Origin of the sequence: Rhodococcus sp. B10, assembly GCF_011770055.1 — a bacterium.
GTDB lineage: Bacteria > Actinomycetota > Actinomycetes > Mycobacteriales > Mycobacteriaceae > Rhodococcoides > Rhodococcoides kyotonensis_B.
On record NZ_JAAFYV010000004.1, the window covers coordinates 55,274 to 227,528 of the forward strand.

Annotated in this window: 160 protein-coding genes (1 of these 160 only partly in view); 83 read left to right on the plus strand and 77 right to left on the minus strand. The window is 65.3% G+C overall.

The window, feature by feature from the left end:
* On the minus strand, window positions 1–224 hold the start of the coding sequence (locus RhoFasB10_RS03865; RefSeq protein WP_167675137.1) for an acyl-CoA synthetase. The gene continues 1,411 nt to the left of window position 1, outside the view; 224 of the gene's 1,635 nt are visible here — the first part of the coding sequence; its start codon is at window positions 222–224; the stop codon falls past the left edge of the window.
* A 57-nt stretch (window positions 225–281) separates the two neighbouring features.
* Here RhoFasB10_RS03865 and RhoFasB10_RS03870 point away from each other — a divergent pair, with 57 nt between their 5' ends.
* Window positions 282–1,091, plus strand: a complete 810-nt coding sequence (locus RhoFasB10_RS03870) for a crotonase/enoyl-CoA hydratase family protein (protein WP_068425401.1) — start codon at window positions 282–284, stop codon at window positions 1,089–1,091.
* 21 nt (window positions 1,092–1,112) lie between these two features.
* Here the strand turns inward: RhoFasB10_RS03870 and RhoFasB10_RS03875 are convergent, their stop codons facing one another.
* A complete protein-coding gene (locus RhoFasB10_RS03875; protein WP_167675139.1) occupies window positions 1,113–1,859 on the minus strand; it encodes an FAD-binding oxidoreductase in 747 nt (248 codons plus the stop codon).
* A gap of 30 nt (window positions 1,860–1,889) precedes the next feature.
* Window positions 1,890–3,041: a globin domain-containing protein gene (locus tag RhoFasB10_RS03880; RefSeq protein ID WP_167675299.1), complete on the minus strand. Its 1,152-nt coding sequence runs from the start codon at window positions 3,039–3,041 to the stop codon at window positions 1,890–1,892.
* Window positions 3,042–3,384: 343 nt separating this feature from the next.
* Between RhoFasB10_RS03880 and RhoFasB10_RS03885 the strand changes: the two genes are divergently transcribed.
* Window positions 3,385–4,518, plus strand: coding sequence for a nitric oxide synthase oxygenase (locus RhoFasB10_RS03885; protein WP_206030520.1), 1,134 nt, complete (start codon window positions 3,385–3,387; stop codon window positions 4,516–4,518).
* Window positions 4,519–4,991: 473 nt separating this feature from the next.
* Here RhoFasB10_RS03885 and RhoFasB10_RS03890 read toward each other — a convergent pair whose 3' ends face one another.
* From RhoFasB10_RS03890 to RhoFasB10_RS03910, 5 genes are all read right to left on the minus strand, one after another.
* Entirely contained in the window at window positions 4,992–5,405 is a 414-nt protein-coding gene (locus RhoFasB10_RS03890; protein ID WP_068425406.1) for a helix-turn-helix domain-containing protein, read from the minus strand.
* Window positions 5,405–6,583, minus strand: coding sequence for a molecular chaperone DnaJ (dnaJ, locus tag RhoFasB10_RS03895; protein ID WP_068425409.1), 1,179 nt, complete (start codon window positions 6,581–6,583; stop codon window positions 5,405–5,407). Before dnaJ ends, RhoFasB10_RS03890 begins: the two co-directional genes overlap by 1 nt.
* 31 nt (window positions 6,584–6,614) lie before the next feature.
* On the minus strand, window positions 6,615–7,250 hold the full coding sequence (gene grpE, locus RhoFasB10_RS03900) for a nucleotide exchange factor GrpE (protein WP_068425412.1): 636 nt from the start codon (window positions 7,248–7,250) through the stop codon (window positions 6,615–6,617).
* Window positions 7,247–9,091, minus strand: a complete 1,845-nt coding sequence (gene dnaK, locus RhoFasB10_RS03905) for a molecular chaperone DnaK (protein WP_068425414.1) — start codon at window positions 9,089–9,091, stop codon at window positions 7,247–7,249. The genes grpE and dnaK overlap by 4 nt, the downstream gene beginning before the upstream one ends.
* A gap of 248 nt (window positions 9,092–9,339) precedes the next feature.
* Entirely contained in the window at window positions 9,340–9,837 is a 498-nt protein-coding gene (locus tag RhoFasB10_RS03910) for a hypothetical protein (RefSeq protein WP_068425416.1), read from the minus strand.
* Window positions 9,838–10,090: 253 nt separating this feature from the next.
* On the opposite strand from RhoFasB10_RS03910, the gene treS reads away from it, so the two are divergent.
* The 3 genes from treS to RhoFasB10_RS03925 are packed head-to-tail and all read left to right on the plus strand — an operon-like array spanning window position 10,091 to window position 13,839.
* Window positions 10,091–12,271, plus strand: a complete 2,181-nt coding sequence (gene treS / locus RhoFasB10_RS03915) for a maltose alpha-D-glucosyltransferase (RefSeq protein WP_068425418.1) — start codon at window positions 10,091–10,093, stop codon at window positions 12,269–12,271.
* A 17-nt stretch (window positions 12,272–12,288) separates the two neighbouring features.
* Window positions 12,289–12,825, plus strand: coding sequence for a hypothetical protein (locus RhoFasB10_RS03920; RefSeq protein WP_240930865.1), 537 nt, complete (start codon window positions 12,289–12,291; stop codon window positions 12,823–12,825).
* A gap of 51 nt (window positions 12,826–12,876) precedes the next feature.
* Entirely contained in the window at window positions 12,877–13,839 is a 963-nt protein-coding gene (locus tag RhoFasB10_RS03925; protein WP_068425420.1) for an ABC transporter substrate-binding protein, read from the plus strand.
* 14 nt (window positions 13,840–13,853) lie between these two features.
* Here the strand turns inward: RhoFasB10_RS03925 and RhoFasB10_RS03930 are convergent, their stop codons facing one another.
* The 3 genes from RhoFasB10_RS03930 to RhoFasB10_RS03940 all read right to left on the minus strand — a co-directional run bounded on the left by RhoFasB10_RS03930 (window position 13,854) and on the right by RhoFasB10_RS03940 (window position 20,131).
* The gene (locus tag RhoFasB10_RS03930; RefSeq protein ID WP_167675141.1) at window positions 13,854–15,302 is read right to left on the minus strand and encodes a dynamin family protein; all 1,449 of its coding nucleotides are present in this window, start codon (window positions 15,300–15,302) and stop codon (window positions 13,854–13,856) included.
* Window positions 15,299–17,113 (minus strand): dynamin family protein, encoded by a 1,815-nt coding sequence (locus RhoFasB10_RS03935; protein WP_167675143.1) that lies wholly within the window; start codon window positions 17,111–17,113, stop codon window positions 15,299–15,301. Before RhoFasB10_RS03935 ends, RhoFasB10_RS03930 begins: the two co-directional genes overlap by 4 nt.
* A gap of 99 nt (window positions 17,114–17,212) precedes the next feature.
* Window positions 17,213–20,131, minus strand: a complete 2,919-nt coding sequence (locus RhoFasB10_RS03940; protein WP_167675145.1) for an IniB N-terminal domain-containing protein — start codon at window positions 20,129–20,131, stop codon at window positions 17,213–17,215.
* Window positions 20,132–20,388: 257 nt separating this feature from the next.
* On the opposite strand from RhoFasB10_RS03940, the gene RhoFasB10_RS03945 reads away from it, so the two are divergent.
* The 4 genes from RhoFasB10_RS03945 to RhoFasB10_RS03960 all read left to right on the plus strand — a co-directional run bounded on the left by RhoFasB10_RS03945 (window position 20,389) and on the right by RhoFasB10_RS03960 (window position 26,830).
* Entirely contained in the window at window positions 20,389–22,152 is a 1,764-nt protein-coding gene (locus tag RhoFasB10_RS03945; protein WP_167675147.1) for an Hsp70 family protein, read from the plus strand.
* On the plus strand, window positions 22,152–24,239 hold the full coding sequence (locus RhoFasB10_RS03950; protein ID WP_167675149.1) for a LuxR C-terminal-related transcriptional regulator: 2,088 nt from the start codon (window positions 22,152–22,154) through the stop codon (window positions 24,237–24,239). Before RhoFasB10_RS03945 ends, RhoFasB10_RS03950 begins: the two co-directional genes overlap by 1 nt.
* A 56-nt stretch (window positions 24,240–24,295) precedes the next feature.
* The gene (locus RhoFasB10_RS03955) at window positions 24,296–25,423 is read left to right on the plus strand and encodes a hypothetical protein (RefSeq protein WP_167675151.1); all 1,128 of its coding nucleotides are present in this window, start codon (window positions 24,296–24,298) and stop codon (window positions 25,421–25,423) included.
* Window positions 25,424–25,513: 90 nt separating this feature from the next.
* The gene (locus RhoFasB10_RS03960) at window positions 25,514–26,830 is read left to right on the plus strand and encodes a S1 family peptidase (RefSeq protein WP_206030503.1); all 1,317 of its coding nucleotides are present in this window, start codon (window positions 25,514–25,516) and stop codon (window positions 26,828–26,830) included.
* Between the two features lie 475 nt (window positions 26,831–27,305).
* Here RhoFasB10_RS03960 and RhoFasB10_RS03965 read toward each other — a convergent pair whose 3' ends face one another.
* Window positions 27,306–27,968 (minus strand): ammonium transporter, encoded by a 663-nt coding sequence (locus tag RhoFasB10_RS03965; RefSeq protein ID WP_167675153.1) that lies wholly within the window; start codon window positions 27,966–27,968, stop codon window positions 27,306–27,308.
* Window positions 27,969–28,504: 536 nt separating this feature from the next.
* Between RhoFasB10_RS03965 and RhoFasB10_RS03970 the strand changes: the two genes are divergently transcribed.
* Window positions 28,505–31,975: a (Fe-S)-binding protein gene (locus RhoFasB10_RS03970; RefSeq protein WP_167675155.1), complete on the plus strand. Its 3,471-nt coding sequence runs from the start codon at window positions 28,505–28,507 to the stop codon at window positions 31,973–31,975.
* 171 nt (window positions 31,976–32,146) lie between these two features.
* Entirely contained in the window at window positions 32,147–33,088 is a 942-nt protein-coding gene (locus tag RhoFasB10_RS03975) for a hypothetical protein (RefSeq protein ID WP_167675157.1), read from the plus strand.
* A 124-nt stretch (window positions 33,089–33,212) separates the two neighbouring features.
* Here the strand turns inward: RhoFasB10_RS03975 and RhoFasB10_RS03980 are convergent, their stop codons facing one another.
* Together RhoFasB10_RS03980 and RhoFasB10_RS03985 are read right to left on the minus strand one after the other, a co-directional pair.
* Complete coding sequence (locus RhoFasB10_RS03980; RefSeq protein WP_167675159.1) at window positions 33,213–35,123, minus strand: prolyl oligopeptidase family serine peptidase; 1,911 nt, start codon at window positions 35,121–35,123, stop codon at window positions 33,213–33,215.
* A gap of 11 nt (window positions 35,124–35,134) precedes the next feature.
* Window positions 35,135–35,842, minus strand: coding sequence for an SOS response-associated peptidase (locus tag RhoFasB10_RS03985; RefSeq protein ID WP_167675161.1), 708 nt, complete (start codon window positions 35,840–35,842; stop codon window positions 35,135–35,137).
* 58 nt (window positions 35,843–35,900) lie between these two features.
* On the opposite strand from RhoFasB10_RS03985, the gene RhoFasB10_RS03990 reads away from it, so the two are divergent.
* Together RhoFasB10_RS03990 and RhoFasB10_RS03995 are read left to right on the plus strand one after the other, a co-directional pair.
* Complete coding sequence (locus RhoFasB10_RS03990; RefSeq protein ID WP_240930875.1) at window positions 35,901–37,178, plus strand: pyridoxal phosphate-dependent aminotransferase; 1,278 nt, start codon at window positions 35,901–35,903, stop codon at window positions 37,176–37,178.
* Between the two features lie 255 nt (window positions 37,179–37,433).
* Entirely contained in the window at window positions 37,434–38,693 is a 1,260-nt protein-coding gene (locus RhoFasB10_RS03995) for a YibE/F family protein (protein WP_167675163.1), read from the plus strand.
* A gap of 43 nt (window positions 38,694–38,736) precedes the next feature.
* On the opposite strand, the gene ald is transcribed toward RhoFasB10_RS03995, so the two are convergent.
* Complete coding sequence (ald, locus tag RhoFasB10_RS04000) at window positions 38,737–39,795, minus strand: alanine dehydrogenase (RefSeq protein WP_167675165.1); 1,059 nt, start codon at window positions 39,793–39,795, stop codon at window positions 38,737–38,739.
* 98 nt (window positions 39,796–39,893) lie between these two features.
* Here ald and RhoFasB10_RS04005 point away from each other — a divergent pair, with 98 nt between their 5' ends.
* Entirely contained in the window at window positions 39,894–40,424 is a 531-nt protein-coding gene (locus RhoFasB10_RS04005; protein WP_167675167.1) for an Lrp/AsnC family transcriptional regulator, read from the plus strand.
* Between the two features lie 2 nt (window positions 40,425–40,426).
* Here the strand turns inward: RhoFasB10_RS04005 and RhoFasB10_RS04010 are convergent, their stop codons facing one another.
* Together RhoFasB10_RS04010 and RhoFasB10_RS04015 are read right to left on the minus strand one after the other, a co-directional pair.
* Window positions 40,427–42,076, minus strand: coding sequence for an Hsp70 family protein (locus RhoFasB10_RS04010; RefSeq protein ID WP_167675169.1), 1,650 nt, complete (start codon window positions 42,074–42,076; stop codon window positions 40,427–40,429).
* Window positions 42,077–42,185: 109 nt separating this feature from the next.
* Entirely contained in the window at window positions 42,186–43,655 is a 1,470-nt protein-coding gene (locus tag RhoFasB10_RS04015) for a sugar transferase (protein WP_167675170.1), read from the minus strand.
* A 454-nt stretch (window positions 43,656–44,109) separates the two neighbouring features.
* Here RhoFasB10_RS04015 and RhoFasB10_RS04020 point away from each other — a divergent pair, with 454 nt between their 5' ends.
* Genes RhoFasB10_RS04020 through RhoFasB10_RS04035 form a run of 4 tightly spaced genes read left to right on the plus strand, consistent with a single transcriptional unit; the run spans window position 44,110 to window position 47,913 of the window.
* Window positions 44,110–45,411: a class I SAM-dependent methyltransferase gene (locus RhoFasB10_RS04020; protein WP_167675172.1), complete on the plus strand. Its 1,302-nt coding sequence runs from the start codon at window positions 44,110–44,112 to the stop codon at window positions 45,409–45,411.
* A gap of 1 nt (window position 45,412) precedes the next feature.
* Window positions 45,413–46,231 (plus strand): glucose-1-phosphate cytidylyltransferase, encoded by an 819-nt coding sequence (locus RhoFasB10_RS04025; RefSeq protein ID WP_167675174.1) that lies wholly within the window; start codon window positions 45,413–45,415, stop codon window positions 46,229–46,231.
* A complete protein-coding gene (locus RhoFasB10_RS04030) occupies window positions 46,228–46,878 on the plus strand; it encodes a PIG-L family deacetylase (protein WP_068425472.1) in 651 nt (216 codons plus the stop codon). Before RhoFasB10_RS04025 ends, RhoFasB10_RS04030 begins: the two co-directional genes overlap by 4 nt.
* Window positions 46,879–46,881: 3 nt before the next feature.
* The gene (locus RhoFasB10_RS04035) at window positions 46,882–47,913 is read left to right on the plus strand and encodes an SDR family oxidoreductase (RefSeq protein WP_068425478.1); all 1,032 of its coding nucleotides are present in this window, start codon (window positions 46,882–46,884) and stop codon (window positions 47,911–47,913) included.
* A 24-nt stretch (window positions 47,914–47,937) separates the two neighbouring features.
* On the opposite strand, the gene rfbC is transcribed toward RhoFasB10_RS04035, so the two are convergent.
* A complete protein-coding gene (gene rfbC, locus RhoFasB10_RS04040; protein ID WP_167675178.1) occupies window positions 47,938–48,492 on the minus strand; it encodes a dTDP-4-dehydrorhamnose 3,5-epimerase in 555 nt (184 codons plus the stop codon).
* Between the two features lie 53 nt (window positions 48,493–48,545).
* On the opposite strand from rfbC, the gene RhoFasB10_RS04045 reads away from it, so the two are divergent.
* On the plus strand, window positions 48,546–49,649 hold the full coding sequence (locus RhoFasB10_RS04045; protein ID WP_167675180.1) for a class I SAM-dependent methyltransferase: 1,104 nt from the start codon (window positions 48,546–48,548) through the stop codon (window positions 49,647–49,649).
* Window positions 49,646–51,010, plus strand: a complete 1,365-nt coding sequence (locus RhoFasB10_RS04050; RefSeq protein ID WP_167675183.1) for a glutamate-1-semialdehyde 2,1-aminomutase — start codon at window positions 49,646–49,648, stop codon at window positions 51,008–51,010. Before RhoFasB10_RS04045 ends, RhoFasB10_RS04050 begins: the two co-directional genes overlap by 4 nt.
* Here the strand turns inward: RhoFasB10_RS04050 and RhoFasB10_RS26770 are convergent.
* Window positions 50,949–52,364 (minus strand): O-antigen ligase family protein, encoded by a 1,416-nt coding sequence (locus RhoFasB10_RS26770; RefSeq protein WP_167675185.1) that lies wholly within the window; start codon window positions 52,362–52,364, stop codon window positions 50,949–50,951. The two genes, RhoFasB10_RS04050 and RhoFasB10_RS26770, sit on opposite strands and share 62 nt — an antisense overlap.
* Window positions 52,361–53,668 (minus strand): hypothetical protein, encoded by a 1,308-nt coding sequence (locus RhoFasB10_RS04060; RefSeq protein WP_167675187.1) that lies wholly within the window; start codon window positions 53,666–53,668, stop codon window positions 52,361–52,363. The genes RhoFasB10_RS26770 and RhoFasB10_RS04060 overlap by 4 nt, the downstream gene beginning before the upstream one ends.
* 437 nt (window positions 53,669–54,105) lie before the next feature.
* Here RhoFasB10_RS04060 and RhoFasB10_RS04065 point away from each other — a divergent pair, with 437 nt between their 5' ends.
* Together RhoFasB10_RS04065 and RhoFasB10_RS04070 are read left to right on the plus strand one after the other, a co-directional pair.
* Window positions 54,106–54,492 (plus strand): hypothetical protein, encoded by a 387-nt coding sequence (locus tag RhoFasB10_RS04065; RefSeq protein WP_167675189.1) that lies wholly within the window; start codon window positions 54,106–54,108, stop codon window positions 54,490–54,492.
* Entirely contained in the window at window positions 54,489–55,370 is an 882-nt protein-coding gene (locus RhoFasB10_RS04070) for a WecB/TagA/CpsF family glycosyltransferase (protein ID WP_068425499.1), read from the plus strand. Before RhoFasB10_RS04065 ends, RhoFasB10_RS04070 begins: the two co-directional genes overlap by 4 nt.
* Here RhoFasB10_RS04070 and RhoFasB10_RS04075 read toward each other — a convergent pair.
* Window positions 55,330–56,397 carry a glycosyltransferase family 4 protein gene (locus RhoFasB10_RS04075; RefSeq protein ID WP_068426205.1) on the minus strand — a complete coding sequence of 356 codons (1,068 nt, stop codon included), beginning with the start codon at window positions 56,395–56,397 and terminating at the stop codon, window positions 55,330–55,332. The two genes, RhoFasB10_RS04070 and RhoFasB10_RS04075, sit on opposite strands and share 41 nt — an antisense overlap.
* Before the next feature lie 107 nt (window positions 56,398–56,504).
* Here RhoFasB10_RS04075 and RhoFasB10_RS04080 point away from each other — a divergent pair, with 107 nt between their 5' ends.
* From RhoFasB10_RS04080 to RhoFasB10_RS04090, 3 genes are read left to right on the plus strand one after another with little or no spacing between them, the layout of a single operon-like run.
* Complete coding sequence (locus tag RhoFasB10_RS04080) at window positions 56,505–58,169, plus strand: flippase (RefSeq protein WP_240930866.1); 1,665 nt, start codon at window positions 56,505–56,507, stop codon at window positions 58,167–58,169.
* Window positions 58,166–60,121, plus strand: coding sequence for a glycosyltransferase (locus tag RhoFasB10_RS04085; protein ID WP_346764347.1), 1,956 nt, complete (start codon window positions 58,166–58,168; stop codon window positions 60,119–60,121). Before RhoFasB10_RS04080 ends, RhoFasB10_RS04085 begins: the two co-directional genes overlap by 4 nt.
* A complete protein-coding gene (locus RhoFasB10_RS04090; protein WP_167675191.1) occupies window positions 60,118–61,209 on the plus strand; it encodes a glycosyltransferase family 4 protein in 1,092 nt (363 codons plus the stop codon). Before RhoFasB10_RS04085 ends, RhoFasB10_RS04090 begins: the two co-directional genes overlap by 4 nt.
* Here the strand turns inward: RhoFasB10_RS04090 and RhoFasB10_RS04095 are convergent.
* Complete coding sequence (locus RhoFasB10_RS04095; RefSeq protein WP_346764348.1) at window positions 61,126–62,220, minus strand: glycosyltransferase family 4 protein; 1,095 nt, start codon at window positions 62,218–62,220, stop codon at window positions 61,126–61,128. The genes RhoFasB10_RS04090 and RhoFasB10_RS04095 overlap by 84 nt on opposite strands.
* A gap of 50 nt (window positions 62,221–62,270) precedes the next feature.
* Between RhoFasB10_RS04095 and RhoFasB10_RS04100 the strand changes: the two genes are divergently transcribed.
* On the plus strand, window positions 62,271–62,810 hold the full coding sequence (locus tag RhoFasB10_RS04100) for a hypothetical protein (protein WP_068425508.1): 540 nt from the start codon (window positions 62,271–62,273) through the stop codon (window positions 62,808–62,810).
* 7 nt (window positions 62,811–62,817) lie between these two features.
* Here RhoFasB10_RS04100 and RhoFasB10_RS04105 read toward each other — a convergent pair whose 3' ends face one another.
* Window positions 62,818–64,455, minus strand: a complete 1,638-nt coding sequence (locus RhoFasB10_RS04105) for a DUF4832 domain-containing protein (RefSeq protein ID WP_240930867.1) — start codon at window positions 64,453–64,455, stop codon at window positions 62,818–62,820.
* 187 nt (window positions 64,456–64,642) lie between these two features.
* Here RhoFasB10_RS04105 and RhoFasB10_RS04110 point away from each other — a divergent pair, with 187 nt between their 5' ends.
* Window positions 64,643–65,179: a YdcF family protein gene (locus RhoFasB10_RS04110; protein WP_167675193.1), complete on the plus strand. Its 537-nt coding sequence runs from the start codon at window positions 64,643–64,645 to the stop codon at window positions 65,177–65,179.
* Window positions 65,180–65,182: 3 nt separating this feature from the next.
* Here the strand turns inward: RhoFasB10_RS04110 and RhoFasB10_RS26775 are convergent, their stop codons facing one another.
* A complete protein-coding gene (locus RhoFasB10_RS26775) occupies window positions 65,183–66,154 on the minus strand; it encodes a glycosyltransferase (RefSeq protein WP_167675195.1) in 972 nt (323 codons plus the stop codon).
* Window positions 66,155–66,224: 70 nt separating this feature from the next.
* Window positions 66,225–67,568, minus strand: coding sequence for an Hsp70 family protein (locus tag RhoFasB10_RS04120; RefSeq protein WP_068425529.1), 1,344 nt, complete (start codon window positions 67,566–67,568; stop codon window positions 66,225–66,227).
* 155 nt (window positions 67,569–67,723) lie between these two features.
* On the opposite strand from RhoFasB10_RS04120, the gene RhoFasB10_RS04125 reads away from it, so the two are divergent.
* Window positions 67,724–68,227: a low molecular weight phosphatase family protein gene (locus RhoFasB10_RS04125; RefSeq protein ID WP_167675197.1), complete on the plus strand. Its 504-nt coding sequence runs from the start codon at window positions 67,724–67,726 to the stop codon at window positions 68,225–68,227.
* Window positions 68,228–68,327: 100 nt separating this feature from the next.
* On the plus strand, window positions 68,328–68,714 hold the full coding sequence (locus RhoFasB10_RS04130) for a hypothetical protein (RefSeq protein WP_346764349.1): 387 nt from the start codon (window positions 68,328–68,330) through the stop codon (window positions 68,712–68,714).
* 16 nt (window positions 68,715–68,730) lie between these two features.
* Here RhoFasB10_RS04130 and RhoFasB10_RS04135 read toward each other — a convergent pair whose 3' ends face one another.
* The 3 genes from RhoFasB10_RS04135 to RhoFasB10_RS04145 all read right to left on the minus strand — a co-directional run bounded on the left by RhoFasB10_RS04135 (window position 68,731) and on the right by RhoFasB10_RS04145 (window position 70,711).
* A complete protein-coding gene (locus tag RhoFasB10_RS04135; protein ID WP_167675199.1) occupies window positions 68,731–69,723 on the minus strand; it encodes a hypothetical protein in 993 nt (330 codons plus the stop codon).
* A 106-nt stretch (window positions 69,724–69,829) separates the two neighbouring features.
* Window positions 69,830–70,309 (minus strand): ATP-binding protein, encoded by a 480-nt coding sequence (locus tag RhoFasB10_RS04140; RefSeq protein ID WP_240930868.1) that lies wholly within the window; start codon window positions 70,307–70,309, stop codon window positions 69,830–69,832.
* Window positions 70,310–70,330: 21 nt separating this feature from the next.
* Entirely contained in the window at window positions 70,331–70,711 is a 381-nt protein-coding gene (locus tag RhoFasB10_RS04145) for an STAS domain-containing protein (protein WP_068425537.1), read from the minus strand.
* Between the two features lie 94 nt (window positions 70,712–70,805).
* On the opposite strand from RhoFasB10_RS04145, the gene RhoFasB10_RS04150 reads away from it, so the two are divergent.
* The gene (locus RhoFasB10_RS04150; RefSeq protein ID WP_254303498.1) at window positions 70,806–71,183 is read left to right on the plus strand and encodes a CrcB family protein; all 378 of its coding nucleotides are present in this window, start codon (window positions 70,806–70,808) and stop codon (window positions 71,181–71,183) included.
* Window positions 71,180–71,542 carry a CrcB family protein gene (locus tag RhoFasB10_RS04155; RefSeq protein ID WP_167675201.1) on the plus strand — a complete coding sequence of 121 codons (363 nt, stop codon included), beginning with the start codon at window positions 71,180–71,182 and terminating at the stop codon, window positions 71,540–71,542. The genes RhoFasB10_RS04150 and RhoFasB10_RS04155 overlap by 4 nt, the downstream gene beginning before the upstream one ends.
* Here the strand turns inward: RhoFasB10_RS04155 and RhoFasB10_RS04160 are convergent.
* The 4 genes from RhoFasB10_RS04160 to RhoFasB10_RS04175 all read right to left on the minus strand — a co-directional run bounded on the left by RhoFasB10_RS04160 (window position 71,527) and on the right by RhoFasB10_RS04175 (window position 75,162).
* Window positions 71,527–72,093, minus strand: a complete 567-nt coding sequence (locus RhoFasB10_RS04160; RefSeq protein ID WP_167675313.1) for a YdcF family protein — start codon at window positions 72,091–72,093, stop codon at window positions 71,527–71,529. The two genes, RhoFasB10_RS04155 and RhoFasB10_RS04160, sit on opposite strands and share 16 nt — an antisense overlap.
* Before the next feature lie 135 nt (window positions 72,094–72,228).
* Window positions 72,229–72,429, minus strand: a complete 201-nt coding sequence (locus tag RhoFasB10_RS04165) for a hypothetical protein (RefSeq protein WP_068425551.1) — start codon at window positions 72,427–72,429, stop codon at window positions 72,229–72,231.
* Between the two features lie 121 nt (window positions 72,430–72,550).
* Complete coding sequence (locus RhoFasB10_RS04170) at window positions 72,551–73,903, minus strand: LLM class flavin-dependent oxidoreductase (RefSeq protein ID WP_167675203.1); 1,353 nt, start codon at window positions 73,901–73,903, stop codon at window positions 72,551–72,553.
* Between the two features lie 26 nt (window positions 73,904–73,929).
* Entirely contained in the window at window positions 73,930–75,162 is a 1,233-nt protein-coding gene (locus RhoFasB10_RS04175) for an acyl-CoA dehydrogenase (protein ID WP_167675205.1), read from the minus strand.
* A gap of 265 nt (window positions 75,163–75,427) precedes the next feature.
* Between RhoFasB10_RS04175 and RhoFasB10_RS04180 the strand changes: the two genes are divergently transcribed.
* A complete protein-coding gene (locus RhoFasB10_RS04180) occupies window positions 75,428–77,290 on the plus strand; it encodes a DUF4012 domain-containing protein (protein WP_167675207.1) in 1,863 nt (620 codons plus the stop codon).
* On the opposite strand, the gene RhoFasB10_RS04185 is transcribed toward RhoFasB10_RS04180, so the two are convergent.
* The gene (locus RhoFasB10_RS04185) at window positions 77,280–78,641 is read right to left on the minus strand and encodes an MFS transporter (RefSeq protein ID WP_167675208.1); all 1,362 of its coding nucleotides are present in this window, start codon (window positions 78,639–78,641) and stop codon (window positions 77,280–77,282) included. The genes RhoFasB10_RS04180 and RhoFasB10_RS04185 overlap by 11 nt on opposite strands.
* A 42-nt stretch (window positions 78,642–78,683) precedes the next feature.
* Between RhoFasB10_RS04185 and RhoFasB10_RS04190 the strand changes: the two genes are divergently transcribed.
* Window positions 78,684–79,274 (plus strand): hypothetical protein, encoded by a 591-nt coding sequence (locus RhoFasB10_RS04190; RefSeq protein ID WP_167675210.1) that lies wholly within the window; start codon window positions 78,684–78,686, stop codon window positions 79,272–79,274.
* Here the strand turns inward: RhoFasB10_RS04190 and RhoFasB10_RS04195 are convergent.
* The 3 genes from RhoFasB10_RS04195 to RhoFasB10_RS04205 form a co-directional block, all read right to left on the minus strand.
* Complete coding sequence (locus RhoFasB10_RS04195) at window positions 79,258–79,554, minus strand: hypothetical protein (protein WP_068425568.1); 297 nt, start codon at window positions 79,552–79,554, stop codon at window positions 79,258–79,260. The genes RhoFasB10_RS04190 and RhoFasB10_RS04195 overlap by 17 nt on opposite strands.
* 54 nt (window positions 79,555–79,608) lie before the next feature.
* Window positions 79,609–81,090, minus strand: coding sequence for a polysaccharide biosynthesis tyrosine autokinase (locus RhoFasB10_RS04200; protein WP_084423711.1), 1,482 nt, complete (start codon window positions 81,088–81,090; stop codon window positions 79,609–79,611).
* Between the two features lie 65 nt (window positions 81,091–81,155).
* Window positions 81,156–90,707, minus strand: coding sequence for a non-ribosomal peptide synthetase (locus RhoFasB10_RS04205; RefSeq protein WP_167675212.1), 9,552 nt, complete (start codon window positions 90,705–90,707; stop codon window positions 81,156–81,158).
* 361 nt (window positions 90,708–91,068) lie between these two features.
* Here RhoFasB10_RS04205 and RhoFasB10_RS04210 point away from each other — a divergent pair, with 361 nt between their 5' ends.
* The gene (locus RhoFasB10_RS04210; protein WP_167675214.1) at window positions 91,069–92,844 is read left to right on the plus strand and encodes a DUF4012 domain-containing protein; all 1,776 of its coding nucleotides are present in this window, start codon (window positions 91,069–91,071) and stop codon (window positions 92,842–92,844) included.
* A gap of 121 nt (window positions 92,845–92,965) precedes the next feature.
* On the plus strand, window positions 92,966–93,499 hold the full coding sequence (locus tag RhoFasB10_RS04215; RefSeq protein WP_167675216.1) for a hypothetical protein: 534 nt from the start codon (window positions 92,966–92,968) through the stop codon (window positions 93,497–93,499).
* 12 nt (window positions 93,500–93,511) lie between these two features.
* Here the strand turns inward: RhoFasB10_RS04215 and RhoFasB10_RS04220 are convergent, their stop codons facing one another.
* The 9 genes from RhoFasB10_RS04220 to RhoFasB10_RS04260 all read right to left on the minus strand — a co-directional run bounded on the left by RhoFasB10_RS04220 (window position 93,512) and on the right by RhoFasB10_RS04260 (window position 102,977).
* Complete coding sequence (locus RhoFasB10_RS04220; protein WP_167675218.1) at window positions 93,512–94,414, minus strand: glycosyltransferase; 903 nt, start codon at window positions 94,412–94,414, stop codon at window positions 93,512–93,514.
* Window positions 94,411–95,718, minus strand: a complete 1,308-nt coding sequence (locus tag RhoFasB10_RS04225; protein ID WP_167675220.1) for a hypothetical protein — start codon at window positions 95,716–95,718, stop codon at window positions 94,411–94,413. The genes RhoFasB10_RS04220 and RhoFasB10_RS04225 overlap by 4 nt, the downstream gene beginning before the upstream one ends.
* Window positions 95,715–96,320: a CatB-related O-acetyltransferase gene (locus RhoFasB10_RS04230; RefSeq protein ID WP_068425587.1), complete on the minus strand. Its 606-nt coding sequence runs from the start codon at window positions 96,318–96,320 to the stop codon at window positions 95,715–95,717. Before RhoFasB10_RS04230 ends, RhoFasB10_RS04225 begins: the two co-directional genes overlap by 4 nt.
* Window positions 96,317–97,582, minus strand: a complete 1,266-nt coding sequence (locus tag RhoFasB10_RS04235; protein ID WP_167675222.1) for a hypothetical protein — start codon at window positions 97,580–97,582, stop codon at window positions 96,317–96,319. The genes RhoFasB10_RS04230 and RhoFasB10_RS04235 overlap by 4 nt, the downstream gene beginning before the upstream one ends.
* Window positions 97,579–98,571 carry a hypothetical protein gene (locus tag RhoFasB10_RS04240; protein ID WP_167675224.1) on the minus strand — a complete coding sequence of 331 codons (993 nt, stop codon included), beginning with the start codon at window positions 98,569–98,571 and terminating at the stop codon, window positions 97,579–97,581. Before RhoFasB10_RS04240 ends, RhoFasB10_RS04235 begins: the two co-directional genes overlap by 4 nt.
* A complete protein-coding gene (locus tag RhoFasB10_RS04245; protein ID WP_167675226.1) occupies window positions 98,568–99,629 on the minus strand; it encodes a polysaccharide pyruvyl transferase family protein in 1,062 nt (353 codons plus the stop codon). The genes RhoFasB10_RS04240 and RhoFasB10_RS04245 overlap by 4 nt, the downstream gene beginning before the upstream one ends.
* Window positions 99,626–100,639, minus strand: a complete 1,014-nt coding sequence (locus tag RhoFasB10_RS04250) for a glycosyltransferase family 1 protein (protein ID WP_167675228.1) — start codon at window positions 100,637–100,639, stop codon at window positions 99,626–99,628. Before RhoFasB10_RS04250 ends, RhoFasB10_RS04245 begins: the two co-directional genes overlap by 4 nt.
* An 8-nt stretch (window positions 100,640–100,647) precedes the next feature.
* Window positions 100,648–101,742: a glycosyltransferase gene (locus RhoFasB10_RS04255; protein ID WP_206030506.1), complete on the minus strand. Its 1,095-nt coding sequence runs from the start codon at window positions 101,740–101,742 to the stop codon at window positions 100,648–100,650.
* A 347-nt stretch (window positions 101,743–102,089) separates the two neighbouring features.
* Window positions 102,090–102,977, minus strand: coding sequence for a hypothetical protein (locus RhoFasB10_RS04260; RefSeq protein ID WP_167675230.1), 888 nt, complete (start codon window positions 102,975–102,977; stop codon window positions 102,090–102,092).
* 138 nt (window positions 102,978–103,115) lie between these two features.
* Between RhoFasB10_RS04260 and RhoFasB10_RS04265 the strand changes: the two genes are divergently transcribed.
* On the plus strand, window positions 103,116–103,754 hold the full coding sequence (locus tag RhoFasB10_RS04265) for a hypothetical protein (protein WP_167675232.1): 639 nt from the start codon (window positions 103,116–103,118) through the stop codon (window positions 103,752–103,754).
* Between the two features lie 90 nt (window positions 103,755–103,844).
* Here the strand turns inward: RhoFasB10_RS04265 and RhoFasB10_RS04270 are convergent, their stop codons facing one another.
* The 4 genes from RhoFasB10_RS04270 to RhoFasB10_RS04285 are packed head-to-tail and all read right to left on the minus strand — an operon-like array spanning window position 103,845 to window position 107,384.
* Window positions 103,845–104,813 carry a glycine betaine ABC transporter substrate-binding protein gene (locus tag RhoFasB10_RS04270; RefSeq protein WP_167675234.1) on the minus strand — a complete coding sequence of 323 codons (969 nt, stop codon included), beginning with the start codon at window positions 104,811–104,813 and terminating at the stop codon, window positions 103,845–103,847.
* Window positions 104,810–105,547, minus strand: a complete 738-nt coding sequence (locus RhoFasB10_RS04275) for an ABC transporter permease (RefSeq protein ID WP_206030507.1) — start codon at window positions 105,545–105,547, stop codon at window positions 104,810–104,812. The genes RhoFasB10_RS04270 and RhoFasB10_RS04275 overlap by 4 nt, the downstream gene beginning before the upstream one ends.
* Entirely contained in the window at window positions 105,544–106,743 is a 1,200-nt protein-coding gene (locus RhoFasB10_RS04280; RefSeq protein ID WP_167675236.1) for an ABC transporter ATP-binding protein, read from the minus strand. Before RhoFasB10_RS04280 ends, RhoFasB10_RS04275 begins: the two co-directional genes overlap by 4 nt.
* Window positions 106,740–107,384, minus strand: coding sequence for an ABC transporter permease (locus RhoFasB10_RS04285; RefSeq protein ID WP_068425612.1), 645 nt, complete (start codon window positions 107,382–107,384; stop codon window positions 106,740–106,742). The genes RhoFasB10_RS04280 and RhoFasB10_RS04285 overlap by 4 nt, the downstream gene beginning before the upstream one ends.
* A gap of 367 nt (window positions 107,385–107,751) precedes the next feature.
* Between RhoFasB10_RS04285 and RhoFasB10_RS04290 the strand changes: the two genes are divergently transcribed.
* The 7 genes from RhoFasB10_RS04290 to RhoFasB10_RS04320 all read left to right on the plus strand — a co-directional run bounded on the left by RhoFasB10_RS04290 (window position 107,752) and on the right by RhoFasB10_RS04320 (window position 114,091).
* A complete protein-coding gene (locus RhoFasB10_RS04290) occupies window positions 107,752–108,183 on the plus strand; it encodes a Fur family transcriptional regulator (protein ID WP_068425618.1) in 432 nt (143 codons plus the stop codon).
* A 39-nt stretch (window positions 108,184–108,222) separates the two neighbouring features.
* A complete protein-coding gene (gene katG, locus RhoFasB10_RS04295; protein ID WP_068425622.1) occupies window positions 108,223–110,448 on the plus strand; it encodes a catalase/peroxidase HPI in 2,226 nt (741 codons plus the stop codon).
* Window positions 110,449–110,531: 83 nt separating this feature from the next.
* Window positions 110,532–110,816: a hypothetical protein gene (locus tag RhoFasB10_RS04300; protein WP_068425625.1), complete on the plus strand. Its 285-nt coding sequence runs from the start codon at window positions 110,532–110,534 to the stop codon at window positions 110,814–110,816.
* A gap of 107 nt (window positions 110,817–110,923) precedes the next feature.
* Window positions 110,924–111,292: an STAS domain-containing protein gene (locus tag RhoFasB10_RS04305; RefSeq protein ID WP_068425628.1), complete on the plus strand. Its 369-nt coding sequence runs from the start codon at window positions 110,924–110,926 to the stop codon at window positions 111,290–111,292.
* Between the two features lie 157 nt (window positions 111,293–111,449).
* Complete coding sequence (locus tag RhoFasB10_RS04310) at window positions 111,450–112,694, plus strand: EAL domain-containing protein (RefSeq protein WP_346764350.1); 1,245 nt, start codon at window positions 111,450–111,452, stop codon at window positions 112,692–112,694.
* Between the two features lie 285 nt (window positions 112,695–112,979).
* The gene (locus RhoFasB10_RS04315) at window positions 112,980–113,396 is read left to right on the plus strand and encodes a hypothetical protein (RefSeq protein WP_167675238.1); all 417 of its coding nucleotides are present in this window, start codon (window positions 112,980–112,982) and stop codon (window positions 113,394–113,396) included.
* Window positions 113,397–113,524: 128 nt separating this feature from the next.
* Window positions 113,525–114,091 carry a DUF6328 family protein gene (locus tag RhoFasB10_RS04320; RefSeq protein WP_068426241.1) on the plus strand — a complete coding sequence of 189 codons (567 nt, stop codon included), beginning with the start codon at window positions 113,525–113,527 and terminating at the stop codon, window positions 114,089–114,091.
* Here the strand turns inward: RhoFasB10_RS04320 and RhoFasB10_RS04325 are convergent, their stop codons facing one another.
* Window positions 114,092–114,301: a hypothetical protein gene (locus RhoFasB10_RS04325; RefSeq protein WP_167675240.1), complete on the minus strand. Its 210-nt coding sequence runs from the start codon at window positions 114,299–114,301 to the stop codon at window positions 114,092–114,094.
* Window positions 114,302–114,901: 600 nt separating this feature from the next.
* On the opposite strand from RhoFasB10_RS04325, the gene RhoFasB10_RS04330 reads away from it, so the two are divergent.
* Together RhoFasB10_RS04330 and RhoFasB10_RS04335 are read left to right on the plus strand one after the other, a co-directional pair.
* On the plus strand, window positions 114,902–115,579 hold the full coding sequence (locus RhoFasB10_RS04330) for a HemK2/MTQ2 family protein methyltransferase (RefSeq protein ID WP_167675242.1): 678 nt from the start codon (window positions 114,902–114,904) through the stop codon (window positions 115,577–115,579).
* Window positions 115,580–115,645: 66 nt separating this feature from the next.
* The gene (locus RhoFasB10_RS04335; RefSeq protein WP_240930869.1) at window positions 115,646–116,416 is read left to right on the plus strand and encodes a GAF and ANTAR domain-containing protein; all 771 of its coding nucleotides are present in this window, start codon (window positions 115,646–115,648) and stop codon (window positions 116,414–116,416) included.
* Here RhoFasB10_RS04335 and RhoFasB10_RS04340 read toward each other — a convergent pair.
* Entirely contained in the window at window positions 116,373–117,077 is a 705-nt protein-coding gene (locus RhoFasB10_RS04340) for a phosphodiesterase (RefSeq protein ID WP_167675244.1), read from the minus strand. The genes RhoFasB10_RS04335 and RhoFasB10_RS04340 overlap by 44 nt on opposite strands.
* A 226-nt stretch (window positions 117,078–117,303) precedes the next feature.
* Between RhoFasB10_RS04340 and RhoFasB10_RS04345 the strand changes: the two genes are divergently transcribed.
* Together RhoFasB10_RS04345 and RhoFasB10_RS04350 are read left to right on the plus strand one after the other, a co-directional pair.
* Window positions 117,304–118,440: a glycosyltransferase gene (locus RhoFasB10_RS04345; RefSeq protein ID WP_068425646.1), complete on the plus strand. Its 1,137-nt coding sequence runs from the start codon at window positions 117,304–117,306 to the stop codon at window positions 118,438–118,440.
* A gap of 21 nt (window positions 118,441–118,461) precedes the next feature.
* The gene (locus tag RhoFasB10_RS04350) at window positions 118,462–119,340 is read left to right on the plus strand and encodes an ATP-grasp fold amidoligase family protein (protein WP_254303500.1); all 879 of its coding nucleotides are present in this window, start codon (window positions 118,462–118,464) and stop codon (window positions 119,338–119,340) included.
* Here the strand turns inward: RhoFasB10_RS04350 and RhoFasB10_RS04355 are convergent, their stop codons facing one another.
* Genes RhoFasB10_RS04355 through RhoFasB10_RS04375 form a run of 5 tightly spaced genes read right to left on the minus strand, consistent with a single transcriptional unit; the run spans window position 119,341 to window position 122,032 of the window.
* Window positions 119,341–119,775: an ATP-binding protein gene (locus RhoFasB10_RS04355; RefSeq protein WP_068425649.1), complete on the minus strand. Its 435-nt coding sequence runs from the start codon at window positions 119,773–119,775 to the stop codon at window positions 119,341–119,343.
* 54 nt (window positions 119,776–119,829) lie between these two features.
* A complete protein-coding gene (locus tag RhoFasB10_RS04360) occupies window positions 119,830–120,207 on the minus strand; it encodes an anti-sigma factor antagonist (RefSeq protein WP_068425652.1) in 378 nt (125 codons plus the stop codon).
* Between the two features lie 16 nt (window positions 120,208–120,223).
* Window positions 120,224–120,460: a hypothetical protein gene (locus RhoFasB10_RS04365; protein WP_125833370.1), complete on the minus strand. Its 237-nt coding sequence runs from the start codon at window positions 120,458–120,460 to the stop codon at window positions 120,224–120,226.
* Between the two features lie 35 nt (window positions 120,461–120,495).
* Window positions 120,496–121,215 carry an ANTAR domain-containing protein gene (locus RhoFasB10_RS04370; protein ID WP_167675247.1) on the minus strand — a complete coding sequence of 240 codons (720 nt, stop codon included), beginning with the start codon at window positions 121,213–121,215 and terminating at the stop codon, window positions 120,496–120,498.
* A 46-nt stretch (window positions 121,216–121,261) separates the two neighbouring features.
* Entirely contained in the window at window positions 121,262–122,032 is a 771-nt protein-coding gene (locus RhoFasB10_RS04375) for a GAF domain-containing protein (RefSeq protein WP_167675249.1), read from the minus strand.
* 363 nt (window positions 122,033–122,395) lie between these two features.
* Between RhoFasB10_RS04375 and RhoFasB10_RS04380 the strand changes: the two genes are divergently transcribed.
* Both RhoFasB10_RS04380 and RhoFasB10_RS04385 read left to right on the plus strand, forming a co-directional pair.
* Entirely contained in the window at window positions 122,396–123,142 is a 747-nt protein-coding gene (locus RhoFasB10_RS04380) for an ANTAR domain-containing protein (protein ID WP_167675251.1), read from the plus strand.
* A 164-nt stretch (window positions 123,143–123,306) separates the two neighbouring features.
* Window positions 123,307–123,513, plus strand: a complete 207-nt coding sequence (locus RhoFasB10_RS04385; RefSeq protein WP_068425664.1) for a hypothetical protein — start codon at window positions 123,307–123,309, stop codon at window positions 123,511–123,513.
* Window positions 123,514–123,562: 49 nt separating this feature from the next.
* Here the strand turns inward: RhoFasB10_RS04385 and RhoFasB10_RS04390 are convergent, their stop codons facing one another.
* The gene (locus RhoFasB10_RS04390; RefSeq protein WP_240930870.1) at window positions 123,563–123,895 is read right to left on the minus strand and encodes a metalloregulator ArsR/SmtB family transcription factor; all 333 of its coding nucleotides are present in this window, start codon (window positions 123,893–123,895) and stop codon (window positions 123,563–123,565) included.
* 16 nt (window positions 123,896–123,911) lie between these two features.
* On the opposite strand from RhoFasB10_RS04390, the gene RhoFasB10_RS04395 reads away from it, so the two are divergent.
* Entirely contained in the window at window positions 123,912–124,382 is a 471-nt protein-coding gene (locus RhoFasB10_RS04395; protein ID WP_068425670.1) for an SRPBCC domain-containing protein, read from the plus strand.
* A 223-nt stretch (window positions 124,383–124,605) separates the two neighbouring features.
* Here the strand turns inward: RhoFasB10_RS04395 and RhoFasB10_RS04400 are convergent, their stop codons facing one another.
* Genes RhoFasB10_RS04400 through RhoFasB10_RS04410 form a run of 3 tightly spaced genes read right to left on the minus strand, consistent with a single transcriptional unit; the run spans window position 124,606 to window position 128,111 of the window.
* A complete protein-coding gene (locus RhoFasB10_RS04400; protein WP_167675253.1) occupies window positions 124,606–125,994 on the minus strand; it encodes an amidohydrolase family protein in 1,389 nt (462 codons plus the stop codon).
* A gap of 59 nt (window positions 125,995–126,053) precedes the next feature.
* Window positions 126,054–126,665: a class I SAM-dependent methyltransferase gene (locus tag RhoFasB10_RS04405; RefSeq protein WP_167675255.1), complete on the minus strand. Its 612-nt coding sequence runs from the start codon at window positions 126,663–126,665 to the stop codon at window positions 126,054–126,056.
* Between the two features lie 45 nt (window positions 126,666–126,710).
* Complete coding sequence (locus RhoFasB10_RS04410; RefSeq protein ID WP_167675266.1) at window positions 126,711–128,111, minus strand: HNH endonuclease signature motif containing protein; 1,401 nt, start codon at window positions 128,109–128,111, stop codon at window positions 126,711–126,713.
* A 135-nt stretch (window positions 128,112–128,246) separates the two neighbouring features.
* On the opposite strand from RhoFasB10_RS04410, the gene RhoFasB10_RS04415 reads away from it, so the two are divergent.
* Window positions 128,247–128,765: an OsmC family protein gene (locus tag RhoFasB10_RS04415; protein ID WP_157105302.1), complete on the plus strand. Its 519-nt coding sequence runs from the start codon at window positions 128,247–128,249 to the stop codon at window positions 128,763–128,765.
* 8 nt (window positions 128,766–128,773) lie between these two features.
* Here the strand turns inward: RhoFasB10_RS04415 and RhoFasB10_RS04420 are convergent, their stop codons facing one another.
* Together RhoFasB10_RS04420 and RhoFasB10_RS04425 are read right to left on the minus strand one after the other, a co-directional pair.
* Window positions 128,774–129,043, minus strand: a complete 270-nt coding sequence (locus tag RhoFasB10_RS04420) for an antibiotic biosynthesis monooxygenase family protein (protein WP_068425685.1) — start codon at window positions 129,041–129,043, stop codon at window positions 128,774–128,776.
* Between the two features lie 25 nt (window positions 129,044–129,068).
* Window positions 129,069–130,280 (minus strand): hypothetical protein, encoded by a 1,212-nt coding sequence (locus RhoFasB10_RS04425; RefSeq protein ID WP_068425688.1) that lies wholly within the window; start codon window positions 130,278–130,280, stop codon window positions 129,069–129,071.
* Between the two features lie 415 nt (window positions 130,281–130,695).
* Here RhoFasB10_RS04425 and RhoFasB10_RS04430 point away from each other — a divergent pair, with 415 nt between their 5' ends.
* Both RhoFasB10_RS04430 and RhoFasB10_RS04435 read left to right on the plus strand, forming a co-directional pair.
* Window positions 130,696–133,974: a protein kinase gene (locus RhoFasB10_RS04430; RefSeq protein WP_068425691.1), complete on the plus strand. Its 3,279-nt coding sequence runs from the start codon at window positions 130,696–130,698 to the stop codon at window positions 133,972–133,974.
* 855 nt (window positions 133,975–134,829) lie between these two features.
* Complete coding sequence (locus RhoFasB10_RS04435; RefSeq protein WP_068425697.1) at window positions 134,830–135,039, plus strand: hypothetical protein; 210 nt, start codon at window positions 134,830–134,832, stop codon at window positions 135,037–135,039.
* A 130-nt stretch (window positions 135,040–135,169) separates the two neighbouring features.
* Here RhoFasB10_RS04435 and RhoFasB10_RS04440 read toward each other — a convergent pair whose 3' ends face one another.
* On the minus strand, window positions 135,170–135,634 hold the full coding sequence (locus RhoFasB10_RS04440; RefSeq protein WP_157105294.1) for a hypothetical protein: 465 nt from the start codon (window positions 135,632–135,634) through the stop codon (window positions 135,170–135,172).
* A 7-nt stretch (window positions 135,635–135,641) separates the two neighbouring features.
* Entirely contained in the window at window positions 135,642–136,247 is a 606-nt protein-coding gene (locus tag RhoFasB10_RS04445; protein ID WP_068426256.1) for a TetR/AcrR family transcriptional regulator, read from the minus strand.
* 148 nt (window positions 136,248–136,395) lie between these two features.
* Here RhoFasB10_RS04445 and RhoFasB10_RS04450 point away from each other — a divergent pair, with 148 nt between their 5' ends.
* Together RhoFasB10_RS04450 and RhoFasB10_RS04455 are read left to right on the plus strand one after the other, a co-directional pair.
* Window positions 136,396–137,031, plus strand: coding sequence for a hypothetical protein (locus tag RhoFasB10_RS04450; RefSeq protein ID WP_068425703.1), 636 nt, complete (start codon window positions 136,396–136,398; stop codon window positions 137,029–137,031).
* A gap of 24 nt (window positions 137,032–137,055) precedes the next feature.
* Window positions 137,056–138,537 carry an alpha/beta hydrolase gene (locus tag RhoFasB10_RS04455; RefSeq protein ID WP_068425708.1) on the plus strand — a complete coding sequence of 494 codons (1,482 nt, stop codon included), beginning with the start codon at window positions 137,056–137,058 and terminating at the stop codon, window positions 138,535–138,537.
* On the opposite strand, the gene RhoFasB10_RS04460 is transcribed toward RhoFasB10_RS04455, so the two are convergent.
* Window positions 138,538–139,509 (minus strand): endonuclease/exonuclease/phosphatase family protein, encoded by a 972-nt coding sequence (locus RhoFasB10_RS04460; RefSeq protein WP_068426262.1) that lies wholly within the window; start codon window positions 139,507–139,509, stop codon window positions 138,538–138,540.
* Between the two features lie 123 nt (window positions 139,510–139,632).
* Here RhoFasB10_RS04460 and RhoFasB10_RS04465 point away from each other — a divergent pair, with 123 nt between their 5' ends.
* Window positions 139,633–140,013 carry a DUF6153 family protein gene (locus RhoFasB10_RS04465; protein WP_068425711.1) on the plus strand — a complete coding sequence of 127 codons (381 nt, stop codon included), beginning with the start codon at window positions 139,633–139,635 and terminating at the stop codon, window positions 140,011–140,013.
* 50 nt (window positions 140,014–140,063) lie between these two features.
* Window positions 140,064–140,669: a DUF305 domain-containing protein gene (locus RhoFasB10_RS04470; protein WP_167675268.1), complete on the plus strand. Its 606-nt coding sequence runs from the start codon at window positions 140,064–140,066 to the stop codon at window positions 140,667–140,669.
* Window positions 140,670–140,751: 82 nt separating this feature from the next.
* Here RhoFasB10_RS04470 and RhoFasB10_RS04475 read toward each other — a convergent pair whose 3' ends face one another.
* Both RhoFasB10_RS04475 and RhoFasB10_RS04480 read right to left on the minus strand, forming a co-directional pair.
* Window positions 140,752–140,892 carry a hypothetical protein gene (locus RhoFasB10_RS04475; protein WP_165839503.1) on the minus strand — a complete coding sequence of 47 codons (141 nt, stop codon included), beginning with the start codon at window positions 140,890–140,892 and terminating at the stop codon, window positions 140,752–140,754.
* Window positions 140,893–140,954: 62 nt separating this feature from the next.
* On the minus strand, window positions 140,955–141,392 hold the full coding sequence (locus RhoFasB10_RS04480; protein WP_068426267.1) for a hypothetical protein: 438 nt from the start codon (window positions 141,390–141,392) through the stop codon (window positions 140,955–140,957).
* A 117-nt stretch (window positions 141,393–141,509) separates the two neighbouring features.
* On the opposite strand from RhoFasB10_RS04480, the gene RhoFasB10_RS04485 reads away from it, so the two are divergent.
* From RhoFasB10_RS04485 to RhoFasB10_RS04495, 3 genes are all read left to right on the plus strand, one after another.
* The gene (locus RhoFasB10_RS04485; RefSeq protein WP_084423759.1) at window positions 141,510–141,887 is read left to right on the plus strand and encodes an STAS domain-containing protein; all 378 of its coding nucleotides are present in this window, start codon (window positions 141,510–141,512) and stop codon (window positions 141,885–141,887) included.
* A 50-nt stretch (window positions 141,888–141,937) separates the two neighbouring features.
* Window positions 141,938–142,396, plus strand: coding sequence for an ATP-binding protein (locus RhoFasB10_RS04490; protein WP_167675270.1), 459 nt, complete (start codon window positions 141,938–141,940; stop codon window positions 142,394–142,396).
* Between the two features lie 116 nt (window positions 142,397–142,512).
* Window positions 142,513–143,226 carry a GAF and ANTAR domain-containing protein gene (locus RhoFasB10_RS04495; protein ID WP_167675272.1) on the plus strand — a complete coding sequence of 238 codons (714 nt, stop codon included), beginning with the start codon at window positions 142,513–142,515 and terminating at the stop codon, window positions 143,224–143,226.
* A 55-nt stretch (window positions 143,227–143,281) separates the two neighbouring features.
* Here the strand turns inward: RhoFasB10_RS04495 and RhoFasB10_RS04500 are convergent, their stop codons facing one another.
* Window positions 143,282–143,974 (minus strand): ZIP family metal transporter, encoded by a 693-nt coding sequence (locus RhoFasB10_RS04500; protein WP_167675274.1) that lies wholly within the window; start codon window positions 143,972–143,974, stop codon window positions 143,282–143,284.
* Between the two features lie 364 nt (window positions 143,975–144,338).
* Here RhoFasB10_RS04500 and RhoFasB10_RS04505 point away from each other — a divergent pair, with 364 nt between their 5' ends.
* From RhoFasB10_RS04505 to RhoFasB10_RS04515, 3 genes are all read left to right on the plus strand, one after another.
* A complete protein-coding gene (locus RhoFasB10_RS04505; RefSeq protein WP_167675276.1) occupies window positions 144,339–146,528 on the plus strand; it encodes an EAL domain-containing protein in 2,190 nt (729 codons plus the stop codon).
* A 66-nt stretch (window positions 146,529–146,594) separates the two neighbouring features.
* On the plus strand, window positions 146,595–147,287 hold the full coding sequence (locus RhoFasB10_RS04510) for a GAF and ANTAR domain-containing protein (protein WP_167675278.1): 693 nt from the start codon (window positions 146,595–146,597) through the stop codon (window positions 147,285–147,287).
* Entirely contained in the window at window positions 147,287–147,490 is a 204-nt protein-coding gene (locus tag RhoFasB10_RS04515; RefSeq protein ID WP_167675280.1) for a zinc-ribbon domain-containing protein, read from the plus strand. Before RhoFasB10_RS04510 ends, RhoFasB10_RS04515 begins: the two co-directional genes overlap by 1 nt.
* 79 nt (window positions 147,491–147,569) lie before the next feature.
* Here the strand turns inward: RhoFasB10_RS04515 and RhoFasB10_RS04520 are convergent, their stop codons facing one another.
* The 3 genes from RhoFasB10_RS04520 to RhoFasB10_RS04530 form a co-directional block, all read right to left on the minus strand.
* Window positions 147,570–148,364 carry a DUF559 domain-containing protein gene (locus tag RhoFasB10_RS04520; protein ID WP_167675282.1) on the minus strand — a complete coding sequence of 265 codons (795 nt, stop codon included), beginning with the start codon at window positions 148,362–148,364 and terminating at the stop codon, window positions 147,570–147,572.
* Between the two features lie 214 nt (window positions 148,365–148,578).
* The gene (nhaA, locus tag RhoFasB10_RS04525; RefSeq protein WP_240930871.1) at window positions 148,579–149,880 is read right to left on the minus strand and encodes a Na+/H+ antiporter NhaA; all 1,302 of its coding nucleotides are present in this window, start codon (window positions 149,878–149,880) and stop codon (window positions 148,579–148,581) included.
* Between the two features lie 330 nt (window positions 149,881–150,210).
* Window positions 150,211–150,591 carry a DUF559 domain-containing protein gene (locus tag RhoFasB10_RS04530; RefSeq protein WP_068425730.1) on the minus strand — a complete coding sequence of 127 codons (381 nt, stop codon included), beginning with the start codon at window positions 150,589–150,591 and terminating at the stop codon, window positions 150,211–150,213.
* 495 nt (window positions 150,592–151,086) lie between these two features.
* Between RhoFasB10_RS04530 and RhoFasB10_RS26780 the strand changes: the two genes are divergently transcribed.
* From RhoFasB10_RS26780 to RhoFasB10_RS04565, 7 genes are all read left to right on the plus strand, one after another.
* Window positions 151,087–152,046: a helix-turn-helix transcriptional regulator gene (locus tag RhoFasB10_RS26780; RefSeq protein ID WP_084423724.1), complete on the plus strand. Its 960-nt coding sequence runs from the start codon at window positions 151,087–151,089 to the stop codon at window positions 152,044–152,046.
* Between the two features lie 443 nt (window positions 152,047–152,489).
* On the plus strand, window positions 152,490–152,645 hold the full coding sequence (locus RhoFasB10_RS04540; RefSeq protein ID WP_174551411.1) for a hypothetical protein: 156 nt from the start codon (window positions 152,490–152,492) through the stop codon (window positions 152,643–152,645).
* A gap of 134 nt (window positions 152,646–152,779) precedes the next feature.
* Window positions 152,780–153,811 (plus strand): ABC transporter substrate-binding protein, encoded by a 1,032-nt coding sequence (locus tag RhoFasB10_RS04545; protein WP_068425736.1) that lies wholly within the window; start codon window positions 152,780–152,782, stop codon window positions 153,809–153,811.
* A 93-nt stretch (window positions 153,812–153,904) separates the two neighbouring features.
* Window positions 153,905–154,699, plus strand: a complete 795-nt coding sequence (locus RhoFasB10_RS04550; protein ID WP_068426277.1) for a type II CAAX endopeptidase family protein — start codon at window positions 153,905–153,907, stop codon at window positions 154,697–154,699.
* A gap of 93 nt (window positions 154,700–154,792) precedes the next feature.
* Complete coding sequence (locus RhoFasB10_RS04555) at window positions 154,793–155,143, plus strand: metalloregulator ArsR/SmtB family transcription factor (RefSeq protein ID WP_068425740.1); 351 nt, start codon at window positions 154,793–154,795, stop codon at window positions 155,141–155,143.
* On the plus strand, window positions 155,140–156,210 hold the full coding sequence (gene arsB / locus RhoFasB10_RS04560) for an ACR3 family arsenite efflux transporter (protein WP_068425743.1): 1,071 nt from the start codon (window positions 155,140–155,142) through the stop codon (window positions 156,208–156,210). The genes RhoFasB10_RS04555 and arsB overlap by 4 nt, the downstream gene beginning before the upstream one ends.
* The gene (locus RhoFasB10_RS04565) at window positions 156,203–156,613 is read left to right on the plus strand and encodes a low molecular weight phosphatase family protein (protein ID WP_068425746.1); all 411 of its coding nucleotides are present in this window, start codon (window positions 156,203–156,205) and stop codon (window positions 156,611–156,613) included. Before arsB ends, RhoFasB10_RS04565 begins: the two co-directional genes overlap by 8 nt.
* Window positions 156,614–156,636: 23 nt before the next feature.
* Here the strand turns inward: RhoFasB10_RS04565 and RhoFasB10_RS04570 are convergent, their stop codons facing one another.
* Window positions 156,637–157,095 (minus strand): ArsI/CadI family heavy metal resistance metalloenzyme, encoded by a 459-nt coding sequence (locus RhoFasB10_RS04570; protein WP_068425749.1) that lies wholly within the window; start codon window positions 157,093–157,095, stop codon window positions 156,637–156,639.
* 98 nt (window positions 157,096–157,193) lie between these two features.
* Here RhoFasB10_RS04570 and RhoFasB10_RS04575 point away from each other — a divergent pair, with 98 nt between their 5' ends.
* Window positions 157,194–157,553, plus strand: a complete 360-nt coding sequence (locus RhoFasB10_RS04575; protein ID WP_068425752.1) for an Rv2640c family ArsR-like transcriptional regulator — start codon at window positions 157,194–157,196, stop codon at window positions 157,551–157,553.
* Between the two features lie 110 nt (window positions 157,554–157,663).
* The gene (locus tag RhoFasB10_RS26110) at window positions 157,664–159,820 is read left to right on the plus strand and encodes a hypothetical protein (RefSeq protein WP_174551412.1); all 2,157 of its coding nucleotides are present in this window, start codon (window positions 157,664–157,666) and stop codon (window positions 159,818–159,820) included.
* A 3-nt stretch (window positions 159,821–159,823) separates the two neighbouring features.
* Here RhoFasB10_RS26110 and RhoFasB10_RS04585 read toward each other — a convergent pair whose 3' ends face one another.
* The 3 genes from RhoFasB10_RS04585 to RhoFasB10_RS04595 form a co-directional block, all read right to left on the minus strand.
* A complete protein-coding gene (locus tag RhoFasB10_RS04585; protein ID WP_068425757.1) occupies window positions 159,824–160,264 on the minus strand; it encodes a hypothetical protein in 441 nt (146 codons plus the stop codon).
* Between the two features lie 1,259 nt (window positions 160,265–161,523).
* Window positions 161,524–161,988 carry a hypothetical protein gene (locus tag RhoFasB10_RS04590; protein WP_240930872.1) on the minus strand — a complete coding sequence of 155 codons (465 nt, stop codon included), beginning with the start codon at window positions 161,986–161,988 and terminating at the stop codon, window positions 161,524–161,526.
* Complete coding sequence (locus RhoFasB10_RS04595; RefSeq protein WP_068425771.1) at window positions 161,979–162,578, minus strand: RNA polymerase sigma factor; 600 nt, start codon at window positions 162,576–162,578, stop codon at window positions 161,979–161,981. Before RhoFasB10_RS04595 ends, RhoFasB10_RS04590 begins: the two co-directional genes overlap by 10 nt.
* 223 nt (window positions 162,579–162,801) lie before the next feature.
* Here RhoFasB10_RS04595 and RhoFasB10_RS04600 point away from each other — a divergent pair, with 223 nt between their 5' ends.
* The 8 genes from RhoFasB10_RS04600 to RhoFasB10_RS04635 are packed head-to-tail and all read left to right on the plus strand — an operon-like array spanning window position 162,802 to window position 166,454.
* Window positions 162,802–163,284, plus strand: coding sequence for an Asp23/Gls24 family envelope stress response protein (locus RhoFasB10_RS04600; protein ID WP_068426286.1), 483 nt, complete (start codon window positions 162,802–162,804; stop codon window positions 163,282–163,284).
* Window positions 163,281–163,619: an Asp23/Gls24 family envelope stress response protein gene (locus RhoFasB10_RS04605; RefSeq protein ID WP_240930873.1), complete on the plus strand. Its 339-nt coding sequence runs from the start codon at window positions 163,281–163,283 to the stop codon at window positions 163,617–163,619. Before RhoFasB10_RS04600 ends, RhoFasB10_RS04605 begins: the two co-directional genes overlap by 4 nt.
* Window positions 163,616–163,909 (plus strand): hypothetical protein, encoded by a 294-nt coding sequence (locus tag RhoFasB10_RS04610; RefSeq protein WP_068425774.1) that lies wholly within the window; start codon window positions 163,616–163,618, stop codon window positions 163,907–163,909. The genes RhoFasB10_RS04605 and RhoFasB10_RS04610 overlap by 4 nt, the downstream gene beginning before the upstream one ends.
* Window positions 163,910–163,955: 46 nt before the next feature.
* Window positions 163,956–164,135: a DUF2273 domain-containing protein gene (locus tag RhoFasB10_RS04615; RefSeq protein ID WP_068425778.1), complete on the plus strand. Its 180-nt coding sequence runs from the start codon at window positions 163,956–163,958 to the stop codon at window positions 164,133–164,135.
* Window positions 164,128–164,583, plus strand: a complete 456-nt coding sequence (locus RhoFasB10_RS04620) for an Asp23/Gls24 family envelope stress response protein (RefSeq protein WP_167675284.1) — start codon at window positions 164,128–164,130, stop codon at window positions 164,581–164,583. Before RhoFasB10_RS04615 ends, RhoFasB10_RS04620 begins: the two co-directional genes overlap by 8 nt.
* Window positions 164,580–165,173 (plus strand): DUF6286 domain-containing protein, encoded by a 594-nt coding sequence (locus RhoFasB10_RS04625; protein ID WP_167675286.1) that lies wholly within the window; start codon window positions 164,580–164,582, stop codon window positions 165,171–165,173. The genes RhoFasB10_RS04620 and RhoFasB10_RS04625 overlap by 4 nt, the downstream gene beginning before the upstream one ends.
* Window positions 165,170–165,742, plus strand: coding sequence for a hypothetical protein (locus tag RhoFasB10_RS04630; RefSeq protein ID WP_068425784.1), 573 nt, complete (start codon window positions 165,170–165,172; stop codon window positions 165,740–165,742). The genes RhoFasB10_RS04625 and RhoFasB10_RS04630 overlap by 4 nt, the downstream gene beginning before the upstream one ends.
* Window positions 165,732–166,454 (plus strand): GAF domain-containing protein, encoded by a 723-nt coding sequence (locus RhoFasB10_RS04635; RefSeq protein WP_346764351.1) that lies wholly within the window; start codon window positions 165,732–165,734, stop codon window positions 166,452–166,454. Before RhoFasB10_RS04630 ends, RhoFasB10_RS04635 begins: the two co-directional genes overlap by 11 nt.
* A 40-nt stretch (window positions 166,455–166,494) precedes the next feature.
* Here RhoFasB10_RS04635 and RhoFasB10_RS04640 read toward each other — a convergent pair whose 3' ends face one another.
* On the minus strand, window positions 166,495–167,775 hold the full coding sequence (locus RhoFasB10_RS04640) for a hypothetical protein (RefSeq protein WP_167675288.1): 1,281 nt from the start codon (window positions 167,773–167,775) through the stop codon (window positions 166,495–166,497).
* A gap of 14 nt (window positions 167,776–167,789) precedes the next feature.
* Here RhoFasB10_RS04640 and RhoFasB10_RS04645 point away from each other — a divergent pair, with 14 nt between their 5' ends.
* From RhoFasB10_RS04645 to RhoFasB10_RS04655, 3 genes are all read left to right on the plus strand, one after another.
* Window positions 167,790–168,233 carry a MerR family transcriptional regulator gene (locus RhoFasB10_RS04645; protein ID WP_068425793.1) on the plus strand — a complete coding sequence of 148 codons (444 nt, stop codon included), beginning with the start codon at window positions 167,790–167,792 and terminating at the stop codon, window positions 168,231–168,233.
* A gap of 343 nt (window positions 168,234–168,576) precedes the next feature.
* A complete protein-coding gene (locus RhoFasB10_RS04650) occupies window positions 168,577–168,966 on the plus strand; it encodes a hypothetical protein (protein WP_167675290.1) in 390 nt (129 codons plus the stop codon).
* 28 nt (window positions 168,967–168,994) lie between these two features.
* Complete coding sequence (locus tag RhoFasB10_RS04655; protein ID WP_167675292.1) at window positions 168,995–170,266, plus strand: hypothetical protein; 1,272 nt, start codon at window positions 168,995–168,997, stop codon at window positions 170,264–170,266.
* A 60-nt stretch (window positions 170,267–170,326) separates the two neighbouring features.
* Here the strand turns inward: RhoFasB10_RS04655 and RhoFasB10_RS04660 are convergent, their stop codons facing one another.
* On the minus strand, window positions 170,327–172,141 hold the full coding sequence (locus tag RhoFasB10_RS04660; RefSeq protein ID WP_167675294.1) for a BNR repeat-containing protein: 1,815 nt from the start codon (window positions 172,139–172,141) through the stop codon (window positions 170,327–170,329).
* Window positions 172,142–172,255: the final 114 nt, after the last annotated feature.

Consider the following 172,255-nt stretch of genomic DNA (forward strand, 5'->3'; position numbering starts at 1 on the left):
TTGAACACCGCGATCATCGCCTCGATCGCTTGGATTCCGTTGCGGCTGTAGACCCCTACCTTGTCGCCGGGCCCTACGCCCTGTTTCTGCAGGTAGTGAGCCAGCCGGTTGGTGCGGTCTTCCATCTGCGCGTAGGTGATCTCCCGATCTCCACACACCAGTGCGACCCGGTCGGGAACCAGGTCGATTGCATGCTCCACGAGGTCTGCGATGTTGAGGGCCACGCATCGAAAATAGAACGTGTTACTGTTTCTGGCAATAGCCGAGGATGGGGGATTTCGATGACTTCCACAGCGTCACCTACCGAGGCCGCGCACGCCCTCGTCGAGAAGCGCGGACACGTCCTGATCGTCACGATGAATCGACCCGAGGCGCGCAATGCGCTGTCCGGCGAGATGATGACGATCATGCGTGACGCGTGGGATCGCGTCGACTCCGATCCGGACATCCGCGTCGCCATCCTGACGGGTGCCGGTGGCGCGTTCTGTGCCGGTGCCGATCTGAAGGCGATGACGTCTACGCATCCCGGCGACAGCTTCCGCGGTGGTGGATGGGACCTGTCCAAGATCGAGGCACTGCTCAAGGGGCGACGACTGTCCAAGCCGTTGATCGCTGCCGTCGAAGGACCTGCTATCGCGGGCGGCACCGAGATCCTGCAGGGCACCGACATTCGCGTCGCGGGCGAGAGCGCGAAATTCGGTGTCTCCGAGGCACGGTGGGGCCTGTTCCCGCTCGGCGGCTCGGCGGTGCGCCTCGTTCGCCAGATCCCGTACACCGTCGCGGCCGATATCCTGTTGACCGGCAGGCACATTCGGGCCGACGAGGCTCTGCAGATCGGACTCGTCGGCCACGTCGTACCCGACGGCCAGGCGTTGACGAAAGCTCTGGAGCTCGCGGATCTGATCGCAGCGAACGGGCCTCTGGCCGTTCAGGCCATCCTGCGCACCATCCGCGACACCGAAGGGATGCACGAGAACGACGCATTCGAGGTGGACGCGAAACTCGGCGTCGCCGTCTTCCAGAGTCAGGACGCCAAGGAGGGGCCGAGGGCGTTCAGCGAGAAGAGGGCCCCGAGATTCGAGGGTCGGTAGGGCGCTCCGCGCACGGGTGCGTCAGCGCAGAATCGCCTCTTCCGGTGTTCCGTTCTCGAGAAGCGCGCTCACCGTCGCCGCTTCCATGCCCGGCGAACCGCAGACCAGGACCTGGTGGTTCGTGAAGGGTTCCTGCACGCCGATCACGTCGGCGAGACTGCCTTCCCAACAGTGTTCCGGCCCGAAAAATGCTGCAGCCGAACCTACCTCGGCTCGAATCGCGTCGTTGAAACGATCCGGCCCCCACGGGTCGTCGAGCTGATCGACGACGGGGACCACCGTCAACCACGGCAATTGCGATACCAGGATCCACAGCAGATCCGACGCGTACAGATCGCGCGGAGACCGCCCTCCGACGTACAGCGTGACGTTCGGCGGTGACGGCCTTTGCGACAGATCGAGGATCAACGAGCGCATCGGCGCCAAGCCGGTGCCACCGGCGATCATGACGACGTCACGCCCCGAGTCGTCGACATGCAACGCACCACCCGGGTCGCTCAGCTGCCAAACGTCCCCTGGCCGAGTGTCGTTGACGATCGAACCGCTGACCCATCCCGCGGGAACGGCCCGGACATGGAACTCGAGTTTTCCGTCGAGCGACGGGGGCAGAGCGGGTGAATAACGCCGCGAGACTCGTGGATTCTGGGGGACGACGACCTCGACGGACTGACCCGGACTGAACGGAACTGCGTATCCGACGAGACGGACCACGGCCAGATCGTTGCGTAGGCGGTGGTACTGAACCACCTCGGCGTTCCACGTCTGCATGAGCACCCAGCCTACAAGTGCGGCTGCGCACTACCAGGGATCGTGATGCACGCTCGACAGATCGACGCCGCCTGCCTGGAGCCGGAACTTCGTGGTGTTGATCATCGACGGCGAACCGACGATCTGAATGTCGCGCCCTTCCCATCGACCGAACTCGGCGACCGTCTGGCCGATCTGCCCGACGATCGGCGCGGTGTCGAAATGGTGGCCGTCGTGCATGTACCACCACGGGTCTTCCTCGGACTCGACGACGCCGACGACCGAAAGCCACGGGTTGGTCGACGCGATGTGCAGAAGCGTCGGCAAGTCGTACAGATCGCACGGATACTTGCCGGCGACGAACAGGTGCACGCGGGCGTTGTCCGTGCGCGACGCCATTTCCATCAGCTGCGCGCGGATCGGTGCGATTCCCGTTCCCGACGCGATCAGCAACCGGTCTCGGCCCTTCGCCGTGTGACGCGTCATGCTCCCCAACGGTGAGCCGAGCGTCCAGCGGTCGCCGATCGCGGTGTTCGCGACGATGGCCGGACTGACCCAGCCACCGGACACGCGTCGTACATGAAATTCGATCTGTCCTTCGGCGTTGGCCGGAATCGCGGGCGACAGGTATCGCCACATACGCGGCCGGCTCGGAATGGACACACTGACGTACTGCCCGGCGCTGTAATCCATGGGTTGGTCGAGTTGGAGGCGGACGATCGACACGTCGTCGAGCACGCGGATGTGATCGACGACGGTGCCGTGCCACATCGGCGGTCCCTCGTCGGCGTTCGCGCCGTCCATCATCGCTCCCGCGATGACGGCGATGGCTTCACGCCAGGCGGAGTCGACGTCGTCGGTCCAGAGTTCGGTACCCGCGAACTGCTCGAGTGCGGAGATGAGGGCGTTGCCGACCGCGGTGTAGTGGGCGTCGGTGACGCCGTACTTGCGATGGTCACGACCCAGTTGAGCGAGAAACGGAAGGACGCGATCGAGTTCTTCGAGCTGGTCGACGACATGCGCGATCGCGGAGACCAACCTGTCGCGCTGGACGTCCATCGCTGCGGGAAAGAAGTCGCGCGCCTCCGGGTTGCGGGCGAACAGGATCGCGTAGAACGAACTGGTCAGCTTCTCGGGCCCACCCTCGACCGCCGCGACAGCCTTGAACGAGGCTCTGACAAGCGAGATCGCGCGAGCATCCATTGTTCGAAGTCCCCAATCCGCGCCCAGACGCGGGAAGTCGGCATTCTCGATCACCGTCTGTCGAACGCGGAGATCGAAGGTCGATCCGGAGAGTGTAGCTCAGCACGGTGATGCCGACCGGACGAAAACAGACCGTTCACCCCTGTAACACAAGATTCTCCGAACGACCTCGCCGGATTCCGCGGACGAGCCGACCGTGCATTCGAATTCTCGTGCGGCGCATCGTTTTCGGGCTTCCACGTCCTGGCCGAAGGCCCTAGGATCTGCGGGGTCCTTCAAGATCGACTTCTGTACCGAGCGAAACGGGGGTTTGCGCATCGTGACTGTCGCTGTCGGGGCGAGCCTGCAAGACCGGAACGAAAGTAGACAGCACGAAGAGCTCGACCCGGATCGAGTGCGTCGACTTCGTGAATGCGCAGAATTCTTCGACGGCCCGGAGTTGGCGCACCTGCATCCGGGCCGCAAGGCCGAAGCGCTCACCGAGCTCGCGAACACCGGGACCTACCTGCAGACACCGGAGGAAATCCTCGTCGGCGCCAAACTGGCGTGGCGGAACCATGCGCGATGCGTCGGACGCAAGCACTGGCGCACCCTCGAGCTGATCGACGCGCGACACGCGACGACAGCGCACGAGATCGCCGACGCATGCTTCGAACATCTGCGTCGCGCAACCAACGGCGGAGCCCTCAAGTCGATCGTCACCGTGGGCCCACCGCCGCTGTCCGACGGCCGTGAATATCGCATCGTGTCGCCCCAGCTGATCCGGTATGCGGGATACGACGACGGCAGAGGAAAGATCACCGGTGATCCGGCTCACATCGAGCTCACCGAGCTCGCCATGCGGCTCGGGTGGCGTGGTGAAGGTTCACGGTTCGACGTTCTGCCCCTGATCGTGTCCACGCCGGACGAACCGCTGCGATGGTTCGAGATCCCACGCGATCTGATCCTCGAAGTCGACTTCGTCCACCCCAATTACCAGTGGTTCGCGAAACTCGGACTGAAATGGCACGCGGTGCCCGCGGTATCCAACATGGACCTCGAGATCGGTGGCGTCCGCTACCCGTGTGCGCCGTTCAACGGGTGGTACGTCAACACCGAGGTCGGCGCCCGGAACTTCAGCGACCAGGATCGGTACGACATGCTGCCGACCATCGCGAAGAAGCTGCGCCTCGACATGCGCTCCGACCGCACCCTGTGGAAGGACCGTGCGCTCGTCGAACTCAACCGCGCCGTGATCCACAGTTTCCGTGAGGCGGGCGCCTACATGGTGGACCACCACACCGTCGCGAAGCAGTTCGTGGACCACGTCGACCGCGAAGCCCAGGCGGGCCGCGCATGCCCGACGGATTGGACGTGGGTCAATCCGCCGATGTCGTCGGGCATCACCCCGACGTTCCACCGTCTGTACGACCCGCCGGACATGGACATCCGGCCGAACTTCGTGTCCCGTGGCGCATCGGGCTGCCCGTTCTCCTGAGCTGCGGGGGCCGGGGCTCGCTGCGGGGGGCATACCGCGGGCTTACCGCGCAGGTTGCTGCGAACGCGCAGGTTGCAACCTGCGCAGCAGCTGCAACGTGCGCAGACGGGCCGAGACAGCGAAACCCCGCGCCCACCGCGCAGGTTGCAGCGAACGCGCACCTTGCAACCTGCGCAGCGGCTGCAACGTGCGCAGCAAAGCAAAGAGAGCGAAACACCGCGCCTCACCGCGCACCTTGCAGCGAACGCGCACGTTGCAACCTGCGCAGCTGCTGCAACGTGCGCAGCACGGGCCGAGGGAGGGAAACCCCGCGCCCACCGCGCACCTTTCAGCAAACGCGCACGTTGCAACCTGCGCAGCAGCTGCAACGTGCGCAGCACGGGCAGAGAGAGCGAACCTCCGCGCCCACCGCGCACCTTTCAGCAAACGCGCACGTTGCAACCTGCGCAGCAGCTGCAACGTGCGCAGCAAAGTCAGCGCTGGTTGCGCGGCTTCCAGACGACGAGGGCGTTGCGCTGCACCGGGACGAGATCGCGTCGGTAGCCGGCGTGAACATCTGCCAACTCCTGCGCGAGCTCGGCTACCCGCGCCTGCAGTGCCTCGACCTGGTTGGTCAGCTCGATGATGCGCTTGATGCCCGCGAGGTTGACGCCTTCGTCCTGCGACAGCCGCTGAACTTCGCGAAGCAGCGCCACGTCTCGCGGCGAGTACCGTCGCCCACCGCCGTTGGTGCGGTGGGGTGTGACGAGCCCGAGCCGGTCGTAGGTACGCAACGTCTGCGCGTGCATGCCGGCGAGCTGTGCCGCGACGGAGATGACGAACACCTGCGCGTCGGGATCAGCGTGGCCGGGCCCCTGCGCGCCGGAGCCGGGAGGGGGAACCGTCATCATGCACCTGCCCACCCGGCCCGCGGGTCGAATCCGCTGGCCTTCTCTGCTTCCAGATAGGCATGCAAGGCTTCGGTGGCCGGATCGTCGAGCTTCTGCGGCACCGCGACCTTGACCGTGACCATCAGGTCACCGGGTGTTCCGGCCTTCTTCGGAACGCCGCGTCCACGCACACGCAGCACGCGGCCGTCGACCGTTCCCGGCGGAACCTTCACTCCGACGCGGCCGTCGAGCGTGGGGACGGACAGCGTCGTCCCGAGCACGAGCTCGCCGTAGCTGACCGGGACCGTGACCGTCAGGTCGTCGCCGGTGCGTCCGAAGACCTTGTCGGGCCGGACACGGACGGTGACGTACAAATCGCCCGACGGTGCTCCACGCAGCCCGGCTTCGCCCTGGCCTGCGAGGCGGATCTTCTGGCCGTCCGAAACTCCTGGTGGGACGCGCACGGTGATGGTGCGCGTGCGGTTCTGCACACCGGTTCCGCGGCAGTCGTCGCACGGGTCGTCGATGATCGAGCCGGTTCCGCGGCAGTCGTCGCACGGCTCGCTGAATCCGAACGCACCCTGGTTGCGGTTGACGACGCCGGCGCCGTTGCACCTCGGGCACACCCGCGGACTGGTTCCGGGCTTGGCCCCGCTGCCGTGACACGTGGTGCACGACGACGGGCTCGTGAGCCGCAGCGGAACGGTGACGCCCTGGGTGGCCTCGCGGAAACCGAGAGTCGTCTCGGTTTCGACGTCGCTGCCACGCCGCGGCCGATTGCTCGCGGTGCGTTGCTGGCCACCGCCGCGATTGAACAAACCACCGAACAGGTCGCCGATGCCGCCGTCACCGCCGCCTTGACCGAAGATGTCGCCGACGTCGAACGTCTGTCCGCCACCACCGAACCCGCCTGCGCCTGGATTGAACCCACCGCCACCGCCGCGACCGAAGCCGCCCGACGCGAACAGCCGTCGAGCTTCGTCGTATTCCTTGCGCTTGGCCGGGTCGGTCAGCACGGACTTGGCCTCGCTGACGGCCTTGAACCGCTGCTCGGCCTCGGCGTTGCCCGGGTTGGCGTCGGGATGGTTGTCCCTGGCCAACTTTCGGTACGCCTTGGTGATTTCTTCCGTGGTGGCGCTGGAGGAAACGCCCAGCTCCTTGTAGAAGTCCTTCTCGATCCACTCCCGCTGGCTCACCGGGCGTTTCCTCCTCTCGCTCTATTTCTTTTTACTTCTCCTCGGATGCATCGGCATCCGATTCCGCAGCTGTTGCCGGGACTTCGTCGACCACGCCCACCATCGCGGTACGCAGGACCTTGTCGCCGAGCTTGTAGCCCGGACGCATCAACGTCCCGATGACCGGATTGCTGCCGTCGCCCTCGTGGGAGACGGCCTCGTGGATCGCCGGGTCGAACGTGTCGCCGACGACACCGAACGTCGCGAGACCGATGTTGGTGAAGACACCGGCCAGCTTGTCGGCCACCGACTTCAGCGGACCCGTCTCCAGGTCGCCGTGCTGACGCGCGCGCTCGAGGTCGTCGAGAACGGGAAGCAGCTGCGATACGACGGACGCCTTGGCGTTGTCGATCACCGACTGCTTGTCCCGATCCGTACGACGGCGGTAGTTGGTGTACTCCGCCTGCAGACGCTGCAGATCCGCGGTGAGCTCTTCGACCTGCGTGTCACGCGGGTCCTGCTCGTCCTCCGCGATCGCTTCTTCCACCGAGCCGGGCTGCGGCGCAGCCGCGGTACCCGCCAAGGGTTCCGCTACTGCGTCGCCGTCCCGTGCTTCACCGGTCTCGCGATCCACCTTGCGCTTGTCGACATAGGTGACCGGTTCCTGCTCGGTGTTCTCCGAGCTCACTTCTTCTCCGAATCGTCGGCAGGCTCGTCCACGACCTCGGCGTCGACGACGCCGTCGTCGGCTGCCTGAGCGCCACCGTCGGCGCCGCCCTGCTCCTTGGCCTGAGCCTCGTAGATAGCGGTTCCGAGTGCCTGCGACTCGGTCGACAGCTTCTCGACGGCCGTCTTCACAGCCGCGATGTCACTACCGGCGAGAGCCGACTTGGCCTCTTCGATGGCCGTCTCGACGCGTCCCTTGAGCTCTGCGTCGACCTTGTCCTCGTTGTCCTTGACGAACTTCTCCGTCTGGTGGACGAGGGACTCGGCCTGGTTGCGGACCTCGGCCTCTTCGCGACGCGCCTTGTCCTCTTCTGCGTGCGCCTCGGCGTCCTTGACCATCCGGTCGATCTCTTCCTTGGACAAGCCGGAGCCGTCCTGGATCTTGATCGTGTTCTCCTTGCCGGTGCCCTTGTCCTTGGCCGTGACGTGCACGATGCCGTTGGCGTCGATGTCGAAGGTGACCTCGATCTGCGGCACCCCGCGCGGAGCCGGCGGCAGCTCGGTCAGCTCGAAGGAGCCGAGGAGCTTGTTGTGCGCGGCGATCTCACGCTCACCCTGGAAGACCTGGATCTGCACCGACGGCTGGTTGTCGTCAGCGGTGGTGAAGGTCTCGGATCGCTTCGTCGGGATGGTGGTGTTGCGCTCGATGAGCTTGGTCATCACGCCACCCTTGGTCTCGATGCCGAGGGACAGCGGCGTGACGTCGAGGAGCAGAACGTCCTTGACCTCACCCTTGAGTACGCCGGCCTGCAGAGCAGCTCCGACAGCCACGACCTCGTCCGGGTTGACGCCCTTGTTGGGCTCGCGTCCGCCGGAGAGTTCCTTGACGAGCTCGGAGACGGCGGGCATACGCGTCGAACCACCGACGAGCACGACGTGGTCGATGTCCTTGACGGCGATGCCGGAGTCCTTGACCACTGCCTGGAACGGCGCACGAGTGCGGTCGAGCAGGTCGGAGGTGATCTTCTGGAACTCGGAACGGCTGAGCTGCTCGTCGAGGAACAACGGGTTCTTGTCCGCGTCGACCGTGATGTACGGCAGGTTGATCGAGGTGCTCTGGCTGGAGGACAGTTCGATCTTGGCCTTCTCGGCAGCCTCACGCAGACGCTGCAGCGCCATCTTGTCCTTGGTCAGATCGATGCCGTTCTGAGCCTTGAACTTGTCGACGAGCCAGGTCACGATGCGCTCGTCCCAGTCGTCGCCACCGAGGTGGTTGTCGCCGGACGTCGCACGGACCTCGACGACACCGTCGCCGATTTCGAGCAGCGAGACGTCGAACGTGCCGCCACCGAGGTCGAAGACCAGAATGGTCTGCTCGCTGTCGCCCTTGTCCAGGCCGTATGCGAGAGCAGCCGCGGTGGGCTCGTTGACGATGCGCAGGACGTTGAGACCGGCGATCTGGCCGGCTTCCTTGGTTGCCTGACGCTGCGCGTCCTCGAAGTAGGCGGGCACGGTGATGACCGCGTCGGTGATCTCTTCGCCCAGGTAGGCCTCGGCGTCGCGCTTCAGCTTCTGCAGCGTGCGCGCGGAGATCTCCTGCGAGGTGTACTTCTTGTCGTCGATCGACGTCGTCCAGTCGGTGCCGATGTGGCGCTTGACGGAGCGAATCGTGCGGTCGACGTTGGTAACCGCCTGGTTCTTCGCGGGCTGGCCGACCAGCACTTCACCGTTCTTGGCGAAAGCGACGATCGACGGAGTGGTGCGTGACCCCTCGGAGTTGGCGACCACAACCGGCTCGCCGCCCTCGAGGACGGACACGACCGAGTTGGTGGTCCCGAGGTCGATACCGACCGCACGAGCCATAGTGTTTCCTCCTGTTTGTAGCTTGGTCTGATTCCTAGCTGAGCGAACCGCACTCAAGTCTGCCCCGACGGATTCGGATCCGTCAACTCGGACTTGAGCCTGGTCCACTCAAGGCTGTCGAAAGGCTCAACGGAGGGGTCGGCGCGTTTGTTCCCGCGGCTCACGAAAATTGTTCGACATGGCCCGACACAGCACTGCGCCGCGACGGGCATACCCGTCGCGGCGCAGATTCGGTGAAAGCTCGTAATCTAGGCGTCGGCCTCGTCGTCGACCTCGGGCGCGCAGTTGATGCTCAGCAGGCCGACGGCGATGTTGTTCGGGTACGCGGCGTCGAGCTGCGGGCTGAACGCTGCCGCACCGCCGGGACGCGAGACCCACTCGGTCAGCTCGCTCGGGACCGTGTAGGTCACCTTCTCGCCGGCCTCGATGACCTCCTCGTTGAAGACACCGGGCGCATCGGGGAACACGGCGAAGTTGGTGGCGACGTTCGCCGCGTCACCCTTGCCCACGTTCTCGACGTCGATCGTCAGAGCGGCGAACAGCCCCTCCTTGCCCTCGACAGGCACGCACTTGGTTCCGATGGCCACCGCGAGGTCGGGCGACTCCGGCATCGACGATCCGAACGGCGCGGGTGCGGGCGCCTCTTCTTCCTGAGCCGACGCAACGGGTGCCAGCGCGACCGCACCGACGGCGGCGGCGAAGACGGCCGTCGAGGCCATGACTGTGGTGCGGGCAAAGCGACGCATATGTGACTCCTGTGACTGAAGTGAAGGTTGTTGCGACTAACTATTACCTACATCAATCAGACATTCCACACCGAACGGTCTCGATTGGGTGACGCTTCAAGCACCGAACGTCACGGCTTACAACGATGTAATTCACCGCCGCAGAGCCTGTCTCGCAGTCAGGTTTCGCGGAATATCGGCGGGGGGATACGGAACACTGCGGCGCAGCCCGCGCGTACGTAGGGTCTAGAACAAAGCGAGGCTACGGAGGCACATGGATCCCGAAGTGCAGCACGAACCGAGCGAGATCACGTACGACGAGAAGTTCTATCCGGCACGACCCCGTCCGCTGCGCCCTTCCGTTCGCCGTGCCGACCGCAACGGCGCGCGGTCCCAGGACGGCGACCCGTCGGCGGACAATCCGCAGTACGTCGAATGGCTCACCGAGCAGTCGATGCTGCGCGACGCCACGCTGATCGCCGAGCAGCTGTCCGGCAAGGGCAGCATGTGGCAGAACCCGTACGCCGATCCGAACCCGCGCGGTGCCGTCGAACGTGCGCCCGTCTGGTTCACGGCCTACCCGATCTCGGTCATCAACGCCCCACGCACGAGCTTCCTCAGCACCCTCGGCGACGAGGCGCTGTGGCAGGCGTTCTCCGAAATCGGTATCACCGCAGTCCATACCGGGCCGGTGAAGGTCGCGGGCGGCATCCACGGCTGGCGTCCGACACCGTCCGTCGACGGTCACTTCGACCGCATCGGCATGCAGATCGACCCGGCCTTCGGCACCGAGGAAGAGTTCCGACGCCTGTGCGTCGTCGCAGCCGCGTACGACGGCATCGTCATCGACGACATCGTCCCCGGCCACACCGGTAAGGGTGCCGACTTCCGGCTCGCGGAGATGGCCGTCGCCGATTACCCGGGCATCTACCACATGGTGGAGATCGAACCGCAGGACTGGCATCTGCTCCCCCGCGTCCGCGCGGGCGCCGATTCACAGAACATCGACGCCGAAGCCGAGGCCAATCTCGCCCGCGCCGGCTACATCATCGGCCAGCTGCAGCGCGTCATCTTCTACGAGCTCGGCGTCAAGGAAACCAACTGGAGCGCAACAGCTCCCGTCGTCGGTGTCGATGGCGTCGAACGACGCTGGGTGTATCTGCACTACTTCAAGGCGGGGCAGCCGTCGATCAACTGGCTGGACCCGTCGTTCGCCGGAATGCGTCTGGTGATCGGCGACGCGTGCCACTCCATCGCCGATCTCGGAGCGGGCGCCCTGCGTCTCGACGCGAACGGGTTCCTGGGCGTCGAGCGTCGCGCCGAAGGACCGGGGTGGTCCGAGGGACATCCGTTGTCCGAGGCCGCGAATCATCTGATCGCGAGTGTCGTACGCAAGATGGGCGGGTTCACGTTCCAGGAGTTGAACCTGACGATCGACGACATCAAGGCGATGGGCGCCAACGGCGCCGACCTGTCGTACGACTTCATCAACCGGCCCGCGTACCACCACGCACTCGTCATGGGAAACACCGAATTCCTGCGGCTGACAATGTCGTTGGCCCGCGACCACGGCGTCGACCCGGCATCTCTGGTGCACGCGCTGCAGAACCACGACGAGCTCACCTTCGAGCTGATTCACTTCGCGACGCTGCATGCCGAGGACGAGTTCCACTATTGCGGCGAGGTCGTCAAGGGTTCCGACCTGGGCGACCAGATCCGCGCGGAGCTCACCGACCGTCTGACCGGCCGATGGGCGCCGTACAACCGAACGTTCACGACCAACGGAATCGCTTGCACCACAGCTAGTGTCATCACGGCGTCGCTCGGGATCAGAGACCTCGACCGGATGGACGAATCCGACATCGAGACCGTCAAGACGGCACATCTGATGCTCGCGATGTACAACGCGCTGCAGCCCGGCGTGTTCGCACTGTCCGGTTGGGACCTGCTCGGAATTCTGCCGGTCGACGCGGACGACGTGGCCGAGCTCATCCGTGAGGGCGACACCCGCTGGCTGAACCGCGGGGCGCACGACCTGATGGGCAGCTATCCCGAAGCCGAACGATCGGAATCCGGAATGCCGCGCGGCAGAAGCCTGTACGGCACGCTTCCCGAGCAGTTGAAGGACCACAACTCGTTCGCCCGTCGTCTGGCCCGAATCATCGAGCTACGCAACAGGTACGGCATCGCCACTGCGCAACAGCTCGACGTGCCGACGGTGTCTCACAAGGGCCTGCTCGTGCTGGTCCACTGCCTGAATCAAGGCGTCATCCAGGCGACCGTCATCAACTTCTCGTCGGACGAGGTCGTCGCCACCATTCAGTCCAAACATCTGACGGCAGGTGCGACGGTCTACGACATGTTCGACGACTCCGAAGTCGCTGTGGTCGACGAGCTGAACAGTTTCCCGATGACGCTCGCGCCGTACCAGGGGGTGCCGGTCATCCTGCGGTGACCCTAGGATTGGTCAGCGTGAACGAAGAGCGAGAATCCGAGTTTCGTCGACCGCCGGCACGCCCGGAATTCTCCGTCGCTCCGTTGCGTCCACACACCGAACCGACCGGGCCGACGCCCGCGCTGCGAATCGCACTGTGGGCGTGGGCTGCGGTGGCCGTCGTGTTGGTCGGGATCGCAGCCGTCGTCGCCCTCGAGTACGACGACGTGCGCGCCGCTCTTGCGGTCTCGGTGCAGGACGCCGGGGCCGGCGCCACGTCGCCCGAGGTCGCGGACACGGTGACGGCAACCCTGCTCGGCAGCGGCGCCGTAGCGCTGGTACTGCTTCTGCTCGCGGCGCTCGGTCTGTCGATGGCCGCCGCCAAGCGGGTCGCGTCGGGAATTCTTCTCCTCGTCGTCGGACTCACTACGGTCGGTGCGTGCGTCCTGTTCTGGTCGTTCATGTCCGACGCGGGGTCCATCGCATCGGGCGTGCTGCAGTGGGGTCCGTTGGTGGGTGCGGGCTTCGCCGCAATCGCGTCGGTCGCCGCGGCTATCGGTATGGCCCGGAAGTGATCTTCGCCGCCCGGGATGCGTTCAACAGCTAAGGGTTGCTTTACTTAAGTCATGAATTCGATCCCGACTCGACGTCTCATGGCTCTGACCAGCACGGCGTCGGTTCTCTTACTTGTCACTGCCTGTAGTTCCTCGGAAGCGTCCGAGGAACAGGCGACACCGGGTACGCATTCGGTCTCGACGCAGTTCGGCACGATCGACGTTCCCGACGAGATCGAATCCGTCGTCGTCATCGACGGGCGCCGCGACCTCGACATCGCACTCGCGTTCGATCTTCCGATCGTCGGCATGCCGGTCGAAACCGAAGCTCCGCCGGAGATTCCGGGCGCCCTCACCGCACCCACCGAAGCGCTTCTCGCCGACGGGGTTCCGGAGCTGTATCCGCGGAATGTCGTCGACGTCGAGTCCATCGCACGCGTCGCCCCCGACCTGATCATCGGTCGTGACGAGGTCGTCGAGGAGATCTACGACCAGCTGAGCACCGTCGCACCGGTTCTGCCCGTCGGTTCCACCGGTTCCGGTGTCACGTGGCAGCAGGACGTCCAGGCCGTCGGCGACGCGTTGAACCTGCAGGACGACGCGCAGAAGATCATCGCCGAGTACGACGCACGGGTCGGCGAGATCAAGGCCACCCACGCCGACGCCATCGCGAACACCGTCGTGTTGCCCGTCAGCACATCCGACGAAGGGGGCATCTCCGTCGGACGCGAGCGTGTTCCGTCCATCGCACTCGTGGACATCGGTGCGCGCTTCGGAAGTGCATGGGATGCAGCGACTCCCGAGGTGGAGTACGGGCCCGAGAACATCACGGCGGCCGGCGACGCCGACGCGATCATCGCCGCCATCACCACGGACGAGGACCTGCGCGCGATGAACGCCAACGCACTCTGGACGTCCCTGCCCGCGGTAGCGAACGGCCGCATCGTCCGTACCGACAAGTTCACCAACGACGGCGGACCGTTGACCGCATTGTGGACGCTCGACCTGGTCGAGCAGTTGTACGCACCCGAGTAGGAGCTACGTCCGGATCAGCGCGTGCCTGCGACGATGCCCTCCGCGCTGCGCGCGGCCACGGCGCAGGCACGCGCAGTGAAGGGATCGAGCAGCGGATGCTCGGACATCCTGCGCCACTTCTGCACTGCGGTGAGCGCAGCGTCGCGTATCCCGCTGTCCGCGTCCATACCCAACCGCGCCGCGGGACTTATCCCGTAGCCGCCGATGAGGCGTTGCAACTCGGCGAGGTCGCCTTCCGGAAGCTTCGGCGCCTGCGAGCGCATCCTGCCGAGCAGGCGCAACTCCTGAAAACCGTGCACGTCGGCCAACATCCGGCCTGCTTCGGCACGGAAAACCCCGGACTGCGGGATCGGCCGCGCTTCCAGGATGCGTTGCAGCGCAACGAGAGCCGAGTGAAGCTTCAGCTGGTCGGCACGCTGGCCGAACTGGACGTCGATGACCGAACGCAGTTCGTTCAACCCACTACGCTCGACGAGTTCCGCTGCGAGCGTCGGTGAATCGTGCACACCGAGCTTGATCAGCGTGATCGCCATGCGAATTCCGAACAACCCGAAGCGGTCGACGATGGACGCACGCAGATCCGCGTCCACCGGCAGCAATCCCGGACGGGAGAACCGGTCGGCGGACAGCATGGCGAGCTGCAGGTCGGCGTCGGGCACCTGGGCAAGCGTCTCGAAGGCGGCGAACTCGTTCTGCCGCAACGTCTCTGCCGCCAACGCGAGCAGGCCTGCCACCGGAACGACAGCCTGGCACAGCCCGGTCGCCTCCAACTCGGCGGCGAAGCGCGACGCCACCTCTTTGGCGGACATCATCGCGTCCATGCGGCCCGCGCCTACCTCGTCGGCACGGGACACGACGCCCACGACACCGAGCGGGCCGGACTCGCCGCCGACGTGTGCGCCGATCTGGCCAAGGAACGACACGTCCGTCGCATTCAGCGTCCGTAGCAGATACACCACCGCGTCCGCGCCCGACGACGCGTTCTCCGGTGTCAGCATCGACAGCGTCCTCGCCGACACGTCGCGGGACAGCGACGACGTCCCCGGGGTGTCGATGATGGTGGTGTGGTGCAACGTTCGCGCCGGCCATTCGACGTCGAGGCGATCCACCTGCGACGCCGTCAGGGAACCGAGGTCGAACGTCAGCCTTCCGTCGCGACGCTGCACCGGCACGTGTGCGGAGCGGTCACCGTCGTACCAGGCCGTCACGGTCGGCGACGGGCCGCTGCGGTACCACGTCACGACCTTGGTGCATTCGGTCGCGTCGGTCGGCGCTATGTCCTGTCCGACAAGCGAATTGAGCAGAGTCGACTTGCCCGCCTTCAACGACCCCGCCAGCGCGACGCGTAACGGCTGGTCCAGCCGGTCGAGACATTCCGTCAGTGCTGCGGCCGCATAGGTGTCGATGGAGTAGGCGCTGCGTGCCGCGGCGATGAGGGTGCGAGCGTCGGCGAGAGCGGTCACCGGACGGAATCACCTGCCGGTACGAGAGCCGACGCGCGTTCGTTCAGTTCTGCGACGACCTTCATGTCCCGATCCAATTGCGCGATGCGCGTCGTCCGTTCGGTGGTTTCGACGTTCGCGGCCTCCTGGGCGGCCTTCAGCGAATCGTTGAGCGATCGAAGAGTCTGCTCGGCGATCGACGTGAAGTGGTCGCGCAGGACGCGCTGGATCTGCCGCAGTCGGTCCTTGGACTCCTTGCCGACCTGGAAGCTGACGTCGTCGGTGAATCGGCGGATCGCCATCTTGGCCTCGGCACGCCTGCTCTTGATCCGATTTTCCTTGTCCTCCTTGTACGCCTTCGTGCCCAGCAGCACTCCGGCGCCGATGGAGATCGGGTTGAGCAGGCTGAGCCCGACGAACGTCGTGATGAGACCGAACATCAGGATGCCGCCGTACGACCCGCGCATACCGACGAGCACCTTCTGCGTGATACCGGTCTTGCCGGTCTCCAGATCCGCAAGCGACGCAACGGGATCGAGCACGTTCTCGAGGTCGCCGAGGTCCAGATCGGGTAGCGCGACGGCTCCCGCTGCCGCGAAGTGTTCCGCGACGAGCTCGGACAACCACAGTGCACGCTCGTGCGCCCACACGAAGTTGTCGCCGACGGATGCGGCGATCTGCTCCTCGAGCCATTCCCCCAGCTCGACCCAATCGGATCCGGGATCGCCTTCGTCGACGGTCTCCTCTGCTTCGCGCGTCACCCGGCGCAGGCGGTCGCGCAGGTCGTGGTCGATGTCCGACGCGAGGTCGGCGATACCGTCGCTCAGCGTCTGTTGCCACTGCGACGTCTTCTTGTGCAGTTCCTCGGCGGCGGCCTTGGCCCGCTGCAGTCCGGCGACGGCTGCCGCGGCGCGCTCCGGATCTCGCAGTGCCGCAAGCTCACTGCCCATGGCGAGCGTGAGATGTTCGGTGACGGAACGGACGTCGAGCGACACAGCGGAACGCGTCGTGGCATCGGCCGTCGACACGACCTGGTCGCGCAAGAACGCGTAGAGATCTGGGAAGCCCGATTCGGCGCCCAGCTCCTCGTCGTTCAACCGCAGTGCATGTGAACGCAGCAGCGACGACAGCGGGATCATGGGAACGTCGAGCCCCTCACGCTGCAGATGCCCGCGATTGGCCTCGACGATCTGACGCCAGTGCGGATACAGGTCGGTCTTGGTGATCAACACGGCGACGGACGGGCACAGGCCGAGAACCTGTCGGAGGAAGGCGGTTTCGGGTTCGGTGAACTCACGACTTGCATCCGACACGACCAGTACCGCGTCGGCCGACGGGATCAGGCCGAGAGTTGCTGCGGCATGTGGATTTCCGTGACCTCCGACGCCGGGCGTATCGACGAGAACGAGGCCGTCCGCGAGAAGCGGACTCGGAACGTTCACCTCGAGACGCAGCACCTCACGCCCCTCGGCACGTGGACTCGCGGGCGTGACGGTCTGCAGTTCCTCGAGAGGGAGGTCGACGCGTATCGGGTCGTTACCCGGGTCGGCCAGAACCAGTTGCGCGCTGGGCTGTTCCGCGTTCTGCACGATCGTCGGGATCGCCGTCGTCTCGTCGTCGCCGACCGAGCAGACCTCCAGATTCAGCAGCGAGTTCACGAACTGGCTTTTTCCCTGTTTCAGGGGTCCTACGACGACTATTCGTCTTCTGGGGTCGAGCACTCGATCGCGTGCGAGTTCCATACGCGAGACGAGATCGGACCGTCCGACCGTCTGCGCCACTGCCGCAGTGCGATCGAGCAGATCGGCCAGCTGCTTCGCTTGCCCGTCCATAGCCTTCTTTCGGATACACGTGTGTTTGAACGAGACTCTAACGACGAAGAGGCCCCGCGCGCACTATGCGGGGCCTCTTCGTCGTTACATGTCAGGGTGTCACGGGTTCAGCAGGTCCGTGTTGTGGTCGACCGCGACGTCGGTGACGGACGCGGCAGTGCTGTCGATGTCGCCGTGCAGGCTGCTGTCACCCGACAATGCCGAGCTTGCGCTGCCGAAGACATCGGAGTCGACCGACGACCAGGCGCTGCTCGACGCGGCCCCGTCGAACGAGCCCGACAGCGAACCGGACGTGCTCGCGGCGCCGTCGGCGAATCCGCCGATGCCGGAGGAGATTCCACCTGCGAGTCCGCCGACTGCGTCGGCACCGCCGCCGATTCCGCCCGCGATTTGACCTGCCACGTCGGATCCGGCGTCGACGCCACCGGCCAGTCCGCCTGCGACGTCGCCCGCCACGTTTCCGGCGGCAGAGCCTGCGGCTTCTGCACCGCCGGTGACTGCGCCGGCGACGCCTGCGCCTGCTGTCGCACCTGCGTCGACTCCGGCACCGAGTCCGGTGGTCAGGCCGCCGCCGAGGTCACCGGCGACCGAGCCACCGAGGTCGGCAGCGCCGTCGACCGCACCAGCCAAGCCACCGCCAAGACCAGCAGCCGCATCGACACCCGCACCGACAGTTCCATCCACCGCACCAGCCAGACCACCGCCAAGACCAGCAGCCGCATCGACACCCGCACCGACAGTTCCATCCACCGCACCAGCCAGGCCACCGCCCAGACCGGCAGCCGCGTCCACACCCGCACCGACAGTTCCATCCACCGCACCAGCCAGGCCACCGCCCAGACCAGCAGCCGCGTCCACACCCGCACCGACAGTTCCATCCACCGCACCAGCCAAGCCACCGCCAAGACCAGCAGCCGCGTCCACACCCGCACCGACGGTTCCGCCGAGAGCGCCACCGAGGCCGGTGGTGAGTCCGCCGCCCAGTCCGGCGAGTCCGCCGCCGAGACCTGCGAGTCCGCCGGTCAGGCCTGCACCTGCGTTGCCGACGGCGGCGAGGCCACCGTCCAGTCCGCCTGCGAGGCCACCTGCGACGCCGCCGACGGTTCCGAGTCCCAGATCACCGGAACCCGTGAGGTCGCCGGCCGCACCGAGGGCCGCGTCGAGAGCTCCGGTGAGCGCGCCGCCGAGCTCTGCGCCGCCACCGAGGGCCGTACCGAGGTCGAGCGACGTACCGAGATCGAGTGCACCGCTGGTGTCCAGGACGGTGTCCAGGGCTGCGCCGAGGCCTGCGCCCGCTTCGCCGCCCACACCGAATGCTGCGCCGAGCACGCCTTCGAGGTCGGTGGCTGCACCGACGTCGACGCCTGCAGTCGCGTCGAGTGCGGAGCCGAGAGCCGCGGTCAGGCTGCCGATCGCGCTGGTGTCCAGGTCGAGTGCGGTGCCGAGTGCACCGGAGACGATGCCGCCGAGGTCGGCGCCGGTCACTCCGGTGAGGTCCAGGTCGGCGAGGGCACCCGCGTCGAGCACTGCGCCGAGCGAGGACCCGATCGTCGACGCGAGGCCACCTTCGGTCGCGAAGACGCTCTCGAGTGCGCCGCCGAGGCCCGAGGCCACGTCGAGGTCGACGCCACCCGCCAGGTCGCCTGCTGCACCGAGGGCTGCGTCGAGTGCACCTGTCAGTGCGCCACCGAGCGCTCCGCCTGCACCGAGAGCCGTACCGAGGTCGAGTGCACCGGTCGTGTCGAGCACGGCGTCGAGAGCTGCGCCGAGGCCTGCTCCCGCTTCGCCGCCCAGTCCGAACGCGCCGCCGAGGATGCTTTCGAGATTGCCACCGAGACCTGCGCCCAATGCGCCGTCGATCGCCGTGCCGAGCGAACCGGTCAGGTCACCGATGACACCTGCGTCGAGATCCAGCGCGGTTCCGAGCGTGCCTGCGACGATGGCACCGAGGTCGGCGCCGACGAGGCCACCGAGGTCCAGATCGGCCAGGACGCCTGCGTCGAGGACGGCACCGAGGGCGCCGCCGAGGGCAGTTCCGAGGCCACCCTGCAGAGCCAGAACGCTTTCGAGACCACCCGCAAGACCGCCGGCCAGGCCTCCCGCGAGACCGCCGCCTGCGCTGATCGCGGCGTCGAGGGCCGAGCCGAGTCCTGCTGCGACACCGCCGCCGAGGCCGAGGCCCGCGGTCAGTGCGGTTCCGAGGTCACCGGCGAGATCGATTCCGCCGAGGCCGATCACGGCACCGAAGGCGTCGCCGAGTGCTGCGCCGAGGTCGGCACCGATGGTTCCGCCGACACCGAAGACCGATTCGAGGGCGCCGCTCAGTGCACCGTCGACGCCGGCGAGAGCGCCGAGGTCGATGCCGCCCACAGCTCCGAGGGCCGCGTCGAGAGCGCCGTTCAGTCCTGCCGTCACGTCGGCACCGAGGTCGAGTCCGCCGCCGATGAGGCCGGTCAGTGCGCCGCCGAGATCCGCTGCGCCACCGAGATCCGCTGCGCCACCGAGGTCGATCGATCCGCCCGCGCCGATGATCGCCTCGAGTGCGGCGCCGAATGCTGCGCCGAGCTCGGCACCGATCTGGCCACCGACGGCCAGTGCCGCGCTGAGAGCTGCACCGATGGACGCTGCGATGTCGCCCGCGAGGTCGATGTCACCGCCGAGTCCGCCTCCGATTCCACCGCCGATGATTCCGCCGCCTGCAAGGCCACCGCCGACGACGGCTCCTGCGGTCAGGCCGAGGCCGGTCGACAGTCCGCCGCCGATCGCGGCACCGCCGGCGAGACCGCCCTCGATGCCACCCGACGCGCCTGCGCCGACGATCGCGGCCAACTGCGATCCGGCGCCGGCGAAGAGGCCGGACTCGGCGACCATCGGTGCGACCGCGACGATGTCCGCGTGGCAGACGTCGCCGAGCCCGGCCGCGGCGAGAGCAGCCTCGGGGTTGGCGCAGTACGCGGCAGCTGCCTCGTCGTCGCGCAGCAGGCTGAGGATGAAGTCGAGTACTGCGTTGGTGGCCATGTCCTGGCTCCTTCTGGAATCGGTGATTCGTGGTTGATCACAAAGCTATGGACCCCAGCGGGTTCGGCCAACGGGCCCCAGCCCCCTATTCACGAAGCTTCTCCCAGGGGTGTCGCATTAGGGGATCTCGGAGCTATAGGGGATTTCCCCGCCAACCATCCGTGAGCAGCTGTGAAGCGTAACGAAAGATGCCATGCTTTCGACATCAACGACAGCGCCGCTCGGCGCTGGCACCTCGAGAAGTCGGAGACGCAGAAATGAGCGCAGGGCTCGGCATAAGGATCGGAACGATCACCTCGGTGGCCGTCCGCAGCGATTCCCACGACCCGCACGCGCCCCGCGACTACGCGACCGACGAGGCCATGCCCACCGTCACCAAGAAGTCCGCGCTCGATCTGCGCCCCGGTGCCGCACCCAGCCTCGCGAACACAGGGGAGCGTAGCCCGCGGCACCTGCTGAGCGGCTTCGCAGATCGCGTCGGCGACCCTGTTCCGCTCATCGACGACGACGGCCGTTCGCACCAGGCCGAGGATCTGTTCGCCACGGCCGCGCGTGTTCTCGTCGCCGAGGTGAGCGCGGGGGCGGAATCCGACGCGGCCGTCGTTCTCACCCATCCCGATCGTTGGTCCGGCTACACCGTCGACACCCTGCGCGACGCGCTGGGACGTGCGGGCGTTCCCGACGCGACCCTCGTCACCGACTCGGTCTCCTCGATGCGGTGGCTCGAGAGCATGCGCGGCGCGTCGGGCGACGGACTCGTCGTCGTCTACGACCTCGGCGCGTCGTCGCTCGACGTGACGTTGATGCGAACCGGCGTCGAACAGGGCGCCCTCGGCCCCGGCGTGCACTCCACCGACTTCGGCGGCGCGCAGTTCGACCACCTGATCACGCAGTACGTGCTCGAAACCGTCTCGAGCAGCCATTCTTTCGATTTCGATCCGTTCGATCCCGATACCGTCGGTGCTCTCGTCGAACTGCGCGCCCGCTGCGGCGAGGCCAAGGAGCAGCTGTCCTACGAGACCGCGACGACGCTGTCGGTCGACCTGCCCGGATTCAGCGCCGAGACGCGTCTGGTTCGCGACGAGGTCGAAGACCTGCTGCGCCGGCCGATTCTCGACTCGATCGAACTGGTCCGGGAAACGTTGCACACGACGGGTCTCGACATCTCCGACGTGACGCAGGTTCTCCTGATCGGTGGCAGCTCGAGCATTCCACTCGTCGCCGAACTGATCTCCTCGGAGCTGCGAGTACCGGTCGTCACCGGTCCTCATCCTGACCGCATCCCGGCCATCGGAGCCGCACTGTTCGGCGCCGAGATCGCCGCCGCAAGCGTCGCGGAGGCACCCACGGCGGCAGCAGTCGCAGTCACCCGCCCCGCGCCTCGACCCGCACCGGTGATGTCGACGGCAGCTGCCGACGAGGGCCGCATGTCGGGCCGCAAGCGCGCGGGCATCGTCGTCGCTTCGGTTGCGGCACTTGCCGTTCTGGCCGGCGGCGGACTGTCCCTCGGTACCGCACTCACCTCGAACGACGCGCCTGCCGATGCAGCGGTCGTCAGCACCACGACCCCCTCGGAGACGACCGCGCCAGGAACCACCGCAGCGACCGTCGCCGACTCGAACGGGACGGCCACGACGTCGAACGGCCTGCCCGCACCGACCGTCGCAGCCGATGGAACGCTCATCCCGGCGCCGGGCACCGTGATCGCGCCCGACGGCACCGTCGTCGCCGATCCGGCAGCTCCCGCGGCGACCGGAACACCGGGTGCGCCCGCGCCGAACGTCACCGTTCCCGACGTCTCCGTCCCGAGCGTGTCCGTTCCGAGCCCGCAGGCACCGACGTACACAGCACCCACCTACACCCCGCCGACCTACAACGGTCCGACGCTCGGTGACGTGGGTACCGGTGTCGGCGGAGCCGTCAGCGATCTCGGCACCGGTGTCGGAGGCCTGACCGGTGGCGTCGTCGACGGTCTCGGCAACGTCGTCGGCGGAGTTACCGGACCTCTGCTCGGCAACTGATGTCCCTGACGAAGCCGGCGATCGCCGCACGGGCAGCGGAACGAGGCCGCCCCATCTCGGGCGCACTGGCCAGTGCCGTCCTGACGGTGACCGGCGGGTGCCCGATGACGGTGGACATCGCGATCGATGCTGCGCGACAAGCTGATTCGGACGAGTCCGTCACCCGAGTCGTCGCGGACGCCGTGTACGAGCATCAGGTTCGACGGCTTCGTGACCTCGGCAGCTCCGAGCAGGACGTCGTCGCCCTTGCGCACTTCGGCATCGGTCACGACGTCGAGGTGTTGACCGAACTGTCCGACGGCTCCGACGCCGCGTCCGTTCTCGAGCAGGCGCTCGCGTCGGGCGCGCTGGCCGCAGCTCCACTGCCGGGTGTCGACCGGGCGTTGCGTGAAGTCCTCGGAGCTCGACGACTCTCGGCCGTGCTCACGACCCTGCTCGAGTTCCGACTGAAGACCGAGACTCTCGACGCTTCCACCGCACTGACGTTGTCGCGCAACGGGATACAGCACCCCTCATTGGCCCGCTTTCTGTGCGCTGCCGCGGACGTCGCCGAGCCGGACGACGCCACGCTCCTCTATGCGGGCGCCGTCGACGCCGGGGCTGATCCGCTGCCGGTGGCCGCGCGCCGAGCCGAGGCGTCGGCTGCGCTCGGCGACTTCGATGCGGCCGAGCAGCTGTGCGACACCGTGCTCGAGAACAGCACGTCGGTCGATGTCGACGACCTACGCAGAGCGGTCAGGGTGTCCGCCACCGTCGCCGCCGAGCGCGGGATGACAGCACGAAGCGTTCAGCTGTTCGAGTGGCTCGGACCCGAACGACTCGGCGCCGACGCCGATCTCGCGCGGACGGTGTCGCTCGTCGGCGGCGTTCCCCCCGCCTCGGACGCAGACAAGCCGTCCACGCCACCGACGTCGGCGACCGCCGCCGTGGCCCTGTTGGCGACGGGCCTCGAGCAGAGCGTCGCAGCCCGGTCGACCGCCGACGTCGTCGCCGCGACGAACACGTTGATGCGATCGGTGTCGTTGTCCGGAACCAGCACTCGCCGCGTCGCGCCCGAGAACGCCGCGTCGACGTCGGTACTGTTCGCACTGCATTCGGGTGACCTGGCGAGGGCGGAGTCGATCGCCGCGCGCGCCGCGGACCAGCTGCCCCCTCGCCACCCCGCTGCCACCCGAGTTACGTTGCTGCGCATCTGGACTGCGATGCTCGCCGGGGACACCCAGTCGGCGACCGCCGGGCTCGACGCACTAAGGATCCCCGCGTCGCACACGCGCAGTCTGTTCTTCGCGCACGCACTCCGCGTCGGCCTCGCGCGACGCTCGGGCGACGCGGGTGCGCTCCTGCGGGCGTGGGACGACGCGCAAGACGTCGTCGTCGCCTACTCGGCGGATCTGCTGTCACTACTCCCGGTCGGCGAATTGTGGCTTGCGGCAGTACGACTGGGCAAGCCGGAGGCAGTGTCGCATCTCGTCGCGCAGGCGCAGCTCATCGTCGAGATGCTGGACGAGCCGCCCGCATGGTCGTCGGCGCTGCATTGGTACGGCGTTCAGGCGGCGATCCTTGCGGAGAATCCACCCGAGCTCATCCCGCACGCCAAAGCACTTGCGGCTGCAGCCGACTCGAACCGCTACAGCGCGGCGCTCGCAGGTGCTGGCCGTGCGTGGCTTGCCGTACTTCAGGGGCACCCCGACGTCGCGGACGTCGAATCCTCGGCGCGCTCGTTGGCGGGCGTCGGATTGTCATGGGACGGGGCGCGTCTCGCCAGCGAAGCTGCACTGCGCGTCGAGGACACGCGGGTCGCGACGGCACTCCTGCAGATCGCCCGATCGCTACGCCAACCCGTCGCGGCGCCCACCGCAACGACGGTGGAACCCAAGGGGTCTCTCAGCGCACGCGAGGCGGAGGTCGCCGAACTCCTCGTCCTCGGTGTCACCTACCGCGAGGCCGGTAGCAGGCTTTATATTTCCGCGAAGACCGTCGAACATCACGTTGCACGCATTCGCCGACGGCTCGGCGCGGGCTCGCGCTCGGAACTGTTGTCGATGCTGCGTGCCATGGGATACGGGTCGAGCGGCGCCGAGGTGTAACTCCCGGGCCCCCGAATACGACATCCCGGGCAGTGAGGTGCGCCGTACGGTTCGCCATGGTCCGACCCGAGGTCAAAGCTGAGATGTACAACCGGCACGCGCAGCCCGCGCACAGTTCGTCCACCGGCGAAGCACTTCCCGACGTCGGCTTGTTCATCGACGACGACCGAGCCATCGCCGCGGTGTCGCACCCGCTGCGTTCCAACCCGTCGCTGCACGTTGCGTCACTGCATCCGACTGTGCTGTTCGTGCATGCTGACGGCTCTGCCTCTCTCGGCGGCACCGACGACGCCGACGCCACGGAATTCACCGGTTTCATCTCCGACACCGACGACCGCGGCGGATTCAGCGCCTCGGACCTCACTGCGATGACGATGTTGTGTCTGTTGAGCGACGTTTCGGGCCCGACGACCAACGGAGTCGACGCCCTCGCCGCTGCGGCGACCTACCCTGCCACGTGGACTGCCGAGCACGTCGGATCCGTGCGGGAATCCATGAACCGTCACGGCCTCGGGCACGTCGCGCTCGTGTCGGAAGCCGAAGCACTGCGAGCGTGGTCGGAAAGTACCTTGTCGACGTGGGCCGGATCGGATTCCGGTATCGCCGCCGCGCGCGGTGCCGCAGCGATGGCAAGTGCGTATCCGGTCGACGCGGTGACCGAGAGAATTCCGGTGGCCGGAGAGCGTCGGACGTCGACGCGCACTCCTATCCTTCTTGCAGCCGGCTTCGCTGCCGTGCTCACGCTCGCGGCCGGGGTCACGGCGTTGGCCTTGCGCGGCTCGGATGCGACGGTCGTTCCGACGATCGACAGCGCCGACGTCGCCGCACCCACGACAACCGTCTCCTCGCCTGCCCCGCAGATCCCGTTCCCGACGGTTGTTCCCATCGTCGAGCCCGAAGCGCCGGCGATGCCGGTCCCGACGGTCGAGGTCACCACACCTCCCGAAACGACGCCTCCGGTCGTCGAAGAGCCAGTCGCGACGCGGCCAGCGGCTGACGCAACGACAACCATTCCCGACGTCACCACTCCGGATCGTCCCGAAGAAGAGTCGTCGACGCCTGAGGTGCCGGAGGACAGCGAACCCGACGAAGAACCGGGGCCGGGCGACGTCGACGAGCCTTCGGACCCTGCAGAGCCGGAGTCCGAATCGCGTCAAGCAACCGAGACCACGCCGTCCAGCTAGTTTCCCTGCGCGCTGACCTGCGTCGGTGCCGGCTGCACACACGCATGCCCTAAGGTGGGGCGCTGACACCAGACCCGATGAAGGGATTTCATGCGTAACACGGGGGCACTGCGCGCCGCAGTGATCGGTTCATCGGCGTTGTTGTTCTTCGCTGCTTTCTCCACTCCTGCCTCGGCTGCCCCCGAGGGAACCGTCGTGCAGGGTTCCGCGGATCAGCTTCCGCAGGAACTCGCCGACGCGGTGATCCGCGATCTGAAGATCTCGCCGCAGGAGTACTTGGACCGCGCTGCACGCGCGCAGGAATTGTCGACGTACGCCTCCGATTTCCGCGCCTCGCGTCCCGGTGACTTCGCGGGCGCCTGGATCGGAGAAGACGGACAGGCCGTCGTCGCCGTGACGTCGCAGGACGCTGCGCGTGCCGTCGCGAAAGACGGATTCGGCACCGAGCAGCGTCCCGTGTCGGCGGACGGTCTCGAACAGTCGCTGGGCGAACTGAACAAGTGGGTGGCGTCGCTGCCTCGTGAGGTCTCGAGTCAGATCAACGGAACCTCGATCGACTTCCTGGACAACCGAGTCGTCATCGACATCGCGAACAGCGACATCGGACGCGCGCTGAACCTCCCGACTCTGCTGGCCAACCTGAAGGTAAACCTGTCTCCCGGCGGACAGCAGCCGACCGACCCGTCGCCGATGGGCGGAGACACCTACATCACGACGCCTGCCCCCATCGCAGAGGTGCCGACCACCGACATCAGCATCTGCTCGTTCGGGTTCAATGCCGTCGACGGTTCCGGCAATCCGGTCAATCTGAGTGCGGGACATTGCAATCCGAATGCGGAGACGGGTGCAGGCGGCGCTCCGGTGTACTTGCCGAATCCTGCTGACGTACACGACAGCACGCAGATCGGCTCGTTCCAGCGTTCGAGCCTCGGCACGGGCAATGCGCTCGATTGGTCGGTCATCTCATTGAACGACAAGGCAGTTCAGTCCGGACTCGACCGCCCGACCGTGCGCGGCGCCAACGGCAGCACGGTGACCATCACGGGCACTGCCGATCCCGTTGTGGGAGCACCGGTGTGCAAGTCCGGTCAGTCGTCGTCGTTCACGTGCGGCGTCATCGCGGCCGACCGCGTCGAGACACAGCTGTTCATGGACGACGGCACCAGCCGCACCGTCCGCGGATTCGCCAGTACCGCATGCACCCTGTCCGGTGACAGTGGTGGCGCGATCGTGACGGGCACGCTCGCTCTCGGCGTCACCAGTGGCTCGAACAGCGGTGGTGCGCCGAACTGCACCGAAGCCAACATCACGCTCGCCCACTTCGGTGGCACTGCGAGCCTGGGCATTCCGGTCAACGCCATCGCAGCGGAAACCGGTACGACGGTGCGGACCGCTCCGGTCGACTAGTCCACTTCGCTCGGCTAGTCCAATTCGCTCGACGATGGGCCATCGCAGCACGTGCTGCGGTGGCCCATTTTTCTGTCTGCGTGCGGTTGTTCGTGGCAGACGCTCACCTTTTCGTCAGACGCACGCCTGTTCGCTGACCATTCACCGTGCGGCTGGCGAATCGGTGAGCGTCTACGGCTGGATTGTCGACACCGCCTGCAGAAACCGGCAATTCGGTTCGTGCGCCATATAATTCGTTTCGCACACTACGAGCTCGACCCCCTCGAATATCCCCGACGAACTCGTCGCCGAACAGATACGGAATCACATGCTTGGACTGCTTGGAGTTGCGTTCGACCTCATCGGCTACGCCGTGACCATCATCGCCGAAGGAATCAAACTCTCCTCCCCCGGCACGTTCAACTGAACTGCCCCGCACACAACTCAGGCCCGTCACCACGGAGGTGACGGGCCTGAGATTGTGTGTACTGGTCGATCAGTTCGCGAACTTCGTGGTTCCCGGAGGAGCGTTCAGCGTGTTGATGAGGTCGATTCCAGCGACGATCAGAGTCGGTCCGCCGGCGACGATGGTGCCGACGATGCCGCCGATCGCAGCGAAGGTCGGGATCGTTGCGAGCGCGACCGGGCCACCGAGGAATCCGATTGCGCCAATACCGAAACCGATGGCCGTACCGGTGAAGCCACCGATTGCGGTTGCGAGGCCCAGCTGCGACGCGAAGGTCTGCTGTGCCTTCAGGTTCTCGTCGGGCGAAGCGACCGGGGTTGCACCGATGGACTTCGAGTTAGCCGACGCCTTGGTCAGGTCGAGCTGCGGGACCAGGCGGAGCGTCTTGCCGTCGTTGTCGACGTTCTGCTCGTACGGGAAGTTGAGGCCGCCCAGGTTGAAGGACAACGGCAGGGTCACGAGGACCTTGTCGGCCTGGTCGAGAACGTCGACCGTCTTGCCGTCGTCGGCGACCTTGAAGACACCGGCGTCGATCGTCGTGACGATCGTGCGGTCCTCGAGGTGCGACTCGTAGTTGACGTCACCCGACTGAGCGGGAGCGTCGGTGGCCGGGTCTGCATAGGCAGTTCCGCTGGCGAGTCCCATCGCGGAGGCAACGAATGCCGCCGTAACGACCAGTTTGCTGAGTTTCATGTCGAGATTGTTCCGTTTCTATGCAGGAGCCTGGCTGTACTGATCTTGAGGGGGGCCCGTCGACGCAGAAACACCCTGACTTGAATCCGCGAATATGTCGGTGCTGCAGCAGCATAACGTACAAGTCGGACCGCACGTTATCGTCTCGCCACCTTCCCGAGTCCGTTTCTTTGCAAAGGCCCTGCAAAGCACAGGAAAACGCCAGCACACAGTTTCGGTGCCCCCAATTTCAGGGGCAAACGTGACCCGTTCGAGACCGAGTGGTGAACGCAATGAACGCAACTTAGGTCTGCCTTCCGATTCACCCTGTCGGAGCCTGGGAATAACGTGAGCCGTCGGACGCTACCTACTGACCGGTTCAGCCCACCGCGACGAAGGTCGATCCGCAGAACTACCTGCACCGCTCTCGCCGGGCGGTGCGAAGTTACCCATCAGTACACCGGAGTTGTTACTGGTGGGTAACTTGGCTACGCTTAGGCTGATGGGGCTGACCCGAGGTGGCTCTCCTTGCTGCCGATGAACGAAAGGCCGCTTACATGAACGCCCTGACGATCACGTTGGGCACGGTCGGTGCGCTGTTGAGTCTCGTGTGTTGGTACGCGTTCATTCGCGGCGCACTGCGGATGTTCAACATCGTCCGACTCGGCCAACCTGCTCCGGACCGCTGGCGTCCGATCGTCCCTCGCTTCAAGCAGATGGTCGTCGAGTTCCTCGCTCACACCAAGATGGTCAAGTTCCGGACCGTCGGTTGGGCGCACTGGCTCGTCATGATCGGCTTCATGCTGGGCGCGGTCGTGTGGTTCGAGGCCTACGGCCAGACGTTCAACCCCGAGTTCCACTGGCCACTGGTAGGTAACACTGCGGTCTACCACTTCCTGGACGAAATCCTCGGCCTCGGCACGGTCATCGGTATCACGACGCTGATCATCATTCGTCAGCTGAACCACCCACGTAAGCCCGAGCGTCAATCGCGCTTCGCCGGGTCGCGCTTCCAGGCTGCCTACTTCGTCGAAGCCGTCGTCCTCATCGAGGGTCTCGGCATGATCTTCGTGAAGGCCGGCAAGATCGCTACCTACGGTCACGCCAATGCGTGGACCGATTTCTTCACGATGAACCTCGCGAAGCTCCTGCCCGCCAGCCCCAACATGGTTGCGGTCTTCGCATTCATCAAGCTGATGTCCGGCATGATCTGGCTCTACATCGTCGGTACCCGCATCAATTGGGGTGTGGCGTGGCACCGCTTCACGGCGTTCCCCAACATCTACTTCAAGCGCATGGACGACGGCACCGTGGCTCTCGGCCCGGCCAAGCCGATGATGTCCGGCGGCAAGGTCCTCGAGATGGAGGAAGCCGACCCCGACGTCGACGCGTTCGGCGCGGGCAAGATCGAGGACTTCAGCTGGAAGGGCTGGCTCGACTTCACCACCTGCACCGAGTGTGGCCGCTGCCAGTCGCAGTGCCCCGCGTGGAACACCGGCAAGCCGCTGTCTCCGAAGCTGCTCATCATGTCGCTGCGCGACCACAGCCACGCCAAGGCGCCGTACCTCCTCGCCGGTGGCAAGAAGGATCTCGGCGGTGACGAGGTGGGTCTCGTCGACGCCGACGGTAACCCGGATCAGGCGAAGCTCGACCGGATCCCGCAGGCTGCGCGCGACGAAGCCGATCGCAAGCTCGTCGCCGACGCCGTCGAGGGCGGCATCATCGATCCCGAGGTTCTGTGGAGCTGCACCACGTGTGGCGCATGCGTCGAGCAGTGCCCGGTGGACATCGAGCACGTCGACCACATCATCGACATGCGTCGTTACCAGGTCCTCATCGAGTCGGAGTTCCCGACCGAGTTGGCGGGCCTGTTCAAGAACCTCGAGAACAAGGGCAACCCCTGGGGCCAGAACTCGAAGGACCGTCTCAACTGGATCAACGAGATGGACTTCGACATCCCGGTCTTCGGACAGGACGCCGACTCGTTCCAGGATTACGAGTACCTCTTCTGGGTCGGCTGCGCCGGCGCCTACGAGGACCGCGCAAAGAAGACCACGAAGGCCGTCGCCGAGCTGCTCGCGACCGCGGGCGTGAAGTTCATGGTGCTCGGCGCCGACGAGACCTGCACCGGTGACTCGGCTCGCCGCGCCGGCAACGAGTTCCTGTTCCAGCAGCTCGCGATGCAGAACATCGAAACGCTCAACACCGTGTTCGACGGCGTCTCACGCGAGAAGCGGAAGATCGTCGTCACCTGTGCGCACTGCTTCAACGCTCTCGGTAACGAGTACCCGCAGGTCGGCGGCGACTACGAGGTGGTTCACCACACGCAGCTGCTCAACCGTCTCGTGCGGCAGAAGAAGCTCATCCCGGTCGCCTCGGTCAGCCAGGACATCACCTACCACGACCCGTGCTACCTGGGCCGTCACAACAAGGTGTACGACGCTCCCCGCGAGCTGATGGCCGCGTCCGGCTCCAACCTGAAGGAAATGCCGCGTCACGGTGAGCGGTCCATGTGCTGTGGTGCCGGTGGTGCCCGCATGTGGATGGAAGAGAACATCGGCAAGCGCATCAACATCGACCGGGTCGACGAGGCGCTCGAGACCAACCCCAAGAAGATCGCCACGGGCTGCCCGTTCTGCCGCGTCATGCTCACCGACGGTGTCACGGCACGTCAGGAAGGCGGCGCACACGAAGGCGTCGAGGTCGTCGACGTCGCGCAGCTGATGCTCGAGTCGATCACCCGCGTCGACTCGTCGGTCCTCAGCGAGAACGTCAAGGTCGTTCCCCGCGAGCTCACCCCGGAAGAGAAGCTCGAGTCCGAGAAGATCGCGGAGGTCGAGGAGAAGGGCCGCGTCGAGGAGGTCGAGGTCGCTGCCGAGGGTGTCGATCCCGAGGAAGCCACCGAGAAGGCACAGCCCGCCAAGGCGGCAGGCGGACTGAAGATGAAGGGCCTCGCGAAGGCACCGGGAGCCAAGGCGCCCGGGGCGAAGGCGCCAGGAGCGAAGTCCGAGAACGCCGACGGTGACACTGCGGCCGACGCGTCGAAGCCCAAGGGTCTCGGTCTTGCCGGCGGCGCGAAGGCTCCCGGCGGCAAGGGTCTTCAGGTCAAGGGCAAGGCACCGGGCGCGAAGTCTGCGGCACCGAAGCCTGCCGAACCCGCAGCAGCAGAGTCGACGGCCGACGCGACGTCGGAGACACCTGCCGAAGCGACGGAGACGAAGCCGACCGTCAAGCCCAAGGGTCTTGCCGTGAAGTCGGGCTTCAAGAAGCCGGGCGCCAAGGCACCCGGCAAGCCTGCGGCAGCTGCGGCGCCGACGGCCGAGGCAACCCCGGCACCGAAGGCCGATACAGCCGATGCGCCCGCAGACGCTCCGGCCGAGTCGACCGATACGTCGGCCACGCCTGCGTCCGAGTCGATGCCGACGGTCAAGCCCAAGGGTCTCGCCGTGAAGTCCGGCTTCAAGAAGCCAGGCGCCAAGGCACCCGGGAAGCCTGCCGCAGCACCTGCGCCCGCGGCGGAACCTGAGCCCGCGGCAGGACCACAGGCTCCCGCCGAGGCCACATCGGAAGCCCCAGCGAATGTGCCTACCGAGGCGAGCGCACCGGAGTCAGCTGCTACCGAGGCGAGCGCACCGGAGTCAGCTGCACCCGAGGCAACGACGTCGGCACCGGCTCAGGAGTCGAAGCCGACTGTCAAGGCCAAGGGTCTCGCAGTGAAGTCGGGGTACAAGAAGCCAGGCGCCAAGGCAGCCGGCAAGCCTGCAGCAGCCCCGGCACCCTCCGAGCCTGCCGCGGAACCGGCCGAACCGGCTGCTCCGACCCAGCCGACCCAGGAAGCGGAGGCACCTGCCGAATCCGAGCCGACCACCCCGGCTCAGGAGACGAACGCGCCGGAGTCGACGGCAACGGAGACGACGCCGGAAGCACCTGCCGAGACGTCGAACGGGGATGCTCCGGCTCCCCCGACTGCGAAGCCCGGTGGACTCGGCTTCCGTGCCGGAGCGAAGGCACCCGGTCGACGGAAGTAACCTGGCACCTTTTTCACCGACTTCGCCCCCGCGCTCGCGTCAGAGCTCGGGGGCGAAGTCGTCAACGGGGGTGCTTGGTCCGCGATCGCCGAGTTATCCACAGGCACATACTTTGTCCACAATTTTCGAATCGGTCTTGTTCGACGCTGAATCCGACGCCACTATTCGCTCATGACTCGCATCGTCTCCCGATCCGACGCCCTTGCCCGCGGATTTTCCGACGCCGAACTGCAGCGTTACTGCCGCACCAAAGCGTGGCGTCGGCTCCGCCCCGGAAAGTTCGTCAGCCGAAGCGAATTCGACACACTGTCCGCGACGGAGAAGCACAGGGTCGTCGCGGAAGCTGTGTACAAATCGGCGACCGCAGACGATACAGTCCTCAGCCACGTCAGCGCTGCGGTGTTCCACGGCCTCGACGTCGAAGCATCCGATCTTCGCCGAGTTCACCTCACCCGCAACCGAATCGGCGGTAGTCGAAAGAGCAAGCTACGCATCGTGCACGCGGCGGCGTACTCTCCATCCGAAGTCACGCTTGTCGACGGTGTACGAGTCACGACGCTTGCCCGCACGATCGCGGACATCGGCCGGTCCTTGACCTTCGAGAACGCGGTCTGCCTTGCAGATCTCGCCGCACGCAGAAAAAAGCTCACGCGCGACCAGGTCCTCGCAGTGCTCGATGCTTGCCCGACCCATCCCGACAACAGGAAAGCGCGTCGGGTAGCGAATTTCATGGACGGTAGGGCCGAGAGTGGCGGCGAATCGCTCTGCCGCATCGTGCTGCACGAGTTGGGTTACGCCCCAAGACTTCAGGTAGGTCTTGCCGACGCTGACGGAGAATTCGCTCGGGTCGACTTCTACCTCGACGACATCTTCACCGTCGTCGAGTTCGACGGCCGCATCAAGTACGGCCGACTCGTGCCCGAGGGGCAGACACCGTCCGACGTCGCATGGAAGGAGAAGCGACGCGAGGACCGAATCCGTTCGGGCGGTGCACAGGTGGTGCGCCTGACGTACGACGACCTGCAGCACCCCGAACGGATCGCACGCAGCATTCGCGCCGCCGCAGACCGCGCGAGGAAGTCCCCGCCGCCGACGCTGACGATCGGTCGATAGCCGGCACCTCTCCTGCAGAGCTGGCACCTCCGTTGCAGAGCTGGCATGCCCAATTGCGTCCGAGCAGAGAGGCGAGCTCGACAACAGCGGTGCTAGCTGCCCCGCAGCTCCCGACCTCCCCCGATCACGGCCTCCACAGCTCGAGTTCGGGAATCCCCGGCGGGGTGAATCCGAGCACCTGACCGTAGAACGACAACTCGGATTCGCGCGCGTTCACCTGTGTTTCGAGCTTGCGGAAACCGTGCGACTCCCCCTCGTACGCGAGGTACGCGTGCGGAATTCCTTTGCGTACCATCGCGTCACGGAAACGCTCGGCCTGCGACGGGGGCACGATCGGGTCCGACAGCCCCTGCAGCAGCAGCACCGGGCACGACAGACCGTCGACGTTGTTGACCGGCGCCCGAGTCCGGTACAGGTCGATCGCCTCGGGCAGCGGACCGATCAGCCCGTCGATGTACCGGGATTCGAAGTCGTGCGTCTCGGCGACGAACAGTTCCAGTTCTGCGACGCCGTAGTACGAAGCACCACAAGCGAAGACGTCCGACGACGTCAACGCCGCCAATACCGTCCACCCGCCGGCGGAACCGCCTTCGATGGCCAATCGTGCAGGGTCGGCGAGGCCCGCGTCGGCAAGACCACGAACGGCGGCGACGGTGTCCTCGACGTCGACGATCCCCCACTGTCCGCGGAGCCGGTTGCGGTACTCGCGGCCGTACCCACTCGACCCGCCGTAATTGACGTCGATGACTCCGATTCCGCGGCTGGTGAAGTAGGCGAAGACCGGGTTCAGCGCGGGAGCGACGTGCGCTGTCGGGCCACCGTGCACGAAGGCGACGTACGGCGGCAACTCCCCGTCCTGTCCCTCGTACTCGGGGTTGCGTGGCGCGTAGACGATGGCATGCACTTCGCGCTCGGGGCCCTGGAAGGTTCTGGCTTCCCCCTGCGGGAGGTACTCGGCGTCGGGAATCGTCTCGATGCTCGACCGAATGTCGGTGACCTCTCGCGTGGAGAGGTCGAGCTGCCGCAGACCGCCCGGGCTCTGTGCGCCACCGGCTTTCAGCAGTACGAGCGAACCGCGACGGCCACCCAGCGACACCGACGTCAGCGGCCCGAGGTCGATGTCGTCCATCGCGCCGGTGGCGGGATCGAGAACGCCGAGCGTCTCGGTGCCGACAGTGCGGACGGTGAGCAGCGTTCCGTCGTCGAGAATCGAGTACCAGCGCGCACCGAGTTGCCACAGCGGCGCGCCGAAGTCCGCCTCGGCCGGGTACAACGGCGTGACGTCGCCGCCGAGCGCGACCGTGTAGAGGTTCCACCATCCGGTGCGGTCGCTGATGACGTACAGCGACGTCTCGTCGATCCACTCCGGCTGGAGCACCGATTCCTCGGTGCCGCCGAGCACGGTCTCCCACGTCCCGGTCGCCAGATCCGCGACGCGCAATTCCGTTCCGTCCCACGGCATCTGCGGATGGTTCCACGCAATCCAGGCAAGCTTGCTGCCGTCGGGAGACAGACGCGGGTACGCCAGAAAGTCGGAGCCGGAGACTATCGATCGAATTCCTCTGCCGTTCAATGCGATTGCGCAGATGTCTCGGCGGATCTCGTCGCCCTCGTGGATCTCACGTACCGCGAAGACCTCGTCGCCGACAACCGACAGTTCGGCGAACCTGACCGATGCCGCGACGTCCGGCTTGTCGGTCAACGGAACCGGCGTCTCGCCTGGCACGACGAGGTAGACGCGCTGATCGGAGAACTCCGAGAACACGATTCGGCCGTCGTCGGTGGCGGCCCATGCGCCGCCGCCGTACTCGTGCACGCGAGTGCGTGCGTTGAACGGCTCGGGGAGCAGCGACTGGACGCCGCCGTCGGAGTAGCGACAGATGGTCGTGCGACCGTTCTCGGTGGGACGCATCTCCGACCACCAGATCTGGTCGCCGACGAAGCGCCCGCTCTCCACCGGATGTCCGCTGGCCGACAGGTCGGTCGCGGAAATGGGAGACGGCCAGGATCCGAAGGGAAGCGCGGTACGAGTCACGACGACCAGTATTACCCGACCGGTGTCAACAATTCCGGGCTGTTGTTCCTGACGCTGTTGACGGCCGTGCTGACCTCGTAGGGGACCAGCCGGGGTTCAGGAATGGCCGCGAGCATTTCCTGAACCGAACCCAGATCGGTGATGGCCGGATTCAGCCAGTCGGACCGCATGTTCTCGGGGACGATGACGGGCGACCGATCGTGGATGTGCCCGAGTGCGTCCGCGGCAGGAGACGTCAACACCGTCACCGACCACAGCCATCGATCGGGATCGTCCTCGGGTTTGGCCGGATCGCGCCACAGCTCGTACAGGCCTGCCATCGCGAGGACCCCCTCCTCGTGCAGGAAATACGGGACCTTCTGGCCGTCGCGCTTCTCCCACTCGTAGTAGCCGTCGGCGGGGACGATGCAGCGGCGACGGGCGGCCGCCTTCTTGAACGACGGCTTCTCGGTGATCGTCTCGGACCTCGCGTTGATCAGGCGGCTGCCGATCTTGGCGTCCTTGGCCCACGACGGGACCAGGCCCCACCGCACCGACCGGAGTTGGCGGACCGCGTCGGCCTCGGGTTCGTCCTTGGGTGCCCGCTCGAGAACCGTCCTCACCGTCTGCGTGGGCGCGACGTTGTATGCCGGCGGAAGCTCGTCGCCGACCGTCTCGGCGATGTCGAAGACCGCACGCAGATCACTGTCTGTCTGGGTACTGGCATACCGTCCGCACATGCGACCGATTGTCGCACCGAGCACCGACATCGGCACCCAGGTGGACTGGCAGCGCAGAATGCACACCTGGCACGATGGGGTCGTGAGCCATCCGCACCAGAGCCACCAGCCGCGTATTCACCGCCCGCTGCAGCAGTCCACCAAGCTGCAGAACGTTCTCTACGAGATCCGTGGACCGGTACACGCGCACGCGGCGAGGCTGGAGGCCGAGGGACACCGCATCCTCAAGCTCAACATCGGCAATCCTGCGCCGTTCGGTTTCGAGGCGCCCGACGTGATCATGCGAGACATGATCGCCGCGCTGCCGTACGCACAGGGCTATTCGGAGTCCAAGGGCATTCTGTCGGCCCGTCGTGCGATCGTCACCCGGTACGAGCTCGAGCCGGGATTCCCCGAGCTGGATGTCGACGACGTCTACCTCGGCAACGGCGTCTCCGAGCTCATCACGATGACGATGCAGGCGCTGCTCGACGACGGGGACGAGGTGCTCATTCCGGCACCAGACTACCCACTGTGGACGGCGATGACGACGCTGTCCGGCGGTAAGGCCGTGCATTACCTGTGCGACGAGGACAACGACTGGAATCCCGACCTCGCCGACATCGAATCGAAGATCACCCCGCGCACCAAGGCGCTGCTGGTCATCAATCCGAACAACCCGACGGGCGCGGTCTACTCGACCGAGGTGCTGCAGGGCATCGTCGACCTGGCACGACGCCACCAGCTGCTTCTCCTCGCCGACGAGATCTACGACCGGATCCTGTACGACGACGCCAAGCACACCTCGCTCGCGAGCCTCGCTCCCGACCTGCTGTGCCTGACGTACAACGGGCTGTCGAAGGCGTATCGGGTCGCGGGTTACCGAGCCGGATGGCTCGCGATCACCGGGCCGAAGGAACACGCGGCCGGGTTCATCGAGGGCATCGATCTGTTGGCGTCGACGCGCCTGTGCCCGAACGTGCCTGCACAGCACGCCATTCAGGTCGCGCTCGGCGGTCACCAGAGCATCGAGGACCTGATCCTTCCCGGAGGCCGCCTGCTCGAGCAGCGCGACGTGGCGTGGGAGAAGCTCAACGAAATTCCCGGTGTCTCGTGTGTGAAGCCGCGTGGCGCGCTGTACGCGTTCCCGCGTCTCGATCCCGAAGTGCACGAGATTCACGACGACGAACGGCTCGTGCAGGATCTGCTTCTGCAGGAGAAGATTCTCGTCGTGCAGGGCACCGGGTTCAACTGGCCGGGCCACGATCACGTTCGCATCGTGACGCTCCCGTGGGCGCGAGACCTTTCGGTCGCCATCGAACGCTTCGGTAACTTCCTCGCGTCGTACACGCAGTAGCGTCTCGAAACTCCCTCCGAGCGTTCACGTCGTCGAAAATCGGTGGTGAATCCATCGAAGTGGTTGAAAGTGACGCAAAAAACATACCGCGATCGGCCCCAAACCGACGCGAAGTCTGTAGATTAGCGGGCGGCACTTCGTGTGCCCGAGCACTGGTCGTATCCCATCCCCCCGGGACGATCAGGAAGGTGGCGGGGGACGCCCCCCCTGCTCCCCGCCACCGCGCTCCTCATCCCGGCACCTACTCTTGCACCTGTGGAGTCACACGGTCACGGACACGGGCATTCCGACGCCCCGGCGCCTCTCACCCCTCTCGCAGCCCGCATCGTCGTAGGACTTCTCGTCGCGATCGGTCTCGCCGTCGTCGCGGGTGCGATCGCGCTGTGGCCGTCCGAGCAGCACGTCGACATCCCGCTTCCGTTCCAGACGTCCGGCGGCGGCGCTGTCACCACCGAGGCCGGGACCGTCGTCTCGCAGGACATCGGCGCGTGCGGTAGCGCGTCGGCCGGTCGCGTCTTCACCGGCAATCCGACGCCGCCCGTCAGCGCCGGCTACGACTGTCAGCGCAGCATCGTCGCCATCGAATCCGGACCGAACGCCGGCACGAAGACTCTGCTCGAAATCGTCCCAGGGCCAGGGCAACCCGATCTCCGCACCGGTGAGAGCATTCGGCTCGTCCGTCAGACCGACCCGAGCGGTACGACGCAGTACTCGTTCAACGACTTCTCGCGAGGCCTTCCACTTGCATTGATCGTCGCTGTCTTCGCGGTCGTGATCTGCATCGTCGCCCGGTGGCGTGGCTTCCGCGCGCTGATCGGATTGGTCATCGCATTCGCCGTGCTCGTGGTGTTCATGCTGCCCGCGCTGCTCGACGGCGCTCCTGCCATCCCGGTCGCCCTCGTCGCGGGGTCGATCATTCTGTACGCCGTGCTGTACCTGGCGCACGGAGTGAACCTGCGGACCTCGTCGGCACTGCTCGGAACCTTGACGTCGATGGCGCTCGCAGCCGTTCTGTCCTACGTCGCCATCCGCATGACGCACTTGACCGGACTGTCGGAGGAACAGAACACCGACGTGCAGGCCTACATCCAACACGTCAGCATCACCGGTCTGCTGCTCGCGGGTTTCATCATCGGATCGCTCGGCGTGCTCAACGACGTCACGATCACCCAGGCGTCGGCCGCGTTCGAGATCGCCGGGGCCGATTCGACGACGACGCGACGCCACATCTTCTCGTCGGCGATGCGCGTCGGCCGCGACCACATCGCGAGCACGGTGTACACACTCGTGCTGGCCTATGCCGGTGGCGCACTGCCGCTGCTGCTGCTGTTCTCGGTCGCAGGCAGATCCATTCAGGATGTGCTGACGGGTGACGCCGTGGCCATCGAGATCGTCCGATCCTCGGTGGGCGGCATCTCGCTCGCGCTGTCCGTACCCCTCACGACGGCCATCGCGGCTCTTCTCGCGCGACCCGGCGGCGTTCCGACGAAGAAGTCCGGGCGGCATTCCAAATAGTGCCGCTGCGCGGTCGTGCGTGGATAGTTGGCCCAGAGGCCGACTATCCGCGCATGGGTGGCGCAGCCGCAATCAACCCCGCCTTCAAACCGGGATCGGCGGCGGTCGCGGCCTCCCACCCCTTGTCGGCCAGGGCGACGACGTACGGCAACGTCGCGTTCGTCAGCGCGTAGGTCGAGGTGTGCGGCACCGCGCCCGGCATGTTCGCGACGCAGTAGAACACCGATTCGTGGACGCGGTACGTCGGGTCGTCATGCGTCGTCGGCACCGAGTCCTCGAAGCATCCACCTTGGTCGATAGCGATGTCGACGAGTACCGAACCCGGCTTCATACGCTGAACGAGGCTGTTCGACACCAACTTCGGCGCCTTCGCCCCGGGCACCAGCACGGCACCGATCACCATGTCCGCACCGAGTACGGCCTGCTCGAGCTCGAGCGCATTGGAGACGACGGTCTTCACCGACCCGTGGTACGCGTCGTCGATCGCGCGCAGCGCCTTCACGTTCAGGTCGAGGACGGTGACGTCGGCGTGCATACCGTGCGCGATCGCGACCGCGTTCCGCCCGGCCACGCCCGCGCCGATGACGACGACGTGTGCCGGCCGGACTCCCGGCACACCGCCCATCAGAACGCCGCGCCCACCGCCGCTGGCCATCATGTGGTAGGCCCCGACCTGGGGCGCGAGACGACCGGCAACCTCGCTCATCGGCGCCAACAGAGGTAGCGACCCGTCGGGTGCGGTGACGGTTTCGTACGCGATGGCCGTCGTCCCCGACGCCGACAGCGCGTCGGCGCAGGCCTTCGACGCGGCGAGATGGAGGTACGTGAACAACACCTGATCCGCCCGTAGTCGCGAATACTCCTCTGCGACAGGTTCTTTGACCTTGACGAGCAGATCCGCTTCGGCCCAGACGTCGTTCGCGTCGACGAGAATCTGCGCACCCGCGGCCTTGTAGTCGGTGTCCGAGAACGACGAACCCACGCCCGCCTCGGACTCGATGACCACGTCGTGTCCATGCGAGACCAATTCGTGCACGCCTGCCGGAGTGACCGCCACCCGGTATTCGTGATTCTTGATCTCGCGCGGAATTCCAATCTTCATTGCCGCCTCCAGAGCAGGGGTCCGATGGATGTCCCCACTATGAATTATCGGAAGAAATACCCACAACAGGTGTGAACATAATTCTGTAGAGTGGCGATATGGCGGCAAATAATTCGCGTTCGGCACGTTCGGGCTCGGCCGTATCGAACGATGTTCGACGCGCACCGCTCGACGCGATCGACCACATCCTCATCGACGAACTACGTCGCGACGCCCGCATGCCCAACAATGCCCTCGCCGCCGCCGCCGGTATCGCGCCGTCCACCGCACTCGGCCGCGTCCGGTCACTGGTCGAACGCGGCGTCATCCGAGGCTTTCACGCGGAGATCGATCCCGACGCGCTCGGGCAAGGCATCCAGGCGATGATCTCGGTGCGGCTACAGGCCGACGCCCGACGACGCATCAGCGAGTTCGGCGAGCAGATCGCCGCGCTGCCGGAGACATCGAACATCTACTTCATCGCAGGCGCCGACGACTTTCTCGTCCACGTGGCGACCGTCGACACCGTCGCACTGCGGCACTTCGTCGTCGACAACCTCAGTGCGCACCCCGCCGTCGCGGCGACCGAGACGATCCTGATCTTCGAGCACATTCGGCCGCGCGGACAACGCACGCCCGTCACGGACTGATTCTAAGGAGCAGGCGGGAACAGCGGCGGTAGCACCGGCAGCGTGAAGTCCGGCAGACCCGGAATCAACGGTGCAGGTGGAGCCGGTGCAGGTGCCGGTTGCTGCGGCGACTGCTGAGTCGGCGCCTCCTGCGTCGGCGCTGGCTGGGTGACTGCGTCCGACGTGTCCGGAACCACCTGAGGCGCGGGTGCAGGCGCAGGCTCCTCCACGGTCGTCGTGGGGGCCGGGGCCGGTGGCGGAGGAAGCACGACCGGCACCTCCGACGTCGCTGCCGGGGCCGATGTCGTCGGGGCCGGGGCAGACGTCGCAGCCGGAGCTTCGGTCTGCGTGTTCGTCACCGACGTCTGGACCACCGGAGCGTCGTTCTGCTGGGTGAACAGGAACGCACCTGCGGCGACGACGGCCGCGGCCGCGACTCCCGCAACCGACCAACCACGGACGAGGCGACGCTTGCGTTCCTCGTCGTTCTCGCCGTCGGAGTCGTCGAAGTCGGCGTCGAGCCAGTAGACGTTGGAGAGCGCGAAGTGCGCGGACTTCGCGGGAGCCGAGCTCGTTGCGGCCACAGACTCGGGAGCCCCACCCGTCGGCGGTTCGCCGGACGCAGCTGGCACCTGCTGCGTGACGGGCATCGACGCCTGAAGTCGCGGAAGATCCTCTCGCGCAATGGAGATGGTGGGTGTCGCGTCCGTCGGCCGTGGTGATCGCTGCGGCGCGCCTTCACGCGGAGCACGCACGGGTATCGGACGCGCCGGAGGCCGAGGCCGTTCGACGGCGGGTGCGGCCGTCGACCTCGCCGACAGCGCGGCGCCGCGGGCAGCGACCGACTCCGGCTCGTTCGGCGTGATCGCGGGCAGATCCAACAATCGTCCGACGCGCTCGCGAACGAGCGGAATGCGCGAACCGCCACCGATGAGCACGACGGCGTCGATGGGCACGTGCGCGCTGATGAGCACGTCGCGCGCGAACTCGATCGACCTGTCCACGGTGTCGCCGATGAGCGACTCGAAGCTGTCACGCGAGAGCAGGATCATTCCGCTCGCATCGGGCAGACACACGGCATCGTTGCTCGACAACCGTTCCTTCGCGACACGGCATCGCCGTTCGAACAGCTCGATGTCGGCGTCGTCGCTCGGCTTGCCCAGCCTGTCGAGCTGGTTGTCGCGGAGAACGTCGTCGAACAGATCGCCGCTGAACTCGGTGCTACGACTCGACGCGACGACCCGGCGAGCCCTCAGGTCGACGACGCTGACGTTCAGGCCGGAGCTTCCGAGGTCGTACAACGCGACCGTCGAGTGCCCCGCCGCTTCACCGCTCGCGACGAGGTACTCGATGACCGCCTCGACCTCGTGGATGAGGGAGTAGTTCTGCAGGTGCTGGTTCTCGAGCGCGCGATGCAGAGTGTCGGCCTGCCGCGCGTCGCGATAGGCGACGCCGGTGCTCAGATACGGTTCCGACTCCGCCGCGACCGCGCTGATCGACTCGGCGGCCAGGTACTCGACTTCGTCGTCGACGGTGTCGATGACCTGATTCTTGAAGAACAACGGCTGCGGCGGGTCCGACGGAACCACGCGTGTCGCGACGGCCGCACCACCACGCGGCAGCGCCATACGTACGGCGTGGGCACCCATGGACACCCCCAGCAACACAGTCATGCAAAGACCCTCGTTCGTGTCCGGCGGGGCATGCTCGAATCGCCCCGATTGCGTCACACGCTACCTGGGACGGCCGAGGGTCGTGTACTACACCTGATCGATCGCCTGGTCAGTAGGCTCCTTCGCGTCTCGTGACAGCGCGAACCGTGCGGGCGATGATCACCAGATCCTGGCTCATGGACCAGTTCTCGACATACGACAGATCGAGCCGAACCGATTCCTCCCACGACAGATCGGAGCGGCCGCTGACCTGCCACAATCCGGTGACACCCGGCTTGACCAGAAGGCGTCGTCGAACGTCGATGTCGTAGCCGTCGACCTCGCGGCGCAACGGCGGCCTCGGGCCCACCACACTCATGTCGCGTTTCAGCACGTTGAAGAACTGCGGAAGTTCGTCGAGGCTGAGGCGTCGAATGACCTTGCCGACGCGGGTGACGCGCGGGTCGTCCTTCATCTTGAACAGGACGCCGCCGTCGGAGTCGTTCCGCCCGAGCAGCGCCTCGAGGTGGGCTTCGGCGTCGACGACCATGCTGCGGAACTTGATCATCTCGAACGGTGTGCCGTCGAGGCCCATGCGTTCGGATCGATGGAACACCGGACCCGGGCTGGTGCATTTGACGGCGACGGCGATGGCCAGCATCACCGGCGCAGCGACCACGAGCGCGGTGAGCGCGAAGACCACGTCGAATGCGTTCTTGGTGAACTTCGCCGCCCCGTCGTACTGCGGCTTCTCGACGGTGATGAGCGGAATGTCCGCGGCGGGGCGCATCACGAGGCGCGAGCCCGAGATGTCCATGACGCCGGGTGCCACGACGAGGTCGATGTCGTGGGGTTCGAGCGCCCACAACAACTTGCGGATACCGACGGGCCCCAGATGTTCGGTGGCGGTGACTGCGACGGTGTCCGCGCCGCATGCGCGCACCGCATCGAGAACCGAGTCCTCGTTGCCGAGCAACGGGACCGATCGACCATGCACCGTCAGGAATTCAGGCGCACCGGCGGCGTCGGGGGCGCAGTAGCCGAGGACGCGATATCCCGACGTCCGATCGCGTTCCAGCGACCGGATCAAGCCGGTGGCGGCACTGGGAGACCCGACCACGAGAAGGGACGTCGTCGACATTCCCCGTGCACGCTCGTGCGCGAGCCGTTTACGCCACGCGCGACGCGTGACGAGGAGACCGGCGGTGCCCAGCGGGAACGCGATCGCGAGATAGCCCCGAGCGACGTCCATCTGAAACAACAGGCTTCCGATCGCGAGCAGCCCGAACAACCGGAACGACGTGGTCAGAACGAGCCGGTACTCGTCGGGGCCCGAACCCACGATGCGCGGAGACCTGCTGCGAAACGCTGCCAGGGCGATGAGCCACGCGACGATCAGGCCCACGGTGACGGGCAGATAGCCGGAGTCCGTGTCCGCGCCGAAGCGACCGAAGTGGGCGAAGGTCACGGACAGAACGACGACCAGCGTGTCACTGACGACCAGTCTGTGCGAGTAGCGCTTCTGCCACTCTGCGCGGGACTGGCCGCTGAGGCTTCCTGGAACCGACGGGGCTCGGAGCTCCCTGTCGATGCTGGTCAAGTGGTCGCCTTCCGTCGTGATCGTCCCTATGACCGGTCGACGCGTTCGTGGCCGGCCGGCGTGGGCGTGGGCCGCCCGACGCGACTTGATTTCCCGGCACAACGAGCAACGGACCGCCCCCGACGCGGCCGCTGCACCGCGTCGAGCGGTGCGATCGCCAGGCTAACAGAAAATCCTACTTCAGGTTTGTTTCTACGCATCCAATCCGGTTCTACAGCGGTTTCTCGACGCGATGGAGGACAACCGCTCCGGTCGAAGCGTCCGATTTCGTGCAAAACAGACCGTTCGACTATATTGTCGGGAGATAGCAAGCATCGGTACTGCGATCCGGGGTCGTCGCATGCCAACGGTCACCACACGGTTCGGTGCGGCTCGCTCCGCGCCTGGCGGTGGTGCCGGACGTACCGACGAAACCGACTCGATTCGCGTCGAGTCCGCGTGAAAGTAGCTCTGCATGAATCTGACACACCCGGAAGCCGATTCGAACGTGGCGGACGTCGAGAGCGCCGCTGCGTGCAGGCTGTGCGGCAACACCGAACTGCTCAGTGTTCTCGACCTCGGGGCAACCCCACCGTGCGAGAAGTTCCTCACCGCACACGAACTGGACGACCCGGAGCCCACGTATCCGCTGCACCTACGCCTGTGCGAGCGCTGCTTGCTTCTGCAGATTCCCGGCCTGATCACTCCCGAGGACACGTTCGTCGAGTACGCCTATTTCTCGTCGTACTCCACTAGTTGGGTCGAGCACACGCGCACGTTCGTCGCCGCTGCGACCGACCGCCTGGCTCTCGACGCGTCGTCGTTCGTCGTCGAGGTGGCCAGCAACGACGGTTATCTGCTTCAGCACGTCGTCGAGCGCGGTATCCCCTGCCTGGGCATCGAACCGTCCGTCAACGTCGGTCGTGCAGCAGTCGACCGAGGGGTACCGACGTTGACGGCCTTTCTCACCGAGGAGTCGGCGCAGCAGGTGCGCGACGAGCACGGGCCCGCCGATCTGGTGGTCGCCAACAACGTGTACGCGCACATCCCCGACCTTCTGGGCTTCACGCGGGCCTTGCGCACTCTGCTGGCCGACGACGGCACGGTCAGCATCGAGGTCCATCACGCGATGGAATTGGTGACGCACGCCCAGTTCGACACCATCTATCACGAACACTTCCAGTACTACACGGTGCTCGCCGCGCGAAATGCGTTGGCCACGGCCGATTTACAGCTCGTCGACGTCGAACGCCTCGGAACACACGGCGGTTCGATCCGGTTGTGGGCCAGACCGTCGGAAGCAGGTGCGACGCCGTCCGCCGCCGTCGAGGAGATCATCGCCGTCGAACGCGCTGCGGGCCTCCATGAACCGTCCGGATACCTCGATCTGCAGTCCCGTTCCGAAGCGGTCCGGCAGAACCTTCTCTCCTTCCTGCTGGACTGCAAGAAGGACGGGCTGTCCGTCGTCGGCTACGGCGCACCGGGCAAGGGCAACACCCTTCTCAACTTCTGCGGCATCCGCCCCGACCTGCTCGCCTACACGGTGGACCGAAACCCGTACAAGCACGGCAGGTTCACGCCCGGCACGCGCATCCCGATCCATCACCCCGACCGCATCGCGGTCGACCGGCCCGACGTGGTCCTCGTTCTGCCCTGGAATCTCGAAACCGAGATCAGCGCACAACTCGACTACGTGCGCGAGTGGGGTGGTCGGATCGTCTATCCACTGCCCACACTGCACGAATCCCGCACGTCCGCAACGAAGGAGGAGAACTGAGATGAAGGTCGTACTTTTCTGTGGCGGATACGGGATGCGTATGCGCAACGACGGTGGAGACACTCTGCCCAAGCCGATGCAGCTGGTCGGACCGCGCCCGCTGGTGTGGCACGTCATGCGGTACTACGCGCACTACGGACACAAGGAGTTCATCCTGTGCCTCGGGTACGGCGGCGAGCACATCAAGCAGTACTTCCTGAACTACAAGGAGACCGAGTCCAACGACTTCGTCATGCGCGGTGACACCGTCGAGCTCCTGGACTCCGACATCGCCGACTGGACCATCACGTTCGTCGACACCGGGCTCGAATCCCCCATCGGTGAGCGTCTGCGCCGCGTCCGCAAGTACGTCGGCGGTGACGAGTACTTCCTCGCCAACTACGCGGACACGCTGACCGACGCGCCGATCGACAAGATGATCGCGCGCACGGTCGATTCCGGTTCCGCCGCTTCGCTTCTCGCAGTGCCGCCGCAGTCGTCGTTCCACTGCATCGACGTCGCTCCGGGTGGCGCCGTCAAGCAGATCACGCCGGTGAGCGAATTCCCGATCTGGGAGAACGGCGGATACTTCACCCTGTCCCAGGAAGTGTTCGATCTGATTCCTCCGAACGGCGATCTCGTCGAGGATGCATGCGGCACGCTGGCAGGAGAGGGTCGACTTCTCGCCTACCAGCACAACGGTTTCTGGAAACCCGCCGACACGTTCAAGGAGCGCGCCGAGCTGGATGCGAACTACTACAAGGGTATTCGCCCATGGATGGTGTGGGAGAAAGATCCCGAGACCGAGTCCGCCCCGTTCGGACTGGTCGCCGTTCCGTGAAGTCCTTCGCCTCCGGCTCGATCCGCGAGATAGCGCTGCTCGCCGCGCACTGCGACGACATCGCCATCGGAGCGGGCGGCACCCTGCTGACGATCGCTCGGGCCAACCCCGGCCTCACGGTGCATGCGCTCGTCCTCACCGGCGGCGGTGGGGCACGCGAGGTCGAGGAGAAGACGGCGCTGGCTGCGTTTCTTCCCGGTGCCGACGTGCGGCTCACCGTCACCGACATTCCCGACGGCCGGTCCCCCGCGCACTGGGATGCCGCGAAGGACACGGTGGCGGCGTTCCGACGCACGTGCGAGCCGGACGTGGTGTTCGCACCCCAGAAGAACGACGCTCACCAGGATCATCGCCAGTTGGCGACGCTCGCGCCGACGGAGTTCCGCGATCACATGATCCTCGGCTACGAAATTCTCAAATGGGAATCCGATCTGCCGACTCCCTCTCTGTATCACCCGATCTCGGACGAGATCGCACGCGAGAAGGTCGAACTCCTGCACGCGTCGTACCCGTCGCAGACCGACAAGGACTGGTTCGACGCCGACGCCTTCCTCGGCCTGTGCCGCATACGCGGAGTGCAATGCAAGTCTCGCTACGCCGAAGCATTCGTCGTAGAGAAAACCGTCATCGATTTCGTAGGAGCTTGACTGATGCGAGTACTGGTCACCGGACATCAAGGCTACCTGGGCACGGTCATGGTTCCCGCGCTCGTCGAGGCCGGGCACACCGTCACCGGATTGGACTCGGGACTGTTCGCGGATTCGATTCTCGGACGGCCAGTTCAGGACCCGGAGACCCTCGCAGTCGACCTACGCGACGTGACGGCCGAGCAGTTGGCCGGAATCGACGCGGTCGTCCACCTCGCTGCGCTGTCGAACGACCCGCTCGGCGCCCTCGCTCCCGAGATCACCTACGACATCAACCATTTCGCCTCAGTCCGCCTTGCGCGTCTGGCGAAGGAAGCGGGTGTGTCCCGGTTCCTGTACGCGTCGACCTGCTCGGTCTACGGCTCCGCCGGCGAGGACCTGGTGTCGGAGAGCGCGCCCCTCAAGCCGCTGACCCCGTACGCCGAGAGCAAGGTGCGCGTCGAGGACGACGTCGCAGCCCTGGCAGACGACAGCTTCAGTCCCGTATTCCTCCGCAATGCAACGGCATTCGGGTTCTCGCCGCGACTGCGCGCCGACATCGTGCTCAACAACCTCGTGGGCCACGCTGTCCTGTCGGGCGAGGTCCTGGTGTTGTCCGACGGCACCCCGTGGCGTCCGCTCGTCCACGCCCAGGACATCGCGTCGGCATTCGTGGAGGCACTCGCCGCCCCGGTGGACCGCATCCACACCCGCGCCTTCAACGTCGGCATCGAGTCGAACAACGTGACCGTCGCCGACATCGCGGACGCCGTCGTGCGTACCGTTCCGGGTTCCACGCTGAACATCACGGGTGAGCACGGAGCCGATCCACGGTCGTACCGCGTCGACTTCTCCGCGATTCGCGAGGCGCTTCCCGGATACCAGGCGCGGTGGAGTGTGCTCGACGGGGCGGAGGAGCTCTACCGCGAGTACACCGCCGCCGGTCTCACACGCGAGAACTTCGACAACCAGTTCACCCGCCTGAAGAAGCTGAAGGCCCTGCAGGATGCCGGTCGTATCGACGAATCGATGCGATTCGTTCGAGCGAAAGTCTGACCGGCCGTGCCCCCTTCGCTTCGGTCAGAGCCGTTCGATTGCATCCTTCCACGTGCCTGCGGTGCGGTCACGGTCGCTGACGGCCGTCGGTTCGAGCGGCCACTCGATGGCCAGGGTGGCGTCGTCGTACGCGACACCGATGTCCTCGCTCGGGTCGTGCGGTCGGTCGATGCGATAGCAGACGTCCGCCGTCTCGGTGAGCGCCTGGAAGCCGTGCAGCAGGCCAGGAGGAATGTACAGGTGCGCGTGAGTGTCGTCGTCCAGACGGAACGTACGCACCTCACCGAAGGTGGGGGAACCGGGCCTGGCGTCGACGATCACGTCGAGCACCGCGCCGTGCGCGCATCGAACGAGCTTCGCCTCACCTCGGCCGAGTCGTCCGTGCATCCCTCGGATCGTTCCCCGCACGGAACGCGACTGGGAGTCCTGCGTGAAACTCGTCGACGATACTTCGGTGCCGGCAACGTGCGCGTCGAAGATCTCGGTGTCGAAAGTCCTTGTGAAGAAACCGCGTTGGTCTCGGAACGGTTGGGGGACGAACAGCAGAACGCCCTCGATGTCACTGGAGTCGACTCGCATGCGTCGATCATGAACGATTTCGCGCGCCGAGTCACGTCGATGGCGAGAATTCGATGACCGGCCGTCGCTGCCGCGGGTGCGGTTCCGATCAGCTCGATATCGTCCTGGACCTGCACTCCGTGCCCGCCGCGGACCAGTTTCCCCAAAATGCGAGCGCCGGTTCCGACGACGCGCGCCACCCGCTCGCAATGGTGTTGTGCGGCAGGTGCGCACTGGCCCAGTTGGCCGACGACGACACCGTCGCCGACGAACCACGCGGGATCGAACCCCAGGCTCTGACGGATCAGGCCGCGGAGGCCGTTGCAGTGGTTGCCGGTTCGGGATGGCTGCGCGGCAGTACCGTTCGCGAGTTCGGCAGCCCGCACGGCGGAACGTGGCTCCCTCTGTTGTCGGACCGCGGCGTCGACGAGGTGGCGCCCGGGCAACGGGCGGACGTCGTGCTCGATTGCTTCGGCATCATGCACGAACCCGACCAGGCCGACGCGTTCGCCGTGCGCGCAGCGTCTTTGGCCGAGGACGGAGTGCTGCTGATCCAGTTCCACACGCTGTCTGCGATCGTGCGAGAAGGGCAATGGAACGCGTTGCGCCACGGACACTTCGCGTACTACTCGCTGACGTCGCTGACGCACCTGCTCGCGGGCGTCGGCCTCGTCGCGAGGTCCGCGTGGACGTTCGAGCTGTACGGCGGCACCATCCTGCTGGCAGCCACCCGAACCGGCGTTCCCGACGCGTCGGTCCGCGAGATTCTGGATGTTGAGCGTGCAGCGGGTATCGACGACGCGGAAACCGTCGGCGCGCTGCACAGTGCCGCGGAGACAGACCGGACGATGCTGCACGATTCGCTCGTCGAGCTGAAGAGTGCGGGCAAGGTCGTGTTCGCGTACGGTGCCGCATCCCGCGCGGTCGCGCTGTTCGCGATGGCAGGGTTGACGCGGTCGCTGCTTGCCGGCGTCGCCGACGCGTCCCCGTCGAAGCAGGGCCGACGCATGCCCGGCACCGACATTCCGATCATCTCTCCCGCGGAACTGGTTGCGGCACAGCCCGACGTCGTGTTGCTGACGCTGCCCGACCTGCTCGGCGAACTCGACGCGTCGATTCCCGAGCTGCGCGGGCGATGGTGGCTGCACGGCACCGACATACGGGAGGGCACTCGATGAACGTCAGCGAATCGCCGTCATTGCACAGTCATCGCGGATTCGCGGAATCGATTGCGGCTCAGTCGCGTCTGCACGACGTCATCCCCGGCGGCGCGCACACGTATGCACGCGGCGCCGACCAGTACCCCGACGACATGGCCCCGGTTCTCGAATCGGGATCGGCTGCACACGTGTGGGATCTCGACGGCAACTGCTACGTCGAATACGGCATGGGTCTTCGCTCGGTCACCCTGGGGCACGCGTACCCGCCCGTCGTCGACGCCGTCACCGAGGCCGCGCGCCGGGGCCACAACTTCAGCAGGCCCACGGTGCTGGAAGCCGAGGTGGCCGAGTCGTTCCTGGATCTGGTGCCGACTGCAGAGATGGTCAAGTTCGGCAAGAACGGATCCGACGCGACCTCGGCCGGCGTCAAACTTGCTCGCGCGCACACCGGCAGGGACTTCGTCGCGGTGTGCCGTCAGCCGTTCTTCTCCACCGACGACTGGTTCATCGGTACGACCGAGATGAATGCAGGCATCCCGTCGGCGTATCGCGATCTGACGCTGCCGTTCTCGTACAACGACCTCGATTCGCTGCGTGCGCTCTTCGACGCACATCCGGGACGGATCGCGTGCGTGGTCATGGAGGCCGCGACGGGTACCGCAGAACCCGAACCGGGTTTCCTCGAGGGCGTCCGTGCACTGTGCGACGACGAAGGCGCACTGCTGCTGTTCGACGAGATCATCACCGGGTTCCGCTGGGCCACCGGCGGCGCCCAGTCGGTGTACGGCGTCACGCCGGATCTGTCGTCGTGGGGGAAGGCGATGGGCAACGGGTTCGCCGTGTCCGCCCTGGCAGGCAAGCGAGAGTACATGGAGCGCGGCGGTTTACGCACCGACCTGCCGCGTGCGTTCCTGATGTCGACGACGTACGGACCCGAGACAACGTCACTCGCCGCGATGAAGGCGGTGTTCCAGACCTATCGCGAGCAGGACCCCGTGGCCGTGATGGAGGCGAGGGGCACCGCACTCGCCGACGGCGTCAACGACGCTGCCGGCCGTGCCGGACTGTCGGACTACCTGCAGGTCATCGGACGGCCGTCGTGCGAGGTGTTTGTCACCCGCGACGCCGATGGTGTTCCGTCGCAGGCATATCGGACCCTGTTCCTCCAGGAATTGTTGACGTGTGGCGTTCTCGGACAGTCGTTCGTGATCTCGGCGGCGCACACCGAGGCCGACGTCGACCACACGATCGCGGCATGCGAGGCCGCAATGGTCGCCTACAGCAAAGCAATCGAGGCCGGTACCACCGACGGTCTGCTCATCGGACGGCCTGTGGCTCCGGCTCTTCGGTCGCTGGCCGATCCGCGTCGGGCGTGGTGATCGGACCGAAAGCCTCGTTGCGGTCCTCGGCGCGGACGATGTGGAACGCCGAGCCCGCGAGCGCCAGGAAGATCCACATGAGCAGCCAGATCTGGGCGAATCCGGAGATGTCGAGGATGATCGCGATCACGGCGACGGCAGCGATGGCGGCCGCGATGCCCCGGGTCAGCTCGAACATGCCTGCGTCGGCGCGATTCCCGGATCGTGCGGCTCGCTGCGAGAACCGTCGTGACGCGACAAGTGCGGCGCCGAATCCAGCTCCGAGCAACAGAACGAACGCGAGCACGCCGATCACGCCGGCCTCCATGAGCCTGCCGAGATACTGGTTGTCCAGGACGGGATAGCCGCGCGCGGAGTACGTCGCGGTGCCTTCCCCGAACCACAGGTGGTCGGAGAAGTGCTCGAGCACGTAGGCGCGGCCGCGGTCACGAGACTGCAGTGAGGAGTCGGTACCGCTCGTCGCGAAGATCTGCACGAACGCGTTGAGCAGCTTCGAGTCGGTCACGTAGGCGACGACCAACGGGACGCCGACGATGCCGACGAGCGCCAGTACGCGTCGCACCGGCCATGTCCACGCCATGAACAGCACCGCCACACCGAGGCCGACGACGGCCGAGCGAGACAACGTCAACGCTGCCCCACCGACGAGGACGACCGCGAGTGCCGCCCAGTGCCACGACCGACGTCCTTGCGCGCGTGCGGAATACACGACACCCAGCGCGATCGGTACGAGTACCGTCAGAATCGCGCTGAGTTCCAGCGGGTGACCGGCGCTTCCTTGCGGACGAGCGAAGCCTTCCCGCATGAGCGCTTCGCTGAGGACCGAGCCGTGGTCTTTCAGCAGCGGCGGCTTCAGCATCGCCGCGAGGTCCATTCCGGTGCCGTACTGGATGATTCCGAACGTCGCGCTGATCGCGCCGCCGATGACCAGACCCTTCGCGACCCATTCCAGGGCCTCGCGTGTCCGGATGACCGTGACGATGAAGAAGAACACGCTGACGAGCGCGAACTCGGTGATCAAGTTGGTCTGCGAACTCGCCAGCACCGCAGGCTCCGTCGGCTTCGAGGCGAGCGACGCGAACGACAGGAGGCTGGCCACGGCGTACAGAACGACTGCAGCGGAAAGGATTCCGAGCTCGGCCCGCGACCGCTGGCCGACGATACGCGTCAGCACCCACAGGAGGCCGCACCCGAAGAAGACCAGCGACGCCGGGCTGAAGCCGAGGGCGCCGGGAACGGTGAACGACTGCCGCATACCGAGCAGCAGCACCGAACCCATGACGACGACGGCAGCGCCGATCGGTATCGCGTGCGCACCGAACCGGATCTGCCGTCCCGGAAGGTCGACGGTCACCGCCGCGGACCGCCTCCGCTGATCGACGACCGCGGGTAGTCGTGATGACCCGACCGAATCGGCACGTGCACACGCTCCTCGACACCGTAGTAGTCGTCGATCTCGTGCTCGATCTCACGAACCGGTGTCGTCGTGCGCGCCGGAAAACCATCGGTCGAGTCCGTCTGCCGCTGTTCGCCGACCCTCGGATCTCGGGGAGTCGACACGTTGAACGGATCGAAATCTTGGTAGCTCGACGAGTCCGGCGGCTTCGGCGCGGCCGTCGAATGAACACGTCCGGGAGGCCTGACCGACACACGGTCTCGCTGAGGCTTGGCGTCGTCGGACGTCGACTCGGTCTTCCTCGGTTCGTTCTTGGCCGGCTCGGCGGCCGTGGCACTACCGAACGCCGACCAGGCATCGACCTGAGCGGGGAACGCCGCGGTGTCCGCGTCGTCGGCCTCGGTTTCACGCGACTCGGCGACGACCGAGACCGTCGGTTCGTCGACTTCGGACGCGTCGTCGATCGATTCGGATCGAACCGGCTGGGCCGGAGCGGGTTCCGCGACACGCCGAGGGTTGTGAGCCGTCACAGACTTCGATGCGCTGACGACCGTTGCGCGACGCGCAGGTGTCTCGGGCGCCGTCGCCTCGGGGATCGTCTCGTCGGCCACCGGAACCGCGGACTGCGCCTCGCGTTTCGGCTTGCGGCGGTCGAGGATCGTGCCGACGGTGACGATGCCGAGCAGTCCGACGACGAGCACCGCCAACGCGTACGAGCCCGCGGCCTTGAGGGGACTGGCCGCGACGAGTGCTCCCGGCTCGGGCATGACGGCGGCCGTGATGGACGCTTCGGTATTGGGTCGCACACCCGTCTGTACCTGCAGTTGCGCGAGCGCAGTGGACGAATAGTCGAGCAACGCCTGGGCGCCCGCCTGCGCCGCTTCCGGGGTGGGTCCGCTGGTGGTGATCATCAGCTGAGGCGACAGACGCAGCGCGGAAGCGGTGTCTCCGAGCGTCGACGTGACGGTGTATTCGACGGAGGCGCCGGCCTCTTCGACGAGCGCCACCGCGGCGGGCGACTGCAGCAACGTGGCCGCGACGGCCGCGAGCTGCCCCATGTTGTCGTTCAGGTTGACGAAGGGGTTCAGCTTGGCGTCGATATCGCCTGCTCCGGGCGGATAGACCACCGCCACCGCCGAGGACTCGTACGTGTCGGTCGACGACATGACTCCGTACGTGCCGGCCGCGACGGCACACAGCAGTACGACGAGACATGCCACTTTGCGGCGGAGCGTGGCTCTCACCAATTCGTCGACGTTCACATCTCTGCTTTCGATCGTGATTGTGGAATGTTACAGCTCCATTGATACCAGTCCGAGACGGTATTTGCCTCTCAAACCGGATATGCAGTAGTGCGACTGGTCTGTATCCTGTGTGTATGACCGTTAACCACGCCCAAAACATACCTTTGGTCGGGTATCAACAGTCGGGGATCCGTTCACACGCCGCGCACACGGGAGAGATCGATCGAAAAGCACTGACTCGCAGGTTCGGTACCAGCACTTTCAGCCTTCGCGTCCCTCGGTTCGGAGACTTCGAACGGTGGCGCGCGACGCGCATCGACCACTCCCGTTTCCTGGCCCCGGCTTTCGGTGAGGCCGGTCGCACCTGGGCCGAGTTGAACACACCGGCCGCCTGGATCGAGAAGTACGTGACCGACCGTCGGTTGTCACGACGAGGACTTTCTTTTCCCCACCTCTTGTTCGAATCGTCACACACCGACGCCGCCGGTCCGCGGGTTGCCGGTGAGGTGAACATCTCCCGCGTCGACGGCCTGTCGCAGGCCGGAGAACTGAGTGTGTGGTGCACGCCCAGTGTCCATCAGTCCGAAGTCACGGGCTGGGCAGGACACGTCGTCGTACTGGAGGCCTTCACTCGCGCGAATCCGTTGCGCTGGGTCATTGCCCCCGTCGCTGTCGACAACCCCCGTCCGGCAAAGGGTTTGGGCCTGGCCGGATTCGAGAAGACCGCCAGGCTGCGACGGCAACGGAACTACGACGGCAGCCCCACCGACCACAACCTGTGGGTGTGCGAGAACACCTCGCGTAACCGGATCCGCCTCCAAGAACTGATGGAGAACGCATGAGCATCGACAGATACGACGACGACCGCAACGGATCCACGGTCCGCCTGGTGGCGGGCGGCACCCCGGTGGAGTTGTGCACGTTCGACGAGGTCGTCGAGGCGGTGACCCGTCGTTTGGCGGACCCCGGCCACATCCCACTCGCCCTGGGGTCGGTCAACCTCGATCACATTCACCACTTTCGCCCGATGCCCCACTCGGTCGACCACATCGACACCGAGCGCGACGACCTGGCATGGGCGTTCCTCGCCGACGGCGCGCCGATCGTCAATCAAGCGGAGAAGTTGACCGGACGCTCGTGGTCGCGGGTGACCGGATCCGACCTGCTGCCCGCCATCGTCGACATGGCGTCGGCCGAGGGTCGTACCGTCGGCATCCTGGGCGGTACCTCCCGCATGCACGAGCGTCTGCGGTTCGTGTTGCGCCGCAGCCACCCCGATCTGAACGTCGCCGGCTTCTGGTCGCCGTCGGCGGGAGAACTCGCCGATCCGGCACAGTCGTCGCGTATCGCCGCGCAGATCTCGGCTGCCGGCGTCGACATTCTGGTCGTCGGGCTCGGCAAGCCACGCCAGGAGCAGTGGATCGACACGTACGGTCTCGCAACGGGAGCCCGGCTGCTTCTCGCGTTCGGAGCTGCAGCCGACTTCCTCGCCGGCGAGTCACAGCGCGCACCTCGGTTCTTCCAGGAGAACGGTCTCGAATGGTTCTACCGGCTGGTCACCGAGCCGAGACGTCTGTCACGTCGCTATCTTCTCGAGGGCCCGCGTGCTTTGATGCAGCTTCGACACGCACACATCGAGGTAGTCGACGACTCGCCCCTCTTCCGCCGGGCCGACGTCGCTACACCGACCGAACGATCTGCGCTAGGTGGTATGCCATGACGCTCGACGTGAACTGCGAACGCACCCGGGCCGCCGCGGCATGACCCATCGCCGCGGCCCGATCCGGGTCGGCGAGCAGTCGAGCGATGGCATCGGCCAGAGCATCGACGTCGCCACCCGGGACGAGCACGCCGGTCACGCCGTCCTCGACGTAATCGCTCATCCCGGGATTGTCGGTGACGACGACCGGCCGTCCACTCGCCATCGCTTCGAGCACCACCGTCAGCCCCGACCCGGAGATGGTCGGTCGGAGCGCGAGCGCGACGACGCTCGCGCGCTGGTACAGATTTCGCATCCGGCCGTCGAGGCGTTCGGTGTGCACGGTGCCGAGGTGCTCCGGCACGTCGACGGGCAGCCCGGTGGCCAGTTCGAGGAACGCCTCGGGCACCGAACGCCGGACGGTGGCTACCGCGTCGACGAGCAGGGCGTGATCACGGAAACGGTCCTCGCCTGCACTCATGATGCGTCCGGGCACAGGTGGTTCGGTCTGGACACCGTAGAAATCGGCATCGATTCCGAGAGGCACGAAGTGAAGTCTTTCTTTCTCGACGCCCCATTCGTGGTGCAGCGTGTCGAGAACGGGACGGCTCTGCGACCACAACGCCGGAGTCTTCGCGAGGGCGTGCGCGAACAGTCCGTTCCACTTCGGGTACGGCGCGGATCTGTGTGTGATCCAACCGATGCCGGACACGACGGGCGCGTATCTGCGCGACGTCTCGGCGAGCAGCGCCGCCGGAATGCCGGTGCGCTCGTCGTAACACAGCACGGCGTCGGTCTTGTTTCTCGTGTAGTTCTTGCGCTCCCCCAGCGCTTCGACGAGCTCGAGCCCGTCCACTCGATATCTCACGGACGCACCGACTCTGGATCGCGCGCGTCCGAGTTCCGCAGTGCCGAACGTGGTCTCGATACCGTTCTCGGCCAGTTTGTGCAGACCGTACGGGGTTGCGTCCGGAACTTCCCCCGCGTCGTAACGACGACGCCATTGCGTAGCCGACAGCATCCCCGCCAGCGGAACATGAGCCCGCATGCTCGAAACGTCCTCTCCCCGAAAGTGGACTCGATCGACCATCCCGCCACAGTAGTCTCTGCGTTCGATTGCGGTGCGGCGCGATCGGTTCTGAAACGGGTGACGGCATGAAACTCGCCTATCACCTTCCGGAGGCCACGGCGCACCGTGACCCGTCGAAGCGTGCGCAGGAAATGGCCGCACGAGAGGCATTCTGGCAGTTTCCGGAGCAATCCACCATACGATTCGACCGAATAGTCGACACTGCTCCCGCTCCGCAGCCGAGTCCGCCCGAGAGCAGCGACGACGAGGTGTCGACCGGAAAGATCGCGCAGGCCTTCGGAACACAGCTGATCTTCCGTGTCGTCGGAATGATCGCTTCGGTCTTCACCGTCGCCATCACGACCCGCCATCTCGGCCCGACGTCGTACGGCCACTTGACGACGGCCATCGTGTTCGTCGGTCTGTGGACGAGTTTCACCGAACTCGGAATCGGCTCGGTGATCGTGCGACGCGTGACGTCCGGCAAAGGTGACCTGCAACGACTGATACGCATCAACACCGGTCTGTCGTTGGTGTACTGCGTCCCACTGTCATTGATCACCATGGCGTCGGGTCTGTTGATCTACCAGGGCGACGCCGAAGTACGCGCGATGCTGATCATCATGTCGACGACGCTGACGGTGTCGACCGTATTGACCTGCGTCCAACCGATTTTCGTCACGAAGGTGAACTTCACCGCGGTGGCGGTGTCGGACCTCGTGGGACGTATCGCATCGCTGGCCGCGACGCTCGTGATGATCCAGATCGATGCTCCCCTGGTGTGGTTCGCGTCCGCGCAGGTGGTTCCTCTCGTCGTGCAACTCGTCGTCCAGTTCTGGGCCGCGGGCAAGATGATTCCGTTCTGGCCGATCTTCTCGTGGCGGGAGAGTCTCGGTCTCGTCGTCGAAAGCCTCCCGCAGACGGGTGTCCTGATCATCGGCGTGCTGTACTGGCGCACCGACGCGGTCCTGCTCAGTCTGTTGAGCACCCCTGCCCAGGTCGGTGTCTACGGCCTCGCGTACACGGTCGCCTTCACGACGTCGGTCATCTCGCAATTCTTCCTGTCGTCGACGCTGTCGTCGATGACACGAAAGTTCGCCGTCGACAAGAAGGGCTTCGCCGATTTCGTCGAGCGCAGCGTCGAAACCCTGTCGCTCGTGGCACTTCCGATCGGTCTGGTCGGAATCATGCTGGCGGGCCCGATCGTCGCGACCATGGGGTCGGACGAATTCGTGTCCGACGGACGGCCGACCCTGGCTCTGCTCTTCTGCGCGGTAGCGGTCACCTTCATGAACGGCGTCCTCAGTCAGGCGTTGTTCGCGGCGCACGATCAGGTGTTCCTGTTGCGGCTCAACGTCGTCAACCTGGTCGTCAACATCGGTCTGAACATCGCGCTCATTCCGACGTTCGGTGCCATCGGCGCCAGCGCCGCGCTGTTGTTCGCCGAACTCAGCGGCCTCGTCGTCGTGACCTGGCGACTGCATCGCAAGAGCCCGTACCGGACGCCGGTCAAGTACATGGCCAAGGTGCTTCTACCCCTGACCGTCACGGGCGTCGCCGTCTACTTCGTGCAGGACCTTCCGCTCGTGATCTCCGGAGTCGTGGCCGTGGTCGTCTACGCGGCGGCGAACTTGATCTTCGGGCCTGCCAAGATCGGGAATCTGAAGACCCTGCTGGACACCGAAGGTGATCCGGAGGACGAACCCATCGACGTTCCCACAGCGACCGACCGAGGAAGGACCACGCCGTGACCCGGCCCAGCAACGACGAGCGCTCGGTGAGCGTCCTGATCGTCGCCTACCGTAGCCCCGAGCAACTCCGGACGTGCCTCGACTCTCTCGACAAGCACATGCCGTCCGATTCCGTTCTGGTGTGGGACAACTCCGGCCCGGACTACCCGGGCATGGACGACGTCCGACGCAGCCACCCGACGTCGCGTTGGTTCGGCGACGGCACCAACAAGGGCTTCGCGGCAGCGGTCAACGCACTCGCCGCAGAAGCTCCGAACGACCATCTGCTGCTGCTGAATCCGGACGCCGAGGTTCTCGCACCGCTCGACCGCACCCTGGCCGCACTGCACCGCGACGGAGTGGCCGCGGCCGCGCCCATGGTCGTCCCCAACGGGGAGAGGTTCCACTCCGAACGCACCGGCCGTCATCGTAGTTGGGATGTCGCGCACCGCGATTCCGGTGTCGTACGGTCTCTCGTGTCCAAGGCCGGCTACGCCGAAAGGCTCCGGGGCACACCGCTGTCGGACCTGTACGCGTCGGCACCGGGCGACGTGGACGGCTACCTGACGGGTGCGTGCCTCGCCATCGATCGCGACGCGTGGGACTCCGTCGGCGGTTTCGACGAGGAATTCTTCCTGTACGGCGAGGAGTTCGACTGGCAGCAACGCGCTCGGGCCGCGGGGTGGACGATTCGGCTCGTCGACGAGACCGCGATCGCGCACTCGGGCGCAGGCACGGTCGCCGGCGACGAGCAGGGCACGTCACGATCGGCTGAGCTGTTGCGCGCCAACGTCGCTCTCGGCCTCGAGCACCGACGCGGGGTTCATAGCGCGGACATCTATCTCGCCGGCACCTCCCTGCTCGACCGCGTGCAGCGTTCGCGTCGAGCAGCCAGGAAACGTACCCGTGCGCTCGCTCGGCCCTCCATCGTGTTCACGATCAATCGGCTCGTCTACGGCGGCGCCGAACGCCATCACGTACTGCTGGCGACCGAGCTGCACCGACGGGGATACGACGTCACGATCGCCGCGATGCAGCGGTTCGGACCCCTCGTGGCCGAGATTCCGCACACGGTGCGGGTGGTGCGCCAACCCTGGTGGGCACCGATGATCGACACGGCGAGCAGGGATGCGATCGTCGTCAGTGGTGACACCAACACCGAGGTCGGGTTCGCGAGCCTGTGGCGCGCGGCGGGCAGACATCGAAAGTGGTTGGCGGCGGCACACATTCCGCCGGAACTGGGTGGCCCCACGTACTCGACTCCGCTGGCACGTGCGATGACGCGCGCCGACGGCTTCGTCGCATTGTCGAGAGGGCACTGGGATCAGGCCACCGCACACCAGGATCTCGGCGACCGCGTGTTCGTCGCACCCAACGGCGTGGTCTCCGATCGGTCTCTTCCCGCCGAGGAACCGCGACGCCCGATCGCCGACGTCCCGCACCTCGTCTTGCTCTCGCGCATTCTCGAACACAAGAATCCTCACCTGCTCGTCGAGGCGCTCGACGGGTTGCGTCATCTGCCGTGGGAACTGTCGATCTACGGCGACGGACCGGATCGCGAGCGGCTCGAAGCACTCACCCCGGCGGATCTGGGCGATCGAATTCGGTGGCGCGGTTGGTCTCCCGGGCCACAGCATGCGCTCGCCGACGCCGATCTTCTGTGTGTCCCCAGTCGGTCGGAGGCGTTTCCGATGGTGATCCTGGAGGCGATGGCGCGTCGCATCCCGGTCGTCGCGTCGTCGGTGTGCGCGGTTCCCGACATGCTCGATCACGGCAAGGCAGGCCGCCTCGTCGAACCGATCACCGTCGACGCGTGGCGTCGGACTCTGGCGGACCTACTCGGCGACACGTCGACGTGGCCTGCACTCGGTCTCGCCGGGTACGACCGTATGAGATCGGAGTACACGATTGAATCGATGGCCGACGCCTACGAGGAAGCGTTCGACGCCGTGCTGTCGGAGGGTTCTCGATGAAGGTACTGTGGCTGTCCCCGTGGATGCGGCCGCTGGCCCGTATACACGTGGAAGCGTTGCGCGCCCAGGGCGACGACGTCATGCTGGTCACCACCGACCAACACCCGGAGTCCGACGCGGCCCGCCCGTACGAGATCGTGCTCGACGCGCGTGTCAAACAGCCGTCGAGTTGGGCGCCGTTCCTGCGTGCCCTGCAGGCCGCGCGCGCATTCGCACCCGACGTCGTCGTCACCGAGCTCGTGCGTGATCCGCGCTGGACGGCGTTCGGCGCTCTCGCCCCTCGCGTGCAGTTGATCCACGACGACCGACCGCACGATGCGTCCGAGAATCGACCGGCCTGGGAGCGTGCGATCTTCGACCGGTGGGGCGGACGCTCCGCTGCGACGATAGCGTTCAGCGACTACGTTGCCGACGCGGTACGCCACGGGCGGGTTCCGGGCGCAGGCACACCGGTCCATGTCATCCCGTTGACGAGCGACGTCGAAGACACACGCGTCTCGACGGTCGTTCCCGCGGATGCGCGTCGGGACGTCGTTCTGCTGGGACGCATCAACTCGTACAAGAACATCGAGGTCGTGCTCGAGGCGTGGCGACGCCATGTCGGTGGACCGGGCTGGCGTGGAGACGATCTCGTCGTCATCGGCAAAGGCGAGACCGGGGTCCCGCTGCCCCCGCACACGATTCACCGCAACGAACCGTTCCGGTACGACGACGAACTCGGCGCGATCTCGCGCGCGAAAGCATCTCTCGTGCACTACCGTCGGGCGTCGCAGAGCGGTGTTCAGGTGTTGTGCATGCAGCTCGGTGTCGCGACGATCGTCAGCGACCAGGGCGCGCTACCCGAGTTCCAGACTCCGGGCGAACCGGTGATAGGAATCGACGACGTGGACGCGCTCGTCGACGAACTCGATCGAGTTGCAGACTCCGACACTGCCTTTCGATCCGGATCCGCTGCGCGGAAGCACTACGACACGCAGTTCTCCTCCGCCGTCGCCGGTACGCGTCTACATGCGCTGCTCGCGGCGACGGCAGGTGTCGCGCCAGATCTCGTCCAGCCGCGCGTACCAGGCGTCGACGTCGAACTCTGACGCGGTGGCCCGCGCCCCGGCGGCGATGCGGCGTCGCGCATCACCGTCCTCGACGACGCGTCGGATCGACTTCGACAGTGCGGGAACGTCTCCTGGGGTCACGACGAGCGCGTCGACGTCGTCCGTGACCACTTCGCCGACGCTACCCGCCGGGGTGCACACCGGAGCCAGGCCGTGCGACATCGCCTCGAGCAGCGCCATCGGCAGGCCTTCGCTGTAGCTCGGCAACGCGAACACGTGCGATCGCGACAGGATGTCGGAGCACTGCTCGGGCGACATCCATCCCGCGACGGTCACCACGTCGCCGATTCCGTGACGACGCACGGCTTCTCGTACCTCGTCGACGTCACCGTCGCCGCACATCGTCACCGACGTGCGTCGTCGAACGTCCTCGGGTAGCGACGCCACCGCGTCGACCAGGTCGAACGATCCCTTGCGCTGCCCGAGCCTTCCCAGCGTCACGATGCGTACGGTGTCCGTATCGGTCTGCGAGGCAACCACTTCCGGTAGCCGAACCGGATTGTGCAGTACCGTCACCGCACGACGGTCCAGCTCCATGCGCTCCGCGTATTCGTCGGCGAGAGCGCTACCGAGTACCAGCCACCGGTCCGCGGTCAACGCGCGTCGAACGAAAGATCGCCCCGCCGAGGGCAATCCGTCGAACCACCCGGCGAAATCGTAGCTGTGTGCATGCACGACGACGGGAACGCCGACGCGTCGAGCCACCGCCATGGGCAAGCATTTACGAAGAACGCTGCCGCCGTGGGCGAGATGGACGTGCACCACGTCGGTACGACGACGCGCGATCGTCCACGACGCGCGCAGCATGCCGGTCACACCGACCCACAGTTTGCGAGCTCGGGTGGAATCGACGTAGGTGGCGATGCTGATCGTCCGGACGTCCGCGGACGGATTGGCCAGCATCAGCGACACGACGGTCGCCATCCCTCCACGGCTGGTCGGTGACGATGCAGCAGGCCCGATGACCAGCACACGAAGCGATTTCTGCACTGTTATAGTCTAACTGGTCTTTTCCTGTCCTCCAGCTCGAGAGTCGGTTCATGCCCCCATCCGCCAAGGGATCCCTCGAGCTCGGGTTCGGCTTGCTCCAGATCGGTGTTCGTCTCGCGAAAACCCGGATCAGGCAGGCCCGTCGCCCGTCCGTGCACTTCGGCGCCGTGGAGGCGGAAGCCGTCACGACGGCAGGCGTGCTCGAGCTGGTGCGGACACCGCCCGAGCGTCAGGCGGCCGGTCGTGGTCACATCGGCCCGCACTACCGATATTCCGTCGAGGTGGACACCGTTCCGGTCGGGTTCGTCATCGCTCTTCTCGATCACGGCACTGCGTCGGCCACCATCGTGTCGACCATCGACACAGACGATTACGACGTCGTGGCACCGGAAGCGGTTGGCTCGCTTGTCGACTCCATTCGGCACTCCGACCCATGGCTGCGACGGGCGTCGATCGCAGTCCACCCGGACGACATCGGCTTGTCGCGCGCACTTCGTCTACGGGGATTCGCCTGCGAGGGAAGCGTTCCCGGTTACGTGGACGACGCCATGGGCACTCGTCGACACCTGTGGACCGCAATGCTCGACTGACGCGCGGTCACGGAATCTCGAACGTCACCAGCCCGTAGCCGCCGTCCATTCCATGTCCGTTCTGGGCCAGGCTCATCGGTTCGTAGTTCACGGTCGACGTCGCACCTGCCTTGTGCTCGTTCCACACCACCGCTGCAGACACCGTGTAGAAACCCGACGACAGACCCGAGACGTCGAATTCGACGTTCTCCTGCGCGGTGGTCGGAGCCGGAACACCACCGGTGTCGGACGACGATTGCGGTGAGGTCATGGTCCGCAGGTCGATCGCCGACGGAACGGTCTGCACGACAGCTCCGCTCGGGTCGAGCAGCCGGTACTCCACGGTCCAGTTCTCGTGGACTGCCGCGGTGCCCTTGTTGGTCCACCGGACCGTGCCCGACACCGTTCCGTCCCTGTCGGGAACACCTGCGGTGGCGTCGGCGACGTAGCGGTACCCCGACACGACGTTCGCCCTCGACCACAGCGAATAGAGATCCCGGCTCATGGTGTCGCCGTTGAACTGGTCGGGGAATCCGCTGCTCGCCGTCATGGAGACGTGGTGGTCGATGACGTCGGAGAGCGCACGCTCGTAATACTCGGTCGACGTCATGTCGTCGGGCTTCTGACACCATTCCGTCAGCACGGGCGCCGTCGAATAGCGTTCGAGCAGAACGTCGACGATCGGATCCGAGCGTTCGACGTACTTCGAGTACTGGTTCTCGGCCCAGGTCGGTACCGGCGAGAAGACGCCGAGGCAGTCCGAGCGAAGGCCGACGGGTTTGACGGTGCCCGCGAGCTCTGCACTGTCCCTGAGCAACTGCTTGACGATCTCCGGATTACCTGTGGCCGTGACCATCTGGGTGTTCCTGAACGCACGAAGATTGGCGTCGACCAACCGGATCACCGTGGCTTTGGTGATGTACTGATCTCGGTACTGACTGTAGTAACCGAGTTCCGCTTCACTCGATTGCTCGTCGGGCGCGGGCATTCCGAGCTGGTCACGCATGAACGCGACGTGATTCTCGCTGAAGTCGCCGTAGCCGGACATCTCGAAGATCGACAGTCGTTCGTCTCGGTCGTACTTACGCCCGAGAGCAGCCAGGAGCGCCTCGAAGTTCCCGACGTAGTTGTTGTCGTTCCAGTTCGGGATGACCTGCTGCACGCCGTCGTACTCGTAGGTGGCCGTCGCACCGGGCACGGTCTTGAGCCAGTCGGGTACACCGATGTTGACGTTGCCCTCCGGGGACGTCTCGCAGCACGAGTCGTACGACGACACCCGCAGGCCGACGCGCATTCCCTGCGCCGCGTACGTCTCCAACGCCTCGTCGATCGCCGAGAAATCGTACTTCGCCGATTCCGGCGCATCGGGGGGCAGCGTTCGAGGGTCGACGGGCTGGAGCGAACGCCAATCGACTCGGATGGCAGCATCTTTCGAACCCGGCCAGTCCGGATAGTGTTGCTGGCCGACGTTCGACTGCGGGAACAACCCGGTCCCGATGTTGTCGAATTGGCCGCGCATCGGGTTGACGACGTCGGGGCCGTCCATCTCACGGAACACGGGATGGTCGGTCACGGGTTCGTGCGCGACCGTCCCGACCAGGGCAGTGGCCACCGCGAGTACCGGCGCGAGAATCAGCCATCGACCGCGCATTCTTCGGTCAGACAACGGCGGACGTCGCATTCTCGTACGCCCTCCGCAGGACAGCGGGGAGCCGTGCGTCGACGTTCATGAGGCCCTTCTACCTGAACAGAAACAGCGCGCCCCGGGGGGAACGGCGCACTCTACAGACCGATAGTACAAGAACTGCCGGTAAATTAGGGTGCGTGATCGAAACCGATACTTCTCGGCCGCTGTGAAGGCCACGAGACGGGTCGTCGTCGTGTCCGCGGCCGTCGCCGTGGCCATCGCGTCGGCGGTCGGATACCCCGTATACGTCGATCCGGTAGCCGATCGGCCTGCGCATGCCGACGCGATCGTCGTCCTCGGCGGATCGGAGGACAATCGCGACGAACTCGGCCTCGAGCTCGCGGAGGACGGGTACGCGCCCGAGCTCGTGTACTCGAATCCGTACGGTTCGGTGGACCGGCTGACCGAGATCTGTCGCGACGGTCGCAGCGATGTCACCGTCGAATGTTTCGTGCCCGAACCGGGGACGACGCGCGGCGAGGCTCGCGAGATCCGCGATCGCGCGGGGCGCGAGGGATGGAAGTCGGTCGTCGTCGTCACGTCGACGCCGCACCTCTCGCGGGCCAGGTACATCATCGGCAAGTGCTGGGACGGCGACGTCACCTACGTGCCCAGTACCACCGACCGTTACGTGTTCGAGTGGGCGTGGGAGTACGTCTATCAGACCGCCGGCTATGCGCGCGCCGTGTTCGAGGACTGCTGAGCGCTACGCGGGATCGAGCAGCTTGCCGATGTCGGCGAGGTACATGCTGCGTGTGTTCGCGCTCGCGAGATCGCGCACCCGGCTGCGCTCCCGCTCACGGGTCACCGGGTCGTTCGTCAAACGGTCGACGGCCTCGCGCAACGCCACGGCGTCGCCGGCAGGCACGACCGCAGCCGCGAGATGCTTGTAGCCCTCGAGTCCGCGAACGTCGGTGACGACGACGGGCGTCTCCAGAGTCGCGGCGCTCATGATCCGAACGTGGCCCGCACTGACGGACCGGTCCTGCAGCGGGATGACGTAGACACTCGCCGCGGCAAGCATGTCGGCGTGCTCCTCTTCCGACACTTCGCTGCGGACGACGATGTCGGTGCCGGCGGCGGACCGAACGACGTCGTCGTGATCGTCCGCCGAACAGACGATGGTCAGATTCCACGGTCGGTCGCGGGCCGCATCGATCAGGAGATTCCAGTCGCACGAGCTACGTCCGCTGGCGAAGACACCGACGCGGTCCGCGTCCGGCGTCGGGGTCCGCGACGTCGAATCGTCGTAGAAGTAGAAGGGAACCACCGTCACGGCCGCCGGGTCGAGGTTGTACTCGTCGATGTACAGCGACCGTTCCCACTGCGTCATCACCTGAATGGATCGGGCGGCCCGATGGAGTAGTCGCCGGTACAGGAACCTGACGGTCCTACCCATGAGCCCCGACTTCAACCCGGGCAGAAATTCGACGATCACGAGAGAGCGGCGGCGGCGTAGCGCGCAGATCAGCGCGAGGACGACGATGCCTGCAGGCCGAGCCACGCCTTCGGACGTCACGACGATGCCGTTCCTGCCGGCCGCGGACAGCAGGGACAGCGCCGACACGACCGCGCTGACGTAGCCGCCCGACGGCTGGGCCAGGATGTCCGCACCCAACGATTCGCCGTACCAGACATTGCTCACCACACGTCGGTCCTGCCCGCTGCGCTGATCCACGTGAATCCTCCCGAATCGGAGTGCGCAGCACGTCGGACGCACGGCGCAGCTCTAGGACAGGAAGTATGACCTAGAACCTGGGCAGCTCGAACACGGGCGGAGGCGGCAGCTGGATCTGGGGAAGCTGAATCTGCGGCAACCCCGGAATCAGCGGTGCAGGAGCGGGTGCGGGCGCAGGCGCCGGAGCGGGTTCGTCGTACTGCGGAGCCTCGTACGTCTCGACGGGTGCAGCGGGAGCGGGCGCAGCTTCCGTCGTCGCGGGAGGCGGTGCCACGGTCGTGACGGGTGTCGTGGTGGACGCCGCCGAGCTCGACGTCGACGGCACTCCGGTGACGGTGTCGGCCGTTTCCGTCGGCGCGCTGGCCGGTTCTTCCGAACCGCCGTAGCCGAGCGTGAGTCCGAGGGCTGCGACGGCAGCGAGTCCACCCGCGACCAACGCCGCGCCGCGAATCTTCCGTTTGGACGTGGCCGTGCGGTCCACCGGCTCCGGGCTGAGCCAATCGGGAGCACCGGTCAGGGCCTGTGCGGGAGCTGCCACGGTCGGCTCGGGGTTCTCGACCGGTGTCGCCAGAAGCGCAGCGCCCTTGGCCGCGACGGCTTCCGGATCCCGCGGCGTGACGACGGGCAATCCGGTCCACGACCGAAGAATGGCCTCGACCAACGGAATGCGAGCGCCGCCGCCGATCAGGAACAGGGCGTCGACGTGCTGCGGCGAACGGCTGATGACGTCGCGCACCAAACGTGCCGAATACTCGATCGGGACGGTCACCAGCGCCTCGAACGATTCACGCGAGATCAGGATGACGCCACTTTCACCGGGCAGGCACACGGCACCGCTGGTGGACAGCTGTTCCTTCGCGATGCGGCAGCGGCTCGTGAACTCCTGCACACCGAGCGTGTTCTGGGGATCCACACCCTGCTTGGCGAGTTGGTTGTCGCAGATCAGTCGATCGAAATCGTCTCCGCTGATGTCGATGGTGCGCTCGGCGAGCAGAACGTTGCCCGACGCCCGATCGACGACACTGACGGTCAATCCGGAGCTGCCGAGGTCGTACAGGGCGATGGTCGAGAAGTCACCGATTTCACCGGAGGCGTCCAGATACGCGAGCGCGGCTCTGGCCTCGGGGACCAACCGATAGTTGTACAACCGCTGACGTGCCATCGCCTGCTGGATGTCGCCGAACTGCTGTTGATCGCGGTACGCGACGCCGGTGGCTTCCACCTGGCTGCCGTCGTTCTGGGAGAGCACGACGCCGATCGACTCCGCTGCCAGTTCTTCGGCGCGGTCCCAGTGCGCGTCGACGGTATCGCTCTGGAAATCCAACTCTCGGTGCCCGGACGTGTGCAGGCGCAGATCGGGCCGTGCCATTCGAACGGCACTGGACCCGACCGATACACCGAGAACCTCAGTCATGACCTGCCTCACTTGGTTAGCAGCGAACGGACTCGCCGACCGGTTTGGTAACGATCCCATCTCGAAGCCGTCGCTCGGGCATCACTGTAGCCTGACCGTTCTTCGAATGCGATTGCCGGATGCAGCGAGTGACGAGGGGGCACTAGCCTGTCCCAGTGCATGTCCTCTTCGTTTGTACCGGGAACATCTGCCGCTCGCCCACCGCGGAACGCCTCGCGGTGGCCTACGCCGGCGAGGCGGGTGTCGAGCTGACGGCGTCGAGCGCCGGGACCCACGGTCTGACCGGCCACGCCATGGACGAGACCGCCGCGTTGGTGCTGCGTCAGCTCGGCGGTGAACCCGACGGATTCGTCGCACGCCGCATCTCACCGCGCATCGCCGACGACGCCGACCTCATTCTGGCGATGACAGCCCGGCATCGGGACGAGGTGCTCGCGATGGCTCCGAGGAAACTGCGTCGGACGTTCACTCTTCTCGAGGCGGTGTCTCTCGCCGAGCAGTCGGGAGCGCAGTCGCTCGACGACCTCGCGGCCGCGCGGGCGCGACACTTTGTCGTCGAGACCGACATCGCCGATCCCTACACGAGGCCTCACGACGTGTACGAGAGCGTGGGGCAGCAGATAGCCGATGCACTGCCCGGAATCGTTCGTCTGTTCTGACGAACAGTCCGGTTGAACGCCGTCGCGAGCTGAGCGCACCACCGACCGCTGAGGTAACGTTCCGATATCGGTCCCGCCGGCAAGGGGACGGCAACTTCGCGTGAGGGCTGACAAGACGATGCGTGACAAGGTCATCGCGACATCTGCGGTGGCAATCGCAGGACTGGCAGTAGCCGTCGGACTCGGTATCGGCGCTCTCGGAGGCGCCTTCGACGATTCCGCCGAGCAGGTCGCGCCACCGGCATTGCGGTCCGACCTCAGTACCGCCGTGACGGCGACGCCGTCGGCCATCACCGTTCCGCCGTCACCCACCTGGCAGGTGGCCGTGCCCACGCAGCCACGCACGACGACCACGACGCCTCCGACGACCACCGAGACCGCGCCGACCGGTACCGACGACACGTCGACGACGCGCAGTCCTCGCAGAACCACCGCCGATCGTTCCGAGGACGAGACGACCACCGAGACGACGACGCCCAGGCGCTGAGCCGCTGAGTCGCGCGCTACGTGACGGACCCGGACGCGCCGACCTCACCGATCGAGGATTCGAACCCGTTCTCGGCCGGGGCGAGTTCCGAAATCCATACCAGGACCGAGCGAGTCTCGGTCGCCTGATCGAGGGCGATGTGCGTCGTACCGGGTTTCAACACTCCCGAGCCGAGGACCTGAGTCGCGTCGAATCCCTCGTCCTTCTCCGGCGCGGTCCTGATCTCGACGGCCGTTCCGACGTCGTCGGATGCGATCCAGATCTCGTCGATGTCGACGGTTCGATCGAAGTCGAGGACGAGGCCGATGCCCTGCTCGGTACTGCCGAACCCGCTGCGGTAGGTGTCGGTCGACCACCGTGTGGCCGGGTTGGAATCGACAGCCCGGCCCGCGTCGTTCGCGTTGTCCGCGTAGCGCACGGCAGACCACGCCTGTGCACTCGCGGGCCGCAACGGTACGTCGGCCGACGACGGCCCGGGTCCTCGAGGAGCCGACAACGACGGGACCGCGACGCTCTGTACGCCGCGGCCGAACACGGTGGTGGAGATCAACCACCCTGCACCGCCGAACAGCAGCAGCACGACCACTGCACCGATCGCCGCCGCCAGCCGCGTTCGCGACGTCATTCGTGGTGTGTCCGGGGGTTCGACGGGAGCGTTCTCGATCGACACCGCAGGTTGATCGGCGATCAAGAGAACATAGGGCGGGGTCACCATCACCCGCGGCGGGACGGCGGACGGAGTCGCGAATTTTTCCAGCGCGTCGGATCGCGGACGGTTCGGTCGCACCATATCCATGTGCACAACCTTGACTCCGAGTTCGCGGCCCGTCGCGAGATCTCGTGCGCGCCAGGACGAGGCGAACGACGGCGACGGGCGTTTCTCGAGCAGCCGATATCGGTCGGCTAGAACACTTCCCGCAGTGACCGTCGCGCTCATCGTCGCCTCCCACCCCGGCGACTCACCTCGCCGTGACGACAGGCCGAGGAGAGTCACTACCGTGCGGGTCATCGCCGGCGCCGTCCCCCGTGGATCCATCCCCCACGCCCGGCACTGCTGACCCTGAGGCGATTGTGCTACGTCACAACTGCGACTGTCCGGGCTTTGCGGTAACTCCTCAGGCGGATTGCGGTGCGCCCCACACCATGCGCACGACGGTGCCGTCGTGATCGGACGTAACGGTCGTCGAGTCCGCCAGCGCGTGCATGAGAGGAACCCCGCGGCCGCGCGTCGCATCCGGGGCATGCACTGACCAGACGCCGTGGTCGCAGATCGTCACTTCGATCTGCCCGGTCTCCGGGGCGTACAACGCGTGCAGATCCAGAGTCCCTGTCGCGCCGTCCTGTTGGTATGCGTGTTCGACGGCGTTCGCGAGAGCTTCGTACGTCGCCAGAACGACGTCGTACACCCGCTCGGGCTCGACCTCGAGACCGGTGAGCCATTCGCCGAGTGCGACTCTGAGCGCGGACGCCCGGTCCGGGGCCGCGGCTTCGCCGTCGAAGTTCAGGTGCATGACGTCCCCTCGACCTGGGCTGAGTAACTGTCCGGTGGCAGCGTCGAGCGGCGTGTCGTCTCCACCGAGTGCTGTGACCTTCATGAGAGCGTCATACCCGAAACTTCAGGACTTACCCGCATCGAGTGCAGTAAGTGCTTCGTCGACGGTCGCGTAGATGCCGAACAGCTGGTCGAGGCCGACAAGAGCAAGCGGTCGACCGGTTGCAGGCCCATCGGCAACGACGGCGAAGCTCGCCTTCTCACCGAGCTGCTGGTGGGTCGAGGCAAGCAGCGACATTCCCGCCGACGCGAGGAACCCGACGTCGGTCAGATCGATGACGAGGGCTGCCGGCGATTTCCCGAGAACCAAGGAGATGGACTCCGACAACTGCGGTGCGGTCACCAAATCCAGCTCACCGGATACGGTCACGACGACGATGTCGTCGCGCCAATCTACTGCTACGTCGAAATGTTGAGGCCCAAGGCCCGACTCGTCCACGGTCACAGAAGAACAAGATACCCGAGGGCTCGCGACCCCTCACATGGTGCTGTTGCGCGCTCACCTGGCGTTGGGTCGGTTTCACACTAGAGTCGAGCGGGTGACGACCGATCGCCTTCCCTCGCTGTCGGCGACGGCCCTCGGTGGAGCTGTGGGCGCCGTGGCCAGATTCCAGATCTGGCAGATACGCGATTCGTCGCGGTGGTTGATGGTCAGCACGTTCGCGGTGAACGTGGTGGGGTGCCTGCTGCTCGGTGCCGCACTCGGATACTTGTCGGGCTCACGCGCTCCGATGCTGCGCGCCGGCGTGCTCGGGCTCGCCTGCGGCTTCACCACGTTCGGCTTCTACGCGCTGCACGGCGTCACGTACGACGCCGCATGGCACTCGGTCCTCTACATCGTCACGACGCCCGTGCTGTCGGTCGTCGCTCTCGCTGTGGGCGCCTTGATCACCCGACCGGTGGCCGCGCGTCGATGATCCTTCTTCTACTCGTCGCCCTCGGCGGCGGCGCCGCAGCTCTGACGCACGTCGCGTTGACCGAGGCCGCCACCGATCGCCGACGCGTTCTCCTTCTCACCGTCTCGACGTGCGGGATACTCGGCGTCGTCATCGCCGCAGCACCGCCGCAGTGGATCGTCGGCGTCGTGTGCTTCGGATTCCTGGGCGGCCTGGCACCGATGTCGTCGGTCGCGTTGTGCACGGTCACGCAGATACGCGACGGCAGAGTGCGCGACGCGGCGCTCTTCCTCGCGGCCAACGTCGTCGGTGGCGTCGCGTGCGTGATGTTCGGAATTCTGTTGTTGAAGTCCGGCGTGACGCTCTACTCCAAGTTCTGACAGTCGCCCTGGACAGCGGCCTTGACGAACCCAGCTACCTGGTACAGGTAGGTGTACTCCCAGAAGACGAGAGAGAAGTTGTAGGTGCGCGGCACGGCCTGCATCGTGACGTCGCCGTCGAAGCACTGATCGAAGATGTAGCGCGCTCGCGGCAGGTGGTAGCGCCAACTGACGACGACGACGTGGTCCCACCCTCGTTCTCGCGCGAGTTCTTGGGTGAAGATCGCTTCGCCACGCGTCGTACTCGGCTCGGGTGGAATGCAGAGCACCGTGTACTTCTCGGTGTCGGCGCCGCAGTATTTCTTCATGACGGGGTCTTTCGGCCCGTACGGGTCGGACAGCACGACGGTGTCGGCGACGCCCTGCTCGGCGAGCGAGACTCCGTATGCCTCACGGCCGTCGTGTTCGCCGCCCAGGACGATGATGGCGTCGGCGCGTGAGACCGGATCGATGCGCGCTTTGGTGAATGTCACATAGCCGCCGATTCCGACCACCGACATCACGATGACCGGGAGCACGATGGCCACCACGATCCATCGGCTTCTCCGCATCACCCGTCCAGCGTAGGCAGCGACGCGCGACGACGCCTCGGCCAGCGATGAAGCTCACGTTCCCGAACAGGCATCGATGCGCCGCGGCAACCGTTGGACGGCTGCCACGGCGCATCGATGTCGTCTGCCGCGGACCTACTGGCTCGGCTGCGGGAGGTTGCAGTCCGTCACTTTGGGATTGACCCCTACGTAATTGAGCGGACCGGCTACGACGGTGAGGGCGATGGTCCCGACGCCCGCGCAGTTCTCCGGCGCGCTGGAGGCGTATCCCCTCTGGAACACTGCGACGGCTCCGATGACGAGCCAGATCAGGACGATCAAACTGACGATTCGCATGACTTCACATCCCCTCCCGTGACCGCCCATCGGCCACTGCGGACCGGGCGGATACCCGGTCCGAGGTGGGCGAAACCCAGGCGCTGCGCGCTCGTGCGTGCTTGGTCGGCCCAGAGTCCGACTAAGCGCGCACGGGTGCGGAGCGCACTTCCAAGCTCGCGTCGGCGAGGCCGAGGTGATCGCGCAGCGTCGTTCCGGTGTAGTCGGTACGGAACAGCCCGCGGCGCTGGAGTTCCGGGACCACGAGGTCGACGAAGTCGTCGAACGTGCCGGGAGCCTGTGCTGCGGACAGGATGTAGCCGTCGGCCTCCCCGCCGTTGAACCCTTCCTCGATCTGGTCTGCGATCTGCGACGCCGTCCCGACGAACTGCGGCAGCAGAACACCCTGTGCATACAGCTTTCCGATGTCGCGCAGCGTGAGCGAGTCCTTGTCGCTCAAGCGGTGTGCGACGTCGAACAGGCCCTGGCTACCGGGGACGGTGACCTCCTCGATGGGTGCGTCGAGGTCGTACTGCGAGAAGTCGTGGTCGGTGTGCACCGACAGCGTGATCAGTCCCGAGATCGGGTCGGCGAGTTCATTGTGGAACGCCTGCTTCTCCCGCGCGATGGACTCGGTCTCGCCGACGAACGGCACGAACGACGGGAAGATCTTGATGTCGTCCGGGTTGCGGCCGAAATTCGACGCGCGGGACTTGACGTCGTCGTAGTAGGCCCTGCGTCCTTCCTTCGTCGGGTCGATCTCGAAGATCGCGTCGGCCCACCGCGCCGCGAAATCCTTTCCTGTCGAGGACGATCCGGCCTGGAAGATGACCGGACGACTCTGCGGCGAGTGCGGCACGGTGAGCGGGCCACGCGTCTTGAAGAATTCCCCGTCGTGGTCGACGGTGTGCACCTTGTCCGGATCGGCGAACAGTCCGGATTCCTTGTTCTGCACGAGGGCGTCGCGCTCCCAGCTACCCCAGAGCTTGTACGCGACTTCGAGGAATTCCTGTGCACGAGCGTAACGTTCGTCGTGACCGAGATGGTTCTCGATTCCGAAGTTCTGCGCCTCGGCCTGGTTGAGCGACGTCACGACGTTCCAGCCTGCGCGCCCGCGACTGAGGTGATCGAGCGTCGCGAAGATGCGTGCGAGTTCGTACGGGTGGAAGTACGTCGTCGACTTCGTGATCGCGAGGCCGATCTTGTCGGTGACGCCCGCGAGCACGGCGGCGACCAGCGACGGATCGATGGTCGCCGACGCCTGAGTTCCGCTGCTCAACGGAACGCGAATGTCGTTGCCGTAGCGGACCGGCGTGGCCAGCAGGTCGGCGAAGAACAGGAAGTCGAACTTGCCGCGTTCGAGCGTCTTCGCCACGCGCGTGTAGTAGTCGGGCCCGAGATAGTCGGTTTCCGACGCCGGATGCCGCCACGCGGCATGAGAGTGGGTGACGTGCGATGCGATGAGGAAGCCTGCGAGGTGCAGTTCGCGTGACATGTGAATTTCCTTGTGCGTGAGTTCGATCAGAAGTAGCCGTTGAACGGCAGGGGCTCGTCGTTGAGAATTTTGTTGCCGATGGCAGCGGCCTTGTACGCGGCAGGGTTGTGCAACGTGATCGTGCGGATGTTGCGCCAGTGCCGATCCAGGTTCTTCGCGCGCGACGCGGCAGATGCGCCGCCGACCTCGAACAGAACCGTCGCCGCACGTGTGGCGATGTCGTCGATGTGCACCTTCGCCTGCGACGCACGCAGCGACGCGAGGGCCGCGAGGTCGGCGTCGGGTACGGCGTTCACGAGAGACGCGTAGGCGGCGTCGATGGCATCCGCTGCAGCGAGCGTCGTCGACTCGGCGGCGAATGCCGTGCTCGCCAGTTGTCCGACTGCGTTCTGCAGCAACGGGTCTCGCGTCAGCTCTTCGGTCGGTCCATGCGCGAACCCGCGGGTGCGGCTTCCGATCAGGTCGACGGCGTCGGTCACGACGCTGCGCAGAATTCCGCTGACGAGACCGTGCAAGTACAGCTGGAGGAATGCGAACTGATAGGACGGGTCAGGCGCGGCGTCGAGCGGGATGCGCGAGACGATGTCGTCCTCGGTCACCGACACAGACGTGAATCGTGTTGTCCCGGTCCCGGTTCGGCGCTGACCGATCCCGTCCCAGTCGTCGACGATCTCGACGCCGTCGCGATCGGTGGGAACGATGACGGATGCGACGGCGACACCGTCGATGTCGGCCCAGATGCTGACGTAGTCGGAGAACAAGGTGCCGGTGCTGTAGAACTTCTCGCCGTCGAGCAGGAACTTGTCACCGTACGCAGTCAGGTGTGTTCCGTACTTGAAGTTGCCGACGGCCTGGCTGCCGCGCTCGCTGCTGGCGTTGCCGAAAATCTTGCCCTGCAGGATCAGCTGGATCCAGCGGTCGTTCTCGAATCCCGGATAGTCGACGGCGGTCGCCTGACGGAGTCGTTCCTCGACGAACCAGAAATGGGTGCGCAGGATGTGCGCGACGATCGGGTCGGCCTCGGCGATGTCCGCGATGACGCCGAACAGTTCGCGGACGGTGAGCCCGCCACCGCCGATGTCCTTCGGGAGTCGAAGCGCTCCGACGCCCGCCCGCCGGAGTGCGTCGATCTGGTCGAACGGGTTCTGATCCTCCAGGTCACGCCTGCTCGCTCCCTCGGCGATGGTCGCGAGAAGTGCGCGGTATTCGGTCGAGCCGGGAACGAGCACGCCGACGGGCTTGTCTACTGCGGTGGTCATGCGTTCGATCGTCGAACCTTCAGCGCACGTTGTCAGTAGTTCAAATCAGCCTGAACATAAGAATTCCCGGCTTCGGTCGTTGCTCGACGTGGGCGTCGAGGTCACCGGCCCCTCCCCGCGCACCTTTCAGCGGATGCGCACGTTGCAACCCGCGCGTTCGCTGAAACCTGCGCGGCCGAGGCGTGCCTGCACCCGACCCGTTCCCAGTTCGCCTCCCCGTCACCCGCTTTGTACGCTTACGCGAACGAAGGGACCCTTTTCGACGATGAGCAGACGCAGTCTCGACTCCTACGACGCGTACGGCGGGTGGACCGACGATTCCCGTCGGCGTAATCGGTTACGACGACGTCGTCATGCCGATGCTCGTCGCAACCGGCACCGCACGCGTCGACGCGTCCTCCTCGGGTCGGGTGTCGTCGTCCTCGTGCTGTTCGCGCTGTGCGGCTGGCTCGGATACACCGCGTACAGCGCGTATTCGAATCTGTCTGCGGCCAAGGACCACGCGGGTGCTGCCAGGGCTGCCCTGCTGGGGGGCAACAGCGAGCGCGCATCCGCGCAGTCTGCAGACGCGGTCCGCACGTCGAGCGACGCCGCGAGCGCGACGGGTTCGCCGATCTGGCGGGCCGCGTCGGCGATCCCGTTCGTCGGCAGCCCGTTGCGCACGGTCTCGGAGATCACCGAGGTGGTCGACGGGCTCGCGACCGATGTCCTCGCACCGGCGGTCGAGGTGGGAACCGCGCTCGATCCCAAGCGTCTTCGCACTCCCGACGGCCGTATCGACGTCCAGGCGTTGCGCGACGCGGCCCCCGCGCTCACCGAGGCCGCGTCGGCGGCGGTTGCGTTGAACGCACGCGCGGCCGAGATCGCCGAGCCGTCGTACCTCCGCCAGGTCGACGATGCACGGATTCAACTCCAGGATCAGGTGCACGAACTGTCGACGCTTCTGACCAACACCAGCGTCGCGTCGCAGGTGTTGCCGTCGATGATGGGCGCCGACGGGCCGCGTAGTTACTTCATGGCGTTTCAGACCAATGCGGAGTCGCGTGGAACCGGCGGGCTGATGGGCGGTTTCGGCATCGTGACGGCCGTCGACGGCCGTGTGCAGGTCGACGATCTCGCCCGGAACAGTGAACTGAAGGAACGCTACGACCCGATCGACCTCGGTCCCGACTTCTACGCGGCGTACGAGGAGCGCTACCAGGCGACCCAGAACTGGCAGAACAGCAACATCAGTCCACACTTCCCGTACGCGGGGCAGATCTGGCAGTCGATGTGGCAGCAGGAGACCGGTGAGATAGTCGACGGCGCCCTTGCGACGGATCCGGTTGCGCTCAGCTACGTACTGGACGTCGTCGGGCCCGTGACGATGGCCGACGGCGAAGTCATCGACGCCGACAACGTCGTTCGTATCACGCAGTCGGACGCCTACTTCCGCTTCCAGGACGACAATCGTGCCCGCAAGGACTACCTGCAGGAGATCGCGGCCAGGGTCGTGACGAAGATGCAGGGTGACATCGGCTCTCCCGCAGCACTGCTGGAAGCTTTGGGCCGCGCCACGAGCGAAGGTCACATCGCGGTGTGGAGTGCGGACCCCGCGATTCAGAGCATCATCGGTCCCACGAAGATCGGGCACGAGATTCCCGATTCCCCGGCCCCGTACGCGGCCGTCGCGGTCACCAACGGTGCGGGCGGAAAACTCGACTACTACCTGCAGCGCGACGTCACGTACACGGGCGGATCGTGCGAGGGCCCGACGCGTCCCACCAAGGTCGTCGCCGAGATCACCAACAACGCGCCGGCTCAGGACTATCCGGTGTACGTCGCGGGGCGTCAGAACGAGTCCACTCGGTTCGGCGGCCCTCCCGGCACCAACCGCAGCGTCGTGCAGTTGTACGCGACGCAGGGCGCGACACTCGAGAACGTCACGCTCAACGGCAACCCGGTGTTCCTGGTGACGGCGAGCGAGCGCGGGCACCCGTTCTTCTACACGCCGATCGTGACCGAGCCCGGACAGACCAACGTGCTCGAGTTCGACCTGATCGAGCCGACGGCGCCGGGCGAGGCGCAGGCACCGGTGCAACCGCAGGTGCAGCCGTCGACGTCGACGGTGGACGTGCCTACCTGCTGACGGCCTCGCGGTCGTCGACCAGGGTGTCGAGTTCGCGGCCCTTCGTTTCCGGGGCCGCGAACGCCATCCACAGGACGGCGACGAGGACGAGCCCGCCGACGATCGCGAACGTCATGGGCAGGCCGAGCACCGGCCACAGGACCGACCCGAACAGCAGCGGAGCGAATCCCGTCGCGGCACGGCTGACCGACGACGCGTAGCCGAAACCGGAGGCGCGCAACGTCGTCGGATAGAGCTCGGAGACATAGCAGTAGAGCACCGGGATCGCGATCTGCACGACGAAACCGAAGACCGCGAGCCACACCAGTGCACCGGATCCGGCGTCGAGCATCATCGCGAAGACCACGAGCGCAGCGCCGGCCACCGGCCCCGAGATACCGATGACCCACTTACGCCCGACCACCTCGACGAGGTACGCGGACACGATCACGCCGACGATGCCGACCCCGGTCATCAGTGTCGTGCCTGCGAATGCGGCGAAGTCGTCGTAGCCCTGTCTGCGCAGAATCGACGGCATCCAGCTCAGTGCGGCGTAGTACAGCAACATGATCGACACGAAGAGCAACCACGCGGCGGACGTGATCCGCGAGCTGTAACTCCACACTGCCTGCAGTCCTGCGAGCGCGGACCGCTTCGGCGCGGTCTCGGCGACGATCTCGTAGGGCTGGGGCACGGCTCCGGTGCGCACGACCATGTCGTCGATCACCGCCCGCGCCTCCGCTTCTCGGCCGACCTTGGCGAGATAGATCGGCGATTCCGGGATTCCGCGGCGAACCCAGAACAGCAGCAGCGCAGGCAGAACCATGAACAGCAGCATGACGCGCCAGCGGGTGTCGCCGTTGATCGGCACGAGCATCGTGGCGACGACGCCACACACGGTCGCGCCGATCGGCCACCATCCGTCCATGGCGGACAGCACTTTTCCGCGTATCCGACGCGGCGAGAACTCGCTGACGAGGGCGTAGTCGACGGGAATGCAGCCGCCGAGGCCGAATCCGGCACAGAATCGGAGCAACACGAAGATCTCGAAGTTCGGCGAGAACGCACCGAGCACCGAGAAGAGCGCGAAGATCAGCAAGGTCAGCGAGAACGCGCGTTTGCGTCCGACGCGGTCGGCGATCGTGCCCCACACGACGGCGCCGACGGCCATGCCGATCAGGTTGCCCGTGGCAACGAGTCCGCGTTCGGCCTGCGAGAGATCCCAATACGTTCCGAGCAGAGGCGTCAGAAACCCGTTGAGTGCGACGTCCCAGGCATCGAACATGTAGCCGAGTCCGCCGATGACGAATATTCGTCCCTGCACTGCCCATTTCCAGGGGAGCTCCTGCACCACCTGTTCACCGGTCTTCACCGCCGTATCTTCTCATCGCACGGCTCGGTATACAGTCGTGCCATGCGAACGGCGGCAGCGCTCGTGGCTGCAGCGCTGCTCGTGGCGGGGTGCAGCGGCGACCAGAACACGAGTACCGAGGTAGAGACCGAATCCTCGACGACGCATCAGGTCCACTACGCATCCGGATCGATGACGGTCGGATATCCCACGCCCGCGCCCCCGCCGACGGGTTCGCCGTCGGTCGTTCCCGGCTTCGTGGATCAGCCGCCCGACAGCACGTTCACCATTGCCGACGTCCGAATCGCCGACGGCACGGCCGTGTTCACGTTCGACGGCGACGGCGTCGTCAACTACGTGGCGCGCTATGTCGACGAGGCAGCCGTCTACGGCAGCGACCAGACGGTGGACGTGCCGGGGCGGTCGATTCTGCAGCTCGACCTGATCACCGATCCGTCCGCGGACACCACGCAGATGGTCCGGTCGACGGTGACGGCTCCCGAGGCCGAGGGGCCGGTCTTCGTGCACACGGCCCAGGCGTCGGAAGGGGTGTTCCAGGCGTTCATCGGGACGTCCGTCGACAGATCGGACATCGTCGTCGTGCCGCAGCAGAATCCGCCGACGCTGACGGTGTCGGTCACCGGAGCGGCTTGAGCACCCGGCTCGGCACCCAGTGCGTCACGGTCTCGCTGCGATCCTTCGACATCAACTGATAGGTGACGCGGCCGATCCAGTCGCCGTCGACCGTCATCGACCACTCCGTCAGATCAGCCGGTACGACGGTGCGGACCTCGAACCCGTCCGCGGTGTAACGGCCGGTGTGGTGCGGTGGCTGCGGGTAGAGCACCGCGAGATCCACCAGCACCTTGACCGGTGGGGTGAGCACCTTGAACGGCTGCCGCCGCGGGTGCGCACCACCATCCCATCCGTCCACCGATCGATCATATGTTCGAAAGCATGATCGACTCAAACGAGACGACCGGTGAAGTTACTTGTAGCGCGACGCTTCGCTGACGCCGTTGCGAGCCGGGCCGCCGTCGTAGGGCTGGGCAGCGGGCTGGGCAGTCGAGTGGACGCTGGGCTGCGCCGGGCTCAACACCTGCTTCGGCACCGACTTGTCCGTCTCGTAGTAGTACGCGTAGCCGTCTCCGCCACGACGGCCGGAGGTGGGCGTCATCGTGAAGACCGCGCCGAGGATGTGCGCACCGATGGTGGTCAGATTGCCTGTCGCGCGCTCGAGTTCGGCTTCGGACGTGTGGCCGTGGCGTGCGATGACGAGCGCGCCGTCGCTGTGTGTCGTCAGTAGCGCGGAGTCCGTCACCGGCAGCAGCGGTGCGCCGTCGACGATGACGTAGTCGAACCGGCCACGCAGGTCCTCGATGACGCGGCGCGACGCCTCGGAGCCGAGCAGCTCGCTCGGGTTCGGCGGCAACGGCCCCGACGCCAACACGTCGAGTCCGACGAACTTGCTGGGCTGCAGGACGTCGTCGAGACCCGCCTGTCCCGCGAGGACCGTCGACAGTCCGACGGACCCGATGAGACCCAGGTACTTCGACACGCGCGGCCGACGCAGGTCGCCTTCGACGAGGACGACGTGATGGCCGGCTTCGGCGAGCGCGAGCGACAGGTTGATCGCCACCGTCGTCTTGCCCTCCGACGGGACGGCACTGGTGACGACGATGACGCGCGGCGGATTGTCGACCTCGAGGAACTGCAGGTTGGTGCGCAGCTCGCGGAACGCCTCGGCGCTCGACGAATGTCCGGCACCGAACGACACGATCGACGAATCCTTGAGGCTCTTGTCGAACGGGATGTTGCCGACGAGCGCCGAATTCGCGGACTTCTCCAGCGTCTTGCGGTCCTTGATGGTGTTGTCGAGACGGTCGCGCAGGACGGCGAGTGCGATACCGAGAAGCAGACCGACGGCAGCACCGAGCGCGAGGTTGCGCTTCGTCTTCGGGCTGACGGGCGTCGACGGTGTCTGCGCCTGTTCGACGAGGCGGACGCCTGCCGTCGGAGAGCCGCCGTCCTCCGGGGTTTCGAGTTCACGGACGAGCGTGGTGAGCTGGGTCGCCATCGAGTTCGCGACGTCGCGGACCGTCGCCGCGTCCGTTCCGGTGTGGCAGATGTCGAGCAGGACGGTGTCGGGCGTCGACTTGGCCGTGGTGTCGCGCGCGACCTCGGCCGGGGTAGCCGTCAATCCCAGTTCGTCGATGACGCGTGCGGCCAGGGTTTCCCCCGTCACGAGTTCGGAGTACGACGCGACGCGCTGCTGCGAGAACAGGTTGCCCTGGTACGTCTCGCTGACCGACGAGCCGCCGGACGTCGACACGAACACCCGGCTGCATGCCTGGTACGTCGGTGTGGTGAGAAGCGAGACGGCGAGCGAGCCCAGAATCGCGACGGCGACAGTGACGACGATGATCATCCATCTGGTCTTCAATATCTTGAGATAGTCCTGGATTTCCACGTCGTGCTCCTAAACTCGAAAAATTCGTGTCGATAATTTCATAGCGTCGTACGGACTGCCTTTCCTCATGAATGCACGTCGCCTCCGACACCCGGCCCTTCGGCCGCCTGCGAAATCGACACCGCGCGCAGTTCTTCCCCGATCACACTCGCCCCCACCGGCCCCAACATCTCGTCGTGTTCGACGTCCAGACCGCGCACCCGAACCGGCCTGTCCACGAACGGGTGCCACTGGGATGCACCGTCGGAGTTCCGCGCCGAGAGGTAAATAGTATCGCCCGAGAACTTCTCGGGCGCATTCGCAGCGACCAGCGCGGGTGCAGCGACGACCGGTTCGTACATGCGGCGCAGATGTTCGCTGGTAACGGTGGCCGCGCCGGGATACGTCGCCGCCAAATTCCTCGAAATTGCTTCGAACGAATGACCCTCCGCCCCGAGATGACGACCGAGGTCCTGGGCCGTGAACTGCTCGGCGTTCTCGGGTTCGGTCAGATGCGCATCGACGAGAACAAGCGTCACCTCCCCTCCCCCTTTCTGGAGTCTCGTTCCAACGGCGTGCGCGATGACGCCGCCGAGGGACCAACCGAGCACGACGTACGGCCCGTGCGGACACACCGCGCGGATCTCGTCGGCGTAGCGATCCGCGTACTCGTCGATGGACGTCGGGGCGATCTCGTCTCCTGCCATGCCTGGTCGTTGCAGCCCGTAGATCGGCGCGTCGACGTGGGCGGCCAACGCTGCGTAACTCCACGCGATCCCGACGGCAGGGTGAATGCAGAACACCGGGATTCCGTCACGGCCGGGCGTCAGCGGGAGGAGCACGTCGAACATGTTCTGGGCCTGCATGTTCGACGACCGTTCGAGCCTGTCGGCCATCGCCGACACGGTGCGGTCGACGAACATCCATGCCACCGGGACTTCGCGGCCGAGAAGCCCGGAAAGCGCATCGGAAACCTGCACGGCCCCAAGGGAATGCCCGCCCAGATCGAAGAAATCGGCGTCGACGTCGACATTGTCGGGATGTATCCCGAGTACGTCGGCGAAAGCGGTGCACACGATTGTTTCCAATTCGGTGGAGGGTGTGCGAGTGGACGACGACGCGAGCACCGGGGCAGGCAGCCGACTGACGTCGATCTTGCCCGCAAGTGTCGTCGGTAGCGCGTCGACCGTCGTCACCGTGCTCGGAACCAGGTACGGCGGCAGCGTCCTTGTCAGAAACGTACGCAGACCGGCGTGCGTACCGTCCCCGGTGACGTACGCGTCGAGAACCGTGCCGGTGTCGCTTTGTCGACCTGTCACGAACGCCTGGTCGACGGCCGGATGCTGCAGCAGTGCGGCTTCCACCTCCGCGGGTTCGACGCGGTGCCCGCGAATCTTCACCTGGGTGTCCGCGCGGCCGAGGAATTCGAGGTACGGCCCGCCCGAACCGGCACGCCAGCGCACCACATCGCCCGTGCGGTACATGCGTGCTCCCGGCTTGCCCAGAAGGTCTGGTACGAACCGTGACGCCGTCAGCCCTGGCCGCGCGACATAGCCGTCGGCCAGCGCAGGTCCCGCCAGATACAGCTCGCCCACGACGCCCGTCGGGACCTGCCGCAGAACCGGGTCGAGAACCAACGCGTCGAAACCCCGCGTCGGCCAGCCGATTCCCGAGTCGACGCCGGCAGCGAGATCGTCGCTGCACGTACCCATGATCGTGGCCTCGGTGGGACCGTACGCGTCGAACACCGATCGGCCGGACGCCCAACGTCGGATCAGTTCGGAGCCGGCGACGTCCCCGGCCATGATCACGGTCGTGACGGTCGGCGCTGCAGCCGGATCCGTGGCGGCAAGGACAGCGGGCGTGAGGCAGACATGTGTCACGCCGGCCGTGGTCATGAAGTCCGCGAGTTCGCGTCCTGCACGCACGGCAGGCGCGACGAACAGGGACGCACCCGAACCTGCCGCGAGCAGCATCTCGAACACCGACGCGTCGAAGCCCGGGGACGCGAACTGCAGCACCGCCGACCGATCATCGACGCCGAACGTCTCGCGTTGTGACGCCACCAGATTCGCGATTCCACGTCCGGCCACGCGCACACCTTTGGGCGTCCCCGTCGACCCGGAGGTGTAGATGACGTAGGCCGGGTCGTCCGGCGTGGGCCGTACCGCAGCCGACGGCGAGGACGTCGAATCCGGAGGCAGCCAGTGGGTTCCGTCGCAGATCGGCTCGTTCGACACACCCACGAGCGGCGCGGCTTCGCTCACGATGTCGGCGATGCGGGACGTCGGATGCGCCGGATCCACCGGAAGGAATGCAGCGCCGGTCCTGGCGACGGCCCACACCGCGACGACGTGATCGATCGATCGTGGCAGTGCCAGTACGACGACCGTTCCCGGGCCAGCTCCGCGCTGCAGCAACGCGTAGCTCAATCCCGTTGCACGCGCGTCGAGTTCGCGATAGGTGAGGTGATCCGACCCGTCGACCACGGCGGTCGCGTCGGGCCACCGGCTGACGGCGTGGTCGAAGACGTCTGTGAGCGTGCAGAATTCGGAGACGCCGACCGTGTGTGCAGGAAGCTGACCGTACGTACCGAGGACGTCGATGCGCCTCAGCTCGGTCGTGGGCTCGCGCACGACGGCCCGTAGCAACGCCGTCAGGCGCGACGCGACCATGCGCACCGTGTCCACGTCGAACCGCCCAGGCGAGAACGCAATACTGCCGGTCATGGACGCGTCGTCGAGCACGATCTCGAGATCGAACTGGGTGTCGCCGGTGGGGAGCGGGCGAACGACGAGGTCGTCGACGACCGGCTGCGACGAGACCGACAGCAGGACTTGGAAGAACGGGTGGCTCTCGCCCCGACGCGGCGGCGCCAGATGCTCCACGACGTCGTCGAACGGCACGTCGGCGTGCGCGAATGCATCGAGGTCGCGACCGCGCACATCCGCGACGAACTGCTCGAACGTGAGCGCGCGATCGATCGGAGTCCGGAGAACGACTGTGCCGACGAACATTCCGACGAGATCGTCGAGCAACGGACTGGTGCGACCCGACACCGGGGTTCCGACGGCGACGTCGTCCGTGGACGCGAGATCGGCGAGCAGCAGGGCGACGGCTGCATGGACGACGACGAAGGTCGTCGCGCCGAGGCGACGTGCCAACGCCCGCAGTTCGACGGCGGTGGCGTCGTCGATCGTGAAGTCGGCCGGCGTCGCCGGGCCTTCTGCCGTGGGAGCGCCGCTCGGAAGTTCGAGGTAGTCGGGGAGTCCTTGCAACGCCTGCTCCCAGAATGCGAGCTGTGTCGGCGCGACGATGTCGAGGATTTCACGGTGCCAACGACGGTAGTCCGCGTAATCGACTGCGACGTAGGGTAACTCGGGCGATCGACCGTCGAACCGGGCGTCGAGCGCGACGCGCACGTCCCGCACCAGTGGTGCCACGGATGCACCGTCGACCGCGATGTGATGAGCGACGACGACGAGGTCGACGTGCTCGCGTCCCGAGTCCACGAGTGCGACTCGAACCGGTGCGTCGACGGTGAGGTCGAATCCGGCATTCGCGATCCGATCGATGTCGTCGACCCGCAGTGCGAGATCGGGAACCACGTCGTCCGCGGCGCGCACCGACACGACAGGCCCCGGCGCATACACCGTCCGTAGCGGCTCGTGTCGGTCGAGCACGTCCACGATCGCTCGACGCAGGGCACGGGTGTCGACGTCGCGCGGCAGCGCTAGCGCGAACGCCAGGTTGTACGCGCTGGATGCACGGTCGAGTCTGTTGTGCAACCAGATTCGCCGTTCGGCGGCCGACAGATCGGTGCTGCCGTCCGGGCTGTGCCGCAACACCGGCAGCGCCACGCGACGGCCCGACGACGTATCGAGCACAGCGGCAAGCGTTCTCGCCGTCGGCGCGTCGAACAACGTACGGAGCGAGACCTCGACCGCGAAGGTGGATCCGATGCGTCCTACTGCCCGCAGCGCCGTCAACGAATCACCGCCGTGCGCGAAGAAGTCCGCGTCGACGGTCAGGTCGTCGACACCCAGCACGTCGGACAGAATTCCCAGCACGATGCTCTCGCGCAGGGTGCGCGGCGACCCTTGTTGTGTAGCAACGACATCCGGGGCCATCAGCGCGGCTCGGTCGACCTTGCCGTTCGCGGTAACGGGGATGTCGTCGACGAACTCGATCATGGCAGGAACCATCGACGCAGGCAGCCTGCTCGACGCCCACGCTCGCGCATCGACCGCCGCGTCGCCGACGACCCATGCGACCAGCCGTTCGTCTCGCACATCGGCGACCGCACGCGTCAGCGACGGATGAGACGTGAGGGCGGCTTCGACGTCGCCCAATTCGACGCGGACGCCACGCAGCTGCACCTGCGCATCGGCTCGCCCGACGAAGTCGAGGGCACCATCGGGCCGTCGACGGACCAGGTCGCCGGTGCGATACAGCCGTCGTCCACCGGCACCGGCGACGAACGACGCGGCAGTCGCCGCCGCGTCGCCGTAGCCCCTCGCCACGCCGTCACCACCGAGGTAGAGCTCACCGATCGCGCCGAGCGGAACCGGATGCAACCGGCCGTCGAGCACGAGCGCGTCCACCGAGTCGAGGGGTGCACCGATGGTGGCCGTCGTCGTGAGCGGTTCGGTCAACGTTGCGACGACGGTCGACTCCGTGGGCCCGTAGGCATTCAACATCGTTCGTCCGGTCGACCATTGCCCAACCACATTGTCCGGCAGCACGTCCCCGCCGACCGCGACGGTGGTGACGGTGTCGACGGGCGGCACCGTGGCCAGCAGAGCGGGAGTCGACAGAAAGTGTGTGACGCCGTGTGCGCGCAGGTACTCCGCGGTCTCGACGCCCCCGGCGAGCGTCGGCGGTGCGACCACCAACGTCGCGCCCGAACCGAATGCCAACAGAATTTCCAGCACAGCAGCGTCGAAGTTGAGTGAATACCCCTGCAACACTCGTGATTTCGACGTGACGCGGTATCGCGGAACCGCCTGGCGCGCAAGCGCATGCACCGCCCGGTGGGTGACGGTCACCCGCTTCGGCGTGCCGGTCGACCCGGAGGTGTGTACGACGTAGGCGGCATTGTCCGGTCTCAGCGGCCCCCGCCTGTCGGCATCTGTGACCGCCGCGTCCCGGCATGCACCCGCATCCGCCTCGGACACCCACGTGACGTCGGATTCGGATCCACCGATTCCCAGCGACGTCCCGCGGAGCATCTGAGCGCGCCGCGCCGCCGGGTACTGCGGATCGACCGGCATGAACGCCGCACCGGACTTCACGACGGCCCACATCGCGACGATGTAGTCGGCGGAACGTTCGAGGGAGATCGCGACCGTGGTTTCCGGACCGGCGCCGTGACCGATCAGACTGCGCGCCAGTCGATTCGATCGCCGTTCCACCTCGTCGGCTGTCACGGCCACGGTGCCGTCGAGGTCGACCGATCGGAAGACGTCGAGCAGCGTGCCCTCCCCCGCACGTGCATGGCTCGGGGCTGTATCCCCGACGACCCATTCGATGTCGCCGACCACGACGGTCGGGTCCGCGGCCACGGTCCCGAGAGTGCGTTGGAACGCCGCGACGAACGCGTCGACGGTCTCACGTCGATACATGTCCGACGCGTACTCGAGCCACCCGTCGATGCTGTTCTCGGATTCGGTCAGCACGAGTCCCAGATCGAACTCGGACACGTTCTTGGATCCGGTGACGACGTCGGACGGCAGATCGACCTGGTTCTCGTACGACAGCATGATCCTCGGCGCAGCGTGCCGAATGTCCGACAGCGCAGCGAGATCCGACCGTCCGACCTGATCGAGCAGTTCGACGAAGGTCGCCTCCCGGTCGACCTGCACCACGAGTGGGACCGTCAGGGCGAACATGCCGACCATGTCGACGGTGTCCGGGTGCGTGCGCCCCGACGTAGGTGTGCCGATCACCGTTCGGCCCAGTCCGCTGAATCTGGCCAGGGTCATCGCGAAGATGCTGTGCACGACCATGAACGGTGTGACACGCGCGTTCTGCGCGAGCATTCTCACATCGTTCACGGCAATGTCGACGGGCCGTCGAGAGATGTGCAGGCTCCCGCGCGTCCCGTCCGCGGGCAGGTACGCCGTCGGTGCGTCGTCCAGCGGAGCGACGTCGACGTGGGCGTGGTTCGATGACGCGAAGTGCGCGTACTGCACGGCGAGCGGTTCCCAGTCCGGCGGCCGGCCGACGCCGCGGGCCTGAAACGCGCGTGCGAAATCCCGGAGCACCACCTCGACCGATCGACCGTCGACGGCGATGTGGTGCGCGACGATCGCCAGGGCGTCGCCGTCAGGAGTGCGCAGTACGGTGGCCCGGAGAGGGACCTCGGCGGTCAGGTCGAACGGCGTTGCCGCACAGAGGTTCAGGCCGGCCTCGATGGACTCGGCGTCGAGCTCGGGTAGGTCGATCAGCGCCTGGGACACATCGACGACAACCTGATGCGGTCCGTCCTCGTCCGCCGGAAAGTACGTGCGCAGGACGTCGTGGCGCCCCAGAACATCGCGGAGTGCCGCGATCGCGTTCTGCGCCTGTCCATCCGGAAGACGAACGGCCACCGGCAACGCGTACACGGTATACTCGTTCGTTTGCTCGGCCATCCAGATGCGGAACTGCGCCGCCGACAACGGAACCCGATCCGGTACGACGACGGACGCCAGAGGCGTCATGGGCACTGCGTGTCTCTCGTCCAGCAGCGCCGCGAGAGAGGCGACCGTCGGGTGCCGGAACAACTCGGCGAGCGTCACCGACGTGCCCAGCCTGGCCAGCACGGTCGACGCGGTCAGCGAATCGCCGCCTGCATCGAGCAGGTTGTGGTGGCGGCCGACCCGGTCGATGCCGAGGGCGGTCGAGAACATCTCGGCCACAGCAGTTTCCGTCGGCGACATCGGTGCTTCGTACTGTGCGTCGTCGTCCGGGTTCGACAACGCCCCGCGGTCCGGTTTGCCGCTGGGGGCAAGAGGAATCTCGTCGACGGCGGTGATCGTGGACGGCACCATCCAGTGTGGCAGTGCGGATCTGACATGTGCATCGAGATTGGCGACATGATCGTCTTCGTCGACCACGACGAACGCCACCAGCGACGTACCGCGAACGACGACGACGGCATCGCGCACCGAACGATGACGCACGAGGCACGCCTCGATTTCTCCGAGCTCGATGCGTCGACCGTTGACCTGCACCTGAGTGTCGGTGCGGCCGAGAAACTCGAGTACGTCTCCGGCCGCCGAGGTCCGCACCCGATCACCCGTGCGGTACAACCGCTGCCCGATCGTGAAGGGATCGGCAACGAATGTTGCTGCCGTAGAACCGAATCGCCGATCGTAGCCGCGTGCGATTCCGTCGCCACCGAGATACAGCTCGCCGACGCCTCCCGCGGCCACGGGGCGCAGCGCTCGATCGAGAACCACTGCCCGCACCCCGGGAATCGGACGGCCGATCGCCACCGGTTCGTCCACGCGCATCGGCGCGGACACCGTCGCCACCACGGTTGCCTCGGTCGGACCGTACGCGTCGAGCATGGTGTGTCCCGGCGCGAACCGGTCACGGAGCGCGGGTGGGCAGACGTCGCCCCCGACGTCGAACACGGCGACGCCGTCGAGATCCTCCGGTGCCAGCGTTGCGAGTACCGCCGGCGCGGTGATCAGGTGGGTGATGCGTTCTGCCGCAATCAGATCGGCGAGTCGTCGGCCGGACGTGACGTCGCGCGGCGCCACGACGAGGGTGGCGCCCGCCGCGAAGGCCATCAGCATTTCCTGGATCGACGCGTCGAACACCGGAGATGCGAGGTGAAGCACCCGCGACGTGCGGTCGACGCGGTACTGCTCGACGACCGCATCCGCGAGTGCGGCGAGGCCGCGGTGAGTGACACTGACGCCCTTGGGAATTCCGGTGGTTCCCGACGTGTGCACGACGTACGCCTCGTTGTCGACCGACGCCGACGCCACCACCGGGGCCGCGTCGGCGCCGGGGCCGATCCACCGGATGTCGTCGCACACGGGCTGCACGTCCGTGAGTCCGAGTCGTATGTCGGCGGCGTGCATCATGTCGATGGACCGTGGGTCGGTCGGGTCGACCGGCACGAACGGCGCCCCTGCCCGTGCGACGGCCCAGCACGCGATGACAGACCGGTGCGATCTGGCCATCGCGACCGCGACACGCACCTCCGGACGCGCACCGGCGGCCGCCAGTTGTTCTGCCAGACGATCGATTTCGCCGAGCAGCCGATCGTAGGTGTACGACGTCTCACCGTACCGAAGCGCAACATCGCCCGGCCGCCCGCGGAGCAGTTCGGGCAATGTGCGCGGCGGGACCGGTGCGGGAACACAACCGAGATCGGTGGGCGGGAGTGCGATCGCCGACACCTCATCACCGTCGTCGGCGGCGACGAACGCGTCGAGCACCGACAGAAAGCGGTCCCGGTGCGTCGTCAGTGCGGCGACGTCGTACAGCAGTGGGTTCCCCAGCAGGTCCACCCTGGTGCTGGCGCCCGGGAGGCCCGGATAGACGTTGACCATGATGTCGTCGACAGGGCCGCTGGACAGGACGTGGTAGTCACCGACCGTGTCGCCGAGACGTATCTCGTTGCCGAAGGTCATGATGTTGACGGTCGGGCCGAAACTGTGTCCGGCGTCGTAGCGTTGATGCCGCAGAGCTCCCGAGAGTGCCAGTTCGACGCGGCGGCGCACCTCGCCCACGGTCGTCGTCGACGGGACGGCAACCCGAAGGGGCACGACGTTCGCGAGCATGCCGATCGACGCTCGTAGCCGCGCGGTCGTACGACCCGAGACGGGAAGGCTCAGCACGACGTCGTGCGTGTCGGTCATGCGCGCGAGGTACAGCGCGAACGCCGCGAGGACGTCCGGAACACGCACCGCAGCAGTGTCTTTCAGTGTGGCACCGACCGAGATCGCCGCGCCCCCGACAGGGGCGGACCGGCCCGCGAGCCACACCCGTTCGGGACGGTTCGCGAGCACCGCCTCCCAGTAGGTCCGGTCCGACTCGAATCGCGTCGAGTTCTCGTACGCCAGTTCGTGGTCTCGGATGGCCCGTAGGGAGAGCCCACGCGTCGGCGGGATCTCGGCGCCGTCGATCATCGCCGCGTACACGGCGGCCGTGCGTTCCCACAGGGCGATCGCGCCGAGCCCGTCCATGACGACGTGGTGCACCCGACTGAACCAGAACCATCTCCTCGGACCGACCTGCAGCAATTCCGAGATCATCAGTCGATCGTGGAGCATGTCCACCGGTTGTCGGCAACGAGACTCCATGTACGCCAACGCAGTTCCGATGGGATCCGCCTCGCCGGTCAGATCCCGATACTCCAGGCCGTACGTCGCGTGTCGATCCACCTGCTGGTACACGACGCCGTCGCGCTCGAAGAGACTCACGATCGGCGATTCGAGCTCCCGCGTCGTGACGTACGAGGCGCGGGTCAGCGTCGGTACGTCGATGCCCCCGACGACATCGACGTACTGAGCAATGGTGAACGGGACGTGCGGATCCACGGTCTGCGCGAGGTAGATGTCGGCCTGCGCGGGAGACAGCGGGAAGGCGCTGGGGGCAGGCGAGGGCGCCGCGACACGAGTCGATTTCGACGCCACACGATCCCCTCCCGACAAGGGCCGAACGAATGCGAGCTGAATAATCCCGCTCGTACAAGTTAGTTCTTTTCCATGAATTGTTCTACTCGGTGAATGAGCCCGAATTCCGTATATGAATCGATATTTCGGGAGATTTCGACGCCGTCGCTTCGGCGAAGCCCCTCGAATCGTCCTATCGCCCGTTTCGCAGGTGAGTGGCCGTGCAGATGCCAGTTCGCATCCGAATTGAACGACGTCGTGCCACCCGTTCCACGACGTCCGGGATGGACAAAAATCGTCATCACGCTACGATCACGGAGAATTCACACTCATTCTCGAGTACCACGCGGTCCGGTTTTCTCCCGTCAGGAGCATTTCTGTCATGTCCGATAATGCGCACAGTGGAACGCCCGCGTCGGGAAGAAGACGTCCTTTACTGATCGGACTCGCCGTCGCAGTCCTGATCGTCGTCGGCTTCGGGGTCTGGCTCGGCTACTGCACGTATTCGGCACGGACGAATCTCGAGACGACTCGCGACGCCGCGACACGAGCCAAGGATGCGTTGCTGACCGAAGACGTGCCTGCCGCCCGCATTGCTGCCGCGGAAGCCGCGGATGCTGCCGACGCGGCGCGCGCGAACACGTCGGCATTGCCGATGACGGTCGCGGCAGCGGTTCCGTGGCTCGGCAGTCCGGTCGACACCGTCGTGCAGATCACCGACGTCGTGCACGGTCTTGCAGTCGACGTGCTGGAGCCTGCGACGGAAGCAGGCGCCACCATCTCGCCCGACAGCGTCGTCGAGGGCGGGGGCCGGGTGAACCTGCAGGCTCTGTCCGACGCGGAACCCGTTCTCGCGCAGACTTCTGCGGCTGCGGACGAGTTGTATCGGCGTGCGCAGTCCATCGACGACCCGGCGTTCCTGTCCGTGGTCGCTGATGCCCGCGAACAACTGCAGAATCAGACGCACGATCTCGCGAGCCTGCTCGGAAACACCTACACCGCAACCCGTCTGCTGCCGAAGATGATGGGCGCCGACGGTCCGCGTTCGTACTTCCTCGCATTCCAGACGCCTGCGGAGGCACGCGGAACCGGCGGGCTCATCGGTGGGTACGGAATTCTGCGCGCCGAGAACGGTACGGCGGAGATCGACAAGCTCGGGACGACACGGGAATTGAAGTTCGCCGAGCGCCCGATCGACCTCGGACCCGAATACAACGCACTGTGGGGACCGCGGAACACGACCGTCGACTTCCGAAACTCCAACGCGAGCGCCAACTTTCCGTACGCGGGGCAGATCTGGACGTCGATGTGGACGGAGCAGACCGGGGAGTCGCTCGACGGTGCCATCGCGACGGACCCGATCGCACTGAGCTATCTGCTCGGTGCCACGGGCCCGGTCCGGCTGGCCGACGGCGAGGAGATCACCGCGGACAACGTCGTCGAGGTGACGCTGTCCAGTTCCTACGCACGCTTCGGCGACGACCAACTCGCGCGCAAGATGTATCTGCAGGAGATCGCAGCGGCCGTCGTGACGAAGATGACGAGCGGGGTCGCACCCACCCGCGCGCTGATCGACGCTCTCGGCCGCGCCGGAAGCGAGGGACGCATCGCCGTGTGGAGCGCGGACGCGTCGGCGCAGGAGATTCTCGCCGGCACCGCCATCGGACACGCGCTTCCCGACGACCCGGCGCCGTATGCCGGAGTCGTCGTCAACAATGCCGGCGGCAACAAGCTGGACTACTACCTGACACGCGACATCACGTACACGGCCGAGGCCTGCACCGGGCCGACACGGAAGTCGACTGTGACGGCCACGCTCACCAACAACGTCCAGGCCGATGGACTGACCACGTACGTCGCCAGCACGTTCCTCCAGGGCGTGCCGTACGGGACCAACGAGTCGATCGCCTACCTGTACGGCACCCAGGGCGCGAAGATCACGTCGATGTCGATCGACGGCGCACCCGCGTTCTCGGTGCAGAGCGGCACCGAACTCGGCCGTCCGGTCAAGGCGGCGTACCTGTCCATCGCACCAGGCGAATCGTCGACCGTCACGTGGGAGCTGGAGGAGCCTTCGGTGCCGGGACAGGCGAGCGTCCCGGTCCAGCCGCTGGTCGACACCCCTGCCGTCACCGTCGACGTCCCCGAATGCCGGTAACCGTTCCTGAAATTTTCCAGTGATATTTCCCAACCTTCGGGTGCTGGCTCGACATCGAGACCCCTGAACTGTGAATGTGGAGGCGATACGCGTCCACGAACAGTTACGGAGATGTACCCGCATGTTGCCGAAGTCCCGACCGGTCTGGTCCGTCGCTGCTGCCCTCGCTGTGGGGACGGTCGGCCTGGTCGGCTGCAGCTCCGACAGCGGCTCCGACGAAGCAGCTGCCGACACGACGACGAGCGCCGCGCCGTCCCAGGCCGCGGGCGGCAGTGATCCGTCGAACGAAGTCTGCGCCAAGCTGCAGGACATCTCGGATTACGAGATGCAGTCGATGCAAGCCCTGGCCGGCGCCGATCCGGCGGATTGGCCTGCGCTGCAGTCCGCGCTGACGGCGTACTCGTCCGGTCTGGCCGAGCACTACGACCCGGCCATCGACGTCGCCGACGAGCAGACCGCATCGGACCTGACCAAGCTGCGCGACGCCAGCGCCGCCGCCACCGCGAGCGCGGCCGACGCGCCGTCGTACGAGGTGTTCAACGAGCAGTCGACCACGTCGATCGACGTCGACACCGCTCAGGCCGCCATCGATGCGAGCAACCGCGTCGATCAGTACGCGCAGAGCACGTGTGGTTTCTCGATCAACCAGCAGTAGTGCGGCTGCGCATCACGGAGTGAACGGTGGGGCATCTCGCTTGAGGCCCCACCGCCACACCTGCCCGAGCCGCGCCACCCGCGCGCGTCGCGACGCCGACGACGCCCCACCGGCAACCACACCGGCGAGCGTGACCAGAGCGAGCTCCATACGCTGGACGTAGCTCGTCAGTCTGCTGCAGTGATACGACGTGAGCCGGATCGCGGCGTCGGCGCGTGCTCGTTCGACGAGGGTGCCGTGAGTTTTCTGCGACGACGCGGCGATGTGCTGAATCTCGGCTCGCCGTGCGACGAGGAGATCGATTCCCTGCGACGACGCCCGACGCGACAGGTCCGCATCCTCGCCGTACAGGAAGAACCGCGAATCGAACGGTCCGAGCTCTTCGAGCAGCGCGCGGTCGGCGAACAACGCACCGCCACAAACCTTTTCGACCACCACGACATCCGCGTCGACCTCGGCGAGAGCGGCAGCGAACCGATCGCGCTTCCGCTTGCGCGAGATCGAGAAGTTCCACTGCATGTACGCGTCGGATTGCACCCGGCCGTCACGGTGAAGCCATCCTCCCACCAGCGATCGTGGGTGGTGGTCGGCCGCGTCGAGGAACCGGGCGAGCCCGTCGGGCGCGAGGGCCGCGTCCGGATTGAGCATCAGAACCGAATCCGCGGTCGACGCGGCGACGCCGTGGTTGACGGCGCGGCCGAATCCGACGTTGCGGTCCATCCGCAACACCCGCATGGTCGACGCGTCGATCGTGTCCTCGACGGGCGTCGAACTTGCGTTGTCCACCAACAGGATCGATCCGTCGACGCCGCATGCTCGATACGACGCCTGCACCGAGTCGGTGCACGCACGGAGGAGGTCGGGGTCGGATTCGAAGCAGACCACGACGACGTCCACGGTCGTACTGCGTGTCATGAGCTCACGTCCTTCTTGTCGAATCCCAGTAGGCCGATTCCGAAGCCGCACAACAGAAGTACCGGGCGGATGTAGAGCGCGTCGTAGAAGAAGCCCGACAGCACGATCGCCAGGATCAGGACGGCTCCGGCGCGGACCCTCGTCGAATCGGACCGCAGCAGAGCGCGAATCGCGATGACCGCGAGGGCGACGATGCCGAGCACGGTGACGACGCCGAAATCCCACAGCAGACTGAGGAACAGGTTGTCGACGGTCGTGAACCCCTGGATGCCGAGTCCACTGCCGAGTGCGTCGAGCAGACTGCGTGCACCGGAACCGAACACGACGCACGCGCCGCTGCAGGTGTCCGACCATTCGTCGAACACGATCGCGGCGTAGTTCCGATTGTCGAGTGACGCGGATCCGGTGAGGCCGCCGAAATCGAAGACACGTTGGCCGGCCAGCGCCGACCAGTACAGCACCACCACAGTGACGGCAGCTGCCAGCAGCAGCGGCCCGAGCCACGCCGTCCGGTACCCGACGGCCAGCTGCCCCTGCCGACGTCGATACGCAGTCGTCGCGACCGTCGCGACCGTCAGCACGGCCACGGCTGCAGCACACAGAACGGCTGAACGGGTTCCCGAGGTCGAGACCGACACCGCCGTGGACAGCACGACGACCCATCGCACCGCGGTGCGCCTCGACTGCGTGGACGACGACAGCACCAGAGCCGCGGCACCGACACCGACCGCCACCATTCCGGCGGGTACTGCCTGTCCGATCAGCCCGCGGGACCGGAACGTGTCCCGGGAGTACGCGATGTAGTGCGGGTCGCCGAACAGCTCGCCGAAGACGTGCTGCTGCACCAGATATTCGACGCCCATCGTCACGGCCAGCGCGACGGACAGAACGACGAGGGCGACCAGCGGCTGCCGTAGCGCCACCGCCAGTCCGGCGCCGACGACGATGGGCGCGAGCAGCGTCACGTATCCGACCGGGTTGAAGTTCATCACCTGGTTGAACGTCAGTACGAGGAAGCCGAACAGCAACGCGGGCACCACGATCGTCGTCTCGGCGCGACGGATCGCCCACACCGCGGCCGCCGACCCGACGAGCAGACCGACCAGTCCGAGATAGCGCCAGAACGACCCGACCGTGACGAAGTCGACCGGTATCGCGACGACGATCGCCGCGGCAGGCAGCAGCAACGTAATGCTCCACCTCCCGCGTCGCTCCGTCTGCACGGTCTCCGCAGGTGCAGGTGTACGAACGCGAGTACTGCGTCTCACCTGCGCCGGTATCACCGGCCTCGCCGGGAGTGTCATCGAGCGGCACCTTTCTCGAGCCGCGCCAACGCTTCCAGCGGGTCCTCCCCCGCGAGATCGGCGACGCCGTCCGCCACTCGGTCGTCGTCCCAATCCCACCAGCGCAACGCTCGCAGACGCGCGATGACGTCGTCGTCGAATCGTTTGCGTACCAATGTTGCCGGATTACCGGCGACGATCGAGTACGGTTCGACGCTGCGCACCACGATGCTTCCCGCCGCGACGATCGCGCCGTCGCCGATGTGAACTCCCGAGACGATGGTGGCGCCGAACCCGATCCACACGTCGTTGCCGATCACGACATCGCCCTTGCTGCAGGGGTATCCATCGGTTCCGGCTCCCGGCAGACCCAACTTGTGACGGATCGGGAACGTCGTCAGCCGATCGGTCGGATGGTTGCCGCCGAGCAGGATGTTCACTCCCGCAGCGATCGAGCAGTATCGACCGATACGCAGCCGCGTCGGATCGTTGTCGTACAGGCGCACTTCGGGGATTCCGTAACTGTGCGCGCCCATCTCGACGCGTCCCGACGCGATCAGGTTCCGCAGAACGCGTCGGCGATACCGGTTCGGGTCGACGACCCTCAGCACATGATCGATCATGCGAACACCTCCCGTACGTAGCGGCCGGAGACCGCCCAGAACCACAGTGAGAACGCCACCATGGCGGCAGCCCAGACGGTGATCAGCGTCATCCCCGCGCCCGTCGTGATGCCGATGCCGTAACCGAGTACGACGACGGCCGCCAGTGGCACGAGGTAGCGCAGCTCGACGTCGGGCCTGCCTGCGCCGGTCAGGATGTTCACCGGCGCGATGGTGGCGCAGTTCGCGCCGTGTGCCAGCGCGACGAGCAGTACGACGGTCACCGACGGCGTCAGATCGAGCGCGACGCGCTGGGCCACGAACGCCACGACGCCTGCCCCGATCATCAACGGAACCATCACGAGCAGAACGAGTTTCCGGACTCGAACGAGCAGAGCGGTGCCCTGCTCGGACGTCGTCAAGCGGGACGAGTCGGCGACAAGTCCGGCGGCAAGCGCGATCAGCACGATCTTCGGGATCATGACGAATCGCGTCACGATGTCGTAGCGGGCGAGCAGTTCCGCGTCTCCGACGAGACCGAGTGCCCACCTGTCGAGTTGGGTGATCGACAGCCCGAGCATCGCGACGACGACGCGAGTCTTCATGAACAGTACGATCGTCTGCCGCACCGATGCCGACGTATCGGCAGCCAGCGCAGCATCGTTGCGGCGCCTGCCCCCTTCGAGCGCGAATCCGAGAACCGCCTGCACGCCGCCTGCCACGACGGTTCCGATGCCGAGCGAGACGATGCCTGCCCCGGACTCCAGCGCGACGAGAGTCGCGACCAATTGCACGGATCCGCCGAAGAACAGCACCGCGGTTCGGCGATAGAAATGGCTGCGCCCCAACGCCGCAGCACCGTAGACGACGCCGATGCTGCGCAGCACACCGCCGAGCGAGACGAGCGCGATCAGCGTGTAGACCGACCCACGATCGGCGGTCAGGCCGGCCGCAGTCGAATACGCAGGCCAGATCCCGATGGCCAACGCTCCCAACACGATCGGAGGCAGAGCCGACAACCCGCACAACGTCGTCGACGTGCGAAAGTCGAGGTGGCCACCGCCCGAGAGCTTGGTCGCGAGTGTTGGTGTGCCGAAGTCGAACACGACGAAGATCGTCGACAACGTCGCTGCCAGAGCCCACACGGCGTAGTCGTCGACACTCAGATAAGCGGATCCGAGGATCGGCACGAACGCCACGAAGGCACTCGCGGCGATGGCAGGCAACCCGCCCTTGAGCAACCGAACCGCAAGACTGCGCACACCCGCTTCAGTCGAGGTCACTGCCGCCGGCCCAGCACTCGTCGGCAGCGTTCGACCGACTCGGTCATCGTGGCGCGGCATTCCTCCAACAGATCGGCGTCGATCGTCGGAAACCGTTCGGCGGCATCGCCTTCCCACCGGCCGACCCACGGCATGCCGACGGCGTCGAACACCGGCCCGACCGTGTCGGACGACGACTCGACCCATCCGAACGGCACGGCACCTTCCGTCGCGCCTGCGACGAGGGCGTGGACCCGGTCGCTGACGACGAGCGCACTGCGCGCGTAGACGTCGCGCACCGTCTGTTCCTGGTCGGCGTGATTCTCGACGAACCAGGCACGGTACTGCCCGCCGAGCGCCCGCGACAGATGCTGCGACGTCAGATAGTCGGCCGAGGAGTGCACGAGCACCGCAGGCTCGAGCCCCAGTGCCGACGTCGTCGCGGTGAACCACTCCATCCAGGTATCCGACGGCCTCGGGCGATCACCACGCAGCACCACTGCCGCGAACGGCCGATCGGTCTCCCATCGGTCGACGGGCGTGCCGAGCCGAAAAGCCCAGTCGGGCACCGGACGGGGATGCCGCCTGCGACAGAGGGCGGCCACGAGACGATACGGCAACAGTACCAACGGATTCGCCGACGACGCGTCGACGCCACGGCCGCGCCAGATCCCGCGCCCGCCGCGCGGGAACGCGACGATCATCAACATCGCCAGCATCCACATGTGCATCGAGTGGCGCGCGCTGACCTCGACGCGTCCGGTGTCGACGGCGATGCGCGTCGGCCCGCGCAGTGCACTGACGAATGCCCGCCCGAGCCACACCCGAAAGCTGCCCGTCCGAACGTCGTTCGCGTCCAGACCGAGTCCGGCGACGTAGTCGGGCGACGACGTGCCCGTCCACACGACGAGGTGCCCGCGCTCACGCAGATAGTCGAGATAACCGCGCCGCGCGATGGACGACGCTATGTTCCCGGTGCGTCCCGGCGCGCACACGTACACGGTGCTCACGGCGTGGCCTCCACGTGAGGAACGAGACTGCGCAGGTTCTGCACCAACTCGTCCCGTGCGGGTATCGCGCGGCGCATCCCTTCGTCCACATCCGCGACATAGCGCCGACGCTCCGACTCGTCGTCCAGTAGGGCACGCACCTGCTGCAGCACTCGCGCGGGCTCGAACTTGTTGACGTTGTGCACGTACCGATCGAGACCGAGATCGGCGAACGCACCGAAACCCTTGCGCTCGTAGGCAAGATGAACTACGAAGTGCCCGGCCTTCAGCGCCATCAACGCGGCGTGCAAACGCACCGCAACGACGACTCTCGGCGTCTGCGGGGCCAGAAAGTCACCGCGCGGCAGAATCTTTCGCGCACCGACCGAGGCCATGGCGTCGACGTCGTCGTTGCCCGCGGTCGCGCTCTGGACGTACCCGTCGAACGCTCCCACCTGGTGTGCGAGATCCACCACCAGCGGACCGACCTTCCCGCGTACGGCCCGCACCGTCAGGACGGGCACGGGATCCACATCGAGCCCCCTGCGCTCGATGTGGCCCGCGCCGAGAATGGCCAGATCGCTGAGCCGCCGCACACCGGCGTCGGCGAACTGCGCCAGACTGCGATCGTCCCGCACGTAGAACGCGTCGATCCTCCGCATACGGCCCGCCAACAGCCTGGTCACCGCGGAGTTCGCCGGGCCGACGCTCTGGGGAAGGTACACCGTCGGTGTGGAGGTTCGGCTCGCCGCCCACAGCTGCGGACCGTGCACCAGTGCGGTTTTCAGCGTTTCGACGGCATAGCCGGCGCGCAGGTAGCCACCGCCCACCGCGACGACGAGGTCCGCGTCGTCGAGCTCGCGGAGCAGTCGACGATACGGCCCAGCGTAGCCGGTGAGCGACGGACTCGAATCGACCACGCGTGCATCGATTCCCGCGAAGGTCTCGGGATGCGACGCGGCGATCGTGACGTCGACGCCGTCGCCGAACGCTGCACGCACCAACGCGAGCGTCTCGTCGACGAGCAGTCCGTCACCGGCGTTCTCGGCGCTGTATCCGTGCAGCACGACGACCTTCATGATGCCGCCGCCTTCTCGTACACCCGAAGATGGGCATCCACGCTCACATCCCACGTGAACGACGACGCCCACAGACGTCCGCGAGCGGGCACACTGGCGCGCCACTCCGAATCCTCGGCGGCGCGGACGATCCCGTCTGCGATCCCGTCGGCGTCGATGTCACCGAGAACCCCTGCCGGACCGGCGATGTCACGCAACGCGCCTCGGTTCGACGTGAGAACCGGCGCCCCCGCGGCCATCGCCTCGAGCACCGGGAAGCCGAATCCCTCGTAGAGACTCGGGAACACGAACAGCGACGTCCGCTGCATCAGCGCACGACGGTCGTCGTCCGAGACGAATCCGAGGTGAATCACGTCGGGACTCTTCGAGATTGCGTCCATGGACGCGTCGAAGTTCCACGCCGGCTTTCCGGCGATCACGAGCGGTAACCCGAGCGCCCGCACGTCGGGACGGCTCATTGCCTCGACGAGTGCGACGAGGTTCTTGCGCGGTTCGATGTTGCCGACGTACAGCAGATACTCGTCGGGAACCCGCCCACGCACATCGTCGGACAACGACACCGGTTCGGCGAACGCGTCGGCGTCGATTCCGTGCGGCACCACGTGGATGGTCGCGAGGTCGACACCGAACACCTCGGCGATGTCCTCGGCACTCGACGCCGACACCGTGACGACGGCGTCGGTACTCGCCACCGCACGTGCGACGCGTGTGCGCCAGATCTTCTCCTGGGCACCGCTTCGGACGCCGTCGATCCATCGGCTGGCGATGCCGTGCACCGTGACGACGGACGGCGTTCTCGTCCGCAGCAGAGGGCCCGTGTCGGCGACGTAGTGCAGCACTGCGTCCGTACGCCTGAGGCCCTGCACGGTTTCGGAGAGCATGGTCATCGGTGCCGAACCGTGGAACCGCATCGACTCGACGGCCGTACCCCTCGCGCGTAGGCCGTCCGCCAGTTCCCGTGCGTAGGTCGTGTTGCCTCCCACGTGCCGCTCCAGGATGCGTCCCGGCATCAGCACCCTCACCCTGCCCTCCGATACAGAGTGTCGAGTGCGAGCGACTGGACCGCGGGCGAATGAACGGCCACCGATTCCCTCGTCTCCCTCTGCGCGCGGTGCCGGTAGGCCCCGTCGGAGAAGAATCGGTCGACGGCGTCGGCAGCGGCACGAGGGCAGTTTCGCGTCAGCGGGAATCCGAGCCCTTCGAGGGCGTCGATGCCGCGCGCCAGAATCGGTGTCCCGACGGCCGCAGCTTCGAGCAGGGTGATCGGCGCACCCTCCCACTCGGCGGAATGCAGGTACAGATCGGCGGCCGCGATGTGCTTCTTGACCAGGTCGGACGGCACCCACCCGGTGATGACGACGCCTGCCTGTTCGAGCACCTCACGCATGTCGGCGTCACCGTCGCCGACCCACGTCCAGCGCACGTTGCTGTGCGACGCACGGGCTACTTCGGCGAAGAACAGCGGATCCTTCTGCGCCGAGATCCGCCCTGCCATGACGACCTCGGGCCTGCCGTCGGGACCGTGGTCGGACGGCGGCACGAGTGCGGCGTCGGGTACGACGTTGGGCAGGTAGGTGACCTCGGTGGACGGGCCTGCCATGCGCGCTGCGGACGCGGCCTCGAACGGGCTGATCGCTGCGATCGTCTGCGCTCGTCTGCTCAGCACCGTCTCGATCGCGCGGTAGGCCGACCGTGCGGCGCCGGAGCTGTCACGACGCAGAAATGCGTACGCGTGCGGGGTGTAGACGACCTTGATGTCCGGTCCGAAATCGAACAGACGCAACAATCCGGCGAAACTGGAATGCAGATGAATTGCATTCGGTTTCGTGCGGAGGATATGCGCTCGTGCCGCCCGGATGAAACCGGCCAAAGACCCGTTGTAACTGATTGATTCGGCACCGCACGGCTCTGCGATGTCGTGTTCGGACCGCGTTCGCACCAGAACCTGGTGAACGAGCGACGGAGAATTCTCGATGTAGCGAGAAATGGCGGATTGAACCCCGCCTCCGTATGCCTCCGAAATATGAAGGACATCTGCTCGGCACACATGTGTGCCCGTAATTCGTTGTGTCACTGCAACTCCCCGACGAAGTGCGCTTTGTGTAACCTGCATGCACAGATGAGCGAGCTGCCCACACGGCGCTGATACGGCCGGACGGCTCGACCTCTGATTCGAACGACTCGACACGGCATTTCGACGCCGATTCTGTCATCCAAGGGAATGACACACTGTCGTTCGATCGTTGTCAAACCGAGATGGAATTCGAGCCGCGTCGGTATCGACAATCATCGATGAATCGATTTATTTCATCGAATGAATGCCTTTCGGCGAACGCCGCGCTACCGATTCGACGAATTCTTGCACCACACGACCGGTCCGACGCGACATTCCGCGGGCCATCACGCTCGAAACGATCCGTAAACCGTTCGAATCCCCGAAAAACGCGCACTTGGCTCGCGTCAGATCAGTTCCCGATGCCCGGACGGGCGACAGACGGTGTTCCACAGCTCCGCGGTCTGGATAGCCCAGAACGCGGCGAATTCCAGTATCAGCGCAGCTTCGGCGACGAGCACGAACAACGTCCACTCCACCGTCGCCGACAACACGAGAACGGCGATCAACGTGGCCAGCATGACGATTCCGACGATCCGATACGCGAGGACGTACCGATCCGATTCGGAGAGAACGGCATTCGCCCAGATCGCAAGAATCACGAACGCGAACATCGCCACCGCAGCGAGGCTGTGGCCGTGCCGCTCGAACCAGTGCGGCGTGAACACGAACGTGTACGCCAGCACCGCCGTGACGATCCCGCCGACGATCCGTGCGAGCGTGCCGACCGGCGTCCACGACGCCCCGAACGCGCCGGACGCGAACGACACCGACGCCACGAGAACGAGGAGAGCACCGACGACGACGCTCGATACGTTGTTGCCGATCGCATGACCTGCGTTGTAGTCGAGCGGCAAACCCGGCCCACCGCACAGGCCTCGCATCCGGCCGCCGCCGTCGGGACCGAGGTTGGTCGGCCATCCAGTCGGAACGGTGGCAACGACGAACGCCCACAAGCCGGCGAAGTCGTACAGGACGTCTTCGGTATCCGAACTGCCCTTGTAGACGAGCAGCAACGTGCCGAGGGCACACAGCACAGCGATGAAGACAGTGTGCACGTCGGTGAAAAAGTAGGCGCTGATGGATGATTGGAGACACCATCCGGCGGACGCGACCTGGATGAAGACCGAGACGAAGAGCATCAGCACCAGAATCACGACGCCGATCCGGAGGCTGCGATACGTACCGAGAACGGCGGCGACCGGGAAACCGTCGCCATCCCCGTTTCCAGTCACGCAGGCTCCCATGTCGACAGGTACCGAACACTTCATTGAACATCGGACCGGCGACGTGCGGGTCGAAATGGATCGAGTTCGACGCGCCGCCCGCAGCAGCGAACCGATGGTTTTGTAATGAACTAAGGTCACGATCAGATGAACTACTCGACCATCGACGACGACACACGGCACCTCGGGTGCTCCGGAGGACTCATGCCGTATCGAACCGGACGCGTACCGCTCGCGCGTCGCCGGCTCCGGTCGTCGGCCATGATTCTGCTGGCAGGCGCGTCGCTGTACGGCGTCACGGCGTGTACGGCCGGTGCACGTGACGTCGCCGAACCGACGCCGGTCGTGGAGACCACATCACCCACGACGGTCGCGTCGTCCACGCCGACCCCTGCGCCGACGACGCCTCCCCCGCTGATCCCGCCCAGCGTCGTCGCGACGGCAGAGCCGGTTCCGTCCGTCGACTACGACGTTCCCGCGATCCCGCCTGTGGCGACGACGGAGTACGTTCCTGCACCGCCCGTCGACAACGGCATCACGACGCCGTCCCCTGCACCGCCCGAACCGTCGATGCCCCCGCCGAATCCCGTCGATTCGCGCGGGTTTCCGCTCGGCACCACGTGCGGTGCGGTGTCGTGCACGTCGCCGGACGGAGTCACGTTCGTCAATCCCGATGCCGTGCCGAATTTCGGTACTCAGCCGTTCGATCAGCTGTGTGAGCAGACCATCTGCTCACCTGGTTTCCCGCTGACCCCCGGGCTGCCGTCCACCGGAAGCGCAGGCTAGCCGTCGGCACCGCTTGAGTGGTTCATCCATACGAACAGATGGCTTGAACGGTTCATTCAAGCCCTCTGTCCGCGCCCACCCTCGGCCGAATCAGTTCACGAGGCCTTCGCTTCGCAGCCAGTCGTAGGCGACGTCAGAAGGATCTTCACCGTCGATGTCGACGCGCCCGTTGAGTTCCTGCATCAGGTCGTCGTTCAAGCGCTCGGAGACGACGGCCATCAGGTCGGCGATCTCGGGATGCTGCTCGAGAACCGCACCCCGCACGACGGCCGTTCCGCTGTAGGGCAGGAAGAACTTTCGGTCGTCGTCGAGCACGGTGAGGTTCAGATTCTTCACGCGCCCGTCGGTGGTGTAGACCATGCCGAAGTTGCACGGTGCGCTCTGCGCCGTCGAGGTGTAGGCGACGCCGGCATCCATGCGTGTCACCTGGTCCGACGGCACCCCGTCGGGCGCGTTCAGCGGAATTCCGTACGTCTCGAGCATCGGCACGAATCCGTCTGCACGGCTGAAGAATTCGTCGTCGACGCAGAACGTCCTGTCACCGACCGGGAGCTGTGCGACGTCGGACAGCGACGTGACACCGAGCCTTTCGGCGGTGCCGGCCGACGCAGCGAACGCATACGTGTCGTTGAAATTGGCGGGCGGCAGCCATTCGAGGTCGTAGTCCTGCTTCTCGATGTCGTGGACGCGCTGCCACAGCTCGTCGGGGTCCGAGATCGTCTCGGTCTCGCCGTGATAGTTGACCCATCCGGTTCCGGTGTACTCCCACAGGATGTCCGCGTCGCCGTTCAACTGCGCCTGGCGCGACGACGCGGATCCCGGTGCTCCGGTGAGGTCGGTGACGTTCGCACCCGCCGCGGCCAGGTAGGTCGCGGTGATCTTGCCGAGAAGCACGCCCTCGGTGAAGCTCTTGGACGTCACCACCAACGATGCGCCGTCGAGCGGCGCCGCGTCGTCGGTGAGCGTCGTGCTCTCGAACGTGCCGGACGAGCTCACGAGCCCGCATCCCGACGTGAGTGCCGCAATCAATGCGGCTCCGAGTGCTGCTCTGCCTCTCATGCCACTCCTCGCGGGGTTGCGACGAGCTCGACGAGTCGCCCGAGCCAGTCGATGATCAAGGCCAGCAGTGCCACCAGAACGGCGCCGGAGATCAGCAGTTTCGGCAGGAACAGCGTCACTCCGGTCGTGATGAGTGTGCCGAGGCTCGTGGCGCCGATGAACGTACTGAGCGTCGCGGTACCGACGAGAATGACCAGTGCGGTGCGCACTCCGTTGAGGATCACCGGAACTGCGAGCGGCAGCTCGACCTGTGCAAGCGTGCGGACGCCGGAGAATCCGATGCCGCGGGCCGCTTCGATGGTCCGCTTGTCGACCTGATCGATGCCGGTGATCGTGTTCTGCAGAATCGGCAGGATCGCATAGACGACGAGACCGACCACGGCAGTACGGAATCCGGTGCCGAGCCACATCGTCAGCAGCACGATCAAACCGACTGCGGGCGCCGCCTGGCCGACGTTCGCGAAGTTGATGACGAAGGGCTTGAACGGCTTCGCCTTCTCCCGCGTCAACAGGATGCCGAGCGGAATGGCGATCGCGATGACGATGATCGTGGCCGTCAACGTCAGCTTGATGTGGTCGAAGATGGTGTTCTGCAGGTTCGTCCATCCGAGTGACGCCTCTTCCGTCGGCGTCAGCGTCGTCGTCGCATACCAGGAGAAGTAGCCGATGCCGAGGATCACGATGAGCAACGGTTCGAACCACACGTCCATCGGTGTTCGCCGCAACCGGTTCATGCGGAAGGACTTTCGCCGTGCGCGGTGTACGAGACGTGGCCGTCGCCCTCGCGGGCGTCCGACAGCTGACCGCGGATGACGGCCATGACCGTGGCGATCGTGAGAGACCCGGTCACCGCGCCGCGGCCGTCGGTGACGAGGACGCCGCCCTGGCTGGCCGCCAACATGGTGTCGAGGGCGTCGTTCAGTGTCGACGACGGCGCCACCGTCGGGAGACGGTTGTCGACGTAATCCGAGATTCGGTCCTTCGTCGCCACCTCGTCGAGCGACGGCCACGACCGGGGGCGGCCGTCGGCGTCGACGACGACGATCCACGTGACCCCTGCGGCTTTCGCACGGGCGATGACCTCGTGCGAGTCGTCGCCGACGCGTGCCGTCACGACCGGTTCGTGGTCGACGTCCTTGACCCTCGAAAGCGTGAGATGCGCGAGCGTGGCACCCGAGCCGATGAACTCCTCGACGAACGGAGTGGCGGGACGCGCGAGAATCTCCTCGGGCGACGCGTACTGCTCGATCTTGCCGCCTTCGGACAGGATCAGCACTTTGTCGCCCAGCTTGGTTGCTTCCTCGAAGTCATGGGTGACGATGACGATGGTCTTGGCGACCTCGTGCTGGATTGCGATGAGGCTGTCCTGCAACCGAACTCGCGTGATCGGGTCGACGGCGCTGAACGGCTCGTCCATGAGTAGGACCGGCGGGTCAGCGGCAAGAGCACGTGCGACGCCGACGCGTTGCTGCTGGCCGCCGGACATGTCCTTCGGCAGCCGGTCGCGGAAGGTGTCCGCGTCGAGCCCGACGAGGTCGAGCAGACATTCCGTGCGTTCGGCGATCCGCTTCTTGTCCCACCCGAGAACACGCGGTATCGCGCCGATGTTCTTGGACACCGACCAGTGCGGAAACAACCCGCCTGCCTGGATGACGTAGCCGATCGACTGGCGCAGCTTGTCGGGGTCTTCTCCCGTGACGTCGCGGTCGCCGATGAACAGCCGGCCCTCGGTCGGTTCGATCAGACGGTTGATCATCTTCAACGTCGTCGTCTTGCCGCAGCCGGACGGTCCGACGAACGCGACGATGTGGCCTGCCTCGATCTCGAGGTCGATCTTCTGCACGGCGGGCTTGGCCTGGCCGCGGTACTGCTTGACGACGCCGTCGAGCCGAATCGAGGCACCGGTGACGGTCCGTTCGGTGTCGGTCATGACAATCCCTTCGAGATGGTGAGGCGCCCGAGGAGGACGAGCAGCGCGTCGAACACCAGGGCGATGACGACGATGAGAACCGTTCCGGTGAAGGCCATCTCGACGGAATTGGTTCCGCCGAGCCGGGACAGACCGTTGAAGATCAGCGAGCCGAGACCGGGGCCGAGGACGTACGCGACGATTGCGGCGACACCGACCACCATCTGCGTCGACACCCTGATTCCGGTGAGTATGACCGGCCACGCCATCGGCAGCGACACCGAGAAGAGGATGCGGACACGCGAGAGTCCGATTCCCTGGGCGGACTCGATCACCGTGTCGGGCACACCGCGGAGTCCGACGATCGCGTTGCCGATCACCGGCATGGCCGCGAAGAACGCCAGCATGATGAACGACGGCACCACGCCGAGCCCGAACGGCACGATGAGCAGCGCCAGGAGGGCAAGGGACGGGATCGTCAACGCGACGCGGCTGCTGGTCAGGGTCAGCGAGGAGAACAACGGAAGCCGATGCACCGCAACGGCTGTCGCGATGGCGACGAGGGTACCGACGAGCACCGTCTGGAAAGCGAGCGATGCATGTTGGTACGTCAGAAACGCGAGAAACTCGCCTCGCCCCTGAAGGTAATTCCAGAGGTTCACGAAACTCCTTCGGGCAGCGGGCTTTCAAGAGGACACAGTGAAACCGTCGACACCCCCGTGTGTCGTCGGCGACGATACCGGCCGTTTCGCATTCACGCCCGACTTCAGGGAAATGGTCGACTGGTCGAACTCCACGCCCAGCCGAGCCGTGTGCTCGCGTACCAGCGGAAACGGGCGAGGCCGCGACGGCGCGCCCTCCCAGCGCCGAATTCGAATCAGCTCGAGCAGAACTCTGGCGGCTCCGCCGCACGTGCACGGGAATACGTAGCCCACTATGTATTTCCGTGCACATGCGGCGCAGCCGCCTGTTTGGATCAAATCCAGAAAACCCTCGCGCGATCCGCCGATCCCTCCTAGTGTTGGGGGCATGGCTTCGGCATCCGACACTGCGGCCCGGCTCCGCGCCGCGGGACTTCGCGTCACGCAGCCGCGCATCGCCGTCATGGATGCCGTCCGCGCCAACCCGCACGCCGACACCGAGACCATCGCGAGCGTCGTGCCGAACACCTCGCGTCAAGCCGTCTACGACGTGCTCGACGCGTTGTCGACGGCCGGTCTGCTGCGTCGGATCCAGCCTGCAGGACACCGTGCACGGTACGAGTCGCGCATCGGCGACAATCATCACCACATCGTGTGTCGCACTTGCGGTCTCATCGCCGACGCGGAGTGCGCGACGGGCGAGACCCCGTGTCTGACGGCGTCGGACGACCACGGTTTCGCGCTCGACGAAGCCGAGGTCATCTTCTGGGGAACGTGCCCGAAGTGCGCCGCACCCACCGAAACTCGATCACACCCGTGATCGTTCCAGATCGACCAGCCCACCGTCGAAAGGAATGCAGTGACCTCCGATAGCCGCCCGCCGAACCCGGACACGGGAACGCAGAGCACCAGTGAAAGCGAAAATCCGGTCATCGAGTCGCCCAAGCCGAAGGGCGACAGGCCGCTGACCAACAAGGACTGGTGGCCGGAGCAGATCGACCTGTCGATCCTTCATGCACACACCTCCAAGTCCACCCCTCTCGGCGAATCCTTCGACTACAAGGCCGAATTCGCGAAGCTCGACGTCGACGAGCTGAAGGCCGACGTCACCGCGGTACTCACCGACTCCAAGGACTGGTGGCCCGCGGACTACGGCAACTACGGCGGCCTGTTCATCCGCATGAGCTGGCACGCCGCAGGCACCTACCGCATCTACGACGGCCGTGGCGGCGGGGGGCAGGGCGCACAGCGCTTCGCACCGCTGAACAGCTGGCCGGACAATGCGAACCTCGACAAGGCGCGCCGCCTCCTGTGGCCGGTCAAGCAGAAGCACGGCAACAAGATCTCGTGGGCCGACCTGCTGGTCTTCGCCGGCAACGTCGCTCTGGATGCCATGGGATTCCAGACGTTCGGTTTCGCCTTCGGCCGCGAGGACATCTGGGAGCCGGAGGAAGTCTTCTACGGACCCGAGGACACGTGGCTCGGCACCGACAAGCGGTACTCGGGTGAGCGTGAACTCGCCAAGCCCCTCGGTGCGACGACGATGGGCCTGATCTACGTCAATCCCGAAGGGCCGGAGGGCGAACCGGATCCGGTCGCCGCGGCGCACGACATTCGTGAGACGTTCGGCCGTATGGCGATGAACGACGAGGAAACCGCCGCGCTCATCGTCGGTGGTCACAGCTTCGGCAAGACGCACGGTGCGCGTCCTGCGGACAAGATCGGCCCCGAGCCCGAGGGTGCGCCCGTCGAGCAGCAGGGCCTCGGCTGGAAGAACGGCTACGGTACCGGCAAGGGCGAGGATCAGGTCACCAGTGGCCTCGAGGTCGTCTGGACCAAGACGCCGACGCAGTGGGGCAACGGCTTCCTCGAGAATCTCTACGGCTACGAGTGGGAGCTGCAGAAGAGCCCCGCGGGCGCGTGGCAGTTCGTCGCCAAGGACGGCGCGGGCGCAGGCGAGATCCCCGATCCGTTCGGCGGACCGGGACGCGCACCGACGATGCTCGTCACCGACGTCGCATTGCGCGAGGATCCGATCTACGCCGAGATCACCCGGCGCTGGCTCGATCACCCCGAAGAGCTGTCCGAGGCGTTCGCAAAGGCCTGGTACAAGCTGCTGCACCGCGACATGGGACCGATCGAGCGTTACCTGGGCCCGTGGGTTCCCGAACCGCAGCTGTGGCAGGACCCGGTTCCGGCTCGGCCGTCGACGCTGATCGACGACGCCGATATCGCGTCGCTCAAGGCGAAGATTCTCGAAACCGGCCTGTCCGTACAACAGCTCGTCGGCGTCGCGTGGTCTTCGGCCGCGAGCTTCCGCAAGACGGACTTCCGCGGCGGCGCCAACGGTGCACGCATCCGTCTCGAGCCGCAGAAGAACTGGGAGGCCAACGAACCCGCGGTCCTGGCCGAAGTTCTGAGCGCACTCGAGCAGGTGCAGAAGAATTTCAACGGCAGCGGCGACGGCAGTACGCAGGTGTCACTTGCCGACATCATCGTCCTGGCGGGTGCTGCGGCCATCGAGAAGGCTGCACGCGACGCGGGCCACGAGGTGACCGTTCCGTTCACCCCGGGGCGCACCGACGCGTCGCAGGAGAACACCGACGTCGATTCCTTCGCGGTGTTGGAGCCTCGCGCCGACGGCTTCCGCAACTTCTTCAAGGAAGGCGAGGAGACGCCTGCTCAGGTGCTGTTCCTCGATCGCGCGTACATGCTCGATCTGACCGCGCCTCAGGCGGCCGTGCTCGTCGGCGGTCTGCGTGCCCTGGGCGCGAACCATGGAGGCACGAAGCACGGTGTGTTCACCGACCGTCCGGGCGTGCTGACGAACGACTTCTTCGTCAACCTGCTCGACTCGGACACCGAGTGGACCAAGACCGGCGACGACGAGTACGTCGGCAAGACTCGGGCGACGGGTGAGCAGCGCTGGACGGCCACCGGGCTCGACCTGATCTTCGGTTCGCACTCGCAGCTGCGTGCGATCTCGGAGGTGTACGCGCAGGCCGACAACGGTCGTAAGTTCGTCGACGACTTCGTCGCGGCATGGGTCGAGGTAGCGAACAACGATCGGTTCGATCTGAAGTAGCCGAGTCTCGACCAGGATTGACCCAGAAGCCCCCGGGGTATGACGCAGCGGATCATGTCCGCGTCGACCCGGGGGCTTTTGTTTTGACGACCAGCGCCACGCCACCTCTCGCGACTCAGCAGGAGTCGACCGCTCCTGCGGTCGTAGAGCAGCCGATTCTGCTGGACCTCGCGTCCGTGCGGCTGCTTCTCGACGCGCTCGGAGCGATCGCGTTGTTCGTCACGGCGACGGTGGCGCTGTCCATCCACGAAGCGGTCGCCGTGACTGCTGCCGTCGGAATTCTCGTGCTCGGCGCCCGCGGATTCAGGCGGCTCGCCCGACGGTCGTTACCTTCCCGTGATGTTCGTGATCAATCCGTGACCTTCTGACAACCCTTCCCGCAACCTGAGGCTGAGAAGGTATTCACAGACGTAGAAGCACTGAAGAAGCCGGTGCGCCCCGATATTCCATTTGTGAAGACTAAGGGGAATGCAACATGACCGTTACAGAACCCGTGGCCGACTTCATTGCGCACATCGCAGACCAGGAACCGCCGGCTCACACAACTCGCTACTCGCTCGACTCGGAGTCCTACTCCGCCGACTACGCGGTCCTCCGCGCCTCCGGTGAGCTCGACATGTCCGCTCGTGTCGAGTTCGTCGAGACCCTCGATCGGATGGCAAACGAGCACGCGCACGTTCGCGTCGATCTGTCCGAGGTGTCGTTCATGTACTCCGGCGTAGCCAACGCGATCATCGACAACGCCCGCATCAACGATGGCACGGTGAGCGTGTTCGCGCCGACTCGCCCGGTGCGCATGATCCTCGACGTCCTCGGCGGCGGAGACTTGGTAGTCGACGAATAGGAAAGACCAGTAGGATCGAGTCCGCGTCGAGCAGCCGGCGCTGACAATCGCCGCATACGCGCCGACGACCTGCTTGCAGATTCATGCCGGATGAGCCTCCAATCGGTCGTCCGTCGCCCGCGTGCGACGACACTCCGACGCTGGAGGCTCATTCTGCATGACTTCTGCTTCTGAACACGCTGCTGTGCACACCAGTCCCGAATCGCCCACGTTGCTCGGGCTGGAGGTATCCATGCAGTTCGCGCCGGTGCGGCGGCTCGACGATGCCGCGTTGGCTGCTGTCGAACTGCAGCTCAGCGGTCCGCGTGGGTCTGCTCTCGAATCTGCCGATGCCCTGCGCCGGGCAGCGCAGATGATGGACCAAAGGGCCGAGTACGACGACCGCAAGTTCGAGTTCTCCCGCAGCGAGGTCGCGGCGTCGATCGCCGGGACTCTCCCCCTACTCGTGACGGTCGACTCTCAGTCTCGGGTCGCGCTGGAGGCTCCCGCGTCGGACAGCCCCGAACGACTGATCGTGACCGTGAACGTCGCGGACATCATGAACAACCCCCACGAAGCCCTCGGGCGGGTGCAGACCGCCCGGTCGCACGGTCGTCTGATCGCTCTCGACGGCGTAGGCGCCGAACTGCACGCCGCGACGCTGCTGTCGCTCATCGAGCCGGACATCGTCATCACGGCGCGAGAATTCATCACACGGACCATCGACTTCGAGATCGGATCCCTGGCGCACGCGTTGGCCGCCTACGTCGAGCGTACGAACGCGGTCGTCATCGCCGAGGGCATCGACAGCGAGGCCGCCCGTCTGTCGGCACAGACCATCGGGGCGACCTACGGCCTCGGCGCTCTCTATCCGCCACTCGCGAATCCGGACACGTTGCTGCGAGAGAACGTCGTCCCCATTCCGAACTCTCCGGTGTGGAGCACTCCGGCATCCGACGTGGGCACGCCGTACGGCATCGTCAGCACGCACGCGGAGTCGCGTCGCGGAACCAAGCGCCTCCTCGTGCAGATGAGCAAGACCCTCGAGTCCCAGGCCGTCGCGATGGGGTCGTCGATGCTGGTCCTCGGAACCTTCCAGCGGGCCAAGCACTTCACCCCGACGACCGCGATGCGGTGGCGTCACATGTCCGAATCCATCGGTTTCGCCGGCGTCTACGGCGTGGGTCTGTCGCACATGCTCGACGGACGCATTCAGCACGCACCCCTCGACGAGGATGACGACCTCGTCAACGAGTGGGCCGTCGTCGTCCTCGGGCCGCACTATTCCGCACTGTTGTCCGCCAGGGACCGCCACGACAACGGACCCGACCTCGAGCGCACGTTCGACTTCGTGCAGACGTACGACCGCACGACGGTCGTCCAGGCAGCGCACACGATCATGCGTCGGTTCGTCACGGCGTAGACGGCTGCACAGCGGCGCCCTCCGTTCCGTGGCCACCCGAGATTACCGACGAGTTCTCCGACATCCGTCGGACTTCGCCCGTAATATCTGGTCAACGTGGTTGAGGAGTAGCCCGTAGTCGAACGAACCGGACTGCGGTGTGCTGCGAAAATCCGTTTCAGCATGCCGCCGTCCGACGAGGCACGGAGGGTATCGATGACGCTACTCGACTCGGTGCATACTGCACCTGCGTCCATACGAATGTCGTTCTGCACACCGATCGTCTTGGACGCGAACGTGTTTGCGATGTCGGTGGACGAGCCGGCGGGCGGGCCCGTCGTCGTCCGCGTGTGCGGTGGATTCGATCCGGCGTCGACGCGCGAGTTCGAACAGTGCGTCGACGACGCCCTCACTTCCGGTCGCCCGATCGTGATCGATCTGATGGACGTCGAACACATCACGCCGCGGGCTGCGTCCACTCTAGCCAAGGCGTCGGTTCGGTTGAGCCACAGCCGATCCTGCATCACCGTCGCCTGCCGGTACTCGGTGCGGGGCACCATCGTCAGCCTCGCGGGCACTGTCGACTGTCACGACACGTTGGCACAGGCCATCACGGCGGCGCTGCTGTCGCCGACGGAGTCCGTCGGTCATCGCCCACTGGCCACGACCACCGTGACGACGACGAACGACGCCGTCGACGCATTGCACGGAACCTATTTCTGACTCTTTCGTGGGCGATACCCCCGCCCCGGGGTGTGAGACGGTCCTGAGCGGGTAACCTGTTCGCCCCTGGGCGCAGCGACTGCTCGGCGGAATTCTGCTGCCGACGCATTGGAGGAACAATGTTCGGAATGTCCAGCACGCGGGAAGAAGATACCGGACCTTCGGAATTCCACGGCGCCTACAACCGCGAGAATCGTGGCGAAACCCCAGTTCAGACCCTCGATCGCAACTGGATATCGCTGTTGCAAGAACTGCGCGTCGTACAGACCGGTGTGCAGTTGTTGACCGGCTTCCTGTTGATTCTTCCGTTCCAGGAAAGATTCCATCGACTTCCCGATTACGGCAAAACGGTGTTCATGCTGACGGTGGTGTCGGCCGTCGCGGCCACCATTCTGTTGGTGGCGCCAGTGGCGATGCACCGATTGCTGTTTCGGCGACGTGCCGTCGCACAATTGGTCGCCGCAGCACACCGATCCGCGGTCGCCGGTCTCGTTTTCCTCGGACTCGCGATGACCGGCGTCGTCGTGCTCGTCTCCGAAGTCGTCATGGGAGGCGCGGCTGCGGCCGTCGGCGGGGGCGTCGCAGTCGTGGCCTTCGTGTCGATGTGGGTGGTCGTCCCGCTACGCATGCGCCCACGCGCGGGGACGCAGAATACCGACGAGTCGTACGCGGACGCGTCGAAAATCAAGTCCTAGTCAGCTTTTCGCGGAATACAGCTGTGCGAGTTCTTCGAGAACCGCTTCCGCCCGATCCGCCCCGTCCTGATGCCCCGCCCGGCGGAGAACATCGCGATGCGCTGCAAGTTGCGCGCACAGCGCCGGAATCGCCTCGGCGGGAATGGCGTTGACCGGACGTTCCATGCGGAAGACCTCTTCGACGGCCTCGATCAGATTTCTGTCAGGCATGACGCGGCGGCTTTCTGCGGGTGCGGTGAGTCGCGTTCGCTGAAAAGACGCCTCGAGCAGGGAATTCGGCGAACGGAGTGAGTCGATGTCGACTCCGACCGGCACGTGCTCGACCAGGTTTTGTGGACCTTACCACGCGTCCGACACCTCGCGAGCGACGCGTCACTGCTTTTCGGGCGCCCTTTCGAAATCACGGGTAGTGTTGGTAGCACCGCCGCGTCTCGAGAGCAACGGCGGCCGACCACGTCACCTCGAGCCCGCGGGCAGACGTCGAAGTGTGTCGCGCTCGCGCACTGCGACACGATCCAATTCCGATCCGGCGCTTGACCGCCCGGTCGACCGGAGGTGCCCCATGGCGTCCGAATCTTTACCCAACGTGATCTGGACCGAATCACGGAAGCGTCAATACTGGTGGGACAGAGTTGTTTTCGGCGAGCATCCTCCCACGTCGAACAGCATGACACCCCCGCCTACCCCGACCCACCGAGCTGATACCACGCGGAGAATGCATTCTGCGTAGTGGACCGAAACCTTCGCGCCGGAGCAGGGTTAGAAACAATCGGACAGGGGCACCCTCGGGTACCGACTACGGAGGTACCTGTGACCGCAGCCCGAGAACGTACTTACCCCACCATCAGCGTCGACGACGGCGTCTACTCACCTCAAGAGGATTCTTACCTCCTGTGTTCGGAAATTACATCGCTCGGGATTCTTCCCGGTGCCCGCGTCCTCGATCTGTGTACCGGTAGCGGTATCGCCGCCATCGAGGCCGCGCGCAGTGGAGCACGCGAGGTGTTCGCATACGACATCTCCGAGCAGGCGGTGTCGTGCGCGTCGGCCAACGCCGTTGCCAACGGCACGAACGTGAACGTTTGCCTCGGAACACTCACCGACGCGCAGCGCCACGGTCCGTTCGACGTCGTCGTGTCCAATCCCCCCTACGTTCCCTCCCCGAACGAGCCGGAAGGCATGGGTCTGCACCGGGCCTGGGACGCCGGCGATCGCGGCAGAACCGTCCTGGACCTGCTGTGCTCCAGCCTGTCCGATCTGCTCGTACCGGGCGGTGTGGCCGTGTTCGTCCAGTCCGAGTTCGCCGACGTCGACGAATCCGTGCGGCAGCTCCGTCTATCCGGTCTCGACGCCTCGGTGGTGAGACGACAGACCATCGAATTCGGGCCGGTCATGCACGAACGTGCGGCATGGTTGGAAGCCACACGTCAGCTCGACGTCGGTCGCCGGCACGAGGAACTGGCCGTCATCTTCAGCCGCAGGCCGTGATGCGAACCATCGCTGACTGACCCGAAACCTTCCGATCGAACTGGCTGGTATATAAAATTCAGTTGTTTGTTCGACAGCGTGTCGATCCTGCATCCAGCAGCCGACGCGCTTGCCCGGAAGGACATCTGGATGTCGTACGACCGCGGAGAAGACCGTTCTTCACGGCATGCGGAACTACCCGCGCTTCTTGCTCAGTTCGCGCGCGACATGCGCGACGAACGCAGGTCCACGTCGAATACGCTCAACGGTATTCTGCACACGGCGGTCGAGCTCGTCGACGGCGCCGACAGCGGCTGCATCACGACGCTGACCAAGGGCGAGCGCACGGTCGTAGCCGCGACCGACGAGATGGCCGAGGAACTGTGCCGTCGACAGTACGAGTACGGCGAAGGTCCGATCGCATCGGAGGTGCGCCACTTCGATGTCGTGGTAGCCGACGATCTCGGTGTCGAACATCGCTGGCCCCAGTTCGCCGCAGGCGCCGTCGACCAGGGCGTGCGGTCGTTGGTCGCGTTCCAACTGTTCAGCAACGGCGACGACGTCGGAGCGCTCGTGCTCTACAGCAACCGAGCCAAGGCGTTCGGCCCCGACGCCGTTTTCACCGGGGAGGCGCTGGCCGCCCACGCCGCGATCGCGCTGCTCGGCGCGCGGGACAACGAACAGTTTCGCGCGGGCTTGGCCAGCAGGGACATCATCGGCCAGGCGAAGGGCATGATCATGGAGCGGTACAAGATCGACGCGGATCAAGCTTTCGAATTGCTGACCAAACTGTCGCAGCAGCGGAACATTCCGCTCAAAAAGGTCGCGGAGGAGCTGGTCGCGGCAGAGCGTCCGTAGGTCGGCCCTCCCTGCTGTTCCGGTACGCCGACTGTCGAACCGCTCGAAGCCATTCGGGCGCAGGCCGGACCTGCGGGTGACTGTTCCGAACCGGGTCGAAACCGACCTGTGCGTCCGAGATGCCACTCGGACCGGTCGGACGAAGGTACGCCAAGGGCACGAAATCGTCTGCCCCGCATGCCTGGTCGATGCGAAATTCCATTCGATTGCTGAACAGCGCGTCGCGCGCGTTCTCCAAATTCATGGCGCCGGTGGGCGATTCGGTCGCCACGGCGCGAAGCCACCACGAACGCCCGTCGTACTGCAGAGGCATCAGCGTCGAGAGCTCGGCGGTTCCCCACGATCGCGCCGGCCACGGAATCATGCGGCCGACGATCCCACTGCCCGATCCCGCGAGCAGAACGTCCCAATCCTGCTCGTCCGGTGACCGTCCGAATCTGCGAAACGCCAGTCCCCCGATGTCGGGTATGCCGGAGGGCAGTCCGATCCCCTTCGACAGACGTGCGAGCACGTCGCCCGACTGCAGCGGCAGCCCGTGCCCGTCCGGCGCCACTCGGCGCACCTCACCACGGAACATGACCCCGTCGGGATGGAACACCCGGGCCCGCCGCAGCGCCGACGCCGCTCGAAAAGGCGTGCCTACCAAGGCTGAAAAATCCATGCGCTCCCTCGACCTCCGGACGCACGTATTCCCCATGGCGGCAGGTATCAATCCTCACGAGCGAGTTCGATTGCTGCGCAACCCCCGAGCGCGGCTGGTTTGTTCCGACAACTGGGGGGTATCACGTCGTTCGGATACATCGACCGACCCGACAACGAGGGGTGTGCGTGATTTACGCTGCGCGAAACAAGGCTGCGCGAAACAAGGAAACGGACGGCGGACGCCCGTGAGTGCGGACAAGTTGCACATCGCGATCGTCGCCTCGAACCGCTTCCCCATCAAGCAACCGTTTGCGGGCGGACTCGAAGCGCACACGTGGCACCTGGCCCATTCGTTGGCCGACGCTGGGCACGAGGTGACTCTCTTCGCCGGGCCCGGGTCGGACCCTGCATTGGGCAGCACGTGCCTCGACGTGCAGGTCCTCGAATTGTCTCCGCAGGCCCGCGCCGACGTCTCGATGCCGTCGGACACGTTCATGTCGGATCATCACGCGTACCTGCGGCTCATGCTGGACCTGGCAGCCAGCAGCCAGTACGACGTAGTGCACAACCACAGCCTGCACTATCTGCCCATCGCGATGGCGCGAACACTCGCGACGCCGGTGCTGACGACGCTTCACACTCCGCCGACGCCGTGGATCCAGTCGGCGGTGGCCGCGTGCGACGGCGTCGGAACCAGGTTCGCCGCGGTCAGTCGGCACACCGCCTCGATGTGGCACGGGATCGTCGACGAGATCGACATCGTGCCGAACGGTGTCGACGTGCTCGGTTGGCCCGAGGGATCCGGCGGCCCGTATCTCGCCTGGTCCGGCCGCTTCACACCCGAGAAGGGGCCCCACCTCGCGATCGAGGCCGCAGTACGAGCCGGGTACCCGATCAAGCTCGCGGGCCCGATCTCCGACCCGGAGTACTTCGCTCGCGAGATCGGACCTCGCTTGAACGACCGGGTGACGTACGTCGGGCATCTCGATCAGCGCGAACTCGCCGCGTTGGTCGGCGGGGCAGCTGCCGCGCTGGTCACCCCGTCGTGGGACGAGCCCTACGGGCTGGTGGTGGCCGAGGCGTTGGCGTGCGGCACGCCCGTCGCCGCGTTCGCGCGTGGAGGCATCCCCGAGATCGTCACCGCCGACTGTGCGACGCTGGTACCTGCCGACGACGTCGACGCCCTGGCCGCAGCGATTCCGCGTACCGTCGCGCTCGACCGAAAGACGGTCCGCCGTCACGCGATCCTTCGATGCTCCGCCGAGACGATGCTCGACGCCTACCTGCACCTGTATCGAGGAATGATGTCGGCGCCGGTGACAAGGTTGCACGATCCCGTGAAGCATCTTCGCCCCGCGGGACGTCGTCGCCGGCCGGCCTGAACCATGGCCGAACGAGCTCGTGTGCGTGAGCGCACTCGTGTGGTGCGGTGGTGGCGCCTGTGGCGGACGCGTCGCCCCGTCACCTTCACTGACAAGGTCAAGTACAAGATGCTTCGTGACCACCGCAGGCTACTGGTCACGTTCGCCGACAAGGCAGCGGTTCGTGATCATGTGGAATCCCTTGTCGGACCGGGCTTTCTACCGACTGTGTACGCGGTTCTGGACTCCCCGTCCGATCTCGTCGATCTCGAGCTCCCCGCCGAGTTCGTCATGAAGCCGACTCACGGCAGCGGGGCGGTCGTCGTCGTGTCGGACAACGCCGAACCGGACACCGAACTACCGCCGATCGACGCGTGCTGGAGCTACACACACGTCCGACCCAAGCGGGCCGATCGACGGCACCTGGCGGCGATCGCCGATTTCTGGACGCGTCAGCTGTACGGTCAAGGACCCAACCGGGAGTGGGCGTACGGCGCCGTTCCCCGTCGAATTCTGGTGGAAGAGCTGCTGACCGGGCCGCACGACGGTATCGCGGACGATTACAAGTTCTTCGTGTTCCACGGCCGGTGCGAGTTCGTACAAGTGGATACCGGACGCTTCGGTGGGCGGACCCAAGACTTCTACCGTCGTCCGTGGACCCACCTACCGCTGAGTGGGGGCCCGCCGCACGCAGATCCACCGCAGAACACACCGCCGAAGTTGGACACGATGATCGAGATCGCCGAAACGCTCTCGCGTGGCACGGATTTCGTACGCGTCGATCTGTACGTCGTGGGGTCCAGGATCGTCGTGGGCGAGCTGACGAGCTATCCGGCCGGCGGTAACAGCCCGTTCGAACCCGCGTCGTACGACCGTGAGTTCGGCCGGTACTGGACGGTACCGCGCAGATACACGGACTGATCAGCCGACGAACCAGTTCATGAGCACCGATGTCCCTGCATCGGAGTGATCGATGGACACCCCGTCGCACAGGGCCGTCATCAACGGAATACCGTTGCCGCGCACCGGATTCGACGCCGGTCTCTGCCACACACCGTGATCGACGACGACCACCTGCAGCGCCCGCTCGACGGTCGAGTAACCCGCTCTCAGGTCGAGAGTCCCAGTTGTGTCCAAGTCGCGGTACGCATGCTCGACGACATTGGCCATCGCCTCGTAGACGGCGAGAGCGATGTCGGCGCTGCGGTCGTCGTCGAAGTCGGTGATGCCGAGCCATCCGACGAGCGCATGTCGTATACCGCTGATTGCCTCACCGTGGGCGGGAACGTCCAGGAACACGAATTCGCTGGGACCGACGCCGGGTACGGGATCGAAGTCGGCCGACAATCCAGTCATAGGCGAGCCATACCCGATATCGCCGAAATATCGCGGGCCCTTGCGAAAAAGAGCCTACGAGTCCACGGCGTCGATCGCGGAGTCCAGATCGGTGAACACCGTGATCGTTCGGTCCAGCCCCGTGATGGTCAACGGTCGACGCGTCGCGGGGCCGTCCGCGACGACCGCGAACGTGCCGAAAGGCGTCACCCGTCCACTGATTTCGACCAGAACGGTCAGTCCCACCGAGGCGAGAAAGGTGACTCCGGACAGGTCGACGACCAAGGCGTCGATACGGGATCCGGTCAGCACGGAATCGAGGGACCGAGACAGATGCGGCGCCGTCGCCAGGTCGATTTCGCCGCGCACAGCTACCACGGTGACGGAACCTGCGTGCTTCACCGTGACATCCAACGGAGGTTGTGCCACTTCGAGTCCCTGGGTGTGAGCCATCCTGCTGCCGTCGAGTCTAGTCCTGCACGTCGTCGATGCCGTTGCTGTTCCGGCGCCTCGACCGCAAACGCCGGTACTTCACCACCCAGGAAATCACGACGGCACACCACCCGACCGCGATCACGATGCCACCCCAGAGTGCAGCCTTGGCAAGGCTGTGATCCGAGTAGACGTATCCGATGCCGCCCCACAACGCGCCCACTACGACGAACAGCGCCATGACCGAGAGCGCCGACTGTGTCGTCTTGTTCACCACCACGAAGTTTTCCTACCCACAATGGGCAGCGATCATTCCTCCCGGTCCGTGCTTCCGATCACGACGTCGCCGCCTGCTGCTATGCGACGGGCGACGTCGACGATCGGGCTGCCGGTCCGCCGCGCGAGACCGCGCAGGACGTCGTGAGCAGCGCCGATATCCAGTCCGTGCCGCTCGGCGATGATCCCGACGGCGAACTCGGTGTCGGCGGTGTCTGCGGCATCGGCGCGAACGGCGTCGGATCGGTGACGGCGCTCGCCGTCGTCGGACAGCCGTAGCGCGGCACCCGCCAGGTCGGCGAGCACCTGAACGCTCATCGCGTCGCGCGGGGTTCGCATCCACGGCTCCTCGGTTCCGACGACGACGGCCCCCACCGGTCCGCCGTCGATGCGGATCGGATAGGCCCGCACTGCGGCGAGGCCGACACCGACGGCGTCCGACGCGAACGCGGCCCAGCGCGTCGACGGTTCCGCGGTGTCGTCGACGACGACGACGGCATTGGTCGCGACGCTCGTCGATGCCACGCCCATGAAGACCGAGTCCGGAGGCGCGGCCGATTCGTCGGTGGACGCGGCGACCACGAACGACGTCGGGTACGAGGCGACCACGGCCGCGCACGACCCGGATACGACGGCCATCGCCTGCTGCGCGATGGCATCGAGAATCTCGTGCGAGTCGCGGTGGACGGGTGCGGTGAGCATGCCGCTGACCGATGCCAGACGGGTGGTCACGGGAACGGTGTTGTCGGTCATCTCTACCTCTCGGGCGTTACTGGGGACGATGTCGGCGGCGTCCACCTCATGTCTCGCCCTGCGTGAATGTCGTTCGGTGTGCAACTACGTCGTCGGCGATCTCGGTGAGCGAGCGCTGCTCCAGATAGGCCCTGGCCCGCATCGCGGACAGCGCATCGGCGAACGTGACGTCCAACTGCACCGACACCATGCCCGCCGCATAGTTGATCTGCGGCCTGGAGAACTCGGAATCCCAGATACCGCGTCGATGTCCGTCCTGGTTCAGCTCTTCGGCGCCGTTGCCGTCGATTCCGTCACCCGCGCCGAAGTACGTCAGCACCACCTGCCCGACGATGTCCGCACCGCGTTCCATCGCCGCATACTCGTCGGGTGTCGGATCGCCTGCGCGTGTCCGATACAGCTCGAGCACACCGAACACCGTCGACGCGACCCGCAACGGGAAGGTGAAGACAGCCGCAGCCCCGGCCGCGGTCGCATCGTTCGCGAACGCGAGCCAGCGATGCTCGTACTCTTTCCGACGCAGATCCGGGCACAGGACCGGCTGCCCCGAGCTGAACGCGTCGAGGCAAGGACCCAGGCCCGCGGTGAACTGGATGTCGTCGAGGTAGTGGGCGACGGCATTGCTGGCGTACACCAACTCTCGGGCTCCCGACGGCGCCATGAGCGTGACCGCACCACCGTCGGCGTTCGTGCTGCTCGTGACGGCGTCGCACGCCTGGGAGAGCAACACACGCGACGGGCTGCTGTCCGCGGCGGGAACGCTCCTGCCGGTCAGCTCTGGGCCGTCGTCCTCGTGGCCCGACGCCGATGATGTCATGGCGGACTCCTGCACTCGGTGTGATCGACTTTCGTCTACCACTGGTCCGTTGTTCCGGATCCGAGATACGTGTGAGTTGCCTGCCGATGCTGCATCACCGAGTTCATGATGTCGGGTCAACTTCCCTCTCAGTGCGCCAACCGCACTGAAACGGACGAAGGTAACGCCCACCTCGACGGCGAACGCACCTCGGCGGGCGTAAGTTCTTCACCCTGTGATTTCGAGCGGTTGCTTGATAATTGCGTCTAGCGTACGACCTTAGATGACTCTCCGCGCCACGCACGGCATACCGTTCGGAAGGTTTACGATGTCGCCGAGACAAGCGTCGCCATACCAGGTGACGAGTGAGGCGACACGATAGCGATGGCCGACGACAGCAGTCCTCAGCGCGGCGGACCCCTGTGGGAGTCGGATCCCGAGTTGGCCTCCGCCGTCGAGATCCGCCTGTCGCTTCCCATCCGCGGTAGCGACGATCTGATCGAACTGATGGCACGCGTAGCGGCCATCGCCGTGCAGCATATCGCCGGTGCCGATCACGCGGGCATCACCGCCGCATTCGACGACATCGCGCCGTTCACGGTTGCTCCGACCGACGAACGAGTGTCGACGTTCGACCGCGCACAGTACGAGTTCGACGGCGGCCCATGCCTGCTGGCCGCGCGAACGGATCGCATCGTGCATTTCGATCTCGCCGAGATGGGGCAACTGTGGCCCGACCTGTCCATCACGGCCCATCAGAGCAGCATTCGCCGAGTGACCGCAGCGCCGTTGCACCATCGGGCCATCTCGGTCGGCTCGCTGAATCTCTACACCGACCACAGCACCGCGGCGACGATACTCACCACGTCCGAATTGCTGCCGGTTCTGCTCGGACACCTCGACCGCGGACTCGACGAATTCGGACTGCACCTCACGTCGACGGCGTTGGCCCACGAACTGATGCAGGGCGTCGAGACCCGCGCACTGATCGACAACGCCATCGGGGTGATCATGGGGCTGAGGCACTGTTCGGACACGCAGGCGGCCGATCTCCTCGACGCGAAGGCGCGCACCGAGAACATCGGCCGTCGCGACGCCGCGCGACGGGTTCTCGACGATCGAGCACTGTGATGTGGCGCAGGCCCGGACCTGGCGTCGGACGTGACGTTGATCGCTGAAGGTTTGAGCGTCAACGTGCTCGACGTCGGTTTTCAGGTCGAAAGTAAAAGAATGGTTATATAGAAAGTCGCCGAGCCCGCTTGAAATTTCATGAACAGACCGCGCATTCTGGAGTCATGGCTACCACCACCGACATCGCGCCCGAGGAACAGCGAGCACTGGACGAGATCGTGTCTCGTCTGTCGGAGAAATTCCCCGAGACGGACTCGTCCACAGTCGAATCCGCTGTTGCGGACGCGCACCGCCGTTTCGACGACACGAAGATCCGCGACTTCGTTCCGCTGTTCGTCGAGCGGCACGCGACCTCAGCTCTGGCGAACTAGGCGCTGCGCGCCCGTGCGCGCGAATGTGCACCCCGCTATACATTCGCGCTCACGACTCCGGCTCGTCGAGCCGACCCAGCAGCTCCACCGCAGCCCGGGCGTACTCCCCGATCCAGCGATCCGAAATTCGCTTGATCGGCAGCGGAGCCAGCGACAGATGCCGCTCACGCCCGACCTTCCGTCCCGTCACCAGTTCGGCCTTCTCGAGCACACGCAGGTGTTGCAGAGTGGTCGTGCGATCGACCTCGGGCAGCAGTGCGCACAGCTCACCGGTCGTACGTGGGGACTCCTTGAGGATGTCGAGCATGCGCCGACGGATCGGCGCGGCGAGGGCCTTGAAGACCGCATCGTCGTCGTCGGTCTTGTGCTCGATTCGGGACATGTTGTAAAAATACAACATGACTGAAAATCTGACGGAACTGTCCTTCACCGTGTCGGGTCGGATTTCGCGTCCGATCGCCGAGGTCTACGAAGCGGTGGCCGATCCCGCGCAGCTGTCCCAATACTTCACCACCGGCGGGGCACGTGGCCGCCTCGAACCAGGGGCCGAAGTGTCGTGGGATTTCCACGATTTCCCGGGCGCGTTCCCTGTCCACGTCGTCGAGGCAGACCCGCCGAACCGCATCGTCATCCGATGGGGCGGCGAAGCCACGACCGCCGAAGATGGCCACACCACAACGACTTTCGAGTTCGAGTCGCTCGACGACGACACCCGCACACTCGTCACGATCACCGAGTCGTCATGGACGCCCACCGCCGACGGCGCCAAGAACGCGTTCGGCAACTGCCAGGGTTGGACCGGCATGCTCGCTGCGATGAAGGTCTGGATCGAACACGGCATCACCCTGCGGGAGGGCTTTTACAAATAGCGGCGCGTTATCTGGCCGACGCCACCTCGTTACCTCTCCGTGTCCATTCGGGTTCCACTGCAGAGACATGGGCCTGTCAGGCTCATCCGTAGAACTTCCCGCCTGCGAAAGAGAGGAATCCGATGACAAGCCCGGAGCACGCCGACGAGGTCGAGACTCGACCCGCATCGTTCCTGCAGATGTTCGTCGACGCAGATACGCGCGACAACACCGAACCCGTCGGCTAGATCCCCGCTCGTCCGCGGATGGACGCCATGGCGTCCTGCGCCTCCGCGAGAAGGCCGTCGACGTCGACGCGTACGAGTCGATGGTCCCGCTTGTGCACGACACCGTCGATCATCACGAACGACACATTCGACGGATTCGCAGCCCTCACCGCGAGCGTGGTGGCGTCGTAGACCGGCGCCGTGTTGATCGAATCAGATTGCACCAGAACGAGATCCGCCGGCCTCCCCTCGGCCAGCACTCCCGCGACGTCGCCCAGACCCAGCGACCGCGCCCCTCCGGCAGTTGCCCAGTCCAGCACCGTCGCATCGGCGACGACGCCCTGCTTCGCGTCCATTCCCCCAGGCAGGTCGGCGGTCAGCTTCATGACGCCGAACATGTCCGCACTGCCGGACAACACCGTGTTGTCGACGGACAGACCGATCGGCACTCCGGCTGCCTGCATCGCAGCGATGGGCGGAAGCCCGTATCCCACTTGCAGTTCCGTCCACGGGCTGATCGACACCGGCGACTGGGCCCGTGCAATCGCGTCCAGATCAGCAGGACTGGCCGCGGTCAGATGAACCAGTTGCACATCCGGGCCGAGTCCTCCACGCGCATCCAGCTTTTCGACGCCACCGAGTGCCGCGGCCTCTGCGTTCGACGCCATATGGGTTGTGATCGGCAACCCGGCCGAACGTGCGGTGTCCCATTCCTGTTGCCAGACAGCATCTTCGGACCGGTCGGGTCCGCGTGCGCAGATTCCCAGCGACACCAGGCCGTCGGGCAGCGACCCGGCGAACTCTCTCAGGTGCGTCAAATTCATCGGCTCGGCAGCACCCAGCGCCTGGGGATAGCCGTACGCGAATCGCCCACGAACGCCCGACGAATGCATCGCCTCGAACTCCGCTTCGGCGTGCGCGGGGCTGATCACGTTGTGCGCCCAGTTGTGCACGGTCGTGATACCGCCGTTCACCGCCTCCGCCAACGCCAGTCGCACGCCGAGTCCGCTGTCCTCGGGCGAGAACAGCCCGGAGATCGACGCCATGCTGGGCGCGAATCCGCCTTTCGACGTCTGCCCGAACCCACGGGCCAGCGAGTTCCACATGTGCCAATGGGTGTCGACGAGCCCCGGCAGAGCAATGCATCCGGATGCATCGACGACGTCGGCCCCCTCTGCCGACAGCCCGGTGCCGATCTCGGTGATGCGTCCGTCGTCGACGCGGATGTCGGCGTCGGTCAACTCGCCCCTCGCGGGGTCCATCGTGAGTACCGAACTCGTCCGCCGAACAAGAAAAGACCCGGTGTTCGACGCCTTGGCGTCGGCACATCCGGCGAGAGTGGCTGCGGCCCCGAGGGAGGCCGCGACTCCACTGAGGATGGCTGCTCGTCGTGAAATGTCTGGCACGATCGCTCCTGCCGAAAAAGTCCGATTGTCTTATCAAACCCCACAGTACGGACTGACGGTCAACGACGCCGGGCGACCATTGCCCCGTGCGACCTGGTGTCCGGTTCGTGCCTGGTCAGGGTCTCGATCACGTCGAAGTCGGCAGCTTCCACTACGGCGCACAACCGTTCGACCGGCCATCGGTACGCGGTGACGACGGCGTGGTCGAACGGCTCGAGCTCGGACCATTCGAAGAACCCGAGCAGCAGTGTGCCACCGGGGCGGAGTGCGCGTGCGAACTCGGCCAGCGGTTCCGCGATCCGGTCGGGCTTGTGATGAATCGTGGAGTACCAGCTCAGAACTCCGCCGAGCGAACGGTCGTCGACACCGAGAGATGCGAAATCGCCGACGCGGAAACCTGTCTCCGGGGATTGCCGACGCGCGTGGTCGACGAACGTCTCGGACAGGTCGACGCCCTCGACGTCGATACCCAGCGAGGCGAGGAGACGTGTCCAATGCCCCGGACCGCACCCGGCGTCGACGACGGGTCCGGTCAGCGTTCTGGCCCAGGCGGAGATGAGCGCACGGTCGTCGGGATGGACGGATTCCAGAGTTCCGCAGACGTCGACGTACTCCGCTGCACGTTCGGAGTACGCAGCCGCCACCGTCTCACCCGAGTAGGAATGTCGCACCTGCCCAGACTGCCATGTCGACCGCAGACCGAGCCGAAAATGGTTCTACGCCGCCTGTTTTCGTCGGCGGTGGAAGCTGGGCCAGGGTGTCCGGTCGGGGTCGACGACGGCGGGCGGGATGCAGTAGGGGTGTCCGTCGTCGCCGATCAGTAGTTGCCAGTCGGTGTTGTGGATCTCGTTGTGGCATGCCCCGCACACCAATGCCGAGTTGTTCAGATCCGTCGTACCGCCGTCGACCCAGTACTTCACGTGGTGCACGATGCACCACTGCGCGGGTTTGCCGCATTTGATGCAGCACCGGTCCCGAACCACCACCGCTGCCCGTAGCCAGGGCGGTGCGAGGCGTTCGCTGCGGCCCATCGCCAACGGCACACCGGCATCGTCGACGATCACCGGCGCCAGGTTTGCATCACAGGACAGCATCTCGGTGAGCCGTCGACTGATCGGGCCGGTCCACGACAGCATGAACGGCCACCCCGGATCGTCCGGACCAGCGCCACCAGGACCAGGACCAGGACCAGGACCAGCGTCAGCGCCGGTACCCGTTCCCGTGCCGGCGTCGCCGGTGGGCGCGTTCCGATCCGGCCGCAGCAGATCTTTCAACCCGACGACCAGGTTGACGTTGGCCCGCACGCCGCCTTGTTTCGGAGACTTCCCGCCCTGGATGTGCAGGTCCAGCATCCGGTCCAGCCCGTCCGCGCGGCGCTGCGACGCGGTCCGCGGATCCGGGGTGCCATCGGGTGACGGTTCGGGTTTCGACAGCGGTGAGAGCACCGACTGCAGTTTTTCCGCGAGCAGGATGTCGAGGTTGCCTTTGAGTTGCATCCGCCCGTTCGGCAACGGATACAGATCGAGGGTGTTCATCGCCCGGTTCTCCGACAACGGCACCGGAACCGGCCCCAACGGCGCGACATCGTCGTCGTCATCGGGGTCGGGGTTGTCGGCGTCTCGGCGGGCACGTTCCTGCTCGTAGCGCACACGGGCGGCTTCGGCGGCTGCGTGGGCGAGCTCGGCGGCGCGCCGGGACACCCCGAACACGGTGTGATCGCGGGCGTGATCCAACAAGGTTGCGACCACACGAGCCAATTCGTCGTCGGACAGGGTGGGGTCGGCGGTGCGAACCGAATCGTGCCCGGCGACTATGGCACGAATATGGTCACCGTGGATGTCTCCTTTCACGGCCGCGTCGAACACGTTCGTGTGGATGTCGAGCCAGTACCCCCACGTGATGTGACGTTCGGCTTCGGTTTCGGTGATCCGCGCGGTGCGCGCATACCAGCGTTTGGTCTCCGACGAGCCCAACGACAGTGCGAGTCCGCGCCGGTCGATCTCGGCGACCGTCCTGTATTTCCGTGCCAAGACACCGGATTCGGTCACACACGCAGCCTCGAGGCCGGACACACAGTCCCGATCCGACAACCCCGCCAAGCCCCCCGACTCGTCCATGCCGCGCAAAGTACACCGCACCACCGACAGAAACCGGAGCCCTGCAACCCTTCCGATCACGCTGAGTGGATACCTATCGCTGCGGGTTCTCGCGCAGAAGACTCGACAGCGATTTCACACAAGCCGAAGGAGTGGATCATGACTACCAGCACCGTGCTCAACAACGTCGACATCGAGACCGTCGGTGGCCTGATCCAGGCCATCGAGACCGACCCGGCCAAAGCGCAGACCACCTGGGCCGCCCATGTGACGTGGAAGGGCGCGTTCGCGTCGGAAGCCAGAATTCGCACGTTCGAGCCGTCGAAGTCCGACGAGCCACCGGCCCTCGGGGGCGGGGACACCGCTCCGAACCCCGTCGAGCAGCTGTTGGGAGCACTCGGTAACTGCTTGGCAGTCGGTTATGCCGCCAACGCGACCGTCGCCGGCATCGAGTTGAAGGCCCTTCGGGTCGATGTGAAGGGTGACCTGGACCTGCACGTGTTCCTCGGCTTGAAGGACGGGCACGCCGGGTTCGACTCCATCACGGCGACGGTGACCATCGACTCCGACGCGCCCGCCGAGCAGATCGAGGAACTGCACGCCAAGGTTCAGGCCAGCTCACCCGTCGGCCACACCCTGCAGAACGCGGTGCCCGTCGACGTTCGGCTCGGCTGAGCGGACCTTCAGCCTGCCGTCACATCGAATTCGCGGACGTCGGCGTCGAGGATCGCGGCCTGCTGGCCCGAGTCGGGTCCCGATCCTCGAAACGCCGCCAGTTCTTCCCGCGTGGACCAACATTCGTACACATTGATGCGCGACGGGTCGATCAGATCCGCCCCGAGTGCGAAGTCGAGGCAGCCGTCGGCGCTTCGTGCGAGTCGCACCACCCCCACACATCCGTCGAGGTAGGCGTCTCGGTCACTCACGGTCAGGTATCCGGCAACGATGATCATGCGGGTGTAGACCGTCGTCGCGCGTTCAAATCACCGCCGACGCAACCGCCAGCGCAATTCCCTGCAGCATCGCTCGATCCAACGACTTCGTATTCGACGCGAACTCCACGTCGATTCTCGTTCCCGACGGTTTCACGAGCAGAACGTTCTCGATGGGCTTCCCATCGAGGCTCGCGCTCGCCGTTCCGGGTTGGTCGTCGCGAAACTGAGCTCCGTCGGAGAGGGTGAGCGCCGGGCCCTCGGGTTCCTGGTAGTCGGCATCGGAGACCGAGATCGTCAGCGCGTCGCCTCCGGCGAGCACGGACCCACAGGCACTACTCGTCCCCTCCGGTGACACCCGCAGCGCTCCGAGCGGGCGATCCAGGGCCACAGGCGCATCGATCGAGCGCCAGAAGCCGTCGAGCGCCGCATTGATGTTCTGGACTATCTCGTCGGTGAACTGGCCGCTCTCGAGACCTGTCGTGGCACACGGAAGGGGAACGGGAAGAACGTCGCCAGGCACCGGCGTCGACCACAGCAGCTCAGGAATCGCCGCGAGGGATCGAAGCTCGTCGATCGACATGGGAACGGTTCCAGTGCTGCGGAATTCGTCGTCGCGATCGGACGCCGACGCTGTGATTCGTGTGCCGTCGGTCGCGTAGATCCGAGCCACGTTGGTGTAGATGCGCTCGCCGCTGTATTCGCTCCAGGTGTCCTGAACGTCCACCACGGTTCCGTCGGACACAGTTTCACGTGAATCGAGCCAGCCCGCCTGGCATGGACGCGGTCCGTCATCGGATCGAGTTACGTTGACTGTCAACGATCCTGCGGTTCCGTCACGAATCACCGACGCTTCGGCTGTTGTGCCAGCGTCGAATTCGGGACTTACGAATGGAACTGGCTGGAAGACGAACGGATCCGAGTAGAACAGCGCGCGGCTGCCGGCTACCACCTCGATGTCGTCGGGCAGGGCTTCTTGGATCGCGAGCGACATCGCGTTCGCCTTCGTCGACGTCAGCCACGGGTAGTCCGGGTGGTCGTACCCTTCGAGACCTGATCGCGCAAAGCCATAGGAGACCGAATCTTCCGGCGGTTCGACGGTGTCACATCCCGGAATGTCGACAGGATATTCGACGGGTTCGCTGGCGTAACTCGACGACGCCTCCACCGGATCATTCGTCACGCCTGCAACGACTACACCCGCTCCCACGATTGCCACAACCACCAACGAATCCGTCCACGCCCATTTTTTGCTCATCGTCAGCTGTCGTCGCCCGAGATGTCCGTTCCGTTACGCAGGGTGCCGACATCGGATGTATCGCGACGTGCGGGAAGCACCGAGCATCCATCGATCGGAATGCGGTTGTCGCGCGCAGGCAGGAGATAACAGGCGTCGAACAATCCGTCCACATTCCGAGATGCGGTACAGGCGACGAGGGAAAATCGCGGGACGGCCAAAGGTATCAGACGACTTTCGCCGGATACAGGACTAGGTGCCGAACCCCGCCGACAGCGCTGAGTGACGCCTTCGCACAAGAACGAGCCGCGTCGTTCGAATCGCTCTATCCTGGAGATACAGCGCCGAGAGGAATAGCCCACGGTGTAGCGACGCTGGTCTTGCCGTCGGGGCCAGCGGTGGGACGGGCAAGCCGACGGAGTGAGTAGTCCGTTCGATGCGTTCCGAAGACCCACTCGACACGCAGCGGTACCCGCCGTCGCCTGCCGCCGAGTTGGCCGACTTGGGGTTCACCGAGGCAACGGAGATCGGCCATGGCGGCTTCGGCGTCGTGTACCGCTGCAATGAAAGCGAATTGGAACGACTTGTCGCGGTCAAGGTTCTGACGGTCGAGCTCGACCAGGAGAACAAGTCCCGCTTCTTTCGGGAACAGCAGGCGATGGGGCAACTGACCGGCCATCCGAACATCGTCAACGTCTTGCAGGTCGGTTCGACCGACAGCGGGCGCTTGTTCATCGTGATGCCCTATCACCAGCTCGATTCGCTGGAGAGTCGAATTCGACGTGACGGTCCTCTTCCGCTCGACGAAGCATTACGGCTGGGGGTGAAGATTGCCGGCGCAGTGGAGACGGCGCACGGGCTCGGCATCCTGCATCGCGACATCAAACCCGCGAACATCCTGCTCAGCGACTACGGCGAGCCGGAGCTTGCTGATTTCGGCATCGCTCACATCAGCGGAGGTTTCGAAACTACGTCCGGCGCGGTCACCGGATCGCCTGCATACACCGCACCGGAAGTACTGGCGGGCAACCCGCCCACGGTGGCAGCCGACGTGTACAGCCTGGGCGCCACGTTGTTCAGCGCGTTGACCGGCCACGCTGCGTTCGAGAGACGCAGCGGCGAGCAGGTTGTAGCCCAGTTCTTGCGTATCACCCAACAGTCGATCCCCGACCTCCGCGAACATGGGATACCCGACGACGTGTCCTCAGTCGTCGCGCGAGCGATGTCGCGCGCTCCGGACGATCGTCCTCGCACGGCATCGGAGTTCGGGGAGGAACTGAGACAGGTGCAGCACGATCTCGGCTTTCCGATGGACGACATGGCCCTTCGAGAGGAGCACCGCAGCGAGACCGATGCGAAGGCCGACGCGTCGTCCGCGAGATCGAAAGGCTCGGCGCGGCCACGTCCTCCGTCAGGATTGGGTGGAGCGACCGGAAATCTTCCGCTCGAGCTGACCAGTTTCATCGGTCGACGCAGCGAACTCACCGCGGCCAAGAACTTGTTGTCCAGTTCCCGCTTGGTCACGTTGACGGGTATCGGGGGCGTCGGCAAGACCCGTCTTGCAGTACGCGTGGCGTCGAGCGTGCAGCGTGACTTCGCCGATGGTGTCCGCCTCGTCGAGATGGCCGAACTACGTGGAATGTCCGCGCTGGTCGATGCGGTCGCTGCCGCTGTCGGCGTCCGTGGTCAGTCCGCACGGTCGATGCGTGAAGTGTTGACCGATGTTCTTTCACGCAAAGAGCTGTTGCTCCTGCTCGACAACTGTGAGCACATGGTGTCCGAAGCTGCGGAGTTGTGCCAGGAATTGTTGACAGTGTGTCCCGGGCTGAAAATTCTGGCCACGAGCCGCGAGGCACTCGGCATCGCTGGTGAATCCATACTCCGAGTTCCGCCTCTGAAGGTTCCGGACCCCAGCAGTCACCCATCGCTTCGCGCGGTGCCCAGGTACGACGCTGCAAGTCTGTTCGTCGAACGCGCAGCCAGTGCGGCACCAGGTTTCGCACTCACCGAGGACAACATCGAGGCTGTTCTGGGGATCTGCCGCCGCCTCGACGGTCTGCCTCTGGCGATCGAATTGGCTGCCGCCAGGTTACGGATGATGTCGCCGGAACAGATCCTGCAACGGCTGACCGACCGATACACACTCTTGACACGCGGCAGCAGGGGCGCGCCGGACCGGCAGCAGACACTGCGCCTCAGCATCAACTGGAGTTACGACCTGTGTACCGCGTCGGAGAAGCTCGTGTGGGGACGGCTGGCGGTCTTCGCCGGAAGCTTCGATCTCGACGCCGCAGAGCAGGTGTGCAGTACAGGCATGTCCCCGGACGAGCTGCTCGACACGTTGACCGCACTCGCGGACAAGTCGATCCTCATCAGGGACAAGAACGGGTCCGCCATGCGGTTTCGCATGCTCGAGACGCTCCGGGAATACGGTTTCGAGAAACTCGAACGTACCGGCGAGACCTTGATCATGCGTCGCCGTCATCGAGACTGGTTCGAGAGCCTGGCAACCGACGCGGAAGACGACTGGATCAGTCCTCGGCAGCTCGATTGGATCGCCCGCCTGAAGCAAGAACAGCCGAATTTTCGAGAAGCCCTCGAGTTCGACATCGACGACGATCCGGGTTCCGGGCTGCGCACCGCAACGGCGCTCTACTGGTTCTGGCTGTCCCAAGGCTCGTACAGCGAAGCCCGCGAGTGGTTGACACGGCTGCTCGAACGTATGACCGGAAAACCTACTGTCGAATGGGTGAAAGCCCTCTACTGCGCGGGCGCGATGGCGAACGTGCAGGACGACGTCGGAGCGGGCGTCGAACTCGCAGACAAGGCGCGAGCGTTGGCCGCCGACAAGGACGATCCCATGATGCAGGCGTTGGTTGCCAACGCAGATGGCACGGTTGCGCTCCACAGTGGAGACATCGCGAGGGCCTCGTCGTTCTTCGAAAAGTCGGCGCCTCTCTTCCGCCGAATCGGACACCGAACGTTGGAGACGGCCACGATGCACCTCCTGGGGCTGGCGTACGGATTGAACGGACAGACCCGCAAGGCGATCGAGTGGCACGAACAAGTCCTTGCTCTCACTGCGGAGCAGGACGAGAAGATGTACCGCTCGCGTTCGTTGTGGGCAATGGCCGTCGACGTCTGGAGGCAAGGCGAATCCGACCGTGCAGTCCGGCTGCTCGAGGAGGCCTTGGGCGCCACTCGACTCCTCCGCAACCCCCGCATGACCGCATCGTCTCTCGCTGCACTGGCGTGGATCACCCTCGGGCAGAACGATCCGACTCGGACGGCGGTCCTGCTGGGGGCGGCCGACGGAGTGGCACGATCTTTCGGCAGCTCACCTGTCATCCATCCCAATCTGATGGTTTTTCAGGACATGTGCACGAGAGGAGCCCGCGAGCAGCTCGGTAAGGCCTTCGACGCAGAGTACCGACGTGGAACACAGTTGGGCATGGACGAGGCAATCGCATACGCACTGCGCGAGCGTCCGTCCGGTGCCACGAAACCCGACGCGACTGCATCGGAGCGCTTGACCAAGAGGGAACGAGAAGTCGCAGCCCTCGTCACGGAGGGCTTGACCAATCAGGCCATTGCCGACCGGCTCGTGATCTCGCCCAGAACCGCGCAGGGGCATGTGGAGCACATTCTCGCCAAGCTCGGCTTCACCTCACGTGCTCAGGTTGCAGCCTGGGTCGCCGACCAGACGCATGAGTAGCCGACTCGACGCGATCCCCTTCATGTCATCGGCCGTGCAGTCGGTCGCGGCACAGGCTGCCAGGCCCGAAGAATCTCCTGACAAAGGGCGGCTTTGACCGCAGTGAACCGACGCGGTTCCGTCGACCTCGGCATCAGAGCAGCCTGCACCATATGAAGGAACTTGAGGCGCGAAACCCCGAACTTGACGAACACGGTCTCCGCGTCGGCTCCGCCGTACGGCGCCCACTCGATCGCAAAAATGAGCAGCACCTGTTCGGTACCGGTGAGTGAGCACTCGCGCGCGAAGAGTTCGCACCAGCCGAGTGATCGCCTGACCCAACCTAGATCGGCTGCAGGCGGGACGGTGAATGTAGCCGAAGGCTGTGAATCTTCGAGCGGCGGGACGAGTCTCAGGTGCATCGGTACCTACTGTGATCGAACGAATGAGGGGGTGGCCCAATGCTGGCCGACGTATACCCGTCTGTGACCGTCCGATCGGCGGGGTGGGGTACCTGTTCCGTGGTGTGGCCGGGGCAACAAGTCGACAAGTCGGTTTCGTCGGCGAAAGCTGCTGCGTGCGTAGCCGGTTCGTCCCATCTGCGAAAAACGGGTAGTTCAGCCGATGCGGCAGAGGTCGCGTCTCGGCGATCGTGTTTCACAAGGCGGCCCCCTCGCCGCAACGACGAAGGAGAAATGCCGTGATCGAGTCGATCTCGAACAGCCTACGAAACCTTGCCGTGTCCGGGGTGATCATGACGCTCGCAGTGCTGACTATCTGGAAGTTCCCGATCCCCGGCATTCAGACGTAGGACTCCGGTGCCTCCGAAGCGCCGCAAGCCGCCCGTGGCTGAAGGCCAGCAAGAGTGCAAGAACCGTGCCGGGCACGCTTCCGAGCAACGACATCGAGGACGGCGCCGATGCGGTGACCAAAGTCCCGAAGCCGAAGACAACCAGCAGCGCCATCACGCCGACCACCCACCACGACACTCGCGGCCGGCACGCGATCGCAGCAACGAAGCACAACACGACTGGCGCAGCCAGGACCGGTACGAGCGACATCCCGAAGTGGTCCCACAGGGTCTGATTGCATATGTGTGCCGACATCGTCAATCCAAGCTCGCAGTCGGTGATCTGCATCGGAGTCCATTGCGCGACGGATGCTCCCAGTCCAATATGCACAATCGCGAGCGCAATCCATGCGCCCCTGATCCACATCACTGCCGCCACAGCGCGACCATCACATTCACCAGCAGGATCAGCATGACCGCATACGGGACTGCGACAATCAATTGTTCGACGGTCGTCAGCACTGGACTCCAACTGTTCGGATCGCGGAACTCAGGCGGATCGACCACATTCCACAACATAATGCCGACCAATAGGGCGCAGCACAGCGCAACCGACCCCAACCCCGCTGTGAGATAACGGCGCGCGCGTGGCCATACGTCAGGCAAGTACCACAGATAACTGCCCTTCAGCACCAAGAACGATCCGGGAAGCCAGATGATCGCGGAAAGCAGACCAAGCTGATTCCATTCCACAACCACGCCGCCAACGGTGTCCCACCAGAAGCCGAGCGCGCCTGCGGCGAGCGTGGCACAGAACCACAGCAGAGGCAGAAGTCCGGTGACAGATAAGCCTCGAACCTGAGGCGGCATTGAGACAGACGCATCGGTCATGCGTCCATCATGATGCAGTCGGCTTCACTATTGCGTCTACGGCCATGTACAGCGTCGACGTTTCGCGGTCCAGAATCGACGAGTCGGCAGGCAGTGCTCGCTCGATCGAGATCCCGTTGACGACGGCGTTCAGAAAGTTCACCTGCTGCCCTATATCGCCGTCCACCAGTGCGCCTTCGTCGGCCAGGACGGTCAGCCAGTGCTCCATTCTCCTCAGCCCCTCGGCCGTCATGGCCTGATACGCCGCACGAGTCTTGTCGGTAGGTTCCGACACGATGAACGCGTCGAACACCTTGATCCAAGCCTTCCGCGCTTCGTCCCCCACCTGCGGCGCAACCACCTGTCGTAGGCACGTGACCAGGCGATCGCGAGCCGGGACCGACCTATCGTGGATGATTTCGTCGTCGGGCGTCGCCACGTCGTAGATCGTCTGCAGGACTGCGTCACGCAGCGCGCGCTGCGTCGGAAAATGGTGTCGCAGCGACCCCATGCTGACACCGGCCCGCGACGCGACTGCCCGCACACTGAGCGTCGACGCCGGGTCTTCGCCGATCATCTCGCATGCCGCGATGATCACCTTGGCCCTGGAATCGAGTTCCTTATTCTCTGTCATCGCTCCCATTCCCTCGCGCGAGTGTCTACGCATGCACGGGCTCACCTGAACCAACTCCGAATTAGCACGCCGTGCTAGCACGGTGTGCTAGTGTCGCGCTGTCACTGAAATAGTACAGCGTGCTAGATCGCCGAACAGGAGGGATACAGTGCTCGAACAGCTACGACAACACCGCGCCGCCAGGCGGCTTCGCGCCGGCGACGGTCGACCATTACAGCGCTTTCGGTGGTGGCAACTGCCCGGTCGCGCGCTGTTCTACCTTCGACTCGACGACGCCTATGCGGTGGACGTTCGGCACTGGCAGAACCAGAGCTCGGGCAACGTCACAGCCAACCTCTACCGGAACGGGAGGCAGGTCGCCGCGTCGAAGCTGCCTGCCGCCTTTCCCGTCCGGGGCGGCACGATCCACGTTGCCATGAGCGGCTCCGGAATGAAGCGATGTCACTTCGTCGCCGACGACGGCAGTGAACGTCAACTGAGCCCGGACCTCGCCTCCGCGGAGGGGCGACGCGCACGCCTGGCCCAGAATCACCCGATGACGAGTCGGATGATCGGCGTCGTGTCGGTAGCGATGCTTGTCGTCGGCGTAGCTCTGCTCGTTCTTCAAGTCGCCGAAGCCATTTCGCAGATTCCACCTGTTGCCGACTCTGTCGGCACCTTCACCTCGCCGATCGGTCTGCCGATCTGGCTCAACATCGCACTGGGCCTCGGCGCGGCCGTCGGCAGCATCGAGCGCTCCCTTCGGCTGCGTTACCACTGGCTCCTCGACGCGGTCGGCACCTGACACCACGGACAGAAAGGCAACATCATGAAATCCCGATTGCTTCCGATGGTCGCGGCGGCCGGCCTCCTCGTCGCCGGTTGTTCGGCGACACCGGCTTCGACTCAGGCAGACTCCGAACCTCCTGACCTGCAATGGTCTTCCTGCCCCGACGGCGTCGAGAATCCGGAAACCGGCCCCGCCCGGTTGCAGTGCGCCACGGTGCCCGTCCCGCTGGACTACGACGACCCGGATGGCGAGACGATCGACCTGACGATCTCGCGACTACCGTCGAAGAACCCCGATGCGCGACGCGGCTCGCTCATGCTGAATCCCGGCGGCCCCGGCGGTACCGGGCTCGATCAACCGATCTTTCTGTCGGAGCGAGAAATTCCTCAGGAACTGCTCGATACCTACGACCTCATCGGAATGGACACCCGCGGCATCGGGCACTCCTCACCGATCAGTTGTGGTTTCACGCCCGACGTCGAGTACTACGGCGCCGTCCCGCCGTACGCCTTCGACGAGGCAGCGTTCGACCAGCAGGCGAACACCGCCGAAGAAGTGGCCACGCGGTGTGCAGCCAACGACGACGGACGTACTCAGCATGTGACGACGGCGAACATGGCACGCGACCTCGACCGTATCCGCGCGGCGCTCGGCGACGACAAAGGAAACTTCCTCGGGTACTCGTACGGCACTGCTCTCGGCGCCGCGTACGCGTCGATGTTTCCGGACACGTCCGATCGAATTGTATTGGACAGCAACATAGGTGACACGCATCTCGATCAGGACGGCATGCGTCGTTACGGCCTCGGTATGGAAGACACGTTCCCCGACTTCGCGAAATGGGCCGCCGCACGCAACGATCAGTACGGCCTGGGTAGCACGCCGGAGGAGGTACGCGACACCTATTTCGCCATCGCCGACAAACTCGACCGCACTTCGGTCGAGGGAACCGACGGACGGCTCTTCCGGCTGTCCACGTTCGTCACCCTGTACAACCCGGCGTCGTACGAATCGGCAGCACAGAGCTGGATCGCTTTCCGCGACGGGACACCTGACGACGCACCCCTCGCAGTGGGCGCCGCAGCCTCACAGATGGACAACAACTGGTCTGTCTTTCTCGCGGTGACGTGCAACGACGTCGAGTGGCCGTCGGATCCGGCCGCATACGAGCAGGCCGTCGAGGAAGATCGTCGGAAGAATCCCCTGTTCGGTGCGGCAGCGGCGAACATCATGCCGTGCGCGTACTGGCAGATCGAACAGACCGAGCCTCCCGTCCAGGTCGAGAACGACGGACCGACGAATGTGCTTGTCGCACAACATCAGCGCGACCCGGTCACACCGTTGCGCGGCGGTGAACTGATCCACGAGAAGTTCGGCGACCGCTCCAGGTTCCTCAGCGTCGACGGTAGCGGCCACGGCGTCTACGCCCTCGGCAAGAACACGTGCGCCCAGGACGTCATCACCGACTACCTGGTCGACGGCATCATGCCGGAACAGGACATGACTTGCCCGGCTCCGTAGTCAGCCGCCCAGCGCGACGTCGACGACCAATCCGTGGTGGTCCGAACCTTGAATGACGATGCGTTCCAACGACGTCGGCTGTGCGTCGTGCGTCAGGACGTGGTCGATGCCGATGATCGCCGGAAACGACTTGTCCGTCGGATAGGTCGGCAGGATACCCACGCCCAATTGGTCTGCGGCGTCGGAATATCCGGCGTCGAGCAGTTCTCGGAACTGCTTGTGGGTGTAGGTGGTGTTGAAGTCACCGCTGACGACGACAGGCCGGTCACCAGCCGCAGCGGAGGCCATGGCGTCGCGCAGATCTCGCAGTTCCGACGTCCAGACATCCGGCGGCGTGACGTACGCGGGCCCCGGATGCACCGCAAGAATCTCGAAGGGCATCGAAAACTGAACCTGCGCAGTGAGATTGGTTGGCCCGTAGTAGCCGTCGAGCTCGCGCATATCCGTCAACGGGAAGCGGCTGTAGATGCCTGCGCCACCGCCACCGTTCTCGTCGGGCATCAAGTAGTGGTACGGCAGCAGGTCCTCGAGGCCCTGGTCGCGCAGACGCCCGGCCAGGGTCTCGGTCAATTCCTGCACCGTGAGGACGTCGACAGCCTCGGCGCGAACGGTTTTGATGAGGCTGACGGGATCAGCCGCTCCGAACAGCAGATTCGCCTGCATCACGCGCACCGACGGGCCGTCGACCTCCTGTCCGTTCGCGAGGTACAGCGGACTGATCACAGTTGCACCCAATCCGATCAGTACCGCCGAGATCGCCAACAGGATCCAGCGGCGGAACACCAGGCAGATCAGCGCGGCCACGAGCGTGACCGTCAACAGAAGCGGCACGAACGACGCGAGGGCGATCAGCGGATTGATCGGCCTGTCGGAGAACATCGCGACGACGGCGACCGTGCCCGCTGCAACGCCTGCCAGTCCTGCCAGCTGAGCGACACGGCGCGCAACGACGTTCTCGGTGAACAAGCCCATACGAAACGGTAGCAACTGCGGCTTCGCCGCCGAATCGGTCCCACGTCGGTGCACACCTTCGACGGTGCGGAAGACTCCACCCGCCCCTACCCCCCGGGGGTATCAGCTGCTACGGTCTGACGCATGCGTTCGTTCGGTCAACCCATTCGGCGGGCCGCTCCGGCCGCGCGTGGGCTGATTGTGGCGTTCGTGCTGTTCGGGGTGGTTCTGATGCATTCAGCGCCTCTTGCTGTGGGCGAACACCCCAGCATGCCGATGTTCGCCGACAGTGTGCATCCGGTCGCCTTCGGGGAACACGACTGTTCGACGCCTCATCACATGATGCATCGGTGCGCCGGGACGATCACGACGTGGACGGCGTTGACCTTCTCCACAACGGCGGTTGGTGACGTACCGAGAACCGTTGCTGCCCACAGCCGAACAGGCACCGCACGATCCGAATGGGGTCGCGCCCCGCCGTGGACGCTGTGGACGTTGGACCAGTCCGTTCTCCTGCGAGTGTGACAGGTATTCAGACCGCACTGAAAACCATTCACTCACAGGGAGATCTACAGATGAATACCAAGATTGCACTCGGTGCAGCCGTTGCGGCGGCAGCACTCTTCGTCACTGGATGCAGCAACAGCACGACGGCGGACCACTCGGCGCATCCGTCCACGTCGGTTCAGGCTGCGCCGAGCCACGACGCGACTGCCGTCTACAACGACGCCGACGTCCACTTCGCCACGATGATGTATCCGCATCACGCACAGGCGATCGACATGGCCGAACTTGTACCGGACAGGTCCACGAATGCGGAAGTGATCACGCTGGCGTCGGAGATCGAAGACGCTCAGAAGCCGGAAATGGACCAGCTCGCAGCACTTCTCGCTCAGTGGGGCCAGCCTGCCCCGTCGATGGACATGAGCGGAATGGACGGCATGGAGCACGGGCAGGGCGGCATGATGGTCCCCGACGACATGGGCTCGTTGACGTCGCTGAGCGGACAGGAGTTCGATCGACGATGGCTGACGATGATGATCGAGCACCACATCGGTGCCGTCTCGATGGCTGAAGCGGAGATCGTCGACGGGTCGAACCCGGACGCGATCGCGATGGCTCAGTCGATCGTCGACACACAGAAGGCCGAAATCGAACGGATGCAGCAGCTGCTTGGTTAGCCGAATCCCATCAGCGGGGGTACGGCCCATCGACACACGGTTCGTACCCCACTGCTGGGGGTTCATCTCAGGCGCAGCCGCCCTACTCCGGCGCCTGCTCGTCTTCCTCGGGTTCGAAGGACGATTCCGACGTGTGCCCGACGGCCACTCCTTCGTCGGTGTCCGGGATGGAGCCGTCCTTCCCGAGACCCTCGTCGTCTGTGCGACCTGTGTCAGTAGCCATCGTCGACCTCCTTCTGGGGTTGCGGGTGGGTACCTCGGCCGCGTCGGGCCGAAACTCGGCAGTCAGGGCCGCGAGTCATGACGCGGGTGGCCGTGGGTGCGCCGCTTTTCCTTCATCTCCGACTCGAACACGTGACGTTTTCCGTCCTGCAGGGCGTTTCGGATCGCGCGCTCTTCCTCGCGGAACGCGGTCCAGTAGTTGTCGTCGAAATCTTCGACGATCTGGAACGTCCATCGACCGGCGAGAACGTTGCGCCCGATCAGTTCCGTGGTCAGGCGGTCTGCATGTTCGGCATGCCCGCTGTCCCGCAATTCTTGTACTGCCTCGTCGAGAAGCAGGTCTGCGTGCCCGATCAGCTGGTGCAACTCGTAGAGATGCCCTCGCGCCCGCTCGACGTACTCGAGTGCCTCGGACACCTTCCCGACGGCGGCGATCGTGTCGTCGTCCGCGCCCTCGGGGCGAAGGTGGTCTTTGTCCGGTCCATCTGTCGATTCGCTCACCGCTTCGGAGTTTCCCGCAGTCCATGCGAGCAAACCGCGAGTGAGACCTCTCGACGCGTGTGGCTATGGTTGATCCTGATCTACGGCGCCGTCGGGGCGACAGGAAAGGCTTTACTCATGACGATCGACAATGCTCAGCCCGGTTCACTCGTGGTTCTCGTGACCCGGAAGGGTTCGACGACCGTAGTGTCCGTTCGAGGCGTCGTGGACCTGCAGACGGCACCTCAGCTGACCGAGTCCATCGACGCCGTGCTCGCCGAGAACGTGCCGACGACGCTTATCGTCGATCTCACCGACGTGTCCTTCCTGGCCTCTGTCGGAATGACGGTGTTGATCGAGGTCAGTCGACGGGTCGCCGGCACAGCGCACTTCGCGGTGGTGGCCGACGGTCCGACGACCAAGCGGCCGATGACGCTGATGGGGATCGACCAGATGATCACCGTGCACACCGACCTCGACGCGGCCCTGGCTGCAGTTTCGAGCAACGGCGAATAACGGGACGACGACGGGTGGGTGAAGTAGACGTGGCCGGGTATGACGCTTCCATGGTTGTCCACTCACCCATCAGTCCGACCGTCGCGACGTCGACCGCTGCCCCGCTCGAACTGGTGATCGCGGACGTACCTGCCACCCCCAGCCGCGCCGGCGCCGTCAGACATGCCGTCGCTTCGTGGCTCGATGCGGCCGCAATCGATTCCAGTCGACGCCCAGACGTCGAGCTCGCCGTGTACGAAGCGCTGGCCAACACTGTCGAACACGCCTACCGAGACTTCGATGTCCCGGGAACGTTCACCGTTCGGGCCGCGTTCTCGGCGCTCGAACAGACCCTGGAGGTGGCAGTGGTCGACCATGGTCGGTGGCGACCACCCACACCGAATCCCATGCGCGGCAACGGTTTACCGCTTATTTCGGCGGTGACGAGCGTGTCGTCCGTAGCTCCGTCGAGCGAGGGCACGTCCGTCGTGATGCGGTGGGACGCGGCCGCACTCGCCGGAGCCGTGTAGCGGCGAACCCCGGACAGCATCGAAACCGCCCGGTACGTATTCGGTGAGTGCTTTCGCTGAGCGCCGATGCGTGACAACGTGGGGTGTGCGCGTCGACCACGACCCTGGGGGTTTCGATGAACGACAATGCACAGCATCTCCACAGCCAGATCGCCGAACTGGCGCGGTCGATTCACACGTCGGGCGACCCCGACCCTTCCACCGAAGAAGGAATCTTGGACGACGTGACCACGTGGGCGGCGAAATTCATGACGGCCGTCGATCATGCCGGGGTCAGCCTCATCCATCGTCACAACAAGAAGTACGACTTCGAGGCCGTGGCCCCGACCGGTGACATCCCGCGATTCATCGACCAACTGCAGGACAGGTACGACGCCGGCCCGTGCCTCGATGCCATCCGAAGTCACGGCACCGTTCTGGTTCAGGACTTCGGCCAGGAGACCCGCTGGCCGTTGGTGGCCGACGCCATCGTCGACCAAACGCCTGTGCGGTCCAGCCTGTCGATGCTCCTGTACACCGACACGCAGTCGATCGGCGCGCTCAACCTGTACTCCGAGACGCCCGACGCGTTCGATCAGGACACGATCGAGCAGGCCGAGGCTCTGGCAACGCATGTAGCGGTCGGTATCTCTCGCGTCAGACGCGACGAACAGTTCAAGTCGGCCCTCGCGTCGCGCGAGATGATCGGGCAAGCCAAGGGAATGATCATGGGACGCTTCAGCATCGATGCACTACAGGCCTTCCGACTCCTCAGCAGGCTCTCCCAGGATCGCAACATCCCGGTCACCGAGATCGCGAAGCAACTCGTCGAGGCGGGCCGCGAGACATGAGGCATCGTTGGTCCGCCACAACCGTCTATCGGCTGCCGCGTGACATCGATGCGCCTCAACCGAGCGCGAACGCCACCAAAAAGCCCGCAGCCGTTGCCATTCCGACCCACCACCCGCCGTCGCGGTAGGCCTCGGGCATCAGCGAGTCCGCGAGGACCGCCAGCGTCGCCCCACCCGCGAATGCCTGCACCGTCGAGATTCCGGTTTCCGGGATGACATCCGACAGCAGATAGCCGACGACGGTCACAACGACCAGGACAGCAGCCGTGATGCTCCACAGTCCGAGCGCGCGAGAGTGGCTGAAGCCATGCTGATCCCTCATCAACGCTGCTCCGCCGACCGCTTCGGGCACGTTGCCCACCGCGACCGCGACCAGCAGCACGATTCCCCCGCCGCTGGTGAGCGACACCCCGAGCGCGGTGTTCTCGGGTACACCGTCGAGCACCGTGCCCAGCATCAGCGCCCACCCGATCGCCGCAGGGCCGAGTTTGTTCTCGATCAGATGATTGGCGACGACGTACACGCCCGCGCCGAGGAACAACGCTCCCCCGGCGATCAGGATGCCGGCCTGCTCGAAGGCAGGCGCGAACAGTTCCGACGACACCGCGGCGATCATCGTGCCTGCACCGAACGCCATCATCGCCGCCAGCACGGGTTTGGGTAGCGACCACCGCAAACCCACTGCCGCGCCGACGACCAGGGGCAGGGCGGTACCCACTCCGTACAGGGCAGCTCCGAACGCGTTCATCGTCGACGTATCGCCGCAATAATGCCTGCTCAAACGAAACGTGCTGCCGCCCAAGCGAAAACGGACATTCCGGCCATTCCTCGAGACGCTGCTGCCGCGGCGACGTCAGTCCTCGTCGTCCTCACGCAGGTCCCGCAGACCTCTGGCTACCCGCAAGCCGACGACCAGCGACAGCAGACACCACACCACGAGAATCCCGACGACCCACCAGACCATTCAGTCAGTGTGACAGAAAAACTCTCCATTATCGGTATCGGAGATGGTTTTCCGGCGTGAAAACATGTGGGTTCGCGCCGTGGGCGTCGTGGTAGTCGGTTTGGTGTTGGATGGACCTACGCAGCCGACCGATGTGAACGGATGACCCATGCGCGACCCAACGGACGACCCGGCAATACTGCGGGCTCTCCTCGAGTTCTCACCGGACATGCTCGCGTTGTCCGAGTTCTCCGGCCGCGTCGTGTACGTCAACCCGGCTGGCCTCGCGCTGGTCGGCCTGACCGAGCTACCGGAGTACCCGCACCTCACCACGTCGGAGTTCTTCACCCCCCGCGGCCTCGAGGTGTCGTCGCAGGTCGAGAACGGTCTGAGCACGATCGGCTTCTGGCAGGGCAGGAGCGAGCTGCGTCATCACGTGACCGGGACGGGCATTCCCGTCGTCGTCACGACATTCGTCGTTCGCCGCGACGGCGGCAAGCCCGACCTCATCGCATCGATGATCCGCGACCGGACCGAGGGCGCTCGACGCGATCGCGAACTCGAGGCATCCGTCATCGCGGCGCGTCGTAGCGCGGCAGAAAAGCACGCACTCGCCGATCTCGGTCGGCTGGCGGTGTCGGCCGAGCTCCCCGAGTTGCTCGACGCGGCCGCGGCAGCCGCGTCGACGCTCATGGGTGTCGAGTCCGCGGCCATCGCACGGCATGAACACCCCTCGGACGACTTTCTGCGCATCGACGCCGTGACGCGCGCGATGGGCGACAACCCCGTCGTCCCGTCGGGAGACAGATCGTTAGCCGGGTACGCGATCGAGCACAACGCGGCGACCGTCTGCACCGACACCGGTTCCGAGTCACGCTTCGACACCGCCGCCATGGCAACACTGGGCCTCCACAGCGGCGTCGCGATCCCCGTTCCGATCGCGAGTTCCAACCCGTGGGGCGCCCTGTCGATCTACAGCACCGGGACCCGCGACTACAGCGACCAGGAGGTCGAATTCCTCACCGCCATCACCAGCGTGCTGTCCACCGCGCTCAAACGGATCGATCTCGACAACGAACTCCGCATACGCTCCATGCACGACTCTCTCACCGGACTTCCGAACCGAGCTTTGGCCTACGAGATCATCGACGACGCATTGGCACGGGCGAGTGAGGAATCGACTTCCGCCGCATTGCTGCTGCTCGACATCGACGATTTCAAGGTCATCAACGACAGCCTCGGTCACGACGCGGGTGATCGTGCGCTGGTTCGGTTCGCGCACCGCCTGTCCGCCACGGTTCGAGCCGAGGACACCGTTGCCCGACTCGGCGGCGACGAATTCTTGATCATCTGTGAACGCGTCGACGACATCACGCACGCGGAAAAGCTTGCGCACCATATCTCGACGTCGATCGCCACACCGAAAGCAATGGACGAAGCGCCCGTCCCGTTGAGCGGGAGCATCGGCATCGCCGTCTCGAAGCCGTCGTCGACGCGGAGACAGCTCGTGCATCAGGCGGATCTGGCGATGTATCGCGCGAAGGACAGTGGTGGCGGGTACGCCGTGTTCGACACCGGCGATCTGTACGACGCCGATCGCGTCCGGTCGTTGTCGGTCGATCTCCGAAATGCACTCGCACACAACCAGTTGCATCTCGTGTACCAACCGTTGGTCGACATCGCGACCGGCACGTTGGTCGCCGTCGAGGCGTTGGCCCGATGGGAGCACCCGGTACACGGACTCGTGGAGCCGAGCGAGTTCGTTCCGGTCGCCGAAAGGACCGGTCTGGCAACGGCACTCGGATCCTGGGCGCTGCGGGCCGCCTGCGCTCAGGCGGCGAAGTGGCGACGTTTCTCCGACGTCGAGATGCGCGTGAATGTCAGTGCGCTGCAACTCCGTAACACCGCTTTTCCGGGCGAGGTGGCGGCGGTACTCGACGAAACAGGCCTGCCACCGGACGCACTCGGTCTCGAAATCACCGAGACCGTCTGGGTGGCTGATACCGCACGGGTTGCCGACACGATCGCCGCGCTACATTCGATGGGGGTGGCGCTGCTGCTCGACGACCTCGGGAAGGGCCACAGCTCCATCTCCTACCTGGACCGCTATCCGATGTTCGAGTGCTTCAAGATCGACAAGTCCTTCATCGCGAAGCTCCCCACACCGCGCGCCACCGCGGTCGTGACGGCCATCGTCGCGCTCGCCAAGGCGTTCGGCGTGACCGTCGTCGGCGAAGGCGTCGAGACCCGGGAGCAGCTCGACGCACTGGCCGCGACCGGCTGCGACCTCGCGCAGGGGTACCTCTTCGGCCGGCCCATGAGTGCGGACGATCTGACGGCGACCCTTCCGCGCAGATAAAGGTGGGTTAGCCACGCCCCAGCCGGGTAAGGACAGAAACGGGCGGGGGTAGCAGAAGGAGACAAGGTGCCCGACGCAAGTGTGGCCGAGTCGCGGATCGTGGAGATCAGCGAACGTTGCCTGACAGAAGTAGGTGTCGACGGTGTGGCCGTCGCAGTTCTGACCGACGACGCCGCCAACCGTGACCTTCTCCACGCCACGAGCGACGACGCCGCTCGGATCGACGAGCTGCAGTTCACCACCGGTGAAGGCCCGTGTTTGCGCGCGTTCGTTCGCGGCGAACCCGAGCTGCACGCGAACATCCAGGACGATGCGGCGTCATGGCCTACGTTCGCGTCGGAACTCGTCGGCGAACTGGGTGTGAACGCCGTCTTCGCCTTTCCCCTTCTCGACGGTGGCGCGAAGCTCGGTGTGCTCGAGATGTACCGTCGGGAATCACGCCCGTTGACGGCGGAACAGTATGCGGCCGCCGAGCGTGCGGCAGCAGCGTTGGGAATGGCTGCGGTCGTCGAACTGGTCTCGTACGCAAGCACTCTCGAGAAGGGGACCATCGAGCAACATCAGGGCCCGTTCGCCCCGGAACGAGCCGACGTCAACATCGCCGTAGGAATTCTGTCGGCGACGCTCCGCGTGGCACCGGAGGAAGCGTCGGCGCGGCTGCGGGCACGGGCGTTCGCCGAATCGAAGTCGATCTCGTCTCTCGCTCACGACATCGTGCACAACCGCAGTTCACTCGACGACGACTCGCGGAGCGCGTGATGTTCTTCCTTTTCGGCTACGGCGCCAAGCAGAAGCATCTCGGGCCCGGCCAGGTGCGCACGTGCCCGCGGTGTCACAACACGACCCAGTGGTCCCGAATCAAGCAGTTCAAACAGTTCACGGTCTTCTTCATCCCGCTCGCGCGGTGGAGTCGGTCGCAGTTCGAGCAGTGCGGGATCTGCGGAACGGCCGTGGAGGTCTGACGGGTCGGCGGCTGAACGACATGTCCCAGTTGTGGTCCTCCGATCAGGGATCCCGGACGGCAGCGGGACAAGTGGGACATTACGTCCGCCGCTTCCGAGAGTTTCTTCTCCGACGGACGACCTCCACGAATTCACGGGCAACTTTCTCCGGGTCGGACAACACGTCGAACGCCGAGTACCGCAGCACCAACCAACCCTCGAGCACCAGATAGTTCTGTCGCCGCCGATCCTTGCTGAACACCTCTGGCGCGCTGTGGAACTCGCGTCCGTCCACCTCGACGATCACCATCGCCCATTCGTCCACCAAATCGCATACATAATCGCCCACCCGGTAGTTGACACGCATCCGCAGACCCAGAACGATCAGCGTCCTGCCGAGAACACGCTCGGGTTCGGAAGCGAAACCGATTGACGCAGTGGCGATCAGCCCTGACGCGCGCTTGTTTCCTCGCAGGTTCGGGGTGCGTCCGATGAGTGACGTCACTTGGTCTCTGTCGACGTCGGTCGTCAAGCGCTGGTCGACCAGCCGGGCAGCATCCTGCAGCGTCATGACCGCGACACAGTCGATCAACGTTCTCGGTTCGATGGGCACAGGTAGTCCCCCGTGTACGACGCGTTCACCGGCCGGAAGGGTGCGCCGGTACATCGTGATCCAGCTGGGGAGCCGGGGTTTCAATCCAGGACCCAGACTTATCTCGAAGACTGCCGGTTCTTCGATCCAGCCGTAGAGCCACGCTGCAGTCCGATGGCTGAGCAGTGCGGTTGGCTGCCACAGTGTGATCGCGTAGCAGCGGGCCATCGCCGACGGTTCCTCACTGCAGTAGATCTCCGGCAGAACACGTACGTAGCGACGCGCAATCGAGCTGCTCGACATTCCCAGATCGAGAAGTTGGCGCCTGGTGACTATTCCGTATGGATGCACAGTGAACGAGCATCGGGTAGCCGCGCACACGAACACGGTTGTCGACCTGGGATTTCAAATTGCGCTGTGGAGAAACGAATCCTGTGGATAGCGGGCGTGATGTCCCACTTGCGGCCGCCGCGTCAGGGATCCCGGACGATACCGGCACAAGTGGGACACCGGCCCCTCAATCCCTGTTCTGATAGACGTCCGGAATTCCGTCGTGGTCGTCGTCCCGGGTCTCCAGGGTCTCGATGTCGCGGTACGCCTTGTTTCGGGTGCGCAGGATGACGGACGCAAGTGTTGCCGCGATCAGGGAGCCCGCGAGAACCCCGACCTTGACGTGGTCGTCGCGTTCGCTACCAGCCCCGAAGGCGAGGTCTCCGATCAGTAGTGAGACGGTGAACCCGATGCCCGCCAGCATTGCGACTCCCAGCACGTCGAGCCATTTGAGCCCCGCGTCGAGGGTCGCTTTGGTGAAGCGCGACACCAGGTAGGTGGTGCCGAAGATGCCGATCGTCTTGCCCACGACCAGCCCGGCGATGATGCCGATCGCGATCGGATCGGTCAGTGCGCTCGCCAGCCCGGTCAGACCGCCGACGGTGACTCCGGCTGCGCAGAACGCGAACAGCGGTACGGCGACGCCCGCCGAGATCGGGCGGATCTTGTGCTCGAAGTGCTCCGCCAGGCCGGGTCCCGCCTCGGGCCCACCGGCTGCTCTACTGCGAACCACCGGCACCGTGAACCCCAACAACACTCCGGCGACGGTGGCATGGACGCCGGATTCGTGCATCAGCACCCACGTCACCACGGCGAGCGGGATGAGAATCCACCACGATCGAATACGCTTCTGCACGGCAATTGCGAAGAGTGCCAACGGAATCAGCGTCAGCCCGAGAGCGACGAAGTTCAGGTCGTCGGTGTAGAAGACCGCGATCACCGTGACCGCCAGCAAATCGTCCACCACCGCAAGCGTCAACAGGAACGTACGCAACGCTGCAGGTAGGTGCGTGCTGATGACTGCCAGCACTGCCACCGCGAACGCGATGTCGGTCGCCGTCGGTATCGCCCAACCCAAGAGCGCGCCGTCACCGGTCCGCAGATTGACGAGCACGAAGATCAGCGCTGGCACAGCCATACCGCCGACGGCTGCAGCGATCGGCAGCGCGGCCCGGGAGCGGTCGCGCAAGTCACCGGCGACGAATTCTCGCTTCAACTCGAGGCCGACCACGAAGAAGAAGATGGCCAGCAGCCCGTCGGCCGCCCACGTCGACAGCGTCAGGTCCAAATGCAGCGCCGACGGCCCGACGCGAGTGTTCATCAACGAGTGATAGGAATCGGACCAGCCCGAGTTGGCCCAGACCAGTGCGACGACCGTCGCGACCAACAACAGTGCGCCGCCGACGGTTTCCTTGCGCAGAATCCGTGCGATGCGGTCGGTTTCGGGCCAGGAGCCGCGGGAGAACAATGGCATCCGGGGTTCGGTCATCAGTCTCGTCGTGCCTTTCGTGCATCGATGGTTGACGCCACACACGAACGTGAAGACCGAAAGTGCGCAGCGCGAAATTGTTGCCGACCAGACTTCCCGGCGCACCGATATGTCAGTCTACGCATCGCTGACGGCACCTACCGAGGCGGGAGGGGATACGGCAACTTCCGAGCTAGTGGCCGACGCGGTCGCCGAGGGCGCGAATTCTTTCTGCGATGTCGTCGCGAATCAGACGCCACAGTCGCCTACACAGGGGCTGCGAACCCCACTGATGTCCCAGTTGCCGCGTTCACATCAGGGATCCCGGCCGGCAGAAGCAGAAGTGGGACATCACTCCCGCCGCCGTCGCGAGTTTCGTCTCCGCCGGACTACCTCCACAATCTGGCGCGCGGTTTTCTCGGGGTCGGACAGGACATCGAATGCCGAGTACCGCAGCACCAGCCAACCGCAGAGCACCAGTTCGTTCTGCCGACGGCGATGCCGGCTGAAAACGTCGGGCGCGCTGCGGAATTGGCGCCCGTCCACCTCGACGATCACCATGGCCCACTCGTCGACAAGATCGCACAGGTACGAGCCCACCCAGTAGTTGATGCGCAGCGGAAGGCCGAGGGCAATCAGCGTTCGGCCGAGGGGTTGCCACAGCGTGATCGCGTAGCAACGCGCGATCGTCGAAGGTTCTTCGGTGCAGTAGACCTCGGGTAGAACTCGCACGTAGCGACGGGCTATCGAACTGCTGGGTATCGGCCAACGCCAGGAGTTCTGGTCGGGTGACGATTCCGTATGCGTGCACTGGAGGAGCATCGGGGCACCGACCGCCGTGGACGTCACGCCGACCTGGGGTTTCGGTGTGGTCTGTGGATAGAGCCGATCATGGGGAGTGGGAGTGATGTCCCAGTTGCCCGCCGTCGATCAGGGATCCCGGATGGCGGGCGCGCAACTGGGACACCACTACCGACAAACCGCTAAGTCCGCTCTTGCAACACCCGGACTCGACGGAACTGCCTGCACAGCGGGGCATCTCGACCCTATGCCCGCCGAGACCTTGGCCACCGTGCCCATTGCCTTCGACCCTCGACAGCACTGGGCCTTCGTCCCCAATCCCTCTGTGTGCGTACATATATGGACCTGTGCACACGTATACCTTGCACGCGCCTGACGGCAGTCGCAGAATGAACACTGTTTCGCCGGGGCGAAAGGGGAACATCGGTGAGCACCGTATCGATCGACACGTACGACTTGGAAGAGGCCGAGGAAGTCTTCAGCGCGGCATATTCCAAGATGCATTTCTCGGCTCCGCCCGGGACGCCCACGCACACCAAAGTCGAACGATCCCAGCTCGATAACCTGACACACGACGAGATCGACTTCAACTACGAGTTGAAAGCGCATGTCGACCCGCTGCCGGACATCGCGCTGTGCCGCGTGCACTCGGGCATCCTCACCCAGCAGTACCCGGGCGGACACCTGGAGGGTGCACGGGCCGACGAGATCACCGTTGTCGGATCACAGATCGGTAAGCCGTTTCAGATCAACGCTCACAGCGCGCACTACGACGTCGTCACCATCGACCGTGCCCGGTTCGACCGCGCGGCAGGCGGCTCGTCGGCGATCGGTGAACCATCTCCGGCAACGCTGACCGGAACAAGTCCGATCTCTCCCGAGGCCACTGCACACTTGATCTCGGTGGTCGACCACATCACGCGCGATGTGATGCGCAGCCCGTATGCGTCATCCAGCCCGTTGGTCATCGACAGCGTCTCGAACTATCTGGCGTCGGCCCTGCTCCAAGCTTTTCCCACCACTGCACTGCTCGAGCCGACCATCGAGGATCGCCACGACAGCACCCCCGCGCTACTGCGTAAAGCCATCGCCTTCATCGACGACAATGCCGAGCGCAGCATCGCCATGAGTGACATCGCCGAGTCGATCTACGTCAGCCCTCGGTCACTGCAGTACATGTTCCGCAAGCATCTCGACACCACACCGACGGAATACCTGCGACGCGTCCGCCTTCACCAGGCCCACCTCGAACTCGTCGCCAGTGATCGCATGCGCACCACCGTCGGCCAGATCGCCGCCGGGTGGGGCTTCGGGCACCTGGGCCGTTTCGCCAGCTATTACCGACAGCACTACGGAGTCAGCCCACATCAGACGCTGCGACGCTGACAACCGGATCCTTGTACAGATTGCGAACGAAACACGACACGTTCGTCCACTCTGCGCATGGCTGCCCCTCGTAACCACCGTGGAGACCTGCTCGCGGTTACGCTCATATCGGGTCGAACACACCGGCTCCGGCGGTGTTTCGTTCGACCTTCTTCACTTCCCTCTCAGCGCACCGCCGAACGGTCGTCTACCCCTCGGCAGCCCCGTAGCCCATCGAATTCCCTGCGATCGGTGAACGGGACTGCAGACGACCAGAGCCGCAGACCCTCCGGGGTCTGCGGCTCGCGGTGTTTCTGACACAAAGCATGCTTGTGGAAACCCAGATATCTTCGGCGTAGACGTCGCGATCACTACAACAGCGACAGCACGAAGGCCGATGCCGACGCGTTCGGTGGTGTCGACATCGCGGTCAACACCGCGCAGGCTTCGAGCCCCGTGTCGCGGTGAACAGAATCCAAGGGACGTCGCCGACGACGGCAGTCATCGACACCGGCTGTTTCGCGTTCGTCACCGCAGAATCGGGGCGTAATCACCATGGGCAGGTGGTTGTCCTGGACATCGACGAGGACGCTCCGCTGGCACCGGTTCAAGCATTGTAATTGCGTCACACCAAGTCTCGACTACGACAGGCGCTACTCGACAACCTGAAACCACCGCGCGCGGCACCGATAACCCTTGGCAAGGAAGCCTAGGCTAACCTGAGAGTCCGATCCACGACTCGACAGGAACACCCTTGACTCTCCGAACGACCCTCCGCGCGGCCGCGGCACTGACCGCTGCAGCGGCGGTAACCGTCACCCTGACAAGCTGCAGCTCGTCCGAACCCGAGCACACCGCCGCGCCGACGACCGCTGCATCCGACGCCTCCTTCCCGGTGACCGTGCAGCACATGTACGGCGAGACGACGATCGAGACCGTCCCCGAACGGGTCGCCACGTGGGGCTTCGGCACCACCGACGCAGCTCTCGCGCTGGGCGTGGTCCCGATCGCGATGCCGACGGCCGATTACGGCGGCGGCGACGATCTCACCTACCCGTGGGTCAAGGACAAGATCGACGAACTCGGCGGCGAGGCACCCGTCCTCCTGGACAACGCAACCTACGAACTGCCCGTCGAGCAGCTTCTCGCGACCGACCCCGATGTTCTTCTCGCGCCGCACTCCGGTCTCACCCAAGCCGAGTACGACGCGGTCACCGCAGCCGGCATCCCGGTCGTCGCACCACCCGAAGAACTCTGGTCGACGCCGTGGCGCGACGTCATCACGACCACCGGTACCGTTCTCGGACGCGTCGACCAGGCGCGTGACGTCGTCGCCGATCTCGACAAGCAGGTGTCCGACGCCGGGGCCGAACACCCCGAATTCCGCGGCCGCACAATTGTTTACGTGTCCGAAGCCGAGGACGTGTACTACCTGCTCCTGCCCTCCGATCCGCGTGTGGAGCTGCTGACCAACCTCGGTTTCACGTCGGCGCCGTCGGTGACCGAGCTGGCGACGGGCGAATCCCCCTTCTCCACAACCGTTTCCGCGGAGAACCTGTCGAAGATCGACGCCGACGTCGCGTTCACTCAGGTCGACACCGACGCCGATCTGCAGGAGTTCCTGTCGTCGACGACGTCGCGTCAGATCCCGGCCGTCGCCAAGGGTGCCGTGGCCGGCTTCGTCGGAGAGGAAGTCGGCTCGGCCATCCCGCCGACGGCCCTGTCCATTCCGTATTTCTTGCCGACGCTGGTCGACGGGCTCGCGAAGGCCGTTACGGTCGCGTAGGCGCCTTCGGCGCACGTGCACGGAAATACGTAGCCCGCTACGTATTTTCGTGCACGTAGCGTGCGGAGCCACACCATGCCGTACCTTCATCCCATGACGGCTCCTCGCACTGCCGACGCACGCCCGACCAGACACCTCACGGTTGCCGCCCTCATTGCACTCGTCGTCGTGTATCTGGCCGTCATTCAAGGCATCGGTTGGTTGATGTCGCGGGGCCTCGATGCGCAATACGCCGCGCCCACCACGATCGACGAATTGTGGCGTGGGATGACATTTTCCATCGCCCTGTCGGTGGTTCTGGTCTATGCCGTCGTCGCATATCTTCGGTGGTGGCGGCCGGTGTGGGTCGACGACCGACCGGTCCAACGCTGGCTTATCGTCGTGCCGATACTGATGCTTGTCTCGATTCTGGTCGTCACCGACTACTCCGGCCTCGCCGCGCACGGTGTCGCGTTCACGGCACTACTGCTGCTCACGTGTCTTCTGGTCGGCCTCGGCGAGGAGACCATGTTTCGTGGCATCGCCGTCACGTGCTTCCGCACCAACAACTTCAGCGAAGGCAGAGTGGCGCTGTGGAGCACGGTCATCTTCGGTGTCGCTCACGCCAGCAACATCATCTCGGAAGGTTCGAAGGCGTTCATCCAGGTCGTCGCCACGATCATTGCGGGCTACTTCTTCTACATCGTTCGCCGACGCACCCACGGCCTGCTCGTGCCGGTCATTCTGCATGGGCTGTGGGACTTTTCGCTCATCTCGGGTCAGACGACGCCGGGTGAGAGTCATCCGATCGCTGTGTTGGCGATACTCACCATGGTCGTGCTCGCGATCATCTTGGTCATCCGACGCCATCACATAGAACCTGCGGCGCCGGGCGTGGTGTCCCACTAGCGCACCATCCATCAGGGATTCCTGATCCGAAATGCAGGACCGGGACACCCGCGCCGGTTTGCTGACTGATTCGATGTGCGTCAATATAGATACGTGTCGAATCAAGAACCCTGCTGCCCCACCGAGCCTGTCCGTGATCCCCTCGGACGGGACGAGGCGTCGACGTTGGCGAGTGCGTTCAAGGTCCTCGGTGATCCGGTCCGGCTTCGACTGCTGAGTGTCATCGCAGCCCAGGCGGGTGGCGAGGCGTGCGTCTGTGACATCTCCCCCTCCTTCGACGTGTCGCAACCGACGATCTCGCATCATCTGAAGGTGTTGCGCGACAACGGTTTCGTCACCTCCGAGCGTCGCGGCACGTGGGTCTACTATCGAATCGTGCCGTCGGCGCTCACGCAACTGACGTCGCTGCTGACGGAGCTCGCGGGTACGGAGATCGCAGCATGAGCGCCGAAGCCCCGCCTACCGTCGTCGGAAAGCTGTCGACGCTCGATCGCTTCCTACCCGTGTGGATCGGTGTCGCGATGGTCGCAGGCCTGATCCTCGGACGCGCGATACCCGGGATGAATTCCGCGCTATCCGCGATATCCGTCGACGGCATTTCGCTCCCGATCGCCCTCGGCCTGCTGGTCATGATGTATCCGGTGCTCGCGAAGGTGCGCTACGACCGCGTCGCTGCGGTGACCGGTGATCGCGCACTCCTGATCTCGTCGCTCGTTCTCAACTGGCTGCTCGGCCCGGCGTTGATGTTCGCACTCGCGTGGCTGCTGCTGCCGGATCTTCCCGAGTACCGGACGGGTCTGATCATCGTCGGACTCGCGCGCTGCATCGCGATGGTCGTCATCTGGAACGACCTCGCCTGCGGTGATCGTGAGGCGGCTGCCGTTCTCGTCGCCCTGAATTCGATCTTCCAGGTGCTCATGTTCGCCGTGCTGGGATGGTTCTACCTCTCGGTACTCCCGGGATGGCTCGGCCTCGAACAACAGACGATCGACACCTCTGCGTGGCAGATCGCGAAGTCGGTGCTGATTTTTCTCGGCATTCCGCTCGTAGCAGGATTCCTCACCCGACGTCTTGGCGAAAAGGCAAGGGGCCGAGCGTGGTACGAGGACCGGTTCGTACCGGTCATCGCGCCGTGGGCTCTGTACGGACTGTTGTTCACCATCGTCGTTCTGTTCGCGCTGCAGGGCGACCAGATCACGTCGAAGCCGTGGGACGTGGTGCGCATCGCCGTACCGCTGCTGATCTATTTCGCGGTCATGTGGGGTGGCGGTTTCGCCCTCGGTGCCGCGCTCGGCCTGGGTTATCACCGCACTGCCACACTGGCTTTCACGGCGGCAGGCAACAATTTCGAACTCGCCATCGCGGTGGCGATCGCAACCTACGGGGCGACGTCCGGGCAGGCCCTTGCCGGGGTGATCGGCCCTCTCATCGAAGTTCCGGTGCTCGTAGGTCTGGTGTACGTATCCCTATCTCTCCGTGCACGTTTCGGAGACGGCGCACGCAATGTCTGATCCGGTGAGAGTCTTGTTCGTCTGCGTCAGCAACCGCGGCAAGTCCGTGATGGCCGAGCGCCTCGTCCCGACGATGACCACGTCGATCGCCGCGTCGTCGGCCGGCACCGCAGCGAAGATCGGCGGAACGGTCAACGAACTGTCCGCGACAGCGCTCGACGAAGTGGGAGCCGACGTCGCCGATCACCGACCACGTCAACTCACCGACGAGTTGATGCAGGCCGTCGACATGGTCGTCGTGGTCGGTCCAGCCGAGGTCACGCCACCACCGGGGGTGACGGTCGAACGGTGGGCCACCGATGAACCGTCGGAGCGGGGCATCGACGGGCTCGATCGGATGCGGCTGATTCGCGACGACATCGCCACGCGCATCCGCGCTCTCGTCGACCGCATCGAGCGGTAGGCGAGAGCGCGACGAAGCGCGACTCAGCAGCAGGCAGCCGACGCGCCCCCGCCGCCACCGCAACACACGGCAGCACTGTCGTTGTCCTGCAACAGCTTCGGGCTCGTCCCGAAAGTGTCGGAGTCGGCTAGCACGGTGTAGACCTCCCACTTCTCGCCGGCCGGCCCGGTGACCCACACCTTGTCCTGGGTGGCGAAGCAACACGTCGTACCGATCTCCTCGTCGGTGAACAGACCCTCACCGGTGAGGCGCGTGATCTCGGAGTGCACCTGCGCGGACGAGTCGACCTCCACGCCGAGGTGATTGACCGTGCCGCCCTGGCCTGGATTCTCGATCAGCACGAGTTTCAGCGGCGGTTCGGCGATGGCGAAGTTCGCGTAGCCGGGCTTGACCTTCGCGGGCTCGACTCCGAACAGCTTGGAGTAGAACGTGATCGATTCGTCGAGCTTGTCGACGTTCAGTGCGAGTTGTGCGCGAGACATGACCAGACCTCCACCTGTGAGACATATATCGAATTACTAGCGAACCCAGACTGCGCCACCTTTGCGACATATGTCAAGAAGGTTGTACGGTGAATGTCATGCCGAAGACGTTGCCGCTGATCGACACGACAGCTCCGATCTGCTGCGCACCTCTGGCGGCAGCCCCCATGGACAACGACGCGGCCCTGGAGGTCGCGTTGCGACTGAAGGCGCTCGCCGATCCCGCCCGGGTGCGGTTGATGTCGGTCCTCCTCAGCGCCGACGCCGGCGAGGTGTGCACGTGCGATCTCGCCCCTGCGGTCGAGCTGACGGAGTCGACGGTGAGCCATCACCTGGGGCAGCTCAAGAAGGCCGGCCTGGTCACGTCGACCCGTCGTGGCATGAACGTCTACTACTCGGCGAAGCCGGACGCACTCGATGCCCTGAGAGTCGTGCTCGATCCGAACTGCTGCCGCTGACCCGAGGCACCGCATGAAATGCTCGGCACCGAAAATCGGACTTGGTAGCGGCGACCGTTCGCGTGTTCGGCAAGATCTACGAGACCGATCGGTCGGGTAGTTTCTAGACCATGACTCCAACGTGGGTACAGGTACGAGGCGCGAACTACGGAACCATGGGCCGATCCATCAGCGGGACGGTCCACCGCCCCGACGGATCGTGGCAGCTGGTGCGTCATGTACCCGACGACACGTGGCGCTACGAAACCCAGCAGAACGAGCCCGTATTTATCGAAACCCCCACCGACCGATGGTCCCGCGACGCCGACGGGACGATGGTGCACGCAGTCAAGTCACCGAACACCATGTACGCGATCATGGGCATCGGATCGCCGTCCTTGTTGCTGCGCGCTTACGACACATTCCCGCCGAGAACGACCCACGGGTTCGACGACCAGCGTTTCGTCGACCCGAGCGCTCCCCGAGAAAGCAGCGTTCGCGGTCGGCCCGGATGGGAAGTGACCGCGCGCGACCACCACATGAACGAGGCCGTCACCTACGTGTTCGACGCCGAACTCGGAGTCGCCCTTCGGTGGCAGCGTGGCGAGGAGTGGATGGAGCTCTCCGATCCCACATTGGACGAGACTTTCGACGACAACCTGTTCCGGTGGACGGGACCATCGCGCCCAGCCGAAGACGAGATCGCAAAACACCAACGTGAGCACGAAAAACGTCAGCGCGAGCTTGCGAGCATTCCCCAAGCAATCCCGTCGTGGCTCCCTCTGACCACGCACGTCCAGTCCCTGTCCGGTAATCACCGCACCGGCGAGCTGACCCTGTCCATCGGTGGCAACGCGCCGCAATTCACTCTCCGGCGGTGGGTGACCGCCATCGGCGAACCGGCACTGGAGTGGCCGAGTGATTCGACGCCAGAACGGTACCGCCAGTCCATCGGCGACTGGACCTACGAGATACGTAGTTACAACGAGATCGACCACGACGACTGCCTCCGCATCGTCGACTCGATCGTTCACGTCGATCCACCCGACCGCGACCCAGCCGAGATCGTGGCCGAGCTCGAAGCAGAGGAGCACGACCGGCACGAAGCAGAGGTGCTTGCGACGCTCGGAACCGGCAGGATCCTTACCAACCACCTCAAAGGCGAATCACTGTTCATCCGAACGGATTTCAGCGACGACGACGCCTGGCGCGCCATCGCGACCGCAGCGATGGCCCCTGTTCCACAAGGCAACGACGTCGAGTTCTCCGCGTACCTCACTTGCATCGACAATCCGGAGTACGACGGAATGACCGTCGATGACCTTCTCGGCGCGATCGGTGAACCACCGCCCTACTACGCGTTCCTCGTCGATTCGGAGACGGTCGGCAACCCCGAGATGCCGATCGTTGTCGTCGACACCGGCCCGGGCGATCCGGATCGCCCGCGCGGCAGAACCTTTCGCGTCATCCCGTCGCAGATGTCGGGCGTGGAGAACAATCTGTCCATCGCGAACATGGACTTCGAAAGTTTCGCGGACAGCGTCGACGACGACGGTGTCTTCCGCGGATTTCCCGAACCGCCGCGTCCCGTCGAAGAGGTGACGACGCGCGAGATCGCCGACTGGATTGCAGGCGACCTTCACTCGGAAGCGTTGAAGGAACTCCACGCCGTGCTCGACGGACGGAAGTATCGCTACCCGGTGCAGCTGTTCGACGTCGAATTGTCGGAGGTGCACGCGCAGGTTCGCGATGCACACCCGGGAAATCAGCGCGGCCTTCTCGGTTTCGACGAGTATCTGCGGGCAACGGAATCGGGTGGGCCAGCGTTGCGGGGGTACGCTCCTGCCCACAGTGCGTCCTGGCATTTCGTGCTCGACCGCGACTCGCACCGACCCATTGCCGCCTACAGAATCGAATACCAGCCGTACACCCCGCCACCCGAGGAAGACGGTGTGCCGCGGACACCGAGGTTCGAGGTCCCGTTCGTGAACACGGAGCCCGTATCGGAGTCGCATCTAACCGATGACGACGATCTCGTCGACCCCGAGGTGGTCAAGCGCGCAGTTCTGGCCGAGGCCGCTCGGCTGCACGATGGTGCCGAGCTCAGTGGGGGTAATCCTCTGCCGCAACGCATCCCGCGGCTGCCGGGCTACCGTATCGGCTGCCACGTTCGAATCGACGGTGAACACGCGTTCTACGTCGCCATCGTCACCGACATACACGACGAGTTCCTCGTCATCGAAGTTCCGAATACAGGACTGCGCATCGTCGGACCAGGGGAACCCTGAGCGTCAGCTCGCGCCCGCCGCCCGGGCCGTGGTGAACGAGCGGTACAACCGGATTGAGTTGGCGCACGCCCATCCTGCAAGGATGGGCAGAACGAAACTTGCCGCCGCCCAGCCCGTCACCATGGTCACTACCACGACGGCGGCCGCGATCAGGGTGATGCCGAAGGCGTCGATCTTTGTGCCGATCGACGAATCGGGTGCGGCACCTCTGCCGGGGAAACGGGGTGAATCGGCTAGTGTCCTCACTGCATCGACAAACGCAGCGGTTCCCGCAATGCCCATGAACGAGAAGAAGACCACTTCTTTAAGCGTGAAATCCCAGCCGACAAGCGGGTCGAACAGCCCACGCACCATCGACACGATGGTTCCGATGCCCGCAATGAAACCCAGATACAACAGGACGATAGGGCCCACCAACCCACTGAAACCCCTGCGACGCGCCATAATTGCAGGCTATCAACTCGATGAGCCGCGCCCGGTGTGTCTTCCAGTTGGCATCATTTCCTACGCGATGAGTGATGACTCGCGTAGCGTTTCAGCCTCGCGAACGATCACCAGAGCCACGGGAGTTCCGGCTCCCGCGGCAGAAGCACTTTTCGATGCCGAATCAGCATGTCTGCAAATCACCAGCTCTGAAGCTTCGAAATTCGGTCGGCAACTGCAGTATCGGGGAGGGTGATTTGATAGCCCATTCGACGAAGAGCCCCGACCGCCTCGGACGGGGCATCACGAACGACTGCGCGAGTTTGAATACGACGCCACCTCTCACGACCCTCGTGGACTGCGTCGAGCCATGTTGCCTTGCTATCGAATTGGCAGTCCTCGATGAGGAATTGGACGAAGTCTTCCAAGCAAGGACGAAACCGGTCACCCCCGAGCGGGAGATGCAAGGACTCGAGACTGTGTGGCGTCTTATGCTTCAAACGCGACAGAATATGGGAGAACGCACCCCGGTGTGCATGTACATGTAGGTGAGCAGTGGGTTTTCGGCGCGCGTTGCGCTCGTACTCCAGTCTGACCATCGGCGTCTTGTCGATCGCAGCCACCAACCTGTAGGTCGAATTCTCTACCGCCAAATATCGGTCCTGCGAGTCGAGACAGCACTTGATGGTTACCCCTAGGAACGCGAGCGGGTTAGGGGAAGAACCACCTCGAGGCGGCGCCTGCGTAAGGGGAACCGTCGCCTGGATGACGCTTCGAGGCTTGTCCGATCTAGCGCTCACCGTCACTTCCCAATCGGTCGACGGGAACGAGGCGTGAATCAGCTCAGCGGTTTCACTGGCGAAACTATTCGCCCTGTCGTGAAATTCTTCGACCGCTGTCTCCGAGTGAACAGGGGCGCTAGCAGTCGGTAAGGAGGAACTCGATTGATTCAAGGTCTTCCCATGCTTGCCATTCGTCACCTACAAGAGCGTACTGACTGGCTTTGTCCGCGAACTCGGAAAGAGACATACCGTGCTTGGCGAGAATCAACTCTCGGCGCGCTACCAACTCAGCCGGGGTGTAACTCGTTACTGTAGTCATCGGTTAGTCCTTTCTACTCGTTCAGCTGACAGCGACTTTGTCGATTGGACCAGTCTGACACGTGCAGCATCGGGGTGTAGACAAAGTATGCGCTTCGGCACCGACAGGCCGCGTCGGCACAGGTCTCGATTGTGGGCCCAGCTCAGCGCCCACGTCAGTAGCGCACCACCCCTCCGGCCTTACCCCTCCGTGACGTCTTCGAAGTGCACGGTGACGGCCGTGTCGTCGATGTGGTGGCCGAGCAGGTCGGTCAGCGTCGTGCGCGCGAGGTTGCCGAGGTCGAGCCCGACCGCATGCAAGTCGGTGCCGTACGCACCCGTCACGGTGATGGCGGCCCCGATACATGTGTGCCCGTCGAGCTCGAGGTCGACGGCGATGGGGTCGGCGCCGTGCACGCCGAGCAGAGCGCGTCGCACGGTCAAGCGCACGATGTGGTCACTGATGCGAAGGGTGTCGTGCCCCTGCTCGACGGACTCAGCCGGGTAGGTGGCGTCGACCGGCCAGGTGCGACGCGTGGTTGCCCGCACCTTTGCGAGCACCGAGCTGCTGATGTCGACCCAACGCGGTTCGCGATCGTGAGCCGAAAGCTCCTGCGCTGCTCGGGCGAGGAGAGCGTCGTCGGGTTCGTCGGGGGTCATCTCCATGTCGACATCCTTGCGCTCAGTGTGGTTCGGGCTCGTTGCAGTTGTCCGCGCACCGCGCCGGGCGACATGGACATGATCTGCCCGATTTCCACGTGGGTCATGCCTTCGACTTCCCGAAGGAGCCATGCTGATCTCTGACGGTAGGGCAATTCGGACAGCGCCGCGTCCAAGGCCGCCATGAACCCGGAACTCGCCGCCTGCCGTTCGGGGTCGCCGGAGGGGTCGTGGTCGGCCCGTTCGAACACCCAGTCCTCGGCCGGGGAGATGGCGCGTCGACGACGGTGGTCGACGACCTTGTGCGAGACCAGGCTGAACAGCCATGTCCGCAGGCTCGACGCGCCCCGAAAGTTCTCGAGCCCTTTCCAGGCTGCGACGAACGCGTCTTGGACGACCTCTTCGGCGGCCCCGGAGTCGCTGAGGAGGTTGCGGGTGAAGCGATACATGTCGGGGCCGTAACGCATCACGATGGCCTCGAACGCTTGCCGATCCCCCAGGACAGCCGCTGCGATCAGCGACTGATCCGACGCATCGCCGCCGCGTCGTCGCCACGCAGTGTCACCTGCATCGATGTCGTGTCCATCGTCGAGCATCCCCACGTTCCTTTCGAGGACCGCCCGACGCGTCCCACGGAATCGGCGGATGCCGACCCCGTTTCACAGTGCTCTGTTGTACCTCTGGGTTGTTCCGTCCAAACATCCCGGGTTTTCGGCCTTCACCAGTGTGATCCAGAACACGTATATCGGACGTGCGCTTTCCACGAGTCGCCACGACCAATCACCGAAGAACACACAATCGAACGAAGGGATATGGACGATGACCACCACGCAAGCAGCACCCACCGGCACGGCCCCCGCAACCACCACGAAGACGAGCCCCAAGCCGGTCTCCGATTCGGCATTGGTCAGCTCGGACGGCCGCACCACCATCGCGGACACGGTCGTCTCCAAGATCGCCGGCATCGCCACCCGCGAGGTCCAGGGTGTGCACGATGTGGGCGGCGGAGCTGTCCGGGCCATCGGTGCGCTGCGCGAGCGCATCCCGGGTGCACGCGTCAACCAGTCCCAGGGCGTGTCGGTCGAGGTCGGTGAGCGGCAGGCAGCCGTCGACATCGACATCGTCGCCGAGTACGGCGTCTCCATCGCCGACCTGGCCGCCGGAATCCGTCGCAACGTCATCACCGCGGTCGAGCGGATGACCGGCCTCGAGGTCACCGAGGTCAACATCACCGTCCACGACGTCTTCCTCGACGACGGCAGCGACGACACCGACGAAGCGGCAACTGTTCGCGTCCAATGACATCGGGTGACAGCGACACCGGCCGTCCCCGCCCCGACACGGGCGGGGACGGCGGCGACGTCGACCTGTCCGAGGCACTCGCCCGCACCGTGACGGCCACCGACGGCGTCGCGGGTCTGCACGGCGGCATGTTCGGAGAAGTGGCGACTTATCTGCCCGGTCGCCGCGTCGCCGGAATCCGGTTGGACCACAACGGGATCGACATACACATCTCGCTGCTGGCCGGTGCGCCCGTACGCGAGACGGCCGACGCCGTGCGTCGCGCAGTACACGCCGTCGCCGACGGCCCCGTGCACATCACCGTCGAGGACGTCGTCGAGGTGGCGAATTCGTGACAGGTCAGGAGAGGTCGGCCGAACAGCGGCGTGCTGCTGCACTGAAAGCAGCGCGCCGCGAGATCGCCCGCACTCACCACCCTGATCGCGGCGGCGACCCCGACACGTACATCCGTCTGCTCGCCGAACTCGATCGCCGGCAGATATCGCGCCCGGCCACGAGTGCAGCAGCGGTGCAGGGCATGTCTCGCCGCGCCCTACGGCGTCGGGCGTGGCGCCGCACGATCGACGCCGTACGCCGCAAGGTCCGGCGTCGCCTCACCGGCTCGTCCAAGCCGACACGGCGCTGAACGCTCTGTCGGACAAAACAATTCATTCCTTACACGTGGAGACCACATGAGAACGTCGACGATCGGACTTCTGGCAGGTTTGTTGATCGCGATTGCGGCTGCCGCGGGCGGTTTCACCGGTTTCCTTCTCGCACTGCTTCTCGGGGCCGGTGGCTACCTCTACGGCAGCTACCGCGACGGCGAGGTCGATCTTCAGTCGATCCTGCGGGGCCGTGGCCGTGGCTGACACGACCACCACCCTGGACGGTGGCGTCGCGCCTTCCGGTGCGCCCGTCACCGATTCGCCGACGACGGCGTTGCGGGAACCGGATGATCGCGGTGCGCTGACCATCCGGGATTCGGTTGCCGAGACCATCGCACGCAAGGCGGCGCTCGCGGTGCCGCACGTCGTCGCGAAGTCGACAGGCTTGTCGAAACTGACCGGCCGCGGTCTGCCGCGCGTCGAGGTCACGATTCGAGGAGACCACATCCGCGCATCGCTGGATGTGGCCATCGTGTGGCCGGCACCCACGGCGCGAACCGCTGCGCAGATCCAGGACAGCGTCGCCGCGGACCTCGCCCGTTACACGGCACTGACGGTCGACACGGTCGACGTCACCGTCCTCGTCGTCACCGCAGAAGCAGTCGCGGCTGCGTCCGATTCTTCGACGCGGCAGACCAGGAGAGTGCAATGACCGCTCCGACAACGATCTCGAAAGACAGCGCGACACATCCGGTTTCGGATCCGCCTGTCGCGGAGAAGAAGCCGCTCGGCAGTGGTGCCGCGGCTGCGGTCGCGGTCCTGTTGGCTCTGGCCGTCGTCGCGGCCGGGGTGATCGCAGGCCGCGATGCCCTCATCGCCGCGGGCGCTCTGACCGGCGACAGGTGGATCGACGCCGGCCTGCTCTGGCTCGACGGACTCACCGCGCAGAATTGGATGGCGCCTGCCGGCATCGGTGTCGCCGTGCTCGGCGTCGTACTTCTTGTTGCAGCCGTCGCGCCGCGTCGTCGCCCGTATGTCGCGACCTCGATTCCGGGTGTGTGGCTTCGCCGTCGCGACCTCCCGGCGCTCGCGCACGCGGCCGTCGTCGATATGCCCGCGGTGACGTCGACCCGGGTTCGGGCGACGCGACGCAAGGTCTCGGTGGCACTGACGGCCCACCCCGGAACCGACTGTGCCGCATTGCAAAAGCAAGCAAAGACGGCCGTCGACGACGCGTTGTCCTCGTTGACGAAGCCACCGAAGGTCACCGTCTCGGCCTCCACAGGAAGGACCCGCTCATGAACCGCGCAACCATAGCGTTCGACCGTATCGCAGTGGCGCTCGTGGGCCTGGCCTTGATCGCCGTCGGCGCAGGGGCAGCGGCATGGCAGTGGGGTTACCTGCCGGAGACGCGCCAGCGCATCGATGTTCCGTTCGCCGAGAACACGATTCAGGCGACGTGGTGGCCGTGGGCTCTCGGAGCCGGTGCCGTCGTCCTCGTCCTTGTCGGGCTTCGGTGGTTGTTCGCGCATCGACCCGGTCGACGTGTCGGTCGCCTTTCGGTGTCGTCGACGGGTGATCAGGCCGGACAGTTGTCGGTCGACGTCGACACCATCGCGCGATGCGCAGCCGACGCCCTGGCCGCGTCCGATCACGTCCGAAGTGCGCGCGGTACAACGCGTTCCGATCGAGGAGAGCGTGTCGTCGAATTGACTGCCACCCTCGAACCCTCCCCGTCGGCCCTCGCTCAGACCGCCCCGGTCCTGGCCGACACGACTCGGGACATCGCACTCTCGCTCGACGACACCCGCGCGTCGACGCGAATCCTGTTGCGCCTCCCACCACCGGCACGGGATCGCCGTGTCCACTGAGTCTCGCGCTGTGCCCGTTGCGGGCTTCGACGCCCGCCTGAATCAGCTTCTCGCCGAGCAGGCCGAGAAAGCCGGTGAAACGGTGGACACCTTCATTCGGCGTGCTGTAGTGGCTCGGCTGGTCGAGGCGCTGAAAGCCGACGAGGAATCGGACGTCGGGCAGCTGCTACGCCACCTGCAATCCAATTTCGACAGCGGTAAGGACGGTTCCTCCGACCCGTCTCTGGCCGGTACCGCCATCCACGATCCCGAGCGCTTGCGCGCCGTCGAGGCCACGGGGTTGCTCGACACCGACGTCGAGGAGCGATACGACCGACTCGCCGCGATGGCGTCGGATGCGTTGTCGGCGCCTGGCGCAGCGATCTCACTGTTGACCGACGAACGCCAGTTCTTCAAGAGCGCGATTGGGCTACCGTCCGAGCTCGACGGTGCGCGCGACATCCCGCTGGAGCTGTCGATGTGCAAGTACGTCGTCAACGCCGGGGAAACGGTGGTCGTCGAGGACGCGCGACTCGACCCCAATTACAACAATCACGCAGCCGTCACAGGCGAGCTGATGGTGTCCTACCTCGGAATCCCGTTGTCCGACGACGATGGCCACGCCGTCGGGACACTCTGCGTCTGGGATCAACAGCCCCGGCAGTGGACCACAGGTCACGTGCAGCTTCTGCAGGACTTGGCCTGGATAGTGCGCGAACGCATCTTCGACTAAGCATCGACCCGAGGCACGATCAACGTCACGCCACATTCCTTCAGTCCCCTGCGACGGAACCGGATGGCGGCTGGGTCGGCTTTTCCGTCTCGCGCCTACGCAGAAGCACAAGACCCGCACCCGCTACGACGATCGACATCACCGAAACGGCCGTCGAGGCCCATTCCCAGATGCTCGGAGAATAGCTGGGTTGGATCCTGGTCAGCGGCGTGTATGCCGTCCAACCAAATTCGACGATGATCGGAACGGTCACCACCACCGGCGTCGTCGCGGCGATCACTGCGACCGACGATTCGGTCGGCAACAGCGACGCGAACGCCACTCCCGCGGCCAGAGGAAGTACGGCGGAGACTGCAACCGTAGTGATCGCGTCGAGTTGTGAACCCGCGAAAACCCCCGTCGCGGCAACAACCGCCAGAACCCCCAACGCCGCAAGAGGCAACCGCCACTTCATACCGATCACGAAGCCGACGAGCAGGCAGACCACGAACACACCTGTCGCCGATGCCTCCAGCGAGCTTGTCGACGACGCTGCGATGAACGCCAGTGCCACGAGAACGATCGAGCCCGTTCTCCGAGGGAGAGTGAACGCCGCCCCGACAAGCAGCGGCACGACCAGAAGCCCTAGCAGCCAACGGTTCTGCATTGTTCCGTCCGCGCCGAGTGAATCCACCGCACGGACGAACAGCCAGTAGAGAACCAGCCCTACCAGAGGAACAATGATGCCCACCAGCAGTATTCGCATGCGCGCTTGCGCCGTTTCGATCGCTCCGAATGGCGATACCCACGCAGCCGCTGCCACCAGCAGTGCGAGTACACCGACGATGATCCAGTAGTACGTCTGGGGCGCGGGCTCCGCCACGTACTCGTACTCGGCGTAGCGCAGTGGAACGTCGACGATGGGCGCAGCCAGGGTCACGCCGACAAGAAGCCCGAGCACCAGTGAGCACCGCGCAGTTCGGCGGTCGCCTGCACCTGACAATGCCGCTGCTCCACCGAGAATCAGCCCGGCAGCTGCTGCGCGCGGGTGCAGCGCCCACAGATCACCGCCGGCCGAAGACGCCACGACCAGCGCGACGCCGAGAGCTATCGACGCCAGTGCCCACCGAGCCCGCCTCACCGCGAGCGTGGTCACGACAGCCACGACGCTGCCGAGTGCAGCGGCGGATGCGGCACTGCCCAAGAACACGTCGAGTCGGTCACCGCCTGCAACGAACGCGAAGTTGCGTGGCACGGATGTCGTCAGCGTGACTGCAGCAACGAATGCGCCTGCGAACACGGTGAGCAGGGCGAGGAGTCGTCGAGCCGCATTACTGGACACGATCGAAAGAATAGGTGACGACGAGCGGCCTGAGCGTGCATGCCCTGCGCCACTTCGAACGTGAAGGCCTGTTGTTGCGTCCGATCAAGCGGGCCGGGTCCAAACACAGGATGTACGACGCCAGCGACATCAATTGGTTGTTGCTGATCAACAGGTTTCGCGAGTCAGGGATGCCGGTCGCGACGATCAGGCAATTCGCCGAGCTGGTGCGTAGCGGCCCCGGCAACGAAGCAGATCGGCTGCAGATCCTGCGCGCGCACGAGGCCGCGATCGAACAGAAGATCGCCACGCTCCGGGAGAATTTGGACGTCATCCGCACCAAAGTCGCGATCTACGCCGACCACGTGAACCACGGCACGGCCGTGGGCGTGTGGTCGCCGCGACCGTCGTCACAGCAGGAAGACGACGAGCGCTCCCGCGGTGAGGCCCACGACGGCAGCAAGGAGGAGGAAGCGTAGATCGGTGCTACGCGATCGGCTCGGCAGTCGGTTACGCATGCAAGGATTGAACAGCATAAACGGGGATTTTGCTTGTTCGAGCCTAGGATTCAAACGTTTGACTGAGTGGCTCAGAAGTTGTTCCACCACTACGCGCCGATAAGCGACCTAGACCGCACCCGCCTCGCAAACGCGACCGGTGCGCGGCATCGGGCCAGCACTGGAACCGTCCCTCCTTATCGGCGCAGCAATGCAGTCACAATGCCTGACGCGGTCCGCCGTCCCGCTAAGTCCGCGTTTAAGCGCCCTGGGAGAGTGCACTACTCGCGTTATGTCCCCGTTAGAGTGAGGCAGAATGCTCTGCATGTCCCGCTGGAACCATGAACCAATCGCCCTCGGAGCGATCGTGGTCGCATGCCTCGGCATGTACTTTCTGTACCCGTGGGACGAAGTCGAGCCGGACCCGGTCAACTCGGCGATAGTCGTCACCGCGTACACGAGCCGCGACGATCAGTGCTTACCATCGGGTAGCGACTTCCGGGCTGGAACTCCGGTGACCGTCTCGGCCGAAGACGGGCCGCAATGGACGACGCAGCTCCTCGCAGGGATCGAGGTCGAGGACACGTGCGCGATGCCGTTCATCCTGCCCACCATCGACCAAGCGGGCAGCTACACCGTTTCCGTCCCGTCTCGCGAACTCGGCGTTCGTTCCGGGTTCGAGCTGAACAAGGGATCGACCTTCATGCTCGGCTGATGATGCTGCCGTGCGGCACAATGCGGGAGTGGAACGACAACGAAGCGCGACGCTGACCCTGGCTGCTGTCGCTGCCGTGCTGGTAATCCTGACCGCCATCCCGGTACTGCGGCTCACGGGGAGCGACACGGTCCTGCGCCTACCGGTGCTCGCCTTGATTGCTGCCGTCACATTCGGCGTGCTCATCAAGGACGGCGGGACGACGCTGAACCCGCGCGCGGGTGTTGCCGGTGTCGCGTTCCTCGTCGTCGGCTGCGTCGCCAACCTGCGAGCCGATGATTCGTACCAGTGGCTTTCGCTCGGCGCGATGGTGGGCATCGCCGCCGCAGGGTCCATCCTCGGTGCATCGACGGTGCAGCACGACGTCGTCAGGCCATTGTTCCAGTGGGTCATCGGGCTCGCGCTCGTTCAGTGCGTTTATGCCGTCTACGAAGCATTCGCCGAGCCGGACCCGCTGTGGCGTGGTGCGCGTGTCCTCCCGGACGGCGAATCGGTCGCGCTGCGTTCCGAACTGCTCGACGGCTTCGACCGTGCGCAGGGAACGATGGGCCACCCTTTGGTGCTGGCGGCTCTCGCGCTGACCGCTGTCACCCTGGTTATCGCCACGGATGCGGTTCGGAGCAATCCCGTCAAGGTCGCGCTCGTCGCTGTGCTCGGTGCCGGCATCCTCGCAACGGGCAGCCGGAACGCCGTCATCCTGCTCGTCGGCCTGCTCGTCGTGCTGTGGGGTGCGGCCTCGTGGAACGTGATGGTCGGACGCGCCGTGGTGTTCGGGATACCGGTCGCCGTCATCGCCGTCATCCTCGGGCAGCAGAAGATCGCCGACCTGTTCGACAGTGGCTCCTACTCGCACCGGGCCGGTGCGATCGAGGTCGTCCCCCGCCTGACCAGCATCCGCGACTTCGCGACAATGATCTTCGGCGACGGGAGTGCGTCGACGCCCCGACTGCAGAACGCTGGCCTGTTGCAATCCGATCGCTTCATCGCGATCGACAACCAGTTTCTCCTGCTGTTCATTCAGTACGGCTTGGCTGGCACACTGCTAATTACCGGCCTACTGGTGGCAGCTATCCGCCGAGATCGTGGAGCCGCCCGCGTGGTGCTTGCCGTGTGGCTCGTGCAGTTCTTCATCTTCGACGTCCTCGCGTGGCCCAGTTCGGCGTTCGTCGTCTGGCTCGCAGTGGGCATCGCCGTCTCAACCCGAAAGGCCGACCATGATCCAGAAGATCCGTCAGATGCTCGCCGAAGCGAAACTGCGCCAGGGGCAGTGCGCGAACTGTGGAAAAGTCCTGCGCGATGACGCAACATCTCGACTGTGCAGCGATGAGTGCACAGTCGAGTACGCGTCCAGCAACATCGTCTAGTAGCTGATCGGTCCGTCGAGTACGCCGACCTCAAGCACGGCACCGGAGATGGTGCCAGTACCCCCGCCGACCGCTGCGGCGAACAGTCGCACCAGCATGTCTGCCCCGGTGATCGGACCGATACCGAAGGGGATCCACGGTGTCGACCGGAGTGCAGTCGACGTGCCAGTGAACGGCAGACTTGCGCCGTTCTCGCCGCTGCCGTTGGTTCCACCGAGTGAGTTCTGCTGGTCCGCCCGATACTGCAAGGTGAGGGTCGTGCCCGCGGCCGAGACCTTGCCTCGGCCTGTGATCCGCACGAACAGTTGCTTTCCGCGCATCTCCTGCGGTGTCACTATCGGTTGAACGCCGGCCACGATTCCGAGCGTCGTCGCTGAGACGACGAGATCTTCGGATACCGAGGTCTGTGCGATGGTCCGAATCCTGGGTAGCGGCGTTTCACGCCGCGAGAGAGCGCCGACCTGTAAAGCGTCGATGGTGAGGATTCCGCCCCACTGCGCCGCCCAGTTGTCGTCGTGCCAGTACTCCAACGCGTTCTTGTCGGCGGTGGTCTGCGTCAGCTCGCCGTTGCACGCTGTCAACAGCATCCGAATCAGTCCGCGTTCGCGGAGTGCACGCTGGTCGATTGTCATCTCAGCTTTGCGGCCATCGAGCAATGCGATCGGCGCGTCGGCTAGCTGGCCGTCAGTAACGTCGACCATTCGGAACGACCCGGCTGTCTTCGCCGGAATCACGCCCGCAGTACCCGGCGAGATGATCATCGATGAGTAGAAGACCAGCACGCGCCCGTCGTCGGTGCACACGATCGCTGCGCGCATGGGGCGCGCGTACCAGCCCATGCCGTTCCTGAGGTCACTGACCTGCTCGTTGACCCAGGTCGTGCCGTTCCACCACAGGTGGTGGACATTCCGATCCGGTGTCGAGCCGTCCGCAAGGCTGATCGCGATGTGAGGGCGACCGAGCGTGTCGACGTCGAGACCCGCCTGGTTGATAATTCCCGAGTCCAGGTCCGGTGTATCCAGAATGCGAGCGGTTACGTCCGAGTGCAGCAGTGGCATGGTGATCGTCGCCCCAGCGACGGTCTTCCACGTCGCACCCTTGTCGGTCGACCGGAGGTAGTACAGGTCGTTGTTGGCGTTGAAGCTCGGCGCGGACGACTGTCGCCAGGTGTAGACGATGTGAATGGTTCCGGCGCGGTCGATCACCGTGCGGTTCTCGTAGGCGTTCTCGCTGTACGTCTTGCCGTCGCTGAGCTTGAGTACTCGCGTGAACGCACCGATGGCACCGACCGAGCCGACGTACTTGTTGAGGTAGGTGTCACCCGCGCCTGATGCGCCCTCGCGGTAGTGGATGAACAGCTCGCCGTCCGGGTGCAGCATGAACCGGAGGTACGTCACCTGCGCCTCGGTTGCACCGCCGACCATGGCTGTGACCTGCGTCCACGTGGTGATGTCACGAGGGTTGGTGGAGATCATGTACTTCAGGGCCTCGCCGTGCATGTTGCCGCACACGTGAATACGGTCCTGGGCGTCGGCGATGATCGAGATGGTGTTGTGGCTGTCCTCGTTGACGAAGTTGCCCATCGGTGCGTTCGGGATGGTGCTGGTGTCGATCGTGGACCAGGTACCGAACCGGGCGCTTCGCTTGCCGATGATGATCCGGCCACCCTGGGCGACCCACACGGCGTAGAGGTTGCCCTGCGAGTCGGTGGTGACCGAGTCCTGGTTGTACGAGCGAGCGTTGTATCCAGAGCTACCGCGCAGGCGACCCGGCAGTGGAAGGTAGTTCAGCGTCGGAGTGACGGCGCTCATCGAAATTCATCACTGACGCTCACTGAAATTCATCACCCGTGTGGCACCGCCAACGAGGGCGGGTCTCCAACGAAGCTGATGGTCTCTGACCACGCACCAGCTACTCGAAGGAGA

Bases quoted from the DNA above. Each gene is read 5' to 3' on its own strand.
- rfbC (WP_167675178.1), bottom strand. From the start codon at position 48,492: ATGCGAGTCGACTCCAGTGACATCGAGGGCGTTCTGCTGTTCGTCCCC.
- RhoFasB10_RS04495 (WP_167675272.1), top strand. From the start codon at position 142,513: ATGAACGACAATGCACAGCATCTCCACAGCCAGATCGCCGAACTGGCG.
- RhoFasB10_RS04425 (WP_068425688.1), bottom strand. From the start codon at position 130,280: ATGAGCAAAAAATGGGCGTGGACGGATTCGTTGGTGGTTGTGGCAATC.
- RhoFasB10_RS03940 (WP_167675145.1), bottom strand. From the start codon at position 20,131: ATGGCCACCAACGCAGTACTCGACTTCATCCTCAGCCTGCTGCGCGAC.
- arsB (WP_068425743.1), top strand. From the start codon at position 155,140: ATGAGCGCCGAAGCCCCGCCTACCGTCGTCGGAAAGCTGTCGACGCTC.
- RhoFasB10_RS04390 (WP_240930870.1), bottom strand. From the start codon at position 123,895: ATGTCCCGAATCGAGCACAAGACCGACGACGACGATGCGGTCTTCAAG.
- RhoFasB10_RS04035 (WP_068425478.1), top strand. From the start codon at position 46,882: ATGCGAGTACTGGTCACCGGACATCAAGGCTACCTGGGCACGGTCATG.
- RhoFasB10_RS04590 (WP_240930872.1), bottom strand. From the start codon at position 161,988: ATGGAGATGACCCCCGACGAACCCGACGACGCTCTCCTCGCCCGAGCA.
- RhoFasB10_RS04570 (WP_068425749.1), bottom strand. From the start codon at position 157,095: ATGTCTCGCGCACAACTCGCACTGAACGTCGACAAGCTCGACGAATCG.
- RhoFasB10_RS04250 (WP_167675228.1), bottom strand. From the start codon at position 100,639: ATGCCGGGACGCATCCTGGAGCGGCACGTGGGAGGCAACACGACCTAC.
- RhoFasB10_RS03975 (WP_167675157.1), top strand. From the start codon at position 32,147: ATGACTCGCATCGTCTCCCGATCCGACGCCCTTGCCCGCGGATTTTCC.
- RhoFasB10_RS04020 (WP_167675172.1), top strand. From the start codon at position 44,110: ATGAATCTGACACACCCGGAAGCCGATTCGAACGTGGCGGACGTCGAG.
- RhoFasB10_RS03925 (WP_068425420.1), top strand. From the start codon at position 12,877: ATGAATTCGATCCCGACTCGACGTCTCATGGCTCTGACCAGCACGGCG.
- RhoFasB10_RS03965 (WP_167675153.1), bottom strand. From the start codon at position 27,968: ATGAAACTCAGCAAACTGGTCGTTACGGCGGCATTCGTTGCCTCCGCG.
- RhoFasB10_RS04520 (WP_167675282.1), bottom strand. From the start codon at position 148,364: ATGTCGAGCAGCTCGATTGCGCGTCGCTACGTACGTGTTCTGCCGGAG.
- RhoFasB10_RS04485 (WP_084423759.1), top strand. From the start codon at position 141,510: ATGACGATCGACAATGCTCAGCCCGGTTCACTCGTGGTTCTCGTGACC.
- RhoFasB10_RS04140 (WP_240930868.1), bottom strand. From the start codon at position 70,309: ATGAAGGTCACAGCACTCGGTGGAGACGACACGCCGCTCGACGCTGCC.
- dnaK (WP_068425414.1), bottom strand. From the start codon at position 9,091: ATGGCTCGTGCGGTCGGTATCGACCTCGGGACCACCAACTCGGTCGTG.
- RhoFasB10_RS04165 (WP_068425551.1), bottom strand. From the start codon at position 72,429: ATGCGAATCGTCAGTTTGATCGTCCTGATCTGGCTCGTCATCGGAGCC.
- RhoFasB10_RS04075 (WP_068426205.1), bottom strand. From the start codon at position 56,397: ATGCGGGCTCATGTTCCGCTGGCGGGGATGCTGTCGGCTACGCAATGG.
- RhoFasB10_RS04595 (WP_068425771.1), bottom strand. From the start codon at position 162,578: ATGCTCGACGATGGACACGACATCGATGCAGGTGACACTGCGTGGCGA.
- RhoFasB10_RS04230 (WP_068425587.1), bottom strand. From the start codon at position 96,320: ATGATCGATCATGTGCTGAGGGTCGTCGACCCGAACCGGTATCGCCGA.
- RhoFasB10_RS04155 (WP_167675201.1), top strand. From the start codon at position 71,180: ATGATCCTTCTTCTACTCGTCGCCCTCGGCGGCGGCGCCGCAGCTCTG.
- RhoFasB10_RS04470 (WP_167675268.1), top strand. From the start codon at position 140,064: ATGAATACCAAGATTGCACTCGGTGCAGCCGTTGCGGCGGCAGCACTC.
- RhoFasB10_RS03960 (WP_206030503.1), top strand. From the start codon at position 25,514: ATGCGTAACACGGGGGCACTGCGCGCCGCAGTGATCGGTTCATCGGCG.
- RhoFasB10_RS04615 (WP_068425778.1), top strand. From the start codon at position 163,956: ATGAGAACGTCGACGATCGGACTTCTGGCAGGTTTGTTGATCGCGATT.
- RhoFasB10_RS04160 (WP_167675313.1), bottom strand. From the start codon at position 72,093: ATGCGGAGAAGCCGATGGATCGTGGTGGCCATCGTGCTCCCGGTCATC.
- RhoFasB10_RS04505 (WP_167675276.1), top strand. From the start codon at position 144,339: ATGCGCGACCCAACGGACGACCCGGCAATACTGCGGGCTCTCCTCGAG.
- RhoFasB10_RS03935 (WP_167675143.1), bottom strand. From the start codon at position 17,113: ATGGACGGGCAAGCGAAGCAGCTGGCCGATCTGCTCGATCGCACTGCG.
- RhoFasB10_RS04630 (WP_068425784.1), top strand. From the start codon at position 165,170: ATGAACCGCGCAACCATAGCGTTCGACCGTATCGCAGTGGCGCTCGTG.
- RhoFasB10_RS04270 (WP_167675234.1), bottom strand. From the start codon at position 104,813: ATGAGAGGCAGAGCAGCACTCGGAGCCGCATTGATTGCGGCACTCACG.
- RhoFasB10_RS04005 (WP_167675167.1), top strand. From the start codon at position 39,894: ATGGCGGCAAATAATTCGCGTTCGGCACGTTCGGGCTCGGCCGTATCG.
- RhoFasB10_RS04565 (WP_068425746.1), top strand. From the start codon at position 156,203: ATGTCTGATCCGGTGAGAGTCTTGTTCGTCTGCGTCAGCAACCGCGGC.
- RhoFasB10_RS03945 (WP_167675147.1), top strand. From the start codon at position 20,389: ATGAGCGCAGGGCTCGGCATAAGGATCGGAACGATCACCTCGGTGGCC.
- RhoFasB10_RS03875 (WP_167675139.1), bottom strand. From the start codon at position 1,859: ATGCAGACGTGGAACGCCGAGGTGGTTCAGTACCACCGCCTACGCAAC.
- treS (WP_068425418.1), top strand. From the start codon at position 10,091: ATGGATCCCGAAGTGCAGCACGAACCGAGCGAGATCACGTACGACGAG.
- RhoFasB10_RS04080 (WP_240930866.1), top strand. From the start codon at position 56,505: ATGAAACTCGCCTATCACCTTCCGGAGGCCACGGCGCACCGTGACCCG.
- RhoFasB10_RS03890 (WP_068425406.1), bottom strand. From the start codon at position 5,405: ATGACGGTTCCCCCTCCCGGCTCCGGCGCGCAGGGGCCCGGCCACGCT.
- RhoFasB10_RS04220 (WP_167675218.1), bottom strand. From the start codon at position 94,414: ATGACACGCAGTACGACCGTGGACGTCGTCGTGGTCTGCTTCGAATCC.
- RhoFasB10_RS04265 (WP_167675232.1), top strand. From the start codon at position 103,116: ATGAACTACTCGACCATCGACGACGACACACGGCACCTCGGGTGCTCC.
- RhoFasB10_RS04010 (WP_167675169.1), bottom strand. From the start codon at position 42,076: ATGACTGTGTTGCTGGGGGTGTCCATGGGTGCCCACGCCGTACGTATG.
- RhoFasB10_RS04440 (WP_157105294.1), bottom strand. From the start codon at position 135,634: ATGACCGATGCGTCTGTCTCAATGCCGCCTCAGGTTCGAGGCTTATCT.
- RhoFasB10_RS04515 (WP_167675280.1), top strand. From the start codon at position 147,287: ATGTTCTTCCTTTTCGGCTACGGCGCCAAGCAGAAGCATCTCGGGCCC.
- RhoFasB10_RS04380 (WP_167675251.1), top strand. From the start codon at position 122,396: ATGGCCGACGACAGCAGTCCTCAGCGCGGCGGACCCCTGTGGGAGTCG.
- RhoFasB10_RS04305 (WP_068425628.1), top strand. From the start codon at position 110,924: ATGACCGTTACAGAACCCGTGGCCGACTTCATTGCGCACATCGCAGAC.
- nhaA (WP_240930871.1), bottom strand. From the start codon at position 149,880: ATGACCGAACCCCGGATGCCATTGTTCTCCCGCGGCTCCTGGCCCGAA.
- RhoFasB10_RS04340 (WP_167675244.1), bottom strand. From the start codon at position 117,077: ATGGATTTTTCAGCCTTGGTAGGCACGCCTTTTCGAGCGGCGTCGGCG.
- RhoFasB10_RS04320 (WP_068426241.1), top strand. From the start codon at position 113,525: ATGTCCAGCACGCGGGAAGAAGATACCGGACCTTCGGAATTCCACGGC.
- RhoFasB10_RS04650 (WP_167675290.1), top strand. From the start codon at position 168,577: ATGTCCCGCTGGAACCATGAACCAATCGCCCTCGGAGCGATCGTGGTC.
- RhoFasB10_RS03955 (WP_167675151.1), top strand. From the start codon at position 24,296: ATGGTCCGACCCGAGGTCAAAGCTGAGATGTACAACCGGCACGCGCAG.
- RhoFasB10_RS04445 (WP_068426256.1), bottom strand. From the start codon at position 136,247: ATGACAGAGAATAAGGAACTCGATTCCAGGGCCAAGGTGATCATCGCG.
- RhoFasB10_RS04050 (WP_167675183.1), top strand. From the start codon at position 49,646: ATGAACGTCAGCGAATCGCCGTCATTGCACAGTCATCGCGGATTCGCG.
- RhoFasB10_RS04460 (WP_068426262.1), bottom strand. From the start codon at position 139,509: ATGGGCTTGTTCACCGAGAACGTCGTTGCGCGCCGTGTCGCTCAGCTG.
- RhoFasB10_RS04395 (WP_068425670.1), top strand. From the start codon at position 123,912: ATGACTGAAAATCTGACGGAACTGTCCTTCACCGTGTCGGGTCGGATT.
- RhoFasB10_RS04385 (WP_068425664.1), top strand. From the start codon at position 123,307: ATGGCTACCACCACCGACATCGCGCCCGAGGAACAGCGAGCACTGGAC.
- RhoFasB10_RS04420 (WP_068425685.1), bottom strand. From the start codon at position 129,043: ATGATCATCGTTGCCGGATACCTGACCGTGAGTGACCGAGACGCCTAC.
- RhoFasB10_RS04070 (WP_068425499.1), top strand. From the start codon at position 54,489: ATGAGCATCGACAGATACGACGACGACCGCAACGGATCCACGGTCCGC.
- RhoFasB10_RS04550 (WP_068426277.1), top strand. From the start codon at position 153,905: ATGACGGCTCCTCGCACTGCCGACGCACGCCCGACCAGACACCTCACG.
- ald (WP_167675165.1), bottom strand. From the start codon at position 39,795: ATGAAGATTGGAATTCCGCGCGAGATCAAGAATCACGAATACCGGGTG.
- RhoFasB10_RS26110 (WP_174551412.1), top strand. From the start codon at position 157,664: ATGACTCCAACGTGGGTACAGGTACGAGGCGCGAACTACGGAACCATG.
- RhoFasB10_RS03870 (WP_068425401.1), top strand. From the start codon at position 282: ATGACTTCCACAGCGTCACCTACCGAGGCCGCGCACGCCCTCGTCGAG.
- RhoFasB10_RS04170 (WP_167675203.1), bottom strand. From the start codon at position 73,903: ATGTCACGCGAACTGCACCTCGCAGGCTTCCTCATCGCATCGCACGTC.
- RhoFasB10_RS04600 (WP_068426286.1), top strand. From the start codon at position 162,802: ATGACCACCACGCAAGCAGCACCCACCGGCACGGCCCCCGCAACCACC.
- RhoFasB10_RS04290 (WP_068425618.1), top strand. From the start codon at position 107,752: ATGGCTTCGGCATCCGACACTGCGGCCCGGCTCCGCGCCGCGGGACTT.
- RhoFasB10_RS04625 (WP_167675286.1), top strand. From the start codon at position 164,580: ATGACCGCTCCGACAACGATCTCGAAAGACAGCGCGACACATCCGGTT.
- RhoFasB10_RS04660 (WP_167675294.1), bottom strand. From the start codon at position 172,141: ATGAGCGCCGTCACTCCGACGCTGAACTACCTTCCACTGCCGGGTCGC.
- RhoFasB10_RS04120 (WP_068425529.1), bottom strand. From the start codon at position 67,568: ATGACTGAGGTTCTCGGTGTATCGGTCGGGTCCAGTGCCGTTCGAATG.
- RhoFasB10_RS04275 (WP_206030507.1), bottom strand. From the start codon at position 105,547: ATGAACCGGTTGCGGCGAACACCGATGGACGTGTGGTTCGAACCGTTG.
- RhoFasB10_RS04475 (WP_165839503.1), bottom strand. From the start codon at position 140,892: ATGGCTACTGACACAGGTCGCACAGACGACGAGGGTCTCGGGAAGGAC.
- RhoFasB10_RS04215 (WP_167675216.1), top strand. From the start codon at position 92,966: ATGTTGCCGAAGTCCCGACCGGTCTGGTCCGTCGCTGCTGCCCTCGCT.
- RhoFasB10_RS04245 (WP_167675226.1), bottom strand. From the start codon at position 99,629: ATGAAGGTCGTCGTGCTGCACGGATACAGCGCCGAGAACGCCGGTGAC.
- RhoFasB10_RS04575 (WP_068425752.1), top strand. From the start codon at position 157,194: ATGCCGAAGACGTTGCCGCTGATCGACACGACAGCTCCGATCTGCTGC.
- RhoFasB10_RS04280 (WP_167675236.1), bottom strand. From the start codon at position 106,743: ATGACCGACACCGAACGGACCGTCACCGGTGCCTCGATTCGGCTCGAC.
- RhoFasB10_RS04500 (WP_167675274.1), bottom strand. From the start codon at position 143,974: ATGAACGCGTTCGGAGCTGCCCTGTACGGAGTGGGTACCGCCCTGCCC.
- RhoFasB10_RS04370 (WP_167675247.1), bottom strand. From the start codon at position 121,215: ATGACCGACAACACCGTTCCCGTGACCACCCGTCTGGCATCGGTCAGC.
- RhoFasB10_RS04180 (WP_167675207.1), top strand. From the start codon at position 75,428: ATGAGCAGACGCAGTCTCGACTCCTACGACGCGTACGGCGGGTGGACC.
- RhoFasB10_RS04375 (WP_167675249.1), bottom strand. From the start codon at position 122,032: ATGACATCATCGGCGTCGGGCCACGAGGACGACGGCCCAGAGCTGACC.
- RhoFasB10_RS04100 (WP_068425508.1), top strand. From the start codon at position 62,271: ATGCCCCCATCCGCCAAGGGATCCCTCGAGCTCGGGTTCGGCTTGCTC.
- RhoFasB10_RS04025 (WP_167675174.1), top strand. From the start codon at position 45,413: ATGAAGGTCGTACTTTTCTGTGGCGGATACGGGATGCGTATGCGCAAC.
- RhoFasB10_RS04585 (WP_068425757.1), bottom strand. From the start codon at position 160,264: ATGGCGCGTCGCAGGGGTTTCAGTGGGTTGGTGGGCCCTATCGTCCTG.
- RhoFasB10_RS04430 (WP_068425691.1), top strand. From the start codon at position 130,696: ATGCGTTCCGAAGACCCACTCGACACGCAGCGGTACCCGCCGTCGCCT.
- RhoFasB10_RS04325 (WP_167675240.1), bottom strand. From the start codon at position 114,301: ATGCCTGACAGAAATCTGATCGAGGCCGTCGAAGAGGTCTTCCGCATG.
- RhoFasB10_RS04315 (WP_167675238.1), top strand. From the start codon at position 112,980: ATGTCGGTGGACGAGCCGGCGGGCGGGCCCGTCGTCGTCCGCGTGTGC.
- RhoFasB10_RS04045 (WP_167675180.1), top strand. From the start codon at position 48,546: ATGACCGGCCGTCGCTGCCGCGGGTGCGGTTCCGATCAGCTCGATATC.
- RhoFasB10_RS04310 (WP_346764350.1), top strand. From the start codon at position 111,450: ATGACTTCTGCTTCTGAACACGCTGCTGTGCACACCAGTCCCGAATCG.
- RhoFasB10_RS04605 (WP_240930873.1), top strand. From the start codon at position 163,281: ATGACATCGGGTGACAGCGACACCGGCCGTCCCCGCCCCGACACGGGC.
- RhoFasB10_RS03880 (WP_167675299.1), bottom strand. From the start codon at position 3,041: ATGGATGCTCGCGCGATCTCGCTTGTCAGAGCCTCGTTCAAGGCTGTC.
- RhoFasB10_RS04490 (WP_167675270.1), top strand. From the start codon at position 141,938: ATGGTTGTCCACTCACCCATCAGTCCGACCGTCGCGACGTCGACCGCT.
- RhoFasB10_RS03990 (WP_240930875.1), top strand. From the start codon at position 35,901: ATGCACACCTGGCACGATGGGGTCGTGAGCCATCCGCACCAGAGCCAC.
- RhoFasB10_RS04175 (WP_167675205.1), bottom strand. From the start codon at position 75,162: ATGACCACCGCAGTAGACAAGCCCGTCGGCGTGCTCGTTCCCGGCTCG.
- RhoFasB10_RS04355 (WP_068425649.1), bottom strand. From the start codon at position 119,775: ATGACTGGATTGTCGGCCGACTTCGATCCCGTACCCGGCGTCGGTCCC.
- RhoFasB10_RS04360 (WP_068425652.1), bottom strand. From the start codon at position 120,207: ATGGCTCACACCCAGGGACTCGAAGTGGCACAACCTCCGTTGGATGTC.
- RhoFasB10_RS04190 (WP_167675210.1), top strand. From the start codon at position 78,684: ATGCGAACGGCGGCAGCGCTCGTGGCTGCAGCGCTGCTCGTGGCGGGG.
- RhoFasB10_RS04225 (WP_167675220.1), bottom strand. From the start codon at position 95,718: ATGACACTCCCGGCGAGGCCGGTGATACCGGCGCAGGTGAGACGCAGT.
- RhoFasB10_RS04210 (WP_167675214.1), top strand. From the start codon at position 91,069: ATGTCCGATAATGCGCACAGTGGAACGCCCGCGTCGGGAAGAAGACGT.
- RhoFasB10_RS04465 (WP_068425711.1), top strand. From the start codon at position 139,633: ATGCGTTCGTTCGGTCAACCCATTCGGCGGGCCGCTCCGGCCGCGCGT.
- RhoFasB10_RS03985 (WP_167675161.1), bottom strand. From the start codon at position 35,842: ATGTGCGGACGGTATGCCAGTACCCAGACAGACAGTGATCTGCGTGCG.
- RhoFasB10_RS03970 (WP_167675155.1), top strand. From the start codon at position 28,505: ATGAACGCCCTGACGATCACGTTGGGCACGGTCGGTGCGCTGTTGAGT.
- RhoFasB10_RS03950 (WP_167675149.1), top strand. From the start codon at position 22,152: ATGTCCCTGACGAAGCCGGCGATCGCCGCACGGGCAGCGGAACGAGGC.
- RhoFasB10_RS03910 (WP_068425416.1), bottom strand. From the start codon at position 9,837: ATGCGTCGCTTTGCCCGCACCACAGTCATGGCCTCGACGGCCGTCTTC.
- RhoFasB10_RS04090 (WP_167675191.1), top strand. From the start codon at position 60,118: ATGAAGGTACTGTGGCTGTCCCCGTGGATGCGGCCGCTGGCCCGTATA.
- RhoFasB10_RS04410 (WP_167675266.1), bottom strand. From the start codon at position 128,111: ATGGACGAGTCGGGGGGCTTGGCGGGGTTGTCGGATCGGGACTGTGTG.
- RhoFasB10_RS04255 (WP_206030506.1), bottom strand. From the start codon at position 101,742: ATGCAGGTTACACAAAGCGCACTTCGTCGGGGAGTTGCAGTGACACAA.
- RhoFasB10_RS04455 (WP_068425708.1), top strand. From the start codon at position 137,056: ATGAAATCCCGATTGCTTCCGATGGTCGCGGCGGCCGGCCTCCTCGTC.
- RhoFasB10_RS04135 (WP_167675199.1), bottom strand. From the start codon at position 69,723: ATGACCCGCACGGTAGTGACTCTCCTCGGCCTGTCGTCACGGCGAGGT.